Annotated in this window: 233 protein-coding genes, 23 tRNA genes, 6 rRNA genes, 2 pseudogenes and 1 other annotated feature (2 of these 265 only partly in view); of the genes and pseudogenes, 49 read left to right on the top strand and 215 right to left on the bottom strand. The window is 43.9% G+C overall.

The window, feature by feature from the left end:
* The 4 genes from QNH15_RS01915 to cspC all read left to right on the top strand — a co-directional run.
* Window positions 1-1,103, top strand: partial view of an ABC transporter substrate-binding protein gene (locus tag QNH15_RS01915; RefSeq protein ID WP_283892157.1) — the 3' portion only. The gene continues 178 nt to the left of window position 1, outside the view; the window shows 1,103 of its 1,281 coding nt (coding positions 179-1,281); the start codon falls outside the window, past its left edge; its stop codon occupies window positions 1,101-1,103.
* Between the two features lie 194 nt (window positions 1,104-1,297).
* Complete coding sequence (locus QNH15_RS01910; protein WP_283892156.1) at window positions 1,298-2,755, top strand: glycoside hydrolase family 68 protein; 1,458 nt, start codon at window positions 1,298-1,300, stop codon at window positions 2,753-2,755.
* Window positions 2,756-2,828: 73 nt separating this feature from the next.
* Window positions 2,829-4,382 (top strand): glycoside hydrolase family 32 protein, encoded by a 1,554-nt coding sequence (locus QNH15_RS01905; protein WP_283892155.1) that lies wholly within the window; start codon window positions 2,829-2,831, stop codon window positions 4,380-4,382.
* A 435-nt stretch (window positions 4,383-4,817) separates the two neighbouring features.
* Window positions 4,818-5,018, top strand: coding sequence for a cold shock protein CspC (gene cspC, locus QNH15_RS01900; protein WP_283892153.1), 201 nt, complete (start codon window positions 4,818-4,820; stop codon window positions 5,016-5,018).
* 212 nt (window positions 5,019-5,230) lie between these two features.
* Here the strand turns inward: cspC and QNH15_RS01895 are convergent, their stop codons facing one another.
* Window positions 5,231-6,232 carry a nuclease-related domain-containing protein gene (locus tag QNH15_RS01895; protein WP_283892152.1) on the bottom strand — a complete coding sequence of 334 codons (1,002 nt, stop codon included), beginning with the start codon at window positions 6,230-6,232 and terminating at the stop codon, window positions 5,231-5,233.
* A gap of 205 nt (window positions 6,233-6,437) precedes the next feature.
* Between QNH15_RS01895 and QNH15_RS01890 the strand changes: the two genes are divergently transcribed.
* The gene (locus tag QNH15_RS01890) at window positions 6,438-6,590 is read left to right on the top strand and encodes a hypothetical protein (RefSeq protein ID WP_283892151.1); all 153 of its coding nucleotides are present in this window, start codon (window positions 6,438-6,440) and stop codon (window positions 6,588-6,590) included.
* Here the strand turns inward: QNH15_RS01890 and QNH15_RS01885 are convergent.
* Window positions 6,568-7,464: an AraC family transcriptional regulator gene (locus tag QNH15_RS01885; protein ID WP_283892149.1), complete on the bottom strand. Its 897-nt coding sequence runs from the start codon at window positions 7,462-7,464 to the stop codon at window positions 6,568-6,570. The genes QNH15_RS01890 and QNH15_RS01885 overlap by 23 nt on opposite strands.
* Before the next feature lie 108 nt (window positions 7,465-7,572).
* Between QNH15_RS01885 and QNH15_RS01880 the strand changes: the two genes are divergently transcribed.
* From QNH15_RS01880 to QNH15_RS01870, 3 genes are all read left to right on the top strand, one after another.
* Window positions 7,573-8,517 (top strand): EamA family transporter, encoded by a 945-nt coding sequence (locus QNH15_RS01880; protein WP_283892147.1) that lies wholly within the window; start codon window positions 7,573-7,575, stop codon window positions 8,515-8,517.
* Between the two features lie 107 nt (window positions 8,518-8,624).
* Window positions 8,625-9,056 carry an SRPBCC domain-containing protein gene (locus QNH15_RS01875; RefSeq protein WP_283892145.1) on the top strand — a complete coding sequence of 144 codons (432 nt, stop codon included), beginning with the start codon at window positions 8,625-8,627 and terminating at the stop codon, window positions 9,054-9,056.
* 1 nt (window position 9,057) lies between these two features.
* Window positions 9,058-9,402: an ArsR/SmtB family transcription factor gene (locus QNH15_RS01870; RefSeq protein ID WP_283892143.1), complete on the top strand. Its 345-nt coding sequence runs from the start codon at window positions 9,058-9,060 to the stop codon at window positions 9,400-9,402.
* Between the two features lie 87 nt (window positions 9,403-9,489).
* Here QNH15_RS01870 and QNH15_RS01865 read toward each other — a convergent pair whose 3' ends face one another.
* Window positions 9,490-9,660 carry an anti-repressor SinI family protein gene (locus QNH15_RS01865; RefSeq protein ID WP_283892141.1) on the bottom strand — a complete coding sequence of 57 codons (171 nt, stop codon included), beginning with the start codon at window positions 9,658-9,660 and terminating at the stop codon, window positions 9,490-9,492.
* A gap of 336 nt (window positions 9,661-9,996) precedes the next feature.
* Between QNH15_RS01865 and QNH15_RS01860 the strand changes: the two genes are divergently transcribed.
* The gene (locus QNH15_RS01860) at window positions 9,997-10,299 is read left to right on the top strand and encodes a hypothetical protein (RefSeq protein WP_283892139.1); all 303 of its coding nucleotides are present in this window, start codon (window positions 9,997-9,999) and stop codon (window positions 10,297-10,299) included.
* Window positions 10,300-10,355: 56 nt separating this feature from the next.
* Here the strand turns inward: QNH15_RS01860 and QNH15_RS01855 are convergent, their stop codons facing one another.
* From QNH15_RS01855 to QNH15_RS01840, 4 genes are all read right to left on the bottom strand, one after another.
* Entirely contained in the window at window positions 10,356-10,505 is a 150-nt protein-coding gene (locus QNH15_RS01855; RefSeq protein ID WP_283892138.1) for an aspartyl-phosphate phosphatase Spo0E family protein, read from the bottom strand.
* Window positions 10,506-10,720: 215 nt separating this feature from the next.
* Window positions 10,721-11,428, bottom strand: a complete 708-nt coding sequence (locus tag QNH15_RS01850; RefSeq protein WP_061975538.1) for a hypothetical protein — start codon at window positions 11,426-11,428, stop codon at window positions 10,721-10,723.
* A gap of 358 nt (window positions 11,429-11,786) precedes the next feature.
* Entirely contained in the window at window positions 11,787-12,461 is a 675-nt protein-coding gene (locus tag QNH15_RS01845) for an NAD(P)H-dependent oxidoreductase (protein WP_283892137.1), read from the bottom strand.
* Between the two features lie 165 nt (window positions 12,462-12,626).
* On the bottom strand, window positions 12,627-13,016 hold the full coding sequence (locus tag QNH15_RS01840; RefSeq protein WP_283892135.1) for a winged helix-turn-helix transcriptional regulator: 390 nt from the start codon (window positions 13,014-13,016) through the stop codon (window positions 12,627-12,629).
* Window positions 13,017-13,225: 209 nt separating this feature from the next.
* Here QNH15_RS01840 and QNH15_RS01835 point away from each other — a divergent pair, with 209 nt between their 5' ends.
* On the top strand, window positions 13,226-14,407 hold the full coding sequence (locus QNH15_RS01835) for a DUF4317 domain-containing protein (RefSeq protein ID WP_283892133.1): 1,182 nt from the start codon (window positions 13,226-13,228) through the stop codon (window positions 14,405-14,407).
* A 50-nt stretch (window positions 14,408-14,457) separates the two neighbouring features.
* On the opposite strand, the gene QNH15_RS01830 is transcribed toward QNH15_RS01835, so the two are convergent.
* The 14 genes and pseudogenes from QNH15_RS01830 to QNH15_RS01765 all read right to left on the bottom strand — a co-directional run bounded on the left by QNH15_RS01830 (window position 14,458) and on the right by QNH15_RS01765 (window position 31,558).
* Window positions 14,458-15,447, bottom strand: a complete 990-nt coding sequence (locus QNH15_RS01830; RefSeq protein WP_283892131.1) for an aldo/keto reductase — start codon at window positions 15,445-15,447, stop codon at window positions 14,458-14,460.
* A gap of 134 nt (window positions 15,448-15,581) precedes the next feature.
* Window positions 15,582-16,616, bottom strand: coding sequence for a bifunctional inositol 2-dehydrogenase/D-chiro-inositol 1-dehydrogenase (gene iolG, locus QNH15_RS01825; RefSeq protein WP_283892129.1), 1,035 nt, complete (start codon window positions 16,614-16,616; stop codon window positions 15,582-15,584).
* Window positions 16,617-16,687: 71 nt separating this feature from the next.
* Window positions 16,688-17,599, bottom strand: a complete 912-nt coding sequence (gene iolE / locus QNH15_RS01820) for a myo-inosose-2 dehydratase (protein ID WP_283892127.1) — start codon at window positions 17,597-17,599, stop codon at window positions 16,688-16,690.
* A 58-nt stretch (window positions 17,600-17,657) separates the two neighbouring features.
* Window positions 17,658-18,524: a class II fructose-1,6-bisphosphate aldolase gene (fba, locus tag QNH15_RS01815; RefSeq protein ID WP_283892125.1), complete on the bottom strand. Its 867-nt coding sequence runs from the start codon at window positions 18,522-18,524 to the stop codon at window positions 17,658-17,660.
* Window positions 18,525-18,742: 218 nt separating this feature from the next.
* Window positions 18,743-20,653: a 3D-(3,5/4)-trihydroxycyclohexane-1,2-dione acylhydrolase (decyclizing) gene (gene iolD / locus QNH15_RS01810; protein ID WP_283892124.1), complete on the bottom strand. Its 1,911-nt coding sequence runs from the start codon at window positions 20,651-20,653 to the stop codon at window positions 18,743-18,745.
* A 12-nt stretch (window positions 20,654-20,665) separates the two neighbouring features.
* On the bottom strand, window positions 20,666-21,664 hold the full coding sequence (gene iolC, locus QNH15_RS01805) for a 5-dehydro-2-deoxygluconokinase (protein ID WP_283892122.1): 999 nt from the start codon (window positions 21,662-21,664) through the stop codon (window positions 20,666-20,668).
* 17 nt (window positions 21,665-21,681) lie between these two features.
* Window positions 21,682-22,500: a 5-deoxy-glucuronate isomerase gene (gene iolB, locus QNH15_RS01800; RefSeq protein WP_283892120.1), complete on the bottom strand. Its 819-nt coding sequence runs from the start codon at window positions 22,498-22,500 to the stop codon at window positions 21,682-21,684.
* An 84-nt stretch (window positions 22,501-22,584) separates the two neighbouring features.
* Entirely contained in the window at window positions 22,585-24,060 is a 1,476-nt protein-coding gene (locus QNH15_RS01795; RefSeq protein ID WP_283892118.1) for a CoA-acylating methylmalonate-semialdehyde dehydrogenase, read from the bottom strand.
* A gap of 230 nt (window positions 24,061-24,290) precedes the next feature.
* The gene (locus QNH15_RS01790) at window positions 24,291-25,046 is read right to left on the bottom strand and encodes a DeoR/GlpR family DNA-binding transcription regulator (protein WP_283892116.1); all 756 of its coding nucleotides are present in this window, start codon (window positions 25,044-25,046) and stop codon (window positions 24,291-24,293) included.
* A gap of 162 nt (window positions 25,047-25,208) precedes the next feature.
* A pseudogene (locus tag QNH15_RS01785) lies at window positions 25,209-26,557 on the bottom strand (FAD-binding oxidoreductase).
* A gap of 143 nt (window positions 26,558-26,700) precedes the next feature.
* Window positions 26,701-26,943: a hypothetical protein gene (locus QNH15_RS01780; RefSeq protein WP_283892114.1), complete on the bottom strand. Its 243-nt coding sequence runs from the start codon at window positions 26,941-26,943 to the stop codon at window positions 26,701-26,703.
* Between the two features lie 181 nt (window positions 26,944-27,124).
* Window positions 27,125-28,921, bottom strand: coding sequence for a carbon starvation protein CstA (gene cstA / locus QNH15_RS01775; RefSeq protein WP_283892112.1), 1,797 nt, complete (start codon window positions 28,919-28,921; stop codon window positions 27,125-27,127).
* A 134-nt stretch (window positions 28,922-29,055) separates the two neighbouring features.
* Complete coding sequence (locus tag QNH15_RS01770) at window positions 29,056-29,802, bottom strand: LytR/AlgR family response regulator transcription factor (protein ID WP_283892110.1); 747 nt, start codon at window positions 29,800-29,802, stop codon at window positions 29,056-29,058.
* On the bottom strand, window positions 29,795-31,558 hold the full coding sequence (locus tag QNH15_RS01765; protein WP_283895396.1) for a sensor histidine kinase: 1,764 nt from the start codon (window positions 31,556-31,558) through the stop codon (window positions 29,795-29,797). The genes QNH15_RS01770 and QNH15_RS01765 overlap by 8 nt, the downstream gene beginning before the upstream one ends.
* A gap of 133 nt (window positions 31,559-31,691) precedes the next feature.
* Between QNH15_RS01765 and QNH15_RS01760 the strand changes: the two genes are divergently transcribed.
* Window positions 31,692-32,267: an ECF transporter S component gene (locus tag QNH15_RS01760; protein ID WP_430667116.1), complete on the top strand. Its 576-nt coding sequence runs from the start codon at window positions 31,692-31,694 to the stop codon at window positions 32,265-32,267.
* Window positions 32,268-32,583: 316 nt separating this feature from the next.
* On the opposite strand, the gene QNH15_RS01755 is transcribed toward QNH15_RS01760, so the two are convergent.
* Window positions 32,584-33,090 (bottom strand): YhcN/YlaJ family sporulation lipoprotein, encoded by a 507-nt coding sequence (locus tag QNH15_RS01755; RefSeq protein WP_283892108.1) that lies wholly within the window; start codon window positions 33,088-33,090, stop codon window positions 32,584-32,586.
* Window positions 33,091-33,279: 189 nt separating this feature from the next.
* Here QNH15_RS01755 and QNH15_RS01750 point away from each other — a divergent pair, with 189 nt between their 5' ends.
* The 3 genes from QNH15_RS01750 to QNH15_RS01740 all read left to right on the top strand — a co-directional run bounded on the left by QNH15_RS01750 (window position 33,280) and on the right by QNH15_RS01740 (window position 33,946).
* On the top strand, window positions 33,280-33,465 hold the full coding sequence (locus QNH15_RS01750; RefSeq protein ID WP_283892106.1) for a hypothetical protein: 186 nt from the start codon (window positions 33,280-33,282) through the stop codon (window positions 33,463-33,465).
* Between the two features lie 90 nt (window positions 33,466-33,555).
* Window positions 33,556-33,705, top strand: coding sequence for a hypothetical protein (locus QNH15_RS01745; protein ID WP_283892104.1), 150 nt, complete (start codon window positions 33,556-33,558; stop codon window positions 33,703-33,705).
* Window positions 33,706-33,823: 118 nt separating this feature from the next.
* Window positions 33,824-33,946 carry a hypothetical protein gene (locus QNH15_RS01740; RefSeq protein ID WP_283892102.1) on the top strand — a complete coding sequence of 41 codons (123 nt, stop codon included), beginning with the start codon at window positions 33,824-33,826 and terminating at the stop codon, window positions 33,944-33,946.
* 72 nt (window positions 33,947-34,018) lie between these two features.
* On the opposite strand, the gene QNH15_RS01735 is transcribed toward QNH15_RS01740, so the two are convergent.
* Window positions 34,019-34,408: a DUF1259 domain-containing protein gene (locus QNH15_RS01735; protein ID WP_283892100.1), complete on the bottom strand. Its 390-nt coding sequence runs from the start codon at window positions 34,406-34,408 to the stop codon at window positions 34,019-34,021.
* Between the two features lie 419 nt (window positions 34,409-34,827).
* Between QNH15_RS01735 and QNH15_RS01730 the strand changes: the two genes are divergently transcribed.
* Window positions 34,828-35,265: a carboxymuconolactone decarboxylase family protein gene (locus QNH15_RS01730; protein WP_283892098.1), complete on the top strand. Its 438-nt coding sequence runs from the start codon at window positions 34,828-34,830 to the stop codon at window positions 35,263-35,265.
* Between the two features lie 119 nt (window positions 35,266-35,384).
* Window positions 35,385-35,873, top strand: a complete 489-nt coding sequence (locus QNH15_RS01725; RefSeq protein ID WP_283892096.1) for a pyridoxamine 5'-phosphate oxidase family protein — start codon at window positions 35,385-35,387, stop codon at window positions 35,871-35,873.
* 103 nt (window positions 35,874-35,976) lie between these two features.
* Here the strand turns inward: QNH15_RS01725 and QNH15_RS01720 are convergent, their stop codons facing one another.
* Window positions 35,977-36,570, bottom strand: coding sequence for a TetR/AcrR family transcriptional regulator (locus QNH15_RS01720; RefSeq protein WP_283892094.1), 594 nt, complete (start codon window positions 36,568-36,570; stop codon window positions 35,977-35,979).
* 218 nt (window positions 36,571-36,788) lie between these two features.
* Here QNH15_RS01720 and QNH15_RS01715 point away from each other — a divergent pair.
* Window positions 36,789-38,287 (top strand): annotated as a pseudogene (locus QNH15_RS01715) (DHA2 family efflux MFS transporter permease subunit).
* Between the two features lie 155 nt (window positions 38,288-38,442).
* Here the strand turns inward: QNH15_RS01715 and QNH15_RS01710 are convergent.
* The 13 genes from QNH15_RS01710 to betB all read right to left on the bottom strand — a co-directional run bounded on the left by QNH15_RS01710 (window position 38,443) and on the right by betB (window position 54,524).
* Window positions 38,443-39,792, bottom strand: a complete 1,350-nt coding sequence (locus QNH15_RS01710; RefSeq protein ID WP_283889030.1) for an IS1182 family transposase — start codon at window positions 39,790-39,792, stop codon at window positions 38,443-38,445.
* 163 nt (window positions 39,793-39,955) lie between these two features.
* Window positions 39,956-41,332, bottom strand: coding sequence for an MFS transporter (locus tag QNH15_RS01705; RefSeq protein ID WP_283892092.1), 1,377 nt, complete (start codon window positions 41,330-41,332; stop codon window positions 39,956-39,958).
* A gap of 65 nt (window positions 41,333-41,397) precedes the next feature.
* Window positions 41,398-42,165, bottom strand: a complete 768-nt coding sequence (locus QNH15_RS01700) for an N-acyl homoserine lactonase family protein (RefSeq protein ID WP_283892090.1) — start codon at window positions 42,163-42,165, stop codon at window positions 41,398-41,400.
* A 71-nt stretch (window positions 42,166-42,236) separates the two neighbouring features.
* Window positions 42,237-43,427, bottom strand: a complete 1,191-nt coding sequence (locus QNH15_RS01695; protein WP_283892088.1) for a thiolase family protein — start codon at window positions 43,425-43,427, stop codon at window positions 42,237-42,239.
* 24 nt (window positions 43,428-43,451) lie between these two features.
* Window positions 43,452-44,192: a 3-oxoacyl-ACP reductase FabG gene (gene fabG / locus QNH15_RS01690; protein WP_283892086.1), complete on the bottom strand. Its 741-nt coding sequence runs from the start codon at window positions 44,190-44,192 to the stop codon at window positions 43,452-43,454.
* Between the two features lie 18 nt (window positions 44,193-44,210).
* On the bottom strand, window positions 44,211-45,809 hold the full coding sequence (locus QNH15_RS01685; protein ID WP_283892084.1) for an acyl CoA:acetate/3-ketoacid CoA transferase: 1,599 nt from the start codon (window positions 45,807-45,809) through the stop codon (window positions 44,211-44,213).
* Window positions 45,784-47,424, bottom strand: a complete 1,641-nt coding sequence (locus QNH15_RS01680) for a class I adenylate-forming enzyme family protein (protein WP_283892082.1) — start codon at window positions 47,422-47,424, stop codon at window positions 45,784-45,786. The genes QNH15_RS01685 and QNH15_RS01680 overlap by 26 nt, the downstream gene beginning before the upstream one ends.
* Window positions 47,425-47,447: 23 nt before the next feature.
* The gene (locus tag QNH15_RS01675) at window positions 47,448-48,020 is read right to left on the bottom strand and encodes a hypothetical protein (RefSeq protein ID WP_283892080.1); all 573 of its coding nucleotides are present in this window, start codon (window positions 48,018-48,020) and stop codon (window positions 47,448-47,450) included.
* A gap of 18 nt (window positions 48,021-48,038) precedes the next feature.
* Entirely contained in the window at window positions 48,039-49,607 is a 1,569-nt protein-coding gene (locus QNH15_RS01670; RefSeq protein WP_283892078.1) for a sodium:solute symporter family protein, read from the bottom strand.
* Window positions 49,604-49,849 carry a hypothetical protein gene (locus QNH15_RS01665; protein WP_283892077.1) on the bottom strand — a complete coding sequence of 82 codons (246 nt, stop codon included), beginning with the start codon at window positions 49,847-49,849 and terminating at the stop codon, window positions 49,604-49,606. Before QNH15_RS01665 ends, QNH15_RS01670 begins: the two co-directional genes overlap by 4 nt.
* A gap of 149 nt (window positions 49,850-49,998) precedes the next feature.
* The gene (locus QNH15_RS01660) at window positions 49,999-51,000 is read right to left on the bottom strand and encodes a LacI family DNA-binding transcriptional regulator (protein ID WP_283892076.1); all 1,002 of its coding nucleotides are present in this window, start codon (window positions 50,998-51,000) and stop codon (window positions 49,999-50,001) included.
* Between the two features lie 292 nt (window positions 51,001-51,292).
* The gene (betA, locus tag QNH15_RS01655) at window positions 51,293-52,993 is read right to left on the bottom strand and encodes a choline dehydrogenase (protein WP_283892074.1); all 1,701 of its coding nucleotides are present in this window, start codon (window positions 52,991-52,993) and stop codon (window positions 51,293-51,295) included.
* A 58-nt stretch (window positions 52,994-53,051) separates the two neighbouring features.
* Window positions 53,052-54,524 carry a betaine-aldehyde dehydrogenase gene (gene betB, locus QNH15_RS01650; RefSeq protein WP_283895392.1) on the bottom strand — a complete coding sequence of 491 codons (1,473 nt, stop codon included), beginning with the start codon at window positions 54,522-54,524 and terminating at the stop codon, window positions 53,052-53,054.
* A 255-nt stretch (window positions 54,525-54,779) separates the two neighbouring features.
* Between betB and cudC the strand changes: the two genes are divergently transcribed.
* A complete protein-coding gene (gene cudC, locus QNH15_RS01645) occupies window positions 54,780-55,331 on the top strand; it encodes a choline uptake/conversion transcriptional regulator CudC (protein WP_283892072.1) in 552 nt (183 codons plus the stop codon).
* 275 nt (window positions 55,332-55,606) lie between these two features.
* Here cudC and QNH15_RS01640 read toward each other — a convergent pair whose 3' ends face one another.
* Window positions 55,607-58,600, bottom strand: a complete 2,994-nt coding sequence (locus QNH15_RS01640) for a DEAD/DEAH box helicase (protein WP_283892070.1) — start codon at window positions 58,598-58,600, stop codon at window positions 55,607-55,609.
* 84 nt (window positions 58,601-58,684) lie between these two features.
* Here QNH15_RS01640 and QNH15_RS01635 point away from each other — a divergent pair, with 84 nt between their 5' ends.
* Window positions 58,685-59,008 (top strand): hypothetical protein, encoded by a 324-nt coding sequence (locus QNH15_RS01635; protein ID WP_283892068.1) that lies wholly within the window; start codon window positions 58,685-58,687, stop codon window positions 59,006-59,008.
* Between the two features lie 423 nt (window positions 59,009-59,431).
* Here QNH15_RS01635 and nhaC read toward each other — a convergent pair whose 3' ends face one another.
* Genes nhaC through QNH15_RS01620 form a run of 3 tightly spaced genes read right to left on the bottom strand, consistent with a single transcriptional unit; the run spans window position 59,432 to window position 63,338 of the window.
* A complete protein-coding gene (nhaC, locus tag QNH15_RS01630; protein ID WP_283892066.1) occupies window positions 59,432-60,838 on the bottom strand; it encodes a Na+/H+ antiporter NhaC in 1,407 nt (468 codons plus the stop codon).
* Window positions 60,839-60,894: 56 nt separating this feature from the next.
* Window positions 60,895-62,328, bottom strand: a complete 1,434-nt coding sequence (aspA, locus tag QNH15_RS01625; RefSeq protein ID WP_283892064.1) for an aspartate ammonia-lyase — start codon at window positions 62,326-62,328, stop codon at window positions 60,895-60,897.
* Between the two features lie 20 nt (window positions 62,329-62,348).
* On the bottom strand, window positions 62,349-63,338 hold the full coding sequence (locus QNH15_RS01620; RefSeq protein ID WP_283892062.1) for an asparaginase: 990 nt from the start codon (window positions 63,336-63,338) through the stop codon (window positions 62,349-62,351).
* Between the two features lie 192 nt (window positions 63,339-63,530).
* Here QNH15_RS01620 and QNH15_RS01615 point away from each other — a divergent pair, with 192 nt between their 5' ends.
* Window positions 63,531-63,893, top strand: coding sequence for a helix-turn-helix domain-containing protein (locus QNH15_RS01615; RefSeq protein ID WP_283892060.1), 363 nt, complete (start codon window positions 63,531-63,533; stop codon window positions 63,891-63,893).
* A gap of 147 nt (window positions 63,894-64,040) precedes the next feature.
* Here the strand turns inward: QNH15_RS01615 and QNH15_RS01610 are convergent, their stop codons facing one another.
* The 5 genes from QNH15_RS01610 to QNH15_RS01590 form a co-directional block, all read right to left on the bottom strand.
* Window positions 64,041-64,259, bottom strand: coding sequence for a helix-turn-helix domain-containing protein (locus QNH15_RS01610; RefSeq protein WP_129478321.1), 219 nt, complete (start codon window positions 64,257-64,259; stop codon window positions 64,041-64,043).
* 10 nt (window positions 64,260-64,269) lie between these two features.
* Complete coding sequence (locus tag QNH15_RS01605; RefSeq protein ID WP_283892058.1) at window positions 64,270-64,752, bottom strand: DUF2975 domain-containing protein; 483 nt, start codon at window positions 64,750-64,752, stop codon at window positions 64,270-64,272.
* A 305-nt stretch (window positions 64,753-65,057) separates the two neighbouring features.
* Window positions 65,058-65,984: a bifunctional helix-turn-helix transcriptional regulator/GNAT family N-acetyltransferase gene (locus tag QNH15_RS01600; protein WP_430667115.1), complete on the bottom strand. Its 927-nt coding sequence runs from the start codon at window positions 65,982-65,984 to the stop codon at window positions 65,058-65,060.
* Window positions 65,985-66,128: 144 nt separating this feature from the next.
* On the bottom strand, window positions 66,129-67,244 hold the full coding sequence (locus QNH15_RS01595; protein WP_283892056.1) for an MFS transporter: 1,116 nt from the start codon (window positions 67,242-67,244) through the stop codon (window positions 66,129-66,131).
* Window positions 67,245-67,322: 78 nt separating this feature from the next.
* Window positions 67,323-67,850: a TetR/AcrR family transcriptional regulator gene (locus tag QNH15_RS01590; RefSeq protein ID WP_283892054.1), complete on the bottom strand. Its 528-nt coding sequence runs from the start codon at window positions 67,848-67,850 to the stop codon at window positions 67,323-67,325.
* Between the two features lie 706 nt (window positions 67,851-68,556).
* Between QNH15_RS01590 and QNH15_RS01585 the strand changes: the two genes are divergently transcribed.
* The 6 genes from QNH15_RS01585 (at window position 68,557) to QNH15_RS01560 (ending at window position 74,371) form a co-directional block, all read left to right on the top strand.
* Entirely contained in the window at window positions 68,557-68,880 is a 324-nt protein-coding gene (locus tag QNH15_RS01585; RefSeq protein WP_040375796.1) for an ArsR/SmtB family transcription factor, read from the top strand.
* A 21-nt stretch (window positions 68,881-68,901) separates the two neighbouring features.
* Window positions 68,902-69,855 carry a TIGR03571 family LLM class oxidoreductase gene (locus QNH15_RS01580; protein ID WP_283892053.1) on the top strand — a complete coding sequence of 318 codons (954 nt, stop codon included), beginning with the start codon at window positions 68,902-68,904 and terminating at the stop codon, window positions 69,853-69,855.
* A 32-nt stretch (window positions 69,856-69,887) separates the two neighbouring features.
* Window positions 69,888-70,895, top strand: coding sequence for an LLM class flavin-dependent oxidoreductase (locus tag QNH15_RS01575; protein ID WP_053356064.1), 1,008 nt, complete (start codon window positions 69,888-69,890; stop codon window positions 70,893-70,895).
* Window positions 70,896-71,050: 155 nt separating this feature from the next.
* Window positions 71,051-72,076, top strand: a complete 1,026-nt coding sequence (locus QNH15_RS01570; RefSeq protein ID WP_283892052.1) for an LLM class flavin-dependent oxidoreductase — start codon at window positions 71,051-71,053, stop codon at window positions 72,074-72,076.
* 125 nt (window positions 72,077-72,201) lie between these two features.
* Complete coding sequence (locus tag QNH15_RS01565) at window positions 72,202-73,323, top strand: NADH-dependent flavin oxidoreductase (RefSeq protein WP_283892051.1); 1,122 nt, start codon at window positions 72,202-72,204, stop codon at window positions 73,321-73,323.
* Between the two features lie 247 nt (window positions 73,324-73,570).
* Window positions 73,571-74,371, top strand: a complete 801-nt coding sequence (locus tag QNH15_RS01560) for an SDR family NAD(P)-dependent oxidoreductase (protein WP_283892049.1) — start codon at window positions 73,571-73,573, stop codon at window positions 74,369-74,371.
* Between the two features lie 1,276 nt (window positions 74,372-75,647).
* Here the strand turns inward: QNH15_RS01560 and QNH15_RS01555 are convergent.
* Window positions 75,648-76,271 (bottom strand): nitroreductase family protein, encoded by a 624-nt coding sequence (locus tag QNH15_RS01555; protein WP_283892047.1) that lies wholly within the window; start codon window positions 76,269-76,271, stop codon window positions 75,648-75,650.
* A 278-nt stretch (window positions 76,272-76,549) separates the two neighbouring features.
* Here QNH15_RS01555 and QNH15_RS01550 point away from each other — a divergent pair, with 278 nt between their 5' ends.
* Window positions 76,550-76,783: a tyrosine-type recombinase/integrase gene (locus QNH15_RS01550; protein WP_283892046.1), complete on the top strand. Its 234-nt coding sequence runs from the start codon at window positions 76,550-76,552 to the stop codon at window positions 76,781-76,783.
* Between the two features lie 212 nt (window positions 76,784-76,995).
* On the opposite strand, the gene QNH15_RS01545 is transcribed toward QNH15_RS01550, so the two are convergent.
* The 4 genes from QNH15_RS01545 to QNH15_RS01530 all read right to left on the bottom strand — a co-directional run bounded on the left by QNH15_RS01545 (window position 76,996) and on the right by QNH15_RS01530 (window position 81,590).
* Window positions 76,996-77,199 carry a hypothetical protein gene (locus QNH15_RS01545; RefSeq protein ID WP_283892045.1) on the bottom strand — a complete coding sequence of 68 codons (204 nt, stop codon included), beginning with the start codon at window positions 77,197-77,199 and terminating at the stop codon, window positions 76,996-76,998.
* A gap of 75 nt (window positions 77,200-77,274) precedes the next feature.
* Window positions 77,275-79,041 (bottom strand): DUF262 domain-containing protein, encoded by a 1,767-nt coding sequence (locus tag QNH15_RS01540; protein ID WP_283892044.1) that lies wholly within the window; start codon window positions 79,039-79,041, stop codon window positions 77,275-77,277.
* Window positions 79,042-79,317: 276 nt separating this feature from the next.
* Window positions 79,318-80,247: a hypothetical protein gene (locus QNH15_RS01535; RefSeq protein WP_283892042.1), complete on the bottom strand. Its 930-nt coding sequence runs from the start codon at window positions 80,245-80,247 to the stop codon at window positions 79,318-79,320.
* Window positions 80,248-80,294: 47 nt separating this feature from the next.
* Window positions 80,295-81,590, bottom strand: coding sequence for a GTPase (locus tag QNH15_RS01530; protein ID WP_283892041.1), 1,296 nt, complete (start codon window positions 81,588-81,590; stop codon window positions 80,295-80,297).
* A 665-nt stretch (window positions 81,591-82,255) separates the two neighbouring features.
* Between QNH15_RS01530 and QNH15_RS01525 the strand changes: the two genes are divergently transcribed.
* Window positions 82,256-83,377, top strand: a complete 1,122-nt coding sequence (locus QNH15_RS01525) for a DUF3800 domain-containing protein (protein ID WP_283892040.1) — start codon at window positions 82,256-82,258, stop codon at window positions 83,375-83,377.
* Window positions 83,378-84,206: 829 nt separating this feature from the next.
* Here QNH15_RS01525 and QNH15_RS01520 read toward each other — a convergent pair.
* Window positions 84,207-85,979, bottom strand: a complete 1,773-nt coding sequence (locus QNH15_RS01520) for an AIPR family protein (RefSeq protein ID WP_283892039.1) — start codon at window positions 85,977-85,979, stop codon at window positions 84,207-84,209.
* Between the two features lie 645 nt (window positions 85,980-86,624).
* On the opposite strand from QNH15_RS01520, the gene istA reads away from it, so the two are divergent.
* Entirely contained in the window at window positions 86,625-88,169 is a 1,545-nt protein-coding gene (istA, locus tag QNH15_RS01515; protein ID WP_283895387.1) for an IS21 family transposase, read from the top strand.
* Window positions 88,169-88,933 (top strand): IS21-like element IS643 family helper ATPase IstB, encoded by a 765-nt coding sequence (gene istB / locus QNH15_RS01510; protein WP_283892038.1) that lies wholly within the window; start codon window positions 88,169-88,171, stop codon window positions 88,931-88,933. Before istA ends, istB begins: the two co-directional genes overlap by 1 nt.
* 428 nt (window positions 88,934-89,361) lie before the next feature.
* Here the strand turns inward: istB and QNH15_RS01505 are convergent, their stop codons facing one another.
* From QNH15_RS01505 to QNH15_RS01495, 3 genes are read right to left on the bottom strand one after another with little or no spacing between them, the layout of a single operon-like run.
* Window positions 89,362-92,526 (bottom strand): type I restriction endonuclease subunit R, encoded by a 3,165-nt coding sequence (locus tag QNH15_RS01505; RefSeq protein WP_283892036.1) that lies wholly within the window; start codon window positions 92,524-92,526, stop codon window positions 89,362-89,364.
* 21 nt (window positions 92,527-92,547) lie between these two features.
* Window positions 92,548-93,696, bottom strand: a complete 1,149-nt coding sequence (locus tag QNH15_RS01500; RefSeq protein WP_283892034.1) for a restriction endonuclease subunit S — start codon at window positions 93,694-93,696, stop codon at window positions 92,548-92,550.
* Window positions 93,686-95,278, bottom strand: coding sequence for a type I restriction-modification system subunit M (locus QNH15_RS01495; RefSeq protein ID WP_283892032.1), 1,593 nt, complete (start codon window positions 95,276-95,278; stop codon window positions 93,686-93,688). The genes QNH15_RS01500 and QNH15_RS01495 overlap by 11 nt, the downstream gene beginning before the upstream one ends.
* Window positions 95,279-95,724: 446 nt before the next feature.
* Here QNH15_RS01495 and QNH15_RS01490 point away from each other — a divergent pair, with 446 nt between their 5' ends.
* From QNH15_RS01490 to QNH15_RS01480, 3 genes are read left to right on the top strand one after another with little or no spacing between them, the layout of a single operon-like run.
* Complete coding sequence (locus QNH15_RS01490) at window positions 95,725-95,874, top strand: hypothetical protein (protein WP_283892030.1); 150 nt, start codon at window positions 95,725-95,727, stop codon at window positions 95,872-95,874.
* Window positions 95,875-95,916: 42 nt separating this feature from the next.
* Window positions 95,917-96,093 carry a hypothetical protein gene (locus QNH15_RS01485; RefSeq protein WP_283892028.1) on the top strand — a complete coding sequence of 59 codons (177 nt, stop codon included), beginning with the start codon at window positions 95,917-95,919 and terminating at the stop codon, window positions 96,091-96,093.
* Window positions 96,090-96,734 (top strand): site-specific integrase, encoded by a 645-nt coding sequence (locus QNH15_RS01480; protein WP_283892026.1) that lies wholly within the window; start codon window positions 96,090-96,092, stop codon window positions 96,732-96,734. Before QNH15_RS01485 ends, QNH15_RS01480 begins: the two co-directional genes overlap by 4 nt.
* A gap of 180 nt (window positions 96,735-96,914) precedes the next feature.
* Here the strand turns inward: QNH15_RS01480 and groL are convergent, their stop codons facing one another.
* Window positions 96,915-98,555 (bottom strand): chaperonin GroEL, encoded by a 1,641-nt coding sequence (gene groL, locus QNH15_RS01475; protein WP_061975438.1) that lies wholly within the window; start codon window positions 98,553-98,555, stop codon window positions 96,915-96,917.
* 72 nt (window positions 98,556-98,627) lie between these two features.
* Window positions 98,628-98,912: a co-chaperone GroES gene (gene groES / locus QNH15_RS01470; protein ID WP_053356067.1), complete on the bottom strand. Its 285-nt coding sequence runs from the start codon at window positions 98,910-98,912 to the stop codon at window positions 98,628-98,630.
* Window positions 98,913-99,159: 247 nt separating this feature from the next.
* Here groES and QNH15_RS01465 point away from each other — a divergent pair, with 247 nt between their 5' ends.
* Window positions 99,160-99,873, top strand: coding sequence for a CPBP family intramembrane glutamic endopeptidase (locus QNH15_RS01465; protein ID WP_061975435.1), 714 nt, complete (start codon window positions 99,160-99,162; stop codon window positions 99,871-99,873).
* The gene (locus tag QNH15_RS01460) at window positions 99,873-100,073 is read left to right on the top strand and encodes a DUF4305 domain-containing protein (RefSeq protein WP_283892024.1); all 201 of its coding nucleotides are present in this window, start codon (window positions 99,873-99,875) and stop codon (window positions 100,071-100,073) included. Before QNH15_RS01465 ends, QNH15_RS01460 begins: the two co-directional genes overlap by 1 nt.
* Window positions 100,074-100,120: 47 nt before the next feature.
* Here the strand turns inward: QNH15_RS01460 and QNH15_RS01455 are convergent, their stop codons facing one another.
* From QNH15_RS01455 to moaC, 6 genes are all read right to left on the bottom strand, one after another.
* The gene (locus tag QNH15_RS01455) at window positions 100,121-101,590 is read right to left on the bottom strand and encodes a protein adenylyltransferase SelO (RefSeq protein ID WP_283892022.1); all 1,470 of its coding nucleotides are present in this window, start codon (window positions 101,588-101,590) and stop codon (window positions 100,121-100,123) included.
* Window positions 101,591-101,721: 131 nt separating this feature from the next.
* Window positions 101,722-102,006, bottom strand: a complete 285-nt coding sequence (locus tag QNH15_RS01450) for a hypothetical protein (protein WP_283892021.1) — start codon at window positions 102,004-102,006, stop codon at window positions 101,722-101,724.
* A 52-nt stretch (window positions 102,007-102,058) separates the two neighbouring features.
* Window positions 102,059-102,829, bottom strand: a complete 771-nt coding sequence (gene tatC / locus QNH15_RS01445; RefSeq protein ID WP_283892020.1) for a twin-arginine translocase subunit TatC — start codon at window positions 102,827-102,829, stop codon at window positions 102,059-102,061.
* A gap of 17 nt (window positions 102,830-102,846) precedes the next feature.
* Complete coding sequence (locus QNH15_RS01440; RefSeq protein ID WP_061975425.1) at window positions 102,847-103,035, bottom strand: twin-arginine translocase TatA/TatE family subunit; 189 nt, start codon at window positions 103,033-103,035, stop codon at window positions 102,847-102,849.
* Between the two features lie 30 nt (window positions 103,036-103,065).
* Complete coding sequence (locus tag QNH15_RS01435) at window positions 103,066-103,713, bottom strand: redox-sensing transcriptional repressor Rex (protein WP_061975423.1); 648 nt, start codon at window positions 103,711-103,713, stop codon at window positions 103,066-103,068.
* Window positions 103,714-103,762: 49 nt separating this feature from the next.
* Window positions 103,763-104,248, bottom strand: a complete 486-nt coding sequence (gene moaC / locus QNH15_RS01430; protein ID WP_061975421.1) for a cyclic pyranopterin monophosphate synthase MoaC — start codon at window positions 104,246-104,248, stop codon at window positions 103,763-103,765.
* Window positions 104,249-104,481: 233 nt separating this feature from the next.
* Between moaC and QNH15_RS01425 the strand changes: the two genes are divergently transcribed.
* Complete coding sequence (locus QNH15_RS01425) at window positions 104,482-106,422, top strand: ABC-F family ATP-binding cassette domain-containing protein (protein WP_283892018.1); 1,941 nt, start codon at window positions 104,482-104,484, stop codon at window positions 106,420-106,422.
* 295 nt (window positions 106,423-106,717) lie between these two features.
* Here QNH15_RS01425 and tsaD read toward each other — a convergent pair whose 3' ends face one another.
* The 24 genes from tsaD to QNH15_RS01305 form a co-directional block, all read right to left on the bottom strand.
* On the bottom strand, window positions 106,718-107,734 hold the full coding sequence (gene tsaD / locus QNH15_RS01420; protein WP_283892016.1) for a tRNA (adenosine(37)-N6)-threonylcarbamoyltransferase complex transferase subunit TsaD: 1,017 nt from the start codon (window positions 107,732-107,734) through the stop codon (window positions 106,718-106,720).
* The gene (gene rimI / locus QNH15_RS01415) at window positions 107,734-108,183 is read right to left on the bottom strand and encodes a ribosomal protein S18-alanine N-acetyltransferase (protein WP_283892014.1); all 450 of its coding nucleotides are present in this window, start codon (window positions 108,181-108,183) and stop codon (window positions 107,734-107,736) included. The genes tsaD and rimI overlap by 1 nt, the downstream gene beginning before the upstream one ends.
* Window positions 108,184-108,192: 9 nt before the next feature.
* Window positions 108,193-108,885, bottom strand: coding sequence for a tRNA (adenosine(37)-N6)-threonylcarbamoyltransferase complex dimerization subunit type 1 TsaB (tsaB, locus tag QNH15_RS01410; protein WP_283892012.1), 693 nt, complete (start codon window positions 108,883-108,885; stop codon window positions 108,193-108,195).
* Window positions 108,882-109,337: a tRNA (adenosine(37)-N6)-threonylcarbamoyltransferase complex ATPase subunit type 1 TsaE gene (tsaE, locus tag QNH15_RS01405; RefSeq protein WP_283892010.1), complete on the bottom strand. Its 456-nt coding sequence runs from the start codon at window positions 109,335-109,337 to the stop codon at window positions 108,882-108,884. Before tsaE ends, tsaB begins: the two co-directional genes overlap by 4 nt.
* Before the next feature lie 14 nt (window positions 109,338-109,351).
* Window positions 109,352-110,332: a thiamine-phosphate kinase gene (gene thiL / locus QNH15_RS01400; protein ID WP_283892008.1), complete on the bottom strand. Its 981-nt coding sequence runs from the start codon at window positions 110,330-110,332 to the stop codon at window positions 109,352-109,354.
* Window positions 110,333-110,507: 175 nt separating this feature from the next.
* Window positions 110,508-110,583, bottom strand: a tRNA-Asp gene (locus tag QNH15_RS01395).
* Window positions 110,584-110,623: 40 nt separating this feature from the next.
* Window positions 110,624-110,700: transfer RNA gene (locus QNH15_RS01390), tRNA-Met, on the bottom strand.
* Between the two features lie 167 nt (window positions 110,701-110,867).
* Window positions 110,868-112,250: an amino acid permease gene (locus QNH15_RS01385; protein ID WP_283892006.1), complete on the bottom strand. Its 1,383-nt coding sequence runs from the start codon at window positions 112,248-112,250 to the stop codon at window positions 110,868-110,870.
* Window positions 112,251-112,846: 596 nt separating this feature from the next.
* Window positions 112,847-112,962: ribosomal RNA gene (gene rrf / locus QNH15_RS01380) — 5S ribosomal RNA — on the bottom strand.
* 64 nt (window positions 112,963-113,026) lie between these two features.
* Window positions 113,027-115,965 (bottom strand): 23S ribosomal RNA (locus QNH15_RS01375).
* Between the two features lie 218 nt (window positions 115,966-116,183).
* A 16S ribosomal RNA gene (locus QNH15_RS01370) occupies window positions 116,184-117,731 on the bottom strand.
* Together the 16S, 23S and 5S rRNA genes with 12 tRNA genes alongside form the textbook arrangement of a ribosomal RNA operon.
* Before the next feature lie 175 nt (window positions 117,732-117,906).
* Window positions 117,907-117,983, bottom strand: a tRNA-Ile gene (locus tag QNH15_RS01365).
* 10 nt (window positions 117,984-117,993) lie between these two features.
* A tRNA-Gly gene (locus QNH15_RS01360) sits at window positions 117,994-118,067 on the bottom strand.
* Between the two features lie 10 nt (window positions 118,068-118,077).
* Window positions 118,078-118,154: transfer RNA gene (locus QNH15_RS01355), tRNA-Pro, on the bottom strand.
* Window positions 118,155-118,157: 3 nt separating this feature from the next.
* Window positions 118,158-118,234: transfer RNA gene (locus QNH15_RS01350), tRNA-Arg, on the bottom strand.
* Window positions 118,235-118,276: 42 nt separating this feature from the next.
* Window positions 118,277-118,362, bottom strand: a tRNA-Leu gene (locus QNH15_RS01345).
* Window positions 118,363-118,398: 36 nt separating this feature from the next.
* Window positions 118,399-118,484 (bottom strand) — tRNA-Leu (locus QNH15_RS01340).
* Between the two features lie 12 nt (window positions 118,485-118,496).
* Window positions 118,497-118,572, bottom strand: a tRNA-Lys gene (locus QNH15_RS01335).
* Between the two features lie 7 nt (window positions 118,573-118,579).
* Window positions 118,580-118,654: transfer RNA gene (locus QNH15_RS01330), tRNA-Gln, on the bottom strand.
* A 45-nt stretch (window positions 118,655-118,699) separates the two neighbouring features.
* Window positions 118,700-118,775: transfer RNA gene (locus tag QNH15_RS01325), tRNA-Asp, on the bottom strand.
* A 69-nt stretch (window positions 118,776-118,844) separates the two neighbouring features.
* Window positions 118,845-118,919: transfer RNA gene (locus QNH15_RS01320), tRNA-Glu, on the bottom strand.
* Between the two features lie 9 nt (window positions 118,920-118,928).
* A tRNA-Ser gene (locus tag QNH15_RS01315) sits at window positions 118,929-119,019 on the bottom strand.
* A gap of 3 nt (window positions 119,020-119,022) precedes the next feature.
* A tRNA-Asn gene (locus QNH15_RS01310) sits at window positions 119,023-119,097 on the bottom strand.
* A 132-nt stretch (window positions 119,098-119,229) separates the two neighbouring features.
* On the bottom strand, window positions 119,230-119,700 hold the full coding sequence (locus tag QNH15_RS01305; protein ID WP_283892004.1) for a SprT family protein: 471 nt from the start codon (window positions 119,698-119,700) through the stop codon (window positions 119,230-119,232).
* A gap of 103 nt (window positions 119,701-119,803) precedes the next feature.
* On the opposite strand from QNH15_RS01305, the gene cmpA reads away from it, so the two are divergent.
* Window positions 119,804-119,938: a cortex morphogenetic protein CmpA gene (gene cmpA, locus QNH15_RS01300; RefSeq protein ID WP_283892002.1), complete on the top strand. Its 135-nt coding sequence runs from the start codon at window positions 119,804-119,806 to the stop codon at window positions 119,936-119,938.
* Window positions 119,939-119,963: 25 nt separating this feature from the next.
* Here cmpA and QNH15_RS01295 read toward each other — a convergent pair whose 3' ends face one another.
* The 14 genes from QNH15_RS01295 to acpS form a co-directional block, all read right to left on the bottom strand.
* Window positions 119,964-122,141 (bottom strand): Tex family protein, encoded by a 2,178-nt coding sequence (locus QNH15_RS01295; RefSeq protein WP_283892000.1) that lies wholly within the window; start codon window positions 122,139-122,141, stop codon window positions 119,964-119,966.
* A gap of 195 nt (window positions 122,142-122,336) precedes the next feature.
* Entirely contained in the window at window positions 122,337-122,945 is a 609-nt protein-coding gene (locus QNH15_RS01290) for a protein phosphatase 2C domain-containing protein (RefSeq protein ID WP_283891998.1), read from the bottom strand.
* Entirely contained in the window at window positions 122,942-123,733 is a 792-nt protein-coding gene (sigB, locus tag QNH15_RS01285; RefSeq protein WP_283891997.1) for an RNA polymerase sigma factor SigB, read from the bottom strand. Before sigB ends, QNH15_RS01290 begins: the two co-directional genes overlap by 4 nt.
* The gene (gene rsbW, locus QNH15_RS01280) at window positions 123,699-124,184 is read right to left on the bottom strand and encodes an anti-sigma B factor RsbW (RefSeq protein ID WP_283891995.1); all 486 of its coding nucleotides are present in this window, start codon (window positions 124,182-124,184) and stop codon (window positions 123,699-123,701) included. Before rsbW ends, sigB begins: the two co-directional genes overlap by 35 nt.
* Window positions 124,181-124,513 (bottom strand): STAS domain-containing protein, encoded by a 333-nt coding sequence (locus QNH15_RS01275; protein WP_283891994.1) that lies wholly within the window; start codon window positions 124,511-124,513, stop codon window positions 124,181-124,183. The genes rsbW and QNH15_RS01275 overlap by 4 nt, the downstream gene beginning before the upstream one ends.
* Window positions 124,514-124,574: 61 nt before the next feature.
* The gene (locus QNH15_RS01270) at window positions 124,575-125,582 is read right to left on the bottom strand and encodes a PP2C family protein-serine/threonine phosphatase (protein WP_283891992.1); all 1,008 of its coding nucleotides are present in this window, start codon (window positions 125,580-125,582) and stop codon (window positions 124,575-124,577) included.
* Between the two features lie 10 nt (window positions 125,583-125,592).
* Window positions 125,593-125,994 (bottom strand): anti-sigma regulatory factor, encoded by a 402-nt coding sequence (locus QNH15_RS01265; RefSeq protein ID WP_129478414.1) that lies wholly within the window; start codon window positions 125,992-125,994, stop codon window positions 125,593-125,595.
* A 2-nt stretch (window positions 125,995-125,996) separates the two neighbouring features.
* The gene (locus QNH15_RS01260) at window positions 125,997-126,353 is read right to left on the bottom strand and encodes an STAS domain-containing protein (protein WP_061975879.1); all 357 of its coding nucleotides are present in this window, start codon (window positions 126,351-126,353) and stop codon (window positions 125,997-125,999) included.
* A gap of 12 nt (window positions 126,354-126,365) precedes the next feature.
* Window positions 126,366-127,181 carry an STAS domain-containing protein gene (locus QNH15_RS01255; RefSeq protein ID WP_283891987.1) on the bottom strand — a complete coding sequence of 272 codons (816 nt, stop codon included), beginning with the start codon at window positions 127,179-127,181 and terminating at the stop codon, window positions 126,366-126,368.
* A 170-nt stretch (window positions 127,182-127,351) separates the two neighbouring features.
* Window positions 127,352-127,702 (bottom strand): type II toxin-antitoxin system endoribonuclease NdoA, encoded by a 351-nt coding sequence (gene ndoA, locus QNH15_RS01250; RefSeq protein WP_007200228.1) that lies wholly within the window; start codon window positions 127,700-127,702, stop codon window positions 127,352-127,354.
* Between the two features lie 4 nt (window positions 127,703-127,706).
* Entirely contained in the window at window positions 127,707-127,988 is a 282-nt protein-coding gene (locus QNH15_RS01245; protein ID WP_061975875.1) for a CopG family ribbon-helix-helix protein, read from the bottom strand.
* Window positions 127,989-128,132: 144 nt separating this feature from the next.
* On the bottom strand, window positions 128,133-129,320 hold the full coding sequence (gene alr / locus QNH15_RS01240; protein ID WP_283891982.1) for an alanine racemase: 1,188 nt from the start codon (window positions 129,318-129,320) through the stop codon (window positions 128,133-128,135).
* A 129-nt stretch (window positions 129,321-129,449) separates the two neighbouring features.
* A complete protein-coding gene (locus QNH15_RS01235) occupies window positions 129,450-130,484 on the bottom strand; it encodes a LolA family protein (protein ID WP_283891980.1) in 1,035 nt (344 codons plus the stop codon).
* Between the two features lie 143 nt (window positions 130,485-130,627).
* Complete coding sequence (acpS, locus tag QNH15_RS01230; RefSeq protein ID WP_283891979.1) at window positions 130,628-130,984, bottom strand: holo-ACP synthase; 357 nt, start codon at window positions 130,982-130,984, stop codon at window positions 130,628-130,630.
* A gap of 86 nt (window positions 130,985-131,070) precedes the next feature.
* On the opposite strand from acpS, the gene QNH15_RS01225 reads away from it, so the two are divergent.
* The gene (locus QNH15_RS01225; protein WP_283891978.1) at window positions 131,071-131,667 is read left to right on the top strand and encodes a rhomboid family intramembrane serine protease; all 597 of its coding nucleotides are present in this window, start codon (window positions 131,071-131,073) and stop codon (window positions 131,665-131,667) included.
* Between the two features lie 42 nt (window positions 131,668-131,709).
* Here QNH15_RS01225 and QNH15_RS01220 read toward each other — a convergent pair whose 3' ends face one another.
* From QNH15_RS01220 to QNH15_RS01185, 8 genes are all read right to left on the bottom strand, one after another.
* Window positions 131,710-132,465 (bottom strand): STAS domain-containing protein, encoded by a 756-nt coding sequence (locus tag QNH15_RS01220; protein ID WP_283891976.1) that lies wholly within the window; start codon window positions 132,463-132,465, stop codon window positions 131,710-131,712.
* Window positions 132,452-133,123: a cobalamin B12-binding domain-containing protein gene (locus tag QNH15_RS01215; RefSeq protein WP_283891974.1), complete on the bottom strand. Its 672-nt coding sequence runs from the start codon at window positions 133,121-133,123 to the stop codon at window positions 132,452-132,454. The genes QNH15_RS01220 and QNH15_RS01215 overlap by 14 nt, the downstream gene beginning before the upstream one ends.
* Before the next feature lie 13 nt (window positions 133,124-133,136).
* On the bottom strand, window positions 133,137-133,493 hold the full coding sequence (locus QNH15_RS01210) for a hypothetical protein (protein WP_283891973.1): 357 nt from the start codon (window positions 133,491-133,493) through the stop codon (window positions 133,137-133,139).
* Window positions 133,490-133,795: an antibiotic biosynthesis monooxygenase family protein gene (locus tag QNH15_RS01205; protein ID WP_283891971.1), complete on the bottom strand. Its 306-nt coding sequence runs from the start codon at window positions 133,793-133,795 to the stop codon at window positions 133,490-133,492. Before QNH15_RS01205 ends, QNH15_RS01210 begins: the two co-directional genes overlap by 4 nt.
* 350 nt (window positions 133,796-134,145) lie before the next feature.
* The gene (locus QNH15_RS01200) at window positions 134,146-135,372 is read right to left on the bottom strand and encodes a D-alanyl-D-alanine carboxypeptidase family protein (protein WP_283891969.1); all 1,227 of its coding nucleotides are present in this window, start codon (window positions 135,370-135,372) and stop codon (window positions 134,146-134,148) included.
* A 183-nt stretch (window positions 135,373-135,555) separates the two neighbouring features.
* A complete protein-coding gene (locus QNH15_RS01195) occupies window positions 135,556-136,494 on the bottom strand; it encodes a magnesium transporter CorA family protein (RefSeq protein WP_283891967.1) in 939 nt (312 codons plus the stop codon).
* A 27-nt stretch (window positions 136,495-136,521) separates the two neighbouring features.
* Window positions 136,522-136,863 carry a GNAT family N-acetyltransferase gene (locus QNH15_RS01190; protein ID WP_283891965.1) on the bottom strand — a complete coding sequence of 114 codons (342 nt, stop codon included), beginning with the start codon at window positions 136,861-136,863 and terminating at the stop codon, window positions 136,522-136,524.
* A gap of 317 nt (window positions 136,864-137,180) precedes the next feature.
* Window positions 137,181-138,068: a hypothetical protein gene (locus QNH15_RS01185; protein WP_283891963.1), complete on the bottom strand. Its 888-nt coding sequence runs from the start codon at window positions 138,066-138,068 to the stop codon at window positions 137,181-137,183.
* A 224-nt stretch (window positions 138,069-138,292) separates the two neighbouring features.
* Here QNH15_RS01185 and QNH15_RS01180 point away from each other — a divergent pair, with 224 nt between their 5' ends.
* Together QNH15_RS01180 and QNH15_RS01175 are read left to right on the top strand one after the other, a co-directional pair.
* A complete protein-coding gene (locus tag QNH15_RS01180; protein ID WP_283891961.1) occupies window positions 138,293-139,552 on the top strand; it encodes a helix-turn-helix domain-containing protein in 1,260 nt (419 codons plus the stop codon).
* Between the two features lie 13 nt (window positions 139,553-139,565).
* Window positions 139,566-139,826 carry a hypothetical protein gene (locus tag QNH15_RS01175; protein ID WP_283891959.1) on the top strand — a complete coding sequence of 87 codons (261 nt, stop codon included), beginning with the start codon at window positions 139,566-139,568 and terminating at the stop codon, window positions 139,824-139,826.
* Window positions 139,827-139,856: 30 nt separating this feature from the next.
* Here QNH15_RS01175 and QNH15_RS01170 read toward each other — a convergent pair whose 3' ends face one another.
* From QNH15_RS01170 to uvsE, 8 genes are all read right to left on the bottom strand, one after another.
* A complete protein-coding gene (locus QNH15_RS01170) occupies window positions 139,857-140,192 on the bottom strand; it encodes a L,D-transpeptidase (RefSeq protein WP_283891957.1) in 336 nt (111 codons plus the stop codon).
* 63 nt (window positions 140,193-140,255) lie between these two features.
* Window positions 140,256-140,765, bottom strand: coding sequence for a DNA-3-methyladenine glycosylase I (locus QNH15_RS01165; RefSeq protein WP_283891956.1), 510 nt, complete (start codon window positions 140,763-140,765; stop codon window positions 140,256-140,258).
* 55 nt (window positions 140,766-140,820) lie between these two features.
* A complete protein-coding gene (gene lepB / locus QNH15_RS01160; protein ID WP_141687143.1) occupies window positions 140,821-141,369 on the bottom strand; it encodes a signal peptidase I in 549 nt (182 codons plus the stop codon).
* A 267-nt stretch (window positions 141,370-141,636) separates the two neighbouring features.
* Window positions 141,637-141,990: a VOC family protein gene (locus tag QNH15_RS01155; RefSeq protein WP_283891955.1), complete on the bottom strand. Its 354-nt coding sequence runs from the start codon at window positions 141,988-141,990 to the stop codon at window positions 141,637-141,639.
* A gap of 1 nt (window position 141,991) precedes the next feature.
* The gene (locus QNH15_RS01150; protein WP_283895385.1) at window positions 141,992-143,014 is read right to left on the bottom strand and encodes an S-adenosylmethionine:tRNA ribosyltransferase-isomerase; all 1,023 of its coding nucleotides are present in this window, start codon (window positions 143,012-143,014) and stop codon (window positions 141,992-141,994) included.
* Window positions 143,014-143,736: an SDR family NAD(P)-dependent oxidoreductase gene (locus QNH15_RS01145; RefSeq protein WP_283891954.1), complete on the bottom strand. Its 723-nt coding sequence runs from the start codon at window positions 143,734-143,736 to the stop codon at window positions 143,014-143,016. Before QNH15_RS01145 ends, QNH15_RS01150 begins: the two co-directional genes overlap by 1 nt.
* Before the next feature lie 172 nt (window positions 143,737-143,908).
* Window positions 143,909-145,074 (bottom strand): IS3 family transposase gene (locus tag QNH15_RS01140; RefSeq protein WP_283891546.1). Its coding sequence is split into 2 segments (ribosomal slippage): window positions 143,909-144,798 and window positions 144,798-145,074, totalling 1,167 coding nucleotides; the frame shifts between segments, so codons are not numbered across the junction.
* Between the two features lie 109 nt (window positions 145,075-145,183).
* Window positions 145,184-146,149 (bottom strand): UV DNA damage repair endonuclease UvsE, encoded by a 966-nt coding sequence (gene uvsE, locus QNH15_RS01135; protein ID WP_283891953.1) that lies wholly within the window; start codon window positions 146,147-146,149, stop codon window positions 145,184-145,186.
* A gap of 129 nt (window positions 146,150-146,278) precedes the next feature.
* Here uvsE and QNH15_RS01130 point away from each other — a divergent pair, with 129 nt between their 5' ends.
* Window positions 146,279-147,211 carry a DMT family transporter gene (locus QNH15_RS01130; protein ID WP_283891952.1) on the top strand — a complete coding sequence of 311 codons (933 nt, stop codon included), beginning with the start codon at window positions 146,279-146,281 and terminating at the stop codon, window positions 147,209-147,211.
* A 177-nt stretch (window positions 147,212-147,388) separates the two neighbouring features.
* Here QNH15_RS01130 and QNH15_RS01125 read toward each other — a convergent pair whose 3' ends face one another.
* From QNH15_RS01125 to QNH15_RS01100, 6 genes are all read right to left on the bottom strand, one after another.
* The gene (locus QNH15_RS01125; RefSeq protein WP_283891951.1) at window positions 147,389-148,738 is read right to left on the bottom strand and encodes a hypothetical protein; all 1,350 of its coding nucleotides are present in this window, start codon (window positions 148,736-148,738) and stop codon (window positions 147,389-147,391) included.
* The gene (locus QNH15_RS01120; protein WP_061975825.1) at window positions 148,725-149,270 is read right to left on the bottom strand and encodes an RNA polymerase sigma factor SigX; all 546 of its coding nucleotides are present in this window, start codon (window positions 149,268-149,270) and stop codon (window positions 148,725-148,727) included. Before QNH15_RS01120 ends, QNH15_RS01125 begins: the two co-directional genes overlap by 14 nt.
* Before the next feature lie 243 nt (window positions 149,271-149,513).
* Window positions 149,514-150,134 carry a TetR/AcrR family transcriptional regulator gene (locus tag QNH15_RS01115; protein ID WP_283891950.1) on the bottom strand — a complete coding sequence of 207 codons (621 nt, stop codon included), beginning with the start codon at window positions 150,132-150,134 and terminating at the stop codon, window positions 149,514-149,516.
* Window positions 150,135-150,228: 94 nt separating this feature from the next.
* Window positions 150,229-151,101, bottom strand: coding sequence for a GNAT family N-acetyltransferase (locus tag QNH15_RS01110; RefSeq protein ID WP_283891949.1), 873 nt, complete (start codon window positions 151,099-151,101; stop codon window positions 150,229-150,231).
* 156 nt (window positions 151,102-151,257) lie between these two features.
* On the bottom strand, window positions 151,258-151,797 hold the full coding sequence (locus QNH15_RS01105; protein ID WP_283891948.1) for a general stress protein: 540 nt from the start codon (window positions 151,795-151,797) through the stop codon (window positions 151,258-151,260).
* A 69-nt stretch (window positions 151,798-151,866) separates the two neighbouring features.
* Window positions 151,867-152,157 (bottom strand): hypothetical protein, encoded by a 291-nt coding sequence (locus tag QNH15_RS01100; RefSeq protein WP_283891947.1) that lies wholly within the window; start codon window positions 152,155-152,157, stop codon window positions 151,867-151,869.
* Between the two features lie 169 nt (window positions 152,158-152,326).
* On the opposite strand from QNH15_RS01100, the gene QNH15_RS01095 reads away from it, so the two are divergent.
* Together QNH15_RS01095 and QNH15_RS01090 are read left to right on the top strand one after the other, a co-directional pair.
* Window positions 152,327-152,674, top strand: coding sequence for an Mpo1-like protein (locus tag QNH15_RS01095; RefSeq protein WP_283891946.1), 348 nt, complete (start codon window positions 152,327-152,329; stop codon window positions 152,672-152,674).
* Between the two features lie 180 nt (window positions 152,675-152,854).
* Complete coding sequence (locus QNH15_RS01090) at window positions 152,855-153,169, top strand: YjcZ family sporulation protein (protein ID WP_283891945.1); 315 nt, start codon at window positions 152,855-152,857, stop codon at window positions 153,167-153,169.
* A 90-nt stretch (window positions 153,170-153,259) separates the two neighbouring features.
* Here QNH15_RS01090 and QNH15_RS01085 read toward each other — a convergent pair whose 3' ends face one another.
* From QNH15_RS01085 to QNH15_RS01065, 5 genes are all read right to left on the bottom strand, one after another.
* The gene (locus QNH15_RS01085) at window positions 153,260-156,412 is read right to left on the bottom strand and encodes an MMPL/RND family transporter (protein WP_283891944.1); all 3,153 of its coding nucleotides are present in this window, start codon (window positions 156,410-156,412) and stop codon (window positions 153,260-153,262) included.
* Between the two features lie 15 nt (window positions 156,413-156,427).
* The gene (locus QNH15_RS01080) at window positions 156,428-156,868 is read right to left on the bottom strand and encodes a MarR family winged helix-turn-helix transcriptional regulator (protein ID WP_283891942.1); all 441 of its coding nucleotides are present in this window, start codon (window positions 156,866-156,868) and stop codon (window positions 156,428-156,430) included.
* A 339-nt stretch (window positions 156,869-157,207) separates the two neighbouring features.
* On the bottom strand, window positions 157,208-158,668 hold the full coding sequence (gene putP / locus QNH15_RS01075) for a sodium/proline symporter PutP (protein WP_283891940.1): 1,461 nt from the start codon (window positions 158,666-158,668) through the stop codon (window positions 157,208-157,210).
* Between the two features lie 170 nt (window positions 158,669-158,838).
* Complete coding sequence (locus QNH15_RS01070; protein ID WP_061975806.1) at window positions 158,839-159,282, bottom strand: DMT family transporter; 444 nt, start codon at window positions 159,280-159,282, stop codon at window positions 158,839-158,841.
* 82 nt (window positions 159,283-159,364) lie between these two features.
* A complete protein-coding gene (locus QNH15_RS01065; protein ID WP_170834480.1) occupies window positions 159,365-159,511 on the bottom strand; it encodes a hypothetical protein in 147 nt (48 codons plus the stop codon).
* A 495-nt stretch (window positions 159,512-160,006) separates the two neighbouring features.
* Here QNH15_RS01065 and QNH15_RS01060 point away from each other — a divergent pair, with 495 nt between their 5' ends.
* Window positions 160,007-161,080, top strand: coding sequence for an FUSC family protein (locus QNH15_RS01060; RefSeq protein WP_283891938.1), 1,074 nt, complete (start codon window positions 160,007-160,009; stop codon window positions 161,078-161,080).
* A 42-nt stretch (window positions 161,081-161,122) separates the two neighbouring features.
* On the opposite strand, the gene QNH15_RS01055 is transcribed toward QNH15_RS01060, so the two are convergent.
* The 5 genes from QNH15_RS01055 to QNH15_RS01035 form a co-directional block, all read right to left on the bottom strand.
* The gene (locus QNH15_RS01055) at window positions 161,123-162,274 is read right to left on the bottom strand and encodes a mannitol-1-phosphate 5-dehydrogenase (protein ID WP_283891936.1); all 1,152 of its coding nucleotides are present in this window, start codon (window positions 162,272-162,274) and stop codon (window positions 161,123-161,125) included.
* 1 nt (window position 162,275) lies between these two features.
* Complete coding sequence (locus tag QNH15_RS01050) at window positions 162,276-162,710, bottom strand: PTS mannitol transporter subunit IIA (RefSeq protein ID WP_283891934.1); 435 nt, start codon at window positions 162,708-162,710, stop codon at window positions 162,276-162,278.
* Between the two features lies 1 nt (window position 162,711).
* Complete coding sequence (locus QNH15_RS01045) at window positions 162,712-164,829, bottom strand: BglG family transcription antiterminator (protein ID WP_283891932.1); 2,118 nt, start codon at window positions 164,827-164,829, stop codon at window positions 162,712-162,714.
* A 205-nt stretch (window positions 164,830-165,034) separates the two neighbouring features.
* On the bottom strand, window positions 165,035-166,837 hold the full coding sequence (locus tag QNH15_RS01040; protein ID WP_283891930.1) for a PTS mannitol transporter subunit IIBC: 1,803 nt from the start codon (window positions 166,835-166,837) through the stop codon (window positions 165,035-165,037).
* A gap of 182 nt (window positions 166,838-167,019) precedes the next feature.
* On the bottom strand, window positions 167,020-167,961 hold the full coding sequence (locus tag QNH15_RS01035) for a helix-turn-helix transcriptional regulator (RefSeq protein ID WP_283891929.1): 942 nt from the start codon (window positions 167,959-167,961) through the stop codon (window positions 167,020-167,022).
* A gap of 85 nt (window positions 167,962-168,046) precedes the next feature.
* Between QNH15_RS01035 and QNH15_RS01030 the strand changes: the two genes are divergently transcribed.
* Together QNH15_RS01030 and QNH15_RS01025 are read left to right on the top strand one after the other, a co-directional pair.
* Window positions 168,047-168,490 carry a VOC family protein gene (locus QNH15_RS01030; RefSeq protein WP_283891927.1) on the top strand — a complete coding sequence of 148 codons (444 nt, stop codon included), beginning with the start codon at window positions 168,047-168,049 and terminating at the stop codon, window positions 168,488-168,490.
* Between the two features lie 137 nt (window positions 168,491-168,627).
* Window positions 168,628-169,584 carry a phosphotransferase enzyme family protein gene (locus tag QNH15_RS01025; RefSeq protein ID WP_283891925.1) on the top strand — a complete coding sequence of 319 codons (957 nt, stop codon included), beginning with the start codon at window positions 168,628-168,630 and terminating at the stop codon, window positions 169,582-169,584.
* A gap of 48 nt (window positions 169,585-169,632) precedes the next feature.
* On the opposite strand, the gene glmS is transcribed toward QNH15_RS01025, so the two are convergent.
* From glmS to sigW, 6 genes are all read right to left on the bottom strand, one after another.
* The gene (gene glmS, locus QNH15_RS01020) at window positions 169,633-171,435 is read right to left on the bottom strand and encodes a glutamine--fructose-6-phosphate transaminase (isomerizing) (RefSeq protein WP_283891923.1); all 1,803 of its coding nucleotides are present in this window, start codon (window positions 171,433-171,435) and stop codon (window positions 169,633-169,635) included.
* A 468-nt stretch (window positions 171,436-171,903) separates the two neighbouring features.
* The gene (glmM, locus tag QNH15_RS01015; RefSeq protein WP_061975786.1) at window positions 171,904-173,244 is read right to left on the bottom strand and encodes a phosphoglucosamine mutase; all 1,341 of its coding nucleotides are present in this window, start codon (window positions 173,242-173,244) and stop codon (window positions 171,904-171,906) included.
* Window positions 173,245-173,247: 3 nt separating this feature from the next.
* The gene (locus QNH15_RS01010) at window positions 173,248-174,660 is read right to left on the bottom strand and encodes a CdaR family protein (RefSeq protein ID WP_283891921.1); all 1,413 of its coding nucleotides are present in this window, start codon (window positions 174,658-174,660) and stop codon (window positions 173,248-173,250) included.
* Window positions 174,644-175,477, bottom strand: coding sequence for a diadenylate cyclase CdaA (gene cdaA, locus QNH15_RS01005; RefSeq protein ID WP_061975781.1), 834 nt, complete (start codon window positions 175,475-175,477; stop codon window positions 174,644-174,646). The genes QNH15_RS01010 and cdaA overlap by 17 nt, the downstream gene beginning before the upstream one ends.
* 207 nt (window positions 175,478-175,684) lie before the next feature.
* On the bottom strand, window positions 175,685-176,302 hold the full coding sequence (locus QNH15_RS01000) for an anti-sigma factor family protein (protein ID WP_283891917.1): 618 nt from the start codon (window positions 176,300-176,302) through the stop codon (window positions 175,685-175,687).
* A gap of 5 nt (window positions 176,303-176,307) precedes the next feature.
* Entirely contained in the window at window positions 176,308-176,883 is a 576-nt protein-coding gene (gene sigW, locus QNH15_RS00995) for an RNA polymerase sigma factor SigW (RefSeq protein ID WP_283891915.1), read from the bottom strand.
* 212 nt (window positions 176,884-177,095) lie between these two features.
* Here sigW and QNH15_RS00990 point away from each other — a divergent pair, with 212 nt between their 5' ends.
* Complete coding sequence (locus tag QNH15_RS00990; RefSeq protein WP_082635932.1) at window positions 177,096-177,263, top strand: aspartyl-phosphate phosphatase Spo0E family protein; 168 nt, start codon at window positions 177,096-177,098, stop codon at window positions 177,261-177,263.
* A 28-nt stretch (window positions 177,264-177,291) separates the two neighbouring features.
* On the opposite strand, the gene rocF is transcribed toward QNH15_RS00990, so the two are convergent.
* From rocF to QNH15_RS00920, 14 genes are all read right to left on the bottom strand, one after another.
* Window positions 177,292-178,194, bottom strand: a complete 903-nt coding sequence (gene rocF, locus QNH15_RS00985) for an arginase (protein WP_283891912.1) — start codon at window positions 178,192-178,194, stop codon at window positions 177,292-177,294.
* 237 nt (window positions 178,195-178,431) lie between these two features.
* A tRNA-Ala gene (locus tag QNH15_RS00980) sits at window positions 178,432-178,507 on the bottom strand.
* Window positions 178,508-178,516: 9 nt separating this feature from the next.
* A tRNA-Gly gene (locus QNH15_RS00975) sits at window positions 178,517-178,590 on the bottom strand.
* Window positions 178,591-178,644: 54 nt separating this feature from the next.
* Window positions 178,645-178,720 (bottom strand) — tRNA-Lys (locus tag QNH15_RS00970).
* A gap of 106 nt (window positions 178,721-178,826) precedes the next feature.
* Window positions 178,827-178,911: transfer RNA gene (locus tag QNH15_RS00965), tRNA-Tyr, on the bottom strand.
* Between the two features lie 35 nt (window positions 178,912-178,946).
* Window positions 178,947-179,022: transfer RNA gene (locus QNH15_RS00960), tRNA-Thr, on the bottom strand.
* 23 nt (window positions 179,023-179,045) lie between these two features.
* Window positions 179,046-179,121 (bottom strand) — tRNA-Val (locus QNH15_RS00955).
* 90 nt (window positions 179,122-179,211) lie between these two features.
* A tRNA-Glu gene (locus QNH15_RS00950) sits at window positions 179,212-179,286 on the bottom strand.
* A gap of 3 nt (window positions 179,287-179,289) precedes the next feature.
* Window positions 179,290-179,365, bottom strand: a tRNA-Thr gene (locus tag QNH15_RS00945).
* A gap of 1 nt (window position 179,366) precedes the next feature.
* Window positions 179,367-179,441 (bottom strand) — tRNA-Asn (locus tag QNH15_RS00940).
* 47 nt (window positions 179,442-179,488) lie between these two features.
* Window positions 179,489-179,604, bottom strand: a 5S ribosomal RNA gene (gene rrf / locus QNH15_RS00935).
* A gap of 255 nt (window positions 179,605-179,859) precedes the next feature.
* A 23S ribosomal RNA gene (locus tag QNH15_RS00930) occupies window positions 179,860-182,798 on the bottom strand.
* Window positions 182,799-183,016: 218 nt separating this feature from the next.
* Window positions 183,017-184,564, bottom strand: a 16S ribosomal RNA gene (locus QNH15_RS00925).
* 282 nt (window positions 184,565-184,846) lie between these two features.
* Complete coding sequence (locus QNH15_RS00920; protein WP_283891910.1) at window positions 184,847-185,068, bottom strand: hypothetical protein; 222 nt, start codon at window positions 185,066-185,068, stop codon at window positions 184,847-184,849.
* 162 nt (window positions 185,069-185,230) lie between these two features.
* Here QNH15_RS00920 and pdaB point away from each other — a divergent pair, with 162 nt between their 5' ends.
* Window positions 185,231-185,992 (top strand): polysaccharide deacetylase family sporulation protein PdaB, encoded by a 762-nt coding sequence (gene pdaB / locus QNH15_RS00915; protein ID WP_061975763.1) that lies wholly within the window; start codon window positions 185,231-185,233, stop codon window positions 185,990-185,992.
* 29 nt (window positions 185,993-186,021) lie between these two features.
* Here the strand turns inward: pdaB and QNH15_RS00910 are convergent, their stop codons facing one another.
* On the bottom strand, window positions 186,022-186,630 hold the full coding sequence (locus QNH15_RS00910) for a KinB-signaling pathway activation protein (protein ID WP_061975771.1): 609 nt from the start codon (window positions 186,628-186,630) through the stop codon (window positions 186,022-186,024).
* 150 nt (window positions 186,631-186,780) lie between these two features.
* On the opposite strand from QNH15_RS00910, the gene gerD reads away from it, so the two are divergent.
* Complete coding sequence (gene gerD, locus QNH15_RS00905) at window positions 186,781-187,410, top strand: spore germination lipoprotein GerD (RefSeq protein ID WP_283891908.1); 630 nt, start codon at window positions 186,781-186,783, stop codon at window positions 187,408-187,410.
* Between the two features lie 45 nt (window positions 187,411-187,455).
* On the opposite strand, the gene QNH15_RS00900 is transcribed toward gerD, so the two are convergent.
* The 61 genes from QNH15_RS00900 to cysS form a co-directional block, all read right to left on the bottom strand.
* Window positions 187,456-188,496 (bottom strand): Mrp/NBP35 family ATP-binding protein, encoded by a 1,041-nt coding sequence (locus tag QNH15_RS00900; RefSeq protein WP_283891907.1) that lies wholly within the window; start codon window positions 188,494-188,496, stop codon window positions 187,456-187,458.
* 115 nt (window positions 188,497-188,611) lie between these two features.
* The gene (gene cwlD, locus QNH15_RS00895) at window positions 188,612-189,325 is read right to left on the bottom strand and encodes an N-acetylmuramoyl-L-alanine amidase CwlD (RefSeq protein WP_129478505.1); all 714 of its coding nucleotides are present in this window, start codon (window positions 189,323-189,325) and stop codon (window positions 188,612-188,614) included.
* A 63-nt stretch (window positions 189,326-189,388) separates the two neighbouring features.
* Window positions 189,389-189,832: a DUF2521 family protein gene (locus tag QNH15_RS00890; RefSeq protein WP_082635931.1), complete on the bottom strand. Its 444-nt coding sequence runs from the start codon at window positions 189,830-189,832 to the stop codon at window positions 189,389-189,391.
* Window positions 189,833-190,137: 305 nt separating this feature from the next.
* Window positions 190,138-190,848, bottom strand: coding sequence for a DUF421 domain-containing protein (locus QNH15_RS00885; protein ID WP_283891902.1), 711 nt, complete (start codon window positions 190,846-190,848; stop codon window positions 190,138-190,140).
* Window positions 190,849-190,969: 121 nt separating this feature from the next.
* On the bottom strand, window positions 190,970-191,362 hold the full coding sequence (gene rpsI, locus QNH15_RS00880; protein ID WP_061975732.1) for a 30S ribosomal protein S9: 393 nt from the start codon (window positions 191,360-191,362) through the stop codon (window positions 190,970-190,972).
* A gap of 18 nt (window positions 191,363-191,380) precedes the next feature.
* A complete protein-coding gene (gene rplM / locus QNH15_RS00875; RefSeq protein WP_007203517.1) occupies window positions 191,381-191,818 on the bottom strand; it encodes a 50S ribosomal protein L13 in 438 nt (145 codons plus the stop codon).
* Window positions 191,819-192,042: 224 nt separating this feature from the next.
* Complete coding sequence (gene truA, locus QNH15_RS00870; protein WP_061975729.1) at window positions 192,043-192,783, bottom strand: tRNA pseudouridine(38-40) synthase TruA; 741 nt, start codon at window positions 192,781-192,783, stop codon at window positions 192,043-192,045.
* Between the two features lie 15 nt (window positions 192,784-192,798).
* Complete coding sequence (locus QNH15_RS00865) at window positions 192,799-193,602, bottom strand: energy-coupling factor transporter transmembrane component T family protein (protein ID WP_061975727.1); 804 nt, start codon at window positions 193,600-193,602, stop codon at window positions 192,799-192,801.
* Window positions 193,596-194,468: an energy-coupling factor ABC transporter ATP-binding protein gene (locus tag QNH15_RS00860; protein WP_283891898.1), complete on the bottom strand. Its 873-nt coding sequence runs from the start codon at window positions 194,466-194,468 to the stop codon at window positions 193,596-193,598. Before QNH15_RS00860 ends, QNH15_RS00865 begins: the two co-directional genes overlap by 7 nt.
* Window positions 194,444-195,283, bottom strand: a complete 840-nt coding sequence (locus QNH15_RS00855) for an energy-coupling factor ABC transporter ATP-binding protein (protein ID WP_283891896.1) — start codon at window positions 195,281-195,283, stop codon at window positions 194,444-194,446. Before QNH15_RS00855 ends, QNH15_RS00860 begins: the two co-directional genes overlap by 25 nt.
* A 103-nt stretch (window positions 195,284-195,386) precedes the next feature.
* Entirely contained in the window at window positions 195,387-195,749 is a 363-nt protein-coding gene (gene rplQ, locus QNH15_RS00850) for a 50S ribosomal protein L17 (protein ID WP_061975721.1), read from the bottom strand.
* Window positions 195,750-195,838: 89 nt separating this feature from the next.
* On the bottom strand, window positions 195,839-196,783 hold the full coding sequence (locus tag QNH15_RS00845; RefSeq protein WP_061975719.1) for a DNA-directed RNA polymerase subunit alpha: 945 nt from the start codon (window positions 196,781-196,783) through the stop codon (window positions 195,839-195,841).
* Window positions 196,784-196,959: 176 nt separating this feature from the next.
* On the bottom strand, window positions 196,960-197,358 hold the full coding sequence (rpsK, locus tag QNH15_RS00840) for a 30S ribosomal protein S11 (protein ID WP_061975716.1): 399 nt from the start codon (window positions 197,356-197,358) through the stop codon (window positions 196,960-196,962).
* 19 nt (window positions 197,359-197,377) lie between these two features.
* Window positions 197,378-197,743, bottom strand: coding sequence for a 30S ribosomal protein S13 (gene rpsM / locus QNH15_RS00835; RefSeq protein ID WP_061975715.1), 366 nt, complete (start codon window positions 197,741-197,743; stop codon window positions 197,378-197,380).
* Between the two features lie 19 nt (window positions 197,744-197,762).
* Window positions 197,763-197,876 (bottom strand): 50S ribosomal protein L36, encoded by a 114-nt coding sequence (gene rpmJ / locus QNH15_RS00830; protein ID WP_007203526.1) that lies wholly within the window; start codon window positions 197,874-197,876, stop codon window positions 197,763-197,765.
* Between the two features lie 36 nt (window positions 197,877-197,912).
* Entirely contained in the window at window positions 197,913-198,131 is a 219-nt protein-coding gene (gene infA, locus QNH15_RS00825) for a translation initiation factor IF-1 (protein WP_007203527.1), read from the bottom strand.
* Entirely contained in the window at window positions 198,124-198,447 is a 324-nt protein-coding gene (locus tag QNH15_RS00820; protein WP_061975713.1) for a KOW domain-containing RNA-binding protein, read from the bottom strand. Before QNH15_RS00820 ends, infA begins: the two co-directional genes overlap by 8 nt.
* A gap of 14 nt (window positions 198,448-198,461) precedes the next feature.
* Window positions 198,462-199,208: a type I methionyl aminopeptidase gene (map, locus tag QNH15_RS00815; RefSeq protein ID WP_061975711.1), complete on the bottom strand. Its 747-nt coding sequence runs from the start codon at window positions 199,206-199,208 to the stop codon at window positions 198,462-198,464.
* The gene (locus QNH15_RS00810; RefSeq protein WP_061975709.1) at window positions 199,205-199,858 is read right to left on the bottom strand and encodes an adenylate kinase; all 654 of its coding nucleotides are present in this window, start codon (window positions 199,856-199,858) and stop codon (window positions 199,205-199,207) included. Before QNH15_RS00810 ends, map begins: the two co-directional genes overlap by 4 nt.
* A 72-nt stretch (window positions 199,859-199,930) precedes the next feature.
* Window positions 199,931-201,232, bottom strand: a complete 1,302-nt coding sequence (secY, locus tag QNH15_RS00805) for a preprotein translocase subunit SecY (RefSeq protein ID WP_283891884.1) — start codon at window positions 201,230-201,232, stop codon at window positions 199,931-199,933.
* On the bottom strand, window positions 201,232-201,672 hold the full coding sequence (gene rplO / locus QNH15_RS00800) for a 50S ribosomal protein L15 (protein ID WP_053356181.1): 441 nt from the start codon (window positions 201,670-201,672) through the stop codon (window positions 201,232-201,234). Before rplO ends, secY begins: the two co-directional genes overlap by 1 nt.
* Window positions 201,673-201,703: 31 nt before the next feature.
* Complete coding sequence (rpmD, locus tag QNH15_RS00795) at window positions 201,704-201,892, bottom strand: 50S ribosomal protein L30 (RefSeq protein ID WP_061975703.1); 189 nt, start codon at window positions 201,890-201,892, stop codon at window positions 201,704-201,706.
* A gap of 14 nt (window positions 201,893-201,906) precedes the next feature.
* On the bottom strand, window positions 201,907-202,407 hold the full coding sequence (gene rpsE / locus QNH15_RS00790; RefSeq protein ID WP_074440648.1) for a 30S ribosomal protein S5: 501 nt from the start codon (window positions 202,405-202,407) through the stop codon (window positions 201,907-201,909).
* A 14-nt stretch (window positions 202,408-202,421) separates the two neighbouring features.
* Window positions 202,422-202,784 carry a 50S ribosomal protein L18 gene (rplR, locus tag QNH15_RS00785; protein ID WP_283891882.1) on the bottom strand — a complete coding sequence of 121 codons (363 nt, stop codon included), beginning with the start codon at window positions 202,782-202,784 and terminating at the stop codon, window positions 202,422-202,424.
* A 36-nt stretch (window positions 202,785-202,820) separates the two neighbouring features.
* Complete coding sequence (rplF, locus tag QNH15_RS00780; RefSeq protein WP_061975696.1) at window positions 202,821-203,357, bottom strand: 50S ribosomal protein L6; 537 nt, start codon at window positions 203,355-203,357, stop codon at window positions 202,821-202,823.
* A 28-nt stretch (window positions 203,358-203,385) separates the two neighbouring features.
* On the bottom strand, window positions 203,386-203,784 hold the full coding sequence (gene rpsH / locus QNH15_RS00775) for a 30S ribosomal protein S8 (protein WP_061975693.1): 399 nt from the start codon (window positions 203,782-203,784) through the stop codon (window positions 203,386-203,388).
* Window positions 203,785-203,816: 32 nt separating this feature from the next.
* Window positions 203,817-204,002 (bottom strand): 30S ribosomal protein S14, encoded by a 186-nt coding sequence (gene rpsN / locus QNH15_RS00770; protein WP_007203538.1) that lies wholly within the window; start codon window positions 204,000-204,002, stop codon window positions 203,817-203,819.
* Window positions 204,003-204,027: 25 nt separating this feature from the next.
* Window positions 204,028-204,567, bottom strand: coding sequence for a 50S ribosomal protein L5 (gene rplE, locus QNH15_RS00765; protein WP_061975691.1), 540 nt, complete (start codon window positions 204,565-204,567; stop codon window positions 204,028-204,030).
* Between the two features lie 24 nt (window positions 204,568-204,591).
* Complete coding sequence (gene rplX, locus QNH15_RS00760; RefSeq protein ID WP_061975769.1) at window positions 204,592-204,900, bottom strand: 50S ribosomal protein L24; 309 nt, start codon at window positions 204,898-204,900, stop codon at window positions 204,592-204,594.
* 62 nt (window positions 204,901-204,962) lie between these two features.
* Entirely contained in the window at window positions 204,963-205,331 is a 369-nt protein-coding gene (rplN, locus tag QNH15_RS00755; RefSeq protein WP_061975689.1) for a 50S ribosomal protein L14, read from the bottom strand.
* A gap of 44 nt (window positions 205,332-205,375) precedes the next feature.
* Window positions 205,376-205,639 (bottom strand): 30S ribosomal protein S17, encoded by a 264-nt coding sequence (gene rpsQ / locus QNH15_RS00750; RefSeq protein ID WP_061975687.1) that lies wholly within the window; start codon window positions 205,637-205,639, stop codon window positions 205,376-205,378.
* A 21-nt stretch (window positions 205,640-205,660) separates the two neighbouring features.
* Entirely contained in the window at window positions 205,661-205,864 is a 204-nt protein-coding gene (gene rpmC / locus QNH15_RS00745) for a 50S ribosomal protein L29 (protein WP_061975685.1), read from the bottom strand.
* Window positions 205,854-206,288 (bottom strand): 50S ribosomal protein L16, encoded by a 435-nt coding sequence (gene rplP, locus QNH15_RS00740; RefSeq protein ID WP_283891880.1) that lies wholly within the window; start codon window positions 206,286-206,288, stop codon window positions 205,854-205,856. The genes rpmC and rplP overlap by 11 nt, the downstream gene beginning before the upstream one ends.
* Window position 206,289: 1 nt before the next feature.
* A complete protein-coding gene (gene rpsC / locus QNH15_RS00735; protein ID WP_283891879.1) occupies window positions 206,290-206,949 on the bottom strand; it encodes a 30S ribosomal protein S3 in 660 nt (219 codons plus the stop codon).
* 3 nt (window positions 206,950-206,952) lie between these two features.
* Window positions 206,953-207,294 (bottom strand): 50S ribosomal protein L22, encoded by a 342-nt coding sequence (gene rplV, locus QNH15_RS00730; protein ID WP_007203546.1) that lies wholly within the window; start codon window positions 207,292-207,294, stop codon window positions 206,953-206,955.
* A gap of 19 nt (window positions 207,295-207,313) precedes the next feature.
* Window positions 207,314-207,592, bottom strand: a complete 279-nt coding sequence (rpsS, locus tag QNH15_RS00725; RefSeq protein WP_061975678.1) for a 30S ribosomal protein S19 — start codon at window positions 207,590-207,592, stop codon at window positions 207,314-207,316.
* Window positions 207,593-207,649: 57 nt separating this feature from the next.
* Complete coding sequence (gene rplB / locus QNH15_RS00720) at window positions 207,650-208,480, bottom strand: 50S ribosomal protein L2 (protein WP_283891878.1); 831 nt, start codon at window positions 208,478-208,480, stop codon at window positions 207,650-207,652.
* A gap of 31 nt (window positions 208,481-208,511) precedes the next feature.
* On the bottom strand, window positions 208,512-208,799 hold the full coding sequence (gene rplW / locus QNH15_RS00715) for a 50S ribosomal protein L23 (protein WP_061975674.1): 288 nt from the start codon (window positions 208,797-208,799) through the stop codon (window positions 208,512-208,514).
* Window positions 208,799-209,422, bottom strand: a complete 624-nt coding sequence (rplD, locus tag QNH15_RS00710; protein WP_090239654.1) for a 50S ribosomal protein L4 — start codon at window positions 209,420-209,422, stop codon at window positions 208,799-208,801. Before rplD ends, rplW begins: the two co-directional genes overlap by 1 nt.
* A 17-nt stretch (window positions 209,423-209,439) precedes the next feature.
* The gene (rplC, locus tag QNH15_RS00705) at window positions 209,440-210,078 is read right to left on the bottom strand and encodes a 50S ribosomal protein L3 (protein ID WP_283891877.1); all 639 of its coding nucleotides are present in this window, start codon (window positions 210,076-210,078) and stop codon (window positions 209,440-209,442) included.
* A 50-nt stretch (window positions 210,079-210,128) separates the two neighbouring features.
* A complete protein-coding gene (rpsJ, locus tag QNH15_RS00700) occupies window positions 210,129-210,437 on the bottom strand; it encodes a 30S ribosomal protein S10 (RefSeq protein ID WP_007203552.1) in 309 nt (102 codons plus the stop codon).
* Between the two features lie 341 nt (window positions 210,438-210,778).
* Window positions 210,779-211,969, bottom strand: coding sequence for an elongation factor Tu (gene tuf, locus QNH15_RS00695; protein WP_090239659.1), 1,191 nt, complete (start codon window positions 211,967-211,969; stop codon window positions 210,779-210,781).
* 117 nt (window positions 211,970-212,086) lie between these two features.
* The gene (fusA, locus tag QNH15_RS00690; RefSeq protein ID WP_283891876.1) at window positions 212,087-214,165 is read right to left on the bottom strand and encodes an elongation factor G; all 2,079 of its coding nucleotides are present in this window, start codon (window positions 214,163-214,165) and stop codon (window positions 212,087-212,089) included.
* Between the two features lie 80 nt (window positions 214,166-214,245).
* Entirely contained in the window at window positions 214,246-214,716 is a 471-nt protein-coding gene (rpsG, locus tag QNH15_RS00685) for a 30S ribosomal protein S7 (protein ID WP_061975664.1), read from the bottom strand.
* 43 nt (window positions 214,717-214,759) lie between these two features.
* Window positions 214,760-215,182, bottom strand: coding sequence for a 30S ribosomal protein S12 (rpsL, locus tag QNH15_RS00680; protein WP_053356202.1), 423 nt, complete (start codon window positions 215,180-215,182; stop codon window positions 214,760-214,762).
* A gap of 116 nt (window positions 215,183-215,298) precedes the next feature.
* On the bottom strand, window positions 215,299-215,547 hold the full coding sequence (locus tag QNH15_RS00675; protein ID WP_061975660.1) for a 50S ribosomal protein L7ae-like protein: 249 nt from the start codon (window positions 215,545-215,547) through the stop codon (window positions 215,299-215,301).
* An 83-nt stretch (window positions 215,548-215,630) separates the two neighbouring features.
* A complete protein-coding gene (gene rpoC, locus QNH15_RS00670; protein WP_283891874.1) occupies window positions 215,631-219,251 on the bottom strand; it encodes a DNA-directed RNA polymerase subunit beta' in 3,621 nt (1,206 codons plus the stop codon).
* A gap of 30 nt (window positions 219,252-219,281) precedes the next feature.
* Entirely contained in the window at window positions 219,282-222,824 is a 3,543-nt protein-coding gene (gene rpoB, locus QNH15_RS00665; RefSeq protein ID WP_283891873.1) for a DNA-directed RNA polymerase subunit beta, read from the bottom strand.
* A gap of 268 nt (window positions 222,825-223,092) precedes the next feature.
* A complete protein-coding gene (locus tag QNH15_RS00660; protein WP_283891871.1) occupies window positions 223,093-223,695 on the bottom strand; it encodes a class I SAM-dependent methyltransferase in 603 nt (200 codons plus the stop codon).
* A gap of 102 nt (window positions 223,696-223,797) precedes the next feature.
* Entirely contained in the window at window positions 223,798-224,160 is a 363-nt protein-coding gene (rplL, locus tag QNH15_RS00655; protein ID WP_283891869.1) for a 50S ribosomal protein L7/L12, read from the bottom strand.
* Between the two features lie 51 nt (window positions 224,161-224,211).
* Window positions 224,212-224,712, bottom strand: a complete 501-nt coding sequence (rplJ, locus tag QNH15_RS00650; protein WP_283891867.1) for a 50S ribosomal protein L10 — start codon at window positions 224,710-224,712, stop codon at window positions 224,212-224,214.
* 40 nt (window positions 224,713-224,752) lie between these two features.
* Window positions 224,753-224,900, bottom strand: a sequence feature (ribosomal protein L10 leader region).
* 43 nt (window positions 224,901-224,943) lie between these two features.
* On the bottom strand, window positions 224,944-225,645 hold the full coding sequence (gene rplA, locus QNH15_RS00645) for a 50S ribosomal protein L1 (protein WP_283891866.1): 702 nt from the start codon (window positions 225,643-225,645) through the stop codon (window positions 224,944-224,946).
* 187 nt (window positions 225,646-225,832) lie between these two features.
* A complete protein-coding gene (gene rplK / locus QNH15_RS00640) occupies window positions 225,833-226,258 on the bottom strand; it encodes a 50S ribosomal protein L11 (RefSeq protein ID WP_053356210.1) in 426 nt (141 codons plus the stop codon).
* A 169-nt stretch (window positions 226,259-226,427) separates the two neighbouring features.
* Window positions 226,428-226,961 (bottom strand): transcription termination/antitermination protein NusG, encoded by a 534-nt coding sequence (gene nusG / locus QNH15_RS00635; RefSeq protein WP_061975646.1) that lies wholly within the window; start codon window positions 226,959-226,961, stop codon window positions 226,428-226,430.
* 84 nt (window positions 226,962-227,045) lie between these two features.
* Window positions 227,046-227,252, bottom strand: a complete 207-nt coding sequence (gene secE / locus QNH15_RS00630; RefSeq protein ID WP_061975644.1) for a preprotein translocase subunit SecE — start codon at window positions 227,250-227,252, stop codon at window positions 227,046-227,048.
* Window positions 227,253-227,311: 59 nt separating this feature from the next.
* Entirely contained in the window at window positions 227,312-227,461 is a 150-nt protein-coding gene (rpmG, locus tag QNH15_RS00625) for a 50S ribosomal protein L33 (RefSeq protein WP_074440646.1), read from the bottom strand.
* A 163-nt stretch (window positions 227,462-227,624) separates the two neighbouring features.
* Window positions 227,625-228,275, bottom strand: coding sequence for an RNA polymerase sporulation sigma factor SigH (sigH, locus tag QNH15_RS00620; RefSeq protein WP_090239693.1), 651 nt, complete (start codon window positions 228,273-228,275; stop codon window positions 227,625-227,627).
* An 83-nt stretch (window positions 228,276-228,358) separates the two neighbouring features.
* The gene (locus tag QNH15_RS00615; RefSeq protein WP_283891861.1) at window positions 228,359-228,868 is read right to left on the bottom strand and encodes an NYN domain-containing protein; all 510 of its coding nucleotides are present in this window, start codon (window positions 228,866-228,868) and stop codon (window positions 228,359-228,361) included.
* Window positions 228,868-229,614 carry a 23S rRNA (guanosine(2251)-2'-O)-methyltransferase RlmB gene (gene rlmB / locus QNH15_RS00610; RefSeq protein ID WP_061975640.1) on the bottom strand — a complete coding sequence of 249 codons (747 nt, stop codon included), beginning with the start codon at window positions 229,612-229,614 and terminating at the stop codon, window positions 228,868-228,870. The genes QNH15_RS00615 and rlmB overlap by 1 nt, the downstream gene beginning before the upstream one ends.
* Entirely contained in the window at window positions 229,611-230,036 is a 426-nt protein-coding gene (locus QNH15_RS00605) for a Mini-ribonuclease 3 (protein WP_129478535.1), read from the bottom strand. The genes rlmB and QNH15_RS00605 overlap by 4 nt, the downstream gene beginning before the upstream one ends.
* Window positions 230,037-230,686: the 3' portion of a cysteine--tRNA ligase gene (gene cysS / locus QNH15_RS00600; RefSeq protein WP_283891859.1), read on the bottom strand. The gene runs 751 nt beyond the window's last position; 650 of the gene's 1,401 nt are visible here — the last part of the coding sequence; the start codon falls outside the window, past its right edge; its stop codon occupies window positions 230,037-230,039. It lies immediately after the preceding gene.

Here is a 230,686-nt window from a genome sequence, read left to right as displayed (position 1 = left end):
CCTATGAAAAGAAAAATCCCCATGTGCACATCGTGATTCATACGGTGGGCGGTGCAGCGGATACCTTATCTGATTTGAAAGCAGAGATGGCCAGCGGCAAAGCGCCTGACATTTTTACCAACACTGGATTCGAAAATGCAAAGCTGTGGAGAAAGTACCTGGTGGATTTATCTGATCAGCCCTGGGTAAAAGATGCCTACGGTGATGCTTTGAACCCCATCAAATTGAACGGAAAAATCTACGGAATGCCGATGAATCTCGAAGGCTACGGACTGATTTACAATAAAGAGTTATTCCGCAAAGCCGGCATTACCCGTGAGCCCGGAACATTGAGTGAATTAACCGCCGCCGCCCAAAAATTGAAAAAAGCGGGCATTACCCCGTTTGCGACCGGTTATTATGAAGACTGGAAGCTGGGTGTCCACCTGTTGAATATCGCGTTTGCCATGCAAAAAGACCCGGCAACTTTTATCCAACGTTTGAATAATGGAACCGCACGCATTGACCACAATCCAACATTTAATGATGTGCTGGATTTCCTGGACCTGACCTTGAAATATGGTACGGCAAACCCTTTGACCACCGACTATACGGCGGAAGTAAACAGTTTCGCCAATGGGAAAGCGGCCATTATCCTTCAGGGAAACTGGATTCAGCCCATGATCAATGAACTGGCACCCGGTATGAAGCTCGGACTGATGCCCGTCCCGATTAATGAAGAACCTTCCAGTGAGTCAATCGTGGTGAGTGTTCCAAACTATTGGGTGGTAAACAAACAGGCCTCGCCCGAAGAGAAAAAGGAAGCCAAAAAGTTCTTGAATTGGATGGTTTCATCCTCCAAGGGGAAAGCCTTTATGACGGAAAAGTTTAAGTTTATTCCTGCCTTTAAAACGATTAAGCCTGCAAATCCCGGTCCACTGGCTGCCGAGATCATGCAGCACTATAAGGAAGGAAAAACCCTCTCTTCCAACTGGTTTCATTTCCCTGTCGGCGTACGGGATGAATTTGGCGCCGCCATGAAAATGTATGTAGGAAAAAAGCTGACCCGGGAACAGCTGCTTCGTGAATTCCAGAAATCCTGGGAACGTTCGATATCGCAATAAATGCTTTAAGCCTCCAAAAGGGGCTTTTTTTGATGCCCCTGTTTTTCTATATCAATATAAGACGAAATCCGTATCAATATGTGCCATATCCAAGCCTGACGCCCCTGTCCTATAATTCAATGTGTAATAAACAAGGTTCACCTGCCGCACGGTTATGACAGGTTTACCGCAAAAACACTATAGGAGGAAACAAAATGAGATTTCAAAAGCTGGCCGTAAAGGCTTCAGCCGTATCGTTGAGCGCCGCTATCCTTTTTGGAGCAGGCGGGCCAGAGGCTTTCGCAGAAACCGCAACAAAAGACTACAAAGAGACGTACGGAACGTCTCAGATTACCCGCTCTGACATGAAAGACATGATCTCCCAGCATGGTGATGCCAAGTTTGAAGTTCCAAATTTCGATGCATCCACCATCAAGAATATCCCCTCTGCCAAGAAGTATGACAAAGACGGCAACCTGATTAAAATGGATGTTTGGGATACTTGGCCGCTGCAGAACGCTGACGGAACGGTGGCGAATTACAAGGGCTACAACATCGTATTCGGGCTAGCCGGTGATCCAAAGAACGCCAATGATACGTTTATCTACATGTTCTATAAAAAAGCAGGCGACAATTCTATCGATGCCTGGAAAAATGCCGGCCGAGTGTTTGATGACAACGACAAGTACAAAGCGAACGATCCTTACTTAAAGTATCAATCCGAAGAATGGTCCGGCTCTGCCACCTTTACATCTGATGGCGAGATCCGCTTGTTCTATACCAATCGTGAGCCGTTCACACCCGAATCGAAGCATTACGGCAAACAAACGCTGACCACCGCACAAGTAAACGTGTCTGAAAAGGACAGCAGCACCTTGGACATTGATGGCGTGGAAGACTACAAGTCCATCTTCGAGGGCGGAGACAGCAAAATGTACCAAACGGTAGAAAAAGCATTTGGCGGCGGTGACTATAACGACAACCATACGCTAAGAGATCCGCATTATGTGGAAGACAATGGCCACAAATACCTTGTGTTTGAAGCCAATACCGGCACTGAAACCGGCTATCAGGGCGAAAATCAGCTTTACAACCAGGCCTATTACGGCAACAGCAATGCCTTCTTCCAGGATGAAAAGAACAAGCTGCTTCAAAGCCCGAAAAAGGATGCAGCCGAAAAAGCAAACGGCGCCATCGGAATCATTGAAATCAATAACGATTACACCTTGAAAAAGGTGATGAAACCACTCATCGTTTCCAACACCGTAACCGATGAAATTGAACGTGCCAACGTATTTGAAAAAGACGGCAAATGGTACCTCTTCACGAGCGCGCGAGGATCCAAGATGACGATTGACGGTATCGATAATAAAGACATTTACATGCTTGGCTATGTTGCCAACTCCCTGGACGGCCCGTTCAAGCCGTTGAACAAAACAGGAATCGTCCTTCACCAGGACCTTGATCCAAACGATATTACGTGGAACTACGCGCACTATGTTATCCCTCAAAAGAACAGTGACAATGCGGTCGTCACAAGCTATATGACCAACCGCGGATTCTTTGAAGACCACAAGTCCACGTTTGCGCCAAGCTTCAAGCTGAACATCAAAGGACCGCATACTTCGGTTGTCAAAGACAGCATCCTGAACCAGGGTCAACTGACGGATTAACCAACATTTAAAAGAAAATGCCCGTACCTCGGCATTTTCTTTTTTCATTTCATGGAAAGGTAGGTGAATGGATATGAAGGCCATAGATAATAAAAAACTGTTGTGGGTCGTTATCGCTCTCGTGGTACTCAGCCTTCTGGAATTTTATTCATTGATACATCAGCCAACCGACAAGCCGCCAAAGAAAAAGGAACATGCGCAATCCCGCAGGGCTGCGTACCATTTCACTGCACCGGACCATTGGAAAAACGATCCGCAGCGCCCAATCTACGTTAACGGAAAATATCACTATTACTATCTTTATAATAAGGACTATCCGAAAGGCAACGGAACCGAATGGCGGCATGCTGTATCTCAAGACCTCGTCCACTGGAAGGACGAAGGTGTGGCCATTCCAAAGTACACGAATGAGAATGGAGATCCGTGGTCCGGATCGGTAGTCATCGATAAGAAAAACAGTGCCGCCTTCGGCAAAAACGCCTGGATCGCTATCCTTACCCAGCCTTCAAAAGACGGCAGCAAGCAGGAACAGTTTCTCTGGTACAGCACGGACAACGGAAAAACCTTTAAATCTTACAGCGACAAACCGGTCATGACTAACCCTGGCACCAAGGATTTCCGCGATCCGAAAATCATCTGGGACACGCAGCACAACAAATGGGTCATGACGATAGCTGAAGGAAATAAAATCGGTTTTTACGAGTCAAGCAATCTAAAGGACTGGAAGTATACGAGCGGCTTTTCCACCGAGAATCTTGGTGTGCTTGAGTGTCCGGACCTTTATATGATGCGTGCTGATGACGGAACAATGAAATGGGTGCTTGGCGTCAGTGCCAACGGCTCCACTATTGGCGAACCGAACACATACGCCTACTGGACCGGCAGCTTTGACGGAAACACCTTTGCCCCCGATCAGGAAAAACCGCAATGGCTTGATCACGGCTTCGATTGGTACGGCGGCGTGACGTTTGAAGATGGTGCAGCGAGCGATCCATACGAAAAGCGCTATGCGTTTGCCTGGATGAACAACTGGGCGTATCCGCATAACACCCCAACCTTAAAAGAAGGCTTTAACGGCATGGATTCTGTCACCCGTGAGATCAAGCTTATATCCCGAGATGGCGGTGCCTACTATTTGGCCTCCCAGCCCGTGAAAGCATTGGAAGATTTAAAAGGTAAAACAAAAACCTATGAAAAGATTGAAGTGGACGGCTCTAAAGCACTGGATGTAAAAGCAGATATTTATCAACTCGAGACCGATATCACCTGGAAAGAGGCCAAGAATATTGGCCTGAGACTTCGTGAATCAGATGATAAGAAGCGTCACATCGATGTGGGAATTAATGCGGCAGATCAGTATTCTTATGTGAACCGGTCATTTACAGATCATCCCGATAAAGAAAACAAATTTTCCGAGAGCAAGGCACCCTTTGATGCAGCCAAGAAAAAGGTTCATCTGAAGGTAATCGTAGATAAAACGAGTATCGAAGTGTTTGTGGATGATGGGAAGGCGGTACATTCGAATCTGGTTTTTCCGAGATTTGAGGATGAAGGGATTTCGTTATTTTCTGATGATAGGAAAGCAACTTTCGACAACCTTAAAGTCAGTCATTTGAAAGGTAATTGATAAATCAAGCTACTTCCTTTTTTGGGAAGTAGCTTTTTTATAGCAAAAAGCAGAGCAGCTATTTACCGAGCTTAAATGGTATAATTTGGATAAAAAAAACGAAAGGACCAGTTAGAAAAAGCTGGTTTTACACAGAAAGGAACGCTTTGGTGTGAAGATACAAAAAAGCAAGAGCCCTATTATGAGTTCATAATCTGATCTCATGAACCATATTCAGGCTCAATAACAATTTTTTTAAGCATCTAAATTGTGCTAATAATGGCGTTCTAATAAGAATGCATCACATAAACGGAGTGAAGAATTCAATTATGTTTGCATTACCTTCCGATTTTTGGTATGATGATTGTAGAATTATTTTTGTTCGGTGTAGAAAATTAATACTTTGAGCAGGGATAGTAATATATTTGTGTGGCAACGCACTAGGAGGCAACATACATGGAAACAGGTACAGTTAAATGGTTTAACGCAGAAAAAGGTTTCGGATTCATCGAGCGCGAAGAAGGAGACGATGTATTCGTACATTTCTCTGCTATTCAATCTGATGGCTTCAAATCTTTAGACGAAGGCCAAAAAGTAACATTTGACGTTGAGCAAGGTGCTCGTGGAGCTCAAGCTGCTAACGTTCAAAAAGCATAAATTGCATTTAAACAGGCTCTTGATGATCAAGAGCCTGTTTTTTTATGGATAAATCCAGAACTATATAAAAAGCCCCGCTCCAAATTCCGAGCGGGGCTTTTTACAAGTAATAAATCGTGTAATCTTCACAGGATATTAACAGTATACCATATGATTTTGAAATAGCATTGAAATAATACATAATCCTGTAACATTTTGTTAGGCTTTTTTTATTACGAAATTTCATTTATCCTCAATAGCAGTTCTTTCATAGCCTTTAAATCACTTTTGCTATAGATCGGCTCTTTATTTGCCTGCTGTTCCAAATATCCCTTTAACTCTTCCTGCGAGCTGATAAATGGAGGATTTCTATCCCCTGTATTCGTTACAAAACTGGTTAATTGATTGTTTTGATCCTGCGGATAGCCGAAATACAGAATACCCTGTACCCACAGGCAAGGTAAGTTTTCATGGTTTAAAAAGTGATAGAGGCTCCCTGCCGTCTTTTTCACTTGCTGATCCGGATTTCCATCCCCGTATCGTGTAATCTTTAGGGTGTTCTCTTTTTCAGAAGCAGAGTCAGTATCACTCATCCCTTTTACGACAATGGTTCGTTCATCCGTGTCTTTTATATCTCCAAACAATTTATCCAATATAAAGGAAAACTCCTTGGCCTTTCTTTTGGAAATGCCATGCAGAACATCCCCTGCCCAGTATTTGGTCTCGATCATAAAGATGCCTGTTCTCATTAAAATTAAATGGTCAATTTGATGGGAGTTGAAGCCTTCCACTGTTACATTTGTGGCATGCGGTATAAACACATTTCCCATGATGATCATATCATCGTAATCCAGCATGCCCTTCTCCATAAATTCTTCTTTCACCATGCCGAGAAACGTATGTGTGAGGATTTCCCCTTTATCCCGTTTATACCGGAGCAAATGATTGATATAGTTGTTTTTTTGCAGCAGTTTTTCTTCGAACAATTGCCTTAGGGCTACTTGCTCTTCTGCCGCTTTGGCCAATTCCCTGTTTTTCTCCTGCAGCAGCTTTTCCTCCGTGATCTCTAGAGTAGCTGCCGTCTGAAGCTGCATTTCTTCAATTTCCGTAATTTTTTCTCTTTTTATCTTTTTCAATTGTTTTTGATGAAGAGCCTTTGCATCCTTTTGCCGTTTATAAAGAAAAATGCAAAGCACCGCTAATACAACAACTAAAATGGACAATGTAATTACCATTTTAACAAGCTCCTTATGGATGAATTAAACCGATGCTGATTCAGTTAATGGTTACTTACAATTTTATCTCTGTCAATTTCGAAGTAAATACTCATAAAGGCCTGATTTCCATAGACTTCAAATTTTCATTCCCCAGGACTTGAAGTTGACGTTACGTCATTTTATATACTGGTAGCAATACGAAGATACGTTTGGAGGTTTTTCGATGAAACAGAGTGATCTGATTATGTATGGATGTGTCATTATTGGCGCAGGTAATGGATTAATGATCGACCAAGCTTTTCCCGGAGTGCTGATCGGCCTGGGAGCCGGTTACCTTCTACAGCAGGTGATCTTTAGCAGCTTGGAGTTTTTGTAGCTTTTCTTTTATAAGTTAACGGTGTCATTTTCATAGACTTTCGAAAAGTATCAATGAAATAGCTGGTACTGTTAAATCCAACCTGATAGGCCACTTCAGTCACATTCGACTCCTGCTGCTCCAGGAGAATCAGGCTTTGTTGGATACGATACTCTGTCACGTAATTCATAGGTGATTTCTTTAATATCTTTTTGAAATAACGGCAGCATTCTGAACGGCTCAATTGGCCCGCTTTGGCGATATTGTCCAGCTTCACCTTCTCTCCATAATGTTCATGAATCCAGTTCAGCATTCTTTTCATCCTCTGACTTTTTACCACTTCCGTTTGTTCATGTTCCAGGTGAAATCCATTGAGTATTAAGTTTTGCCAGAGGGAAATCAGTTGCGTTGTAATCGTGATTTGATAAAACGAGGGTTTTTGTTGAATTAATTGGTGGATCTGTGTGATGGCCTCTAAACTATTCTTCGCCCATGTTTCATGGTGATCCAAGTAGATGCAGGGTAAATTCGTTGCTTGTACATAGGGATAGACATAAGTCGTATACAATTCTTGTGATAACACAAAATGAGGAGAAACGTTTAGACAAATATACACACTGCCAGGTTGATTTACTTCCTCCGCCTTGTGCAGGCACCCGCTATTAATAAATAATCCGTCGCCTTCTTTAACCAACCTTTTTTCTTCATTTACCTGAAAGACGGCTTCCCCTTTTACCATCAAAACAAACTGAATTTCATCATGCCAGTGAAGCGGAATATAGCCATGGATATTTTGGTTAATCGTGGTTTTGTAGCACGCAATGGGCAGAACAACTGTCCGATGAGGAGTTAATTCTTTTAAGTTTTGGTCAATCTTAAAATTTTTGATCTGCATAAATGCCACCTCAATATCCTTATATTTTTCCGTTCAATCTGCGTATTATTAAGCTCAATTTCCAGTTATTATAGCACTATTATAATAGTTGAAGGTGGAGAATCAATCATGAATGCACCCACAAGAAAAACAGGATTACTCCTCGTGATCACCGGCGCGATATTTTGGGGAATCGGCGGCACAGTGGCAAAAAAACTGTTTCAACAAGGAATTGTTGTAAACTGGCTGGTAACAACCCGATTACTTCTATCCGGTTTTTTGCTATTAATGATTCAATATGTTGGAAAGGACCGTTCACAAATTTTGAGCGTTTGGAAAAACAAAAAGACTGCCCTTTCCTTACTTGTCTTTGGGCTGCTCGGTATGTTGGCGGTTCAATATACATACATGGCTTCCATCCAATATGGAAATGCGGCGGTCGCCACTCTGCTGCAATACTTGGCACCGGTCATGATTATTATTTTTTTACTTCTTCGTAAACAAACAATTTTCACAAGAAAAGATATGGTTACCGTTTCACTGGCGTTGGTTGGGTGCTTTTTCTTATTAACCAATGGCTCGATGTCGCAACTTTCCGTGCCGCTACCAGCCATCGTCTGGGGTATTTTATCCGGAGTATCGCTGGCCTTTTATACGTTATATGCTGTCCCCTTGCTGAAGCAATATGATTCACTCGTGATCGTTGGCTGGGCCATGATTATTGGCGGCCTTACATTAAGTTTCATCCACCCGCCCTGGCAAATGGAGATAGACTCCTTCACTTTTGAAACCTTTTTAAATTTGGTTTTCGTGATTATCTTCGGAACGATGATTGCCTTTTGGTTTTACATTGAAAGTCTGCAAAGCCTTTCTCCCAAGGAATCCAGTCTGCTGGGGAGCATTGAACCGCTAGCGGCTGTTCTCACAACGGTCTTTTGGCTAAAAGAACCCTTTGGATTTTTCCAATGGATGGGCACGGCTTGTATTATCGGCATGATTTTCCTGTTGGCAGTGGGTAAACATTCCTCTACAAAGGTAGATCAGAACGAAAGTCCCTTAGAGTCAGTTAACTGATCTAAGGGGTTATTTATTCGGCTAACGAGCAACCTACAGGTTGCACTTCAAAAAAATATGTGCTACCATACAGTTGCACGAAACATTATCCTCTAGGAGGTCCCAAAATGGCAAACGACCGAATTGAACGAAATATTTTCATAAACGCCTCGATCCAAACCGTCTGGGAAATTGTTAACGAACCTGCATGGTGGGTTGGTGACGCACCAGGTCCCGACAAGGTGCAGGTAGATGGATCACGTGTGGTGGCTGATACCAAGTACGGGAAGTTTCCAGTAATCATAGAACAAGTGGATCCGCCAAATTATCTCGCCTGCCGATGGGCAAGTTCATTTCCAGGCAAAGAACCTCAGGAAGGAAATTCAACCTTAGTTGAGTTCATGTTGACTGAAAAGGATAGCGGAACCATGCTAAGTGTCATTGAAAGTGGCTTTTCCAGCCTTAACGTGGCTCAGGAAGAACAGCGTAAATTCTTTGATGGAAATGTTGAAGGATGGGTATATCAGCTGGAAGTTTTGCGAAAACGTGCGGAGCAATAAGATGCTGTCTACAGATGAGCATTTCGAAATTGTGTTGAATGCCATGGCAGATCCAACCCGCAGGGAACTGCTTAACCTCATTGCGGAAAGGGGCCAGGCCACCGCCACAATATTGTCGTCTACAGTAACCGTCTCCCGACAAGCGGTAGTCAAACACTTGAACGTTCTTAATAAAGCCGGACTTGTAGCCGGTGACCGCATGGGTAGGGAAATGCGTTATAGCGTATGCCCCAGTCAACTATCCGATACGGCAGAGTGGATGGCAAATCTAGCCGCAAATTGGGATAACAAACTCCATTGGGTTAAGCGAGTAGCAGAAGCAAAGGACAACAAAAAAAATCTATAAGTAACCGTCGCTTGATTTGATTTCACAAAAAAAGACCCTTTTTGGGTCTTCTTTACATTGCTTTTCAATTTTCTTATTTCTTCACGTTCACTTCCCCAAAGGTTTTCCTTTTAAAGCTCTTTTCCTATCCAAAAACTGACTAAATTGTTCTTTGGTTACTTCTGATCTCATAGCTTCCACTACAAGCTGCTGCCATTCAAGATCAGATAAATCCCTTTCCATCATGGCTCTTGATAAATCAATAATCTTGTTGTCCATAACTCCACCCCTAACCCGATTACAAATATACGGAATGTTACCCTTTACTTATCGACTTCTAAACTTAATGTTTTTATATGATAAATGTTGTGTTTTTAGCTATTTATGCTCTTTCTAATTGATCTAATAAAATCAAACAAGCGGCCATTTTCCTATTTAAAACTCATATACGCGAAATAGTCAATTGAAAAAAAAGATATAATTCTGTAAAATAGACAAAGTTTGGTTCTTTAGGTATATAAAACATTTATGTAAATTGTATCCTTTTTATCAGTTTTATATGAATACATAAAAGGTAGTATTTCATATACACGAACATCTTGGAGGGGACCTGCATTGATCATTGAGACAGAAAAATATTACATTCCTAATAAACGACGAGTTATATTATTACCAATCGCGTGGCGAGAGGAATTTAATATCGATGTAGAAGATCATGTGTTAATTGGATTAAATGAGAACGAAATTATTATTAGTCCTGATTCAGTCTTGGAAACAGAGTTTGCTAAGCCTGCAAAGGTGTATAAAAAAGGTGAATTAACCATTCCTAAATCGATTGATGAACAGCTGGAACCAAAACCGCATCAGTTATTGGTAGATCCTGTGAATAAATGTTTTTACTTATCCCCTGTCAACTAGGCATCTTATTATGCCTTCTCAAAAAAAATAAGCCACCCCTGAGGAGGCAGACATCATTAACGCGTTTGATACATAAAAATCAATTTATCTAATTCCTGGCTTTTTTCAACTAACTCATTGCTTGAATAAACTTCACTTTTTTTAGCAATCAAGTATAGCGATTGACGCACGGTTTTTATTTCTTTTTTCAAGTCTTCTTTAGTCAATTTCTTCTACTCTCCCATAAACGTTAAGATTTAAGGATAATATAATGGTACTGTTAAAAATTACAAATATCAACTATTATTTCCTAGATGTGAAAAAGCTTCTCGTAATGAGAAGCATAAATTTCTCTGTTCTCCTCGAAAGGAGTCTATATGTGCCGACATTTACTCACAATTTGTAGATATTTCTCGGGAAATAGGTAATATGCCTAGAACCCTTACTTTCCGAATAGAGAAAACAGCTTCCCCCATTTTCCTTTACGCTGTTGCAGCGCTTCTTCCAACCGTTGATTAAAATCGGTTTGGGAATTCCATTCTCTTTTTTGTTCGTCCCTCATTGATTGTATCTCTTGTTTTAATTGTTCAGTTTTTTGTTTTTCCTGCTGCAGCAATGATTCATAATGATTCGTTTGCTGTTCGGTTAATTTTTGGATTTTAGCGTTCGTTTTTTGTGCTGCATTTCCAATAGTGGAACTGATAATATGGTGGTCCTGCTGGAGTCGGGAAATGGTTGTTTTGAGCTGGGACATATCGTTGGTCAGTTGAACATTCATTTCACGGGTGGCTGCGAGTTCCTTGAATACAATCATTAAGGCTTCTTTTAGTTGATTGGGATCGTGGGGTAATGTTTCATATGTATCGCTTATTGCAAGTTCAGTTTGATTGGATTCTTTTAATCTTTCTTTCTGCAACTCCACAAGCTCTTTGGCTGTATCGTCCAGGGAGTTGGGCGTATCGCGCAGCGCTACAAGCGCTTCGATATCAGATTGAACAAAGATTCGGCGTTCGCCGTCCTTTAGAAACTCGTATCCGTTCCTCTCCAGGACTTGTCCATACTTTCGCACAGTGGGAGTCGCTATCCCCACTGTTTCCGCGACTTCCTTGGAGGAGAAAGCACGTTCATTCGGTTGTATATCGCGTCGCATATCGGGCCTCCTTTTCTATTTGAAATGTCGGTTATTATGTAAGTTTGCTTATCGCTTGTTATATCGCCCAGCGATACGCAAAACTGAAGCACTTTTTTAAAAAGACATCTACCTATTCAATTATATCATTTCGTTAAATAAAATGTTTTTTTGACGAGTAATTATATCGCCTGGCGATACAAAAACAACTAAGTAAAAGAAAAAGGGGCTATCCAAAAAGTCTGGAAACGGTTGATTTTCGTTCCAGGCCGCTCGCCTTCCACTACAATCAACTTTCCTGGAAGCTTTTTACGCAAAAAGGAGCTGCCTAAAGGTCAATTTTTGACTTTCAGGACAGCTCCTTTCAAAAGATATCGGATTAATAGATCCATTTAGTAACCGACTCGGCACTCTGCCTGATCTTAGCACGATTAGGTTCTTGGGCACGGTAGCCAAATGCCGCCATGACTGATACACCAAATGCACCATCTTCCAGCAAGCCTTCGTTCTCAAGAATTTTGGTCACCTTTTCTAGATTAAACCCTTCTATTGGACAAGAATCGATGCCAATTTGAGCAGCAGATGTCATCATATTTCCAAGGGCAATGTAGGTTTGTTTACTCGCCCAGTCAAATAGCGCCCGCTCACTTTCAAACAAATTTAAATCATTTTCCTGAAAACTTCTATATGCCTCGTTCATTTGTGCAAGGGTCTCTTCTGGTATTTCCTTCACATCTCTAAGCAGTTGCTGGACATACGCTGAATCATACCGTGCGTTTTTTCGTGCTAGAAGAATGACGAAGTGGCTTGCCGTTGGCAGCTGTCCTTGCGCTCCAAAACTGACCGCTCTGATTTTCTCACGGAGCTCTTGATTTTGAACCACCAGGAACTTCCACGGCTCATAACCTACTGAACTTGGAGATAGTCTGCCTGTTTCTAAAATAAATTGAAAATCTTCCTCTGAAATTTTCTTCGTTGGATCAAACGCTTTGGTGGCATGTCGAAATTGAAATGCCTCTATGATTTCTTTCTTTTTTTCCTGTACAGCGATCATATCGATCCACCCTTTCCTTTCAATAATTCCCTCTATAAGTGACAATATTAATTCATAAATACACTCCAAACAAGTACGCACATTTTTGTGATATAGAACCCTTTTTTATACCTACTTCTCCACCAAAAAATCCCCGCACGGTTGGCAGGGAGTTCATGCTTGCGTTTATTTATTTGTACTTTCTTCAGCAGTCTGGTGCTTGTTCTTTTTAGAAACACTTCTGACTTCATCCTGATAACGCTCTCCCCAATCACGTAAAGCAAAGATAATTGGATTTAAGGTTAATCCGAACTCCGTCAGTGAATACTCCACTTTTGGCGGAATCTGTTCATAAAATTCCCGATGGACGACGCCATGCTTCTCCAGTTCACGAAGCTGAAGCGTGAGCATCCGTGTTGTAATTTTGGGGACCAGTCGCCGCAGTTCGTTAAAGCGTTTCGGTCCTGAGGTTAAATAATAGAGAATAACCCCTTTCCATCGTCCTCCGATGATTTCCAATGTATTGGTTACAGGACAACCGGCATTGGTCGAGTAGTCCCTATTGTTATCTTCCATTCTTTCATCACCGCACTTATTATAGTAATAATAGTTATTCATCCTATCGTATCACAAAATAATCAGTCACCATCGGGAGAAAATCCCCTCCACACTTTCCTTCGTCTGTAGCAATTTATGTTAAAATTAATGCTGATTCGAACGCAAGGGAGACAGCCCTGTCTGCCTTCCAATTGAAAATCAGGGCAGCTTAGGAGTGTTTTTTATTTATGAACAAAAAAGATATTGCTCAGATTCGGAAACAATTTAAAAAAGATAATCATTCTCTCAAGATCTCCAACATTTTTAATGTTTATATTATGAAGGAAACAAGTGAAATTTATCATCATCAGAATCAGCCGTTTGAAATGCTGGATCCGGACCAGCAAGAGCTGTTTTTAATTAACTTCAAGAAATTACTCGGCGGCAACCTTGATGAGAAGCTCTTTGAACTAAAATTTCAGCGGAATGCCGAAAACAGCAGTCAGCTCATCTTGCATCAAGGCTTGCTCAGCAGTGAGGTGGAAGACTGGAAAGAGCGCATGCTGCAAATCGTAGGCAAAATGCTGTTAAACCGGCAATATGAGAAAGATATTGTTATTACGTTTATTCGCGGAGAATACTTCAAGCCAAGCAAACGCCGTGGGGCTGATGCGGAGGAGAGTGCAAACGATACAGTTTACTCCCATCCCTTTATTCTTTGCAGTATCAATAACACTCAGGAACCAAAAAAAGAACTGCTTTTTGACTATGTAGAAAAAGAGTTCAAGTACAACTTCGTGCTGGATCCCGTTATCAATCTCAACGCACCAATGGGTGGATTCCTATTCCCTTGCTTTACCGACAATGCAGCAGATGTGAACCATATTCTGTATTCGTCAGGGAAAGTACATGAACCAGATTATTCTTTCATAGAGGACGTATTAAACGGGGAAGAAACGATGACGGCAAAGGATGACAAAGCCGTTTTTGAAGAAATCATCAAACATGTAACCAGTGATCAATTGAATACCTCCACCCTCTCCAATGTGTACGAGGAAATTCACCGAATGATTGAAGAAAATGAAGAAGAAGAACAGCCAAAATTGGACACGAAGGATGTAGAGCGGGTTCTCACAATGAGCGGCCTGGAAGACGTTAGCTCGGAAAAAGTAGAATCAGCCTTTAAGAACATAATTGATGATCAAAACTATGAAATTAAAGCAAGCAACGTTGTTCCGAAGTATAATTCAAAATCCATTAAAATTAACACAAAAGTCGCCAACATTTCAATTAGCCCGCAGGATCTAAGGTACGTCAAACAAGTCCATCTCAGTGGCAAACGTTATCTCATGATTGAAGTAGAAGAGGATACCGTCGTCGAAGGCTTTACAATGATCCCAGAAGCCTTTGGTGAAAAAGTGGAAGAATAACGGAAAAAGCTTCTCCTTCTTCATTGGGAGAAGCTTTTTTAATAGATTAATTAGACCTTTTGATCAATCGGCAGCGGGGCACGTGGAGAAACAAGATTTTGGTCCCTTAACTCGTCCCAAAAGTCAGAAGGAATGTCTTCCTTGGATGCCGCTACATCCTCCTTTATATGCTTTGGCCGGGTGGACCCTGGAATAACAGCGGCTACTGCAGGATGAGCCATGGAAAATTGCAGGGCAGCCGCTTTTACGCTTACCCCATGCTTTTCGGCGATCTGTTTGATCCGGTTGGCTTTTGAAGCGATTTCTTCCGGAATATCTCCATAATCGAAATGACTTCCTCCAACCAATACGCCTGAGTTAAACGGCGCGCCAACGACAATTTTCATATCTTTCTCGAGAGCCCGTGGCATGAGCTTAAGCAATGCGTGATCATGGTTTAAAAGCGTATAATGAGTTGCTTGCAGGCTGATATCCGGATGAGCTTCTTCCAGCTCCATGGCCAGTTCGATCGGTTCTGTCCGGTTGACTCCCAGCCCCCACTTCTTAATGACTCCTTCTTCACGAAGCCGGGACAGTACACGAAATGCCCCTTTTCGCGCAATCTCAAACTGTGTGACCCAATCATCACCGTGATAGTCGGGTGAAACATCATGCACATACACAAAGTCCAGACGATCCGTCTTTAATCGTTCTAGACTTTGCTCGACCGATCTCTTAATGGCATCTTCACTGTAATCGGTCGTGACTTTATTTTTGCGGCCAAATTGAAACATGCCTTCTTTTTCTTCCGTTTCATCTTCAATCACCCTGCCCACCTTCGTTGACAGGAAATAGTCATCACGATTGTGTTGGGATAAAAATTCCCCCACTCGCAATTCAGATAATCCGGCTCCATACAACGGAGCGGTATCAAAATAACGGATTCCCAAGTCCCATGCCGTTTCGAGCGTTTGTCTCGCTTCGTCCTCCGGAACGTCCCTGAACATATTTCCAAGCGGCGCTGTTCCAATTCCAAGTTTTCCTTTGATCAAGCTCATCAATATTGCCTCCTGTCCATCTATCTTTTTCAGCACTATTTATTTCCATTCCTTTTCTTTCAGCACTTAAAACACAAAAAGCCGCGCAATTCAGTCGTGGCGGCTTTCATTACTTTAGTTCCTGATTAGAATGTTCTTTAATTGTTTTGCAAAATTTCCTCGCTATAAAAAGCTGGGCGTTCCTGAAGACGAATTGGTTCTTTTTCTCCTGTTTGCTGGGCTTTCACACAGGCATCAGAGGTTACCGCCGCAATATAGCCATCCCATGACGTTGGTCCCTGAGGCTCACCAGACTTGGCGATGGAATCGATAAAGTCCTGTATCTCCACATTGTAAGCATCCATAAAGCGGTATTTCCAATCATTTAATATGTTGGTGCTTAGCTGCTCACTTTTTCGCATGACAACACTTGGAAACTCCGGTAGCTTTGCAATTCCGTCTTCACCCACAACTTCACACTGGATGTCATAGCCGTATTTACAATTCACGAACACTTCGACATTCATGACGATTCCATTATTTGTTTCAATAGTAAATAATTGCGGGTCCCGCAGCTTTTCATGTGCATTTTTGGTTTTACGCGGAAATGTTACTTGAACCGTTTTATAATCATCATTTACCAACCAGTGAAGCACATCGATTTCGTGAATCAATGTATCTTGTACAGCCGTTTCTGTAACGTAATTTTCACCTGCTGCCTGATTGCGATGTGCTGCGTGAATCATTAATGGCTCACCGATTTCATTATTTTCAATGACTTGTTTCAATTGAATATATCCGCTATCATACCGTCGCATGAAGCCCACTTGAACGAGTTTTTTTCCTTGTTTCATTTCTGCTTTCACAATCCGCATACAGCCGGCAGCAGTCGTAGCCAGCGGTTTTTCGCAAAACACATATTTACCAGCCTCTACAGCTGCTACCACAGTTGCTTCATGGGCAGGACCCCAACTGGTAACAAGCACAGCATCCACATTCTCATCCGCAATCAGTGCCTGATCATCAGGATAGATGACAGCATCCAGTTGATAAGTTTCTACCGTTTGTTTAGCAGATTCTTGATTCACATCAGTTACCGCAACAATCTTTCCACCGGATAGTCTATTGGTAATTCGATTAATGTGCTCTCTGCCAATAGCCCCTGTTCCTACTACACCAAATCTTAATCTCACGTGAAATCTACCTCCCTTTTGTAGGTTTAATCCTATTGTAAGAATAGTAAAAATTTAATATGTAGACTTTTTTACGGCTCAATTAATAACATATTTAAAGGAAGCAACTCTTTATCTATATACTTACGGGCTTTTAACGCATATTCCAACGGATGTGCGATTGAGGGATCCTGCTCTGCTTCAATAACAATCCATCCCGAATAATCGGACTCAAGCAGCTTGTTATATACTTTTGTAAAATCAATGCAACCATCACCTGGCACGGTAAACATTCCTGCTAAAAAGGATTGTAAGAATGACCTTCCAACTTGATGGCATTGATCTCTAACCGTTTGCCGGACATCTTTAAAATGAACATGTTTAATACGATCCATATGTTTATTCAACAGCAACATATAATCTCCTTCAGATACGTAGATATGGCCTGTATCATAAAGCAAATGCACATAATTGGAATCCGTGTTTTCCATTAACCTATTCACTTCAGCTAGGGTTTGGACACCGGTCCCCATATGATGGTGAAACACCAGTTTCAAATCATATTGCTCTGCAATTTTACCCAGTTCATTGAGCCCCTGACATAACTGATTCCATTCTTTATCTGTAAAGCTGGGTTTCTCAGTAAAAACATTTTTCCCTGTACCCTGGATGCCGTACGTTTGCTCGGATACAATCGCAACAGTTGCATGAACTTCCTTTAGATATTCACAATGTTTATGGAAAGCCTTTGAAACTTCCTCCACCCCATCACGAACGATATAACTGCTGAACCACTGCCCAGCGATTCTTAGATTACGAAGCTGAAGTTCCTTGTTCAACACGTGAGCTTCCGGGAAAAAACCGCCCACTTCGGTTCCCTCAAAACCCGCCACTACGATATCGCTAAGCAAATGAGACAATGTGTTTTCTGCACCAATTTCAGGAATGTCATCATTCCGCCAGCCAATAGGAGCGATTCCCCATGAGATAATTTGGTTTCCCATAGCAATGCCTTCTTTCTGCTTAGAATGTGTTTTATATCGATTGAACAAAGTAAGTAATTTATACTTTCTGGTCTGACTTAAATTCCCTGATCTTGGTCTTTACCGTTTCTTTCACGGCTTCTTTCCCCGGTGTAAGGATGGCCTTGGCATCATAGAGTTCTTTATCATTATCAAGTACCTGACGAACGGCCTTTGTCCATGCTTGGAGACATTCTGTGTTCACATTGATTTTAGCGTGGCCCAAATCAATGGCTTTATGGATTTGATGCAATGGGATGCCTGAACCGCCATGCAAGACAAGCGGAACATTGGTCAGCTCTGATATCTCAAGCATTTCGTCAAATCCCAGTTTTGGCTCTCCCTGGTAAGGACCGTGAACAGAACCAAGCGCCGCTGCCAGCGCATCAACGCCTGTTTCCTGAACCAGCCTTAAGCATTCCTGCGGCTCGGCATAGTTGATGCCGCCGATCAGTCCATCTTCGTTACCGCCCACAGTACCGACTTCCGCTTCCACGGAAACGCCATACTTGCGGGCATAATCGGTAACCTGCTTCGTCATCTCGATGTTTTCCTCGATCGGAAAATGCGAACCATCGATCATCACGGATGTGTATCCGGCATCAATGGCTTCTTTACACCGTTCCACACTTTTTCCGTGGTCCAGATGCAGCGCAACCGGTACAGAAATGTTCTTTTCCTCTACAATTCTATTAATCATGGTGGCTATGGTTTTGAATCCACCCAAATAATCGACGAGTCTGTCAGACGAGGCTACGATAATAGGGGACTGTTCTTCTTCCGCCGCTTCGAGCATCGCTTCCGCCCATTGAAAGCTGTTGATGTTGAATTGTCCCACTGCGTAGTGTTCTTTTTTCGCTGTCTCCAGCATTTCTTTCATAGGAACCAATCGTGTTGTTGTAATCATGTTATTCCACCCCTTTCTTTGGATTGTTTTAGGATGAAGCTTTGTTGATTTTGGAAGAGTTTGGTTTTCGTTCCAGATTGCTCACTTTCCGCAGGGCGGGCGGTGAGCCTGTGACCGGCGTTAACGCCTACCTAGTCTCACCTGTCCCGCATTTCCTGCAGGAGTCTCGCATCTTACACTACAACCAACTTTTCAATGAAGAATCCGAAACTTAATTATTAATACTGCTTAGCAAGCTCCAATTTTTGCTTTCGAGCGTCAAATGCTTTCTGGATGCTGTCTTTGTGGGAGACTTCGGCTACGCCGACGTTCCACCAGCTTTCGTAGCCGTCGGTCATGGTTTTTGGCAATACTTTGATGTCAATCAAGGTTGATACGTTTTGTTGCTTTGCATCTTCCAACGCAGCTTTCAGGCCTTCTACTGTGTTCACGCTGTATGTCTTTGCGCCGTAACCCTCGGCTACTTTTGCATAATCAATATTTAAAATCTCATTATTATGTGTTCTAAATTCAGTATAAAAACTGTCGCTTCCGTTTTCCATTTGCAGGTTATTAATGCAGCCCCATCCGGAGTTATCAAACAGAACAATGTTCACCTTTTGGTGGTATTGAATGGCGGTAATGAATTCTGAGTGCATCAGCAGGAAGCTTCCGTCACCCACCAGGGAATAGACTTCCTGATTTGGAGAGGCCAATTTCGCTCCGAGCGCTCCGGATACTTCATATCCCATGCAGGAATAGCCGTATTCCACGTTATACGTATTTTCTACGGTCGGATTCCAAATCCGCTGTACATCCCCGGGAAGTGATCCGGCTGACGTAATGATCACACTGTCTGGTGCAACCGTATCATTAACGGTCAATAATGCTGTTGTTTGGGCAAGCTCTGTATTCAGGGCATCCGCATATTCATTGAATACATCCTGAGAGAAGTTGTTTTTCACTTCCGGCTCGAAATTTTCACGGGTGAAGGTAACTTCGCTCAGCCGTTTTCGCTCGGTCAGCCATTCCTCTTTCAGCTCGGCGATTTCCCTGCCAAACTCCGTTTCATAGCCTTCCAATAAAGGCGCCAATTGTTCAAGGGTCAATTTTGCATCGGCTACTACCTGGAACGCATCCAGTTTATACGCCTGCAGGCGGCTGACGTTGATGTTCAAAAACTTGCTCTTTTCAAAATCGAATGCCGTTTTTGAAGATGTGGCGAAATCGGTATATCTTGTACCGATCCCGATAATCAAATCGGATTCGCGCGCGGCTTTATTGGCCGCGAGTGTACCTGTAATTCCCATTCCACCGAGATTATTTCTAAAGTCGGACTCCACCGTTGCCTTACCTGCTTGCGTTTCTACGAGCGGGATATTGTGTTTTTCAGAAAGCTCGACCAGAATATTTTTGGCTTGTGAATATTTCGCTCCCCCGCCCACGAGAATGACAGGCTTTTTGCTGTTTTTGATCAGCTGTGCTGCTCCTTGAAGCTCACGGTCAACCGGTGCCTTGCGATCCACATAGTGAACGCGCTTTTCAAAGAATTTCTCGTCATAATCATACGCTTCGCCTTCCACATCCTGCGCAATACAAATCGTTGCAGGACCGGATTTCCCAGGATCGGTCATCACTTCAAAGGCACGAAGCAGGCTGGACATTAGCTGTTCCGGCCGGGTAATACGGTCCCAGTATCTTGAAACCGGCTTTAAGGCATCGTTCGTGGTCACTGCCGCACTGTATTCCTGTTCCACCTGCTGCAATACCGGATCCGGCTGACGGGTCGCAAACGTATCGGCCGGCAAAAGCAACACAGGAATATTGTTGGCAAGCGCTGTTGCGGCAGCTGTTGCCAAGTTTGCGGAACCAGGTCCAACCGAAGTTGTCACCGCATAGATTTTTTGGCGAAGCATCTGTTTGCTGTAAGCCATGGCGGCAAGAGCCATGCCCTGCTCATTTTTTCCTTGAATGACCTTCAGGTGCCCAGGGTCCTGTTCAAGTGCCTGGCCGATCCCGAGCACGTTTCCATGCCCGAATATCGCAAATACACCTTCCATGAAGGGAAATTCCTCTCCATCAATATGGATATATTGCTGGTTTAAAAATTTAATTAACGCTTGAGCGGTTGTTAATCTCACTTTCCCCATGTCATCAAACCCCTAACGTAATTGATCTGCTGTTTCTGTTCGTTCTGCAATCAACTGTTCGATTTCAGCAACGGTTGGCATCGCTTCTGAAGAACTGTGCTTGCTCACTACAATCGCTGCCGAGGCACTGCCGTATTTTAGTGCAGCTTCAATACCCTTGCCTGAGATCAGTGCATATAAGAAGGCTGAGGCATAAGAATCGCCTGCTCCAAATGTTTTCAATACTTTCGTTAAATACGCCTGCCCTCTGAAGGTTTCACCATTTTTGGTGTAAGCGTAGGATCCTTCCACACCATGCTTGATCACAACCAGTTCCGGAGAATAATTAAACAATTGTTTAATGGTGGCTTCGTTATTGCCTTCCGTCACGTTTTCCATGACATCAAATTCATCTCGTGTACCTACAACCACATCGGATTGTTGGGCAACCAGTGTATAGTAAACGGATGTTTCTTCAAGAGACTGCCATGTGTATCCACGATAATCCAGTTCAAAAATAACTTTTACATCATTTTTCCTAGCCAATTGAACCGCTTTCAAAACGGCTTCACGAGAAGGGCTTTTCGCAAGGGCGGTCCCGGAAACCAAGAGCACTTTTGCCTTTTTAATATAGTCTTCGGATACCTCTGATGGCTCCAGGTAAAGGTCCGCTACATCATCACGATACATAAGAATGCTGCATTCTTCCGGACTCTTAATCTCTGTAAAAGCCAGCCCTGTTTTATGGCCTTCCTCATCCACCACCATGTTGGAGGTGTCAACGCCAAGACTGCGCATATATTGTTCAATAAAACGGCCATGCTGATCGTCCGCAAGCTTGCCGATAAATCCGGCCTTTAGTCCAAGCTTGGAAGATCCGATCGCAATGTTTGCCGGTGATCCCCCAACGTACTTCTTGAATGTCATCGTTTCTTCCATTGGCCGGTTGTACTCCACTGCGTTCAAATCGATGCAGGCACGGCCAATCGCAATAAGATCAAATTCCCGATCCGGATTAAATTGAATATTCATCTCTGCCACAGCTCCTCTTATTTACGGTTTAAAATCCACTCATGTGCTGGTTCGTTATGGAACTTCCACGAACGGGATGGCCCTGCCATCACATTTAAGTAATACGATTCATAACCATCGGGCACCCCAACTGGATGGTAGCCGGCCGGTACAACGACAACATCACCATTCTCTGCAGCCATCGTTTCATCAATGGAGCGATCATCGGTATAAACACGCTGGAATACAAATCCTTGTCTTGGATTCATTTCATGGTAGTAGGTCTCTTCCAAAAAGGATTCATGAGGCAAATTGTCCTGATCATGTTTATGCGGAGGATAACTCGACCAGTTTCCGCTTTCCGTATAGACTTCTACAACCAAAAGGCTGTTTGCGGATGGGTCGGAATCGGGCAGAATATTATGCACCAGACGTTTATTGCTGTATTTTCCACGATTTTCTATACTGTTGTCCTCTGCCTTAATGAGCTTTGTCGGCAGGGACAGGCTGGAAGGCGAGTAGCAAAGAACAACGCGGGCCTGCGTTACAGCCGTCACTTCAAATGAACGATCATTGGATACATAGACGCTGTCGGTCGGTTTCTTTTCAAAAACAGTTTCTCTCGTACCCAGATTTTCAAAAACCTGTTCGGAATCAGAGACATTTATTTTTCCTGTTAAGGCAACAATGCAGCATTCAGTGTTGCTCAAGTTTTCCTTATAGGAACGTCCTGGAGCAAGGTCTACGACTTTCACACCAACATATTCCAATTGAGAGGTTTCACTGTTTACTTCCTGAACGACAGTAACTCCTTCTGATATCTCTTTTTGCTGTGGTTTACGAAGCAATTGACTCACTTTGTCATCTCCTCCTGTCTATGTAAAACCATTATCCTGATGCAGGGGACATCAGGATAATAGCTGTTATCTAATGGTTGGATCTCATTCAAATGATGGTGCTTTATAATTGGCAGTCACTACTTTTTTGCGTGTGTAAAACTCAACGCTGTCTTTTCCATTGGCAGGAAGTGTTCCGTAGAAGGAAGACTTCCATCCTGAGAATGGGAAGAATGCCATTGGAGCTGGCACGCCCAGGTTAATTCCAAGCATACCTGCGTCGATATTTTCACGGAAGTAACGGATTGCAGAAGCATTGGATGTGTAGAGACAGGCACCGTTGGCAAACTCGGATTGGTTGGCCGTTTCCACTGCTTCCTTCAAGTTCTTCACACGGACAATGGACAATACCGGAGCAAAAATTTCATCTTTCCAGATGGACATATCCGTTGTTACATCATCAAAAATCGTTGGCCCAACAAAATATCCTTCTTCAGGCGCATTATTGCGGCCATCGCATACGAGCTTTGCACCTTCTTCAACACCTTTTTGGATATAGCCTAATGTACGCTGTTGATTTTGTTCACGGATCACTGGTCCAAGGAATACTTCTTCATCCAGGCCGTGGCCGATTTTAACGGTTTTTGCTTTTTCAACCAATTTATCGAGGAAGGCATCCGCAATTCCTTCTTCTACCGTTACGACTGAACACGCCATGCAGCGCTCACCGGCAGAGCCAAAAGCGGAAGCAAACACGTTGGATGTCGCAAGCTCAAGATCTGCATCATTTAATACAACAGAGTGGTTCTTCGCACCGGTTAGGGCTTGAACACGCTTAAGCTTTTCGCTTCCGCGCTTGTAGACATACTCGCCGACAGGCTGGGAGCCTACGAAGGAAATGGCCTTTACTTCAGGATGATCCAGCAAACCATTTACCACATCATGCGCACCGTGGACGATGTTGAACACGCCCTTTGGGAGCCCTGCTTCTTCAAACAACTCTGCTAAACGATTAGCAAGCAATGGAGTTCTTTCGGATGGCTTCAATACAAAGGTGTTACCTACAGCAATCGCCATTGGGAACATCCAGCACGGCACCATCATGGGGAAGTTAAATGGTGTAATTCCTCCAACTACCCCGATTGGATAACGGTAATTTGTCACTTCCACATCCGCAGCAATCGTTGCAAGCGAATCACCCATCATGAGTGTCGGAGCGCCAGCTGCAAATTCCACGTTTTCAATTCCTCGTCCTACTTCACCGAGTGCTTCGGTCAGGTTCTTACCATTTTCAATCGTGATGATACGGGCCAGCTCATCTTTATTTTTTTGAAGCAGCTGTTGGAAGTTAAATAGAATGCGTGCACGCTTTTGCACCGGAACCGCTTTCCAGCTTTGAAAAGCTTGGGCTGCCACTTCAATCGCGTGATCAACCTCTTCTTTCGTAGAGATAGGAACCTGGGCAATTACTTCCTTTTTAGCAGGATCGTATACACCCTCGTATTGAGTGGCTTTGCTTTCCACCCACTCGCCGTTTATGTAGTTTTTCAACTTTTTTACCTGTGTTAATGCTTCAGCCATGCTTTTTCCTCCTCTGGAAGTAAACGACTTCACTTTTTGTTATCTATTGGTTATATTTTGGTTATATTTGTTTTCATGGTAATAGTAAAAATGCTTTCAGTCAATCGTTTTATTAACGGTTTTTTGATAATTCAGACGAATGCAAGCCGTCTACTGCCTAACTAAAATAAAAAACCCTTCCGCTCAATGAGAGAAAGGCTTATGAGGATAAGCTTCAACAGAAATGGCTTCTAATCTGCAATAAAAAACTGGATGCCATTCTGCTTCGCGTATTCCTGGTAATGATCTTCTGGCAATCTGTCTGTTACGATATAATCAACCTCATCTAAACCACAGTACGTCATTAAACCGTATTTATCGAATTTGTTGTGGTCCACCAATAAGTAGACCTCTGAGCTGCGGTTGACGACGGTTTTTTTTAGTTCACTTTCATCGGGCGATGCATTGGTTACTCCATTTACCAGCGAGATTCCGGTGGAAGCCATAAATGCTTTCTTGATGTTGTAATCCCTTAATAACTCCATGTTTCGTGGATTAACAAATGAATTCGTCTTTCGATCCACCATTCCACCGATCGAGATCACGTTTAAGTTCTCATACGGAATTGCACGAACGATAAAATCAATGCTATTCGTGAAAATAGTTAAGCTTTTTTCCTTTAAAAAATTAAACATTTCAATCGTTGTCGTTCCAGAATCCAGAAAGATAAAGTCACCATCCTCAATAAAACCGGAAGCTTTTTCAGAGATTAACACCTTTTCCTGCAGGTTCCGAACTTGCCGGTCTTGGAATGACTCCAGTTTTTTATGTATGGCAGAAACCCCGCCATACACTTTTTTTAGCTTGCCATTATCAACCAGTTCCTGAACATCACGCCTAATGGTATTTTTCGACACATCAAATACGGTGACCAATTCGTCCAAAGAAGCAAATTCATGTTCCATAACGTATTCTTTAATTTTTTTTATTCGTTTATCTTTAATCATGTCAGTCCACCTTAAATTCCCACTATACTTTATGGCTTACAAAAGATCCTATCATTTTAAATCCATATTACCAATATTTAACCATGACTTCACTATATTTTATTCTGAAAAATATTAAAAAACCACCAAATCGAATTTCGGCGGTTTTAATCTTTTTAATCGTTAACAATTGGGGAAGGGTGGTATGCTCTGTGGGAAATGGAAGAAATTTTCCGGATCATACTTTGTCTTTACTTCTCGAAGTCTTTCAAAGTTTGAACCCCAATACTCTTTTCCATAGTTCTTGATAAATTCGTCGGGAACATTGACATACGAACCTTCTGTATAAGGCTTCAACATCTTACGTACGACTTCGACGGATGCCACATTCCTGGCTTCATCTGATTTATCGGTCCAACTGGCCGTCCACTCTGTATAGAACAATGGATCGCGCCAGTAGAAGGCCGTCTTGTGTTTTGGTACTCTGCTTAGCGCACCGCCCCAGTTAAAGAAGAAGAAGTTGGCTTCTGTTCCAGTTGCATCTTCCAAAAATTTCCTCATGACTTTAATCGGCTCATCCGGCCATAGATGCAATCCCCATGCAGACGAGAATTTCACACTTTGATCGGATCGGCCGGGAATCGGTTCGTCCGGATCCAAGAAATCGATCGCGTCAGGATAGTATAGTGATTCGATTACGCTTTGAGTTGGCGTACCCACACTGATCAGCGGTTCTAATAATTTGATCGCCTCGGATTTTGACCCAAGAAAAATGCCTTCCGCATGAACCAAGCCATTTATTTTGCTGTAAATCTCAAGAATGCAGCCTAAACGCTCGTCTACAAACGGCGCCCATCGCTGCCAGGTTTTAAATACCGTTTCCAGCTGCTCCCACGGCCAAATGATGTTGAAGACGGTTGCGGTCTTAGGGGCACGGCGAACTTGAAAGGTGTATTCGGTATTATATCCAAGGTTACCGCCTCCACCGCCCCTGGAAGCCCAAAATAAATCCTCATGACGGCAATGATTCGCCCGAATAATCCGGCCTTGTGCATCCACCGTTTTAAGTCCGAGAAGATTGTCACTGATCAGGCCAATGGATCGGGACACTACGCCAAATCCGCCACCCATTGTAATTCCACCGATACCAACGGTCGGGCTGTCTCCAAAGGGAGCCATAAACCCTTCTCGCGCCAATCCCTTTACAAGCGGCCCGACGTGAATGCCTGTTTGGACGGTTGCAATGGCATTTTCTTTATCCAGGTACACTTTCTGCATGTGCTCACATCGATAACAATTCCTCCCTTGACAACGTTGAGGTTCTTATCAAGCGCATGCCGCCCGCTTCTGACACGAATCGGTACATTATTTTCTCTGGCCCATTTAATACCATTGCTTACATCACGTGAATTTTGTGCAAAAACAAAAACTAGCGGATAGGTATCAACATAAGGATTCCAGTTTTTAATGGCCTCTTCATAGCCGGGTTGACCCTTAAAGATGACTCGTCCTGTTAACCGTGCAGATCCCATGTATTCACTCCTAATAAACTTTATTGTAGTCGTTAATGTAGTGTATGAGTGATGAGACAAGACGGTTATGAATCAAATGACCATATTCCTGATGCAAGCATTATGCAAAAAAAAGAGCATTTCTGCCCTTTTTTTCTTACCAATTACCAGCCACAGCCCCATTGCTTCTTTTTCCGGCGGAATAGACAATCCCGTAAAGCAGCTCTTGCTTCTGCGGCTTCTGCCCGTGCAGCAGCCTCTGCTTCTTCTGCGCGAGCCCTTTCTAGTTCGGCGAGGGCTGCTCGGTTTTGAGCTGCTCTTAATGCTTCCTCTAATGCCGCATCATCTGCTGCCATCCCAGCTACGCACCCGTTTTGTCTTGCAGCAACCATTCTTTTTCTCATCATAGTTTTTCAACCTCCATTGTACGTATAGTTGAAAACAATAGTTTGGGACCAATCAAAGGAGGGGTGTTCCCTGATTGGTCTTACTACTAATCTATGAAAAAATCTATCAATGGTGTGGGATTATTGAGTCCAAAATTAAAAGCCGCCATACAATTTTGGCGGCTTTCAACCATTTTACATTCTATGCCGATCTGGCATCCTCCAGCTGCCGGCTTGGGGAGTTCCACATCTCCAGCCATTTTTTAATCGCAGCCGCCATAATGATAACTCCGAGGATCAACATAATCACGGAAAGTACAGCATTCAGCATATTGTAGCCCGGGTTATCCGGGTTAAGATAAACATTTTTGACCATCCAGTAACCGGCATAATTGACGGTAACAAAGAGATAGGCCAGTGGAATAAGGCACGTGAGCATGTATCGTCTCTTGTCGGCTACTTTCAAAATAACGGTTCCTCCAATAATTAAACCAATGGATGCCATCATCTGGTTGGATACCCCGAAGAGTGCCCAGATCGAGCCAATATCTCCGGAGTACAGAAGATAGCCCCACATGAAGCAGGCAAGAGCACTGGCGATAATGGAACCCGGAAGCCAGTCTGTCTTCTTCAGCGGCTTATAAAATTCACCAAAGAAATCCTGGATCAAGTAGCGGGAGACACGTGTTCCTGCATCAATTGCTGTTAAGATGAATACCGCTTCAAACATAACCACGAACTGAAAGAAATAAGCGGAAAGCTTGGCAAACCAGGGAATTCCGGTAAAGATATAGGTCATCCCGACCGCAAGCGTTACCGCTCCGCCTGTTCTGCCTTCCAGATCCAGACCGATTTCACGGCTGAGTTCTGGCAAATTCACAACATCCATTCCTAATGTTTTAAATACCTCAGGCGTGGAGTTGATCGCAAAATAGTCCGCCGGGTGAAGCGCAGTTGCTGCGATCAAGGCCATGATGGCCACCAGGCATTCCACAAGCATTCCGCCAAAGCCAACGACCTTAATATCCGACCATTTATCAAGCATCTTAGGTGTCGTACCTGAGCCGACAAACGCGTGAAAACCAGAGATCGCTCCGCAAGCAATCGTAATCGAGATAAACGGCCACACCGGACCCGCTAAAATCGGACCACCGCCATCAATGAACTTTGTAAAAGCCGGAAACTCAATCGATGGATTAATAATAAAGACACCGATAATCAAGGCAATGAATACACCAATTTTCATAAAACTGCTCAAGTAATCCCGTGGTGCAAGCAGCAGCCATACCGGCAGTGCTGCCGCAAAGAAAGCATAGATCGGCAAAATGATCGCCAAAACTTTCGTATCAAGTGTCAGCCAATCGCCCAGGGCGGTCTCTTGGATTTGAGGGCCCATAAAGACACCGACCATCAGTAAAATAAATCCGATCGTTGACGTGACTTTCAAGTTGCCGGTTTTCTTATAAACAATCCCTACTCCCATCGCGATGGGAATGGTGATGCCGACAGCAAACGTGCCCCATGGGTTGTTTTCAAGCGCATGAAGAACCACCATGGACAGTCCTGCCATTGTGATTGTGATGATAAAGAGCATCGCAAGGCCTGTACAAAAACCAGCTACAGGACCAAGTTCATCTTTGGCCACTTCCGAAAGCGATTTCCCTTTTTTGCGCATGGAAGCAAACAATACTACCACATCATGGACAGCTCCGCCCAGTACCGCACCAATCAATAGCCAAAGCAACCCTGGAAGGTAGCCGAATTGTGCCGCCAGAATGGGGCCAACGAGTGGTCCGGCAGCTGCAATCGCCGCAAAGTGATGTCCGAACGTTACCCATTTATTGGTTGGAACATAATCCTTACCATCATTTAATTCGTGTGCCGGGGTAGGCTTAGCATCATTTAATTTCATGACCTTTGCAGCCATGAACGTTCCATATAACCGATAAGCAATCATTAATATACAAATGGATCCGATAACAATTGAAACCGCATTCAATTTATTCTCCCCCTCTTCCTCGTTTCATTTATGTATCCTTCATCTTACTAAATGAAAGCGTTCACAGAGGGTTTTCATTTTAAAATGCAAAAACAAGGAGCTGAATGACATGATCCAGTCGCTGAATTGCATCCTTAAAAGCCGAAATGCTCTTTTAAATTCTTTGTAAACGTCCGGCTGACCGGTATCTTCTCCCCGTCCTTCATGATCAGGTTATAGGTGGAGTTAAACCACGGCTGGATCTCCACAATTTTATCCAGGTTCACCAGGTATCCGCGATGCACGCGTATGATGGAGTTCTGCTGCAGCTTTCTCTCATAGGTGACCAACGGCTCATTCACCTCGTACCGTTGCTGATCGGTGACAATCACCGTTTTTCCTTCAACCGCTCCGATCGATACAATGTCAGAAACAGCAATCAGCACGATCCGCTCATCAACGGTCACTGCCAGCTTGTCCGTTTGTTTTCCGGTGGTCCCCCCTTGCTCAGGAGAAGGGCTTGTCCGGTATTCTTTCCCCTTGATCACCTTGGCCACTTTTTCCACTGTCTTTTGGACCCTGGTTTCATCAAACGGCTTCATGATGTAGTCAATGGCTTGCAGATCAAAGGCTTTCAGCGCGTACTCATCATACGCAGTTGCAAACACAATTTCCGGACGCGGATCAAGGTCCATGATTTTTTCTGCCAAATCCAGACCGCTTTCATTCGCCAGCTGGATGTCCAAAAAAATCACATCAACCGGCAGCTCTTGAAGTTGTCTTAACGAGCTTTCGATGGAATCTCCTTGTCCTACAATCTCCACTTGCTTGCTCCTTTTTAAAAGATACTCCAGTTCATCTCTGGCTAACGGCTCATCATCAACGATAAATGCCTTAAACATCGTTCTCACTCCACTTGTTTTGGGTTAACGGCAGGGTCATGGTCACCTTTGTGCCTGCATCCTGTTCACTTTGAATCAAAAAAGAACCCTCCATTCCGTAGATCTCCTGGATCCGCTTCCGAATGTTCCAAAGCGCGGTCCCGGTTCCCTCTGCGGATTGGACCGACTCCTTTCCGAGCGATTGGATCAGGTCGGCAGGAATGCCCTTGCCATTGTCTTCCGTTGTTAACATCATTTTGTCTTGATCCATATAAGCGGTAACCTTTACGTTTCCCTGTTTCTTGCTTGAAAACGCATGGCGGATCGCATTCTCCACCAAAGGCTGCAGCGTAAATGGCGGGATTAATACGTGGTTCAGCTGTGGCTCGATATCAAACTCCACTTCGTATTTGCCCGGAAAACGCGCTTGCTCGAGCGACAGATAGGCCTCCACATGTTCAATTTCCTTTTCCAACGGAATCAACAAATGCCGTGCTCCCTGAAGGTTACTGCGAAAGAACACACCAAGCTGAATTAAGAGTTTCCTTGCTTTTGGTGCATCCGTCCGGACAAGGCTTGAAATGGTATTGATGGCATTGAACAGAAAATGCGGGTGAACTTGCGCCTGCAAGGCTTTCACCTCAGCATCCTTCAATAACTTCTGTTGCCACTCTGCCTCGGCCAATTCCAGCTGAGTGGAAAACAGCTTGCTTAAGCCTTCTGCCAGCTCCTGTTCCACCTGATCTAATTTATCCTGGTCCTCAAAGTACAACTTCAGTGAGCCCACGGTTTCATCCCGAACCTGTAAAGGAACCACGATCGCGGCCTGCAATGGACAATTTTCACGATAGCATTGGATTTCCTCTGTTGACCTGGCAATCAAGATCTTCCCGTTTTCTATGACCTTTTTCGTCAACAGGGTTGCCATGTTCTGACCCGGCTGGTGATGGTCCGACGCCGCTCCGGCATGAGCCAGCACCTGTTCCTTATCTGTGATCGATATGGCATCCGCCTTGGTTGCTTTCAAAATAATTTTCGCTGCTTCCCCGCAGGAATGAAAATTTAACCCCTGACGGAAAAAAGGAAGCGTTTGCTGAGCAATTTGAAGCGCATTATGAGTTTGAAGCGCACGCGTACGCTCTTCCTCCATTAAAATGCTTTGAATGATCATAATAAAAATGAGCGTTCCAAGCCCATTGATCGTAATCATCGGTATGGCGATCACCTCAACCAAATGAGACGCCGCTTCAAACGGCCTTGCGATCAGCAGAATCACGCCCATCTGGATGATCTCCATCAAAATCCCAACCGCTACAGCTCCCCACGGTGAGCGGTTCCTGCCGATGATGCCAAAACGGCGGCCAAGCCAACCTGTGATCAATCCTGCCAGAATGGTGGAAATCGCACAGGCTTCAGCCGTAAACCCGCCGAGCGTCAAACGGTGGAGACCCGCAATTAATCCAACACCCAGACCGACGATGGGCCCTCCGAGCAATCCGCCAATCGCCACCCCCATGATGCGCGTGTTGGCAATGGCCGCGTCATAATCCACATCCGCCTGCCAGGTCTGCGACACAATGGCTCCATTATTTATCTCAATCCCGGTATAGTTGCTGATGACACCAAAAGCGCCAAATATCAGGATCAGAAGCATCTTTTCTTTTCGATTATGCTCTTGATGAACGATTTGCCGGAATGATCTCAATCTGGAAAGCAAAAAAGCCACCATCACGAGAACCCCCGCCCGCTCAAGCATTAAAGGCAGCAGCTGTAACAGCGCAACCCCCTCCTTCGGTAAAAACTTCTCTATTAAAAATGCGTGATTAACTCCTTCATACGTCTCTATTTTAACAAACTTAAGGTTTCTTTCATTTCACTATTTTCTAAAACGTCACAGGTGGATATAATAGATGAGTGAGAAATACCAATTCATAACGAATATTCGTTCAACGAAAGAGGTTACTATTGTGAGTACTACAGCAGTAAGAGCGACTAGAACCAGAGCATTAGTTATCAATGCACTTTTCATCGGTTTGACCTATGTGGCAACCGTGTTTATTAACATAAAGCTCCCCATCATGGGTAACGGTGGATTAATCCACCTGGGCAACGTTCCACTGTTTATCGCCGCCTTTGTGTTTGGCAGAAAAACAGGCGCCGTCGCAGGCGCCTTCGGAATGGGCTTATATGATTTGCTTTCACCATGGACGATATGGGCACCGTTCACCTTCGTGATCGTAGGAGCGATGGGCTATGTAGCGGGACTCATCTCCGAAAAAGTACCCGGCAACAAAGTGCTGGTCAACACACTGGCAGTCGCCACAGCCCTTGTCATCAAAATTGTTGGCTATTATTTTGCCGAAGTCATCCTTTACCACAACTGGATCCAGCCGTTCGGCTCCATCCCTGGTAACTTCCTGCAGGTTGTCATTGCTGGTATTATTGTTGTGCCGCTTGTGGCCCGGATCAAGCAGAGAGTGATATAGATCAAAGCAGACAACAAATCCTATAGAGCAATACCTTAAAAAAGGGCTGCTCTATAGGATGTTTTTTTTAATGCTATTTGAAATTTATGTCTCCCAATCAGCTAAAGTTCATTCCTAATGTCAAACACCAGATTCCCACAAAAGCAGCAGATGAATTAAATGAATTGATTTTACAGTTTGTTGCTAACTTACAGAACAATAAATCGTGAAGAGTCCCACGGCAAAGTTGCAAAGGGCAATATAAAAAGTTCCAACAAAAATAAGGCAAGAGTGCTCTACTCTTGTCCTCATTTTTAGTTCAACCTTTATAAAATACTTATCTTTGGGTTGGGAATAATCTTTGAACCATCTCGCTGAATTCTTCAAAGAACCCTTTGACCGGTTTTCCGGCCTGAACATCGTCCACGTACTTTTGAACCCGGTCCACAAAGTCAGGGTTAGTGGACACAAATACGTTGTTAATATCCGGATCTGTGCTTTTTACCCTATCTGCTATCTTTTTCTCGGTATCCTTTGTCAGCTTGCCATCGGTGCCATCCTCCAGAACGGCTGCCACATAAGCGTTTTCATCTGTAACGATTACATTAGCGTGACGTACTTCTGGCAGCTTGACAACTTCATCAGCTGCCTCATCTGCAACATCCAGTCGGTTGTCTTGGTTCTCATTATCACCTGTATTTTCACCCGTGCTTATGTTCCTCATATTGTTTTTCTGATTCTCCATACCCTGCTTATTATTATCGTTGCGATTCATACAGGCAGATAAAGCAGCTGTCAAGACAATTACCATCATGAGCTGAATAAATTTGTTTTTTTTATTCAATACGGTCTCTCCTTGCTTTTTTTTACTTCATTTTTATCATGGGGATTTCCATTAGAATTATGCATGAAATGAGGATTTTATCTAATTATTAAACGGCTTTGGTAACAATCTCCTTAATTTAATCAATTTGTTTTAGACAAAATAGTATTGGTTCAGAAATGAACTAATCCCCAAAATGAGGTGTTGTAGATGAAAACAAATATGAATAGTATTTTACCCATTATCGCTTCGGTTGGAGTTGGTATTGCTGCTTATCAAATGATGAGCGGGAATGGTGGAAAAATGAAAAATATCATGCCCCTCGCTTCTAATATGATGGGAATGGGAACTGGGATGCAAGAACAAGGTCAGCAACAACAGTCAGGTAATCAATAGGACGTTTTATTATCGACTTTTAGTTATTTGACCTAACTTTCCATCTTTTGGTTATGCTTATTCAAAAAAAATCACTGGGGGAATCTAAGAATGAAACACAAAACTCTTGGCCGAAAACGAATTATTGCCTCAAAAAAGAAACAAGAGGATCAAGTTTCAACCTTGGAAGAAAAACCGAGTGACCAAATAGGTGCATCTACTGGTACCCGTTTTGTGGATGAAGAGGTTACAGTAAGGTAAAAATTATACAATAGCCCGGCTTACAGTTGGGCTATTGTATACTATAAAAAAAAGGCATACAAATACTTGAAAAAATCTTGAGAAATAAGACTAAGACGCTGCAGCTTTTGTGGTTTCCATGATCCTCTCTTCTTGGTCGGTCATATCGGCCGTCGCAGCAAACTTCCCCGTCCTGTTAACCGGCCGCATGACGGCATCAGAGGCCGGAATTATTGTTGTGCCGCTTGTGGCAGTAATTTAGCAGAGAGTAAGAAAAACCCTGTAGAGCAGTTCCTGTTAAAGGATGGCTTTACAGGGTTTTTTTATTTGATTTTTACCTTAAAACAGCAAGAGCTTCCGCGGCTTTCTGCGCAAAAGCCAGCGGCGGTTCAACCGATTGAAAGTGAATATAAAGGATGGTCGGTTTGGTAAAAAGCCAATGGTTATGCAAAGCGCTAATGATAAACCCTTTATTAACAAGCTGCTTTGTAAACTTCGGTATCTCTTCTTCCAAAACTACAACTTCTCCCAGGTTCAATGCGTTTCCCTCAAAATCCAAAGATTCAAATGAGAACCCAGCATGCAGCTCTCCCTTGCTTGGTCTTCCTTGAATCGTTACATATAGATTTCTGGGTATGGATACAGAACATACCCCGTTTTTCACCTCGACATTTTGATTGAACATTTTTCCATATTCGCTACAGAGGCTATTGAAGTTCACCATTAAGATAAAATCATCCTTTTTTAATTTTACTTTATGCCCTTAATGGTTCACACATGCTTCCTTGGAATACAGTCTTAATGCCGGTTCGTTATTCAAAAGAACAGCCAGATAACTGCATTTAGCTCCATGTTATTTGCCCCACTTGAGTAAATTTAAGATTAACTGTTCCCCGAAAATCCTTGATTCCTAAAGTTACGATCCGTAACAATATCATAGAGCCCTGTGTAATCTCTTCTATAACCCCAAGACCACAAGCAATCACGAAGCGTGAAAAACCCTTTGGAGTAAACACTTTGAAGAAAGACTGCTACATAGTTTTTTTGTTTAAGGCCACTAATGCTCAGCATTTTGTCACAAACACAGAGGCTATTTCGTCTTGTAAGTGTCAGACAAAAAAAGCTTTATGGAGGGAAAAAAGAATGGAAACTAGAATTCGAATGGAAGAAGTGGAGCCCGGGTCATTACAAGCAATGCTTGCAGTAGAGAACTATGTAGCCCGCACGAGCATTGATAAGACGCTGAAGGAACTGATCAAAATTCGGGCATCACAAGTCAACGGCTGCGCATTTTGCCTGAATATGCATACAAAGGAAGCACGCGAATTAGGAGAAACCGAACAACGAATTTATGCATTAAATGCATGGCGTGAAACCCCCTATTTTACTCCGGAAGAACGGGCGGTTCTTGCTTTGACAGAAGCTGTAACCCTCGTCGCAGAGTCACATGTTCCTGATGATGTCTACAATGAAGCTGCACGATATTTTGATGAAAAGCAAATGTCCGAAATCATTATGCAGATCGTCGTAATCAACGCTTGGAACAGACTGGCTGTTACGGCTCGGAAAATGCCTGAATAACAATAGGTTGGATAGGAATTGGTTTCATATTTGGGTTGGTTTTAGTAATCGGCCATACCAGAGTAAAAGTTGATGTAAAGGGTAATATACCTCTATTAAACTTTTACGAGGTGATGGAAATGTCTAACATGATGGACCAAAAAGAAATGGAAACAGTAAGAGAGTTAATCAAAGACATAGACACGGCTATGCTGACTACGGTAACGGAAGAAGGCCTTGTTTCTCGGCCAATGAAAACACAAGAAGTAGAGTTTGATGGTGACCTATGGTTTTTCACTAAAAAAGAGACGAATAAATATGATGAAATTTTACACAATCAAGAGGTTAATGTCGCTTATGCAGGTAAATCCTATGTATCCATCCGTGGAAGAGCGGAAATCGTTGAGGATTTAGATAAGAAGAAGGAATTGTGGGGCTTCGCCTATGACAAAATTATGCAAACCACTTATGACGATCCCAACATTGTCTTGATTAAAATTAAAACAGAAGCAGTCGAATATTGGGAAACCGGCAGTTTTACGAAGAGAATCGCGTTTATGTTTAAACGAATAACAGGGCAAGATGCTGAATCGGCAGATGTGAATGAAACGGTTGAATTGGATAAATAACAGCAAAAGCGGATTGTCTAGTTATAGGACAATCCTTTTGCTTTGTTTATAGAAAAAGGCTTCTTCAAAAGTTACTAAACTTTGAGGAAGCCTCTTTTTTTATTTACTCTTTATCCCCCTTACCCGGCAGCAGCTGATAAAATTGCTTGGCCAAATAATGTGGAGAATACGGCATGCCGTTTCTCAACCACCCGATAATGGTTCCAAACAGTGCTGAGGATACATACCACATGGCAATGTCCGTTGGAATCCCTGCTTTTGAAATGAAGGAGCTGCTTCCTTCTTTTTCAAGGTTCTCTTCCATCATTTCTGTAACCAGGTTTAATAGCCGCTCCATAAAAATCGGTGTCCGTTTCGTTGCGAGGATGACTTTATAAAATTCCTCCTGTTCAGCAATATGCTCAATAAATTGCACCATCTTTGGCCAGTACCCGCCATCCCGAGTATTATCATCAACCGGTGTACGATTCAAAGCCTGAACGATATCCTCAATCATATCGTCCGCCATCTTTTCCAGCATATCGGGAATGTCCCGATAGTGCAGATAGAAGGTCACGCGGTTGATGGTGGCCCGTTCCGCGATGCTGTTTACCGTTATTTTTTCGATGTCCCTTTCTTGAAGCAGCTGGACAAAGGCATCCCGAATCAAATGCCGGGTGCGCAGGATTCGCGGATCTGTTTTTTTCGTTTCCTTCATGACCATTCCTCTCTCCTTAATCACAACTACAATTTTTCCGATTTTGTCTTAAATTTTCAGGATAAACAACAAAAGGAAACAGAGTGTCTATTACTTTACACTTTCTTCTGAATCGTTGCTTGTAAATTCATTGGATATCACTATAATGTAATTTATGAAATGTCAACTATACAACACATTGTAAATTTAGTCCACGTTTTATTGGAGGATGGAACAGAGTGAATAAAAGTACAGATATACAGAGTGGTTCGATCAAAAAGTGGCCCGTCTTGTTCATCTTGATCCTGGGTGCCTTTTTGGCGATCTTGAACCAAACCGTCATGAGCGTTGCAACCCCGGAATTAATGAAGGATTTTGATATTACCGCCGCTACTGCCCAGTGGCTGACTACAGGATATATGCTGGTGAACGGTGTCCTGATTCCAATCACCGCTTATTTGATTCAAAGGTTCTCCACACGCCAGCTTTTTCAGGCGTCGATGATTATTTTCCTTGTGGGAACGATCATATCAGCCATTGCCTCTAATTTCCCCATCCTGTTGACTGGCCGCATGGTCCAGGCAGCCGGCGCCGGAATTATAATGCCGCTTCTTATGAATGTGGTATTAGCGATCTTCCCTCCCGATAAAAGGGGATCGGCCATGGGAATGGTTGGATTTGCCGTGATCTTCGCCCCTGCAATCGGCCCTACACTTGCCGGTTATGTTTTGGAGAACTTCGCGCTTGGGAAACCATGTTCTACGGCATGATACCGTTTGCCGTTCTTGTTATTGTTTTAGGTTTTGTTTTTCTGAAAAATGTATCCGAACGCATCTTTAGCAAAGTCGATATGACCAGTGTGATTCTTTCCACCATCGGGTTCGGTGCCCTTCTCTATAGCTTTAGCCGGGCCGGCAGTGAAGGATGGTCGAACACAGAAGTGCTTGTCACCCTGATTGGCGGAATCATTGCCCTTACACTGTTTACCTGGAGGCAGCTCGTATTAAAGGATCCGTTGCTCGATCTCGGTGCCTTTAAATACAATATGTTCTCGCTAACCACCATTATCAATATTGCGATTACCATGATTATGTATGCCGATATGATGCTTCTGCCGTTATATCTTCAAAACGCCCGCGGCTTTACAGCCCTGGAATCCGGATTGCTTCTGCTGCCTGGAGCGCTTGTGATGGGCTTCCTGATGCCGATTACCGGAAAACTGTTTGACCGTTTTGGAGCTAAATGGCTTTCGGTTATTGGAATGGTAATCACAATCATCACCACCATTGGATTTATTCACCTTTCAGACACAACAAGCTACACCTACTTGGTACTCATGTCCACCGGCCGCCGGATCGGAATGGCGCTGCTGTTAATGCCGATTCAAACCGCAGGACTCAATCAGCTGCCTGCCAAGCTCCATGCGCACGGAACCGCCATCTCGAATACGATTAAACAAGTCGCCGGAGCTATTGGTACGTCGTTGCTTGTTACTGTCATGACCAACCGTACGAAAACCCATTTCACTGAAATGGCAGCAGCAGGTGCGGCAAAAGGCGAAACCCAGCAGCATATGACTATGGAGGCTTCCATCCAAGGAATTAATGATGCTTATCTTGTGATTGTGGGTATTGGTATTCTCGGACTGTTGCTTGCGTTCTTTATCAAGCGTACAGATCAGGCACCTGGGGAGAAAAAGAAGGTTGCTTTGAAGAAGGCAGTTGTGAAGGAAGCTTAAGATAAAGTGAAAGAAACCAGATTCCTTTTAATAAAAAGGATCTGGTTTCTTACAGCTTGTGGAGAAAGCTCTGTTTTTTCTCCACAAGCTTTTTTATTTGTTTAGAATTACTGCCCTGTTGTGTGATTTCTCTGAAGAAAAAGATCCTCACACACCTAGCCAAGCTTGGCTAGGTGTGTGGCGATCTTTTTCATATTCTGACAGGCTGCTGTGAGAAGCACCTGCTCACTCGCATTCTGTAATCCCCTCAACCTGCAATAGCGAAGCCCATGCAGCTCTTTCGAATCTGCGAAGCTTCGCTCCACCTTTTCTTTTCTAAATTTATAAAGCATCTTTCCAGAAGCCGACAGTCTGTTGTCGCGTACTTTTTCTTTATGTTCTTCCCAGACATGGCGCGTTACGACTTTTTGTTTGTTTTTTGAACGCGTGCACTCATTTAATAGTGGGCATTCTGCGCATAGCTTGGGATCCGATTTATACTCCTGATATCCTTCCCTTGTGGTTGTGCAGTAGACGAGTTCCTGGCCATTGGGACAAACATATACTTCCCGTTCTTTATCGTATGTAAATTTCCATTTCGGCATCAGCCCTTTTGTTGGGTGGTATCTGCGGTGGGCGATCACCCCGAAAATCGTCCGGTCATAAAGTCCCTTACAAATCGGAGTGGTGAGATAGCCTGAATCTAAAGCCACAGCTTCTACCCCTAATTGAAATCGTTCGATTTGGCGGTCTAAACGAGAAAGGTAAGGCACAGAATCATGCACGTTCCCAGGGGTGACATAGGCATCGGTGATAATATTGAATTTCATATCGGTCGTTCTATGATCTAAATAACAGAACATTTCTTGTTTATGGTCTCGCGACATAAAACCACAATCGGGATCAGTCGTACTTTTGCGAATTTGCTTCTTTTCTTTCACCTCCTCTTTCTCTTTTAAGGGCTTTTTTCCGTGCTTTTCTCTGTCCTCCTCGACCGCCTGATTTAATTCTTCAATGTATCCTCTTGTTTCTGCTTCCACTTCTTCTCTTGTGAATTTATGTTTATTGGCATTCGCTTTAAGGTGGGTAGAATCGGAAAATAAGACTCTTCCTCCCACCATTTTATGATTCATGGCTTGAAGGACGATCTCATCAAAGATCTCTTGAAAGACGTGGGTATCTTTGAAACGAGTCCGCCGGTTCCAACTGATCGTGGAATGATCTGGAACAGGGTCATTCAGTTTTAAGCCAAGAAACCAGCGATAAGCGATATTGGTTTTGACTTCTCGTTCAAGTTGTCGTTCTGAGCGAATGCCGTAGAAATAGCCGATGAACATCATCTTGAAAAGCAGAATAGGGTCCGAAGGACGTCCTGTAGATTCTGAATAATAAGGACGAACTTTCTCACCGATAAAAGAAAAATCGATATAGCGATCAATCTTCCTCAAGAGGTGGTCTTCAGGAACCAAATCTTCGATAAAAACAAACTCTGCTTCATTCTGAGTATCCTTTTTAGGCTTATACATACAAACACCGTCCGATCCTTATTTGTTAGTTATATTATAACAAATTAACGCGGTGAATAAATAAAGTTGATGGATAAAAAAATAGACTGTCGAGAGTTTCTCGACAGCCTGAAAGAAACCAGATTCCTTTTAATAAAAAGGATCTGGTTTCTTATTTGTTTTTTTATTCAATCCCACATGATTCTTTTTTCACCAATGACCAATCCTTGCCGCGTTTCTTTCCAACGGTCTCTCTTGTAAAGAACAGAATTAACAGGAAGGCGATGACCATGCAACTGGCAAGGAAATAGAGTCCAGTAATGTAACCGGAATAAGAATTCCAGCCTCCGCCCTGGTTAATGAGGAATCCTAATACAATGGGAGAAACAGCTCCAAGGTACATCCCTGTCATGGAAATTCCCATGGCCGTGCCCGTTGAACCGCTCTTTGCTGAGTCCGTAATGAGAGAAAAGGTAACCGGGAAGATAGCATTCGTGCATATTCCAGCAAAAAGCTGCACCCCTACGAGCCAGACGAGGTTTTGCGCACTGAATTGGAATAGAACTAATGCAACCGATAACCATGCAAAAGCAATAAGCAGTGTCTTCCTCCGACCAATTTTATCGGAAATATTACCCCAAAAAATTTGTCCAATTCCTCCTGTAATGGTAAAAATAACAGACCAACCGGCAGCTGCAGCATAGTTAAAATGCCCGACAAATGCCAAATACGGCGCGAGCCAGAAGTTCAATCCAGTAAATGCAGCTTGTCCCAGAAGAACGCATAAAGTCCCGACGAGGATATTTGGATTTTTTAGCAGTTCTTTAACCGCCCCTTTTTTATGTGCACTAATCTCTTCCGTATCGATAGTCGGCGTATAATTCATCTGGATGGCGTCTTTTTCATACTTCTGATAGTTATTTTTGGACGAGAAAAACCAGTATGCTATATAAATTGGTATGATTAACAATGGAATAAGAAGAAACGGCATTCTCCATTCTCCGTCAAAGTGGACGAGGATAAACGAAATTAATAAACCGCTCAGTAGAGTTCCCCATGGATACGCTGAATGATGGGCACCCAAAGCAAATCCCCGTCGTTCCCTCGGCCACCATTCGGCCACTGTACTGACTTCAATGGATTCTCCGATTCCTCCAAACATGTTCTTTATCACTTGGAAAACAACGAAGCCTACTACAACAGAGGTAAATGCAGACACCCCTGTTAAAATAGAAAATGTGGTGTAACCCAGTGCAATCCAGACCCCACTATATTTTCTTGCCCATCCAAGTCCTCTTTTATCCGACCATGAGGCACCGAAAATAGAGAGGATTCCGGTCGACACCATAATTAATGAAACCATCTCTCCTACTACATCTGCTGAAAGCTGATAATCGTCCACGATGGCAGGCATAACACGGAACATGATTTCTCTGCTGGTCGCGTTCATGGCGAAAATTAGCCATAAAAATCCCAGCGCCATCCATGACATAGAAGGCGCAAACTTTGGTTTTGCGCTCCATTTTACTGATTCTTCCTGTCGAACCGCTGTACTTTTCATGGAGACCCCCCTTAAAATAATTCATAATATTCAGATAATTATTATTAAATGTTCGCCCTGAAAAATCAGGACGTCAGCAAGCTTGCTTCAATCAAGGGAAAACGGCTGTTTTGATACTTATTTATACTGTATTCGTGACCCGGAAGGATAAAGGAAGCTCTCTTTCTGACCTCTTCCATTCCACCATACATTTCTTTCGTACTTACAACGATACCTGCTGGAATGTTTTCTCGAATATTCTCAAGCAGATTCGAAATATCACCAGCTACACATACCGCTCCTTCCTCTGTATCAACAAGGACCGATTGATGGCCTTCCGAGTGTCCTGGCGTTAAAAAGACGGTGACACCAGGAGCAATTTCTTTTTCACCGTTCACAAACTCCCATTGACTTTCACTTACAGCGCTAGCATCAAATAGTTCTTTCAAATAAATGCCTTCCTGGCAAGGAATCGGGTGGTGTGCAGCTTTCCATTCTCTTTCCTGAACGATAAACCGAGCATTTTTAAAAAGCTTATTGTTCCCGCAATGATCGTAGTGGAGATGTGTATTAATGACAATATCGATATCCTCCGGCGCCAGTCCCACTCCAATCCTTAACGCTTCAATAATCGTTTCGTCCTCCTGTTGGCGGCAGACCGTGATATTCTCGCTCACCCATTCCAAGTCATGTATACCAGTATCGATCAAAATGTTTTGCCCTCCGCATGTCAGGACTGTAGCCCACATTGGAATCCACAAATGCTCACCGATATCTTTCTGATAGGTCAATGATGATTTCTCAACATACAGCTCGCCCATTCTCAACGCTGTGATTTTCCAGTTGTTAGCCATTTAGGTTCTCCTTTCTTTAATTGCTTCACACCAGAAGGTTTCTTTATCTTCTGGTGTGAAGCAATCTTTTATTATCGACATCTTTCAAATAATGCTGAAATTCCCTGTCCACCACCAATGCACATCGTTACAATACCAGTATCCAAGTTGGAACGCATCATTTCGTACATCAGTTTTACGGTCAGAATGGTACCTGTCGCTCCAACCGGATGACCAAGGCTGATTGCTCCGCCATTGATGTTAACCTTGTCCGAATCAAGACCGAGGTCTCTGGAAACGGCACATGACTGGGACGCAAAAGCTTCATTCAGCTCAAAAAGATCGATGTCACGGATGTTAAAATCAAGCTTTTCTGCCAGTTTCTCTGTAGAGAGCTTTGGAGCATACCCCATCAGAGCCGGGTCATTTCCTGCTACTGCGTAACCTTTTATCCGGAGGATTGGCTTCACGCCCAGCTCTTCTGCTTTTTCCCTCGACATGAGAACCACGGCTGCTGCTCCGTCATTAATACCTGAAGAATTTGCTGCTGTTACACTGCCACCTTTGCTGAAAGCCGGTTTCAGTTTACCGAGCTTTTCTGGCGTCAACCCTTCACGCGGATGTTCATCGGTATCCACCACAGAAGTGTTTCCTCTTCTGTCCTGAATTTCAATCGGTTCAATTTCGTCTTTAAATTTACCGTCTTTAATTGCCTTAATGGCTCTTTCCTGACTTTGCAGGGCAAATTGATCCTGTTCTTCGCGTGAAACGTTATATTCATTGGCGACATTTTCAGCTGTTGTTCCATTATGAAACGGTCCGCCCGGCCAAGTTAAAATGCTTAACAGCCCGTCTTCCACTTCTATGTGCCCGAGTTTATTCCCAAACCGGGTGTGTTTGTTGTAGTAAGGTAGTTGGGACATGTTTTCTGTTCCACAGGCCACGACAACATCGGCATTTCCAGTTTGAATTTCCAGCATCCCGTCCACAATCGCCTGAAGGCCAGAACCGCACTGACGGTTTACTGAATAAGCCGTTGCCGCTTCCGGGAGTCCGGAACGTAATGAAATCATTCTTCCGATAAAGCCATTCTCAGCAATTTGCCCAACATTCCCAGCAATCAGCTCATCAACCTCAGCAGGATCAAGTTTAGCCCTTTTGACTGCCGCCTTGACGGCATGTGCCGCAAGATCGACTGCATGAACATCCTTTAAACTGCCTCCCAGAGACCCAATTGGAGTTCTTGCTCCCGAAACGATGACTACTTCTTTTAAATCTCCCAATCTCTCTTCCTCCCTTTGATTTGGTTAAAGAATCATTCCTCCGCCTACGTTGATTACTTCTCCTGTTACGTAAGAAGCTTCATCCGAAGCCAAAAATGATATGACGTTTGCTACATCCGACGGTTTGCCTGCCCGACCCATTGGGATTTTTTCAATCATCTGATCCCATACCTTTTCAGGCACCCCTCTTGTCATGTCTGTATCCACGAATCCAGGGCAAATGGCATTACAGGTAATGTTTTTTCTCGCCAGCTCACGTGCTGCTGTCTTTGTTAATCCCACTACCCCTGCCTTGGATGCTGCATAATTCGCCTGTCCGAAATTTCCGAGCCAGCTTGCCGAAGAAATAGATATGATTCTTCCATACTCTTTTTCCTTCATCCATTTAGCAGCTTCCTGTGTACAATAGAAGGTTCCGGTCAAGTTAACATCAATAACCTGCTGCCATTGTTCATCCGTCATTTTCACAAGCGTTGTATCCCGGTTTATGCCTGCATTATTAACTAGGATATCGATCGTTCCATGCTTTTCTTTTACATAGCCAAATAAATCTTGCACTTCTTTTCGATCAGCAATGTTTGCTTTAAAAGCGTCTGCTTTATAACCTTCGCTTTCAAACTCTTTCACAACTTCATCACAGGACTCTTGATTGATATCCGCAATGATGGTTGTAGCTCCTTCCTTGCACAGCTTTTCGGCAATGCCCTTGCCAAGCCCCCGCGCAGCTCCTGTCACAATTGCGATTTTGCCATTTAATCTACCCATAATTATCCTCCTTAACGTTTATGCATAGCTTTCCTCGTATTTTTCCTTCTCCATCGCACTCTTTAGTCCGAACTCACCATCTGCGAATAATTGTTCATCCATTTGGGCCAACTGATCACTAATAATCGGTGTGAACTCCATCAAATCAAGTACATCCTTTTGCAGGTCCACACCAGGAGCGATTTCTATCAGCATGACCCCTTCTTTTACAAGCTTGAACACCGCCCGCTCAGTAACAAAGTACACATCTTGCCCCTTTTCTCTTGCCAGTTTGCCGTTAAAAGAGATTTGCGAGACTTTGGAAACAAGTTTTTTAATCCGCCCTTCCTGCTCAATTTGAACCTTGTTATCTTTCAGTTCAATCCTAGCTCCACCAGTGCTGAAGGTCGCACAGAAGACGACTTTTTTAGCATTTTGAGTGATGTCGATAAATCCTCCGGCTCCCGTGCACAGTGATCCCATCTTCGTGGCATTTACGTTTCCCTCAGCATCCAGTTCTCCTGCACCCATAAAAGTGACATCGCAGCCTGCTCCATTGTAGTAATCCATTTGAAGATCATGCGGTATCATAGCATATATATTTTGGCCAATCCCAAAGTCAATGCCTCCTGCTTGAACTCCTCCGTAAATGCCGGATTCCACCGTAATCATAATCTCATCTGTAATCTTTTCTTCATTAGCAATACTTCCGATCACATCGTTAGGAATGCCCGTTCCAAGGTTAATGACATCTCCCTTGCTGAGTTCGAGCATCGCCCTCCTCCCAATAAATTTCCTGACGCTGAGTTCCAATGGTTTGAAGGAAGACTGAGGTGCCCTTACATTTCCAGAATACGAAGGATCGTAATACCAGGAAGAAGTCTGACGGTGATCTTCCATCGGGTTTTCGCAAACCACGACAGCATCTACGAAAACACCCGGAATGACAACCGCTTTCGGATCAAGCGTCCCTGTTTCTGCCAGCTGCTTCACCTGTACGATCACTTTCCCGCCAAACCGTTTGGCAGCAAGAGCCGCTGGAAGGGCTTCCAATTTCATCGCTTCTTCTTCCATCGTAATATTGCCCATTTCGTCTGCTGTTGTTCCTCGGATAATGACGGCATCCAGTGGTATTTTTTTATAAAACATGTATTCTTCATTTTCATAGGTAAGGATTTCCGAAATATCCTCCATCGTACTTGTCTTATCATTCATTTTTCCTCCCTCGACTCTTGGGTCGACGAAGGTCCCGATCCCCACCTTGCTCATTTTTCCAGGAAGACCGCAGGCCATAGAACGATACAGCTGAGCCATCTGCCCTTGTGGGAGGCAATAGGCGGCCACTTTATTGTTGGAGATCATCTCCATCCATTTCGGCTGGAGCCCCCAGTGTGACCCTATGATTTTAGTAACCATGCCTTCATGGGCGAAATGCTGGATGCCATTTTTTCTGTCACTCTGACCGGCGGAATGAACCAAAGTAAGATCCCGTGGGGAACCCGTTTCCAAAAAACTTTGTTCCAATGCCTTTAAAATTGATTCCGAAGCGCCCGCGAGTGTCATACCTACAGTCGCTATTGTGTCTCCGTCCTTTATCAATCCTGGTATGTCATCAGCCTTTCTCAAAATAGCTTTCATTTCGGCTCCTCTCTGCTTCGTAAAGCTCTCTTATTCTTTTTTTATCTATTTTTCCATTCGGGGTTTTATAAATTTCTTTAACAAGATTGAACGCTTCAGGAATTTTAAAACGGGCAAGCTTTGGCTTAAGCTGTTCCTTAAATTGTGCTTCTGTATATGACCAGCCCGGTTTTAGCTTAATAAAGGCGACAGGTGATTCCCCATACACCTGGTGCTTCACTCCCACGACAGCGGCTTCCTGAACACCCTTTATTTCATGAAGGGCATTTTCCACGTCAAAGCAATATACCTTCTCTCCACCTCTATTGATCATGTCTTTCTTCCGGTCAATCACGTAAAGATAACCTTCCTCATTTACATAACCAATGTCCCCTGTCATAAGCCATCCGTTATTTGTAATTAGGTTTGTATCCTGTCTGTAGTAGGCTTCAATGACATTTGGTCCTGCGATCCAAATCTCTCCGGTTACGCCATTTCCCTGCTCCCTGCCATTTTCACCCATGATCTTTATTGAGACACCGGGAATTGGCAGCCCGGACGAGCCAATATATGGGCTTGTTGCAGCATCTCTTGGAAAAATCGTGGCCGGAGACGTTGTTTCGGATAAACCATACACGGTTCGGAATGCCATTTGCGGCATCCAGTCCTTTAATTCTTTAATTACTTCAGCCGGCATATTGCCGGAACCACATGCGAGGATTTTTAGATCAGGCAAAACAGGTGTTTCCTCTCTTTCTGCTAGCATCAACTGAAAGATAGTGGGTGACGCATGGAAGAAACTGATGTGATGCTCCTTCATTTCGTTGATAAGTTGTTTTGCATCAAAAAATTTATGTAGCCTGATAGATGCTCCTATGCTTAAAAACAAGGATAGGGTTGCCACCAACCCGGTCACGTTGTACACCGGGATTGCAAGAATTGTAAAATCGTCTTCATTCAGTTGAAATAGTTCCTCATACGCTTTTAAAGCATGTTGTATGTTGTAGTTCTTGATGAGCACCCCTTTGCTATGAGAAGTGGTGCCGGATGTGAACATAATAATGGCATTGCTTTCAATTAATCGAGAAGGCTCCTTTATTTCATCCATTGATTCATAGCGAGCAAACGCATAGCCCCCCGCGATCTCCTTCGACGGACTGATTAATATTCGGAGCTCTGATATTTCATATTTCTCCATCCACGCCGAAAAGGTTCCGTCGGCGATAACTAGATCGCAATCGCTTTTATCTAATAGTGCATCGATTTCTGATTCCCGATACTTGGTTGGAAAAGGCACAACCACTGCCCCTAATCGCTGACATGCCAGAAATGCAACAGCATATTCTACCGAATTATAAAGAAGCAATCCTACCTTTTTACCTCTATTTATCCCATGCTTGCCCCATAAATAAGAAGAGAAGCGGTCGGTAAGCTGCAGCAGCTGTAAATAGGTATATTCTCTTTCATTCGTATCAACAATGGCTAATTTGTTTGGCCATCTCTTTGCCTGCTCTGTCAACGATTCATATACGGTTTCCCTCATCCCTGGTAACACCGAATGCACCTTATTGTTAAAAACCACCGTCTGTAAGCCGTTCTTGATGGTATCTCCCCAGCACTGATCGCCACGTATCACAATGGTCTCCCTCCATCCTCCATTTACATCGCTTTTTCTATTTTTGTTCTTTTCACGTTTTCTGTTTGAACCTGGTTGATGTTTTCATGCAGAGATAACAGCGTCTCTTTATAGCCTTCTTTATTCCTTTTCATTTCTTCTTCCGTTGCTGATAACGAAGCGACTATCATTCTTCCGCTTTCTTTGGAGTAAAAAAACAGCTGTAAAACCTTTACTAGCTCGTCTTTTCCAAAAATACGGTAGATGCTGTGGTTCGCAATAAACTCGTTTTCTATTAAACAGGCATCCTTCCCATTTAGTCGGTGTTTTTCTCTCCGGAGAATCCGGTATTTGTCTTTGTTCCGGCTCTTTTTTTGCTTTTTTTGGAGCTGGAGGTCCAACTCATTTACATAGTCATCTATTTTGACTTCATTTTTCATTGTTGCCCAGCGGATCGATAACGAGGCAGCATTCGTCTTCGCTGCCGACTCCTTGTCGATCTTTACCATACCTTCGTTAAAATTAAAGGTGGTATTCGGATTGATGAATAGCTTCCATCCTTTCGGATGATATACGCCTATCCCGTAAATGGTTAAAGGAATTAATGAATTCATCATTTCACCTCTTGTTGGAATTTAGTTTCCTGCCGGCTTTCTATTTAAAGAAGAGAGCGTCGAATCTACAGCACTGTTCATTTCCGTTCCTGCGTTAATGATGGAATCCACCCGCACAATGTATTTGTTGACCGCCTCTGCTGAAGGCTTTGTGACAAAGCTGACTCCGACATAGGCAATCACATTAACAAGCAATGCCCATACCAATGGACTGAAGCCATACGGTGGTGCAATGAAAAACGTAAATAGGGTGGTGATAAAAAGACCGAAAATTGTTCCAGCGTAAGCACCTTCTTTCGTCCCTCTTTTCCAGAACAAGCCTCCAACCGTAGCCGGAAGGATTTGCGCGAAAAACGGAGATGATAACGAATAGGCATAGTCCACAATATAGGCCGGCTTTAACGTTACAACAACAAGTGTCAACACCATTAGGATTAAGAGAAGAACACGGCCAAAGTAAACGACTTTTTTAGAGTCAGCATTCTTTCCTTTCAGTTCATAGGCATAGCGTACATAGATATCACGCGACCCGATGGCGCTTGCAGACAAAAGCAGGGAATCTGCTGTAGATACACCGAACGCAAACAAACAAAGCAACGAGATGAACGAAATAAAAGGTGGTGCATATTGAGTTGATAAAACGGAAACAATGCTGTCGGTGTTGTCTACCCCTGCTCCGAGAATTGCTGGAGCAAGAATGGCTCCGATAACAACGATAAAAAAGTAAACAAACACATACGCCAACGGCAGGGACCAGGACATCGTACGGAACGTATCTTTATTTGCCGCAATGTAAGTTCTCATAAAAATGTGGGGCCAGACAACTGTGGCAACTGCCCCTGTCAGGACATTGGACAACGAACCTTTCCAGTTATAAGTCCCATTGGGACCCGGAAACGACAGCACCCCGGCAAGCTCTGGATCCGCTTTAATTTTAGCCACCGCCTGGGCAAGACCTCCATCCGGAAAATATGTCAAAGTTAAATACGTAACAAGGATAATGAGCGTCCCTATGCCAAGCATGAAATGAAAGGCATCCATCCAGGCGACAGACTTCATTCCACCTCCGATAATGTGAAAAGAAACCACTACAGTCGCGATTGCCACCGCAACAATATAAGGAAGCATTCCACCTGTCGTTAACGCTGTCGCATCCCCAATCGCAATCAATTGCATAGCTACATAAGGAATGATGAAGAGGATGAGAACGATGGAAACCAATAAACCGTATCCTTCTGAGTTATAGCGGGCTCTTAAATAGTCAACCGGTGTGACGAATCCGTATTCTCTACCTAGAATCCAGAGCCGGTAGCCGATTACGACAAACAGAAGCCCCGCAATCATCCCGCCCGTGTTGGAAAAATACCCAATCCCCTCTCTGTAGATGGCGGCAGGTACACCATAAAATGCCAAGGCCGAGAAAACGGAAATTGCTGTCGTCGCCAGCAGGACGAAAGGATTTACTCCTCGGTCTGCCGAGAAGAAGGATTCGGATGACTTGCTCGTCTCCTTAAATGACTTCATTCCGTGATACAGGATAAAAGCCGAATACACCAATACACCGATAATGATCCAGACGCTTGTGCTCATATCACTTCCTCCTCCCGCTCCTGATTAGAGGAAACATCGACGTGCGTCTGTGTGTTGAAAAACGCATTGTAATACAACGCCCAGATCAGGGCCGCACCCACCGGGGTGGCAAACAGCAGAAACATTTGAAACGGCATCCAGCCAAACAGCGTCCAGTTCGGCATGTAAGGGATCAGCAGCCAGTTAAACGAAAAATAGAGAATGTTAAATAAAATAAATCCATATTTTGCCTTCTTACTCATTTCTCCGCCTCCTTGTGTTTGTGATTCTGTTGTATTGCTCAAAAAACTTCACGAATCATCCATAGGCATGCCTCCCTTTTTTAGTAAACGCCCTAAGAAAGCGCTACCATTTCAAACGAAAGGATAAGCAGAGTATGGAGAAAGCACAATTATTTCTTTTCTGCTGTGCTTTCTCGAATAATGAGTGAAGGCTCAATGATTACCTGCTGAGGTTCAAAGGTTTCTTTAGATTCAAGGTTAGAATGCAATAGCTCAAATCCTTTGGCCCCAATATCAGAACCATGGACATCAACCGTTGACAAAGGAACTCTAAAATCCTCAGAATGCGGAATATTATCCGAGCCCATCACGGACAAATCTTCCGGTACCTTGAGCCCTTCATCCAGGCAAGCCTTGATTACTCCATACGCCATGGTATCACTGGCGGCGAAAATGGCAGATGGCCTGTCCTTTAATCTCATCAGCTTCTTTGCTACCGCATATGCCTGGTCCACATTATACTCTGCATTAAAAATTAGTTCTTCATTTACTTCGATCCCGTTATTCTCTAATGTGTTGCGGTATCCAGCCTCTCGCTCCACACTGTTCTGCCGGTTCCCCCCGATAAAGGCAATCCTTTGATGATTCAATGATAATAAATGAGAGGTTGCCAATTGCCCGACTTTGAATGAATCTACACACACCTTGTTCATTTCAAAATTGGATGGCGCCCGGTTTATAAGAACATACGGAATGTTTTCCTGTTCCACCTGGTAAAGCAGTTTAGATTCCCTGTTGTCGACCGTTGCAAGCACAAGGCCATCCACTTTCAGATCCATCAAAGATTCAAACAGCTTTAGCTCCTTCTTCTCATCATCTCCGGTTGTACTCATAATGAGATTATATCCTTCAGCAAAAGCCATCTCTTCCAACTGCTTCAGCATGTTCGGATAAAAGGGATTCGTTAACTCCGTGACAAAAACACCAATGAGCTTCGTCTTTTTCCCCTTTAACCCTTGGGCAAATCGATTCGGCCTGTAGTTAAGCTCCTTAATAGCAGCCTCAATTCTCTCTCTTAACTCTTCACTGACAAATTTGTTGTTGTTGATTACCGCTGATACTGTAGCTACAGAAACATCAGCTTTCCTGGCAACCTCTTTCATGCTTGTCATTCTCTCCACCTCCAAAGATCGGCCCTTTTAGACCTTCTAACAGTTATTTTACCAATTTAGAGGTGGTAAACATAAGTTAAAGGTTTAGCTAAACGTTTAGCTAAACGTTTAATTAGAGTTTATAGTATTCAAAATGGTTTGTCTAGGGTGTTTTTTTATTTTTTCGAAAACTTATTTTTCTCTTTGATGCTCTGTATTACAAAAGATGACCCTGTTACCTGTATTTTAATATTTGGTTTACCTACACAAAAACCACCTCCATATGGAAGTGGTTTTGCTATTCATATATTTGTTATTTAGTCACCGGAGATACTGTAGATATGGTCCCTGCATCCGCCGGATGTACGCCATGGCGGTAGAAATCGGCATGAATCGGATCCAGCGGTTTGCGTCCAAGGATGAGGTCTGCTGCCTTTTCGGCCAGCATCAATACTGGTGCGTGGATATTGCCGTTTGTTACGTAAGGCATAGCTGATGCATCGACGACTCGTACGTTTTCGAGTCCGTGAACCTTCATCGTATTTGGATCGACGACAGCCATCGGATCTGAAGCAGGTCCCATTTTGGCCGTGCATGACGGGTGGAGGGCTGTTTCCGCATCTTCTCTTACCCAATCCAAAATCTCTTCGTCTGTTTCAACAGAAGGCCCAGGTGATATTTCTCCGGTGTTGTAGGGCTTCATCGCTGGTTGAGATAAAATGTTACGCGTCACTCGTATGGCTTCCACCCACTCGCGTTTATCCTGTTCGGTAGAAAGATAGTTGTAGACCATGCTCGGATGCTCTTTCGGATCGGTTGAACGAATCTTTAATGATCCGCGGGCATCGGAATACATCGGTCCAACGTGGACTTGGAATCCGTGAGCCGTTTCCGCTTTTTGTCCATCGTAACGTACCGCGACCGGAAGGAAGTGATACATCAGGTTCGGGTATTTGACGTCTTCATTTGAACGGACAAATCCTCCGCCTTCAAAGTGGTTGGTCGCTGCCGGGCCCGTACGGTTAAGCATCCACTGCAGACCAATCCACGGCATGCGCAATTTATTTAAGTTCGGCTGTTCGGAAACCGGAAGTGGACATGCGTGCTGGACATACACTTCAAGGTGATCCTGAAGGTTTTCTCCGACACCAGGGAGATTGACAACCGGTTTGATGCCCAGTGAGCTAAGGTGTTCGGCATTACCCACACCTGAGAGTTGAAGAAGCTGTGGTGTGTTGATCGCACCGCCTGAAAGGATAACTTCTCCTGCTTTCACTTGATGCGTTTGCCCGTTTCGCTGATAGGTTAATCCTTTCGCTTTCCTGCCTTCAAAGTCAATATTCTTAACGAAGGCCCGGGTCAACACGGTCAGGTTCTCACGCTTCATGGCCGGGTGCAGATAGGCACGTGAAGCGGACAAGCGCTGTCCTTTGTACACATGCTTATCAAACGGCCCGAATCCCTCCTGGCGAAAGCCGTTTACATCAGGCGTTCTTGAATAACCCGCTTCTACTGCAGAGTTAAAGAAGGCTTGGAATAAAGGGTTTGTAGCCGGACCGCGTTCCAACTTAATCGGTCCGTCGTGACCGCGAAGATCATCAGCAGGTGATCCTAACGCATTTTCCAGGCGTTTGAAATACGGAAGGCAGTGCGCAAAATCCCACGTTTCCATTCCCTCGTCGGCTCCCCACCGTTCATAGTCCATCGGGTTTCCGCGCTGATAAATCATACCATTGATGGAACTGGAACCACCGAGCACCTTTCCCCGGGCATGCTTGATCCGTCGGCCATTCATATGCGGCTCAGGGTCAGATTGATATTTCCAGTCGTACAGGCTTTTGCCTGCTGGAAACGGCAGTGCTGCCGGCATTTGAATCAACAGGTCCCATGAATAGTCACTGCGTCCAGCTTCTAAAACAAGAACTTTTTTTGTTCCATCTGCGCTTAGACGGTCGCCGAGTACGGAACCCGCACTGCCGCCGCCAACGATTACAATGTCATATGTGTCAGTCATCGTTTCTTCCTCCTTAATGTTAGAAATGATTCCTTCTTCCTTAAACCGATTCAGTCGCTTAGAACCAGTTAATCGGTTCAGGCTTAAGATTTTGGAATATGTGCTTTGTTTCTGTATATTCTTCAATACCTAATTTACCTAGCTCGCGTCCTATACCGGACTGCTTATATCCACCCCATGGGGCATGTGGGAAATACAGATTGAAATCATTGATCCAAACGGTTCCCATCCGCATTTTCGCTGCACAGCGTTCCGCTTTTGCGATGTCCTTTGTCCAAACACCGCCAGCCAGACCGTAAATCGAGTCATTCGCAAGCTTCACGGCCTCTTCTTCTGCAGAGAATTTCTCAACCGTAATCACTGGTCCAAACGCTTCTTCTTGAACAATGGTCATGTCAGTGGTGCAGTCTGTGAAGATCGTTGGCAGGTAGAAAAATCCTTTTTGCAGTTCTGGATTTTCCGGGCGTTTACCGCCAACGGCCAATGTTGCGCCTTCGTTGATCCCTGTCTCTACATATTTTTCTACTTTCGCACGGTGTTCAGCTGAAATCAGTGGTCCCATTTGGGTATCTTCATCAAAACCGCTTCCCAGCTTGAATTTTTTTACCCGCTCCACAAGCGCTTGTACAAATTCATCGTGAATGCTTTCTTCTACAATCAGCCGTGTACCCGCGGAACAAATTTGTCCTGCGTGGAAGAAAACGCCGTTTAACGCTTGATCGACTGCTATTTCAAAATCAGCGTCCGCAAATATGATATTTGGGTTTTTCCCGCCAAGCTCAAGTGCCAACTTCTTCACATTCGAGCTTGCCGCTTGCATGATTTTCTTCCCGGTCACAATACCGCCGGTAAACGAAATAAGGTCAACATCCTCGTTACTGGACAGCTCTGCGCCAATGATAGCGCCTGAACCAAGAACAAGGTTAACGACACCGGCAGGTACTCCCGCTTCTTCCATCAGTTCAAATGCTTTTATCGTAGTAAGTGGGGTAATTTCACTTGGCTTCATAATTAATGTATTTCCGGTAGCAAGCGCCGGAGCCAGCTTCCATGAAGCTTGAAGCAAAGGATAGTTCCAAGGTGTAATTTGTCCGCACACACCTACAGGTTCGCGAACCACTCTGCTGATGGAGTTCGACACTGGAGAATCGATGAGCTCCCCGCCATCTTTATCTGCGAGTTCTGCATAATAACGAAATACGCCAGCGATATCATCCATGTCTCCACGGCTTTCTTCCATTGTTTTGCCGGTATCCAATGATTCTAAATAAGCAAGTTCTTCTTTATCTCTTTCAATCAATTCAGCAATCTTTCTTACGACAGACCCTCGCTCTGTGGCCGGAGTCGAAGCCCATTCTCCGTTATCAAAGGCTTCTCGTGCCGCAGCGATCGCTGCTTTTGCCTCGGTCTCATCACCTTCAGGAACCGTAGCAATCACTTCCTGGTTAAATGGATTAATAATATCCCGCGTATTCTCCGAGTCTGCGCCAACCCATTTACCATTAATGTAATGTTGTAGTTGTAGTTTCAAATCCAATCCTATCAACTCCGTTTTTGATTTATATTAATTTCGTTCAGAATTTATTTAACGTTCTTAACGTAACATGTCTTTTTATAGATGTCAAAGTCGTAAAAAGCCATACATGCACAAATAGTAAAAGGAAACTAAAAAGGTGATAGTGAGCGGGAAAGTAGACATTTGGAAGCCGGACGCGTTACCATTAAGTACGTAAAGAAGATTTGATAAAGATTTAACTTTGTTATTTTTTATCGAAGGAGCGATCCTATGAGTAAAGCCACCGGGGGACCGGATGTAAAAATAGAAGAAGCCAAGGATAAAGTGATTGGTGCTATTGCAGAAACGATGGATTTATATGGGGTAACCCCCGCTGCCGCAAATTTATATGCGACCATGTATTTTGAAGACCAGATGACGCTTGATGAAATGCGTACAGAACTCGGCATGAGCAAACCGAGTATGAGTACCAGCGTCCGCAGACTCCAGGAAATCGACATGGTGAAAAAAACATATACACGCGGTTCCAGGAAACACACGTATGCCGCGGAGAAAAACTTCTTCCGCTCCTTTATGGCGTTCTACTGTCAAATGTGGGAACGTGAAGTGAAAATAAATTTGGCGGCCATTAAAGAGGCACAGGAAGATTTTATAGAGGTTATTAAAGATTCCCACAGTACGCCGGAAATTGTGGCAAAAGCAAAGAAATACTACGACCAACTGGAAGAGTCCAAAACCTACTATCACTGGCTGGATGACCTGGTTGAAAATATAAGAAGCGGTAAGATCTTTGAATTCTTGCCAAAAGAGCAAAAAGATTAAGTTCACAAGTATTCAAAAAATTTGAACAACTCAAAAAACCACTCCTTATATTGGGAAGTGGTTTTTTGAGTTATTCATATCGTAATATGAGTAGAAAATGTTGCAGTGCATGGCTTGTAAAGCTTAATCATACGGGTGTGTAACATCATCGTTAATGATATTTAACGTTTTTTTATTTGATTTCATTAACTAAATATTAGAATTTTTATTGGGTATTTAGAAAATAGCCTTTTATTCTTACCTATCTTCAAACCCAGCTGACTGTCAGTAAGTAATCACCTAACTTCATTTACTCTTTTACGCTCCATATAATAATTCATAATTTCAATTATTGTTTTGTAGTTGGCGAAGTTTTCAAGTATAGGTTTATCCCCTATAATGTAAAATTCCTTTTTTGCTCTTGTTACTGCAACGTTTAACAAATTAGGCTCTTTACATGCCCATTCAGCGGCCTTCTTTTGTGAAGCATCTGTACCTGTTACAAAATAAACGATATCTGCCTCTTTACCTTGAAATGTATGTACTGTTCCAATACTCTCTTTTATCCATTTTTCATACCATTTCTTGAATTTCCCAATCTCCTCTTTAAGTGTTTTCTCTAACTTAAACGCTTCTTCATCAGTGCCTTTTACAAATACTTCAGAGTCTAACCATTCAATCATGTTATTAAATAAGTTCTTTTTAATATCTATTTTTAGTTTATTCTTCACCTCTGAAAAAGGAGAAATAACATATATATTAGGAATTTTGTATTCCCCTTTATTGAACTCTTGTATTTCTTTGTAGAGGTCTTCAGGAGTTCGTCGATTTTTTAGTTTATAATATTTTTCCATCAATATAAATGATTGTTTTTTACTCACAGACCATGATTCTTCCACTGACTCTTTCTTCACAATGGCCTGTAACACATGTTCCATATTTTCATCCTCAGCAAGTTTGCTTTTTATAGACCCTAATAACTGCTCTCTCAAAGCTTTAGTCATGCTTTCTTTTATATGCTTAATTAATTCTTCTGTCTGTTCGGCAACATATTGTTTTGATTTAGCGGTTCCCTGACATGATAGCCATTTGCCTTCACCAATTTTTTTATTAGGTAATACCATTTTTCCATCATACGCTAACTTATTTGATATAGAAAACATTGGCTCTATACAACGTCTATGTACCCATAACGGAATACCAATCCAATTATTTTTATTAACATATGTTCCATATGGGTTTGCTCTGTCAGCGACGGATTGTACTGAGCACTTTAGATTTAATAGCTCCTCTTCGATTTGATAAATGTTCCTAATATCCTCCATGACAGGGGGTTGTAAGGTTTGTACAGGTTCAATTTGCAAAGGGTCTCCAACTACTAATACCTTTTCAGAACGCCACAAAGCACCCACCGCTTGCAAAGGAGTGGCTTGGCCAGCTTCATCTATAAACAAATAAGGAATAAAATCTTTAGGCATTCCTCTATACATGGAAGAAAAGCTTGCGAAAGTTGTGCTAATAACCGGAAAAACACAATGAACTGTATTCCACATAGCTTTAATTGCCCTTATGCCAGATTCTGAATTGATGTCAACCTCATCTCTGTTTTCGTGAAGTAACGATAATGCCGCTTCAATCCTTCCTTTATTTATAGACAAAAAGTGACGTAACACAGTTAAAGCCTTTAAAAATAACACTGATCTTTTTTCATTTAATGTGTTTGTTTGAAATAACACTTTTTCTTGTCGTTCTTCATATTTTTCTTTTGTTTCTTCCCAAAAAAAATCAGTCGAATCAATAAACTTTTCATCAGGATGGAATGGATTTCCCACTGAATAATCTATTGTATTAACAAGGGTTTGACGAATTTTTTTTACTTCTTCATATACATTCTTAAAATCATCGCATGCTTGGTGCCATTCTTTTTCACGTTCTAGTTTTGAACCACCAATTTTATATAAGCTATTCATTATGCTAAACTTTTCCCCTGTTATTAATGAAGCTGCCTTTTTAATATTGTCACCTTTTCCAAGAGGAATAGAAAACGCACCCCATGACTCTGATTCAGTAATTTTTTCACTAATTTTACTTGTATATTTAAGAGGTTTTAGTTCATCTTCGAAATGGCTATCTATTTCTTTTAATTTAGGAAGATCTTTAGAAATATTTTCAACGGCAGTATTGTTACTTGATGCAACTACAGCAGCATAATGAGCGATTGACGGCTCAATGTCATATACAATCCTTCTTTCTTCTTTAGCAGTATATCGATTTTTAATACTTATTTTAGTATCTGTTGGTACTAACGCTCCTTTTGGATTGTCACGAAAGGGGAGGATGGCTATGGCTTTTTTCACAACAATTTCTGCAAATATGTCTTTTAGTAATGTTGTTTTACCTGTCCCTGGAGGTCCGTTAACTGAGCTAATAGCACAAGAGCTTGTAAAGAACTCATTTACTGCTACTTGTTGCATCAATGACAACCTATGCTCAATTGGTGATGGCCATCTCCCCAATGGGGTGTTTGATGGATGTAAGGACTTTTCAATAAATGTTCGGTTCTCATTAATATCTATCTTTTGAGGACTCATTAAATACTGACGAATTGTACTATTCATATCTTCTTTAGCTTTTAAAATATCTTCAGAAAAGAAACTATTAAATTTTGGAGCCCGCTCATAATTATCGGTCGCGACAATCAGTTCAATATATTGTGTTTCTTCTAAATCGCTAGGAGGTATAGCGAAGTGATTATCAAATTCCTTAGTAAATTGAGATAACCAACTTGATGAGAATATACCACCATTTAGACTTTCGGCTTTTTCACTTAAGTACTTTATAGCTTCTTGATATCGTTCGAAGAAGGTTTTATCATAAGGAGTTTTATTTTCAAGTGTTAGGCTTACAAAAAGATTTACATAGGGTACAAATAGAGAGTCATTAACGTATTTGTCATTTTCATCGAATTCAACATAGAAACCATAGAACGGTTTTAATGATTTGTTATGAATCTCTTCCTTAATATTATGTAAATCTCTTTGATACTGAATTAGATTATATTCTCTATAACAACTCCCATAAAAACCGAGATAACGCTTCATATCTTTAGCTTTAAATGAGATAGTATTCCACAATTCAGGCACTCTAATTTCGCTTTTAGTTAATTTTCTTAATTTATCAATCTTTTGATCTGTATATTCACTGCTTAATTCCCCATCACTAGGCACTTCACCAGGAGATAAAGTTTCACTATGCCACCAAGCTTGAAGGATCTCTTCTAAACCAGTCATTTTTACACTCCTTCTAAAAACTAACTTTATTTTTAAAAGTTAAAAAATCAATATTATAGAAAGAAAAATTTTTTCTGATCATTTATGAATAGTTTAATTTTACTATTATTTACTATAAAATCCGATATCACTTTAAAATGTTTTTTTAAACAGTTAGCCATACTCTGGTTAGATACTGGACAAATTAAATATCTTGAGAATCAAGCTTTTGCTTTTGAAGTGCCTAAAGATTTCTCTATTAGTTACCCATATTCAAAAAGAGATTTAGCAGAAAAGAAAGGAGAATTCATACAAACTTTGAAGAATATTGTGCTTTTGTTGTATTGTTCTTATAAGGCTGGGATACCGCATCAAACGCTCACCTTTCAAGCTAGTGTTTCACCAGAACAAATCTTTGGAACGGTTTAGTCCTAAAATCATGAAAACTGCGCCTCTACACTAAACATAAAAAAAGAAGCTTCTCATAAGTTGATTAAACTTGTTGGAAGCTCCCATTAAAATCCCAAATGTTAGAATTGCACTATCACCTTTGTAATAAGTCCAGTCGGATCACGCGGGTTTAAGGCCGTTATTACATCAACCGTCAGCGTTGCCTGTACTGTCAGTATTTTCTTCTAACATGTTAGCAATAACAGCTTCTATTATAGGGACAAGTCTTGGTCTATCTAACAGATTTGAATATATACATAAAAAAACTAATCGTAAATCTTCTAAAATAATCCTTTTATAAAAGAGATGAATACGGAAAAAGCCTTAGAATAAAAATCCCCGTAACACTACATGTCCATTTGCAAGCATCCTAAAGGCTCCCTTTTAAAATGGTATAGAAAATTAATTCGCCTTCTGCTGCAGTAGCTTACTCTTTTTCGTGTACCAGATAAATTTCCCTGTATATCCATAAATAATCGCAAGTGCGATGGAAACAAAACTTAACCACATGAATGGGAGATAGGAAAAGGTCGATATGCCTAGAATCCCTGCCATGAAAATTCCGTTGTCGGACCAGGGGATCATCCCGGCTGTTAACGTTCCGCCGACCTCGGAATTTCGGGCTAACACTCTTCGATCTATGTAGAATTTATCATAGTTTTCTTCCATGATCTTTGGCGTTAAGATTAAAGAGACATACATTGCACAGCCGAATACATTCGCTAAAAAAGCAACAATTAGGGTGGATAAGGTGATATTCCCCGCTGAAGTCAGCTGGCTCTGAAATTTGGAAACAATTACTTTTAATACGCCCAAATGCTCGAGCAGGCCGCCAAATCCCAATCCGAAAATAATGACGACAATTGAGCCAAGCATCCCCTCGATTCCCCCGCGGTTCAGAAGGCTATCCATGAATTTGATGCCTGTATCTATTGAAAACCCACTGTAAGCCGTACCCAGGGCCTTGGAAAAATCCATCCCCTGGAATACGGAAGCCCAAATGGTCCCCAAGAGCGCCCCTGCCGCAATGGTTGGCATGGAAGGCTGTTTCAGGGCGAGCATCAGAATAACAACGATCGCAGGAATAAGCATCCAAATGTGAATATCAAAGTTCTGAAGCAAGGCATTTTTCAAAAACTCCACTTTTTCCAAATCGGTATTCTTTCCGCCATAGATGAACCCTGAGATGGTAAAGAGAGTGGCTGTAATGATGTAAGCCGGGATATCTAAAACCAGCATTGCCCTTACGTGTGCAATCACATCCACCTTCGACATGGAGGCAGCGAGTACCGTACTGTCAGATAGAGGAGAAAGCTTATCACCAAAATAAGCACCCGAAAGAACAGCACCAGCCACAAGCGGCAGCGGGATTCCCATTCCCTCTCCAATAGCCATCATCGCGATTCCCGCCGTTCCGACCGTCCCCCATGATGTTCCTGTTGCCAAAGAGGTCAACGAGCAAATAATGAGAGTGGCCAATAAGAAAATGCTGGGGTGAATAAACTCCAATCCATAGAAAATAATGGTCGGCACGATCCCTCCCGCAATCCAGGTTCCGATCAGGGCACCAACAACAATCAAAATCAAAACCGCCTCAAGGCCATTCGAAATCCCTTTTGTAATGGCTCCTTGCAGCTGTTTATATTCATATCCCAGTCGTAATCCAAGAACAATAAAGATGAACCAAGAAATAAAGAGTGCCAGCTGGATCGGTAAATCAAATTTGACGGTAAAGGAAAAAACAATGGCTAAAAACAGTCCCAATGTGAAAATAATCTCAAACATCGTTGGTAATCGTACATGTTTCATGCTTTCGTCCTCCTTAAATTAAAGCGCTTTCAAATTCCTGTAAATCACTTGTTTTATCAAGTGATTTTATCAAGAAGCGCACCACCGGCTATCCCAGGGTTTGTCATTTCATACGGGTTTAGTATCAAATCGAGTTCTTCCTCTGTCAGAACATCATACAGGAGGCAAAGCTCTCGTACGGATTTCCCTTTTAAAATGGCTTCCCGTGCAATGCGCGCACACGCTTCGTATCCCAAGTGCGGATTTACGGCTGTAATGATTCCCACGCTTCGTTCCACATATTCTTTCATCCGGTCTTCATTTGCCTCAATTCCGGACAGGCAATAATCTGTAAAGCTTCGGAACGCATTGTTCATGATGCTGATGGATTGCAGAAGGTTAAAAACGAGTACAGGCTCCATGACGTTTAATTCAAGCTGTCCTGCTTCAGATGCCGAGCAAATTGTATGGTCGTTACCGATGACCTGAAAAGCCACTTGGTTAATGAGCTCCGCCATAACCGGGTTCACTTTTCCAGGCATAATGGAGGATCCGGGCTGACGCGACGGCAAAGTAATTTCACCAAGTCCTGCACGCGGGCCGGAGGCCATCAAGCGTAAGTCGTTCGCGATCTTGGACATATTCATCATGCAGACCTTCAATGCTGCGGATACTTCTGTGTAAGCATCCGTGTTCTGTGTGGCATCTACCAGGTGCTCGGCCCCGACAAGAGGCAGTCCGCTAATTTCTGAAAGGTGCCTTACCACATGTTTGATATACTGTGGATCGGCATTTAAGCCTGTCCCTACAGCTGTCGCTCCCATATTAACTTCGTAAAGATGCTCGCGCGTCTGCTTAATCCGCTTAATGTCGCGTTCCAATACGCGGCTGTACGCTTCAAATTCCTGGCCAAGGCGAATTGGCACGGCATCCTGCAGATGGGTTCGTCCCATTTTTATCACGTGGTCGAACTGTACCGCTTTCTTCCTGAAGACCTCCAGCATGTCATTCATCGTAACAAGCAGCTTCTCCAGCAATTTAAGGGTTGAAATATGAATGGCTGTTGGAAATACATCGTTGGTTGATTGCGACATATTCACATGAGTGTTCGGACTTAGTTTTAAATAGTCACCTTTATGATGACCAAGCAGTTCAAGTGCACGGTTGGCGATGACTTCATTTGCATTCATGTTCATCGAAGTACCGGCACCACCCTGGATCGGATCGACGATAAAATAATCGTGCCAGTGTCCCTCCAAAATTTCATCAGCCGCTTGAACAATGGGCTCACCCAGTCCTTTATAGAGACGGTGGACATCCATATTGGCCAGTGCAGCCGCTTTCTTCACCACTGCCAGCGCATGAATCATTTCTTTATGAATTCTGTAGCCAGTGATTTGAAAATTATCTACAGCGCGTAACGTTTGGATTCCATAATAAACATCTGCAGGAATTTCCTTCTCACCGAGAAAGTCTTTTTCAATTCGGTATGCGGTCTCGCTTTTTATCATTTTCCCTGCTCCTTAGTGATTTAAAGTGTAATATCATCTGCAATGGGTGTTTCCATCAATTCCTTCACCTTTTGCGGATCCTGCGTCTTGCCGAGTACCCACATCAGCTTGGGAACGATGGCCTCTGTATTCATATTCCGGGAACGGATAATGACATTTTGATTAACTTTACGCCCTACTTCATAAAGTTCAATATCCTCCCCTTCTTCTAAACACTGTGTCGTAATGACAACAGAGATCCCACACTCAATCAGTTCGTCCAATTTTTCCAATATGTTTCTTCCCTGAAAGGGAATGCCACCGCTTCCATAACTTTCGATCACAATCCCCTGACATTGATTTTTCAGGCAATCAAAGAATTCCGGCTTAATTCCCGGAAATAACTTAACCAACGAAACATCTGTGCAAAGAGAAGTATCCAGCTTAATTTTCTTATTTTCTAATGAATGAACAGGCTTGTTGTACTCAATATGATCTTTATAGATAGAAGCAATATAAGGATAGTTGATACTTTCAAACGAATCATAGCTTTTCGTTCTCAACTTGATGGCCCTTGTTCCCTGAATGACTCTTCCGTCAAAAACCACATATACGCCACCGATCTCCTCACAAGCAAAGCGCACGGCATCCGCAATATTTCGTTTCGCGTCGGTTTTCTTAAAAGAAATCGGGATTTGGGACCCGGTAACCACCACTGGTTTTTCGAGATCTTGCAGCATATAGGAGAGTGCAGCTGATGTATATGCCATGGTGTCTGTGCCATGCGTGATCACAAAACCGTCGTACTCCTCGTAATGCTCATAAACCGCCTTTGCCATTTCAACCCAATATTCCGGCTGCATATTGGTACTATCAATATTAATCAAAGCCTTACTATCAATCTGGCAGAGTAAATTGAATCCCGGCAAATGACTTAAAATATCGTCGGCTGTCATCTCAGGAACCAGCCCATTCTCCCCTTCGAGCGAGGCAATGGTCCCGCCAGTCGTAAGCAGCATCAACTTCTTCAATATAACCCCTCCTTAAATGCTTTCTTATACCATTAAAATTATAATTATCTTAAAACTATAATACGCGATTCGCGTACTACATACGCAATTATAGTGCTGTTCCAGAGGGAAATCAAGCACAATTTATTCGATTCGCGTACATTTTATCTTCGTCTATGATATAATGAAGGGAGACTAAAGGGGAGTTAAAAGATGATATTAAATCGATTAACGACATTACGGAAGAGCAAAGGATGGTCGCTGCAGTATACGGCTGATCGGCTCGGCATTGCCAAAAGTACATATGCAGGCTACGAATCGGGGCACCGCCGCCCTTCATTGGAAGCCATCGCATTAATAGCTGACTTATTTGACACCTCCACTGATTACATTCTCGGCAGAGTCGATCACCAAGATCCTCAGTTGGATGAGGATTCATCTGTCCCATGCATGGAATTAACGGATCTGTCTGCTTTAAATCTGTCTGTCGATGGCCTCTCCCTTTCTAAAGAAGAACTGCAGCAATTTATTGCGTTTATCAGAGCCAAGCGGCAATTGGAAGATAAGGCAACATAAACAACGACAAAAAACCAATTCCTTAGGTAATTGGTTCTTTCATAAAACTTAAAAATGCATATAAAAATGACCATCAAATGGCAATCTATTTGATGGTCTATTTTTCTTTATCCGAAAAAACTCTTTAAACAAATTTGTTGTCTGTTGTTAATGAGTGGCTTCGTCGCTTTTGTATTCCAAAATATCACCTGGCTGACAATCCAACGTCTTACATATCGCTTCTAATGTTGAAAAACGAACCGCTTTTGCTTTCCCATTTTTCAGAATGGAAATATTCGCCATAGTAATTCCAACCCTCTCTGCAAGCTCCGTTACGCTCATTTTTCGTTTTGCTAACATAACATCAATATTAATAATAATTGCCATTTTCCACACCTTAAACCGTTAAATCATTTTCTGATTTAATATTAATAGCTTCTTGTAAAAGACTTTGGAGAACAGCAGCAAAAACGGCGATAACCATAGAAGAGAAAATAATAACCAAACCGATTGGCATGATACTTGGAGGGTCAACTCTTTTCGCCACGAGATAGTAGAGTGGCATACCTAGCAGGTACAAAGCACTGATTGTGATGGCACAATATTTTATCTTCTTTAAAGCCTTTACCGATAATTCCGAGAAAGCTTGGCTCTTATCAATATAGCTAAGAAGTTTAAAAGCTTGATACAGAGCGAAGTAAAAAGGTATCGCTGCCGCGTACATATCGATTAAAACGAGAGATTTCATAAAAGCAATATCAGGATATAATTCTCCTGCAAAATTCCCAAACTTAGGCACCAAAAATATACACAATGCAAGAACTGGGATTCCGATAAAAATAACAGCTAACTTTAGAAAGAAGGTCGTAACTTGTTTCACAAAAATACACCTCACTGACTTTATAATAAAATGACTTTAACACCTAATTTATCGTTTTACAATAAATTAATATCGATTTAATTACATTATTACTATTTATTATATTTTTTATTTTTGGCAAAATTAAAAAGCATTTCTCATTACAAAGAAATGCTCTTATCATCAGTTGTTAAATTTACATGCACGGGCTGAGGAAGCCTTAAGGGCATGTTTATGCCGCAAGAAGAAAAAGATGAATAAACATTGTGGTTGTGATTGGTAAAACATTCCCTCCTAATTAAAGCTGTTAAAGAAGATGCCTTGCTCTAAAGTAACAGTTCCCATGTTTCTCCAACTAAATCTTGACCAAAACTATGATGCTTTTCTTCATTTACAAGGTTAAATCCCTTTTTCTGATAAATATGCCGAGCTTCTTTAAGGACACTATTCGTCCATAGTACGAGTTTCTTATAGCCAACCCGTCTGGAAAAGTTAATACATTCTTCAACTAATTGTGAACCCAGCCCCAACCCTCTAGCCTTTGAGTCTACGATTAGTAAACGAAGTTTAGCCGTATCTTCATTTCCTTCTACCACAAAAATAGAACCCACAATTTCCCCATTCATTTCGGCAATCCAGCAGCGTTCTCGTTTTGGGTTATAGTTATTTATAAAATCCGCTACAATTTGAGAGACAAGTGCCTCAAAACTCTCATCCCATCCATATTCTTTTGAATAGGAAATCCCATGTTGTTGAACAACCCATCCCATATCACCAGGTTCCTGCTTACGCAAAAAATATGGTCCAGAAAATTTAAGGCCTTCCTTCTTGCTGAGCAATCCCTCTACTGTTGACATAGCATTAATTAATTGTTGTTGTTCACTTTCAGATAATTCTCTAAGGAGTTCAGATATTTCATGGTGTGAACGTTCATTGAGCTGAGAAAATGCTTTCTTTCCTTCAGACGTCAGTTTGAGGATGCGCTGTCTGGCATCTTTAGTAGAACGCTCTTTGCATACAATACCTTTCTCCTCCAATCGGGCTAATATACGACTTAAATAACCAGCATCCAGTCCCAATTCGCGAATTAATTTTGAGGCTGTGAGGTTGTTGTTGTTAGCAATTTCAAACAGTATCCTCGACTCTGTCAGTGAATAAGAGCTATGTAATAATCCCTCACGCAAAGCCCCAATTTGTCTTGTCATAAATCGATTAAAATGACGAACAGCATTTATTCTTTCTACATTTGACAAACTATTCACCTCTAAATTTTAATTGACTTTGTCAAATAATATAATAGAATTAATTGCTAATGTCAATTAAATACAACAGTAGAGGCATTGAACCAGTACCAATTTCTTGTTGTTTGCGATTTGGCTTGAGTAGCAAAGGAAACCCTAAGAAGTCTTCTTTTTTACTGGAACAAACAGACCAATAAGGCAAGCGAGAGAATAGATCATAAAGGCAATTGAGTAGGAACTCATACTAATCAATTCACCTGCAGCAGCAGAGCCAATCGATTGTCCGACACCTAATGCTAGAAATGATAAGCTGACCCCTACATGAGGCACTAATTTAAATATGCGGGTGGCCCAAACAATTAACAGACCGGTAACAAAAATATAGGAAATACCAAACAAAAAACCAGATGAGTATACACCATATATCGATGGAATGGTAATACTAATAATAGCTATAGACATCATTAAGAGAGCCAACCTGTAGGATAACGCTAAACCCGCTCTATTCATTATCCCGCCAGATAAACCTCCGATCGCCCCAGTTAACCCCATTACTACCCAAAAAATCACACTCTCCTTATTACTCATGTTGTATTGAACTGTTAAAAAGCTTCTGGAAAACGTCCAATAGATGGACGAACCAAAACCAACTATAATCGATGAAATTAATAAAAACTTAGCTTCATTGAAGTTAGAAATACTTATTATATTTTCATCCTGTATTTCAGGTTTCTGATAGGGAATCCTCAATGAATTCCATACAAGTACGGCTAAAGAAATGATTGCAAATGAAATAAAAGCGAATCTCCAATGATCGGTGAAAAGAATGGCTATCGGTCCGGATAATACAAGACCAAAACTGGTCCCCGTATTGATCCAGGTATTTCCTCGGTCCTTGTCTTCCTTGTTCAATGATGTTGATGCGACTTGGCTGTATGCAGGTGATGCCCACCCGCTGCCCAGTCCTGCAATAAACGTGCTCATGGCAAGGAAAAGGAAATTCTGTGACAATCCTACTCCCAATAAGCCAACTACTGCACTTAGACCTGAAAATTGAATGACTTTTAGCTGGCCAAATCTTTTTATAAGGAACGATGATGTTAATAAAGCTAAGGTATACGCTATATAAGCTGTTGAACCTACGATGCCAGCATTACTTTCTGTAAGATTAATTGAACGACCAATATTAGGTAAAAACAAACCAAAGCTAAATCGCGCAAATGCATAGGTTACACCAATCATAGCAATACCTGGCAGTACGATTCTCCACATTTTTTCGCCCTCCTTTTGTATAGAACGATCATTATATTTTATTGAGAAAAAAATAAGTAAGAAAAGATTAACCTTCGCTTACTCGTGAAATAACTTTTCAATTGTATCGATCAATTCCTTAGAAACTTCCTTCGGTTCTAATACTTCAGATAAAGCAGCGGCTCCTTCAAACAACATGGCTAAACCTGTAGCCTGGTTATTATTAAAACCACTGTCTTGAAAAAAAGAAATTAAGTTCTTTTTGTGTGCAATAACCGTGTCACTAATTTCTTTATTAGTAGAAGCGTATTCTTCCTTCGCCCGCAGCATCATACACCCATTGGATCCATCCTTGAGTATCCAGTTCATATGTGCTTCGGCTAAAGATAACGCTTTGTTCCTATGCCTATCTTCTTTTAGGCTTGTTTCTAGAAAAGCAAAGTACCTTTCCTCTCGCCTCTTTAAAACTTCGAGTATTAAGTCTTCCTTTGAATCAAAATGGTTGTACATCGTCATTAAAGCAACATCTGATTCTGAGATAATTCGCTTCATGCCTATGGCGTGAAAACCATTTTCATAAAATAGCCGCTCAGCGTTTTCCAATAAACTCTCTCTTTTTTGGCTCAACAAAATCACCTTCATAGATAGAATGATCATTATACTTTAACACAAAGAATGGTTAGATACCAGCAAACAAGCATAAAAAAGAAGCTTCCCACAAGTTTGTTCAACTCATGAGAAGCTTCTTTTATCTTTCTCAAATTCCTTATCAAGGCTTTGAAGGCGTTATTACATCATGCCGCCCATAGATTGTGGAGTTTTACATCACAACATCATACAATCTAACCTTTAATTAAAGCACATAACGAAACATTGGTTCTCCACTAGAATATTCACTGAGCAATATAAAATAATCTCGATATCGGCACCCATTCGGCACCTATCCTTTCCTTTGGTATGCTTTAAAATTAGATTGCATATAATTCGCCATTGCAGTGGAATATGTCAATTAGCCTTTCTGTTCTAATATTTCCAGGCATCACAATCCAAAAAAGAATACTTTTTAAACATTGCATGTCTTCCATGTCCCAGCACATAATTTACGTTGAATCTCCTCTCCACCTGTTCTCTAAGCTAATTTGTGTAGTTCCTTTAAAGCCGTTTCCTAGCGCTGTCTAAAGCATAAAATTTGATTTTGGGTTTAAAGGAAAATAATATAGAGATATCGCAAATTATCAATATCCTTTTGTTCGATTAGTTTATACGCATACCAAGCAAAATAGATTTTAATAAGATCAGAAAGGGGCGGGCACCGTTGAATCGGGAATCAAATATGATAAATGACGAACAGGCAGTTGAAATTTTCAAAGCTCTGTCAAATCAAATAAGAGTAAATATTCTGCAAATGTTGAAAGAACCTGATAATAATTTTTCCCCGCAGGCCCATGTCATCAAAGAAAAAGGCTTTGATGGCGGGGTTTGTGTTAGTGATATTCGCAGCAAAGTAGGACTATCACAATCCACTACCTCCCAGTATTTGTCTATCCTATTGCAAAGCGGTCTGGTTGAAATGAAACGAATCGGACAATGGACTTATTATCGACGCAATGAGGAAACCGTTAAACAGTTTGAAAAGTATATAGGCTTAAAAATATAACCTTTTTAAGGAGGACCAAGAGTGAGTTTTCAAAATCATCGTGCCTATAACAGCATGTACCAGAAAGACAAAATGACACTTGGATTTGTCCTCCCGACCGCCAGGATGTCTAAAAATCCGATTATGGAGAATCAGCTGGAGCTTGCCCGTAAAATTGAGGAATATGGCTTTGCTTCATTATGGCTCCGTGATATTACGATGCAGAATCTGGATATTGATGATAACGGCCAAAAGTACGATTTATGGATTTATTTGACATACCTTGCTGCCTATACGAAGCACATTGCGTTAGTGACAGGAAGTGTAGTTCTCCCTTTGCGCCACCCCGTCAGGGTAGCCAAGGAAGCGGCATCAATCGATCAATTGTTTCCAGGCCGATTGATTATGGGAGTGGGATCAGGGGACAGGGAAAAAGATTTTACAGCTTTAGGGATATCTAAGCAAGAAAGCGGTCCGTTATTTAAAGAAAATTTCGATATTCTCGACCAGCTGTTAAAAGAGGATCAGCCGACAATCCACAGCAACAGAGGGCTGATCGATGGTACAGATATGAGGTTAATCCCAAAGCCTGTATCTTCTATTCCGACCATGGTGACTGGATTTAGCAATCAGTCTATCAATTGGATAGCCAGGAATGGGGATGGGTGGCTTCAATATCCTAGGAGCATTACTCAACAGGCGCAGCTTATCCAGGATTATCGTGCTTTAACTGAAGGAGATTTTAAACCCTTCTCTCAAAGCTTGTTCATCGATTTATCGGAAAATCCCGATGAAATGCCTGTCCCCATACCCTTAGGCTATTCCGTGGGAAGAAACCGCTTAGTTGATCTACTTCATCAATTTCAAGCGATTGGTGTCAACCATTTGGCGTTTGTTCTGTATTTTTCCAAGCGCCCTCCAGAGGAAGTAATCCAGGAACTTGGAGAATTTGTTTTACCCCACTTTCCAACCCATAAAGGTACAGGCCAGCTTTAAAAAATTAAATTGTATATAAAGGAGGAAGAATTATGACAAAGAAAATAGAACTTTCAGTACTAGATCCCTCTCCAATTGTCGAGGGAGGATCAGCCGAACTTTCCCTTCAAAACACACTTGATCTAGCAAAGAAAACAGAGCAGTGGGGATATAAACGGTTTTGGCTTGCTGAACATCATAATTGGGCAGGAATGGCGAGTTCAGCATCCCCGATCGTAATTGGACGAGTAGCCTCTGTCACGGAAAAAATGCGTATTGGATCAGGCGCAATGCTGCTTTCCCATTATTCTCCTCTTTCCGTGGCTGAGCAATTTGGTACATTAGAAACCTTCTTCCCTGGCCGGATCGACCTTGGATTGGGGCGGGCACCTGGCACCGACCAATATACAGCAAATGTATTGCGGCAGCGGGTTGCCGGTGAACCTGAATTTGATGCCCGGCTTGAGGAGCTTATCGCATATCTTTATGGTACAGGAACAGCCACTAAGAATGGTTCATTTAGCTTTCACGCCATTCCCGGCGAAAAAACAAATGTGCCAATTTGGCTGTTAGGTTCAGGGTTATATAGTGCACAATTGGCTGGAATACTTGGGTTACCATTCTCTTTCGCGGGACATTTTGCTCCAGGTAACATGATGGAGGCCATAAAACTGTACCGGGATTATTTTCGTCCGTCTCAATTTTTGGAGGAGCCTTATGTACTGTTAGCCGTTCAAGTGGTGGCTGCTGATGAGAAACAGGAGGCACAAAGGCTTGCCACTTCGATGTATCAAAAATTTCTTTTGTTAACCCGCGGACAGCCTTCGCCAATTTTGCCTCCTGTTGATAATATGGACGAGCTTTGGAACGATAATGAACGCAGGGCGGTTGAAGAACAGCTTTTCACTTCCATCATCGGGGACCCTGCAGGTGTGAAGCAGCAGCTCCATGAGTTAATAGAAAAGACTGATGCTGATGAAATTATGGCTCATACAGAGATTTTTGATCATAAGGCACGGCTGCGCTCTTATGAAATTTTGGCTCAGGCTGCAGTAAATTAAACAGTGTCTAGTCTAATAAACGATGTATTTTCTGCAGATATTAAATCAGTTAAATTAATTTGATTTAGATTGAAACAGTAAAAGAAGACAAAGAAACAACCTGTAAATTCTTTTATAGGTTTGAACCGAAATTTTTAAAGAAAGAAGATGAGCATATGCCTGAAAATGATATAAAACAAATTACGGATATTCCATTCTCGGTCCTGGATCTCTCTCCAATTGCAGATGGAAGTACGCCGGCTGATTCTTTTCGCAATACTTTGGAGCTGGCCCGGCTCGCTGAAAAGCTGGGGTATAACCGATATTGGCTCGCTGAGCATCATAATATGCCATTTATCGCCAGCTCTGCAACATCGGTAGTGATTTCCCATGTTGCAGCAGGTACATCAAAAATCCGGGTAGGTTCAGGCGGCATTATGCTGCCGAATCATGCACCTCTTGTTATTGCTGAGCAATTTGGTACTCTGGAATCATTATATCCAGGACGTATTGATCTTGGCTTAGGCCGTGCACCAGGCACTGATCAGCTTACCGCACATGCATTAAGACGTGACTTGGGAAGTTCAGGGGAAGATTTCCCTGAGCAGTTGGCTGAGCTCCGGAATTATTTTGACCCTTCCCTTGCACAAGGATATAGTCATGTTAAAGCAATTCCGGGTGAGGGATTAAACATACCTATTTGGCTGTTAGGTTCAAGCGGATACAGTGCCCAGCTGGCAGGAGAGCTTGGACTGCCGTTTGCATTTGCGAGCCATTTCTCGCCGCATAACACACTCCCGGCTATCCAGCTGTACCGCCGTTCGTTTAAGCCTTCTAAAGTACTGGACAAGCCGCATGCAATGGTAGGGCTAAACATCATTGCGGCCGACACAGATCAAGAAGCTGAGCGGCTCGCTACAACATTGCAGCAGCAGTTCTTGAATTTGATGCGCGGAAAGGAAGTCCCATTGCCGCCGCCAGTGGATAATATTAATGATATAGCGAGCGACTATGAAATAGCTGCCCTTGAGAATCAATTAGGAACTTCGATTGTCGGCAGTCCTCAAATCGTAAAAGAAAAGCTGGAAAAGTTTCTGGATGAAAGTCAAGCCGATGAAATCATGGCAATCGCCCAGGTTTACGATCATAAGGCACGCCTCCATTCCTATGAAATATTGGCAGAAATTACTCAGCTCAAATAGGTCAAAACTCGCCGATCCTTATGGCAAGCTTTTAATGGATCTCTATAAATTTTTCAGTCTATGTTATCCATTTGCTAAATAGCAAACCCTTTAACCCACTCGATGTAAACAAAAGGAGAAAAAAAATGAATCCAAAATATGAAGCTGCTTTTAAACCATTTACCTTCCGTTCTGGAGTTGAAATAAAGAACCGTATTACAATGGCACCCATGACTAATACGGCGGCACATGAGAATGGTGAAGTATCAGACGAAGAAGTTGCGTATTATCAAGAACGGGCCGGTGGTGTAGGAGCGGTAATCACCGCATGCACATACGTCACCAGGAATGGAAAAGGATTCCCGGGTGAATTTGGTGCAGATTCCGATTCCCTAATCCCTAGTTTAAGACGTGTGGCGACAGCTATACATGAAAAAGGTTCAAAGGCGATTTTACAAATTTTTCACGGTGGCAGAATGTGCCCGCCTGAAGAATTGCCCGATCGTCAACCAATTGCTCCGAGTGCGATTGCAGCGGAACGGGACGATGCCGTTGTACCTCGGGAAATGACACCAGACGAAATCGATGAAATGATTAAAGCATTTGGTGAAGCAACCAGAAGAGCAATCGAAGCTGGGTATGATGGAGTTGAAATCCATGGTGCCAATACGTATTTGATTCAGCAATTCTTTTCTCCACACTCAAATCGTAGAACTGACAAGTGGGGTGGAACGCTGGAAAAACGTATGTCCTTTCCGCTTACTGTAGTTGACGCTGTTAAAAAAGCAGTTTTAGACCATGCAACAAAACCTTTTATCATCGGCTATCGGTTATCGCCTGAAGAAAGAGAGAATCCTGGCATCACAATGGAAGACACGTTGCAATTAGTGGACAAGTTAGCGGACCAGGACCTGGATTATGTCCATATTTCTGTAGGCGGCTTTTGGAATGGATCAATCCGTGATGATAACGATCAGACATCCCGAGTTGTTATGATCCATGAACGTGTCGGCGATCGTGTTCCTGTGATGGGTGTTGGGATGCTGCGTACACCCGATGAAGTGATGAAAGCATTTGAAACAGGTGTACCTTTAATCGCTTTAGGGAGGGAATTGATAATGGAACCTCAGTGGGTACAAAAAGTACAAGCCGGTGAAGAAGACAAAATCCGTACAACATTATCTAAAAAAGATCAAAAAGAACTGGCTATTTCTGATAAAATGTGGGAGTACTATACTGGCATCCCTGGCTGGCTTCCTATAGTATAAAGAGTTCACTTCTCTCATTCCATCTCTGAATTGTAAAAAATAGAAATCGCGATGATCATTGTCATTGCTCAGCAAGTATAAAATATACCTTAAAATACGGAACATGTTAAAGGGAAACCATATCTTAGTGGTTTCCCTCTTTTATAGAGTATTAGAGCAGGAAATAAGCAAGTTCATTTGTTTATGACTAGAAGTTATTGTTAATATATAATCAGCAATAGACGCAATAGAAAGGATTTGATCTAAAGTGAACCTGGGATTAAAAGATAAAACGGCAATCGTGACAGGCGGCAGTAAAGGTATCGGAAAAGCAATTGCCGTAGCGTTTGCCAAGGAAGGCACCAATGTTGTAATTTGTGGCCGTGGTGAAGGAGCATTAAGAGAAACAGCAGCGGAAATTGAAAAGCTGGGAGGCAATGTGCTTGCCGTTCAGGCGGATTTGACGAAACAATCTGATGTGGAACATCTGGTCTCCTCTGCAATCGACCGCTTCAAATCAATCGATATACTCGTAAATAATGCAGGAATAGCCAGTGGATTTGATGATTTTGAAACATTGGATATAGAGGCCTGGCAGCATATTTTTGATGTAAATGTATTTGGGACGGTCCGCGTAACCAAAGCAGTTATCCCTTTTATGAAAAAAGCCGGATATGGACGCATTATTAATATTTCATCGGAATCTGGGCTTCAGCCTGATTCGTTTATGCCTCATTATAATGCTTCAAAGGCAGCTATTATCAATTTTTCAAAGAGCTTATCAAAGGCGTATGCCGCACAGGGAATTCTGGTGAATACTGTATCACCAGCATTTATCATGACACCCATGCTGGAAAATCTGTTAAAAGATAATGCGAAGCAGCTGAATATAACCTATGAAGAAGCTACTCAACAATTTTTAAAGGAAAACCGTCCACATGTCGAAGTAAAACGGCCTGGAACAGTTGATGAAGCAGCATCTGCTGTTGTTTATCTTGCTTCTGAACAGGCTTCCTTTATTAATGGTGTAAACCTTCGGGTTGATGGCGGTTCGGTTGCGAGTATATAAATTAAGCTAATTCTTAAGAAAAAAATTCAAACAAAAAAGGCTATCTTTTATCGATAGCCGCTTTTTTGTTTAGATTACCTGATTCCGCCCGTTTTCTTTAGATATGGATGAAGCTTTATCAGCCCGAGAGGTAAAGCCTCTTCGTATCACCCTTTTTATATTCTGTATCACCAAAACTGCATGTGATTTTTTCTTTGAATAGTCCTAGGGATAATTAGTAAACATGCTGGGAGTTTACCGTTATTTATGGTGCGGTTCACCGTACATTACTAAAGAACATTGTTTCTTTTGAGCAAAAAGTCTATATTTTTGTTTCAAAAAAATAATGACCACTTCCTTGTTATAGAGGAGTGGTCATTTTTTAAATAATCATACATATCTTGACCGTCTGTTTAGCTAAAGCACAAGAATGTCCATAGGCATTTTTATTTTCCTGATTTTATTGACTTGGTCATACAGAAGATGAAACTACAACACAGGTTTATTTACACATTCCCAAAGACAGAAAAAAAAAAGCTTTTCAAAAGTTTGCTCAACTAATGAGAAGCCTCTAATTTTAATTTCGGATCAGTTCAGGCACCTTTTCGGACATCATGCCGCCCATTCATTTTCATATAAAATAGAAAGAAATAGTGTATTAAAAAAGCCTTTAAGTCAACATTTCCAGGAAATTAAACTTAATATTTTAAATATGATATAAAACATCGGAGGACAAACAGGAGGACAATGGCTAGATGTAATAAAATATAAGCCCTTCTCAATTGAGTGGGGCTTTTTCCTCTTCAGTAGACCATTCTTCTTCAACTCCCTCAGTTTAATTCGAATTTCTTCCGAATGCCCGCTTATTCGCAGGATTTCATCCACCAAGAATATCATCCATTGGCTGTAGGAAGTGAATTGAGGACATTTAGGCTACGTGGAGGAATTATTAAATAAAGGAGTAAGTTTCCTTCTCCATATTCTACCATATAATGTACATCTCCACGCCGCCCCGGGAGGCTTTCCATCCCATGTTTCAACGGGTCAATGCCCTCTCATTCCTTCGTTATGCCTATCCAAGGGTGGAGGCCAGTTATGCTAACGCAATGGGTCAGAGTCCTTTTGTTGAAGAAACCTGGTACTCCGTACTTACTACTACAAGGCTGTTTAGCTTGTTAATAAAAGCACACTATTTGGCATTTAAGAGTCGACTGGCGTTACTTCTTTAGTGGCGTGACGGTCGATGACTTGAAATAAAAAAGGAGGACTTTATAGCCCTCCAGTGCATCCTGTATAGTTAATGGAATGTAGCGATTTTTTCTAAGTCAAAACGATGATGCGGATATCCTTCAGAATCTGCTTTACCAATGGGTAGAATGCCTGCCAATTTGACATGCCCGGAAAGATTCAGGAGCTTTCTTACTTTATCCTGATCAAAGCCCAGCATAGGGTTGCTTGAATATCCATATCCTTGTACGGCAAGCATTAAGAACCCGAAAGCAATATTTGTTTGGGTTAATCCCCATTGAGCACGATCTTCCACCGTCATACCATTGAAAAATCCTGACAGATTGACCACTTCTTCCTCCTTGCGCTCTGGAGGAAGTCCCGGATGTACAGTGTCAGCAATATTTGCAAGTACATCCTCCATATCACTTGTAACCACAACAACCGCAGGTGCTGAAGTTACTTGTTTTTGACCATAAGCTGCTTCTTCCAACTTTTCCTTTAGATCGTTATCTGTCACTACATGGAAACGCCATGGTTGAAGGTTCCATGCACTTGGGGATAAGCGGACCAACTCAAAAATCTTATTTAGGTCTTGCTGAGGAATAGGCTCCTGCTTATATTTGCGAATGCTATGGCGTGTTTCAATTGCTTGTTGTACCGATAGAGATTGTTCTGTTGTGTTCATAGCCATGATGATCATCCTTTCTATAAAAAGTCTTAATTAGGTTACCCTACCTAAAAACACAATAACCTTTTGTTAGTTAAAATTTACACTATGTGTAGCATCAGCCTTGTATTTTTATATGAAGCGATTGCTTTTCCGTCTTTAGGTTTTAAATAAAACGATAAAAAAGGAACTTTAAGGGTTACTAAAACTTTATATAATCCAAATAATAATTTTGAAAGCTCCAATTACTTACTCCCAAAACAAAGGGATCCGTCCGAAGTCTTAAGATTGATGAACACCTAGTGAATTTATTAAAAAAGCACCGGATAAAACAAAATGAGATTAAATTGAAAAACAACCACATTTACTATGATAATGGGTTTATATTAGCCAGGGATGATGGACATCCACAATTAATAAAAGTAATTGAAACTAGGCTCAAACGACTGCTGAAGAAATCAGGTATAGAAAAAAACATAACTCCCCATTCCTTCAGACATACTCATACTTCTTTATTAATAGAAGCCGGGGTGTGAATTAAAGAAATCCAGCAGCGATTAGGTCATACAGATATCAATACAACAATGAACATTTACGCCCATATCACCTCAAATATGGAAGAAAAGGCCTCCCAACAGTCTAGCAAACTGATGAAAGACCTTCTCCTTTAGTTATTTTTATGTCATAGGATGCCTTGTTTTTTATAAAACGAGGACAAATCCGAGGACAAGAAAAGCATATATTCATTTTAGACGTTGGTATAACAAGGTTTTAAAACCTTAATTACATCATGCCGCCATATTTGCCCCTTACCACAACCGATATCTAACCATTTAAATGAACTTACGTTAGGATCTGCTAACTTCATTTGTATAATAGACAAGATGGATTGATGTTGTGGAAATATTCGTGTTTTATCTAAAACAGATTTTGAATCATTGTTTGCCGTCATAAAATCCTCCTATTGAATATAAAATCATTAATATCTAAAAAAAGCAAAAAAGCATAGTCAGCAAAGGTAAAAAGGTTAAATAACCTTTTTACCCATAACATTTTCAATTATTTGGATTAGTTGAGCCCTTCTAGTTTCAAAGAATTTATCAAAATCGTCGTTTCTTATTGAATCAATATCAATTAAATGCGTTCTCAAGATGTTATTTAGCTCACTCTCAGTAATTTGCCGTTGCTGTTGTATTTTATTAAGATAAGCACTTGGTGCATTTCCGCCGATTATTCTATTTGTCCTGTAAGAAAGAGGCGTTTTATTGACTATTGAGTCATATAGCTTTTTATCTATATTATTTCTTTCACAATAGGCTCTAGGGAAAATATGATGAATATCAATTTGATCACCGTAATAAGTTTGGATATCAATAGGTACTCCAGAAATAAAATCCTTTCCCCCAGCCTTCATTAATAGCACATGTAGTCCTTTATATGCAGCACTATTTCTTGTACGAAGAGAGTAAAGTCTTTCCGCAGCAAAATTGGCATCTCTAATAGTGCTCGGCTCTATACCACCATTAATCCATTCAATTACCTCAGGTAGATCTCTAGCAAACCTTGTTTCAGAGCCTCCACCATAAAGCTCCCCTAAAACTCCACTCCAATACCATCGTGCTAGTTTGTTTCGGACATTTAGGTCGTTCGCTTGATTTCCTAATTCAACAAAAATAGCTGACAGCGGAATTAATTGCGATCCATAAGGTAAATCTCTAGATGAAAAAATATGTTGCTCCTGAAGAAACTTGGCTGCTTCAATAAGCCCATCTACTACTTTATCTCCCCATTTAACATAATCATCTAAAGTGAGCTTTAAAATATCTCTCCGTTTACAGCTTACGGCAGAAGTTGATTTTTGTTTTCTACGATTATAAGTTGTTAGCAGTGAAATTGCCTGTAATAAATCGGTACTGCTAATGTCAGCCAGGATCTTATTGAACACATTTCCTGTATTTGTTAGCCTAGCTTTTTGGGATTCCCAATTTTTCCTTAATTCAAAGTTATCTGCAGCAAATGATGCTGTTAATAATTCAAATACAGTTAGGGAAACCCCTCCTGTATTAACATTTTCAAATACTTGGCATACCGCTTCTTTAGGAGTATGCTTTCTAAGCATAATTACTGGAGTTTGATAGTTTGTAAACCTAGGGAAAATCTCAGAAAGTAATTTCCCCCATTTAAACGACCTTTCAACAATTTTATTAGCATCGCTAAAGTACTGTGTTTGCCAAGCTAATAACTCAGCCGGGTGTAGGATTAAGCTTACCGGAAGCATTCCTGCTTCACACTCTTTGGATGTGTCTGAATAATCTGCTATGATAACGTTCCCTGGCCCCTTAACAACCTTATCTTCAGGAACACTTATAATTGCCTCTTCTCTATCAATATCTGGATCAATTATTTTATCTATATCTATGTAATAGTGACGAAGGATTTCTTTTCCCCGACTATCCCTAGTTTTAACTGGTTTTCTTAAGATTAATGATTGAAAAAGTGAGGTCAATCGTTGCTGGCCATCTAGAATGAGTCTCTCAGGTTCAACCTGATTCGAGTTAGTTATTCCCTCAACTGGTCTAGGTGCAAATCTTACATCAGGATTTCCAGTTTGAAGCATCATTACTGATCCTATTGGATACGAAAGAGAAATACTAATTAAAAGATTTTTTATTCTCTCGTCATCCCATACCCATCCTCTTTGAAAGTCTGGTAATTGAGTTCTCAACTCTTTAATACTACTTAATAAATCTGATAAACTTTCAACAGTGCTATCAAATGTAGTTATTCCACTCATAAGGTCTTGATCTCCTTTTATATTTTCTATTTAACTTTGATGAAACTTTCAAAGTTTCCTGTGTTCATTCTTATTTTTACAAACGAATTCCTATTACACGTAAGTAAGAAACATTTTATATATATGAAAGCGGGAAAAAATATTTATCTCCAAAATAAATAGGGATTTACGAAATGCCGTGTTAGGAGATATTTAACTGACAAAATTAAATCCACCTTATAATTTTAAAGTGGATTTAATTTCTGATTAATGCCTTGATTTTAGCAGTCTAATAGTTTAGTAAGTAAACTCATTGATCCACTGCTGGATTTTTGCAGCAGCTTTAGCCCTATCATGGTTGTTACGAAACCTTCCTTGATCATCCGGAGAAATTCGTTGGCTCGTGCCAACCACTAGCCATTTTCTATCAGAATCTTTACTGGAAATTACATATCGGTAAAGGGCCCATGTGGTATTAACAACTGTTGGAGCTTTGAAACCTTCCTTTTTAATTTTTTTCCATCTTTCCTTACATGCATTAACTGAACGGCCAACATTAACGGAAAATTGAGTTAGCTTAGAATCATTTACTGTCATAATTTCCGTAAGCCGCTCTTCCTCTGTTCTTGTCCATAAATGTAAGGTGTAACTGTACTCTTCCTCTTGTTCAAATATAAAGTGATCCTTCAGCACACCGTATAATACATCTTTTACCGTTTTCCCATTGACTAATATTACACGTAAATTTGGCAGAAATAGTTGAGGAAGCAAGAACTCTTTACAATTGTTAATATAACTATCCTTGACGAATGGGTCTTTTAGATCGCGCCAAATTTTCGTTGTTGAACATTTTACAATATCCAAATGAACGACATTCTGTACTTCGTGGTTAATACCAAATGAAAGCTCTCCCCAAAGGTCAGATTTTATCAGATTTAGAAAACCTTCAACAGGATTAAACCACTCTTTATAATAGTTTCCTGAGCTGAAATAGTTGTCTTGTTGCTTTTTATGTGAATCAATTTTTTCATCAAAAACAATACACCTATTATTAACATCCCAACTATTGAATGGGGCCGGTCGTCTACCCTTTTTTTTGAATTCATTGAAAGAAGGATTAATACTAAATAATGCCACTGGACAATCGACTTTTCCAAAATTCGATATAGGTGGATATTCATGTTTAAAACCCATTAAAGATGAACATTTAATGCACCTATAATCCATACTGCTATCCTCCAATTAAACACATTTTGAAAAAGCATGTTCAGCTATTAATTGTTTATTGCTAGTTCTTCTTCTGCTATTGTTTCAAGGCTTTCTTGCATGTCCTCCATTTTTTCTTTCATATTCCTTGAAAGAATATCTAGAATCTCCTCTTTTGGAAGTTCATTATAATTTACTTCACTTCTTAAAAAATCGGAACAAACTTCAATAAAGCCATTTGCAATTTTTTCTGTCACTTTTCTATTAAAGGAGCCCAAGATTAAACCTACAACTGGAGATAAAGCCAGATTTCCTTTACCTACAGTTTTACCTAATATGTTTGTAATATAGAAAAGTATCCTTTTCCCCAACTCTTCCCCACCATATCTGAATGCGATTTTACCTGCAGCTTTGCTACCCTCAAATATTAAAAAAGGAAAAACAATCGAATCAAGAAGTGGTTTTGCTTCCTTTGCAAACTCAAAGAAATTCTTTGTCACTGGAATGCCCATAACAGTCATAATATCTTTGGCTATATAAAGATTTACAGCGCCTTTCCCTAAAACATCTAACCCAATTGGGAGGGCATCAGCAGCGTGCGCAAGATTCTTATAGTTTAAAGGGTTTCTGGAGTCTAACCGTTCTTGAATTAACTTTTTTGCAGAGTCAATTTTCTCTTCTATTTTAATCTTCTGGGCAGCTGTAAAAGCTCTTACTGTTGCTTCAGGGAGAATTTCCATTGTCTCACTAACTAAATTTTTTAACCCATGTGGAGGAATTTTTATACCTCCGTACAACTCCCTCTCCTTAGCTAGTATTCTACAAATTTTTAAATTTGGGCACTCTTGTTCAATGCTTTTTTGGAATACTTCATTATTATCTAGTGTTTGAGTTAAAACAATGATGACAGGCATATAATTTGCAAAGTCTTTAATCCATTCAATCTCTACATCTTCTATTCTACGGCCCTCATTTGAAATACAATACCACATAACATGCATATGGTCTTCAACATCTGAAGAATTAGCCCGTTTGTTTATTTCACCTATAATGTCCTTGCGAGACTCTTCTCTTTTAGCAGGATCTAATTCAATTCCCCTAGTATCAAAAAGATTAATTGGTGTATCTGGAAAATTATATTCTACTAACGATTGGGACACAGGTTTACCTGAACCTTCTTTTGCATAATCACGACCAAAAATTCCATTTATTAATGTACTTTTTCCAACACCTGTTTTACCAGAAAGGACAATATTGGGTTTAATAAATTTCTTATCAAAATCCTCATTAAATTTACTAAACTCTTCCTTCATATCAGTAAATAGATCTTCCCAAAAATCACGCTGTTTACTTTCTTCTTCCATACTAAATCCACCTTCTTTTCTATTTTTAAAGACCAGCAAATATTTAAAAGATTAGGAAATATAAACTATTCCCATTTTACCAAATTTTATAGAAAATATTGAAATAAATACATCGGATTCTTAGAAGAGAAGGAGAAGGATATTTTTTCTACAAACAAAATAAAATGGCCATATAACTGCTACTAAAAAGGAATTAACGAACTACTTCCAACTACGAAACAACAATAAAGAATGAAATAGCATTTATACGCAAACCCAAATTTAAGTTGCTGTAGGGGGTACCCGAAATATAGTAGGAGTCATAGTTAGTTGCTGTTTAGCACTGTTTAAAGGTTGAAATAAAACCCAGTAATACTGGGTCTTACTGGATATTCCCTTTTTATAGTTTTGAAGGATTTTGGATTATTTTGTAGAAAGAGAATGAGGTAGATATTTTTCGTTTCTTTATCATCCTTACTTCCTTTTGAACGCATAATTATATGTGCCAGGCCATTTAACTTATTAACTTATTGACATAATGGTTATCATTTAGGAAAATCTTAGACGGGCATCATTAAGATATTAGTGCTCATTTTTAGGCAGATAAAGGATTCAAAATATTTTATAACAAGATCGAGAAGTATGGAGGTAAGCTAACAAAGAGATCGGATGGGGAGGTAGGTAGCATGGATTTAGACCACTATCGAAATATTTGGAGCGCATCATCCGGAATACGATTACTTAATGAAAAGTATAGCTTCTATTATGATGAGACCGGAAACGTTCGCAAGTTTAGACTGACCGATAATGGTGTGAATGCTGAAGAAGGCATTGTTAATGACTTTATTCTCGGTGGTGTGCTGTTTAAAGGAACTACCCCCCCGTGTAATTTGGACTTATTATACGATGAACTGAAAATCAAAGCTCCAGAAATCAAGTATAGAACTTTAGCTGGTAGAGGAGCTGATTTCTGGACTGCAATAGGCAAGAAACCAATTCAGCAATTCCTTACATGGTTAGAAAGCAGTGGCCTCTATGTCCACTATGCTACCTTAAATAATATGTACTACTCCATCGTGGATATTGTAGATTCGTTATTTGTCACTCAGCCACAGTTCAACTTTGGACTTGAATGGTTACAAGCTCTGAAGGCAAGATGGCATAGATTTGTCGTAGCCCATTTAGATGAAATCTTGCCTATATTTTATAGATACGATTATCCGAGTTTAGTGAAAGCTGATATTAAGGACTTTTGCTATGAACTTAGCGATCTTATCCAGTCATATGATGATGACGACTTCTATTTAGAAAACTTCCGGCAGCTACTTAAAGAGAATGGACGTAGAGGAGAACTGTTTTTCATTGAAGATAACACACCAGGTTTATTAGTTGAGGAATATTCAAGTTTAAGAACCGGTCGGTGCGCATTATATAAAGATTCCATCCATTATTTTGATGAAGAAGCAGAGGCAGAATCGTCATTAGAGGTTATACCTTTCACTATGAATGGCGGGAAACTAGACAATTATAAATTCATTGATTCCAAAAATGAACGATTAATTCAAGTTTCTGATGTCTGGGTAGGTCTGCTCGGAAAGTTATTTTTCATTTTGGATGAATCAACACCGGATTCAATCAAGAGCAAAATGGAATCACTTACTGAAGAACAGAAAGAATGTGTTCGGATAATAAACTACTTAATCGATAGTGCTGAAAGTCTTCACAGAGCATTACTTCAGAACGTAAACAGTATTGAGATGGTTCAACATAGAGGATCTCTGTTAGCATTGATGGATGAGCTGGTATGATTACTTGAAATAAATGCAAAAGATCATTTGCCTGGGATGGATTTCTCTCAAGATCCAAAGGACAAGTGCCTGTCACGCCCCGAAAAACTGAAGATGATGATGTCTAACAACAAATAAAAGCATGACGACTTTAGATCTAATGGATAAGAAATCACAATTGAGTCGGAAAATACAGACACTTCTTTTCCCAACTCCTTTTTTGAAAGAATTCCTTGATCATTATAATCCTGAAATAGTTCAAGTACTTGATGAAGTCATTTTCATGATCTAGAATCCTTTTGGTTTGCTTCACATGTTCTCGAAAACCAAGGATATCAATAAAAGTTACAACACGATCTTTATAATGGTTCTCTATGCACATATTAATCACCTCTAGATATAAGAAAAAGACCTCTCAACTATTCTGAGAGGTCTTTTCAAATCAAATGTGGTCAAATTGTGGTCAAATAACGTCTTTCTTTTGTAAGATCGCTGTTTAAAAAGGCTTTTCCAGCCGTTTTACATCATGCCGCCCATGTAGTTGTTTCCTGTAATATTTTTAACTAATGTAGAAGATAGTGCCGTTAAATCAGCATTATGCAGGCATCAAGTGTACTATCTTTAACCCTGATTTACTTGGTTTTATTGGACTTCGTTAGCAAAATGTTAGCATGTAGTTAGGAGTCAATGTTTTGCATTTAACTTAATGTCTTTTAAATAGAAGCGATGCAAATTTTGTTTGCATCGCTTTTAAATTTCCACATGCGTAGAGTGTATGTGGCAACACATAAATGAGTTAACTAAATTAAACTGTTCTTAAAGGACTGGCCTATTGCCAACATTAGTTTAACTACCCTTTGATTAAAGTTTTTCCCGTACTTAAGTAAACTTCAAGTTCTTTAAGGATTTCGTCAGTTAACGATTTAACTTTTGCTAAGCTAATTGCATTTTCAAACTCTTTTCGATCACTTAAACTGTTCAAGGTAGTTATTAATAAAGCAATTGCTTGATCCAAAATTTCTATATTAATATCTTCTGTTTTTATATTAGCTAAATCATCTGCAGAGAAATTACTTTTACATAATGTCATACCTACAGCAATAAACATTATATGAAAAGCAAAATGTTTCATTGAAGCACCATAAGTCTTATGAAGAGGATCATGGTCTTTATCATATTCTTTAATATAAGAATCAATATTCTTATAAACCATACAAGATTTTAAATAAGCTTCAATATTAGTGTCTTTATTAAATATTCTTTTATAGCTATCATCACTCTTCAATAAAGTAGTAGGATTTGATCTAGCTGCATGTGGCCTTTTAAATAATATAGTTTCTATATATTGAGCTGTTTTGGCTATTGTAAATATCTTATTACGTTCTTTGTTTAGGTTCTTATAATAGTTTTTTCTTCTATCATAATAATAGCCTTGGCTTAAAAAGTATTGCTCTATATCCCTTTGCAAGTCGTCAGTTGCTCTTAAATCTGCAGGTCTAACTTCAGTTTGACTATTAGTTGAAGAAATAACTTTATCAATATTTCTACTATCAGTCGTTTTAATAATTTTAATCAAGACTGTTCGACTCTCTTCTTCAGGATCGTTATCTCTAATATAGTCCGCAATACAAAAAGTTGTTTGTAACCCGTTAACAACCTGTGGATCTTTTAATTTCAGCTTGTTATTAGGTAAGGGTATTATTTCCGAGACTAGTATAGAAATACCATTATTAAGCCACCAAAATTCAATATCTTTATCATTTAATAAAGTTTCCGACATTTTTCTATTAACTGAAACACTCCCTTGATAGTGTCTAATATTACTTTCTAATATACTTTCTCTAATTCGTTTATCCTTAGATACAAATTCAAAATAATTCTTTAATTTAACTGTGGCTATATATCCAATACTTTCACCTTCACCTGAAGAAGCACTTATTTGTGAGTCATATTTTAAAATTAATTCATTTTCAATTCTATCAACAAATAAAGTTCTAAGTTCATTGGAACCTAGTATTTCAATACTAATATTGGGTATAGAAATCATTTCTTCAATAACAGTTCTTAAAGATTCTTGCTTATGCTTAACTCCCGGTGATACATTATTTGTATTTCCTTTACAAGCATACTTTATAAAAAGAGAAACATTGTTACTACGTATTAATACAGATTCGATTGCTTCTCTTAATAATATTATTTTTTCAACTAAGGATACATTGTAAACTTTCACAAGTTCTCGATCGTTTAAAGAAAAATTAAATATATCCCTAAAAGTTGGAATCAATTTTTCGAAAACTGATTCTTTAAAAGAGTTTTGTTCTTTGTTTTGAATGATATATATATGTAGGAATGTATTTGAATCAAATTCGCCTTTTAATTCCTCTAGCTCTTCCACTGAATTTATGAATTTATCATTAATAAATACGCTAAGTGAATCAATACCTCCATCTCCACCATTATCTACTAAGCTATTATCAATATCATCAAAATCAAAATCAATATCCTTATTTTTCAAAATTTGTGAAATAGTAAAATAATCGAATGCCATTTTATCTTTTTTTATTCCATTTTCACTTTTAAAATTAGAGATAGCTGCATTGAGCATTCTTTCATCGTTATTCATATTGCAGTCTCCTTTTGCCATTTGGACAATTTTAAAAACCAAATTAACTCTAATAAATTACATTTAAAAAAGAAAAGACCCTTCTCTGCAGTCTTAATTGTGAACTATCGGGGACAATCTCGTCCCGACCCAGTAACTAACTCCTACAGCCCAAAATGTTTCTAGTACTGATGAAGCAGCTAACCTTACAGAATAAACGAATTTCCCCATTCGCATCTCCCCCTTACAAGTAGGAATCAATAGATAACTTAAGCACCTAAAAATTGCTAAGATTGTTAGGGTTGTAAGAATTATTTCGAGGTCATGAGAAATCCCCCCCAGGGTTACCCCCGATAGCCCACAATATCACTGTCTTACAAAACTATTATACTATCAACATTACATTTTAATCCATATTTATATTAAAAAGGTAAGATACTTTAACACAGTTCATTTACTTTCGTCTGTTATTTTCGTTATTTTTCAGCAATTAATTCGCAAAAAAATAAAGATATTATTTACAATAATCCCTTTTGTAAACGCTAGAATAAAGTTGACACTTTTTGCTCGATAGGATTTTACACTTTTGCTCAATCAACCTACTGCTTTAGTAAAATAGATCGTGACGTTATTTTACTGGAGGGTAAGGTTTTGGAGGAGAAGTTAGTGTTATATATAAAGATTCAGGAATTACATAAGAGAAAGTTTAAAGTAGCGCAAATCGCTAAAGAGCTTAAGATCTCAAGACCGACTGTCTATAAGTATTTAGAAATGACATTCGATGAAGCGAGAGCCTATACTGAACAGCCTTTGGGAAAGAAGAAAAAACTAGATCACTATAAGGACTGGATACTTGCCTGGCTAGAAGAGTATCCCCACCTAAGCAGTGCTCAGATACATGATTGGCTATTAGAGAGATACCCCGACCTAGTGGTCGGTGGAAGTACTGTAAGAACATATGTGAGAGGTATTCGAGAAGTCTATCAGATTAATAAAAAGGTGATTGTCCGTCAATACGAAGCAGTTCCTGAACAACCCATGGGTAAACAACTACAGGTAGACTGGGGAGAAACAAAACAGAAAACAGTAAACAACAAAGAAATCAAACTGTACTTTATTGCCTTTGTGCTCGCTAGCTCCCGACATAAATATATGGAATGGCAAGCGCGCCCATTTACCACAAGAGATGCGATTCGTTGTCACGAAAATGCATTTCAATTCTATGGAGGGCGAACAGAAGAGATTGTCTATGATCAGGATCATTTAATCTCAGTGAGTGAAAATGCAGGACAACTGCTTTTAACAGCTGAATTTCAAAGCTATGTAAACGAGCGTAATTTCAAAATTCACCTGTGTAGAAGAGCTGACCCAGAATCTAAAGGTATGATTGAAAATGTCGTGAAATACGTAAAAGGCAATTTCGCTGACAGCCGTGTATTTAGTGATATAGAAGATTGGAATGAACGAGCAAGACAATGGCTTGAGCGGACTGGAAACCATCAGGTTCACCAGACAACAAAAAAAAGACCAGCAGAAGTGTTTCTCCTCGAAAAGCAACACTTACAGCCAGTCTCTTCGTTACTTTCATATGAAAGTACCAATAACCAAAGTATAACAAGAAGTATAAGCAAGGACAATACGATCCGGTATAAGTCTAACCGTTATTCCGTCCCTCTCGGGACTTATCAAACGATGAGTGAGAACCTTGTTTGGATTGAAGTGAAGGAAGAAGATCACAAGACCCTTGTCATACGTAGAGAAGCAAATGGTGAAGTGATTGCCGAGCATGTGATCAGCTCGGAAAAGGGAAAACTTATTCAAAACCGCCACCATACCCGAGATCGCTTTAAAGGCATTAAGGAGCTTAAGCAACGCCTCATGTCTCACTTTGAAGATCAGGTTCAGGCAGCTGCATATTTAGATGAAATTAGTCAAAGATACCCAAGGTATCATCGAGACCAGTTTTCGATTATCTATAAGGTAATCCAACAGTATCCAGCGTTAGTTGATTCTGTTTTGACCAAGTGCATGACAGAGAAGCTTTACAATGCGAATGATTTTCGTGATATCGCTCATCATCTTGATACATTACAAGGTGAACCGGCTGAAGAAGTACAATCCTTTTACACGAGATCGCCAAAACACTCTCATATCAAAGCCTCTACCCGTTCTCTCAATGCGTACACCAGCATTTTAGGAGGTAGAGCATAATGAACAAGACGGTACATGAATTACAAGATCAATTCCGTCAACTCCGTCTAGCAGAAACGGCGGAGGAGCTGCCGCAGCTTCTTCGTGAATCTGAAAAAGCATCATGGACCTACTTGGAATTTTTAGAGTCTATTACCCGATATGAATTAGCCAAACGTGAAGCGAAAAGCCTTGAGAAAAGAATGAAATGGGCACGCTTTCCTTTCGTGAAGTCATTAGATGAGTTTGAGCTAAAAGGACAAAACGTTCTGACTGCTCGCCAACTCTCTCAACTCCGGGAATTAAGCTGGCTCGAGCAACAATACAATTTGATCCTTCTCGGTCCCCCTGGCATTGGAAAAACGTATATCGCAATTGGACTTGGACTCGAGGCTGTTTATGGAGGGTTCAATGTTTATTTCGCCACAATGGGTGAACTTGTGCAGCTTCTAAAATCAGAAGAATACCTGAACAAATCTAAAGTTCAGCTTAAAAGACTTAGAAATGCCGACCTTGTGATCATTGATGATTTAATGTATATGGCTATGGATCAGAGAGAAGCGAACCTATTTTTTCATTTGATTAATCATTTGTACGAACGAAGTTCGATTATCTTGACATCAAACAAAAGTCCAGATGAATGGGGCAATTTAATAGGAGACCAAGGGATCACCACAGCTATTTTAGATCGTTTACTACATCGTGCGGAGGTCATCCATGGAGGCGAAGAAGAGGAAAGTCATCGGATGAAAAATCGGAAGAACATTTTTTCAGCAGAAGTGTAAAAAGGAAACGAGCAAAAAATGTAAAATTCAACTTGACGTCTACACCTTTCAATAATCTCATAAAATTTCCCTAGAATGAGATAATGTAATTCAAATATAAACTTTAAAAATTCAGTAACATTTTTTCTTGAATTTTTAAAGACATAAGAACAGCAGCATAATCGGTGCTCAGCTTTGCACTAAAAAGTTATATCGGTCGTGAATACCACTCCTCTATCCAAGCAGTTTTTATACTCCTTGAGGCAGGGGTGGGTATTATTCATAATTAATAACCCGCTATACCTAAAAGTGCATATTCGGCCATTTACTTTCTTCACATGTAAGGTGAACAACAATTAATTAGCCACTCTATATGAAATATACATTCAAATACTTCACAGACACAAACTAGGAGAGGATTATTGCTTACTATCCTCTCCTAACTCAATCTATCTCAACTCATCTTTCAATGGTACAATCACTTCATCTAAATTCTGTCTCCACTGCCGTTTCATTTCAGGTCCATATTTCAATGGCTTTGCATCTGGATGTACAGCTTTATACTTATCAAACTGTTTGCTATTGATAATTCCCCCGATATTCGGAATAGGATCTGTTCCTACTACATATTGAACTGCAGATGAATACAGCTCATCCTCTTTCACAAACCAAGTATCCGCGAAATTTCTAATGATGTGATTATAGGAATCGGTGAAGAAACGTCGTTTAATTGCAAGAATATCTTCCTTTGGATCTATTTCTTTGTTATCGATGCCATTTAAAATCGCACGGTACACGTCTTTAACCATTTCTGATTTTTCCATTTTGTGTAGTGCCTTTTCAATCTCGTCACGGATACCCTGATTATTCGCTGAGTATGTTTCAAGCAGTTGATCAATATAGGCTGAATCAATATCATAGAGCTTTATTGCATTATCCCCAAAGAATTCGATATCTGATAAATCCGGTACTATATCATCAGGTCCTGGTTCAGTATCATCCACAAGCGAGCCTTTAACCGTGTTGTAGATGCCGATATATTCTTCCAAGGTTTTTACTTGCTCTTGCAGCACTTTGGATTTTTCCATATCATCATTGTAATCATCATAGGTGACTAGCGCTTCATAGGAGTTATTTAGCTCTTGAAATGATTTTACAAACTCAATTCTGGCCTCAATCGGTGAGTGTTCATTAATATCTGTTGGGTTCGGCACCAAATTCTGTATTGTTTTATGAGCCTTCTTAAAACGTTTCTTTGATTCATCATAAGTTGGATAAACAAGGGGTGTTTCCTCTTGCGCATGAGAGTAGAGCTTAGTCGCATTTTTTACATTCTGCTCCATTGTTGCTGGCTTGCGGAATGTCACGATCAATCCTTTTGTTTTGCCTGGATAAGTGCGATTTGTTCTTGAAAAAGCTTGAATCAAGTTTGCATAGCTTAAATTACGATCCACAAATAGGGCCTGAATCGTCGGTGCATCAAATCCAGTCAATAAGCGGTCCACAACAATAACGAGATCGATTTGCCTTCCAAAGACTTTGAACTCGGCTTTTTTACGGGCTAAGCGGTTGTTGATATCTCCGTTATACCGTTCAATATCTTCTATTGACCAAGCGGTTTGGTAATAAGCGTTATAGTCCTTGATGATATCTTTCATTTCATCCTGTTTTTGCTTGGAATCTCCTTCGTTTTCCTGCATCGAGAAGGTGATGGCAACCCGAGGGAAGTCAGGATCATCAATGGTACGCCCTGTCCTGATCGGGTGATTGGCGAATTCTTCCGTTAACCATTCTGAATCCTTGGTCATTTTCTTGATTGCTTTATAGTACCGTTTCGCCATATCTATGGAACTTGTCGTTAAAATGGCTGATTTTTGAGGACGGCCATTTTGAAAATCGAATTTGGTATAGGCATTGTCTGGACGGAAAATCTTATGGAGCACTTTTTGTATATGTTCATCACTTTCATAAGAGGATGATTCAATGTATGTTTCTTTTTCAATCCCATCCATTTGGTCGATCATTTTGTTGATTTCATCATCAGATAGAGAAGCGTATTTTTCATTCTGACGCAGATGAGCAAAGATATAATTAACTAAGGAAGTTCGTTCTATTGTATCTTCATGCTCTACTTGAAAACCCAATACAGCTCCATCATCCAGCGCATTCTTAATCGTATAAGTGTGTAAAACTTCTCCATATTGGTCATGGGTTGTGCGAGCTAACCGGCCTTTGGCATGTTTCTTATTCACATCAAAGATCGGCGTTCCGGTAAACCCAAACCAAGTAGAGTTCGGAAAGAAACCTTTAATCACTTCCATCCCTTCCGCACTTAACGCCCGATGGCATTCATCTACCACAAAAACAATATGCTGCCCTATTAATTTCTTAAAACGTTGAGTGCCTTTTTGCTCTTCTTGTTTTTGCGAATAACGCAAGGCCGCCTCTAATTTTTGCCGAGTTGTGATAATCACTGTATTGGAATTGGCATCAGACAGCAAAGTTTCACTTAATTCCCTTGCGCTTCCTGTTCCCACAATCAAGCTGTTGGACTTGGCTTTGCCGGAAGAAATACCGGTGTTAAACTCAGAAGCAAATTTAGTGAATTCAGAGGTCGTTTGACTGTCTAGGTCTTTTCGGTCAATAAGCATGATTGTTCGATCCACGCCTGGCTTGCGAGCTAACAATTTCGTAGAAACAAAACTTGTCAATGTCTTCCCTGATCCCGTCGCATGCCAGACATATCCTGATTTATGCTTCATGGCAGCTGAAAATAAGGCTACAATCGCATGAATTTGATACGGATGCAGTACCATTAATGCTTTATTATCCTGGTCCTCACTGACGATCATATAGTTGGCCATCAGGCGATGTGCATCTGGAATGTTTAGAACCTGTTTTACAAACTCATAGAGATTTTCCACTTTTCGATTGTCTTTTGTCCGCCAGCTAAAAACAAATTTCTTATGCATGTCTTTAGGCATGGCGTTGGCAAAATAGCGAGTCGTCTGTTCGTTGGAGATTACAAACAGCTGGAGAGTGGAGAAGATATTATTCCTGAACATTCCTTCTTCGGAATATTTCTTGATTTGATTAAAAGCCTGGAACACGCCGTCTTTGGCACTGACTTGCTTCAACTCAATCTGAACAATGGGCAGTCCATTGATTAAGAGGGTCACATCAAATCGGCGATTTCGGCCGTCGTCGTTTACCTTCTTTTTCGCAATCTGATGTACGACTTCATACGTAGAAATTCCACCGCCGACGTCCTGGTTAGAATATAGAACCAACGATATGGAGCCAAGAGACACATCTTCGCGTTCGATCGTTATCCGAACAATCCCATTCTCCCCTTTTAGCCATCTAGCAGCATCGAAGGGGGTTTGTGTCCTAGATAGCAGTTCAGTTTTGATTGCATCAAATTCTTTATTGGTAATTGGGTGTTCTCCAATCTCCGATAAGTTATTTTGCGTGATTATTTTACGTAAGTTTTGCCATAGATCTTCTTCTGATTTTAAATCAGGACGATAATTCCATTGATTATGACCTTCCCCTAGCACCTCAATTAATCGATGTTCAACAGCAAGTTCATCATTATATGCAATCTTAGTCACGTTTCCCCCTCCTTTCTATACTTAGACAAACATTTTTTGTAGGAATGCTTTTTTTGTTTCTTTCAAGGCTTCTAATTCACGGTGATGAAGATCAATTGCGTCATCCATTTTCTTGAAGAACGCACCAATTTTTTTTTGTTCTGCAAGAGCAGGCAACTGAATTTCCATACCCGTTAAAGTGCTCAAAACAATATACGGCATACTTCCAACATTTTTCCCTTCAAACACTCTTCGTTTTAAGTTCATTTCAAGGTAATATTTAATATAAAATATATCGTTGTCACAAAACTTATCTAGGACATAAGTTCTTTGGTAAGCATTAAACTTCCCATTATAATAATGAATATAACCAACATTGCCGTTCCCTGAAATCAAAAGTGCTTCCGTATCAAATGCATAATTATCAATAAAGTAAAATTCTTTTGCACAGGTATAAAACCGAAATTGCCCATTATGAACCATCGCATTCGCATCTAATTTCCCTGTAGTGATATTACTGATTTCACCAAGTCTTTGTTTTTCCCACTTTGGAAAATCACTACCACCATCCTTAAACCGAATCTCTTGTGAAAATATTTTCTGCAAGAATCCATGTTTTATTTGTTTGAAAGTGTTTAGTTCTTGCTGATAAAGAGCGATAGTGTTGTCGAGGCGGGTGAAGAAAGCTGTAATTGTCTCCTGCTCTGGCACAGAAGGTATGTGACATAAAACATTAACAAACGATTTCCAATATAGTCTTTTTCTAAAATCCGTAACTCCATAAGAAAGATTATTCATCTGGGCTATCATTTCGTCTCGGTGTAAACAATAATCCATAAATAAAGGGTGAATCTCTAAACTGGGATTAGCAGTAATATATGCAGGACTTACCATACCTTCTGACTTTACTACTCCAAATGCCCCTTGCCACGCACGCATCATATTAAGAACAAGATCACCAAAATAAACATGTTTATACAGTGACTTGTCCTCGCTTCTATTAACTGTTTTTCCTAAGTTATTACTATCTAATTCTTCGTCTGAAACACCATGATGGATGGAAACGGAAAGGATCTGTAATGATTGGTGTCCTCGTTCTTTCCTCTCTGTGTATATCTCTCCCAATCTTCGCTCTTTCCATTCCCCGGTAAACCCTGCAAATCGAACTTCTGGTGTTTTACTATTTTTCACGTTTAAACACCTCTAATGCACCCTTTATCCAATCTGCATCTTTTTCATCATATTGTAATGATGAAATCATGTTGAAAAGATCCGATTCTAGTGCTGCTCTTTCTGTACGGATGTCTTTGATAGATGAGCCTATTGCAGCAATATCCACAGCTTCTTCTTCTTCAAACGTATCGACGTATCTAGGAATATTCAAATTGAACTCATTTTCTTTGATTTCATCAAATGAAGCAAGATGACTAAATTTCTCAACACTTTCTCTATTTCTATACGTTTCAACAATCTTATCTATATTTTCTTTGGAAAGTTTATTTTGGTTCTTCCCTTTAATAAATTCTTTACTTGCATCAATAAATAGAACATCTCTAGTGGCACGATTTTTCTTTAGGATGATCACTGTTGTTGGAATCGATGCTCCAAAGAAGAGGTTTGCTGGCATACCAATCACAGCATCAATACTGCCATCTTCCAGTAATTTTTTACGAATTATCCCTTCTGCTGCTCCACGAAATAAGACCCCATGTGGCAAAACAATTGCCATAGTGCCGGTATCTTTTAGATGATAGAATCCGTGTAAAAGAAAAGCAAAATCTGCTTTTGATTTTGGCGCTAACTTTCCATAGCGATTGAAACGAGAGTCATCTAAAAAAGTATCATCCGCAGACCACTTTGCTGAATAAGGAGGATTCATTAGGACCGAATCAAAAGTGTAAGGTTCATCTGTCGGCCAATCTTTATTCAATGTATCCCCATTGTGTAGCCGCATATCTTCTTTACCAACGCCATGCAAGATAAGATTCATTTTCGCCAAATTAAAGGTCGTTGTATTGAGTTCCTGTCCGTGATATTTTACGCTATCTGGATGATTGATATAGTTTCGGATATTCAACATTAAAGATCCTGAGCCCATGGTTGGGTCATATACACTGAACAATTTTTTGTCTTCCTGGCCGATCGCTGCGATACGAGCCATCATGTCAGATACTTCATGAGGTGTGTAGAATTCTCCAGCTTTCTTGCCAGCTTCAGAGGCAAATTGGCTGATCAAGTACTCATAGGCATCTCCAATTACGTCGCCCTCATGGCCTATTACATTGATATCATTCAGTTTCTTCAATACTTCTGTAATCGTAATATTCCGCTGTTGGTCGTCTGAACCTAATTTTTTTGATTTTAAATCTACATCATCAAACAATCCATTGAATTGGCCATATTTTGTGGACAAATCGATGAAGGCTTTATTCAAATCATTCAATTGGAACGTATTCTGTTTGGCTTGATTGGCTAATGTATTAAATAAGTACTCTGGTTCAATATCGTAATCCAATATATCTACTAATGTTTCAAGGAGATCATTTTTTATATCTTCATCTGCTAATAAATCTTTATACAGCTGAGTTTGTTTTTCTTGTGTGTTGTATTCTTCCAGTGACTCGTCCGCAATTTCTACAACTTTTTCTAGTAATCTATCAGATAAATACTTATAAAAAATTAATCCCAACAAATAATTTTTATATTCCGAAGCATCCATTTTGCTTCGTAAGTTGTCCGCTGCACTGAATAATTTTGAGTGTAAGTTTGTCATGTTGTGTTCCTCTCTCTTTCTAAAAAATAGCTTCTAGAATTCTTTTGTTTATATAATAGTTTCCTGAAAAAATTATATGTAAAGGTCTCCTGCACAACTCCAATGGATAACTTATATTAAAAATATACCACTTTAGTGAATATAAGTCTTTTATCAGAACTGTCCTTTCAAAAAAATCCCCTTGACATTTCCCTTGTAATGGTTATGTTTCCTCTGCAGGTAGATGAACTACCGAAAAAATTAATGGAGGAACATACACCATGAGAACACTTTTTCATAAGCCAAACAAGAAGATTAGCAATAATACCGCTGTTGCCATCACTCGTTTAAGAAAGAGAGGGATTGTTTCATGAAGAAAAACATCCAAGCTATATCCACTTCTGGAACCATTTCTCCCTTTATCCTCAACAGTTTCCTAGAATACCAGCAGCAAAGGAAAAAGCGCTATGCAAAACCTCAAAAATAAACCTCAATTTCCTGGAGAAGAAAGAGGTATTATTCGCGTTTATATCCACCGGGGTACCGAAAAAGAGTCCGCACAGCTAAACTTTCATTTCTTTGATGAAATCAGCGCAAGCGAAGAAAAGAGTATATAAACCATCACCTCCCGTCAAAGATGAGTAACGGGAGGTGAAAATATGAGGAAACGTATACGGTTAAAATCCAATGATGAGGCAAACGATGCAACAAAAGTTTGGATGCAGCATTTAATTCAGCGGCTCATCATGGAACAAATGGACATGCCCCTTCAACTTCAAGCCAAAATTATTCACGGAACCACTAAATTAAAAAACAAGGAGATTAGAAGAAAGTGACGATAGAGAAAAAACATGTATTCTTCCGCCGCGTAAGTACTGCCGGCCAGGAGCTGACGCTGCAACAGGAAGCAGATCTTCGCTACCGGGAGGCACTTACAGAAAACCAAATATTAATCATTGACGAAACATCTGCTCAAAAAGGTTTAGATTTAGATTATCTAATCTTTCTTACCCTTTCATACACAGGGATGCGTGCTGGTGAGCTAGTGGCTCTAAAATGGAAAGACATCGACTTCGACGAACACACCATCAGTATCACAAAAACGTATTACAATCCGACGAACAACACTCTGGAATATCAATTAGTGACCAGAAAATCTAAAAGGACCATTGTAGTAGATAAAGAAGTCATTGCTGCCCTCAAGAAGCACATGCTAGTACAGAAAAAAGTTCAGGAACACTTTGGTGAAGCATATCTCGACGAAGGATTCATTTTTGCCAAAAAAGAAAAACAACCTGGCTATCCTATTTTCGTCAAGACCGTAGAAAACAGAATGGCTCGGCTGCTAAAGTTGGCTGGCTTAAATTCAGAACTCACTCCTCACTCTTTACGCCATGCACATACGTCATTGTTAGCAGAAGCAAAGGTAGGCTTGGAGGAGCTTGGAGGAGATTATGGATCGGTTAGGACACTGTGATGATGCCACAACGAAAAACGTTTATCTCCACGTAACAAAAGAAATGAAAAAAGAGGCATCTCACAAGTTTGCACAACTCATGAGAAACCTCTAATTTTAGGAGAGAAATGTTAGCAAGATGTTAGCATTCCACTCCACACTTTCATCAAACCCTCATGTATCAAGGGGTTTGGGCAATGATTACATCATGCCGCCCATTCCGCCCATGCCCATGCCGCCCATGTCAGGCATGCCTGCGCCGCCAGCGTTTTCTTCTGGCTTGTCAGCGATAACAGCTTCTGTTGTTAGGAACATAGCTGATACGGATGCTGCGTTTTGAAGTGCAGAACGAGTTACTTTAGTTGGGTCAACGATACCCGCTTCGAACATGTTTACCCATTCGCCAGTTGCCGCGTTGAAACCAATGCCGATTTCTTCGTTTTTCAAGCGCTCAACCACAACAGATCCTTCAAGACCAGCGTTGTGTGCGATTTGACGAATTGGCTCTTCAAGTGCACGAAGTACAAGTTTCACACCAGTTTTTTCGTCTCCAGCTGCTTCAAGAGAAGAAAGGGCACGAACCACGTTTACGAGTGCAGTACCACCACCGGATACGATTCCTTCTTCTACTGCTGCACGCGTAGAGTTAAGGGCATCTTCAATGCGAAGCTTACGCTCTTTAAGCTCAGTTTCAGTAGCTGCACCAACTTTGATGACCGCTACGCCGCCAGCAAGCTTAGCAAGACGCTCTTGAAGCTTTTCTTTATCGAACTCGGAAGTTGTTTCTTCCAATTGAGCACGGATTTGAGTTACGCGGCCTGCGATTTTGTCAGACTCGCCAGCACCTTCAACGATGGTTGTGTTTTCTTTTGTAACAACCACTTTAGAAGCTGTTCCAAGCTGTCCAATGTTTGCCGTCTTAAGGTCAAGACCTAGTTCTTCAGTGATGACTTCACCGCCAGTAAGGATCGCGATGTCTTCAAGCATAGCTTTACGACGGTCACCGAATCCTGGAGCTTTAACAGCTACAGCGTTGAATGTTCCGCGAAGTTTGTTTACTACTAATGTAGCAAGAGCTTCACCTTCAACATCTTCAGCTACGAGAAGCAATGGCTTGCCTTGCTGAACCACTTGCTCAAGGACAGGAAGGATTTCCTGGATGTTCGTAATTTTCTTGTCAGTGATCAGGATGTAAGGATTCTCAAGAACCGCTTCCATCTTGTCAGAGTTGGTTACCATGTATGGAGATGCATATCCACGGTCGAACTGCATACCTTCAACCACTTCAAGCTCAGTTGTGAATCCTTTGGATTCTTCGATCGTGATAACGCCGTCGTTACCTACGCGCTCCATAGCTTCAGCAATCAATTGGCCAACTTCATCGTCAGCAGCAGAGATTGCAGCAACTTGAGCGATGGACTCTTTGCCTTCGATCGGCTTGGAGATCTTTTGAAGCTCTTGAACCGCAACTGCAGTTGCTTTTTCGATTCCTTTGCGAAGAACCATTGGGTTTGCACCGGAAGTTACGTTTTTCAATCCTTCACGGATCATTGCTTGAGCAAGAACAGTCGCTGTTGTAGTTCCGTCACCGGCAACATCGTTTGTTTTGCTTGCTACTTCAGCAACAAGCTTTGCACCCATGTTTTCGAATGCATCTTCAAGCTCGATTTCTTTCGCGATCGTTACACCGTCGTTCGTAATAAGAGGTGAACCGAACTTTTTCTCAAGAACGACGTTGCGTCCTTTTGGTCCAAGCGTTACTTTAACTGCGTTTGCAAGTGCGTCCACACCGCGAAGCATTGCGCGGCGAGCGTCTTCACTGAACTTAATGTCTTTAGCCATGAGTTAAACCCTCCTATAAATAGTTGAATTTTTAAAAGCTACCTATGTAGCTGTTCTGTTGTTATGCCGGTATTAGCCGATTACAGCCAATACGTCTGTTTCGCGAAGGATAAGGTACTCTTTACCTTGATACTTCACTTCAGTTCCTGCATATTTTGAAAAGATGATAGAATCTCCTTCAGAGACTTCCAGCGCTACGCGTTCTCCTTGCTCAGTTACGCGGCCTGTTCCTACTGCAACGACTTTGCCTTCTTGCGGCTTTTCCTTTGCAGAGTCTGGTAAAACGATCCCGCTTGCAGTCTTTTCTTCACCTTCTACAAGCTCAATCACAATACGGTCACCTAGTGGCTTTAACAAGTGAAACACCCTCCTCAAAATATTAGAAAGTTTAATATTATTAGCACTCTGATTTACTGAGTGCTAACTCCATTTCCTATATTAAATAATTTTTTTCCACTTTGCAAGCATGACCTTAAAAATTCTCGAAAATTTTCTGAAAGGGGTATCATGCCATGTTTTCAAGCAATCTATGTTAGAATAAAGAGATACATGGGCATGCTGAAAACATGACCCAACTGAACTTGATTAAAGGAGAAATTCTACATTGACGAAGCGCTATTTATGGATCGTACTGACTTATATCCTGATGCAGCTTTCGGGCTACGTCGGCTACCCGATCTTAAACTCGCTGAACGTTCCGCGGGAACACTGGGCCGGCCTTTGGGGAACCATCAGCTTTCTCGTTGCCCTCGTAATTGTGCTCTTGCTGCTCATTCCTGACATGAAAGACCCGGCGCTTCGGGGCGGCCGCGTTTCAGGGGCATCAGCAGTCGGGTGGGCCATCGGAGGGATTTTCCTCGCCTACGGCGCACAGATTGTTGCCGGCATCATTGAAATCAATGTGTTTGGCATCAAGCAGGGATCAGAGAACACCGAGATGCTTGTCAAGATTGCCAAGGCCACTCCCTACTTTATGATCGTAACGTCCATTGCTGGACCGATTTTGGAAGAAATTATTTTCCGTAAGATTATTTTTGGCAGTCTGTATAGACGGTTTAACTTTGTGATTGCTGCTATCATTAGCTCCCTAATTTTCGCAGCCGTTCACTTCGACTTTACCCACCTGCTCGTTTATACAGCCATGGGCTTTGTCTTTGCTTTTTTGTATGTAAAAACAAAACGGTTGCTTGTTCCCATTGTCGCCCATGTCTCCATGAATACACTCGTGATGCTTGTGCAGGTGATATTCGCTGACAAGATCAATGACTTACAGGATAAGGCCGAGAAAATGCAGATGATTATTGGGGGACTTTTCTAATGAGAACATCACCATTTTTTATGAGCGGGTTATACACGGTTATGGGTGTCCTATTCACCTGGCTCGCCATCCACTATTCGACGGAATACGGCGTCACCGGAATCTGGACACTCATTACCATGCTCGTGGCCACATTTGATTTCGCCAACGCGATCAAATACTACCGGCTGCACCGTCACATAAAAAAATACAAGAAGTAAAAAGAAATCCGGCTGGACGTTCATTTCTCAGCCGGATTTTTTTATCTTCATGTTCCGCAAAACGTTTGGTAACTCATGGCCTCGGATGGAGGCGGCGGTGCACTGTATTCCTCCTGCTCTTTCGAATAAGCATACGGATCTTTCAGTACAGATACTAATTTCTCCATTACACTCAGATTTCCTTCTTCTGCCGCTTTAAGCGCCTCTTCCACCCTATGATTTCGTGGAATGATGGCAGGGTTGTGCTTGCACATCAGGTCTTTCGATTCTTTTTGGGATTCCGGCTGCCTTTTACGCCGCTCCTGCCAGCGCTTCTCCCATTCCTGAAAGTCCTGGTACACAAACAGAGAGAACTTTCGGTCATCAAGAGTAAGGGCGCGGAATGTGTTCGTATAATCCGCCTTCTCTTTGTGCATGATTTTCAGCAGATCGAGAATCAAAGCTTCATCCGCTTCCTCTTCATTAAACAAACCAAGCTTGCACCTCATCCCCTTCACCCAAGCGGTATTAAACGCGAGAGGATATTCCGAAAGCACGTCCTGTGCCAGCTGAATCGCCTTCTCCGGGTTGTCGTGGAACAACGGCAAAAGAGCTTCCGCAAAGCGGGTAATGTTCCAACCGGCGATCGGCGGCTGATTGCCGTACGCGTAGCGGCCCTGCACATCGATTGAACTGAAGACGGTTGCCGGATTATACGTATCCATAAACGCGCATGGGCCGTAATCAATCGTCTCCCCGCTGATCGTCATGTTATCGGTATTCATCACCCCGTGTATAAATCCGATCATCTGCCATTTGGCGATGAGTGCCGCCTGGCGCTTCTGCACTTCACGAAGCAGAGACACATACGGATTTTTATCTTTTTTGATTTCCGGATAGTGCCGTTCAATCGCATAATCGGCCAGCGCTTTCAAATCTTCCTTTTCGGCAAAATTCGCACCGTATTCGAACGTTCCTACCCGAAGATGAGATGCTGCTACGCGGGTCATAATCGCTCCGGTCAATTGGCTTTCACGGTAAATCGGCTCTCCCGTCGTAACAACCGCCAAACTGCGGGTCGTCGGGATGCCAAGCCCGTGCATCGCTTCCGAAATGATATATTCACGAAGCATCGGCCCAAGCGCGGCCCGTCCATCGCCTCCCCGGGAGTAGGGCGTCCGTCCGGAACCCTTCAGCTGGATATCATATCGCTTCCCGTCTGGCGTCATTTGTTCTCCGATCAGGAGAGCCCGTCCGTCCCCAAGCATCGTAAAATTCCCAAACTGATGCCCGGCATAAGCTTGAGCCAGCGGCACTGATCCTTCTGGAACCTCATTTCCGGCAAATACCTCAACCCCTTCCTCGCCCTCAAGCACCTTGACGTTTAAACCGAGAGACTCCGCCAGCGAGTGGTTCAAAACAACCATCTCAGGTGAATCCACCGGTTTTACCTTGATGATGGAGAAAAATGCTTTCGGCAATTCAGCGTAAGTATTTTCCAACTTCCACCCGACTGCATTTACTTTTTCTTGTGTCATCCTATCTCCTTCTCTTCTTCTGGTTTATTTTTCATTATTCGTAAATTCGCTCTGGGTGTCCATAAATAAGGGTTATTTTCTAAGTATTCCCTTTTCGGCCATGATCGACACGTTCACTTCTCTATCCTATTTTACAGCGAGGAGTTTTGGGTTGGTAAAATGCCCCCATGCGGTTGATTGAAGTGCAAGGTGCGAGACTCCTCGAAAATGAACATCACATTTTCTTCGTGCGATGGATCGCTGCCGAGGCGTTCCTTGTCCAGTGGGAAAAGCGGGACAGATGAGACCAAGGAGGCGCTCGCGCCGTTACCGCATGAGCTTGCGACGAGAAAGTAGGCGTTTACGCCGGTAAAGTAGGCGTTTACGCCGGTAAGGCTCAGCGCCCGCCCACGGAAAGCGAGCAGCCTGAAACGCAAATCAACTACCCTCAAAGGCACCAATGATCACCAAAATAAAAAAACACATCCCTTAATCGAGATGTGTTTCCTTCAGCTCCAAATCAAGTCTGGCTTCTTCTTCCGCTCTCAGCCGCTTCTTGTAGGCATTGGCTGAGATCATGATGCTGATTTCGTACAGAATGATCAGTGGAACGGTAATGGTTAAATGTGAAATCAATTCAGGCGGGCTGATGATCCCGGCAATAACAAGAATGCCGAAATACGAAAACTTCCTGATCTTCCTCAGGAACTGTGGGGTGATCAGACCGAGCCTCGTCAGGAACATGATGAGGACCGGGAACTGAAACAGCAGCCCGAATGGCAGGATAAGCCCAAATAAAAAAGAAAAGTATTCGTTGATCCCGTACTCCCCTTCGACGTTCAGGGAATCGGCAATGTTCGCCATGAAGTGAACCACCATCGGGAAAAGAATGAAATAGGCAAAAGACAGGCCGGCCGCGAACAATAGGAACGAAATAGGAATGTACGAGAGCGTGACCTTTCTTTCATTCTCAAATAGACCCGGGCTAATGAAGGCCCAGATTTGGTAGAGCCCTACCGGAAGTGTGAGCAGAAGTGCAATGATAAATGAAAAATCAAAATACACTTTCAGCGGGTCCGTTAGATTGAAGGCGTTCATTTGAATGTCTTGTGCCACAGGATCACTTTGCAAGTATACAATGACGGGTTTGGCAAAAAAGAGACCTACAACCATAAAGATAAAAAAGAAAGCCGCCGTGATGATGATGCGGTTTCTTAATTCTCCCAGATGATCATAGACCGACATGTTTTTTTCTGTCATGATGTTCATCCTAACTGCTACTTCTGTTCGTGCGTTTTAGAAGACTCTTTCTCTTTCTTATCATCATCGTCCATGAGCCCTTGTGTGGCATTCTTGAACTCTCTTAGCGTTCTTCCTGCTGCACGTCCGAGTTCCGGAAGCTTTTTCGGTCCAAACATGACTAATGCTGCCGCTGCAATCACAATTGCACTGCCTGTTCCAATCATCCCAGTTCCTCCTTCAAGTAATTTGAACTTCTATATTTCATCTGACGGATAATGCTTCATAAAATAAATCAATGACTGTAATTCCACAGCCAGGTCAATATGGTGCACCCTGATTTCAGGAGGCAAGGTCAGGCGCGCCGGCGTGAAGTTTAACAGGCCTTTAATCCCCGCGTCAGCCAGCTTGTCCGCCGTATGCTGTGCAACACCGACCGGTACGGTCAAAATGGCCACCTCCACATCACTTTCCCGGAGCTCATCGACCATATTGTCGATCGAATGAACCGGAACTCCCGCTACTTCCTTACCAACCTTGTCCGGATCCACGTCAAATGCGACCTGGATGACCGTATTGTTGTTTTTAATAAAGTTATAGTGAAGGAAAGCGGTGCCTAAATTTCCGACGCCAATCAAGGCAACCTTCGTCACTTCGTCCTGATTAAGCGTTTTCCGGAAAAAGGATAACAGGTAGTTTACATTATAGCCATATCCCTTTTTTCCAAGTGCGCCAAAATAGGAGAAATCCCTTCGGATGGTTGCTGAATCTACTTTTACTGCTTCGCTGAGCTCTGCCGAGGATACACGCTGCTTTCCGGAAATGGAAAGGTTCTTTAAAAAGCGGTAATACAGCGGCAGTCTCTTCGCGGTTGCTTGCGGTATCTTTATCTGTTCTTGAGTCATTTTGTAGCCTCCACAATTCAGAAAGCTTATCTATAGTTTATCATATTTTTTACTTGGAACGTTGAAAATCCCCGTTTTTTCCCCCGGTTTTACTCTGAAGATAAGTCGGTCCAATGACCATTCCTTTATCAACCGCCTTGCACATATCATAAACGGTCAGCGCAGCAGCACTTGCCGCCGTCAAGGCTTCCATTTCAACCCCGGTATTGCCCTTTGTTTTCACCGCTGCTTCAATATGCAGCCGGTATCCCTCGTCCTCTTTTTCCCACTGAAAGGAAATATCCACACCCGTAAGAGCGAGCGGATGGCACATCGGAATCCAGTCGGAGGTTTTTTTGGCCGCCATGATGCCGGCCACCTGTGCCACAGCGAGCACATCTCCTTTTTTGAAGGAACCTTCGGTGATCTTTGTGTAAATTTCCGGATTCACAAAAATGGAGCTGTGGGCCACAGCGGTGCGGACCGTCACATCCTTGTCCGAAATATCCACCATTTTTGCTCGTCCCTGTTCGTTAAAATGCGTAAAAGATCCCATATCCTACTCCTTCTTCCTAAAATATACACGATCTTACTATAGAATGGCAGTTGCTTCTTCTCTCAATATATAACAATATGTTGAACATTGATTAGTTGCCCGGCTTTGCTTTTGTAGGCTACACTAAGAGTAGACAGATTACAGCAAAACAGACGTAACCCCGTGCATTTTTTGTCGTTTGCACCCCGTCTGTTTCCTGATGTTTTGTTGACAGGAATTTGAGGTGACGTACAGTGATTATTTTGCAAGTGAATGACTTAACAAAATCGTTTGGGGCTGACCCTATTTTATCGAATATTAAGCTCGAAGTCCAAACACGCGACAGAATCGCGCTTGTTGGAAGAAACGGAGCGGGCAAATCCACGCTGTTGAAGATCATAACGGGCGACCTGTCCTATGACTCCGGACAGCTCATTATGCCAAAAGGCGTCAAGGTGGGCTATCTCGCACAGGACACGGGCCTTGAATCAAGCCTCTCCATCTGGGACGAGATGCTGAGTGTGTTTGAACCGCTTCGTAAAATGGAAAGACAGCTGCGCAGCATGGAAAGCCGCATGGGCGACTCTGCGCTGATTGAAGACGAAAACAGCTATAACAAGCTGTTAAAAGAATACGACGAGCTGCAAATTACGTTTAAGGAAGCAGGCGGCTATCAGTACGAAGCGGAAATCCGCACTGTACTCCACGGGTTTCAGTTCGCAGACTTTGACCCTGCAACACCTGTCGCAACCTTAAGCGGCGGACAGAAAACACGGCTGGCCCTGGCCAAGCTGCTCCTGACCAAGCCGGACCTTTTGATCCTTGATGAGCCGACCAACCATCTGGACATCGAGACGCTTTCCTGGCTGGAGCAATACCTGCAGTCCTATCCGGGCGCCATTCTGCTCGTATCCCATGACCGTTATTTCCTGGACAAAATCGTAACGACGGTCTATGAAATTACCCGGCATCGCTCCTTCAAATACAAAGGAAACTACACGCAGTTTCTGGAGCAGAAGGCCGAGCGGCTCGCGCTCGACATGAAGGCGTACGAAAAGCAGCAGGACGAAATTGCCAAGCTGCAGGACTTTGTCCAGAAAAACCTGGTCCGTGCCTCCACCACCAAACGTGCGCAGAGCCGAAGAAAACAGCTCGAGCGTATGGAAGTGATGGACAAGCCGCTCGGTGATGAGAAGTCGGCTTCCTTCATGTTTGATATTGAGCGGCAGAGCGGGAATGACGTGCTGAAGCTTGAACATGTGGCCACCGGCTATGAGGACGGGGTGCCGCTCATTACGAACATCAATTACGATGTATCCCGTCAGGATGCGGTAGCGCTTGTCGGGCCGAACGGTATCGGCAAGTCCACCCTGCTGAAGGCCGTTTTAAAACAGCTGCCACTCCTTGACGGCACCATCCGGTACGGAGCCAATGTGAAGATTGGCCATTACGAGCAGGAGCAGGCCAACCTGAACTCCAGGAAAACCCTGCTGAACGAGCTGTGGGATGAATATCCGGACAAAACGGAAAAAGAGATTCGCACCGTTCTCGGAAACTTCCTGTTCAGCGGTGACGATGTACTAAAGCTTGTCAACGAGCTGAGCGGCGGCCAAAAAGCACGGCTCGCTCTCGCTAAGCTGATGATGCAAAAAGCGAATCTGCTTCTTCTGGACGAGCCGACGAACCACCTGGACCTCGACAGTAAGGAAGTCCTCGAGCAGGCATTGATCAATTATCCGGGAACGATCGTCTTTGTTTCCCATGACCGTTACTTTATCAACAGGATCGCAACAAAGGTCGCCGAACTGTCGCGCACCCAAATCACAAACTATCTCGGTGACTACGATTATTATGTGGATAAGAAAACAGAAACGAGAGAACGGGAAGAATACCTGAAAAAAAGCCAGGAACCCTCTGCCCCTTCCGCCAAAAAAGATGAACCACCCATCGGCAGCTACCGTCAGGATAAAGCGGCGAAACGGGAAGACCGGAAGCGCCTAAGAAGGATTGAAGAAATTGAAGGCCTTCTTGAAACCCTTGAAGCACGCCAGGCCGAGCATGAAGAAGCCTTGTGCGATCCTGAGATCTTTCAGGACTATGAAAAAACCCAGGTGCACAATGAGCAGATCGAGGCACTGAGCGCCGAGATGGAACAGCTGATGGAAGAATGGGAACAACTTCAGGAAGAGAATTAAAACAATGGCCCCGTGCCATTGTTTTATTTTTTAAACAATTCACAGTATCCACATACTTATACACATAAAAACAGGAGAAAAATCCTCAATTCACACACTTATGCACATTATCCACAGGTCGATCGATAGTTATCCACAGTATTTTGTACACAGCTGGAATTCGCGGTTTTTCTGCTTTCATTTTATTTACACACAAATTCGTCTGACCTGTGGATAAGTTTGTCCACATCCACAATGAGGAGCAAAGAACAAAAAAATCCCTTCTTACCTGTTGATAAGAAGGGATTTTCTCGATTTATTGAGCTTCCAGATCCAGGCCCGGCACGCCATTGAGCGCCCAGTCGGCTCTTTTGCCTTTTTGATAAGCTACACTGCCCGCAGCACCAATCATCGCTGCGTTATCTGTGCATAAGTAAAGCGGCGGAACGACAAGCTCCTGTGGAAGATCCGAGAAACGCTCTTCCAGCGCCTTGCGCAGTCCCTGGTTCGCCGCTACACCACCAGCCAGCAACACTTGCTTGACGTCATATTCCCGTGCGGCACGTGCGGTTTTTTCCACAAGCACTTCGACGACGGAAGCCTGGAAACTTGCGGCCAGGTCTTCTGGTCGGATGGTTTCTCCGCGCTGGGCGGCATTATGAACGGTATTGATCACAGCCGATTTAAGTCCGCTGAAACTGAAGTCATACGAATCCGGCTCAAGCCAGGCCCGAGGAAGCTTCAGCACCGGTTCCCCGCTTTGTGCGAGCTTATCGATGTGCGGCCCTCCTGGATACGGAAGGTTGAGCGTACGAGCTACTTTGTCATAGGCTTCTCCCGCTGCGTCGTCCCGCGTCTCGCCAATCACCTCAAATGATCCGTGCTCTTTCATCAGAACAAGCTCGGTATGCCCTCCTGAAACTACAAGGGCCAAGAGTGGAAACTTCATTTCAGTGATCAGGCGGTTGGCATAGATATGACCCGCAATATGATGCACCGGCACCAGCGGCAGACCATGAGCAAACGCCAGCGCCTTAGCTGCGTTCACTCCGATCAAAAGCGCTCCGACAAGCCCCGGACCTTCCGTTACCGCCACAGCGGTCACATCGTCCATCGTCAGCCCTGCCTGCTGTAGTGCTTCCTCCGTCACGACCGTCATCTGTTCCACATGATGGCGTGAAGCTATTTCCGGAACCACCCCGCCGAACCGCTTATGGCTTTCAATCTGTGAAGCCACCACGTTTGCGAGAATTTCCGTCCCGTTTTTGATCAGCGCGACGGCTGTTTCGTCACAGCTCGTTTCAATTGATAATATGATTTCATCTAGTTTCATTAAAGCATCACCCACATGACTAACGCGTCTTCCCCGTTGTCGCTGTAATAATTTTTTCGAATACCGCCATCCTGGAAACCCAGCTTGCGGTATAAATTCTGTGCCACATAATTGGTCACTCTTACCTCAAGGCTCAGCCTTGCTGCACCATAACTTCCGGCCAGATGCATCGCCTGGCGCATGATCGCTTCCCCGAGCTTTCTGCCCCGGTATTCGGGACGGATCGCCACATTGGTGATATGCGCATCATCAATGATCACCCAGACACCGCAGTAACCAACCGTCCTGCGGTCTGCCTCGATCAAAAGATAGTAGGCAAATTGATTATGCACAATCTCGTTGTAAAACGCCTCCTGCGTCCAGGGCAACGTAAAGGAAGCATGTTCAATCTCTATAATGTCCTGAAGATCATGAACCGTCGCCAACCTGTATGTGAACGTCTCCTCCATGTTTCGCACCTACTTTTTCTGAGCTGCCAGCCAATTGGCTTCCGCTTCTGCAAGCTGAAGGTAACTCGGCACAAAATGATGAACCGGTTCCGGCTCACGTTCCATACCGATTCTACCCAATTCGGACGGGCGTGGATTGTGATCCGCAGCGCTTCCAAATACCGCCTGATCGCTAAGCTCCTCGGAAATCCGTTCCTTGTGCAGATCAAGGTCATTCCCTAGAAACAGAACCGGCTGATCCAGCTTTTTCAGCTCGTTTAACCAGTTCTCCCGCAACACCAGACGATCCTCTTTTACCGTTTGGAACTGTCCGTCTTTTTTGCCATACAGCCCTGTATACAGCTGGGTGCGTCTGGCATCAAACAGCGGACAGACATACCCGCCAAAATACTTGCCGTTTTGCGCGACCACTTCCAGGCTTGAGACCCCGACTAGTTCTTTTTTCAGCGTCCAGGCCATCGTTTTGGCGATGGTTACCCCGATTCTTACACCGGTATAGGAGCCCGGACCTTTCGCCGTAATTATCCGGTCCAGCTCGGCCGGCTTTACGTTGGCTTCTTTCATGACGTCATGAATCGCCGGCATCACCCGAACAGAATGATTTTTTTTTAAATTAGTAATATATTCACCGATCACTTTTTCGCCATCCAGCACCGCAATTCCCATTACGAGGTTGGAGGTGTCGATCGCCAGAGCTTTCATTTTTCTAACTCCTTACATACCTTAATAAACCGTTCACCGTCAGGAGTAAACTTTAATTCCCTTGTCTCATCTCCCGTACGCCGGATATCAATAGTTAATCGTTCTTCCGGAAGACGGTCGGCAATGAACTGTGCCCACTCGACCACCGTTACTCCTTCGCCTTCAAAATACTCCTCAAATCCGAGATCCTCGTCACTGTCTTCCAGCCGGTACACATCCATATGATAAAAAGGCACGCGCCCATTGTATTCTTTAATGATCGTGAAGGTTGGCGAATTGACGACCCGTTTAACTCCGAGACCCTTGGCCAAACCCTTGGTAAAGGTCGTTTTGCCCGCACCCAAATCTCCTTCGAGTGTCAGAACATCACCGGCCTGAAGCAGGGTTCCGAGCTTTTCCGCCAGTTCCGCCGTCTCTTCAGGAGAGGTTGTACTTATTATTAACTGTTCCATGTGATGCACCTCTATTACGAAAAATGATTGTATCCCGCCTTCAATAGTGGTTCCACGTGTGATCCCTTTTTAAGCCGCACACCGGGCTCCCCGCTGGAAACCTCGCCGATGACGGTTAACGTATATCCCGCCTTCTTACAAGCAGCTTCTGCCTGTGCAAAGTCGTCTGGCGACATCGTCCCAATCAGCTTATAGTCCTCTCCGCCGAAAAAGATCCATTGATCCTGTTGATCCTCGGGGTACATCTGGAGAACCGGACTCCTGGGAAGCTTGTCATGAAAGAGGGTAAGAACTGCACCGCTCGCTTCGGCAATCTCATTCGCCTCGCTTGCCACACCGTCACTAATGTCATTCAGCGACACCCGTTTGTCGGAGGCAGCCAAAATCCGTCCCTGCCCTACATGCGGCTCGGGAAACTGGTGCGCTTTTACGAGTTGTTTTTCTTCCGCGGTAAAGGGACCTGTTAACGACCGTTTCAGCAACAGATCCAGGCCGCCTGCCGAATCACCGACTGGCCCGGATAAAAACACCACGTCACCCGGCTTGGCATTGCTTCTCAGCAGTTTTCTGCCCGGCTCCACTTGTCCCATGACGGTAACCGACAAAACAAGCGGCCCTTTGGTCGAAACCGTGTCCCCGCCAATCAGGTCCATATCGTAGGCTTCTGCTAAGTCAGCCATCCCTTTATAAACCTGAGAAAGGTCCTCTTCCTCCCAGCTAGACGGAATCGCAATGGAAACCAGATAGTAGAGCGGAACACCGCCCATGGCCGCAATATCACTGATGTTGGCAGCCAGTGACTTATAGCCCACATGATAAGGGGTCATCGTCTCACTGGTGAAATGGATACCCTCCACCATCGTGTCCAGGCATACAATCTGATCCCAGGATGAACCTTGAACAAGGGCCGCATCATCGCCGATTCCCTGTATGACAGACGACTGGCGGTGGCCAGCCGGACTGATTGTTTTAATCCACTCAAACTCATCCCGCATCGTATGTACCTTTCCTTTGCGAATTTGATTTGAACTTTTTTAACTTATGAAAAAACCCTAGGCATCTGAGATCCTAAGGGTTATGTGTCTTTTATTAGTTTATCTTATTTCACTGAAAAAACCTATTTTTACATAAAAAAACACGAAACAAATTGTTTCGTTTACGTTTAAAAGATGGCGGACCCGACCGGGATCGAACCGGCGATCTCCTGCGTGACAGGCAGGCATGTTAACCGCTACACCACGAGTCCATTGGCTATATTTCTTGACTGTGATGCCAGAAATTAAAATTGGTTGCGGGGACAGGATTTGAACCTGCGACCTTTGGGTTATGAGCCCAACGAGCTACCAGACTGCTCCACCCCGCGATGATTTAAATGCTTACTGATGATGTTACTCACCGTAGCTTAATTTGGTAAATATTTTGTATGTCTGAGTCGACAATAATAAATATATCATGGAATTTGTTTTTATGCAACCCTTTTTTTTAGGAAGTTGCACGCCAACGTAATCGCTGGCGCACAACTGATTCTTATTATGCCACTTTCTTCTCATCTTTATTCTTTTTATGAAGCCCTTTGCCATAATAAAAGGCTACAAGTCCAAGGATCCAAAGTGGTCCGACAATGAGCGCAATACGTGTATCTTTGAAATATCCCATGATTCCAATCACCATCAGCAAGAATGCTAAAGCAATATACGAACCGTACGGCCAGAATGGCGTCTTGAACTTCAAATCCTTAAGGTCGTCCGCTGACAAAGACCTTCTGAACTTCATTTGGGAAAGGAGAATGGTTCCCCATGTCCAAATTGCACCAAATGTAGAGATACTTGTGATCCATACAAATACAGCTGAACCAGGGAACAAGTAGTTAAGCACTACCCCAATGAGCAAAGCCCCTGCGGAAAGCAAAATGGCCTTTGATGGAACACCTTTGGAGCTGATCTTTTTCAGCCCTTTAGGTGCCTGCTCCTGCTGTGCCAGGTTAAACAGCATGCGTCCCGTACTGAAAATACCGCTGTTACAGCTGGAGAGGGCGGCTGTTAACACTACAAAGTTGATAATACCTGCTGCTTGAGCGATGCCAATTTTCTCAAATGTAAGCACAAACGGGCTTCCTGTTGTCCCAATTTCATTCCATGGATAAATGGACATGATGACAAACAAAGCACCGACGTAGAATAATAAAATTCTCCAGAACACGGTGTTAATGGCCCGTGCCAATACCTTTTTCGGATTCTTGACTTCCCCGGCAGTTACACCGATCATCTCAATTCCCAGGAAGGCGAACATGACCATTTGCATGGACATCAAGATACCTTTAAAGCCGTTTGGCGCAAAACCTCCATGTGACCAGAGGTTGCTGATTCCAGTCGCAATTCCATGATTTCCAAATCCAAAGAAAATAATACCCAAACCAGAAATAATCAATGCGATAATGGCAACAATCTTAATCATGGCAAACCAGAATTCAAATTCACCATATGCTTTGGCGGTAATTAAGTTTACCGAAGCCATAATAACGAGGGCTGCAAGCGCCCAGATCCAATTCGGAACGTTCGGGAACCACTTCTCCATATAGATCCCCACAGCCGTAATCTCGGCCATACAGGTAACGACCCATAGAAACCAGTAATTCCACCCGGTGATATAGCCGGAGAGCGGTCCCAGATGATCCTTCGCATATCGGCTGAAAGAACCGGCAACCGGATTATGAATCGCCATCTCCCCAAGTGCACGCATAATAAGAAACATAACAGCTCCTGCAATGGTATAGGCTACAAGAATGGCCGGACCAGCGAGCTTAATCGCACTGGCTGAACCCAAAAATAACCCGACACCAATTGCAGCGCCCAGTGACATTAGCGTAATATGTCTTGATTCCAATCCACGATGAAGTTCCTCTTGTTGCTTCATTTCATGTTGTCCTCCCTGATGTCTGATTAAAGCGCTTTCATGCTTATTCTATCATATAGTATGTAATTCGACAAACTCATTCATTTAATGAGGATATAGCCCTATCCCTTGATAAATAAGGGTTTCTTTCGCCTCCACCTCTATGATTATACAGCTTATTAACCAAAAAGAAAATTGGATACATACAGGAGACGATGGGGCAACTTTGCCTCCCTTTTTAGTGGGTTTTTAAAAAATAAGGAGACTAATTAGGGGGTTTTTGAATAGTAAGGGACTAATTAGGAGCTTTTTTATTAAGTTTGTGGTCCGTTTACTCTCTTTGGAGAAGATACTTGGAAAGAAAAAGGACTTATTTAGGGATTTTCGGTGTGGGCGAAGCTGGGATGAGGCCTGTTTGTTCCCCTCGTGGCGGCGTTACTTGCGGTTCGACATGATTTAGTTGCGGGTTGGCCTCTCTTACTTGCGCTTCGACATGATTTAGTTGCGGTGATCGGGAATTTAGTTGCGGTTCGACACGATTTACTTGCATATCACGTCATTTTCATCTTTCGACAAAACAAAAAAGCACCGCTGATTTCTCAGCAGTGCTTTCATTTGCCCGGCAACGTCCTACTCTAACAGGGGGAAGCCCCCAACTACCATCGGCGCTGAAGAGCTTAACTTCCGTGTTCGGTATGGGAACGGGTGTGACCTCTTCGCTATTGCCACCAGACATATGTTTTTGAGGCATATTCCCTCAAAACTAGATAACTTCATCCAAACTTACTGATTTAATTAAGGATAAGCCCTCGACCGATTAGTATCTGTCAGCTCCACGTGTCACCACGCTTCCACACCAGACCTATCAACCTCATCATCTCTAAGGGGTCTTACTCACTTGACGTGATGGGAAATCTCATCTTGAGGGGGGCTTCATGCTTAGATGCTTTCAGCACTTATCCCGTCCACACGTAGCTACCCAGCTATGCCCCTGGCGGAACAACTGGTACACCAGCGGTGTGTCCATCCCGGTCCTCTCGTACTAAGGACAGCTCCTCTCAAATTTCCTGCGCCCGCGACGGATAGGGACCGAACTGTCTCACGACGTTCTGAACCCAGCTCGCGTACCGCTTTAATGGGCGAACAGCCCAACCCTTGGGACCTACTTCAGCCCCAGGATGCGATGAGCCGACATCGAGGTGCCAAACCTCCCCGTCGATGTGGACTCTTGGGGGAGATAAGCCTGTTATCCCCAGGGTAGCTTTTATCCGTTGAGCGATGGCCCTTCCATGCGGAACCACCGGATCACTAAGCCCGACTTTCGTCCCTGCTCGACTTGTAGGTCTCGCAGTCAAGCTCCCTTGTGCCTTTACACTCTGCGAATGATTTCCAACCATTCTGAGGGAACCTTTGGGCGCCTCCGTTACGATTTAGGAGGCGACCGCCCCAGTCAAACTGCCCACCTGACACTGTCTCCGAACCGGATCACGGTTCCAGGTTAGAATTTCAATACAGTCAGGGTAGTATCCCACCGACGCCTCCATCGAAGCTGGCGCTCCGACTTCTCAGGCTCCTACCTATCCTGTACAAACTGTACCAAAATCCAATATCAAGCTGCAGTAAAGCTCCATGGGGTCTTTCCGTCCTGTCGCGGGTAACCTGCATCTTCACAGGTACTATAATTTCACCGGGTCTCTCGTTGAGACAGTATCCAAATCGTTACACCTTTCGTGCGGGTCGGAACTTACCCGACAAGGAATTTCGCTACCTTAGGACCGTTATAGTTACGGCCGCCGTTTACTGGGGCTTCAATTCAGAGCTTCTCCCCTAAGGGATAACCCCTCCTCTTAACCTTCCAGCACCGGGCAGGTGTCAGCCCCTATACTTCGCCTTGCGGCTTCGCAGAGACCTGTGTTTTTGCTAAACAGTCGCTTGGATCTATTCACTGCGGCTCTCTCGGGCGATAAACCCTACCAGAGCACCCCTTCTCCCGAAGTTACGGGGTCATTTTGCCGAGTTCCTTAACGAGAGTTCTCCCGATCATCTTAGGATTCTCTCCTCGCCTACCTGTGTCGGTTTGCGGTACGGGCACCTCTTTCCTCACTAGAGGCTTTTCTTGGCAGTGTAGGATCAGGGACTTCGGTACTGTAATTTCCCTCGCCGTCACAGCTCAGCCTTCACGATTGCGGGATTTGCCTCACAATCAGCCTAACTGCTTAGACGCGCATTTCCATTCGCGCGCTCTCCCTACCTTCCTGCGTCCCCCCGTCGTTCAAACGGAAAGGAGGTGGTACAGGAATTTCAACCTGTTGGCCATCGCCTACGCCTTTCGGCCTCGGCTTAGGTCCCGACTAACCCTGAGCGGACGAGCCTTCCTCAGGAAACCTTAGGCTTTCGATGGACAAGATTCTCACTTGTCTTTCGCTACTCATACCGGCATTCTCACTTCAAAGCGCTCCACCAGTCCTTCCGGTCTGACTTCACCGCACTTCGAACGCTCCCCTACCACTGTACCTGACGGTACAATCCATAGCTTCGGTGATACGTTTAGCCCCGGTACATTTTCGGCGCAGAGTCACTCGACCAGTGAGCTATTACGCACTCTTTAAATGGTGGCTGCTTCTAAGCCAACATCCTGGTTGTCTGGGCAACTCCACATCCTTTCCCACTTAACGTATACTTTGGGACCTTAGCTGATGGTCTGGGCTGTTTCCCTCTTGACTACGGATCTTATCACTCGCAGTCTGACTCCCGCGGATAAGTCTCTGGCATTCGGAGTTTGACTGAATTCGGTAACCCTGTGGGGGCCCCTAGTCCAATCAGTGCTCTACCTCCAGGACTCTAGCCGCGAGGCTAGCCCTAAAGCTATTTCGGGGAGAACCAGCTATCTCCGTGTTCGATTGGCATTTCACCCCTACCCACACCTCATCCCCGCACTTTTCAACGTGCGTGGGTTCGGGCCTCCATTCAGTGTTACCTGAACTTCACCCTGGACATGGGTAGATCACACGGTTTCGGGTCTACGACAACGTACTATGGCGCCCTATTCAGACTCGCTTTCGCTGCGGCTCCGCCTTCTCGGCTTAACCTTGCACGTTATCGTAACTCGCCGGTTCATTCTACAAAAGGCACGCTGTCACCCGTTAATGGGCTCCAACTACTTGTAGGCACACGGTTTCAGGATCTCTTTCACTCCCCTTCCGGGGTGCTTTTCACCTTTCCCTCACGGTACTGGTTCACTATCGGTCACTAGGGAGTATTTAGCCTTGGGAGATGGTCCTCCCGGATTCCGACGGGGTTTCACGTGTCCCGCCGTACTCAGGATCCACTCAGGAGGGAACGAAGTTTCAACTACAGGGCTGTTACCTTCTTTGGCCGGCCTTTCCAGACCGCTTCATCTACCCCGTTCCTTTGTAACTCCATGTAGAGTGTCCTACAACCCCAGAGGGCAAGCCCTCTGGTTTGGGCTGTTTCCGTTTCGCTCGCCGCTACTCAGGAAATCGCATTTGCTTTCTCTTCCTCCGGGTACTTAGATGTTTCAGTTCCCCGGGTCTGCCTTCTCATATCCTATGTATTCAGATATGGATACCATCCCATTACGGATGGTGGGTTCCCCCATTCGGAAATCCCCGGATCAACGCTTACTTACAGCTCCCCGAGGCATATCGGTGTTCGTCCCGTCCTTCTTCGGCTCCTAGTGCCAAGGCATCCACCGTGCGCCCTTTCTAGCTTAACCTTTAACACGATCGTAAGATCGTTAAAAATAGTACTAAATCAGCGCACAACTAATGAATTAGTTGGCTTGTTTGGATGTTTCGTTATCTAGTTTTCAAGGAACATGGCCACAACAAATGTGTAACCTTATTATGAATTGAAAGAAACGATGTTCTTTCAAAACCAAACAAAAGCTCAGAGTAAGATTCATGAGGCACCTGAGTGCTCATGTCTCCATAGAAAGGAGGTGATCCAGCCGCACCTTCCGATACGGCTACCTTGTTACGACTTCACCCCAATCATCTGTCCCACCTTCGGCGGCTGGCTCCAAAAGGTTACCCCACCGACTTCGGGTGTTACAAACTCTCGTGGTGTGACGGGCGGTGTGTACAAGGCCCGGGAACGTATTCACCGCGGCATGCTGATCCGCGATTACTAGCAATTCCGGCTTCATGTAGGCGAGTTGCAGCCTACAATCCGAACTGAGAGTGGCTTTTTGGGATTGGCTCGGCCTCGCGGCTTCGCAACCCTTTGTACCACCCATTGTAGCACGTGTGTAGCCCAGGTCATAAGGGGCATGATGATTTGACGTCATCCCCACCTTCCTCCGGTTTGTCACCGGCAGTCACCTTAGAGTGCCCAACTGAATGCTGGCAACTAAGGTCAAGGGTTGCGCTCGTTGCGGGACTTAACCCAACATCTCACGACACGAGCTGACGACAACCATGCACCACCTGTCACTCTGTCCCCCGAAGGGGAAAGCTTGATCTCTCAAGTGGTCAGAGGATGTCAAGACCTGGTAAGGTTCTTCGCGTTGCTTCGAATTAAACCACATGCTCCACTGCTTGTGCGGGCCCCCGTCAATTCCTTTGAGTTTCAGCCTTGCGGCCGTACTCCCCAGGCGGAGTGCTTAATGTGTTAACGTCAGCACTGAGGGTGGAACCCCCCAACACCTAGCACTCATCGTTTACGGCGTGGACTACCAGGGTATCTAATCCTGTTTGCTCCCCACGCTTTCGCGCCTCAGCGTCAGTTACAGGCCAAAAAGCCGCCTTCGCCACTGGTGTTCCTCCACATCTCTACGCATTTCACCGCTACACGTGGAATTCCACTTTTCTCTCCTGCACTCAAGTCTCCCAGTTTCCAATGACCCTCCACGGTTGAGCCGTGGGCTTTCACATCAGACTTAAAAGACCGCCTGCGCGCGCTTTACGCCCAATAATTCCGGATAACGCTTGCCACCTACGTATTACCGCGGCTGCTGGCACGTAGTTAGCCGTGGCTTTCTGGTCAGGTACCGTCAAGGTACCGGCAGTTACTCCGGTACTTGTTCTTCTCTGACAACAGAGCTTTACGACCCGAAGGCCTTCATCGCTCACGCGGCGTTGCTCGGTCAGACTTTCGTCCATTGCCGAAGATTCCCTACTGCTGCCTCCCGTAGGAGTCTGGGCCGTGTCTCAGTCCCAGTGTGGCCGATCACCCTCTCAGGTCGGCTACGCATCGTCGCCTTGGTGAGCCGTTACCTCACCAACTAGCTAATGCGCCGCGGGCCCATCTGTAAGCGTCAGCCGAAACCGACTTTCAAAAAAGAAGCAGGCGCTTCTCGTTATCATCCGGTATTAGCTCCGGTTTCCCGGAGTTATCCCCGTCTTACAGGCAGGTTACCCACGTGTTACTCACCCGTCCGCCGCTAAATCAGAGGAGCAAGCTCCTCGTCATTCGCTCGACTTGCATGTATTAGGCACGCCGCCAGCGTTCATCCTGAGCCAGGATCAAACTCTCCAATAAAGTGTTTGATATAGCTCTTAAAGTTTAAAAATAAGAAATTGATGGGATTGTAAAATCCCTGACTTACTCTGGCTTTTGTTTGGTTTTCAAAGAACATTTAATCGCTACATCATTTGCGTAGCTTAATTATTATATCCATTGTCAGAGCGAATGTCAAGTGCATTGCCCTTAAAAATGGTGGGCCTAAATGGACTCGAACCATCGACCTCACGCTTATCAGGCGTGCGCTCTAACCAGCTGAGCTATAGGCCCAAAAATAAAATGGAGCGGGTGATGAGAATCGAACTCACGACCAGAGCTTGGAAGGCTCTTGTTTTACCACTAAACTACACCCGCATTGAAAAGATGGTCGGGAAGACAGGATTTGAACCTGCGACCCCCTGGTCCCAAACCAGGTGCTCTACCAAGCTGAGCCACTTCCCGTTATGGCGCGCCCTGAGAGATTCGAACTCCCGACCTTTTGATTCGTAGTCAAACACTCTATCCAGCTGAGCTAAGGGCGCGTATTATTCTTGATGGGTTTTATGTTATATATGAGAAGCTATTGGTGCGGTCGAGAGGACTCGAACCTCCACGGGGTTGCCCCCACTAGCCCCTCAAGCTAGCGCGTCTGCCATTCCGCCACGACCGCAAAGCAGTTAAAGTTATAAGTACATTTTTGAAAAAATGGTGCGGGTGAAGGGACTCGAACCCCCACGCCGTAAAGACACTAGATCCTAAGTCTAGCGCGTCTGCCAATTCCGCCACACCCGCATGATGTGTAAATGGTGAGCCATGAAGGACTCGAACCTTCGACCCTCTGATTAAAAGTCAGATGCTCTACCAACTGAGCTAATGGCTCATGAAGATGGCTGGGCTAGCAGGATTCGAACCTACGAATGACGGAGTCAAAGTCCGTTGCCTTACCACTTGGCTATAGCCCAATAATCATGATGCATTTCTTATTTAAATGTTGGTTTTAAGTAAAATGGCGGGCCCGACCGGGATCGAACCGGCGATCTCCTGCGTGACAGGCAGGCATGTTAACCGCTACACCACGAGCCCATTTTAATAAAACAGCTTGTCCGTTTTTTCTTCCGAAAAATACTTGGTTCTTTTCTTCCGAAATATACTTGGTGACCCGTACGGGATTCGAACCCGTGTTACCGCCGTGAAAGGGCGGTGTCTTAACCGCTTGACCAACGGGCCGATAAAAACTGGCAGAGAAGAAGGGATTCGAACCCTCGCGCCGCGTTAGCGACCTACTCCCTTAGCAGGGGAGCCCCTTGAGCCACTTGGGTACTTCTCTGTATGGCTCCACAGGTAGGACTCGAACCTACGACCGATCGGTTAACAGCCGATAGCTCTACCACTGAGCTACTGTGGAATGTGTTTTTGAGACATTTAAAATCATACTTGTTTTTTCTCAAAAAGTCAACTGTTTTTTTCATTTATTTTGTTTATGTAAACAGCAAGATGTCTTTCAGCGACTTTATTAATCTAACACAGATTTGAACACCTAGTCAACACTTTTCTCATCACTTTTAAAAAACAATTTCCCCCGGCATTTTCCGCACACGTATTTCCTTGTGTCAACCTTGCGCTTCCGCTTGTATTGCTGCTTACAGTCTGTGCATATATAGAGGTATTTATAAGCTTGGGTTGTTCGGGTACCCGGCAGGACTTCACAATATCTCAGACCGCCCACTTTTTTCAGCAGCTGTTTAAATTCATGATCTTTGTGCTGGTAGCCCCTTCCCTCGATATGCAGATGATAATGGCACAGTTCATGCTTAATGATACCCACTAATGCCTGCATCCCAAACTGTGTCATCTGCTTAGGGTTGATCTCTATATCATGGGACCTGAGTAAATACCTGCCGCCGGTTGTCCGTAAACGGCCGTTGAAACGGGCATTATGCCGGAAGGGTTTGTGAAAATAATCATTTGATACCTGCTCCACGAGCAATTGAAGTTCCCTTTGATCCATTTTCTTTCCTATCCTTTCTCCTTCTATAGAACAAAAAGTTGGTCACATCAACAAGCCATGAGACATAGACTAAATCACGCTTAAATACGCGGAGGTTTTGTCTATGCCCACATGGTTTAAGAAACAACTCAGAAAAGCTTATTTTCAAAAAGACCGTTATCAAATCCGTTTATTAAATCAATGCTGGTTTTTTTATAATCAAAAAAATAACAACACCGAAAGTAAAAGTCTTCCCTGACAAACAGAAACTTTTTGATTGGATATTACTGCGCCTCCGGAGGCAGCATGGTAAGAGCCACTCTTCCTTTATTGAGATCCACGCTATCCACCCAAACGGTAACAACCTGCCCAACGCTAACCACATCCATGGGGTGCTTCACAAAGCGCTTGGCCAGCTTGGAGATATGAACAAGGCCGTCCTGTTTCACGCCAATATCCACAAAAGCGCCAAAATCAACGACATTTCGCACCGTTCCTTCCAGCTCCATTCCTTGTTTAAGGTCTTCGAGCTTAAGGACATCGGTTTTCAGCAGGGGCTTTGAAAGCTCTTCCCGCACATCCCGGTTTGGACGAAGCAGTCCGTCCACGATGTCATGAAGAGTGGGCACCCCAATATTGAGTTGCGCCGCCATTGCTTCCACATCGATCAATTTCAGCTTGTCTTTCAGGCTATCTGTGCCGATTTCTGCTACCTCACTGTTCATTTCTTTTAAAAGCAACAGCGTTTCTTTATAGCTCTCCGGGTGAATGGCCGTTTGGTCGAGCGGATTTTTCCCGTCCGGAATTCTTAGAAATCCGATACATTGCTCGTACGTTTTCGCACCGAGGCGCGGAATCTTCTTCAGTTCTTCGCGTTTTTCAAACTTCCCTTTTTCTTCTCTCGCTTTTACAATATTTTGCGCAACGGTCTTGGACAAGCCGGCTACATACTGAAGCAAGGAAGAAGAAGCTGTATTCACGTTGACGCCTACCTGGTTTACTGCGGTTTCCACAACAAAGGTCAGGGATTCGTTCAATCGTTTTTGCGATACATCATGCTGATATTGTCCGACTCCAACCGATTTCGGGTCAATTTTCACCAGTTCAGCCAGCGGATCCTGCAGTCTTCGTACTATGGAAATGGCACTTCGCTCCTCCACCTGAAGGTCAGGAAACTCTTCCCTGGCGATTCCTGAAGCGGAATATACACTGGCTCCTGCTTCATTGACGATAATATAGGAAACCGGCTCCTTTAAACCTTTAATGGTATCGACGATAAATTGTTCGGTTTCCCTGGAAGCTGTTCCGTTTCCAATGGCAATGACATTGATACCGTAAGTATCAATCAGGCCTTTGACGACCGCTTCGGACTTTTGCACTTCCGATCTTGGCGGTGTTGGATAAATGGTCTGAATATGAAGCATTTTCCCCGTTTCATCCACAACACCAAGCTTGCAGCCCGTTCGGTAAGCAGGATCCACCCCTAAAACCATACGGCCTTTTAGCGGAGATTGAAGAAGCAGGTTCCTCAGGTTTTCAGAAAAGATGTGAATGGCCTGTTCCTCACCCTTATCGGTCAGTTCGTTCCGAATGTCTCGTTCGATGGAAGAAGCAATCAGCCTTCGGTAGCTGTCCTCAATCGCCTCTTGTAAATAAGGTGCAGCGGGAGATTCCGATTTCTTGATTACCGTCCGGTTCAGCCGCTGAATAATTTTTTCAGCAGGTGCTTCCACTTCCACCTTCAGAACGTCTTCTTTTTCGCCGCGGTTGATGGCAAGAATACGGTGAGGCACGATTTTGCCAACCGGTTCACTGTACTCATAATACATTTCGTAGACCTTTTTTTCGTCTTCTCCGTTTTTCTTTAAAGACGTTTGCAGCTGTCCTTCCTTAAACGTAAGGTCTCGGATCCACGATCGAATCGCCGCATCGTCTGAAATCTGCTCGGCTAGTATATCCTGCGCACCCGCGAGTGCTTCTTCAGGTGTATGTACCTCTTTTTCCTCGGACAGGAACTCTTTCGCCTTTGCCAGGACATCGCCTTGCCACGGCTGGCTCATGAGCCATTCAGCCAGCGCTTCAAGCCCCTTTTCCTTGGCTACCGTCGCCCGGGTTCTTCGCTTTTGTTTGTATGGGCGATAAAGGTCTTCGATTTCCTGCAGTTTTTTGGCGCTTGATATGGAATCCGCCAGTTCATCGGTCAGCTTTCCCTGCTCTCCAATCAGGCGCAGAACTTCTTCTTTACGTTCCTTTAAATTTTCTGTGTATTGCCAGCTATCCATAATATCTTTAATTTGAACTTCATCCAGGCCGCCTGTCAGCTCCTTACGATACCTGGCAATGAAAGGCACCGTGTTGCCGTCCTTCAATAACTCAATCACGTTTGCCACTTGTTTTTGTTTGATGCCCAATTCTTTCGCAATTTCAGTAAATCCTTGATCCAACTCTATTGTTTTTTCCAATAGAAGTACCCCTTTCGAATCCGTAAAAATTACGGGTATACCCTTTTAGTTTAACACTTTCCCGATGTTTTAACGAAAATTGATCAATGAATCCCATATAAAAAAGCACCCTTTGAAGGGCGCTTGGTCGGATGTAAAACCAAAAAAAAAGCCGAGGCAACCCGGCAGAGAGGTCCATCAAGGCCTCCAATGTGCTTATGCATGCGACACTTTTCCTACGAGGCAGGTAGCGTCATCAATTAATTTTTGAGAAAGAGTTCCGAGGTAAGCAGCCGATTCCCGAGGCGATATCATATTGGTTAGAATGGAACGGCTTTGCGTATGAATTTCCATTCCATCTGAATAAATGATAAATGCGGTCTGATCATCAAACGGAAATTGCTGTACACGGAACTTCTGCGGCTTTCCGGAAAGAAAACCAACCGTCGGAAGAGGGTAAATTAATTTACGGTCTTCCCCCGCCATCATAAAGCGGATATTTCCCACTCCCGCATAGCGGACGATGCGCTGGTTGAAGTCAATTTTAAAAATGGAAAGCACCGCTCCCCTGGTTCCTTTTAGCTCTTCATTGCATACTTGCATGATTTCCTCAACTTCTAATTGATGATTCTTTTCCACAGCGATCACTGCCGCTTGGGAGGCTTTTCTGGCTAAACCTCCGCTCCCCAGCCCGTCAGCTACCGCACAAATAAAATAATCACGGGTTTCCGTGACATAAAAACTGTCTCCACATAATTCATTACCGTTTTTGGGCTTTTGGAAAGAAGAGACGGCGATTTTGTCATAGGAAAAATCCTGGATCATTTCAAAGCCTCCGATGGTTCCACCCGAATCGCTTCACGAAGCTTCTCAAGTGCTCTCCTCTGCAGACGTGAGACATGCATTTGAGAGATATTCAGGCGCTCCCCTGTTTCTTTCTGGCTCAAATTCTCAAAATACGTGCATTTAAGGATTTCCTGCTCTCTTTCAGAAAGAACCGCAAATGCTTTCTGCAGGAGCATTCTCTTGTCGATTTGATCATAGCCGGCATCCTGTGTTCCCACGAGGTCTAACAGGGTTACTGTGCTGCCTTCCTGATCGGCTTCAATGGAACTGTCTACGGATAGGGCCTGGTAACTCTTGCCCATTTCCATCGTTTCCAGAACTTCTTCCTCCGTAACCTCCAGGTAATCAGAAATTTCCTGGATTTTCGGGGAACGCTGAAGCTCATTCGTCAGATCTTCTACAGCTTTTTTTATGCGGGGTCCAAGTTCCTTAATTCGTCTTGGCACATGGACGCTCCACGTTTTATCACGGATAAACCGTTTAATTTCACCTATGATGGTAGGGACCGCAAACGATTCAAACGAACGTCCAAAGTCGGCATCGTACCTTCGCAATGCAGCGAGCAGGCCGATCATTCCCACTTGGACCAAATCGTCATGAATGCTTTTCCCCTTGGAAAATTTTCGCGCTAGTGAGTGAACGAGATCTTCGTACTGTTGTACGAGTTTCGTTTGCAATATTTCATTTTGCGGATCGTTTTGCAGCTCGTGAATCCATTTATAAACTTCTTCTTTATTGTGTAGGTGCTGGTGAGGTCCTGTCGACATTTTCCTCCACCTCATCTCTGTGAAGATACTTCGTCATCATTACGATCACACCCGCTTCACCGCTGATTTCCACTTTGTCCATCAATGACTCAATTAGGAAGAGGCCCAGACCTCCTTCGTTCAATTGTTCTACGGATTTCCCTTCTACAGGTCCGAGTGATTGGTTTACATCATCGTAATCAAAGCTCTTGCCGTGGTCCACAACCATAATTTCGAGCCGGTTATCATACACCCCGCATCCGATGCGAATCTGTCCTTTTTCCAGCTCCGTATACGCATGATTTACAACATTGGTACAGGCCTCTGAGACAGCAATTTTGATATCTTCAATTTCGTCAAATGCAAATCCCATCCTGTTGGCAATACCAGAAATCGTCAGACGCACCACCCCGACATAATCGGTTTTGGCGGGTACCGTCATTTCGATAAAATCAGAGGCTTTATTACTCATCTGGCCTCCCCCTTTACCTCGTTGTCAATGTCCATTACCTCTGTCAGGCCGGTAATTTCAAATAAACGCTTAACCCTCTCGGTCATTCCGCGCAGCTTTAATGTCCCGTCGTTTTTTTTCGTGGACTTTAATGCTCCGACAAAAATGCCGAGCCCTGTACTATCCATATAATCAATGTTAGCCAGATCAATGACAATCTGGGTATTTTTCACCTCGGTCAGAGGAACCAACATCTCTTTTAGTTTTGGTGCGGTGTACGCGTCTACTTCTCCAGCTAGTGTTAAATAATGAACTCCATTCGTTTCTTCGTGGCTAATTTGCAAATTCATTTTTTTCCCCCCAGGATATTATCATAAACCCATAACACTAATTACCCGTTCTTAAAGAAGATTAAACCATTCTTTTTAGAATGATCAGGGTAAAGTCATCTCTCAATTCAAATTCCTGAAGTCGCTCGAGCTCATGAAATACCGAATCCACGATTTCCTGAGCCGGTTTGTGCATATTTTCACGGATGAGTGCAACAATCTCGTCTCGTTCAATGAACCCTTTGCTGGTCCTGCACTCCGTTACCCCGTCCGAAAGGAGAATAATCATATCTCCAGGATCGAGCTGCTTTTCATATTCTTTGTATTTCGTCGTTCTTGATACACCCAGCACAAGGCCTTTGGCAAACATGTCCTCAAACTCATCGGTTGCTGCTTTATAAAAAAAGCCGGGCTCGTGTCCGGCCCCGGCATAGTAGAATTTATGGACATCGGTGTCATAAAGCCCATATAGCATGGTTATAAACATGTTCGGGTGCACGTTCTGTTCAACGACTCTATTCAAATTTTCAAGAAGAAGGTTAGGCTGCATCCTTTGCTCAGGAAGACTGTCCATCGCGTATTTAATCATGGACATGCACAGCGCGGCAGGAATCCCCTTCCCGATAATATCCGCTACAGCCACGCTGATTGACTTGTCATCCTTTACAAAATTAAAATAGTCCCCGTTCATTTTCTTGGCAGGAACGCTTTTGACACCAATGTCAAGAGAATCCACCGTCGGCACATCACTGATTAAAAGTGTCTGCTGCATGCTTGCCGCCACTTCAATTTCCGATTCCAACTGTCGCTGGCGGGTCCTCAGACTCTGATGTTCGCGATACGCAAAACCGTACCCGATCATGACCTCCAAAAGAAAATCAAACGCGTCCTTCATTTCCTCGGTCATGTCAGGAAATAACTCATTTAGTACATTTATATGATGGCTGACCACATCTTCAGGCGAGATCTGCTGTTCAATCAGCTTTCGGCTGAACTGCTGTCCTTTGTATAGGGCTGTCTCGTTTTTCCCATTAAGATACGTTGTCAGCAAGTCTTTATATCGATCTATGATGAAATCTCGGTCGTTCATTTAATACCTCCTAACGAAGCCACTTCGTCGCAAGGATTTCAGTTCCGGAGTCAATCGTGGAATCAATGGTAAACTCGTCCATTAAACGCTTTACCCCCGGCAGTCCGGCTCCAAGTCCCCCGGAAGTTGTATATCCGTCTTCCATTACCTTACGAATATCCCTGATTCCAGGGCCATTGTCCACAGCAATGATGCGGAGGCCTTTTCTTCCCATTTGTTCCACGGGCTCAAGGCAGATCTTGCCGTTTCCTGCATATAAATAAATGTTACGTGCCAACTCTGAAATGGCGGTAGTGATACGAGCCTGGTCTACGTTGCCAAATCCGAGTTCTTTAGCCATATTTCTTCCCAATTGCCTTGCGCTTACGATATCCCATTCATTGCAAACTTCTACACAGGATTGGATGTCCATGCTCACCCCTCCAGTTCCAGCTGCAATTTATCAAGCCCTTGTTCCAGGTCAAGAGCCGTCGGAACCTCTCTCATTGAAATCCCCAGGTCGATCAATGTAATTGCTACTGCGGGCTGGATACCGGTCAATACCACTTGCGCTCCCATCAGTTTTGACATGCGGACAACGTCTCCCAGTACTTTTGCAATGAAGGAGTCAATCATGTCTACAGAGGTCAGGTCAATTACTACACCTTTAGCACCGGTGTCATGTATTTTGTTTAACAGGTCTTCCTGAAACTGCAGAGCAGTCTGATCATCGAGCTCTACCTGAATGGTAATAAGAAGATACTCATGCAGCTTCAAAATAGGAATTCTCATTTTCCCCACTCCCTATTTTTCATTAACAATTTGTTGGTTTGTAACTTCCAGAGCTTTTGCCATCCCTTTTTGCAGCGTGCTTTTGGTAGGGAACAGGCTGAGGTCAATCCCAAGGCTTACAATCGTTTGCGCAATTTCAGGACGTATCCCGACCAAAATGCAGGTAGATCCCAAAAGCCTGACGGCATCCGCCGCCTGAATGATGTGGTGGGCTACCATTGTATCGACAACGGGCACACCGGTTATATCAATAAGAACCACCTGTGAACGGTATTGAATAACACCTTCCAGAAGGTTCTCCATTATTAACTTCGCGCGTTCCGTATCAATGGTTCCGATCAATGGCATCACGCTAATATGCTGAAAGACCGGAATAAGCGGTGCCGATAATTCCAGCAACGCGGACTTTTGAATGGAAACGGTACGCTCCCAAAGCCGGGATGAATTTTCAACCACTGAATTTAGAATGGGATCCATCCAGCGGTCCACTTCCCTATATATTTCAAACGCCGCATTTTTTTGAATATCTTCTTCAGTGATGATTTCCAAAACTATACGGCGAAAGCATTGCAGCCCTTGTGTTAAATATTCAAGCGGCATATTCGCACGCAAAACTTTATCGAAAAAACGTTCCAATGTCCCGTCCACAGAAATATCTCCCTGGCTGATATGGCTAAAAAGGAGCGATAAAAAATCCTTGTTCAGCTGTTCACGCATGTAGGGTGTGATGGTGCTTGTTGTGGTTTTGTAATTCGCAATTTCCTCAGACCACAACTCATCTATTTCTGTGCGTTTATTCAGGATCATATCGATGATGGCCGCATTCAAATTCTATACCCCCTTACGTCGGTACACTACTTTCATTATTCCACTTATCATTCATTCTTGCAATCTTTTGCTATATAGTTCGCTGATAAACCGGATTTCCTGTTCCAACTTTCTCTGTAAGTTGTTTCCATTAAAAAAACCGCCACTTTCCCAGAAGAAAACGGCAGTTTTTAAAAGTCAATAAGACCAAGACTGATTTGTAACGCTTCATCAACGCGACGCATCATTTCATCGTCCAGATGCGTAATTTTGTCAGTTAGCCTTTGTTTATCAATTGTTCGAATTTGCTCCAGCAAGATAACAGAATCCCGTTCAAATCCGTACTTTTTCGCATTGATCTCTACATGCGTCGGCAGCTTCGCCTTTTGGATTTGTGCTGTAATGGCTGCAACAATAACTGTAGGACTAAATCGGTTACCGATATCATTTTGAATAATTAGAACAGGTCTGATTCCCCCTTGTTCTGATCCAACAACCGGGGAAAGGTCTGCAAAGTAAACGTCTCCGCGTTTTACGATCAAAGGCCTACACCCCGCTAACTAAGCGGTCTACGGTAATTTCAGCTTCCTCCTCTAAAAGAAAGGCTTCTGATGCAATGTTCAGATTAATTTTCGCCATTTCCATATAACCTTGTCTCATAGATTCACGAATGTGACGTTTCTTCTTTTCGCGAATATACATCTTGGTTGCCTGATGGATAAATTCGCTACGGTCCAAATTCTCATTCTTAATCATCCGGTCAATTTCATTGATAATCTGTTGAGGAAGACTGATAACGATCCTCTTTGTGTTCGCCAATTCGGACACACCTACACCTCCAGAGCAAAGCTTCTGCGATTTGCTACGATCATTCTTAACCACATATAATCTTATCATTTCACCAATTGGTTTGCAAAACGATTTCAAAGTAAAATATTCTTCATGTTTTTTAATAGTCCTGCTAATATTCTGCTAAAAATTTAAAATTACATTCACTTTTTCTAAAATTCGACCCTGTTTCTTATAAATCCGGGGTACTCGTGATGTAATTAAACAAGGGATTTCGTAGTTTATCGTATCATTTTGAAGTGCTACATCATCCATGGAGATCTTTTCGCTTCCCTGTTCCCCAATGAGGGTGACAAGGTCACCAACCTTCATTTCAAACGGCAGGCGCACCATGCATTGATCCATGCAGATTCTGCCCACGAACGGAACCTTGATTCCACCCGCAATCGCATGGCCCTGATTCGCGTAGCGCCTTTGCCAGCCGTCGGCATATCCGACTGGAAGGGTGCCGATCCACTCTTCCTCTGTGGCCGTATAGGTGGCACCGTAGCTAACCGTATCTCCTGGCTGCACTTTTTTCACATGAACCAGCCGTGTATTTAGCGTAAACGCCTCTTTCAGCGGAAACGGCAATACATTCTTGAGTTCGCCAGAAGGGGCCAGTCCGTACATTGAGATTCCGATTCTTGCAATATTGAAGATTTGCTTTGGAAAGCGGAGACTCGCCGCACTGTTCCCACAATGGATGTACCGTGGCACAGCTCCCAATTCCTTCAGCCAGGCCAGACTTTCGGAAAACCGTTCAAATTGCTGTTCCACCAGAGGAGATTCCAGTTCATCCGCTGTGGCAAAGTGCGTAAATACTCCTTCCAATTGGAGGGAAGGATACTTTTCTATCGTTAAGACAAGTTCCTGTGTTTCCTCTTTATCTCTTGTTCCAATCCGCCCCATGCCGGTATCCACTTTCAGGTGCAGTGCTACCGGCTGGCCACCCTGCAGGTGGGCCGAAGCTTCCCTTGCCCAGGACGCCTGAAACACAGTGAGCGCAATATTATACTTGGCAGCAAGAACTGCATCTTCCGGCCTTGTTCTGCCCAATACAAGAATGGGTGCCTTGATTCCTTGTTGTCTGAGGGACAATGCCTCATCCAATAGCGCCACGGCAAGATATGTGGCGCCGGCCTCCAGCGCGGTTTTCGCCACCGGCACAGCTCCATGTCCATAGCCATTGGCTTTAACTACCGCCATAATCTCGGTGGTGTCTGGCAGCAGGCGCCGGAACGAGCGGATATTTTCTTCGATGCAGGATAAATCAATCTCCACCCAGGTATCTCTATAAAACTCTCCAGTATCCAAACCTATCCGTCCCATCTATCTATATCATTTCATTCTAATCATTGGTCTATTCGTTATTCTACAACATCCACAGCAATTGTGTAAGAGCAAATAGAATAAAAATGGCTGATTCACCATTAAGGAATCAGCCGGCCACTTCTTTTATTATTTTGACCCTTGCGCGGAAACAGAACGGGCGATAGCCATCAGTTCTTCCTGATCCAGTGAGTTGGAGGCTAAAAAGAAATCGGTGCCTTTATACGTCCAGGAGATTGATTTGTCATTCATCGCACCCACCGTGAAGCCGAGATCCACCGGTTCTCCACCCGGCACCGTCAATCGTTCTCTCTTGGCGGCGGCTGTTTCTACCGCTACATTTTTTCGTTCAATCAATGTAAACGAATTTTTCTTTTCATCCGTGTAGCTGAGGACCACTTGTTTTTCCCCGTCGGCCATGACTTCTTTCTCATTCGTCAATTCAATATTTCCAGGACCCATATATTGCGGGTACAGCACTTCCATTTCTTTTTTCGGCTCACCGGCCTGGCTCATTGCCGGCAGCTCCAGCTGGGCGCCTGTCATGTTCGTTTCCATATCGAAGGCACCTTTATCAAACTTGGCATTGAACTTGACGTTTTTGAACTCCAGTTTAACCAGTTCCTTAGCATCCTTATCCATTATCCGGACCGAGCTCGGATCCAGGTCCTTATTTAAAATAATTTCCTGCTGATACAGGTTTTTGTTTTGATAGTTGGTTTTGGTATGGAAAACATATGAGTTTTCTTTTGCCTTAAACCCGCGGTCCGTGTCATTTAAAATATCGGCAGCTAGCGACTCAAACAAGTAGACCTGACTATTATTTTCCGGCCAATCGCTCTGAAATCTGAAACTTTTATTCAGCGCAGGCGTTAATACAAATACACCCTCTTTGTTTCTCAGGATCATCTGGCTCTGGTCCTTTTTGGCGTTTTTCAGGTTCACCCGGTAAAAGTTAGGTTTCTTGTGCCACACTTCAAGATTATACTGTAACGGTTTTTCGCCAGTATTCAGCGTCATGACGGCGTCCGCTTTATAGCCCGTCATTTCTTCCATTTTCTTATCCAGTGACGCTACAACATCTTCCTGGCTTTTTGCTCCGCAGCCTGCCAATCCGAATATGAACAGAAGCGCCATCAAGGATAATGATAGTGTCTTCTTCATTTTCTTATCCCCTTTGCCCTTTATTTTACAAAGGAGGATCACCGCTGCTGTGTCCGACGCCAACAGGATGTCCCTCCCCACCGCATTACACTATATGTGGACAAAAGGGACATTATGCAGACTAGCTTGACAAGCAAACCAACTTACAGGACGGTTTCAAGAATAACCTGGGCCACTGCAAATTCCTTGGAATGGGAGATGGAAAGATGAACAAGCCCCTCCGAACCTGCCACAATGACCGGCTTTCCATTATCATTTTTGGTAATTTCGATATCCTGCCATGAAAGGTGCCTGCCGATTCCTGTGCCGAGCGCTTTGGCATAGGCTTCTTTAGCGGCAAAGCGGCCGGCCATAAATTCCGCCTGCCGTCTGCCGTTGAGCTTTTCAAACACAGCAAGCTCCCTTTCCGTAAGGATCCGTTCGGGAAAGCGGTGCTGCTTCCGGCATACTTCCTGGATTCTTGTGATTTCAACAATATCGATCCCTGTTCCTATAATCATCAGTCATTTCCTTTCCGGCATGGTATTTCTTATTTGTATTACCGTTATGCTAAGATTAATATACTACATTCAGGTGGTGATGCTGGTTGTTCGTAAGAGAGGAGAATTTCAAAACATTCCTCAGGCTATATCCGGTAATATCGATCATAACAGCCGTTCATTTGATCGTTTTCCTGCTGGCTAACCTCGGGCCGCAGGCGGATTTTATTTATTATTACTTTACCGGGTCCAATTACTTTATTTCACAGGGAGAATACTGGCGTCTGTTCACGCCGATTATTACTCACGTCAGTCTCAGCCACGTGCTGTTCAACACGTTCTCTCTTGTTATTTTCGGTCCCGCTTTGGAACGTATACTGGGAAAAGGAAAATTTATGATTGGCTATTTAGGCGCAGGCATTATTGCCGATATCGCTACCTATTTTCTTCTTCCCCTAAACTATGCCCACATCGGGGCCTCCGGTGCCATTTTCGGACTGTTCGGCATTTACCTGTATATCCTGTATGCCCGAAAAGAATATTTGGGGCGTGCGAATAAACAGATTCTCATCGTTGTTTTGGTTTTCAGCCTGATTACCACCTTCACAACGCCTGGCATCAACATCCTTGGCCACTTGTTCGGACTCATTGCCGGAGCAGCCCTGGCTCCTGTATTAATGGCTTTTGTTCCACGACGGAGATAAAAGCAAAAAAGACACCAAGCCAGCATGCTTCGGTGTCTTTTATTATAGATATTTTTTCATCGCTTCCTGAAGGGTGGACAAGAAAGAGAATTCCACTTCTGAATTCAGCTCATGCATTTGTCGGGCATGCCCGGGTTTTACACCGACAATTACGGATGCGATGCCGCCCATATAGGAAAGCACCCTGAACAAACTCTCCATTTGTTCCAATCCTTCGAGTGTAATAGAACCCACACCGGTAAAATCAAAAAGGATGGTATCAAGATCTTCACGATACGCATTTTTCAGCGTATTTCCTCTGATTGAATTGATTTTGCGAGGAGTGATGTCGCCAAACATGGGAATCAGAGCCACCTCATCCGACAGCGAAATAAAAGGACCGGACAGTCTGTTAATCTCCTCTAACGCCTGTTGAAGCTCTTCCTTTTTTTCAAACAGTTCAAAATCCGTGCTGGACAACCTGCTCTGCAATCGATAAACCATGTTTTCAAGATTTTTGTTTTGCTCGTTTTTTTTGATGCAGATCAAGTGGCCGTTCAAGTAATGATCCCAAGAAATGTAGAGATCGAAAAGCTCCAGCGGGTAGTTTTTGGTTTTCATGCTGATCTCCATGGGTTGTGCCCCATCAGAGGTCTGAAGAAAATTTTTCAGCTTTGCCACACTTTCCTCGTCCACAATCGAGGTAATGTTTTCAGTAATTGTAAAAAGGGCTTCCGCTTGTTTTGAAAAATTAAGGATGTGGAAATCGGTATTAATTTTAAAATATGGAACCGGTAATACATAATCAGTAACGGGCATTTTGCTTCTCTCCTGTACTATACACACTCAGCCAGCTGTGAAGCTCCTCTACATCTTTTATAATCACTGTTTTGTCGGAACAGTAGGGCCTGAGATCATACTTTTCTGCCAAACGGCCACCGACCAGGACAGTGGGACCATAATTCAAATCCTCCAATGCTTTTACATAGGTTTGCAGATTAGGCAGGTTATAGGCAATAGAAACCGAAAGCCCAATCACATCCGGCATCCATTTTTTTGCCGTATCCACCGTATATTCGAGCGGCAGATCCGCACCCATGAATCGGGAATGCCAGCCTTCCTCTTCAAATAATCCAGAAACCATTTTAAGGCCAAGGGCATGCTGCTCCCCTTCAAGGCATGAAAACATCGCTTTATGGTTTACACTGTGACGGTTCATTGCAAGGCTTTTGCCGGGACTGTAATGATATTGGGCCAGGACGAAATCACAAACGGCAGTAGCCAGATGTTCTTCTGCCACCGTAATATCATTTCGTTCCCACAATTCGCCAATATAGCGCATGGCCGGTGTCAGCAGCTCGTTATACAGTTTATATCTTGGGGTGTGCTTAGCAATCTGACGCAAAAGTTCGATCGCACGCTGCTGATCTCCATTTAAAAGAAACTCCGCAAATTGCTGCGGTGAACGTTGTTGCACCGCAATCCCCCCTTTATTCCTTTTCTTTTAATACCTTTATTCCTTCTCCAAGATAGGAGCGATAAGCTGAAACCCTGTCATCATCAGGCATACCTGCTAAAATCTTGTCAATTTCATCAAAGTTATAAATTAAAAGATCGGCTGTCATCCCGAACTTTTCAAGAATTCCATTGAGCCAGCTCGCATAGTCCGAAAAAAAGACCGGGTTTTTCAATTCGTAGGCTGTCTCTAAATGCTTCATATGGTGATAATTGTCTTCGATGGCTTTTTTCTTTCCCTTTTCTCCGTATCGGTTCTGGAGATCGGGATAATCTTCGTACATCTTTGTAACTACCTTATTAACAATATCATCTACTGGAATTTGTGTCATGTGGCTACTACCTTGTATTGTTTAACTGCCGGGATAACGGCGGCCAGCTCCTGGTCGGGGTACTCCTTTTCCATGTCATGGATGTCCTTGAACTGCTGGCTTCTTACCCATTCCAAATAATGCTCCTTTGTATCAAAGGTCAATTGAACGGTAATTTCCCCCGGCTTTTTTTCATTCTGAAGCAGCAGGAAATCCAAAAAACCCACTGCGTCATCTACAAGACGGGATCGATTTCTGTATATGTTAATGACTTCTTCCGCTTTTTGTTCCGGTACATAGAATGTTGAGTGGACAATATACATGCTTTACCCCATTTCATGAGTTAGTTATCATTTGTTCTATAACGTTCAACCAGAATACTCGTTTCCCCTTCCCAATTTATAGAAAACAAGCCTGCTCCCTATAACATTCGCCCACGTATAACAAAAACAGGGAATAGCAGCTATGCTTTTCCACTAGTTGCACAAACAAGGAAAAATATGAGAAGGAAGGGGGTGCAAAAAAAGAGAGGACTCTACCTCTCTTCTTCCGTGATCCTCTTTGTTTCCAGTTAAACCAAGGATAAAATGGCCGTCATCATCAGTAAGATGAAAAGCGTGACTACCAATATCCTTACTTTCGTATTAATATCCATAAAAATCCCCAATCTGCCCTATTTGATAAAGGTATAATTCTTTTCGTATCTTCTCATCCGCTGCAAGGCTCTCCGTCTTTTGTTCCTCATCCGGATCATCACCATCAAAGCAGTAAGCATAAGAAACCCGCTGTAAAAGAAAAGGGCTGTTCTTGTCGTTAACTGAAGGGCCAGTTTGCTGCCGGTCGCTTCTCCTGAAGAATGGGCAGCCACTTGACTGGCTTCCTTTTTCGGACTCGGCTGGAACAGCTGGACAGCAGCCAGTGCGTCACCCGCACTGTTTTTTAGTGTCAGCTTTCCCGAAGCGGATACGTTTTTAAGCACATGCTCTCCAACCGGCAGGGTTACTTCAAGGTCCTCTTTTAAGGCGTGTTTCCTGCCGGCCGGATCTTCAATGAGTGTGCCTTTGGAAAGCTTCTGCCTTTGGAAATGGCTGAAACCGTAATCAAATAATGATGTCGTATCGCTGTATGCCGCCTTGGAGGTAGAAGCTTTTAAAACAACCGCAATAAAGTCCATGCCATCCCTGGATACCGAGGTTACCAGTGTATGCTTAGACTTGTCCACATAACCGTTTTTCACCCCGGTCGTTCCCGGATAATCCCATAGCAGACGGTGATGGTTCACGAGTGTGGTATCCCATCCCTTTACATGCCAGGGAAGGTTCTTGATTTTTACAATCCTTCGAAATTCACTGTTTTTCATGGCGTATTGCGTGATCTTTGCCATGTCTTCGGCCGTGGTGTAGTGATCCGGATTAAACAGGCCGTTCGGCGTCACAAAATGGGTATGCGTGGCTCCGGCCTTTTTGGCGAATTCATTCATTTTGTCGGCAAATGAAGGTACATCTCCAGCCAGGTATTCTGCAATGGCAACCGCCGCATCGTTACCGGAATTCACCATCATTCCTTCAACAAGTTTTCGTAATGGGATCTGTTCACCCTCGTTTAAATAGACGCGGGTCCCTTCAGCCAAGGTCGCATTTTTGCTCACTGTAACGGTTTCATCCATTTTTCCGGAGTCGATGGCAAGGATGGCTGTAACAATTTTGGTAATACTTGCTGGATACATTTTTTTATTATCCTTTTTATTATAAAGGACATTACCTGTTTTTTGGTCAATTAAAATGGCGCTTTTACTCTTAATGTGGGGTGCTTTTTCTTGTTCAGCAAACACCGGTGCAACCGGCGCCAGCAGTCCTGAAAGAAAGCAGAGGTAAACAATAGTGTGGAAAAACTTCTTCATTTGCCGCTAACAACTCCCGTCTTCATACTACTACCTTACTAAAGGGTTCGAACTAAACCTTACACTAATAATGGTCAGGCGAACAGTTTTCGTGTTATTTTTTCATAACATGTTAACATTCGACAAAAGACGGCAAAACTCTTCTTTTTTTGTAGCAAAATTAGCGGCAAATTTTTCAATGGTTTATTTAAAGCGGCTCTTTCGGCTGCGGCTCTTTAGCAAGTCGCCGGTCCATCCTTTCATTCTCAACCAAATATAAATGCTGGCGATTGAAAGGCCGATGAGACCCAGGGCAATCGCGTATCCTGCTTTCCAGTCGAGTTCTGGCATGTTTCGAAAGTTCATTCCCCAGATGGAGCCAAGCATCATGCCAGGTGTGAAGATGACGGTCATAACGGTCAGTGTTTTCATGATTTCATTTCCACGGTGGGAAGAAAGTACCTCCTCGAGCTTCAGCATCGTGTCAATATCGTGCTGGTAGTGGTTGATGAGATTTAGCGTACGCTCAATTCTGACGCTTGTCCTCCTGTACTCGGTCGTTTGGGTGATTTCATCAAAAAAGGCTTCCTCTGCCGCAAGCTTGATTTCTTCAACCGGTATCGTCAAATCTGTCCAAATTAACAGTTCCTGACGCAAGTCGTAAATACGATCCAAGAGAACTTGATTGTTGTTTTGCTTTAAATCGTATTGCAGTTCTTTCAGCTTGTACTCAAAATGATCGATTCCATCCAAATAATTGTTGAGCACTTCCCCCAGCAGGATAAAAAAACCTTCAACTGCGGTTTTGCATTGATGCATCTGCCGGATCATGTCTTTTTTGTTGGTACGGTCCAGCCTGACAACTTCCAATCCCACCGTCACAAAATACGACCGGGTGATATAAAAATGAAAGAAGTCGTGATCAAATTCCTCTTCTTCTTTTTCATAAGTCAGGCAGCCGTGGAGAACCGCTTCGTTTCCATGATTTTCAATGCGAAGATAATTCGTGTTTTGTTCCTCTACATTTTCCAGCCACTGCGTACAATCCGGCAGCTTATGAACCATCTCTTTGATGTGTTCTGCTTTATGATCTATGGATTCTATTTCATACCATTTCCAGTTTTCCAAGAATCGATGGTTCATCTGATCTCTTCCTTTCTAGACGTAAACCTACAGCGAAAAGTCCGTAGCTCCCTTTTGTTTTGCCCAGCTCAGGCATTTCTGAACCAATTGCTGCCGGAGCTGACTTTCACATGAAGGTGCACACAAATGCGTAATGGCCGCGGTTGGCCTTTCCGTAAATGAAACCGGGTCTTTTTTGCTCAGTCTCACCACCGCATAGCCGTGTATCGATCCCTCTTCCTCCGCCACAAAAATCTCCACGTCTTCACGCTGCAAAGAAGAACTCCATTGCTCCCGGGACCATTCATCCATGATTTTCTCCGTGTTTCCCACGAGTTCTTTCATATTTTGAAAATCGCCAGCAGTTCCTTTACGAATGGATTGGCTCATTGTTTTCCTCCAATAACAGGTTTTCTTTTTGCTCTTCGCCAGCTTTGTTGCTTTTGAAAGTGGGGATTTCCATTTTCGAGGAGTCTCGCACCTTGCACTACAAGAAACTTCAATGAAGACTCTGTTTCTAAAGCATCAAAACTTTAAGAAAAACCCTTTTCTTAATTACCTTATTTACGTTTACTTACAAATTTCCCCCATGAAGCCCTTCCTGAAACTCTGACTGATATTTTGTGTTTCTTCTATATAATTATCTGTTCGTCCACCTATGAAAAAAATCCTGCTGGCATCACCAGCAGGATTGAGCGTTCATATTATTATGATATTTTTTTACTGCACACGATTTTCCGGTTGCAGTGATCCCAGGTGAACAGGGTTTTGCTGTCCTGCTGCAAGAGGGAGAGTGAAGAACTCGTGCATTCCACCACTTGAGAGTTCGGGATGGTATGTGTGATTTGGTGTCCGGTGTTAAGATCCACGTAAACGATCTTTTCCGATTTTCCTGTGGCAAGATCAAGTTCGTACACCATGATTTCGTTCTCCACATGGTAAAGGGCTCGTGGAGAAATACTAAGCGGATACTCCCTGACCACCTTTTCCTTATTGTTCAGCACGATGATTTTCTTTGGATCCCCATTCAAAATGGGCGCTGCAGAAATATAAACTTCTTCACCGATACAGAGAATGTCAGTCGGTGCTATATTTTTTCCAAGGTTTACCCTTTTTTTCTTATCGCCCTTGATGATGTAAAGGACAGCCTGATCTTCCTCTACGATGTAACAGGAAACATACAGCGTGCCGTTGTTCTTTTCCACTTCCCACAGATACCCGTTCACTTTCCACTCCTTTAAAAGCTCGGGATCATCCTTGGAGAAGATCAGGATAGAGCCTTTGGACCCATCTCCTTCACAGGCCACCACCACGCTATCCTCAAATTCATAAAAGTTCGGACGTCCGTTGACAGGGTGACAGAGGCGCTTCTTCGTTTCATGGTTATGGGTATAGATGGTATGGCGTCTTAATTTTGTTCCTTCAACCTGGCTCACCCAGTAATTTTTATGGTTGTCTTTATAAACATCGATATATGTTTGTGGATCATTCCATTGCAGTGTCAAAGAGTTCCCGGCTGTATCTGGATCATTCGAGACATATAGCAGTTCCTTGATGTCTGATTCGTTTGCTGATAATGAAAACATTTTTGCCATTATGTTCTCCTCCATTTCTAAATGGCCGGTATAACTTTCTTACCATCCGGACAAGTCTGTTAATTTATTTTTAATTGGTAAATCTAGCAAAAAGCAATTATTATCTGTTATATTTATCTTACCAGACATTTCTGTGGGTATGTATTGGGAAAAGTAGTAGTATTGGTACTTGATTAATGGGGGGTTTGCATGACAATTTTCCCAAGTTCGGAAAGGGGGATTATATGGTCGGTCAAAGAATAAGATATTATAGAAAAACCAAAGGCCTAACCCAGGAAGAACTGGCTCAGGGAATCTGTTCAGTGTCCTATTTAAGCAAGATTGAGAAAGGGGATGCAAAGTCCAGCGAAGAGGTTATTAACCTTCTTTGTGAAAAGCTGGGTATTTCGTCCGAGGAAGTGGACAGTAACGAGATCCTGGAAATGCTCAACGAGTGGAATATGATGATGGTGAACCGCCAGTTTGATGAGGCGGAGAGACTTTACAATCAGGTCAATGAAAAAGTAAAAATAATTCATGATCCTCAGATTCTCTTACGTTACGAATTATTTTTAACAAGATACCATCTAACCAAACAACCATCCGATGTAGAATTTGCGCTCAGATATCTAAAGAAAATCGATAAACTTGTTGAACAACTAAGCAGTGAATTAAAATTTTATTATTTATTGTGTCAAGGGTTATATTTTAATATAATTGGAAATTACAAGACAGCCTCTCATTATTTTCACAAAGCTGAAAATTTAAATAAAATTGACACCAATATTCAAGAAATCGAAATAGCGGTACTATATTATTTTCTTGCGCTTAATTACAGTTACCTTATGCGAATCAGCACTGTTAATGCATACGCATATAAAGCACTTACCATATTTGACAAGGAGTACAATTTTTCCAGAAGTGCCGATTGTCAAATCCTCATTGGTATAAGCTTTAGGCGAGCAAACAATTATGTTGAAGCGGAATTTCACCTCAACCAAGCTTTAAAGTATTCCATTCCTTTTAATGATCATTTTGCCTCAGGAGTAATTTACCATAATTTAGGATATGTAGCATCCTGTAGTAAAAAACATTTAAAAGCGATAGATTTTTTCAAGAAAAGTTTACAGCATAAAGTTAAGGCAGCTCCAGAAAGACGAGCAAGCACTTCATTTCTGTTAGCTCAAGAATACTTAAGTTTAAACAATAAAAAAGAAGCTAAAAATTGGATCAATAAAGGGTTTGAAGAAATTGATCGAGAAAAGGACGAAGAGCTTTACTTTCATTTAAAAATTACATCCTACAAACTTGAAGGATTGAATACCCCAGGTTTTGAAGCCTTTATGAGCAAGGAAGCTATTCCCTTTTTTGAAAAAAAGAACATATGGGAGTATGTGTCATCTTATTCCGAACTTCTTGCAGATTGGTACTTTGAACAGTCTCAATATAAAAAAGCCAGTCAATATTATAGGATCGCTAACAATTCTAGAAAAAATATTTACTAATGGAGGAATATTAATGAAAAAGCTAGGAATAACATTATTATTAACTGGTGTTTTAGCACTGGGTGGTACGGTTTTTTTTCATGATGATAACCCAAGATCAAACTTTGCTCACGATGATAACCCAAGAGCTAGCTCTGTAAAAATCGTTGCTCACGATGACAATCCTAGGGCCAGTTCAGTAAAAATCGTCGCCCATGATGATAATCCAAGAACTAATTCTGTAAAACTCGTTGCTCATGATGATAATCCAAGAACTAATACTGCCAGAGCCTAAATAAAATTTTAATATGGCTTGAATTTTTATTTATCTCCCAATATAAACCTTCGTTCCAAGCGGAACCATTCTGGACAGTTCGAGTACATCTTTATTGAACATTCGAATGCATCCTTTTGAGACGTTTTTTCCAATTGACGATGGGTTATTGGTGCCATGGATGCCATAGTGCGGTGCGGAAAGCCCCATCCACATGACACCAAACGGACCACCGGGATTAGGCTGCTTATTAATTATTGTATACGTTCCCACAGGCGTAGGAGTAAGCATCTTCCCCACTGCAATGGGATATCGCCTAATGGTTCTTCCGTTTTGCGTAACTGCCATTCTTTTTTTACCTACAGAAATGAAGATCTGATACGCCATTTGTACCACCTCCACTGTTACAGTATGTCAGTGGAGGTGGTTCTGTTTGTATTGCCGCAAGCTTTAGGCCTTTTGGTGAAGATAACAGCTTTCCTCATGCTGTGTGGGCATCATTCCGGTCGCCATGAGAAAGCTTTCCGCCGTGGTCAAGCCGAAGTGTTTAAACGTTTGTTTAAGGATTTTCTGCTTTTCAACCGGATCCTCGGGCAGCTGTTGAAAGAAAGCATCCAATCCGCCATATTTCTTGATTAGTTCATCGCACCGCTTGGCGTTTTCAATCGTTGCTTCAATTTTTCTTCTGTGTCTGACAATGCCTTCGTTATTCATCAAGTTCTCTATGTCGTCTTCCGTCATTGCCTTGACGTGCTGAATATCAAATTGGGCAAAGGCCTTTCTGAAATTTTCACGTTTATGTAGAATTGTCCGCCAGCTCAGCCCCGCTTGGAACATTTCGAGTGTAAGGCATTCAAATAATTTGTTATCCTCTGTTACGGACACCCCCCATTCTTCATCATGATACGTTGAAAGCATCTCGCTCTCTGTACTCCATTTGCATCTTACCCGGTTCTCCATAAGCCGTTCCCCCTATATAAAACAAAACCTGGCCGGTCAGGTCAGGTTTTTCATGTTAATCTGTTTTTCGAATATCTTTGAATGGATAGATGACCACTTCGGATTTGCCCTCAATGGAATCGATATTAATCAGGCCAAGGCCGTTTCGGGAATCCATACTGTTCAGCCGGTTATCTCCCATAACAAAACATTTCCCTTTTGGAATTTTGATTGGGCCAAAGTCTTCTGTTAAATAGACACCGAGGGTTCTTGCCTGTTTTTTATTCTGGTTCAAATACGGTTCTTTCACGGGCTTTCCATTGACCAAAAGCTTATCTTTCTTTACCTGGATGGTATCGCCTTCCACTCCGATCACACGTTTTACATAGCGTTTGTCATCGCCTTTGATGATAACAATGTCACCGACTTTCGGCTCGGTTACCGAGTAGATGATTTTATTGACATAGAGTTTATCGTGATTATGCAATGTTGGAGACATGGAAGCTCCCTCAACCATATAAGGCGCGAAGAAAAAAGTTTTAATAATATAAACAAGAACGAGAGCAAATACAATGGACTTAATCCAGCTGAAGAGTTCATTTCCTTTTTTCTCTTTTTGCTCCATACGGTTCACACCTTTCTTCATTAAGATTGAAACAAATTTTAAACGGTTTATCTTCTTATTGTACCGTATAATTTATAAAATGGTCACGCAATTTATGTCAACTCCCCCTTGTATGGTAGACGGTATGAATGACTATCACTTATTGTAACAAAAAGGGGGCAGACGCAATCACTTTTGAAAGATTTTACAAATTTTTTGGGTATTACTAAGTAATGTATAGTAATTTATATTTAAAAAACCGGAAGAAATTCTCTTCCGGTCTTCCTATTATGGTTCAATGAATTCAATCCAGCCGCCTTCCGGCAGTTCATAAAAAACCGTCTTCCAGCCGTTGTTCAAAAGAAATGGCCCTTCCAAAGAGAGAATACCCTTGTTCTGTAATCGGTGTATCATGTCCTCCATGCTTTCGATTTGAAAAGCGGTATGGGCACCGTCGTCCTGATTCTCTTTCTGCTGAATCAGTTCAATCTTCCATTCATCATTTCCAACAAACAGAAGGTGCTCCCCCTCCCAATCCGATTCAAAGATGACCTTCATATTGAATGCCTTCAGGTAAAAATCTGCAGCTTCCCACAGGTTTCGGACGATAATGCCGTAGTGATGAACTCCAATCGTTTTCATTCTAGATGATCAAATTCATGTCACCAAACTCGTGCCAAAAATACTTTTGACCGATGGCTTCTTTATAGGAGACATGAAGGTGCTGCACAGAGACAAAGGCAGAAAGAAGGTCGAGATGGCTTGCTTCCGGTTCATGCAGTCCGGTGATCAGTCCGTCCGCCACTTGAAGCTTCGTGGTCCCGGTAATATATAAATTGGTCCAGCCTCTGGCTGCTTTTAGGTGGCCTTTGGTATCGACAGCTGATTCCAAAGCGCGGACTACAGTTGTTCCCACTGCAATCACTTTATGGCCATTACTTTTGGCCTGCCGGACTGCTGCCGCCGTCTTTTCAGGAATGCTATACTCCTCCAGGTTTTCCCTCGGTTCCAGATGCCATTTATCGTCCATTAAATAACTCAAGCCGGTATGCAGTTCAACATACTCAATTCTTACCCCTTTTTTCTGAAGGCGGAAAAGGAGCTCCCAACTGAATGCACGTCCGGCAGAAGGCATTTCCACCGAACCTGGAGACGTCGCAAATACCGTTTGGTAATAATCCAGATCCCACGGTGTTTCGATGTATTCATACCGTACCGGCTGTCCGATTTGGTAGATCTGATCATAAAGGGCAGTGCAGCACAGGTTAAACGCCAGTAAGGAAAAGGGACTGTCGGTAGCTGCTGTTACAACCGTTGCGGACAATACAGGAGAAAAGTGAATGGTGTCACCGTTCTTCACCTCGTCAACAAGTATGAGAGCTTCCCAGTTTTGATCACTCTTTTTGTGTGCCAGCCGTACCTCGACCACTGTGCCATCCGCCAGATTTCCCTTTAAGACCGCCGGGATGGTTCGGCTCGCATTCAGCACAAGAACGTCCCCCTCCTGTAAATAGTGATCCAGTTTGTAGAAATGGGAATGGTTGGTGGTTCCCTCTTTTTTATCAATCACCATCATTTTTACGTAATCCCGGCGGATGCCCCGCCGCTCTGGCGGCATACTGGCATTTAATTCGTCGGGAAGAACAAAAGAAAGGGCCGCGCTCATCACTGTTCACTTCCTTCCAGTGTGAATTCCTGGGCACTGAATCGTTTTCCGTTTTCTTTGGATGCTTCAGATGCCAGGTATCCGAACACATGAACAAGGTCATGAGGATCTGCCAATTCGTAATCACAGTCCGGGACGGCCAGGGCATGCATTTCAGTATCCATTTCCCCCGGATCGACCATGTTGACTCTCACTCCGGTTTCTCCTACCTCATCTGCCCAGGTTTCAGTCAAACCTTCCAGCGCAAACTTGGAAATGCCGTACGCCCCCCAGCCGGCAAACCCGGTGTGTCCCGCTTCAGATGTAACGTTGATGATACTGCCACTGTTGCGCTTCAGCATGTCTGGAAGCACCCGCCTTGTCACAAGGAATGGCCCGAGAGAATTAACCCGGACGACTTCAGCGAAGTCTTCTTCCGGATAGTCCAAAAGATAAGGCATCGGGCTCGGTCCGAGCATGGAGGCATTGTTAATCAATACATCGATGTGCCCGAAGTGCTCCTCTGTCAGTGCCACAAACCGTTCCACGTCCTTGGATTCCGAAACGTCCGCTGTCACCGCGAGAACATCAGCTCCGTACGCTTCTGCCTCTTTTTTCACTTCCTGTAGTGGACTTTCTCTTCTTGCGCAGATCGCCAGGTCGTTTCCCTCCTTTGCAAAATATAGAGCAAGCGCCTTTCCTAATCCCTGTGAAGCTCCGGTAATCATCACTACTTTTTTCATTGTTGTTACCTCCTTTTTATACTTTTTATACATTTATGTTTAATAAGTATCTTAATTATAATTGTTTGAAATTTCTAACGTCAACACTTTTTATTTCTCTTTTTCCGACAAAAGAAAAAAACCCTTATCTTAGACTGCCATATTGAAATGAGACAAGAATAAAACACCTTTATTAGGCTGCCATTCGACCAAATTCCATGGGTGAATGGTAGCCTAATTTTTCTTGTATTCTTTCTTCATTGTAGTAGTTTATATAATGGTCAATTTGCTCACGTACCTTATCTAAAGATAAAGAATTGAATTTTACATACTGAAATTGTTCCGATTTTAAATTGGAATGAAACGACTCGATGACGGCGTTATCCCAACAGTTGCCCCTTCGCGACATGCTGCTGATTACTTCTTCCTCTTTCACAAAGTTCTGAAAGGCATAGGAAGTATACACACTGCCCTGATCGGAATGGAGAATTACCCCTTTCGGGTTCCCTCTATGGTCCAAAGCCTCTTTTAGCGTATCCATGACTAAGGGGGTTTGCTGATGTGTATAGAGTTTATAGGCTACAATTTGGTTATTATATAAATCTATAACCGTCGATAAATAAAGGGTAGACGATCCATATTGAATATAGGTAATATCCGTCACCCATTTCTGATTGGGCGCGCTGGCCCGAAAATTTCGCTCTAATAGGTTGGGGGCCACCACGATCGTTTCTCCTTGGGATTTCCATCTTTTTTTCGGCTTTACCCTGCATTGAAGATGATGTTTCTGCATTATGCGCTGAACGGTATTTCGATTGAGCTTTACTTGGTGCTGACGCCATAATAAGGCTTTGATTTTGCGGTGTCCATATCGATATTTTGTTTCCTTGCACAATGAACTAATGACCGTTTCTTCTCTGCTTAATGATTTCAACGGAAGCGTCTTGACCCAGCGATAGTAATTCGCCCGCGGCACATTTAATACGGATAGAACGGCAGAGACCGTATACTTTTTCCGCAATTTCTCCACAAGCTGCAGGACTACTTCTCTTTCAACTCCTTTACCATCTCCAAGTACTTTTTTAAGATTTCGTTCTCCTGTTTTAAATGGGCATATTTCTTCTCTTTTTTCTCTTCCTCACTCAGGATGTCTGGACCAAGCCCATAGGTGTATTGCTTTCCAATCGGCTGATCAAACCGATGGATCTCATTATTTTTATACCATTTCATCCAGGTACTAATTTGCGTTTTGTTCTTAATCCCGTGCTTTTCCATAATCTCCTGGTTGGTCAATTGGCCGCTCATTTTATCTTTAATCACAGCCCACTTCACTTCACTTGAATATACGTTTTTGCCCATGCAAAAACACCTCCGAATTCTCACTTGTTTTAAGTGTAACATTTCGAAGGTGTTTTATTGTGTCTCATTTACTTAGGTTAGTCTATCTATCAAGGGTTTTTTTTGGTTTTTATTTTAAATAGAAAGAAGCTCCGTTAATCACTTCGGCCTCTTTTCTCTCTTTAATGTTCTCCATTAGCTGAAACAGTGCTTCATCCTTGCGTTTCGCTTCAATCATGCAGTCGACTTGCTGAACACTTCCCTTTATTCCGTCCAGGAAACGAAAAAATAGATCCGGATCAACAAAGTCCGCATGGTGCCGGAATTCCTTTTCACTCTTCGGGCTGGAGATATGAATTTTTAGCGGCAGGGGTGAATGGGACCATGTGTGTACTACCCTCTCCCAGTTCTCCTGCCAATTATCATTATAGTGGTGGGCCAGATGATGATGATAATCAAAGACCAGGGGAATGCCCAGCTTTTCGCAAAGATACAAGGTATCTTCAAGGGTAAATGAGGAGTCGTCATTTTCAAGCATGATCATCTCCTGAAGCCGGTGCGGCACATACATCCAGTTATGAATAAAACGCTCCAGGGCCACATCCGTTTCCTTGTAGTTGCCGCCCACATGCATCACACAGCGGTGGACCGGATCAATGTTCATGCCCTTAAGGATTTTATAGTGAAGGTTGAGCGTTTGTATTGAATTCTTTAATATTTCATCCTTCGGGGAATTGATCAGCACAAAATGATCCGGATGGAAATCAAGCCTCATCTTATGTTTTTTTGCGAACTCTCCAACTTCCCGAAGTGACTCTTTTAATGGCAGCATGTATTTCCAGTCGAGCAGCTCCTTGTGGTTAGCCAGCGGAATCAGCCGGGAGGTCATTCTGTAAAAATGAATGTCATGGGCGGCATTGTGCCGTAACAGACGAAGCGTGTTCTCCAGGTTGGATTTTGCGATCCGCTCGAGTTTTCTGAGTGCTGCCCCGCGGTCTTCAATCTGTGAAAAACGGGCATATGTCATCGTCTGGGATGGAGAGGCATTTTGCAGCTCCATGCTCATCGCTACATAGCCCAGCCGTACTTTTGTCATGCCTGTCACCTCACTTCTACTAACAGTATATCCAAAAAAAGGATTTCTTTTATCAGACGTGTTATAGACAAATTCTTGAAACAGGTATATATTCGATGGCAGAACAATAAAAGACAGAGGGATTGCAGGATGGAAAAAAAAAAATTTTACCTTATATTGATTTCATTAAGTATCGTAACGATTATCTGGGGCCTCAATGTCATTATGATTAAATACCTTTCAGGAATTTTCCCGGTTGTGCAGCTGTCTGCCTGGAGAATTTCAATGGCCGCTCTATGCTTGCTTATCTTTACCTATTCCAAATGGAAACCAGGAATCAAAAAACTGCCGTTGTCGGCCTGGGGACTCATCTTTCTGGTCGGCTTTACCTCGATCTTCCTGCATCAGCTTTTGATCTCACAGGGACTGCGGTTTACGTCAGGCTCAGCCGGTTCACTCATCCTTGGGCTAAATCCGCTGACAACCTCTCTTTTGGCGATGGTGTTACTTGGTGATCAGTTCAACCTTAAACGCTTTATCGGCATCGGACTCGGCTTTACAGGCGTCCTTATTGTCGTCGGCCACCCAGGTTCAGCCGGAACTGATCCAGTGAAAGGGAACCTGATTGTATTTCTCTCCATGCTCGCTTATGTAGCTGGCGGCCTGTTGATCAAACAAGCGGTAAAACAGGCATCCGTCTTTCAGGTAACAACCTTCAGCCACATGTTTGGCGCATTGCTTTTACTGATCATGTGGTTCCTGTTCCCTGTTGAGCCGTCGGTTTATCATGCAAACCTTTTCGCTTTTGGAGTGATGGTGTTCTCCGGCTGCATTGCCACTGCCCTTTGTACGTCCTGGTGGAACATGGCGATCTCAGAGATTGGTCCAAGCAAAACCACCTTATTTTTGAACGTCATGCCGATCAGCTCCTTGTTCTTCGCCGCGCTTTTTCTGAATGAAAAGATCCACTGGTATCATGCACTCGCCCTTCTGCTCATTGTGGCAGGTATTTACCTCGGACTGGCCCGCCAGAAAGGCACAGGACTTCCCGCAAAACCCATCAGCATCAATAAAGCCATGTAAAAAAACTGCCTGGAATCCAGGCAGTTTTCGTTTTATATTTAGTTCAGATCGATATCACCGGTATCGGTTTTAATGCTGATTTTCGGACCACCTTTTCCCGCTTCCGGGCTCTGAATAAAAAATGCCGATTATTCCCAATGGAAAACCAGGTGACCTACACCTGGTTGTTTACTACTACTATTCTTTCGTTTCCATAAAATTGACGGCACCCACCTGTTCTGTCTGCTGTTCGTCTGCCTGTTTTTCGGTACCGGCTCCATCGTCAATGGCTACCGTATCGCTTCCGTAATTTTTTACTGTCACAAGGGCGGCATCCATCATTTTGCGAGTTTCTTCATCGTCCGCTTTGCCCTTTCCTTCTACAGTAACCGTTGCCTTCGTTCCCGAACGGTCAGCATGGAGGGTTGTATCCTCCGGCACAGCCGGCACTAGCTTTTTGTCTTTATAGCCTTCTTTCATCTGATCCATGGCTTTCTCCAGGTTTTCGGCCGGTTTTGCAAAGGTGGTCGCATTGCTGTCTACCAAAAATTCATCGCCCGTTGAGGTCGTATAAGAAAAAGCGGGACCTCCCCTTACCCCGTCCACATCCAATTCTTCCTTTGAACCCAGATTGGAAAACTCATAACCTGGTTTTCCATCCGTTTCAAACTTCACCTTGGAATAGCCTTCACTATAACCAAACGTGTAGCCCAGTACTTTCGGAAGCAGTGCTTCTTCAGAAGAAGAGACAGAGCCTGCTGGAAGATTAACAACAACTGCTCCTTCTTTTTCCGACAGCTTTGCCTGGTTCAGCAGTGTTGGCTGAAGGCCGACCTTTTCCGGATGGAAAGAACCAAGCACATCCTCCACTTTATCAGCATACGTTCCTCCCCCCTTTACAAGAAAGGAGAGCGGGACCACAAGCTCCGCCTGATCATCGCGATAGGCAACGGTCACAAGGGATTTTCCTTCTTTTAGCTGCTGATTCAGTTCATCCTTCATGAGAGGAGAGTGATAGTTTTCATCACTTGATGCCTCAACCGTTACAGGAGGTGCTTCCTCATCTCCATTGGCTTTTTTATCCGCCGGCAGCTCTTTTTGCGTTGATGGGGCAGTACTACCTTGATTCTCATCCTGCGGTTTTTCAATTTTCGGTTCCGGCCGGTCCTTTTCTTTCTCCTTTATGGGAGCATTATTTTCATGTTCGCTTGGATCCACTCTTTCTGCAGGCGGCTCCGGATCCCTCGCTACTCCGTTCGGTTTTACCTGGTTTCTGCTTGGCAGCGTACGTTCCGGCGGGCTTGGTGCCGAAGCTTCTTTTTTGAAAAAAGGCAACGGCATGAGAAGAAGGACAACCGCCAGCAAACAAACCATGGCCAGCCCTGGCATCATCCACGTTTTTTTGACTGTTCTTTTATGTACAGACGATGCTGTCAGCTTTCCTTCGATTTCATGAAAGATGAATTCTTTTGAACGTTTATCTTTAACAGATGGCATTTTCTCCAGTTGTTTTTGAATTTCTTCTTCTGTCCATTTAGACGATTCCATCTTTCCATTCCTCCTCCAAACCAGGCCTCTGGTCGAGCAGCCCTTTAAGTTTCTTAAGGCCCCGATGCTGTGTAGTTTTTACCTTGCTCTCCGTCCAGCCGAGAATTGCGGCTGTTTCTGTTATTGAAAGCGACTGGATATAACGCAGAACCAGTACCTGCTGCTGCTGGATCGTACAGCTGCCTAATGCGCGGTACAGTTCTTTGACCGACTCTTTTTGTGTGACGAACTCATCCGGAAGTGGCTGAAGGTCCGCAAGCTGATTTTCCTTCTGTGACAGGTTGAAAAAAAGAAGCTTTTTCTTCCGCCGGTTTTGCTTGCGAATCCAGTCAATCGTGACATGCCTGGCAATCGAGTACAGCCACGTTTTTTCCGAGCTTTTTCCCTGAAACGTTTGGTATGCTTTTAACACCTTGATATAAACTTCCTGAACAATATCTTCCGCTGCCTCCCTGTCCCTGACCATATAAAAAATAAACTGAAACAGAGATTGATGATAGTCACCATACAACCGGTCAAACGAGTCATTCACTGCGTTGCCCCCCTGTCTAACTACTCATTAGTCGATACACCTGATCAAAAGGTTGCAAAAAAAACCCAAATTTAAGTTTACCCCATTTCCTGTAAATGGCAATGTGTAACCAGTTGATAAAATACGAGCCTATTTGACAGACAACCGTTTGTAACGAGGATAACGTGGTATCATTTCGACACGATCATTTATAACCCGGGAAATTATTCGCTTTTATGGCACAAAAAAATCGGGAGACATGGTTTACTCCCGACTGGTTGATGAAGAAATGCCGCTGATAAAAAACTCCTCAATCATTTCCCATGTTTTTTTATATTTTTCTTCTTCACCAAGCAGTGAAGAATGAAGCGCATTGCCGTCACGGATGGCCCAAAAAATTTGGGCAATGAATTCAGCATCCATGGGTTTGAATTCACCTGACTCCTGTCCCTCTTTTATAATTTCCTGGATAAAACCAGTGAATTCCTGATACCGTTCTTCCATCAACTTCTTTAAATCCTCCTGACGAGCACTGTACAGCCAAAACTCGGTGTAGAGCCTGAAGGATTTTCGCCGCTCATCCGTGAGCTGCTGTTTCTGAAACCGCTGAAACAAAAACCTCAATTTTTCAGTGGCCGTCTTTAAGGTATGGTATTCGCTTTGAACCTCCAGGAAAAAGTCCCTTGTTTCTCCCTGAAGAAGCTGCAAATAGATTTCTTCCTTGCTGTTAAAGTAGTTATAGATGGCTCCTTTGCTTAAATTGGACACTCTCACAATATCGTCGATCGTGGTCGCCTCATATCCTTTTTCACCAAAACAGCGGAGTGCTCCCTGCAAAATTAAGTTTTTCTTTTCCTCTTTATACTGCTCTGAAACCTTTGGCATGCTTTTTCCCCCAATGTACTGATCTCATGGTTGTATGCACACCTTTTTCTGTGCGAACCACCAAAACCCTTTTAATTTCTGAAAATCCGGGGTGCTAAATTGTTTTTGACATATGCACCTGTTCAATGGTCGTGTTGAACCCTTCATTCTGAAACGCCCGGCATGCAAGTTCGTTGCTTTTCGGAAAATTGAAGGTCATACGCTTGCAATCCGTAAGGGCCGGTTGAAACACAGAATGCAGCAAACACAGGATCACATCTTCTTTTTCATTAAATTCCGGTTTTCCTTCGCACTGATAAAGGACGATACTCTCAATCTTGCCCTCACTGTTTCTCACGCTCCTGTACAGCGCATACCCTACGGATTCTTCACCCGATTTGACTACCACTGCCTCGGCTCCTGCCAGACCTTGTGCTTGTGTCTGCCATGGCGAAAAATGCTCATAAAAATCGAGAGCCACTATTTCCTGCGGAAGAGCACGAACCACATCATAGCTTCCGCTGTAGGAGAAAGCATCCCTGGAAAGACTTTCGTTAGAAACAAAGAAAACCAGGTCATCCGTTTTTTTATATCCTATTTTCTCATAAAGCTTAATGGCCTTTGTATTTTCAGAGATCGCCTCAAGCATGAGACAGCCGACTCCTTCCTGCTTATATAGATCCATGCAGGCGTTCATCAGTTCTTTGCCGATTCCTTTTCCTCTGTAGTCCGGAATCACGCCCGTGCCTCCGTTCCAGGAAACCTTCTGGCCGTTGATCGTTCTAAAACCATTCAGGACAAACCCCACCGGTTGGTCCTGGTCATAGGCAACCAGGGAACGCTCCGGTGATATCTCTTCATTGGCCATCTTTTTAATCAGAGCATCCACCGTAAGATGAATATCGGTAAAATAATACCTAAACCCCTCATTGAACAGATGAACCGCTTCTTCAAGACTTAACATGCTGAACCTTTTGAATGTCAACAATCCAATCCCCTCCAATAAAATGACTAGTCGTTTTATTTTATTTTTACACCAACTCACCCTTCTAATCAACAACATTTCATCGACAAAAGGCGCAATGCAAAAAAGCTAAAGCAACCGGTTTACGCTGCTTTAGCTTTCTTCAATATTTTTCGCTTATTAATAGATTTTGCCGCTGTCTTCTCCCGGCAGATCTCTGTCGTAATAACGGGAGTTCAGCGTATTGTTAGTTCGGAATGTGTCGTAGACGTGTTCCCGGCGTTCCTTATCCGCGTCCACAAGAACAAGAATTTTTCCGCTTTCCACATAATTGTTGTATTCCTCGGCCTCATCTTCAGGAATGCCCATACCGACCAATGCGCCGACCAGACCGCCAGCTCCCGCTCCAATGGCAGCTCCGCCCAAAGTAGCTGCGATTGGACCAGCAGCTACAATCGGTCCGATTCCCGGGATCGCGAGGGCTCCAAGTCCGGCCAAAAGACCGCTCACACCTCCAAGGACACCGCCTGTCGCCGCACCTGCAGCAGCGCCCTCTCCGGCTTTGGTTCCCGTTTCATCTTCAATATGACGCCGTTCCTCTTTATCCCGGGCGATTACAGAGATGTCACCTTCCGCATAGCCTCGTTCTCTCAACGAATTAATCGCCGACACCGCTTCTTCTTCTGTTGAAAAAACGCCAACTACTTTTTTCTCATCCATTTGCAATCCCTCCAAGTTTAGACTCTTTTCATTGGTACTTGTTCCCCGAAACATTGAATTCAAAACTATTTATTCTTCGATCAACTTCTTCAGGTGCTCATAATACTCATGAAGCTCTCTGGATTTGGATGCAAGGAATTCTTTTTTATCCTGCTTGGTTTCCATAGCATCCTGGCCGATGGAAACAATATCGTCAAAGACTTCTGTCGTCTGTTCTCCTACTTCCACATCTTCTTTTAGAAGCTGACTGATCTCTGTGATTTTCTGAAGACGGTCTTCATTAAAGTCTTCCTCTTGAAGCTGTTGTCCCAAAAGAGAATACAGCACATCAACACGTTCTTTTGTTTGTGGTTTTAGCATATTGGCACCTTCCTTTTTTTCCTGTAACACTTGTCTCCGTTAATTTACCCTTATGTCAAAAAGCTAATCTTTTTTTGCATGGTCAAGAGGACACCTTCTTCCTATTAAAGGGAAAAAAGCGATGGGTATCGAAATTTATATACACAAGCTTTGAAGGAGGAACACTGCTATGCATCATGTTGATCACCAGGCAGAGAAACCGGAAATAAACACCTTTGATGAATTTTGGGTCTTTTATTTATCACAGCACTCCAAGAAATGCACAAGGGCCTGGCATTTTACAGGTACATCCCTTGTCTTTATTTTTCTCGCACTCGGTGCCACGATCAATGCCTGGTTCTTGCTGGCTGCGCCAATTACAGCGTATGGTCTTGCCTGGTACAGTCATTTTTTTATCGAAGGTAACAAACCGGCCACTTTTGGCCATCCTCTCTGGTCTTTGCGCGCCGATTTTAAAATGTTTTTCTTTACGCTCACCGGAAGATTGGAGCATGAATTGAAAAAAAGATCCTTGTAATTTCTGTTTTCCAAACCTCTTAAGCTATATTTCCGGGGAAATTCGCTAAATTTCGCCGTCTTAACCCCCGGCAAATTCCACCATTGTCCCAGTAGATGTCCAAACCCTTCCAGCCATTTTTCATATTCTATATGGCAAGTAACTTTTTATAAAATTGCTGGAAGAAAGGAGATCTACACATTGTCTGGTTACAGAAATAAGCGTCAAGGATTTGGCTACGGCTATGGCGGCGGCTATGGCGGCGGATTTGGCTACGGCCCGGGATTCGCTGGTGGATTTGGAGGCGCTGGGGTTGGCGGCGTAGGATTCGGCGGCGCAGGCGGATTTGGCTATGGATATGGATATCCCGGCTGGGGCGGCTGTGGTTTTGGCGGAGGCGGCTTTGCGATCATCGTCGTTTTGTTCATTCTGTTGATTATCATCGGCTGTTCGTGGTGCGGAGGCGGCCATGATGGCGGCGGCTTCCTCAGCGGTTGTGGAAAAGGCGGCTGCTAATCATCCCTGGAGACAAGATTTTATATCTTGTCTCTTTTTTTGTTTATCTGCAAAAAAGCAGTGTACTCACGGCACACTGCATGAATGAGACTATTCTTTTTTCGTTTCCATAAAGGGCCACCAGTTTGCCTTTCCGAAGGTTTTGACCATCACAGGCACAAACAATGGCAAAATAACAAACGCATAAAGCAGCAGCCCGCTTAAAATAATGGTTGCAATCTGGAGAAGGGAGAGAACACCTGAAGGATACATCGCGGCAAATGTTCCTCCCAGTATGACCACCGCCGAAATGATTACCGTCCCCATATTCTTCATGGATAGCAGCATGGCCTCTTTAACAGAAAGCGATTTGTATTCGTTGAACCGGTCCATCAGGAAGATGCTGTAGTTTACGCCAAGAGCCACCAGAATGACAAAGGCAAAAAACGGCACTGCCCAGTTTATGCCCGTATACCCGAGCAGGTTCACAAAAATCGATTCGGTAAACGCCATCGCTGTGTAGTACGTCAGAATCAATGAAGCGATAATGTACAGCGGCATGATAAAGGAACGCAGCATAATGATGAGAATGATCGCAATTCCCACAAGCATCAATACGACGGTTCTTGAATAGTCGGATGCAGATATATCGTTCAGATCCGAATAGATACTTGTGACCCCGCTGATCCCAAGCTTCGCATTTTCAAGGTTGGTGGCGGTACTGGCCCGCTTCACGGCTTTCTTGATTTCATCCACTTGGCCGAGCGCATCCCGGGAATAAGGATTTTCCTTAAAAATCACGTCCAGTGTGGTCAATTTCCGGTCACCCGGCATGTACTCGTCAAACACCTGCTGAAACTCTTTTTCTTTTAAAACATCCTCAGGCAAGAACCAGCCTGCCATCTCGGGATCTTTTGCGGAAGACAGGGACTGAAGATAATCATTGGCCGAGTCGATTCCTCCAGATACCTTCTTTATGCCTTTGGCGCTGGAATTTAGCCCGTCAGACAGCTCTGCCAGCTGGGAATCCATTTGCCCGAGGCCGCTTTTCAGCTGTTCCTGCCCACCGGCAATCTTCGCAAGCCCGCCCTGTACTTCAGGCAATTTTGCAATTACCTGCTGCTGGCCGTCCGCTGCTTTATTGATTCCTGATTCAAGCTCGCCAAGACCTGCAGAAATCGAACCAAGACCGTCAGCCAACTGCTTTTGACCAGATACTACCTTGCCGAGACCATCGTTTGCTTTACTCATATTGGCCTTAACCCTATTCAGATTTCTGTTCAGCTGCTCGAGCCCGCCGGCCATCTTGCCGAGTCCGCCCTGCAATTGGGTGAAGGTGCCTTTAATGGCCTGATATTGCGGGTCTTTGTTAATATCCTGGTTTGGATCTTCACTGCCATATTTGGATTCAAGATGAGCAAAACTGCCTTGCAACTGGGAAAGACCGTTTGCTGTGGTCTTCAGCTGCTGCCCCACTTGTGCATAACCGCCTTGCAGCTTTCCGAGTCCGTTCTCCATTGCCTGATAGCCTGAAAGAAGCTGTTGACTGCTGTTGGCCAGCAGATCCGCACTCGATTTAGCCTTCTCTACGCCGGCCTTCAAATCTCCTGCACCTTGGGAACTGTCATACATCCCTTTTTCAATTTGGGATAGCGCACCGGATAAGTCGCCGATTCCTGACTTCAGTTTGTTGGTGCCATTTACTAGTTCACCAATTCCATCGGTCGTTTGTTTCATTTTCGGCTGGGAATCACTAAGCTGTGAGCTTGCTTTAGAAAGGCCACCGCTGATTTTCTTCAATCCGTCATTCCCTTTGGATAGTCCGTCATCCAGTGACTCTGCCTGTTTGGTAACCTGAAGTTCTTTTAATTGCTCACCTACCGGACGGGTGGCGCTCCGCACCCGGTCAACACCGTTCACCTGCTCGACTTCCCGGCTGATCTTTTCAATCGTTGCCATGTACTCCGAGCTATCCATCGGTTCGTCGTTTTTCAGTACAATTTTGGCAGGAAGAGACTCTCCCGGGCCAAAGCTTTCTGAAATCACATTAAAAGCTTTAACGGAATTATACTTATCCCCGATTTCATCCAACGAATTGAATGATAGATCGCCGTCATAGGTTGCCAGAAAAGGAGTGACGACCGCAGCAACAATAATGAGGGTTACAAGCGGGCGTTTAAATGAAAATGAACCGGCCGCTCCCCAAATTTTGCTTTGCTTGTGCTCCATTGCCGCTTTCGATGGCCAGAACAGCTTGCTGCCGAGAACCATCATAAAAAACGGCACCAGTGTTAATAGAGCAAGCAGCAGCACAGCTACCCCGATCGCTACAGCTGAAGCAGATTGATAGAGTTTAAAAGTAGAAAAACCAATCGCTGCAAATCCGATCATCACGGCAAGTCCGCTGAAAAACACGGTTCTGCCTGCCGTTTTATATGTAGCCAGAATCGCATCCGGCAAGCTTTCATGCCTGCCCATCTCTTCCTTAAACCGGCTGAGCAGAAGGATGCAATAATCGGTCCCGATACCGAAAAGAACCGCCACCAGGAAAATTTGCGTAAACGTGGACAGCGGGAAATTCCAGCGGTCCACCAAAAGGGCTACAATTGACTGCGCCGCAATATACGAGATTCCGACGGTCACGAGCGGAATGAGCGGTGCCACTAAAGAACGGAACACAACAAACAGGACGGCGAGAATGAAGACGACGGTTATGTATTCCGTTTTCTTTAATCCTTCCTGTGAGCTTGCCACCACATCCTCGTCGATCATCCAGCTGCTCGTAAAGTAGTGAGGAACGTTAACATCCTTTAACTCGCTATAGAGGGAGTCGGAAATCTCAGCTGCTTCCTTGTTCGCGGTATTGACCGTCACTAGGGAAAGGACGGTCTTCCCATCCTTGGACGCCAGCTGATCCTTCAGCTCCTTATTATCAAAATGGGTGAGAACCTCCGTAATCCCTGCATTTTCTTTATCTTGTTTCAATTGATGCATTGCGGTTTTTATTTCTTTGAGGTCACCACTGCTCAGCTTCTCATTTTTGTGAAACACAAGCGCAACCTGTGATTCATCCGCTGATTTCTCTTTCTTGTCTACATCATCAAGAAGCTTCTGAGCGAAGCTGGAAGAATACCCGTCCGGCACGTTGATCTGCCCTTTTTCACGAACCAGCTCCGCCATATTGGGCGCCAGCAGCACCAGAGCCGCAACCAGAGCAATCCAGACAACCGCAATAACCCACTTTGCTTTTAGCACAGCTTTCATTCTGTTTCCCCTCTCCTATTCTTCATTCACCTGGGATGCCAGCTTTTCATAAAGCGTTAAGAAGGTTTCTATCTCTTCATCACTGAACGTTTTTAAATAAGGAGACACCACTTCAAACACTTTTTCTTCTCCCCACTGAAAAACGTCAGACCCTTCCTCTGTCAATTTTAGATAAACGATTCTCCGGTCCTTTTCATCTCTGAGCCGGTGAATGTATCCTTTTTCCGCCAGCCTCGTGACAATGGCGGTAATGGCACTCTTTTGCACACAAAAGGCTTCTGCCAGCTCTGTAGTAGTACAAGAACCAAACCGTTTGATATAGCTCAGTGTCATTTGCTGCTCAACGGTCAATACATCCTGAAGCTGTTCCTTGATCATCGAGCCAAACCGCTTGTTCACCGTGAAAGAAGCCACTTCATACCGACCCAAAATGCTTTTCCATTTTCCAACATCCATTCTATTCACCTCTGTTTTCTATTAGACCATAACTAGTTCAAGAGTTGAACTGTTCAAGACAAGAACAAGATGACAATTTGGTGACAGGAGTAACGCTGTTGCTCTTGGGAGTTGATTTCCGTTTCAGATGCTCGCTTTCCGCAGGGCGTGCGGTGAGCCCGTCGGCGCAAGCGCCTTCCTTGGTCTCACCTGTCCCGCTTTCCCTGCTGGAGTCTCGCACCTTACACTTCAATCAACAAATCCATGAAGATTCTTTAACATCAATGTTCTCACAGCAACAATGACCTTTAGTAAGCAGAAAAAAACCGCCCTTGTAAAAAGGACGGTCCTTATTGCTTCTTATGCAATCTGTTGTGCTTCTTTAAATTCTTTTTCGACCTCAGCTGATGGCTTTGCTGTCAGAAGGCTGACGGCGATAATGACAATTCCACAGACGATGAACCCGGGAATAATTTCATATACAGCTTCAAGCGCTTTGACTTGTTCCCAAATAATCACGGTAAGTGTACCGGAAATCATTCCGAAGAACGCTCCCCATTTCGTCATGCGTTTCCAGTACAGACTGAGAAGAACAACCGGACCAAACGCCGCTCCAAATCCAGCCCAAGCGTAACCGACAAGATTCAGAATCGTTTTGTTTGGATGAAACGCCAGGAGAAGCGCAATCAGAGAAATACCCAGAACCGCCAATCGGCCCACCAGGACCAGCTCTTTGTCCGAAGCGGTTCTTCTGAAAAAGGCTTTATAAAAATCCTCGGTTACCGCGCTGGATGTCACAAGCAGCTGAGAGGAAATCGTACTCATGACCGCAGCTAAAATGGCTGCCAGCAAAAACCCGGTGATTAATGGGTGAAACAATACATCGGACAATACGATGAACACCGTTTCCGACTTTTCAAGCTTTCCGCCGTTTGCGTGGAAATACGCGATTCCCACAAGCCCGGTAAACATAGCTCCGACAATGGAAAAGATCATCCAACCCATGCCGATTCTTCGTGCACTCTTCATTTGTTTTACGGAGTTAATGGCCATAAACCGGACAATAATATGCGGCTGCCCGAAATATCCGAGCCCCCAGGCCAAAAGAGAAATAATGCCAATGATACTTGTTCCTTTAAAAGCATTGAGCAATTCAGGATTAATGGAGCGAATCTCAGAGAACGTCTCCCCAGTTCCGCCAAGGCTGGAAATCGTCACAACCGGAACAAGGATCAACGCCACAAACATAATGGTGCCTTGCACAAAATCGGTCCAGCTGACAGCAAGAAAACCGCCAAACAACGTATACAGCACCACCACACTGGCGGTCAGCCAGATGCCAGTCGAATAATCGAGACCGAACGCTGATTTAAAAAGTTCGCCCCCTGCTACCATGCCGGATGACGCATAAAATGTAAAAAAGATTAAAATAACAATTGCCGATGTTATGCGCAAAATCCGTGAAGTATCCTTAAACCGGTTTTCAAAATAATCCGGAATGGTAATGGAATTGTTCGCGATTTCTGTGTAGGTACGCAGCCGCGGAGCAACAAACAGCCAGTTCAAATAAGCCCCCAATGTTAATCCGACCACAATCCAGCCTGCGCTTAATCCCGAAACATACATTGCCCCCGGAAGACCCATTAACAGCCAGCCACTCATATCCGATGCCCCGGCACTGAGTGCTGTAACTGCCGGCCCCAAATCTCTGCCGCCCAGCATATAATCCGATAAATTGGCCGTCCGGCGATAGGCAAAATAACCGATCAAAAGCATCCCCACCATATAAATGGCGATGGAGATCATTACTCCGTATTCCATTGTCTCTCCCCCTCTTTCTGTCCGCCTTCCTCTGATAACGCTTTCACGCACAGGCGGATTTCCCCCTGTCCTTCAGCAGCCGCCACCTACTGGCTCTGAAACACAGCTCTTTTTTAAATTATCACAGGCCTTTCGTTTAAACAATGCTTGAAATTCACCAAAAAACATGCTCAATGCTTGTCCGAAAAAACAAAATACAAACCGGCCAATAACAATACCAATCCAATCATCTTTTTATATGTAAAATGAATCGCTTCATTGCCGAACCAGCCGTTGTGGTCAATGATTACACTCATCATGAGCTGGCCGATAATAACAGCGGTAATGGCGCTCGTCACTCCAATTTTCGGTACGGCAAGAATGACGATAAACACATAGATGGCTCCCAGTATGCCTCCGATCAGGTTCCATTTCGGCACCTGCCAGACAGTGCTCAAGCTTCCGTTTCCCCAGATCAGCATAATCACCAAAAGCATGACCGTTCCTGTAAAAAAGGAAACAAATGCCCCTTCAATGGAGCCGATCCTTTTTCCGAGCGTTCCATTTACAGCGGCCTGCATGCCTTGTCCCATGCCGGCAAGCAAAACAATCACGAGCATTATGATTTTCCCCATGGATGTTCTCTCCTCACTTTTATCATGCTGCCTAATCTTTTCCCCACATAAAAAACACCACACATAACGTGGTGTTTATCGATTAATCAGGCTTGAAAATATAATCAACCAGCTCTTGAAAGACGTTGACATTGTCCGTCAACAGGAACACCGGAAGAAGCAAAATGGCAAACAGCACAAGAAGATTCGATCCGATCCCTCGAATAACAATCTTTTTTAGCATATTCATTTATTCTCACTTCCTTTTGACTTATTATAACGCTTGCTGCCAAAGTAGTCAAAATTTTTCGTTAAATACAATTTGATCTTTCAACCAGTGTATTTTTGATTCCCTGGTTTTAGAAGCGAAATCAAAGGGGGGTAATTATACTTACCCTTCTGAGGAGGAGAACGAAACATTACTGAGTTTTTAGAGGGGATTTTGAGTGAGTATGGTTTCACCAGATTTTAATTTACCGCCAGCCGTTTTGAAGGAAATACCGGGCCATTTATTATAAATACGCGCCATTTACCACATTTACACGCAAAATCCCGATTATATAAACTCGTCCGCCCAGACAAAGCCCGTGAGGACTTCATCTCCTCTTCGACACCTGAAATCTGTTAAAATACCTGCATATAAGGAAATACTGAGTATAGAAAAAGATCGCTCAAGCAGGTTTCATCCTCTTTCCTTGTGGAAAAAGACCAATAATAGAAACTTTCTATAGAAAGGAAAACGCCATTGAAAAAAGGATTGGAAGTCTTACTTCGACTTGGGATTACTCTTCAAGTGTTAAAAACAGCCATCGCAGCCGCGCTTTCCTGGACTGTATCTTCCCATCTCTCTCAAAATGACTACCCCTTTTTCGCCCCGCTGGCCGCTGTTCTGACCATGCAGGTCACCATCGCCGGCTCTCTTCAAAAAGGGTTTTACCGGGTGTGCGGCGTCATAGGTGGCGTGATTATCAGCATGCTGATCGGGTATTTTCTTCAAGTAAATGCTGGCTCCATCATGCTTGTTGTCTTGATCGGCATGGCCGTAACGACAGCCTTCAAGATGCCCGGCGGGGTGACGTCACAGGTGTGCGTCAGCTCGATCCTGGTTCTCGCTTTTGGACAGGGTTATGCGTTCAGCCGAATCATTGAAACGTTCATTGGTTCCGCGATCGCCGTTCTGACCAATGCGCTGCTTGTTCCTCCGAATGCCATTCCGGCAGCAGAAGAGCTTCTTCTTAAACTATCCAATCAGGCTTCCAGGACATTAAAGGATCTGGTCGTGCTGTGGGACAAGGATCCGGCTCACCGCCGGGAGATTCAGCAGGAAGTCAAGGAACTCACAGAACGGAACGAGAAAGGAATCGAAGCCGTCATTCTCGCGCGTGAAAATCTTCGTTTCACCCCGTTTTTCACCAAACGAAGAATCCGGCTCACCCATCTCGAAACGGGCATGAAGCATCTTAATCACATTACCCTGCAAATACGGGGCATTGCGCGCGGCATCCGTGACTTATCATCGATTATTGATACAAGCACCGACTCTGAGGAGATTGAAGAACTAAACCGGGCAATTGAGCAAACAGCGATGTGTGTTGCTCATTATGGAGAAACGGTCATTAATCCATCGGCTGAAAATTTGTTGATTCTGATCTCAAGCTTAAAAGAGGCACAAGAAACTCAATCCCGTTGCCTGGTGATTCTGAAACGGTATGAATCACTGACCATTTTGCGGGATGTGGGGGCGATCCTCACTGACTTGAACCGGATCTTGAAAGAGACAGGCGGCCAGACGGTCATCAGCACCGGCCGGGTTTTCTAACAAAAAAAGCAGGAAGGCTATTCCCAAGCCTTCCTGCTTTTTTTATTTTTTCATATTCTCATAGTGGCTGATGATCGCCTTGGACAGCTTAGACGCTGTTGGAATTTCTGTAAACTGCTCAATTGCCTGCTCCAGTCCTTTGGAAGCAATCGTCTCCTGAACGGTTACTGCCTCGGGATCTTCTTTGTAGTCATACAGCAGAGCGGCTGCAATGACTTTGGTTAAAGAAGCTGGAATGTCGCCGGTCAATTCATGATACTGCTTCGCAGGGCTGACGAGGCGGTCGTTCGGTCCAAGTTTACGGATCGGAGAGCGGCCTACACGGGTCACCTCATCCGAAATATACGGGTTCGTGAACCGGTTTACAATCTTCGCAGCATACGCTTCATGCGCTGCACGCTCAAAGCCGTATTTGCTGATGAGCATGTCTCCGGTTTCCTTCACTGCACCCTCGATCACTTCTTTGATTGCCGGGTTGTTCATGGCTCCATCAATCGTTGGCACACCCGCATGATAACCGAGATAGGCAGCTGCCGCATGCCCGGTATTTACGGTGAACAATTTACGTTCAATATACGGCTTCAGGTCATCTACATACGTAATGCCTTCCACATCCGGTTTGGTTCCCACAATTTTGGTTTGATCCACAGCCCATTCATAGAAAGGCTCAACCTTGACCATTAGTTTGTCTTCGTTGGATTGGTTTGGCACGATGCGGTCGACCGCTGCATCCGGAAATCCAAACCGGGATTCAAACTGTTGTTTTTCATCTTTATTCAATTTTTCAAACACCTTTTCCTTTAGAAGGGTGCTTCCGCCGATCATGTTTTCACAGGCGATGATGTTCAGCGGTGCGTCACTTGCCGCTGCCCGCTTTCGCAATCCTTCTGTGATGGTTCCGGCGATAAAAGGCAGAATGTTTGGCCCGACAGCTGCTGTTACAAGATCAGCTTTTGCGACCATTTCCACTGCTTTTTCAGCATCAGTACTGCTGTTTATGGCACTAACGTTTTTGATGATTTGCTCCTGCTGGCTTTGATCTGCAAGAACAACGGTATATTGCTTTCTTTCATTTAAAAGTGAGACAAGTTCGTCATTTACGTCCACGAACACTGTTTCATAGCCTGACTGGTACAATAAGTTGCCAATAAATCCTCTGCCGATGTTGCCTGCTCCGAAATGTACTGCCAGCATGTTACTCAACATCCTCAAAGAATGCCATGATTTCTTCCTTGGAAGAAGCATTCACAATACCCATGACGTTTTCTTCCGCGGAACAGACAATCGCAATTTTGGAAAGAAGTTCAAGGTGCTCATCGCCTTTTCCGGCAATACCAATCAAGAGCTTAACATCGCTCCCTGGTGCAAATTCCACACCGCCAGGCACTTGGATGATTACAATTCCTGATTCTTTTACTGATTTTTTGGCATCTTCTGTTCCATGAGGAATGGCTACATAGTTCCCCATGTACGTAGAAGTTAATTCCTCTCGCTCAAGCATTTTCTCAACATAGTCCGGTTCAACATAGCCGTTTTCCACAAGCAATTTTCCGGTCAGGCGGATGGCCTCTTCCTTGTTGTTCACTTCTGCTTTCAGTACTATGTTTTGATCGTTTAGAATCGTTGACATGTTAACCTCTCCTTATTTCCTGTAGTTTTTCGTCATAAAACTGATGAAGCTTTTTTGTAAGATAAGACAATATGTGTTGTTCTTCCTTTGTTTCAAACCGCGTGATGCTCTCCTGATCTTCAATAATAAGAGAGCTGATAGTACTCAGTACCTCCAACCCCTGACTGGTAAACGCCTCTGGAGCAAGCAGCAGTAAAATGCGGTTAATTTCAATGGCCGATTGATCCATGGCCGTAACCGTCACTTCAGATTGCAGCTCAAAAATCGTGAAGGAGGGTTTTGTGATGTGCGGGCTTCGCGCATGAAAAAGTGCCAGTGACGTATTCGGGATCCCCAATCCGCCTAACCTTTCACGCTTGATCAATGCATCAAGGACACCTTCGCTATCCTGTAAAACCTCTTGAGCCTTTAATGTTTCGCATGCCTCTCTCAACACGTCTTCCACATCTTGCCCGCTTCCCGAAAGAAAGAGTTGAAACCCGCGAAGTACATCGGTAACAGCATCCGTATAATGCTTGATGTTTTCCATTTCGGCCAGTACCTGCAGGGGATCCCGCTCCTGTTTTACAGTTTCTGACGGAACACGTTCTGTTGTTTGCTGCCTGCTCTTTGTTTCGGCAACCCATTGTCTGACCTTCTTAAGCTCTTCCTGATCGGGAATTGGGCTGACGACAATATGCGGCAGATGATAATCCGGCAGGTTAACTGTTGAGATGACAAGATCATATGAAGTGGTATCCATATGGTTCAATTCAAAGAGCGAGGCGTTTTTCAATTCGCTGATCTCCGGAATTTCCCGCTTGAGCACGGTAGCCAGCATTTTGGATGTTCCAATCCCGGTGGAACAAATGACGAGTGCCTTCAGATCATTGGACTCGCGGCCGTTCATCAGTGCCGATCCAAAGTGCATGACCAGATAGGCGATTTCCTCATCCGGAACGTCCAGATCTGGAAAGATGACGGATACCGCTTCCCTCACTAAGTCAAAGAGATCTTTATAATCGGTCTTAATCTTCGGCAGAAGCGGGTTGGTTATGCCCATTTGTTGCTTAATGCGGTAGAGGGCAGGTTTTAAGTGGGTCACCAGCCCCTGAAAAAGCGATGTGTTCTGCAACAGGTCGGTACCCGTTTTGTCAGCGATAAAGGTAATCAGGCTCTTGGCTTTTACCGCCGTTTGAAAACTGGACTCCTCCAGCAGGTATTCTTTGTCCCGCCGGAGCTTGGCCCCCTGAAGATGCATCGTAATGTAACCGATTTCCGCTTCAGGGATGTCGGTGTTGAATACCTTCTTCAGCTTGTTGATGATCTTCTCTGCTGCTTTATACTCTGGCTCAAGCTTCAGTCGTTCCAGAAACGCATCATCCATGTTGATGTTTTCACCCTGAAGAATCCGCTCAATCGCCAGAGATAAATGAACGACAAGTCCGATATAGGCGCTGTCGGCAATTGGATAGGGAAGCTCATCGTTCACTTCCTCGATGGCGTGCTCTACCGTAATGAGCCGGTTCTTTTCCACCAGGCCAAGCAGCCGTTCAGAAATCGAATCGGTCGTTTGCAGGGAACGCTTCTGGATATTTTCCTTAACAAGTGACAAAAAGTCAGTTTCGTTAAGGTTCTGCGCGATGATTTGGCTCATCGCTCTCCGTTTGGCGCTCTCATCTCCGGTGATTTCCACCCCATAGCCTCGTTTTCTCACAAGGGTCAGGTGAAACTCATTCAGCCGCCCTTCGAGTTTCGTCAGGTCATTGCTGATGGTGGCAATGGTGACGTTGAGGTCGTGGGCCAGGGAAACAAGCTTCACCGGTTCCTTCGCTTCGAGGAGTGTACAAACGATAATCGTCTGCCGTTCATCCGGCGTGTATTCGTTATACGACAGTTGAAAGAGCGCCATCCTCAGCTCTTCCATGTTTTCCTCGGACCCGACAATCTGGATGCCGACCCCTGACTTTTTAACAAGCTCTAAATTATAGCTTTTCAGCGTATTCTCCAATTCTTTTAAATCGCGGTGAATGGTGCGGGTACTGACATCAATGGCATCCGCAAGATCTTTGACTGTCATCTCTTCCTTTTTGGATAACAAGATCTCGAATATCAGCCGTTCTCTTGCCGATATATACATGTTCCTCACTCCCATAAGCAGGTGCAGGTTTGGTGAATCTTTTCTTAGATTGATGACAACTTTTAAATTGTATACCCTATATTTATAATAAATCTTTAAAAACCCTTGAAACAACAAAATGAAAAAGCATTTTCGTCATTCGGGTTGTTGCCAACATTTAAATACGAAGCGAAAAAGCCGGACACAGTGTCCGGCTTTCCTTCGCTTATTTTTTGGCTGATTCCAATTTGCTCATCAGCTCATCATATTTGGGTGAGTTCAAGAAGTTTTCCACTGAGATGTGTTTCGCACCCGGAAGCTTAGTCTTAGCACGATCGGTCAAATCTTTATGCGTGATGACCACATCGGCATCGTCAGGCAGGTTGGAAATGGATGTGTTGGACACGGCAACATCGAGTCCGGCTTTCTTCACCTTGTTTTTCAGGATAGAGGCACCCATCGCACTTGAGCCCATTCCTGCATCACATGCGAAAATAATCTTGGAAACATCGGTGTACTCATTATCTTCTGCTTGCTCTGCTGCCGGCTCTGACACAGCTTCAGCCGGAGCAGCACCCTGTCCCTCTTTCAGCTCATTCATCAGCTCGTCATATTTCGGGCTGTTCAGGAAATTTTCCACTGAAATGTGCTCTGCACCCGGAAGCTTCGCCTTCGCACGGTCGGTCAGATCCTTGTGTGTGATGACGATATCCGCATCGGACGGAAGGTTGTTGATGGACGTATTGGATACCGCGATATCCAGTCCTGCTTTTTGAACTTTATTTTTCAGAATAGAAGCACCCATTGCACTGGAGCCCATTCCTGCATCACATGCAAAAATAATTTTGTTTACATCACTGCGTGTTTTCGCAGCTACTGGCTCTTCTTTTTTCGCTTCAGGTTTGTTGATTAGAGAAGAAGCACGGCTTTCTTTACCTTTTAGTGCAGATGTTTTTTCTGCTGCTTTGGTCAATTCGTCATCATCGTCGTCTGTTTTCTTGGAGGACTTCAGGATGATGGACGAAATCAGGAAGGAAACCGCTGTGGCGACAAGCACCCCTGCGAGTACGCCAAGATAATGTCCTCTTGGTGTCATGGCAATCAGTGCGAAAATGCTTCCTGGTGATGGAGCAGCCACAAGACCTGCATCAAAAAGCAGGAATGTGAATACACCTGATGCACCACCGGCAATAACGGACAAAAGAAGCATTGGCTTCATTAAAATGTATGGGAAGTAAATCTCGTGAATTCCGCCCAGGAAGTGAATGATTGCTGCTCCCGGTGCAGATTGTTTCGCCATTCCTCTTCCAAAAAGAATGTATGCCAGAAGCACACCAAACCCAGGTCCAGGGTTGGACTCCAGCAAGAAGAGAATGGATTTTCCGGCTTTGGCCGCCTGCTCAATACCAAGCGGGCTCAAAATACCGTGGTTAATCGCATTGTTCAGGAACAACACTTTTGCCGGTTCAATAAAGATACTGGCCAGTGGCAATAGGTGAGCGTCAACGATCGCCTGCACGCCTGCTGCCAAGGTTTTGTTCAATGTTAATACGACCGGCCCGATGCCTTTATAGGCAACGAGGGTAAGAATACCGGCAATGATACCGGCAGAAAAGTTATTGACAAGCATTTCAAAACCAGATCGGACTTTACCATCGATCATCTTGTCGAATTTCTTTATCGCCCATCCGCCAAGAGGACCCATAATCATGGCACCTAAAAGCATTGGAATGTCAGCACCAACGATAACCCCCATGGTTGCCGTTGCACCGACCACACCACCGCGCAAATCGTAGACGATGCGTCCGCCGGAAAACCCAATCAGTAGCGGAAGCAAGTAGGTGATCATCGGTGTGACCAGCTTCGCCAAGTCTTCATTCGGAATCCATCCGGTTGGAATAAATAATGCGGTGATGATACCCCAGGCGATAAACGCCCCGATGTTCGGCATAATCATACCGCTCAAATGGCTGCCAAAGCGCTGAATTTTCACTTTAGCGCCTGACTTTTTCTCTTCAGGATTAGCCATATCTATCAAAACTCCCTTCATGTATCGCTTTAAAATTAATTAGTAAATAGGACTTATGTATTAATTGTAAAGCGGTTACAGTCTTTCTACAACGGAAAGAAAACGGGGTTTTGTCACGACACTTGTTGTCATTTCTTTAATTCCCCTGATCTGTGGCAACAATACATAAACATTAAAACCCTTTAGGACAAAGAACGGATGAGTTCTGTATAGTACCGTCTTAGTTCTTCTTTCAAACTTGACGGCTCAATGGCAGAAAGACTTCTGCCGAATCCAGCAAGATAGGAAACAATAAAATCAATCTCTACGGGTTCATAGGTTCCGGTAAGATAAAGCTCTTCCTCCCTTTCCGTGATTTTCATGGAAGGGAAATTCTCCTGCTTAAATTTCTCCGCACCTTCGGAGGTGATTCGGCAGCTGAAGGATATGGCTTGATCGGTCGGCTTCCATAGGCTATGAGCATTGTGAATGGTTATCTCTTTTAAATCCAATCCATGTTCAGCATTTGCATCTTTTAGAGAGATGACACGGTCACACCGAAACACCCGGTATGCGGTTTTCTCCACATCATACGCCTGGCAATACCAATACCCTTTCCTCGCATAAAGTGCAATGGGCTGGATGGAACGGCTTGTTGGTCCCTTTGCCCCAGCATATTCGATTCGAATGACCTTTTGTTCTATCGCTGCCATCAGGATCTCTTCCAAGTAATGCCCTTCGTGCGTCTGATTCCCATGAAAAAACGAGAGTCGGTTCTGAATGTTGTCAATTTGTTCCCTCTGTTTTGGAGAGACACTTTCCAAGAATTTTTCAGAGATCGATTGAAAAGTGACCCGAAACGGAGAGCGGGCAAGACTTTTGATCGCCTGCATCGCAAAATAAAGCGCAAAAACTTCATGGCTGGTGAATGTAATGGGAGGCAAATTCATCGTTCGCACCAAGCGATAGCCTCCATAACGTCCATATTCCGCATAAAGCGGAACACCCATCTCCTCCAGCGCTTCAATGTCACGGAGCGCCGTCCTCTTTGAAATATCGAATTCGTTTATCAAGTCCGTTAACGTGAACCGCTGTTTTTTGTTGATATAACGCAGCATCTGATTGATCCGTTCTGCTTTTTTCATTTTCCTCCCCTTATAGGTGCCACGATCTGTCACCTTATTTTTATACACTTAAAGTGTAAAAGACAAAATCCAAGGAGGCAACCCCATGAAACTGGAAGTGATTCCTTTTTTATCATTGGACGGCAGAGGTGCAGAAGCCATCACGTTTTACGAATCGTATTTAGGAGCCGAAGTATTATTCAAAAAAACATACAAAGAGATGACAGAGATGGACCCTAGTTTTACGTATAAAGAAGGCGAGGAGAACTACATTACTCATTCTGTATTGCAGATCGGATGTAATAAAATCATGATTGCGGAAGAGGAGATGGATCCTGCCCGACCCTGGCAGCTCGGCAACAGCTTTTCCCTATGTATCCAGTCCAAAGATTTCCCCGCCATTGAAGCACTTTATGAGAAACTCACTCAGCACGAAAAAGTTCATGTTCTGACACCTTTTGAAAAAAACTCATTTAGTCCAGGCTATGCACGTGTCAGAGATCCGTTCGGGATTGTGATCCAGCTGACTGTCACACGGCATGATTTTTAATTAAAGGATTAAATCAGCCTGAAGAAATATATTGGATGAATCTTCCCCTCCGAATCAACTTTCGTATTTTTGCAGGATATTCAACCCTTACTATTAAATTAAATATGTATTGAGAATTCGAAAAGGGGAGTGGGCGGGTGGATCAATCAGTATTGATGGCAGCATCTGATGCATTTGGACTCAATTGCAAATGGCTTACACACATAGGCGGCAACGTAAATGATGTCTATAATTACCCAGCAGAAAACAGTAATCCTTCCCGGATATTACGCCTGACGCATAAACGATGGCGTAATGAAGATGAAACCGCAGCAGAATTGCATTTCATGAACTATTTGTATGCTAATGGCGTTTCTGTACCTAAGATTTTGACTTCGCAAGCAGGAAGATGGGTTGAACCAGCAACCAATGGATATCATGCTTGCATGTTCGTTAAAGCTCCTGGCCATACCCCTGTCGGTGAAGATTGGAACTCGAATATGGTTGTCAATTGGGGGCGATTGATAGGACAAATGCATATACTCACCCAATCTTATACCCCATTAGAAAATCTAAACCGCCGTGATTGGAAGCAAGAGTCCTGGATGGATTTAAGGCAACTGCCTCAGAAAGAAAAAATAGTCTGCCACAGAGCAACTGAGCTGTTAACCTGGTTAAATACGCTTCCCATGTGTTCAAAGAATTACGGCCTTGTACACTGTGACCTCCATGCCCGCAACTTTTTTGTTACAGATGAAGGTGCTCTCACAGCCTTTGATTTTGACGATTCATGCTACCATTGGTTCGCTTATGACATTGCCGTTATCCTGTATTCGGTCATCAGTAAATTTAACCAACAGGAAAGAAAGCGAGAGTCCCTCGATGATTATATGTCTCTTTTTCTTTCCTCGTTTTTAAAAGGCTACCAAGAGATACACCATTTCGATGATTGGTGGCTAGAAGCAATGCCCCGCTTCCTAAAATATCGCAGGTTGGTGGTTTACAACTATCTTCATCAACGGTATGACTGGAAAACGGCAGACAAAGAAAAGAAGGTGAAATGGTTAAGCCTTAAAGCAGAAATTGAAGCAGATGAATCCATACTAACTATTTAAAAAGACCCAATCCCTCTTGAAGGAATTGGGTCTTGCTTGAATTATTTCCTATTCAACCGTTACACTTTTCGCAAGATTACGCGGCTTATCCACGTCACAATCACGGTGAAGGGCAGCGTAGTAGGCAATCAATTGAAGCGGTACAACAGATACGAGCGGAGTAAGGTATTCATGTACTTCTGGAAGTACGATACGGTCTCCTTCGTCCTTTGTTGCTTCTGTACTGATCACGCAAGTGTTGGCTCCGCGTGCTGCTACTTCCTTCACGTTACCACGGATGCTTAGATCCACGTGCTGCTGAGTGGAAAGAGCAATAACCGGTGTGCCGTCTTCAATCAATGCGATCGTACCATGCTTAAGTTCTCCTCCGGCAAATCCTTCAGCCTGGATGTAAGAGATCTCTTTCAGCTTCAGAGAGCCTTCCAGGCAGACAAAGTAGTCAACCGCACGGCCGATAAAGAATGCATTGCGTGTTTCGGAAAGGTATTCCTGAGCGACACGTTCCATGGTTTCTTTTTGGTCCGTTAATGATTCAATCGCATTCGCCACAATCGCAAGCTCCTGAAGCGGGTTGAAATCAAGTTCAATTCCCTGCGCACGAGCGGCATCAACTGCAAGGATCGCCAGAACAGCGATTTGCGCCGTATACGCCTTGGTTGAAGCTACGGCAATCTCAGGACCTGCATAAAGGTTAAGCGTATAGTTCGCTTCCCTTGAAAGCGTGGATCCTGGAACGTTTGTAATCGTCAGTGCCTTGTGTCCGAGCTTCTTGATCGCTACAAGCACGGCACGGCTGTCAGCTGTTTCTCCGGATTGAGAGATGAAGATGAACAGCGGCTTCTCGGAAAGAAGCGGCATGTTGTAGACAAATTCGCTGGCAATGTGCACTTCAACCGGTACTTTTGCGATGTTTTCGATCAATTGCTTACCAACAAGACCGGCATTATAGCTGGTACCGCAAGCTACGATGTAAATGCGGTCCGTTTCTTTCATGGCCTGGCGAATATCATCGTCAAGCTTCAGGTTGCCGTCTTCGTTCTGGTAATGCTTGATGATGTTACGCATAACGAACGGCTGCTCGTCAATTTCCTTGAGCATATAGTGAGGGTAAGTACCCTTTTCAATATCGCTTGCATCAAGCTCGGCAGTGTATGGCTCACGAGAAACTTCCTGGCCGTCGAGCGTTTTGATGGTATAAGAATCACGCGTTACGATGACGATTTCTTCGTCCATAAGCTCCACGTATTTGTCAGTTTGGGAAATCATGGCCATAGCATCACTTGCTACAACGTTAAAGCCTTCCCCAACACCAACCAAAAGCGGGCTTTTATTTTTTCCAACATAGATGGTGTCTGGATCTTGGTTATCAACCAATGCAATGGCGTAAGAACCTTTGATAACAGAAAGAGCATGGCGGAAAGCTTCTTCTACGCTTTCGCCTTCGTTCACGAATTTCTCGATGATCTGCACGACAACTTCTGTATCTGTATCACTTACGAATGTTACATCCTGTAAGTATTCTTTTTTCACTTTTCCGTAGTTCTCGATTACACCGTTATGAACAAGTGTGAAACGTCCTGCAGAACTTTGGTGTGGATGCGAGTTCACTTTGCTTGGCGCTCCGTGGGTTGCCCAGCGGGTATGTCCGATCCCCATTGTGGATTCAACGTTTTGGTCAACGATGTCGCGCAACACAGCAATTCTTCCTTTTTCCTTGAAAACCTGCACGCCGTCCTGATCGACAACTGCAATCCCTGCAGAGTCATAACCGCGATATTCCAGCTTTTCAAGTCCTCGAAGCAAGATTTCCTTCGCATCCTTATTACCTACATAACCTACAATTCCGCACATTTAAATTATCCTCCCTTTGGTCAGGAACAGCTCTTTATCTGATGCTGGACCCGCCGCGACAGGGGGACTGTGAGCGGGGCTCACAGCCCCACCTATGTCTTTTTTTATAATAAATTGGCCACTGCTTTTATTTTTGTACAGGAAGTCGCCTTGCCTGTTTTAGATAAAAGCTAACGAAAGTGACTGATTCCGAGAGGCATCCGCCGAATGATCGATGAACCTCTTCCTCGTCAACTATTTTCATTTCGTCCGAAAATAGTTCAGGCGCTTTGGTATTTAATTGACCACTCTATCCTCCTTCCCGTTTCCAAGTCAAGATAAACTTAATGATAGCCTGTTTTGTGATAAGCGTCAATTGGTTGCCAAGTAGCTTAATAAATTTTTAATAAAATATGCATAAGCGTATCGGTTGGTGATACGCTTATGCATATTTTTCGTGTCTACTTTGTTGAATGAGGGTGCCTTTTGTTAAACAAGCTCCGCTTTCACCACTTCAACAATCTCTTCAGCGTAGGTTTGGCACTGCTCTTTTGTCGGTGCTTCAACCATAACGCGGACGAGCGGTTCTGTTCCGGACGGACGGACAAGAACGCGGCCGTTTCCATTCATCTCGTCTTCCACCTTGTCGATGGCAGCCTTCACTGTATCATTGCCCTGCAGCTTTGTTTTATCTGCGACTTTCACATTGATCAAAAGCTGAGGGAATTTTTTCATTTCATTGGCAAGCTCGGATAATGGACGCTTGGTTTGCTTTACGATGCTTGCCAATTGAATAGCAGAGAGCATTCCGTCACCTGTTGTTGTATGGTCAAGGAAAATGATATGTCCGGACTGTTCTCCCCCGAGGTTATAGCCGTTCTTTCTCATTTCTTCCATGACATATCGGTCACCAACCGCTGTTTGGACCGATTTTACCTCTTTTTCTTCGAGTCCTTTATAGAAGCCAAGGTTGCTCATGACCGTAGAAACGATCGTGTCATTTTTAAGTCCGCCTTGTTCTTTCAGGTATGTGGCACAAATAAACATGATCTGGTCGCCGTCTACAATCTCACCGTTCTCATCAATCGCAATCAGACGATCGCCGTCCCCATCAAAGGCAAGACCCATGTCTGCTCCTTTTTCCTTCACCAGTTCAGCCAGTTTTTCGGGATGGGTCGAGCCCACTCCGTCATTAATGTTCAGGCCGTTCGGGTTGGTTCCCATGGTCGAAATATCAGCTTCCAGGTCCGCGAATAGATGCGGCGCAAGAGAAGAGGTCGCTCCGTGGGCGCAGTCAAGCGCAATATGAAGGCCGGAGAAATCTCCCTCAACCGTCTGTTTAAGATACTGAAGGTACTTCTGACCGCCTTCAAAGTAATCGCCAACAGATCCGATATCTCCGCCTGACGGACGCGGAAGTTGATCCTGCTCCTGATCGAGCAGTACCTCAATTTCAGCCTCCTGTTCATCAAGAAGCTTGAATCCGTCTGACCCGAAAAATTTGATTCCGTTGTCTTCTACCGGATTGTGAGAAGCGGAGATCATGACCCCTGCCTGAGCGCCAAGCGCCTTTGTCAAATAGGCGACGCATGGTGTAGAGACAACACCCAACCGCAATACTTCAGCTCCGGTGGATAATAGGCCCGCAACCAATGCTCCTTCAAGCATATGTCCGGAAATTCGTGTATCCCGTCCAATCAGAACTTTTGGCTTTTGAGTTTCCTTTGTTAATACATATCCCCCAAAGCGGCCCAGTTTAAATGCTAGTTCCGGGGTAAGTTCTGTATTGGCAACGCCTCTTACCCCGTCTGTTCCAAAGTATTTTCCCATGATTTAATTCTCTCCTTCAGTCTGTGATTCGGTAGGATCCGATTTTTCCTCTGATTTTGATTTTGCTACGGCTGGGTTCTCTTTTTTTCCATCGTCTTTATTGGTGGTGCTGTTCTCGTCAGGCTGTGCAGGCGTGTCGTTGTTCTGCTCGTCTGTACTATTATTTGTCTCGGAAGCAGGTTTTTCAATGGAAATGGTCGCTTCAGAAACCTCTGTCTCCATCTTCAGGTTCTTGGAATTGGAGGCATGGATGGTTACTGTGTGCTCCCCTGGTTCCAGGTTGCTCACATCGACATAGGCCGTAATGTCAGAAGCATCCAGTCCATCGATAGTCTTCTTGCTTCCTGAGATGGTCACATCCATTTTCCCGTCAGAAGGCGATACGAAGGAAGCCGGCTGCTCACTGTCTTCTCCGCGGATTTCAATGGGAACGTTTTTTAACGTCTTTGTTCCCGTATCTTTCTCCACGTCAACGTTCACCTTCACTTGCTTTGGGTTGACCGATTCTGCTCCGTCCGGAAGAGGTACATCCACATCAACCATTGAATCTTTCTTTATTTTTGATAAATCTACATCAACATCGCTGATTTCATTAATTTTATCCAGAGCGGAAGATGGCCCTGACAGTGTAACCTCTTTTGGATCAAATGTGATCCCTGCAAGGGTCAAGCCTTCCGGGAGATCTCCTTTTTTATTGATGCTCAGCGGAACGGTCTTTTCCGGCTTGGATATCGGCACCGTCACATTGACTGACTTCGGATCAATCAGCACATCCACAAGGTTCCCCTGGCTGTCATACGCTCTTAAAGGTACTCTTGTTTCCACATTGTCTTTTGCATTTGAAACATCGACCGACGCCCGTACGCTTTCAATGCTGCTGATGTAATCATCCGGCCCGGTCACGTAAACAGATTTCGGTGAGAAGTCGACCTTGCCGGTTTCATATCCTTCCGGCAGCTTTGCTTTGTTTTTAAGATCAAGACTTATCGGAATCTGCCTGGTTCGTTTTTGATGAAGCGTTACCTTCACTTGTTTTGGGGAAGGCACAGCATCGAGTTCATCCGGTACATTTTTCAATTTGACCGGAACGGTATGAGTACCTGGTCCTAACTTGGTCAGATCTATATAAACTTGTATTTTCCGGTCGACCTTCAAAGCCTTGGTCACCAGGTTGGACTCACCCGTAAGTTTGACATCCACGGATCGAGGCATGTCAGTAAGTACATATTTATTTTCATCGAAGTATGGGACAATTTCTACTCCGTTCACAGTTTGAGTGTTTTTGGACACCGATGTAAACAGAGCATTCCTGCTGGTCTGCTGCTGGTCTTCCATCGATATCACGGTGTAAAGCATGAGAGCCAGAAGAAAAGCGATGATCTTTACGAACCAATTGCTTCTAAGGAGTTTGTCCATTTTTCTTCCCCCTCCAATTCCAGCGTGATGAGGAAGCCGAGCGGCCCGAACCCATGAGTTCGGCAGTTAATAAATTTTTTAAAGATTCCTCATCCAGGTTACGGTGAATTTCCCCGTTCTTGGTAATGGAAACTCCACCCGTTTCCTCTGAAACAACCACTGTTATCGCATCGGTCACTTCGCTGACTCCAATGGCTGCCCTGTGTCTTGTACCAAGTTCCTTGGACACAAATGGACTTTCCGTAAGCGGTAAATAGCAGCCTGCTGCTATAATTTCATTCGGCCGCAAGATAACGGCTCCATCATGCAATGGAGTATTGGGTACAAAAATATTGGTTAAGAGCTCCGAAGTGAGTTTGGAATGGATGGGAATTCCCGTTTCCACATAATCCGTCAGCCCTGTTTCCCGTTCGAACGACATGATCGCTCCGATACGGCGTTTGGCCATATAGCCGGTAGCCTTCACGATGGCAGCAATGGATTTTTCCATTTCCTCTTCCTCAGCCCCACCCGCTCTTGAAAACAGTTTACCGCGCCCAAGCTGTTCCAGTGCGCGCCTCAGTTCAGGTTGAAAAATAATAATAATCGCAAGCAGTCCATATGTAATGGCCTTATCCATCAGCCAGCTCATGGTCCTCAGTTCAAAGAAGCTGCTGGCAAGCCAAACGGCTACGATTATAACAATTCCTTTTAACAGCTGTACCGCTTTTGTTCCGCGGATCAGCATGATCAATTTATAAAAAACATAGGTAACCAGTAAAATATCAACAATCTGGCTAATATAGTTACCTAAGCTAAAACTTCCAACAGGTAACATGACATCACTCCACTTCGGGAACTACCCTTTCTGTTAATGTAGTGCAACAATGGTCATAATATACAACATCCCTTATTATAGCATATCCAGACCTTTCCTTTAAAAATTCAACGCTATTTGAATCTGCTTAATTGGCGTAATAAAGGAAAAAGCCAGCCCTCAATCAGGCGGCTTGTCAACTACTCTATAATCATTCGATGTGCAATCCTATTTTTGTTCCTGTCCGGTAAAGAACGTTTTTAGTTTATACCAAACCCATTCTACTGCCTCATGGATTTCCTGGCTGTCCCCGGTGATTTGTCCGGCAGAAGCCATATATTTTTCTCCCTTTATAACCACCACATTGCCCTCGACCTTGCCTTCGACCTTAATGTCGCCATTTTCAACGACCAGGTCTCCTTTGACCGTTTCCCCTTTTGGCACGGTTACTGTATGGGCGGCAGAATTCACCTTTATATTACTGGCTGCTGAATGCACCGCAAAATCATTCTCCGTATTCCAGCCTGCCATCACGGAGCCAAACATTAAGATTAAGAAAACAGCCGCAGCGGTTAAGACTGGATAACGCCTGATCCATTGTGCCGGCATACTCCGCTTTTTCACTTCCGGCAGCTTTTTCATCACAATTTCTGTAAAATGTGCAGGCGCCACCACAGGGGATGCTTCTTTCATTTCATAAATAATTTCCTTTAATGCATGATAATGCTCTTTGCAGCTCTCACAGCTTTCCATATGACGCTCCAGCTCTGTCTGTTCATCTGCTGTAATTTCCCCATCAAGGGCTTTATCAATGAGATCCATATATTCTTCTGATTCACATGACATTATGTTCACCTCGATTTCGCAACCTTTTTGTATGCCTTTTTCAACGCTTCTCTTCCCCGATGGATCCTGGTTTTCACGGTAGGAACGGGCAGGTCCATCACAGAACTGATCTCATCGAGAGACATGTCCTCAATGTACTTCAGCAATATGGCTGTTCTGTATTTTTCAGGAAGCTTCATGATTTCCTGCTGCAGATGGTCATGTTTTTCTTTTTCTTCCACTTCTTCTTCCGGCAGCGGATCCGCATCTGCTACCTGGCTGTACAATGTGGCACCTTCCGTCCCCGGAATTTCTGCATCCATGGAGTAATCCGGCTTTCTTTTCCTCAGCCGGTCAATGCATAAATTTGTGGCGATCCGGTACAGCCACGTTGAAAACTTATAGCTTCCGCTGTATTTATCTATGTTCACAAAAGCCCGTACAAAGGCCTCCTGTGCCAGATCTTCTGCTTCATGCCTGTCGCCGACCATTCTATAGCACAGCCGGTAGATCTTATCCTTATAGATCTCCACCAGGCCTTCAAAAGCCTCCCGGTTACCCGATTTAACCTGAGTAACCAGGCTGTTTATTAATGATTCCATTTCAATTGTCCACCACCAGTTATGGTTCGTATTTTTCTACGTATCGAACACAAAAAAGTTTCAAGTTCTTAAAAAAATAAAGCAGTTTTAATTTTAGCATGAAACGGTAAGACTATCGAAAATATTTTTATACATTTTTTACAAATAAAGTTTCACAATGGATAATTGCGGGAATACTGGAAATTAAGATAATCTATAAGGAGCGTGTACCTATGGACCGCAATATCCTACTTAGAGAAATTGAAGTATCTCGAAAAAAAATGAATGAAATGTCTAAATTTATGCCATTAATCGCTGATGAAATCGTTGAAATGAGCCAACATATAGATGCCCTCTTAAATGAATTCCAAAAAGCGAACGTAAAAAACAGCTACTCTTAAAATAGAGCAGCTGTTTTTAATTTGTTTATTATAGAAGCTTTTCACCAAAAAGGGAGCCCATCAAGGCGACCGCTACTGTCGCTGTTTTATTTCGTTCATCCAAAATCGGGTTGACCTCCACAAATTCCGCGGAAGTAATGAGCTGTGATTCAGCCAGCATTTCCATCGCCAAATGGCTTTCTCTGTAGCTGATTCCGCCGAGAACCGGTGTACCCACTCCCGGGGCATCCTGGGGATCGAGCCCGTCAAGGTCAAGACTGAGGTGAACTCCATCTGTTTTTGCGGACAAGTACTCAATCGTTTCCTCCATCACCTTCGTCATACCGATCCGGTCAATCTCATGCATCGTATACACCTTGATCCCGCGTTCCTTGATCAACGTCTTTTCTCCCTCATCAAGAGAACGCGCCCCGATGATAACGATATTTTCCGGTTTAACTTTCTGTTCGTATCCCCCAATGCGAGTTAACGATTCATGGCCAATGCCCAAACTTGCAGCAAGAGGCATACCATGAATGTTTCCGCTTGGTGAGGTATCTGCTGTGTTCAAGTCTCCATGGGCATCATACCAGATGACCCCAAGGTTCTCATAATGCTTGGAGATGCCTGCAAGTGATCCGATCGCGATACTGTGGTCCCCTCCCAGAACAAGCGGAAAGCGGTTCTCCTGAATAACATCCGAAACAGCCTGAGCCAGGTTCTCACTGGCAGAAGCCACTTCTTCCAGGTTCTTCAGGTTCGTTTCAATGGTTTCCTCGATCGTTCCCGGCCGGGCAATCTCAATATCCCCAAAGTCGAGAACGTTGTATTCAATATCCTTCAGCCGTTCCACAATGCCTGCATATCGAATGGCACTTGGACCCATATCTACTCCCCGCCGTGTTTGCCCTAAATCCATTGGTACCCCGATAAGTGTAATATCCTTCTTCATATGTAGGCCTCCCCCTAAGCTGCGTTTCAATATTCTTTCAATTAATTTTAGCCTGTCCCTTACAGGTGGTTCAACTGGACAGAAAATTGCATAGATATACCCGGTAGTAAGCGCTTTCTATAGATAGAGTGGATAATTATTAGATACAGTTGGATCAAATGAAGGAATAAGAGTCTGGCATTCGGCAATAAAAAAAGCCTTTGGACAAAAGTCCAAAGACTGTACGTTTATTATGTATGGTGGAGCCTAGCGGGATCGAACCGCTGACCTCCTGCGTGCAAGGCAGGCGCTCTCCCAGCTGAGCTAAGGCCCCAAAATAAAATGGAGCGGGTGATGAGAATCGAACTCACGACCAGAGCTTGGAAGGCTCTTGTTTTACCACTAAACTACACCCGCATATTAACCTTATTATAACGTTATGCCCATGCTTTCTGTCTTTTATTCAGAAAGTGGTGAGCCATGAAGGACTCGAACCTTCGACCCTCTGATTAAAAGTCAGATGCTCTACCGACTGAGCTAATGGCTCATGTTGTTATGTCCGTCGAGACAACTCGCCGTTCAACCACGAAGCGTTGCTCGTGACTGAGCTAATGGCTCATGTTGCTTACCAAAACTGTTTTTAAAAAGATAAGTGGTGGAGGGGGACGGATTCGAACCGCCGAACCCGGAGGGAGCGGATTTACAGTCCGCCGCGTTTAGCCACTTCGCTACCCCTCCACATAAAAAAAGGATTCCGGTATTTCTTATTAAAATGGTGCCGGCTAGAGGACTTGAACCCCCAACCTACTGATTACAAGTCAGTTGCTCTACCAATTGAGCTAAACCGGCGTTGTAAACAATGGTGATAAAAATGGTGGAGGATGACGGGTTCGAACCGCCGACCCCCTGCTTGTAAGGCAGGTGCTCTCCCAGCTGAGCTAATCCTCCAAATGGAATATTATTGGTTCTTTTCGTTAGAAAAGAACTTGGTTCTTTTTTTCAAAAGAACTTGGTTGTTTTCATTTTCATGAAAAAACATGGTGACCCGTACGGGATTCGAACCCGTGTTACCGCCGTGAAAGGGCGGTGTCTTAACCGCTTGACCAACGGGCCGACTGGAGCTTCCAACCGGGCTCGAACCGGTGACCTCTTCCTTACCATGGAAGCACTCTACCTACTGAGCTATGGAAGCATGGCTCCACAGGTAGGACTCGAACCTACGACCGATCGGTTAACAGCCGATAGCTCTACCACTGAGCTACTGTGGAATAATAAACTAATTAGAAATCCACAAACAAAAAGGGTTGAAATGAAAGCCCGGCAGCGTCCTACTCTAACAGGGGGAATCCCCCAACTACCATCGGCGCAAAAGAGCTTAACTTCCGTGTTCGGTATGGGAACGGGTGTGACCTCTTCGCTATCGCCACCAGACTGTCTTTCAAAGTTTGTCCTAAATTACAAGGACAAGATATATTTTACAATGTTTTTGCTCTTTTGGCAAGAGCTTTTTTTGAGGCATATTCCCTCAAAACTAGATAACCTTCATCCAAACTTACTGATAACGTCCAGCTTCATGAACCATATCCTCGAGGTCGTTTCGTCCCTTCCCACGAACACCAAAATCGTGTTCTTGTCAGGGTCTCCAACGCTTGTCGGATATAAGCGGTTCATTCCGCTTTTGTTTTTAAGGATAAGCCCTCGACCGATTAGTATCTGTCAGCTCCACGTGTCACCACGCTTCCACACCAGACCTATCAACCTCATCATCTCTAAGGGGTCTTACTCACTTGACGTGATGGGAAATCTCATCTTGAGGGGGGCTTCATGCTTAGATGCTTTCAGCACTTATCCCGTCCACACGTAGCTACCCAGCTATGCCCCTGGCGGAACAACTGGTACACCAGCGGTGTGTCCATCCCGGTCCTCTCGTACTAAGGACAGCTCCTCTCAAATTTCCTGCGCCCGCGACGGATAGGGACCGAACTGTCTCACGACGTTCTGAACCCAGCTCGCGTACCGCTTTAATGGGCGAACAGCCCAACCCTTGGGACCTACTTCAGCCCCAGGATGCGATGAGCCGACATCGAGGTGCCAAACCTCCCCGTCGATGTGGACTCTTGGGGGAGATAAGCCTGTTATCCCCAGGGTAGCTTTTATCCGTTGAGCGATGGCCCTTCCATGCGGAACCACCGGATCACTAAGCCCGACTTTCGTCCCTGCTCGACTTGTAGGTCTCGCAGTCAAGCTCCCTTGTGCCTTTACACTCTGCGAATGATTTCCAACCATTCTGAGGGAACCTTTGGGCGCCTCCGTTACGATTTAGGAGGCGACCGCCCCAGTCAAACTGCCCACCTGACACTGTCTCCGAACCGGATCACGGTTCCAGGTTAGAATTTCAATACAGTCAGGGTAGTATCCCACCGACGCCTCCATCGAAGCTGGCGCTCCGACTTCTCAGGCTCCTACCTATCCTGTACAAACTGTACCAAAATCCAATATCAAGCTGCAGTAAAGCTCCATGGGGTCTTTCCGTCCTGTCGCGGGTAACCTGCATCTTCACAGGTACTATAATTTCACCGGGTCTCTCGTTGAGACAGTATCCAAATCGTTACACCTTTCGTGCGGGTCGGAACTTACCCGACAAGGAATTTCGCTACCTTAGGACCGTTATAGTTACGGCCGCCGTTTACTGGGGCTTCAATTCAGAGCTTCTCCCCTAAGGGATAACCCCTCCTCTTAACCTTCCAGCACCGGGCAGGTGTCAGCCCCTATACTTCGCCTTGCGGCTTCGCAGAGACCTGTGTTTTTGCTAAACAGTCGCTTGGATCTATTCACTGCGGCTCTCTCGGGCGATAAACCCTACCAGAGCACCCCTTCTCCCGAAGTTACGGGGTCATTTTGCCGAGTTCCTTAACGAGAGTTCTCCCGATCATCTTAGGATTCTCTCCTCGCCTACCTGTGTCGGTTTGCGGTACGGGCACCTCTTTCCTCACTAGAGGCTTTTCTTGGCAGTGTAGGATCAGGGACTTCGGTACTGTAATTTCCCTCGCCGTCACAGCTCAGCCTTCACGATTGCGGGATTTGCCTCACAATCAGCCTAACTGCTTAGACGCGCATTTCCATTCGCGCGCTCTCCCTACCTTCCTGCGTCCCCCCGTCGTTCAAACGGAAAGGAGGTGGTACAGGAATTTCAACCTGTTGGCCATCGCCTACGCCTTTCGGCCTCGGCTTAGGTCCCGACTAACCCTGAGCGGACGAGCCTTCCTCAGGAAACCTTAGGCTTTCGATGGACAAGATTCTCACTTGTCTTTCGCTACTCATACCGGCATTCTCACTTCAAAGCGCTCCACCAGTCCTTCCGGTCTGACTTCACCGCACTTCGAACGCTCCCCTACCACTGTACCTGACGGTACAATCCATAGCTTCGGTGATACGTTTAGCCCCGGTACATTTTCGGCGCAGAGTCACTCGACCAGTGAGCTATTACGCACTCTTTAAATGGTGGCTGCTTCTAAGCCAACATCCTGGTTGTCTGGGCAACTCCACATCCTTTCCCACTTAACGTATACTTTGGGACCTTAGCTGATGGTCTGGGCTGTTTCCCTCTTGACTACGGATCTTATCACTCGCAGTCTGACTCCCGCGGATAAGTCTCTGGCATTCGGAGTTTGACTGAATTCGGTAACCCTGTGGGGGCCCCTAGTCCAATCAGTGCTCTACCTCCAGGACTCTAGCCGCGAGGCTAGCCCTAAAGCTATTTCGGGGAGAACCAGCTATCTCCGTGTTCGATTGGCATTTCACCCCTACCCACACCTCATCCCCGCACTTTTCAACGTGCGTGGGTTCGGGCCTCCATTCAGTGTTACCTGAACTTCACCCTGGACATGGGTAGATCACACGGTTTCGGGTCTACGACAACGTACTATGGCGCCCTATTCAGACTCGCTTTCGCTGCGGCTCCGCCTTCTCGGCTTAACCTTGCACGTTATCGTAACTCGCCGGTTCATTCTACAAAAGGCACGCTGTCACCCGTTAATGGGCTCCAACTACTTGTAGGCACACGGTTTCAGGATCTCTTTCACTCCCCTTCCGGGGTGCTTTTCACCTTTCCCTCACGGTACTGGTTCACTATCGGTCACTAGGGAGTATTTAGCCTTGGGAGATGGTCCTCCCGGATTCCGACGGGGTTTCACGTGTCCCGCCGTACTCAGGATCCACTCAGGAGGGAACGAAGTTTCAACTACAGGGCTGTTACCTTCTTTGGCCGGCCTTTCCAGACCGCTTCATCTACCCCGTTCCTTTGTAACTCCATGTAGAGTGTCCTACAACCCCAGAGGGCAAGCCCTCTGGTTTGGGCTGTTTCCGTTTCGCTCGCCGCTACTCAGGAAATCGCATTTGCTTTCTCTTCCTCCGGGTACTTAGATGTTTCAGTTCCCCGGGTATGCCTTCTCATATCCTATGTATTCAGATATGGATACCATCCCATTACGGATGGTGGGTTCCCCCATTCGGAAATCCCCGGATCAACGCTTACTTACAGCTCCCCGAGGCATATCGGTGTTCGTCCCGTCCTTCTTCGGCTCCTAGTGCCAAGGCATCCACCGTGCGCCCTTTCTAGCTTAACCTTTAACACGATCGTAAGATCGTTAAAAATAGTACTAAATCAGCGCACAACTAATGAATTAGTTGGCTTGTTTGGATGTTTCGTTATCTAGTTTTCAAGGAACATGGCCACAACAAATGTGTAACCTTATTATGAATTGAAAGAAACGATGTTCTTTCAAAACCAAACAAAAGCTCAGAGTAAGATTCATGAGGCACCTGAGTGCTCATGTCTCCATAGAAAGGAGGTGATCCAGCCGCACCTTCCGATACGGCTACCTTGTTACGACTTCACCCCAATCATCTGTCCCACCTTCGGCGGCTGGCTCCAAAAGGTTACCCCACCGACTTCGGGTGTTACAAACTCTCGTGGTGTGACGGGCGGTGTGTACAAGGCCCGGGAACGTATTCACCGCGGCATGCTGATCCGCGATTACTAGCAATTCCGGCTTCATGTAGGCGAGTTGCAGCCTACAATCCGAACTGAGAGTGGCTTTTTGGGATTGGCTCGGCCTCGCGGCTTCGCAACCCTTTGTACCACCCATTGTAGCACGTGTGTAGCCCAGGTCATAAGGGGCATGATGATTTGACGTCATCCCCACCTTCCTCCGGTTTGTCACCGGCAGTCACCTTAGAGTGCCCAACTGAATGCTGGCAACTAAGGTCAAGGGTTGCGCTCGTTGCGGGACTTAACCCAACATCTCACGACACGAGCTGACGACAACCATGCACCACCTGTCACTCTGTCCCCCGAAGGGGAAAGCTTGATCTCTCAAGTGGTCAGAGGATGTCAAGACCTGGTAAGGTTCTTCGCGTTGCTTCGAATTAAACCACATGCTCCACTGCTTGTGCGGGCCCCCGTCAATTCCTTTGAGTTTCAGCCTTGCGGCCGTACTCCCCAGGCGGAGTGCTTAATGTGTTAACGTCAGCACTGAGGGTGGAACCCCCCAACACCTAGCACTCATCGTTTACGGCGTGGACTACCAGGGTATCTAATCCTGTTTGCTCCCCACGCTTTCGCGCCTCAGCGTCAGTTACAGGCCAAAAAGCCGCCTTCGCCACTGGTGTTCCTCCACATCTCTACGCATTTCACCGCTACACGTGGAATTCCACTTTTCTCTCCTGCACTCAAGTCTCCCAGTTTCCAATGACCCTCCACGGTTGAGCCGTGGGCTTTCACATCAGACTTAAAAGACCGCCTGCGCGCGCTTTACGCCCAATAATTCCGGATAACGCTTGCCACCTACGTATTACCGCGGCTGCTGGCACGTAGTTAGCCGTGGCTTTCTGGTCAGGTACCGTCAAGGTACCGGCAGTTACTCCGGTACTTGTTCTTCTCTGACAACAGAGCTTTACGACCCGAAGGCCTTCATCGCTCACGCGGCGTTGCTCGGTCAGACTTTCGTCCATTGCCGAAGATTCCCTACTGCTGCCTCCCGTAGGAGTCTGGGCCGTGTCTCAGTCCCAGTGTGGCCGATCACCCTCTCAGGTCGGCTACGCATCGTCGCCTTGGTGAGCCGTTACCTCACCAACTAGCTAATGCGCCGCGGGCCCATCTGTAAGCGTCAGCCGAAACCGACTTTCAAAAAAGAAGCAGGCGCTTCTCGTTATCATCCGGTATTAGCTCCGGTTTCCCGGAGTTATCCCCGTCTTACAGGCAGGTTACCCACGTGTTACTCACCCGTCCGCCGCTAAATCAGAGGAGCAAGCTCCTCGTCATTCGCTCGACTTGCATGTATTAGGCACGCCGCCAGCGTTCATCCTGAGCCAGGATCAAACTCTCCAATAAAGTGTTTGATATAGCTCTTAATGTTTAAAAATAAGAAATTGATGGGATTGTAAAATCCCTGACTTACTCTGGCTTTTGTTTGGTTTTCAAAGAACATTTTGTTTGCGTCGCTCGTTTTGGCGACTTTTACATCATAACATCTTAGCAACTATCATGTCAACAACTTTCTTGTTGATAGTTTGTTGCAAGTCACTGTGTCAGCAGCGACAAGAAATAATATACCACGTACCTGTTTTTAGAGTCAACACTTTTTTTAAAAAAGATATCCATTCCGATTTTTCCTTACTGGTACTCTTGTTTCCTTCGACAGAAGCGTGTGCACTCTGCCGGGGAGGCCAACAGGGTAAAAAGCCGGAAAAGCAAGTAATACCGTTCTTCAAGCACAGTCTTTACCATCGGCTCAATCTGATCATCTTTAAGATCTGACAAAAGCTCCTCGAGTTCTTTTTTAAGCAGATATACCATTTCCTTCTCTTCTCTTTTATTGAGCATTATGCCTATCATGGGACACTGCAACATCCTTTATCTGTTTTTTGTCGTATGTTTCCCGCTCCTTCAATTTCTATGTATAGAGTTATATCTTGTCCTCCGCTGTCATATACATCTCCTTAGACAGCATTGACAGAGAAAAGGATCACCGAATTCATTGGGATCAGGGGGGACGGCATGAAATTCTTTATGGTGGTTAATGGCAAAAAGGCAAAGCAGTACATGGTTGTTGTATTCGCTGCTTTTTTTGCAGCTTCACTCGCTTTTATGGGGCAAGAGCAATTATCTGTTTTTTCATCCAAAGACGGACCGCGTGCCATTTATAAAGGCGAGGCAAAAGGAAATAAAGTCGCCTTAACGTTCGACATCAGTTGGGGCGATAAACGGGCTCTGCCTATATTGGATATTTTGAAAAAGCAGGGCATCAAAAACTGTACGTTCTTCGTATCAGCCGCCTGGGCAGAGCGACATCCGGAAATTGTGGAGCGCATTGTAAAAGACGGCCATGAACTGGCGAGCCTTGGTTACCAATACAAGGACTATACAGACTGGAAAGATCCGCAGATCCGACGTGACATCTTAACTGCTCAGGAAAAGATCAAAAAAGTGTCCGGCAAGACGACATCTTTAATCCGGCCACCAAATGGAAGTTTTGATAAACGGGTGCTTGAGGTATCAGAAGGCACTCATCATTCTGTCGTACACTGGAGTATCGATACAAAAGACTGGAAAAATCCTGGAGTTAACAAAATTGTTTCGAATGCAACCAATCATGTGAAACCCGGAGATATTCTGCTGCTACATGCTTCCGACTCTGTGAAGCAAACTCATAAAGCATTGCCGGAAATTATCGGCAAGTTAAAGTCAGAAGGCTTTTCCTTTGTCAGTGTCGGTGAAATGATTGCGAATACACAGGCACACAGCCAGGAGGTTCATTAAAATAATAAGTAAAAAAACTTCCGTCCATTTTAGGCGGAAGTTTTTGATTTGGCAGCGGATTTTGGCTGAATGAGCCGGTGAAGCATAAGAATCTGATAAAGGTTGCACACACCAAGGGAAGCGAATGCCATCCACATGGCGCTTGGTGCATTCGTTTTTAAGACGGGCACCCATTCCATGGTAGTCACCACAATCATAAAAAACAATGTGGGTACAAACGCTCCCTTGTTCGTTTGCTTCTGTTTCATATACGCTACAAGCAAACCAAGAGCGAAAACCCCGATAGGAATTAAACTGTAGGAGGCAAGGCTTTGCCCCGCTTTATGAAATGCGGTATACCGCAAGTAAAACAAATCAAAAAGAACAACAATAATAAGGACAATCTGAACACCGTTCCACAGGGACTGTGATCTGAAAATCCCCAGACCAAACCGGTGAACCGTCAAGTAAGCGAAAAATCCCATCTGGCTGAACACACTAAATAAAGCGCCAAAGCCAACAAGACCGAGTATATAGATAAGAAATTCTTTCACGCCCCCGGTTTCGGGAAATTGTGAAATTAAACCTGCAACAATGGCACAGCCAATCCCAATAAGTAACGTTGTGATAAATAAAAAGACCCAGTTTCTTGACTTCACATGATTGCCTCCAATCCAAATGTAACCGTTATCGATTGTATCAATCCTAACCAAAAAAAGCCATACTGTTTTCCTATATTTGTCCTGCATAAATCTCCGTAAAACACCCACCCTAATGGTAAGAACTCATAGAAAGGAGAAGGAGCAGACGTGAGAAAAACGTGGATCCCATGCCTCTTCTGTTTTCTTCTTTTAGCCCTTAGCGGCTGTGCCCAGAATGAAGCACAAGGAAGCAGTCCTCAGAACATGGATTATGACGCCACCAAAAAAATGCTGGTGGATATTTTAAAAACAGATGATGGAAAAAAAGCCATCACCGATGTGTTGTCTGATGAAAAAATGAAGGAACAACTTTTGCTTGATCAGGCGCTCATCAAACAAACGATTGAAAAAGAACTCTTGTCGCCAAAAGGTGCAAAGTTTTGGCAGCAAGCCTTTAAAGATCCGAAATTTGCTGCAGCCTACGCAAAAAGCATGAAGACTGAACATGAAAAGCTGATGAAAGGCCTGATGAAAGATCCGGCGTATCAGCAGCTTATGATGAATATCCTGAAAAGCCCGGAAATGGGCAAAGAAGTACTGGACCTTGCCAATTCGCCTCAATACCGAAAAGAAGTAAAGAAAATCATGATGGAAACCTTCGATAGCCCACTGGTACGTGCACAATTGTCAGAGATGCTGCAAAAAGCCGCTCATGATGAGATCGACCAGTCGACCTCTAAAAAAGGATCGCAAGGACAACAGCAGCAAGGCCAGCAACAAGGCGGCGGACAACAGTAAATATAAAACAACCTCGTACGTAAACGGTACGAGGTTTCGTTTTGTTTAGTTTAAATGGTCGATGACTTTTTGTGCAATGTCTTCATAGGCTTGTCCCAAACGATGGTCTCGGGCATAAACGCTTGGCGCAAAATCCTCTTCGTTAATATCAGGCTGTCCGAGAGGCAGCTGTCCGAGCATCGGAACTCCAAGCTCGTCTGACAGGCGTTCTCCTCCGCCTTTGCCAAATACATATTCTTTCTCGCCTGTGATCTTGCTCTCAAAGAAAGCCATGTTTTCAATAACCCCAAGGATCTCATGATCCGTCTTTAGCGCCATGCTTCCTGCTCTGGCTGCAACAAAGGCAGCTGTCGCATGAGGTGTGGTCACAATGATCTCTTTGGACTTCGGCAGCATTTTATGAACATCGAGAGCTACGTCCCCTGTTCCAGGCGGCAGGTCGAGCAGAACATAATCAAGGTCTCCCCAATTCACTTCGCTGAAGAAGTTCATGAGCATTTTACCAAGCATTGGCCCGCGCCAGATGACAGGTGCGTTATCTTCCACGAAGAAAGCCATGGAAATCACCTTCACTCCAAACCGCTCCACCGGCTGAATGGTTTCTCCAACGACTTTCGGGCGCTCGGTAATCCCCATCATATCCGGTACACTGAATCCGTAAATATCGGCATCAATCAATCCGACTTTTTTGCCAAGACGGGCCAGCGCCACCGCGAGGTTTACCGATACGGTTGACTTTCCTACACCGCCTTTTCCGCTGGCGATGGAGATAAATTGGGTTTTGCTTTCCGGTGCAAGCAATGGCGGAACACCCGGTGCTGCAGCTTGCTGCTGGCTTCCCTGAACGGGCTTTCTCTCCTCAAACCGCAGGCCGACAGATTCAACTCCCGCGCCTTTTAGCGTATTGACGATCTCCTGCTGAAGCATCATTTGCTCCTGAGATCCGGTTTGGGGAAGTGCAACCTTCAGGCTGACATACCCTTCCTTTACTTTTAGTTCTTGAATCGCTCCGGACTCGACAAGGCTTTTATGTAAAAAAGGGTCTTGGATTCGAGATAAAAGTTCAATTACTTTTTCTTCTGTCATGGATAAGACACTTCCTTTGCATGTATTCGATTTCACTCCTTAACAAGTATAGCACAGATGAGCTTAATCGTAGACTACAGACGATTGAAGGTGCAAGCCGGTTTGGCGTGCACCTTCAATTTGGTACTTTTTCTTTTGTATAATAGCGTAAAATTCCCTGATAGACAGAGGCGGATATTTTATGCTGGTACGATTTTGTTTTCAGCAGTTCCCTTTCGCTCGGATTGGATAGAAACCCGACTTCAACCAGTGTACCGGGCAGCTTGCTCGTCCGGAGCAAAAATATGCCCTCAATGGATTTTGCGATCCGGTCTGTGTTCTGAAGGTTTCGCTTCAGTTCACTTTGAATAAATTTCGACGCGGCCTCGCCTTTCTTATCGGAGGGTGAATAAAACACCTGCGCTCCCCGCCAGCGCGAAGAAGGCAGTGCATTCAGATGAATGCTCACATATAAATCGCCGTTGGATTCATTAATGATTTTTTTTCGTTTTCTGAGATCGTCCCATTTTCGGGCACGGATCCTCCCGCTGTCTCTGCCGCTTAAGTCCATATCCCGCTCTCTGGTCATAATGACAAGCGCACCAGCTTCCTGCAAATAATCCCTTAGCTTTAAGGAGATATCCAACGAAATATCCTTTTCCAATACCCCGTCTCTGCCTACCGCTCCGCCATCCATTCCGCCATGCCCGGGATCAAGCACGATTACTTTTCCCGACAGCGGAAGGCTCCACGGTTTCCAGGTTCCTTTTTCCGAAAACTGATACGTAAAAATAAATAGCAAAAGGGTAAATCCCAAGGCAAAGGCGACTTGCTTTACCCGTCTTTTCATTCCTTGCCCCCTAATCAACAGACGTATATGTCTATATATATGGGACAAGAAACCAATTAGTACTTAATGGAGCTTCATTCTATATCTTTTCTCACCATTCCAATATCCTTCAAGCCACCAGTGCTCAATGTACACTTCACAGCACAAGTACAAGGATTCCATCATCTGCTCGGTGCCCCAGCACCAGAACTGCCAGTAATCAAACAAGCTTTCCGTCAATTCCTTTTCGGCCTGCCGGCTCCGTTTCTTGATGTCTTCCAGTGCTTCCCCGTGGTAGGCGAACCGGCTGTAAGCCGCACCGAGCAAATAAGCATCTATGGCCAGATCAATACAGGCATCCTCAATGTCCTGCTGATATAAGAGCGAATACTGAAAAAAAGGCTGGTACAGGGTTTGAATTTCCTTTTTAATTTTCCCTAACGAAAGATCCCTCAGTACTTTTCTTTCGTACTCCGCTTTTTTCGTACGCTGTTTCTCCCTAAATGTTGTAATTACAATCGCCATCATTTATCCTCTTCCCGCGCGAATGCGCCAATCACATATCTATATAGTGGGTACACCCTTACCTACATCTTTTGCAAAACACAAGAGCATCATCCTGCGTAAATGATGGGAATAATCTCAAAAGCTGAAGCGGCCGCTTAGAGACGAAAAGCGTTGGAACTCTTGAACAACAACACGCTTTTTGTGTTGTAGTGAGAAAGTGAAACGATCAGGGACGAAATTGAACCTTTTTCGTCCTGTCTGGCAGCTGAAGCACAAAACAAAATTAAACGACCGTTTAAACATGCAAACTTAAACGATCGTTTAACTTATTCTTTATCAATGGGGGCCTTCAGCCGGTCGGCGTAGGAATCGAAATATAGGTTGCCGTTTGTTCCCTGTACGGCATAATACACATCTTCAAGAGCCAGCCCTCTGTTTTTGAGCTCCTGCTGCAGCCAGGCTTCGGTGAGTTGATTTTCCTTCAGATTATCGCCAAGGATTTCTTGTTCCATGATGAGTTCAACGGGGAACTGCGAATCCTTCTGGAATGTCAGATTTAAATCCTGGCGGGTAATCGAACGGAATGGCGGCTTTTTTTGAATGGAGATTCCGCCGTTTGTTTCGAGAATGGCATATTGCACTTCATATATATCAAAGACTCCCTTTTCCCTGAGGAGCTGGTTTAAGTTATCAATCGTGAATTTTGCTTTTCCCATGTTCTTTTCCAAAATGTGTCCGTCTTCAATCAGTACGGTAGGTTCTCCTGATATCCAGCGGCGGGCTTTTCTGCTTTTGACCGTAAAGACCAAGACCAGTATGGAGGTAACAAAAAAGGTCAGCATCGCAAAGACAGCGTGCCAGGTTTTAATATTCAGGTTAAAGGCGAGGTTCCCTGTAATGGATCCAAGCGTGGCAGCCGCTATAAAGTGGTTCAGCGTTAAGTAGGACATCGTCTGTTTGCCGAGAAGGCGCGCAATTCCGATAAACAAAACAAACGCCAGCAACGTCCGCCAAAAGACTTCCATGATTTCAGACATCTGTTCCTCCTGTTGGAAAATGGTGTTATGCCTATTGTTTGCGAATCGAGCCGGGAACATGAGCCAAAATATAAAAAAGACCCCCAAGCAAAATGCTTGAGAGTCTTTGAAAACGTAAAGATTAACGTTTTGAGAACTGAGGTGCACGACGAGCGCCTTTAAGACCGTATTTCTTACGTTCTTTCATACGAGCGTCACGAGTCAAGAATCCAGCAGCTTTAAGGTTGCCGCGGAATTCAGGATCAGCTTGTAGAAGAGCGCGAGAGATACCATGACGGATCGCTCCTGCTTGTCCTGTATATCCTCCACCTTGAACAGTAACAAGAACGTCGTAGTTACCTTCTGTTGCTGTTTCGTTAAGTGGTTGTCTTACGATAAGTTTTAGTGTTTCCAAACCGAAATATTCGTCAATGCTGCGACCGTTGATTACGATACGGCCATCACCAGGAACTAAACGTACGCGAGCAACGGAGTGCTTACGACGCCCAGTACCGTAATATTGTACTTGTGCCACGTGAATACCTCCCTTTTATTATCCGCGTAATTCGTATTTTTCTGGCTTTTGTGCTTGATGTTGGTGCTCAGCTCCAGCATATACGTGAAGCTTTTTGATCATTTGACGGCCAAGGCTGTTCTTAGGAAGCATACCTTTGATCGCTAGTTCAAGCATTTGCTCAGAACGAGTTGTACGCATTTCTAATGCAGTTCTTGTACGAAGTCCACCTGGATGTCCAGTGTGACGGTAGTAAATCTTGTCACTTAACTTCTTACCTGTTAGATGAATTTTTTCAGCGTTGATTAGGATTACATGATCCCCAGTATCAACGTGTGGTGTAAAAGTTGGTTTGTGTTTTCCGCGAAGGATTGCTGCAACTTCACTTGCAAGACGACCTAAAGTCTTTCCTTCAGCGTCGATCAACAACCACTTACGTTCTACTTCAGAAGCTTTCGCCATGAATGTCGTACGCATGAATTTTCCCTCCTGTATCTTCATTCGCTAAATCGCTTAATTTTTTTATGGGTGCTGTTCCACTCACTGTAAATTACGGTCAGCTGAACATTTTTAGTTACTAAACATTTCACCGGATTACCTTCCGGGGCAGGGAGATAATCTTAGAAATACCAAAGAATATCTTATAACATATAAACAACGATGTCAAGTGTGTCGCGAAATTTCCGCGAGTATTTTTCGCATCATTTATAGGTGACGCGATATAAGTATAAACCGTGCGGCGGTGCCGTTTTACCTGCGGCGCTTCTGTCCTTTTCCGCGAGCATGGAACGGATTTCCTCCGGCTGAATTTTGCCCTGTCCGGCATCCAAAAGCGTACCGGCCATTATCCGGACCATGTTATATAAAAAGCCGTTGCCCCGCACTTTAAAAATAAGCTCGTCTCCCGCTGTTACCAGCTCAAACATGGTAATGGTCCTTACCTTATCTTCCACTTCCGAGCGGGCCGAGGAAAACGACGTAAAATCATGGGTGCCCATGAAGATCCCCATGGCTTCCTGGATCGCCGTATGATCCAGTGGATAAGGGAAATGGGAGGCATAGTTCCGCCGAAAAACATCCGGTTCGCCGCTTGTCATCAGCCGGTAATGATATTCCTTCTCTACCGCACTGAAACGCGCATGAAAGTCCAAAGGCACAGCTTCCACTTCCAGGATACGAATGTCGGCCGGCAACAGGGCATTCACCGCCTTTTGCCATCGTTCCGGGACAATGGCAAGCGGGCTGTCAAAGTGGAACACTTGCCCGATGGCATGTACCCCTGCATCCGTTCTTCCGGAAGCGGAAATTCTTACAGAGGTCCCTTTATGCATTTTGGACAGGCTTTTTTCAATCTCCCCCTGAACCGTGCGGGCTCCGGGCTGGACCTGATACCCGGCAAATTGAGTGCCGTCGTAGCTTACGGTCGCTTTCCAGCGCTGCATACCTCAAACTCTCCTTTACCCATGCGTCCTTAAAACAACCAGCACAGCCGCCAGGATCACCAGCAGCAAAAGCGCTCCTGTATCCCTGAACCTCCAGTGGAGAACACGGAGCCTTGTCCTTCCTTCTCCTCCACGGTAGCCGCGTGCTTCCATGGCCAGAGCCAGGTCTTCCGCCCGCTTAAATGAAGAGATAAATAAGGGTACCAGAAGCGGCACAAAGGCTTTCACCCGCTCTTTAATTGGTCCTGCGGTAAACTCCGCACCACGGGCCATCTGGGCCTTCATGATCTTCTCTGTCTCCTGAAGCAGGGTCGGAATAAAACGGAGGGAGATTGACATCATAAGAGCAAACTCGTGAACAGGGAGCTTGATCTTTTTAAACGGGGCCAGCAGGTATTCAAGTCCGTCCGTAATATCGATTGGCGTGGTCGTCAATGTCAAAAGAGATGTGACAAGGACAAGATACACCAGCCGCAGGGAAATGAAGACACCCTGCTTCACCCCGCCGTTGTAGATTTTCAGCCATCCCAGGTCATAGACCACCTCTCCCTGCTTGGTCATAAGGATGTGCAGGACGAACGTAAAGATTACAATAAAAAAGATCGGCTTCAGGCCTTTATACATATAACGGAGTGAGACTTGCGACAACAGGATCGCAGCCACTGCAAACACACCGAGGATCCCGTAGGTCAGCCAGTTGTTAGCCAAAAAGACAACAAAGATAAACACAAAGATGCCAAGAAGCTTCGCCCGCGGATCCATTTTGTGAAGTACGGAGGTGCCCGGTATATACTGGCCGATGATCACATTATCTAACATGTGGACCCTCCTTTGCCAAAGTCGGCAGAGATGGCCTTGGCTGTGTCCTCAATGGTAAATGACGACATCTCTGCCGGTTTACCGGTCTTCCCCTGCCACCTCAGCAAAAACTGAACGGTTTCAGGAACATCCAGACCGACCGCCTGAAGTTCTTCCCGTTTAGCAAAGATTTCAGCAGGGGTCCCTTCAAGATAGGTGGACCCTTTTTCCATAACAAGAATGCGATCTGCATAATACGCCGCATCCTCCATGGAATGCGTGACAAGGATGGTCGTCATGTTCCTTTGATCATGAAGGGTACGGAACAAATCCATAATTTCTTTTCTCCCACGCGGATCAAGGCCCGCTGTCGGTTCATCCAGAATCAAGACGTCAGGCTCCATGGCGAGCACTCCGGCTATAGCTACCCGGCGCATCTGTCCTCCGCTGAGATCAAAGGGTGACTTCTGAAGCACCTCGACAGGAAGTCCGACAAGCTTAATCATCTCATGCGCTGCCGCTCTGGCCGCCTCTTCGCTTTGGCCAAAGTTCATCGGTCCGAACATAACGTCTTTTTCCACCGTTTCATCAAACAGCTGATGTTCAGGATATTGAAAGACAATTCCCACCCGTTTGCGGAGTGCCTTCAGCTGTTTTTTCTTCCCTCCGGCAGCAATCGTGAGGTCCCCTACTGTAATGGTTCCTTCAGATGGCTTTAATAGCCCATTCAAATGCTGAATCAAGGTTGATTTACCTGAACCGGTGTGGCCGATGACCGCAAGGAATGTCCCCGAGGGGATGGACAGGCTGACATCATGGAGGGCAAGCCGCTCAAAGGGCGTTCCTGCTTTGTAGCGATGGGTCAATCCGCTGATTTTAATGTCCATAATGCATCCACCAATTCTTCCTGTGTCAAATGTTGTTCTTTCAGGCTGACGCCATAGTCCCTGAGCGCCAGTCCAAGTTTAAGCGAAAATGGAAGATCAAGCCCTGCATCCAGCAGCAACGCTTCGTTCTGAAACACTTCCCGTGGACTGCCGGTCGTCAGTATGGCTCCTTGTTTCATCACAATCACCCTGTCAGCGCGTACGGCTTCTTCCAGGTCATGAGTGATGGAAATAACGGTAATTCCTTCTTCCTCATTCAGCTGTTTCACTGTATCAATAACTTCCTTGCGGCCCATCGGATCAAGCATGGACGTCGCTTCGTCCAGAATAATGATGGATGGCTTTTGGGCGATAATGCCTGCAATGGCCACTCGCTGTTTTTGCCCTCCAGAAAGATGATGGGGCTCACTCTCGATAAAGTCCTGCATGTTCACTCGGGCAATACTCGTTTGTATGCGCTCGATCATTTCATCACGGGGCACTCCAAAGTTCTCAAGGCCGAATGCCACATCGTCTCTTACGCTTGTCCCGACAAACTGGTTGTCCGGATTCTGAAAAACGATGCCGACCCGCCTTCTGATCTCCCAGAGCTCTTTTTCATTTGCGGTTGTATAGTCCTCTACCTTAACTTCTCCTGAGGTAGGCAGAAGAAGTCCATTGAGCAACTTGGCCAATGTAGATTTCCCAGAACCGTTATGGCCGACGATCGCCAGCCATTCTCCTTTGTACACCGAGAGGCTCAATTCTGTCAGAGTCAGGTCTTCCTCACTCGGGTACTGGAAGGAAACGTTGTTAACTGTAATGAGTTCCTTCACGTTTTTCTCCCCCTCAGCTCAGCTCTATTGATAAATGCCATTTAAAACATAAAAAAAGGGCAAGAAACGATCGTAATGACCCTGTCCCGCCCTTTATTCATTATTAAACTAATTCAATGATGACCATTGGTGCACCGTCACCACGGCGAGGACCGATCTTAGCGATACGAGTGTAACCACCATTACGCTCTGCATAACGAGGTCCAAGGTCACTAAATAGTTTTTGAAGTGCCTTTTGGCCAGATTCTTCGTTAGCTACTTCGTTGCGAACGAAGCTTGCAGCTTGACGGCGTGCGTGAAGGTCTCCACGCTTACCAAGCGTGATCATCTTCTCAACAAATTTACGTACTTCCTTAGCACGCGCTTCTGTTGTTTCGATACGATCGTTGATAATTAAGTCTGTTGCCAAGTCACGCAGCATTGCGCGGCGAACAGCTGAAACACGACCCAACTTTTGGTATGCCATGTCTATTCCCTCCTTCTGTGCTTTTTGCAGACAGGGAGGCTGTTACAAGTAACAGTCACCTGTGAAAAAGCAAATTCTAGTCTGTCAGATTAATCGTCAGCACGTAAGGAAAGCCCAAGCTCGTCAAGTTTCTCCTGAACTTCTTCCAGAGACTTCTTACCGAGGTTGCGTACTTTCATCATGTCTTCTTCTGATTTATTAGCAAGTTCTTGAACTGTATTAATACCAGCGCGTTTAAGGCAGTTGTAAGAACGCACAGAAAGATCAAGTTCTTCAATCGTCATTTCAAGAACTTTTTCCTTTTGGTCTTCTTCTTTTTCAACCATAATTTCTGCTTTTTGCGCTTGATCGGTTAGTCCGACAAAGATATTCAAATGTTCGGTAATGATCTTCGCTCCAAGAGAAACTGCCTCTTCAGGACGGATGCTTCCATCTGTCCAAATGTCAAATGTGAGTTTATCGTAATTTGTCACTTGTCCAACGCGAGTATTTTCAACCTGGTAGTTTACACGGGAGATCGGTGTGTAGATAGAATCAACCGGAATAACTCCGATTGGAAGATCTTCTGACTTATTGCCTTCCGCTTGTACATAACCGCGGCCTCTTCTCGCATTCAGCTTCATTTGGAAATGAGCGCCTTCCGCAAGAGTGGCAATGTGAAGATCCGGATTCAGAATCTCTACATCACTATCATGTGTAATATCACCAGCTGTAACGACTCCCTCACCCTGTACATCTATTTCCAATGTCTTATCTTCATCAGAATAAATCTTCATTGCAAGCTTCTTCAGGTTAAGGATGATGGTAGTTACATCTTCCACCACACCTTCTACTGTAGAGAACTCATGCAACACGCCATTAATCTGAATGGATGTAACAGCTGCACCAGGCAGTGAGGATAATAGGATACGACGTAAGGAGTTGCCCAGTGTAGTACCATATCCACGTTCAAGTGGTTCAACAACAAACTTTCCATATGTGGCATCGTCGCTGATTTCAACCGTTTCAATTCTTGGCTTTTCGATTTCGATCATTCAACTAAACCCTCCTTCAAACGTCGAACCTCGACTTCGGGCGAATTGCCCAGCCGAAATTCCCCAATGGCATTCCCGACTAAAACAACTAATTAGTGTTCTTCACCAAAACTTATATTATACATACCCATTATAGACAGGTTATACATATAATATACCGCAGAGTGTAACTAAAGTTACACGCGGCGGCGTTTTGGAGGACGGCATCCGTTATGAGGAACAGGTGTAACATCGCGAATAGCTGTTACTTCTAGACCTACCGCTTGAAGGGCACGAATCGCAGCTTCACGGCCAGCACCAGGGCCTTTAACAGAAACCTCTAGTGTTTTCATGCCATTTTCCATTGCAGTCTTACCAGCAGTTTCAGCTGCCATTTGTGCTGCGAATGGAGTTGATTTACGAGAACCTTTGAATCCCATGTGGCCAGATGTAGCCCAAGAGATTGCGTTCCCGTGTGTATCAGTAATCGTAATGATTGTGTTGTTGAATGTAGAACGGATATGCGCGATACCGGTCTCAACATTCTTTTTCACACGACGTTTACGAGTGTTTGTTTTACGTTGTTGCTTCGCCATTAGAGTTTACCTCCTTTACTTACTTTTTCTTATTCGCTACTGTACGACGAGGTCCTTTACGAGTACGAGAGTTGTTCTTCGTATTTTGACCGCGAACTGGAAGACCGCGACGGTGGCGGATTCCACGGAAGCTGCCGATCTCGATTAGACGTTTGATGTTAAGGGATACTTCACGACGAAGGTCACCTTCAACTTTAATCTTGTCGATTGCTTCACGGATTTTATTCAATTCATCTTCTGTAAGATCACGAACGCGAGTTTCTTCAGATACACCAGCTTCAGCAAGAACTTGTTGAGCTTTCGCTTTACCGATTCCAAAGATGTAAGTTAGTGAAATGACAACTCGCTTATCGCGTGGAACGTCGACTCCTGCAATACGTGCCATAATGTAGCACCTCCTTAGATTAACCTTGTTTTTGCTTGTGTTTAGGGTTTTCGCAGATCACCATTACAGTTCCTCTACGACGAATAACTTTACACTTTTCACAAATGGGTTTGACTGATGGTCTAACCTTCATTTTTTTAAACCTCCTTATGTCACGGAGTACGATTTTTTATTTAAAGCGATACGTTATACGACCACGTGATAAGTCATATGGAGACAATTCTACGGTAACTTTATCTCCTGGTAAAATCCGAATGTAGTGCATGCGGATCTTTCCGGAAACATGTGCTAGAATTTTATGTCCATTCTCAAGCTCCACTCGGAACATGGCGTTTGGCAGTGGTTCGATAACCGTACCTTCTACCTCAATTACATCGTCTTTAGCCATCGATATGGTCTCCCTTCTTCAGAGCAATGACTTTCTCGTCGGAAAACTTCGCTACTGCGTACCGTAGTTTGCCATTTGTTACACGGCCTGTTTCAAGAATGCTTCTTGCAACTTCCGGAGAAATAAAATCAAGAAGTTCTAAGTGAATCAGGTTTTTACGTTTGGCGCGATCATATTTGCGCTTATCGCCATCCGCGACAAGTACAAAGCGATCATCCAGGATATTTACGATGACACCTAATTTCTCTGCGTCTCTTCCCTTTATGATTCGAACCATCTGTCCTATCTGAGGCATCGATTCAGAATCGCTAACCATTATATCACCTTCACCTAGATCTTTGTTAGGATTTCGTATCCTTCCTCCGTAATGGCCACAGTATGTTCAAAATGAGCACACCATTTGCCATCCGTTGTCACAACCGTCCAGTTATCGGATAATGTTTTAACATAACGAGATCCGGCATTGATCATCGGCTCGATGGCCAAGACCATTCCTTTTTTCAGGATCGGCCCTTTACCGGGCGGTCCATAATGAGGAATTTGCGGATCTTCATGCAATTCCTGGCCGACTCCATGCCCCACATATTCGCGTACAACAGAAAACCCTTCAGCCTCTGCATATACTTGAATCTCATGGGAGATATCTGTAAGTCTGGCACCTGCCTTCGCTTTCTCCAATCCTTTGAAAAGAGATTGCTCAGTTACATCAAGAAGCTTTCGAGACTCTTCCGAGATCTCTCCGACTCCGTAAGTCCAGGCAGAATCGCCGTGGTAGCCTTTGTATTTCGCCCCTATATCCAAAGAGATAATGTCGCCATGGTTCAATACACGCTTTCCCGGAATTCCATGTACAAGCTCTTCATTCACGGAAGTACAGATGCTTCCCGTAAATCCATTATAATCCTTGAATGAAGGGATTGCACCCTGGCTGCGAATAAACTTTTCAGCAATGTTATCCAGCTCTTTTGTTGTCACACCAGGTTTAATGTGTTTCTTTAACTCCTCGTGAGTTAGGGCAACGATTCTCCCTGCTTCCCGCATGAGATCGATCTCCCGCGGCGTTTTGCAGATAATCATTTTGCCAGCCCTCCGATAAGTTCGTTAATGTCTGCATAGACTTTATTGATTTCCTGGTCACCATCAATATTCTTGAGGTAGCCTTTACCTTTATAGAAATCCAATAATGGTTTGGATTGCTCCATGTTTACTTCCAAGCGAGTACGAACGGTTTCTTCGTTGTCATCTTCGCGCTGGATTAAGTCAGCCCCATCCTTATCACATTTCCCATCCACTTTTGGAGGATTGAAAATGATGTGATAAGTGGTTCCGCATACCGGACAAATCCGGCGGCCGGTCAAGCGCTGCATCAACTGATCTTTTTCTACAGAGATGTTGAGTACATAATCGATTCGGCGATCCAGCTCAGACGTGATGTCCTCAAGCGCTTCGGCCTGAGCAACAGTCCGAGGAAAACCATCAAGCAGGTATCCCTTCTCACAGTCATCTTTGGCAAGACGTTCACGGACAATTCCGATCGTTACATCATCCGGAACCAAGTTACCGGAATCCATATATGACTTTGCCTTCAGACCAAGAGGAGTGCCTTCCTTGATTGCAGCCCTGAACATATCTCCTGTTGAGATATGGGGAATGCCGTACTGCTCAACAATTTGTTCTGCCTGTGTCCCTTTTCCGGCACCAGGCAATCCCATCAATACAAGATACATCTAATCCCTCCATACTCACTAATCTTGCCAATAGACCGAGGGTTTGAGGGAAGAAGATGTCTTCCCTTTCCTCTACTTAATGAAGCCTTTGTAATGCCGTTTAATCAACTGGCTTTCAATCTGCTTCATCGTGTCTAATGCCACACCTACAACAATCAGTAAGCTCGTGCCGCCAATCTGAATCGAAGACGGAAGGTTGAGCCCTGGAATTGCTGTAAAGATTACCGGGAGAATAGCGATAAACGCAAGGAATAGAGATCCTACAAAAGTTAATCGATATAAAATTTTCGTAATATACGATTGGGTGTTTGCTCCTGGACGAATACCCGGGATGTAACCACCCTGTTTCTTCAAGTTATCAGCCATTTGCTCTGGATTGACCTGAATGAACGTGTAGAAGTACGAAAATCCAATAATTAAAAGCGCATATAAAATCATTCCGACTGGCTGGGTGTAGTCAAACGTGCTGACAATCCACTTTGTTATATCATTTTGCTCGAAAAAGCCGGCAATCGTACGAGGAGTAATAATCAGGGAAATCGCAAAGATAACCGGGATAACTCCTGCCGCGTTGACTTTAATCGGCAAATGCGTGGATTGGCCGCCAACAGGCTTTGTACCGACGACGCGTTTTGCATACTGAATCGGGATCTTACGTAAACCTTGTTGAATGTAGATAACGCCGACAACGATTAAAATAATAGCGACCAGTAACAGAAGTACAGTTACAATGTGCATAAACATCTGATCGTTTGCGCCTTTGAATTGCGCTGCATATATCTGGTTAACAGCTGTAGGAATAGCTGCGACAATCCCCGCGAAAATGAGAACGGAAATCCCATTTCCAATTCCCTTAAGGGTAATCTGCTCACCTAACCACATCAAAAAGGAAGTTCCGGCAGTCAACACCAACGCAATAAACAAATACGTCATGATTCCAGGGTTTGAAATCAGTCCAGGGAACAGGTTGTTAAACCCGATAGACATCCCGATGGCCTGGATAAATCCAAGGACAATCGTTCCGTATCTGGTGAACTGAGCCAGCTTGCGTCGGCCCACTTCCCCTTGTTTACTCCACTCTGTGAACTTAGGAACCACATCCATTTGAAGCAGCTGAACAATGATTGATGCTGTAATGTATGGCATGATACCCATTGCAAAGATGGAGAAGTTTTTTAATGCTCCACCACCGAACGTGTTCAAGAATCCAAAAATACTTGCGTTATTTTCAGTACCAAACTTAAGAACCTCGCGATTCACACCTGGAACAGGAATAAACGTTCCGATCCTGAAAACGATCAGCATCAAAAGTGTAAATAGAATCTTGTTTCTGAGATCACCCACACGCATAATGTTGGAGATTGTCCGGAACATTAAATCACCTCAGTTTTTCCGCCGGCCGCTTCAATCGCTTCTTTAGCAGAAGCGGAGAACTTATGGGCCTTAACTGTAAGCTTAACTCCTAATTTGCCATTTCCTAACACTTTAATGCCGCTGTTTTCTTTGCTTACCACACCAGTTTCGATAAGAAGTTCCGGAGTTACCTCTGTACCTTCTTCAAAACGTGCAAGCTTTTCAAGATTAACAATTGAGTACTCTTTGCGAGTTGGGTTTGTGAATCCACGTTTAGGCAAACGACGTGCTAATGGGTTTTGTCCACCCTCAAATCCAGGACGAACTCCGCCACCAGAACGTGCTTTTTGACCTTTGTGTCCACGACCACTTGTTTTACCATTTCCTGAACCGATACCACGTCCTACGCGGTTGCGTGTTGAACGGGATCCTTCAGCTGGTTTCAACTCATGAAGTTTCATGTGAGCACCTCCTCATGATTTTATTAACGTTTTACGCGTCGATTTCGTTTACAGTTACAAGGTGAGATACCTTGTTAACCATACCACGGATAGCTTGGTTGTCTTCGTGTACAACCGTTTGATGCATTTTTCTAAGACCTAAAGTCTTAACAGTTACACGCTGATTCTCAGGACGTCCGATAACACTGCGTGTGAGGGTGATTTCTAATTTCTTAGCCATCTACTGTTCCCTCCTTAACCTAAAAGCTCTTCGACTGATTTGCCGCGAAGTTTCGCAACGTCCTCAGCACGTTTAAGATTTCTTAATCCTTCGATCGTAGCACGCACCATGTTGATTGGGTTGTTAGATCCAAGTGATTTAGAAAGAATATCAGCTACTCCAGCAAGTTCTAGTACCGCACGGACAGGTCCACCTGCGATAACTCCAGTACCCTCGGAAGCAGGCTTAAGCAATACTTTTCCTGCGCCAAATTGTCCTGTAATTTGGTGAGGGATTGTTGTACGAACAACTGGTACTGTAATAAGATTTTTCTTTGCGTCTTCAATTGCTTTGCGGATCGCGTCTGGTACCTCTTGAGCTTTACCAGTACCAAATCCGACATGACCATTCTTGTCACCAACGACAACAACTGCAGCAAAGCGGAAACGACGTCCACCTTTTACAACCTTCGCTACACGGTTGACCGTTACGACACGTTCTTCAAGTTCAAGTTTATTAGGGTCGATACGCATCAGTTTCCCTCCTTCTATTAAAATTCTAACCCAGCCTCACGGGCTGCATCAGCTAATGCTTTTACACGTCCATGATATAAATAACCGCCACGGTCGAATACCACTACTTTAACGCCTTTTTCTGAACCACGCTTAGCAATAGCTTCGCCGATTGCTTTCGCTGCTTCAACGTTACCGCCGTTTTCGATACCTGCTTCTTTATCCATAGAAGAGGCAGATGCGATTGTTACTCCGTTCACATCATCGATCAGTTGAGCATAAATGTGCTTGCTAGAACGGAATACGTTCAAACGAGGACGTTCTGCTGTTCCGATTACAGAGCGGCGAACACGAGCATGTCTTTTTTTACGAGCGACATTTTTATCCGCTTTAGTGATCATCCTATGCACTCCTTTCCGCTAACTTCTTAACCGGTCTTATTTACCAGTCTTACCTTCTTTGCGTCGTACAAACTCACCTTCATAACGAATTCCTTTACCTTTGTAAGGCTCTGGAGAACGGATTGAACGGATGTTTGCTGCAACTTCACCAACACGCTGCTTGTCGATACCTTTAACTACCACTCTTGTGTTAGAAGGAACATCGATGTCGATTCCGTTTTCAGGAACGATTTCTACTGGGTGAGAGTATCCAACGTTAAGGATCAGTTTGTTTCCAGATTTAGATGCACGGTAACCTACACCAATGATTTCGAGTGCTCTTTCGTAGCCGTTAGTAACACCGATAACCATGTTGTTAAGTACGCTTCTAGTTGTTCCGTGTAAAGCACGGTGCTCTTTGTGATCGCTCGGGCGCTCAAAAGTGATTGTGCTTTCAGCCACGTTAATTTTAATATCTTTGCTGAATTGTCGAGTTAGTTCTCCCTTTGGACCTTTAACAGTTACGAAGTTATCCTTCACATCAACTGTTACGCCGCTTGGGATCTCAACAGGTTTATTACCTATGCGAGACATAATGACACCTCCATTCGCTGCTAAAATTTTACCAAACGTATGCTAATACTTCGCCGCCGACTTGTTGCTGGCGAGCTTCTTTGTCAGTTAGAATGCCTTTTGAAGTGGATACAAGCGCAATCCCCAATCCTCCAAGTACTCGTGGAAGTTCAGTTGATTTTGCGTATACACGAAGTCCAGGCTTACTGATTCTCTTAAGACCAGTAATTACACGCTCATTGTTAGAACCGTATTTAAGGAAGATGCGAATCATCCCTTGTTTATTATCTTCAATGTATTCTACATCGCGTACAAAACCTTCACGCTTGAGGATTTCTGCGATCTCTTTTTTAATTGTAGAACCAGGAACCTCTAATTTATCGTGACGAACGGTGTTAGCGTTGCGAATACGAGTAAGCATATCTGCAATTGGATCTGTCATGACCATTGATATTTACCTCCTTCCCTTTGTTCAGGGTATTACCAGCTGGCTTTTTTAACACCAGGAATTTGACCTTTATAAGCAAGTTCTCTAAAGCAAATACGGCAGAGTTTAAACTTGCGGATGACTGAATGAGGACGCCCGCATCGTTCACAGCGAGTGTATTCCTGCACTTTGAACTTTTGCTGGCGTTGTTGCTTAGCAATCATAGATTTCTTTGCCACGGGTTTACCTCCTTTGGCTTAAAGATTATTTTTGGAAAGGCATTCCTACTTGAGTCAATAGCTCACGAGCCTCTTCGTCCGTGTTGGCAGTCGTTACGATAACGATGTCCATACCGCGAACTTTATTTACTTTATCGTAATCGATCTCTGGGAAGATCAATTGTTCTTTAACACCAAGAGTGTAGTTACCACGGCCATCAAAAGCTTTCTTTGAAATACCACGGAAGTCACGTACACGTGGAAGTGCAACTGCGATTAGTTTGTCTAAGAAATCATACATGCGCTCTCCGCGAAGAGTAACTTTTGTACCGATTGGCATCCCTTCACGAAGCTTGAAGCCTGCGATAGATTTCTTAGCACGAGTAATAACTGGCTTTTGACCAGCGATTGTAGTTAGTTCTTCAACAGCTGTATCCAGCACTTTAGAGTTGGAAACTGCGTCACCAACACCCATGTTGATTACGATTTTTTCGATCTTTGGAACTTCCATTACAGAAGTGTAGTTAAACTTCTCTACTAGAGAAGGAACAATCTCACTTTTATAACGCTCTTGTAGACGGTTCATCAAGATGCCCTCCTTTCACTGCGATTATTTATCTAAAACTTCACCTGATTTAGCTACACGAACTTTTTTACCATCGACTTCTTTGTATCCTACACGGGTAGGAACGTTTGTCTTTGGATCTAGAGGCATTACGTTAGAAACATGAACCGGAGCTTCTAGGCTTACGATTCCACCTTGTGGATTAGCCTGAGACGGTTTCGAGTGTTTCTTAACGATATTAACGCCTTCTACAAGGACACGATTTTGTTTCGGATAAGCTTCAAGAATTACTCCTTGTTTGCCTTTATCCTTACCGGAAATCACTTGTACTTTATCGCCTTTTTTAACATGCATTGGCATGAGCGTGTTGCACCTCCTTACAAGCCTGCAGATTTGAGCCTTGCATTCTATTGATATTAAAGCACTTCTGGAGCAAGTGAAACGATCTTCATGAACTGCTTGTCACGAAGTTCACGAGCAACCGGTCCAAAGATACGAGTACCACGAGGACCTTTATCATCACGAACGATTACTGCTGCGTTCTCGTCAAAACGGATAGTGGATCCGTCGTTACGGTGCATTCCGCGTTTTGTGCGAACAACTACCGCTTTAACAACGTCACCTTTCTTAACAACGCCGCCTGGTGTTGCGGATTTTACAGAACAGACGATGATGTCACCAACGTTAGCGTATTTGCGTCCAGAGCCGCCAAGAACTTTAATGCATAGTAACTCACGAGCACCAGAGTTGTCAGCTACTTTTAAACGAGTCTCTTGTTGAATCATGCGAATTGACCTCCTTTCGGATACATTTTCGATCCGAACATATATTAAATAACTACTGCTTCTTCAACCACTTCTACCAAACGGAAACGCTTGTCTTTAGAAAGCGGACGAGTTTCCATGATTCTTACCAAATCATTCACTTTTGCAGTGTTGTTTTCATCATGAGCTTTGAACTTTTTAGAGTACTTAACACGCTTGTTATATAAAGGGTGTTTTTTGTAAGTCTCTACAAGCACAGTGATTGTTTTGTCCATCTTGTCAGAAACTACACGGCCAAGATAAACTTTACGTTGATTTCGTTCACTCATTGTGCGAACCTCCTCTCAATATTAAGCGTTAGTAATCCCTAGCTCTCTTTCACGTAAAACAGTTTTTGCACGGGCAATTGCTTTACGAACTTCACGAATGCGGGCAGGGTTTTCTAATTGACCTGTAGCGAGTTGAAAACGAAGATTGAAAAGCTCTTCTTTTAGAGACTTAGCGTTTTGTTCGACTTCAGCAGTGGTCATGTTACGGATATCATTAGCCTTCATTAGTGTCACCACCCACTTCTTCGCGTTTTACAAATTTACATTTGATTGGAAGCTTGTGTGCAGCAAGACGAAGTGCTTCACGAGCTACTTCTTCAGATACACCAGCGATTTCAAACATAATTTTTCCTGGTTTTACTACAGCAACCCATCCTTCAGGTGCCCCTTTACCGGAACCCATTCGAACTTCTAGAGGCTTAGCTGTGTAAGGCTTTGACGGGAAAATTTTGATCCATACTTTACCGCCACGCTTCATGTAACGAGTCATCGCGATACGAGCTGCTTCGATCTGACGGTTAGTAATCCAAGATGCTTCAATAGCTTGCAAACCATATTCGCCGAATGCTACTTCAGCTCCGCCTTTTGCACGTCCGCGCATTTTTCCGCGGTGTTCACGGCGGTATTTAACACGTTTTGGCAATAACATATTATTTGCCTCCTTCCTCTTTTTTCGTTCCTCTTGTTGGAAGGACTTCCCCACGGTAGATCCAGATTTTCACACCGATTTTACCGTAAGTTGTGTCAGCTTCTGCAGTTCCATAGTCGATGTCTGCACGAAGGGTATGAAGAGGAACAGTTCCTTCACTGTAAGATTCTGAACGAGCGATATCAGCTCCACCAAGACGTCCGGAAACTTCAGTCTTGATACCTTTTGCTCCAGCACGCATAGAACGTTGGATTGATTGCTTCATTGCACGGCGGAAAGACACACGGTTTTCCAATTGACGAGCAATATTTTCGGCAACAAGCTTAGCATCAACATCCGCTTGCTTGATTTCAAAAATGTTTACGTGTACTCGCTTGCCAGTTAGTTCGTTGAGTGCTTTACGAAGTGCTTCAACTTCAGTACCACCCTTACCGATAACCATACCAGGCTTAGCAGTTTTGATTGTGATGTTTACGCGGTTTGCTGCACGCTCGATTTCAACACCGGATACAGCCGCGTCTTTTAGTCGTTTTTCGATATATTTACGAATTTTAAGATCTTCGTGTAATAGATCAGCATAGTCTTTATCAGCGTACCATTTTGACTCCCAGTCACGAATAACGCCAATACGTAGTCCTATCGGATTTACTTTTTGACCCACGTCTTATCCCTCCTTCTTTTCAGAAACAACGATAGTGATGTGGCTAGTACGCTTGTTAATACGGCTTGCACGTCCCATTGCACGAGGACGGAAACGTTTTAACGTAATGCCTTCATCTACGAATGCAGATGATACCACAAGGTTGTTTGGTTCCATTTCATAGTTGTGTTCCGCGTTTGCGATAGCAGATTTTAACACCTTTTCAATCACTGGAGAAGCAGCTTTTGGTGTAAGGCGTAGAATCGCAAGTGCTTCGCCTACTTGCTTACCTCGAATCAAATCGATAACAATTCTAGCTTTACGAGGAGCAATACGCACTTGTTTAGCAACAGCTTTTGCTTGCATTTTGTGTACCTCCCCTCAATTAACGTCTTGTTTTCTTATCATCAGCGGCATGACCTTTATAAGTACGTGTTGGTGCAAATTCACCCAACTTGTGTCCGACCATGTCTTCTGTAACATAAACCGGTACATGCTTACGGCCATCATATACTGCTAATGTGTGTCCGATGAATTCCGGGAAAATTGTTGAACGGCGAGACCAAGTTTTAATAACTTTTTTGTCATTAGATTCGTTCAAGCCTTCAACTTTTTTCATTAAGTGGTCATCAACAAAAGGTCCTTTTTTCAAACTGCGACCCATACGTGAACCTCCCTTCGCGATTGCGCTACGGTTCGATTGAACCGTAGAACAAACACGTTATTTTTTACGACGACGTACGATGTACTTGTCTGTTGGATTGTTTTTCTTACGAGTCTTGTAACCAAGAGTCGGTTTGCCCCATGGTGACATTGGTGATTTACGTCCGATTGGAGCGCGTCCTTCACCACCACCGTGTGGGTGATCGTTAGGGTTCATTACAGAACCACGAACTGTCGGACGGATACCCATCCAGCGAGAACGACCGGCTTTACCTACGTTAACAAGTTCATGTTCAAGGTTACCTACTTGACCGATTGTTGCACGGCAAGTTAGAAGGATCATACGAACTTCGCCAGAACCTAGACGAACAAGAGCGTACTTTTCTTCTTTACCAAGAAGCTGAGCTTCAGCACCAGCAGAACGAACCAGCTGACCGCCTTTACCAGGTTTAAGCTCGATATTGTGGATTGTAGAACCTACAGGAATGTTCGCAAGTGGAAGTGCATTCCCTACTTTAATGTCAGCCTCAGGGCCGGACGTGATTTCTTGACCAACTTTAAGTCCTTTAGGAGCAAGAATGTAACGTTTTTCACCATCAACATAGTTGATTAGCGCGATGTTAGCCGTACGGTTTGGATCATATTCGATCGTAGCAACGCGTCCTGGTATTCCATCTTTGTTACGCTTAAAGTCGATGATTCTGTATTTACGCTTGTGCCCACCGCCTTGGTGACGAACAGTAAGTTTACCTTGGTTGTTACGTCCAGCCTTTTTGCTTAGTGGAGCAAGCAATGATTTTTCCGGTTGGTCAGTTGTAATCTCAGCGAAGTCCAATTGAGTCATATTACGACGACCGTTAGTGATCGGTTTAAACTTTTTGATACCCATGTGTGTTTCCCTCCTTTACCTGTTTCTCGGTTTATACTCCCTCAAAGAAGTCTAGTTCTTTGCTTTCTGGAGTTAGTGTAATAATCGCCTTCTTACGCTTTGCAGTGTAACCAGAATGACGACCTACACGCTTGAATTTCCCTTTGGAGTTTACAGTGTTTACTGATGCAACTTTAATCCCAAAGATTTCTTCAAGAGAAGACTTGATTTGAGTCTTTGTTGCGCGAGTGTCAACTTCAAAAGTGTATTTACCATCAGCCATAATTTCAGTAGAACGCTCTGTAATTACGGGGCGCTTAATAATATCTCGTGCATCCATTATGCAAGCACCTCCTCTACTTTTTCCACAGCGTCTCTTGTCATAACAAGCTTGTCGTGGTTAAGCACATCAAGCACGTTTACACCGCTTGCTGTAACGACTGTTACACCAGGGATGTTACGAGCAGATAACGCAACAAATTCGTTGAAGTCACCTGTCACAACAAGTGCTTTGCGATCTGCGGATAGATTTGTTAGTACTTGTTTCATGTCTTTTGTCTTAGGAGCGTCAAAAGAAAGAGCATCAAGTACGACTAGGTTATTATCGATAACCTTGGAAGAAAGTGCGGATTTAATTGCTAAACGGCGTACTTTCTTAGGTAATTTGTAAGAATAGCTTCTTGGTGTTGGTCCGAATACCGTTCCACCACCAACCCATTGTGGAGAGCGGATTGAACCTTGACGAGCACGTCCAGTTCCTTTTTGTCTCCATGGTTTGCGTCCACCACCAGCAACTTCAGAACGGTTTTTCACGTCATGGTTACCTTGGCGTTGAGACGCTTGCTGCATTACAACAGCATCAAATAACACATTTTGGTTTGGTTCAATACCGAAAACGGAAGCATTAAGCTCTAGGTCGCCTGCTTGAGAACCATCTTGTTTGTAAATAGCTACTTTAGGCATCGATGTATCCTCCCTTCTTATTTAGCTTCTTTTGCTTTTACAGCAGCATTGATTGTAACGTAGCTTTTCTTCGCACCAGGTACGTTACCTTTGATTAGAAGCAAGTTGCGCTCAGCGTCAACTTTTACTACTTCTAGGTTTTGAACAGTAATTGAATCTCCGCCAGTACGTCCAGGTAGGTTTTTACCTTTGAATACACGGTTAGGGTCAACTGCACCCATAGAACCAGGACGACGGTGGTAACGGGAACCATGGCTCATCGGTCCGCGGGATTGTCCGTGGCGCTTGATTACACCTTGGAATCCTTTACCTTTTGATGTGCCGGTTACATCCACGATGTCACCTTCTGCGAAAATATCAACCTTGACTTCCTGACCAACCTCATATTCCGCGCCTTCCACGTTGCGGAATTCTTTAACGAAGCGCTTAGGGTTTGTGTTAGCTTTAGCAGCATGCCCTTTTGCAGGCTTGTTCACACGGCTTTCTTTCTTGTCATCAAATCCTAATTGGATTGCTTCATATCCGTCGTTTTCAGCACTTTTCTTTTGAAGAACAACGTTTGGAGTAACTTCTACCACAGTAACTGGGATAAGATCACCGTTTTCTGCAAACACTTGAGTCATTCCAACTTTTTTACCTAAGATTCCTTTGGCCATTAGTCACACCTCCTATTAAATGTTGTTTTTATATTGTGAATTCACACGAATTAAAGTTTGATTTCAATGTCCACGCCAGATGGAAGATCCAAACGCATTAATGAATCAACAGTTTGCGGCGTTGGCTCGATGATATCGATCAAGCGCTTATGTGTACGCATTTCGAACTGCTCACGAGAATCCTTATATTTGTGCACCGCACGAAGGATTGTGTATACAGCTTTCTCAGTTGGAAGCGGAATCGGTCCGGATACTTTTGCACCAGAACGTTTTGCTGTCTCAACAATTTTCTCAGCAGACTGATCAAGAATTCTGTGATCATACGCTTTTAATCGAATACGAATCTTTTGCTTTGCCATTATTTTCCCTCCTTTATTCGCCCATTTTGATAAACAGACATTACTCCCACGGAAATTTACCTGACAGACATCCGCCATGGCAATGGGGCCGGGTGTGTCAGCAACCTTCCGGATCATCGCAAATGAATGACCAACATTACTTATTATAGTAAAAACAGCTGCCCATTGCAAGCTATTCTTATAAATATTTTTCTCGGTCGCACACTTTTACTATTATAGGGGCAAAACCGCGCAAAATCAAGGGAAAATACAAATTGGAAAAATGGTCATGTCGTGTTTCTTCTATATTATAAAAACAAAAAAAGCACCCCGGCAATCGGGGTGCTTTTTATATGAAAAGACTATTCAGTGATAGTTGCTACTACTCCAGCACCTACTGTACGTCCACCTTCACGAATAGAGAACTTAGTTCCTTCTTCGATCGCGATTGGAGCGATTAGTTCAACAGTCATTTCGATGTTGTCTCCAGGCATAACCATTTCAGTTCCTTCTGGAAGTTGGATGATACCAGTTACGTCAGTTGTACGGAAGTAGAACTGAGGACGGTAGTTAGAGAAGAATGGAGTGTGACGTCCACCTTCTTCTTTTGAAAGAACGTAAACTTCAGATTTGAACTTAGTGTGAGCTTTAACAGTTCCTGGCTTAGCAAGAACTTGTCCACGCTCAACATCCTCACGGGATACCCCACGAAGAAGTGCACCGATGTTGTCACCAGCTTCAGCATAGTCAAGAAGTTTACGGAACATTTCAACACCAGTTACAGTAGTTGATTTTGGCTCTTCAGTAAGACCAAGAATCTCAACAACGTCACCGACTTTAACTTGTCCACGCTCAACACGTCCAGTAGCAACTGTACCACGGCCAGTGATTGAGAATACGTCCTCAACAGGCATCATGAATGGCTTGTCAGTGTCACGTGGAGGAGTTGGGATGTACTCGTCAACTGCGTCCATAAGTTCGATGATTTTTTCTTCCCACTCAGCATCTCCTTCAAGAGCTTTAAGAGCAGAACCTTTGATTACAGGAACATCGTCTCCTGGGAAATCGTACTCGGAAAGAAGGTCACGAACTTCCATCTCAACTAGTTCAAGAAGTTCTTCGTCATCTACCATGTCACATTTGTTCAAGAATACAACTAGGTAAGGAACACCTACTTGACGAGAAAGAAGGATGTGCTCACGAGTTTGTGGCATTGGGCCGTCAGCAGCAGATACTACTAGGATCCCTCCGTCCATTTGTGCAGCACCAGTGATCATGTTTTTAACATAGTCAGCGTGTCCTGGGCAGTCAACGTGTGCATAGTGACGCTTGTCAGTTTCGTACTCAACGTGCGCAGTTGAGATTGTGATTCCACGTTCGCGCTCTTCTGGAGCACCGTCGATTTGGTCGTAAGCCATTGCAGCACCTTTACCGCTTCTTTTAGCAAGTACAGATGTGATAGCAGCTGTTAAAGTTGTTTTACCGTGGTCAACGTGACCAATTGTGCCGATATTGGCATGCGTTTTGGAACGATCAAATTTCTCTTTAGCCATGAGAAAGATTCCTCCTTATTATGTGTGAAAATTAGTTGATTAATTTATATATAAACAGACAGATTGTCTGCCTATTCTAGCTTACATGAAAAGCAACCCGGTTACAACTGGCAACCATTATTGTCCAGTTGATTTTTTGATGATTTCTTCTGAAATGGATTTTGGCACTTCTTCGTAGTGGTCAAAGTGCATGGAATAAGTTCCACGTCCTTGTGTACGAGAACGAAGAGATGTTGCATAACCAAACATTTCAGCAAGTGGTACCATCGCTTTAACCACTTGAGCATTACCGCGAGCTTCCATACCTTCAACGCGTCCGCGTCGGGAAGTTACGTCACCCATAATGTCTCCCATGTATTCTTCAGGAACAACCACTTCAACTTTCATGATTGGCTCAAGGATAGCAGGGTCACATTTTGATTTTGCGTTCTTAAGTGCCATTGAACCGGCAATCTTAAACGCCATTTCGTTGGAGTCAACGTCATGGTAAGAACCGTCAACGATTCTTGCTTTAAGATCAAGCAATGGGAATCCTGCAAGCATACCATTTTTCATTGATTCTTCAATACCGGCTTGTACCGCTGGGATGTATTCACGAGGAACAACACCACCGACGATTTTGTTTTCAAACACGAATCCAGATCCTTCTTCACCTGGTTCGAACTCGATCCAAACGTGACCATATTGACCACGACCACCGGACTGACGTACGAACTTACCTTCAACCTTAGCCGCTTGGCGGATGGTTTCACGGTAAGCAACCTGCGGAGCACCAACGTTTGCTTCAACTTTAAATTCACGTTTCATACGGTCAACAAGGATATCAAGGTGAAGTTCACCCATACCGCCGATGATCGTTTGTCCTGTTTCTTCATCAGTTTCAGTTCGGAACGTTGGATCCTCTTCAGCAAGTTTCGCAAGAGCCATACCCATTTTGTCCTGGTCAGCCTTGGATTTAGGCTCGATGGACAAGTGGATTACCGGCTCAGGGAATACCATGGATTCAAGGATAACCTGATCCTTCTCATCACAAAGAGTATCACCAGTTGTAGTATCTTTCAAACCTACAGCTGCCGCGATATCTCCGGCATATACCGTAGAGATCTCTTCACGGTGGTTTGCGTGCATTTGAAGGATACGTCCTACGCGCTCACGCTTACCTTTTGTAGAATTCTGTACATATGAACCTGAGTTCAATGTACCGGAATATACACGGAAGAAAGTAAGTTTACCAACGTAAGGGTCAGTCATAACTTTAAATGCCAATGCTGAGAATGGAGCTTCGTCGCTTGATTGACGAGAAACTTCTTCTTCAGAATCAGGAAGATGTCCTTTGATCGCCTCTACATCAACAGGAGCCGGCAAGTAGTCAAGAACTGCATCCAGCATAAGCTGAACACCTTTGTTTTTGAAAGCAGACCCACAAATTACAGGGTAAAATTCAACATTTACAGTACCCTGACGAATTGCGCCTTTGATTTCGTCGTTAGTCAGCTCTTCGCCTTCTAAGTATTTCATCATCAATTCTTCATCAAGCTCAGCTACAGCTTCGATAAGCTTTCCACGGTACTCTTCTGCTTGTTCTTGATATTCAGAAGGAATTTCACCTACTGTGATATCAGTTCCAAGGTCGTTACCGTAGAATACAGCTTTCATCTCGATAAGGTCGATAATGGCTTCGAATTGGTCTTCAGCGCCGATTGGAAGCTGAATTGGGTGTGCGTTTGCACCAAGACGGTCATGAAGTGTCTTTACAGAGTAAAGGAAATCAGCACCAATCTTGTCCATTTTGTTTACGAAAACTACACGGGGAACCCCGTAAGTTGTTGCTTGACGCCATACAGTTTCAGTTTGTGGTTCAACCCCAGACTGTGCATCTAGTACAGCTACAGCTCCGTCTAATACACGCAATGAGCGTTCTACTTCTACTGTAAAGTCTACGTGTCCAGGAGTATCAATGATGTTGATACGGTGACCTTTCCACTGAGCAGTTGTAGCAGCGGAAGTGATTGTGATTCCGCGCTCTTGTTCCTGCTCCATCCAGTCCATTTGGGAAGCACCTTCGTGAGTTTCACCAATTTTGTGGATTCGACCTGTATAGTAAAGTACACGTTCAGTTGTTGTCGTTTTACCGGCATCGATGTGAGCCATGATCCCGATGTTACGCGTATTTTTTAAGGAGAATTCTCGTGCCATGAATTTCTCTCCTTCCTATACATAGGAAATAATTTTTTATAGTGGGATAGAGACAGCCAATAAACTGTCTCTTGTGTTTTCTACCAGCGGTAGTGAGCAAACGCTTTGTTTGCTTCTGCCATTTTGTGCATATCTTCACGCTTCTTCACGGAAGCTCCAGCATTGTTAGCAGCATCCATGATTTCGTTGGCAAGACGTTCTTCCATTGTCTTTTCACCACGAAGACGAGCGTAGTTAGTCAACCAACGAAGTCCTAGAGTCGTACGGCGCTCGGGACGAACTTCAACCGGAACTTGATAGTTGGCTCCACCCACACGGCGGGCACGAACTTCAAGTACAGGCATGATGTTTTTAAGAGCTTGTTCGAAAACTTCCATTGGCTCTGTGTTTGAGCGTTCTTTAATAATGTCAAATGCATTATAAAGAATGGTTTGCGCTACTCCTCTTTTACCGTCAATCATAATTTTGTTGATTAGACGAGTTACAAGCTTAGACTTGTAAATTGGATCAGGTAACACATCACGACGAGATACAGGTCCTTTACGAGGCATTGTGTCCCCTCCTTTCTCCTATTTATTTTTTATTTATTTCAGCTTACTTTTTAGCAGCTTTAGGACGCTTAGTTCCGTATTTGGAACGTCCTTGCATACGGTTGTTTACACCAGCAGTATCAAGCGCACCACGAACGATGTGGTAACGTACCCCCGGTAAGTCTTTTACACGTCCGCCACGAATCAACACAACGCTGTGCTCTTGAAGGTTGTGCCCGATCCCAGGGATGTAAGCAGTCACTTCAATTCCGTTAGTTAGACGTACACGAGCGTATTTACGAAGAGCCGAGTTCGGTTTCTTCGGTGTCATTGTACCAACACGAGTACATACCCCACGTTTTTGCGGAGATGAAACATTGGTTTGAGCTTTCTTGAAGCTGTTGTAACCTTTGTTAAGTGCTGGAGAGTCAGATTTTTTACCTTTTGACTCACGGCCTTTACGAACCAATTGATTAATTGTAGGCATTTGTTTTTCCTCCCTTCTTATCCTTTTTCTAAGACCACTGAACCAGGTGGTTCATCTTTGGACAAAAGAAAGTTTTTGCGAGAGGCCACGCAGGCGGCGTCGCAAAAACATTTAATTTATCCTTTTATCGCAACAGTTGCGGCTCCAACATCAATCCCGCAAGCTTTGCCAAGCTTTTTCATGGAATCGACTCTCGTAATCGGGACAAGTCTTTCCTGTGCAATCTGCAATACTTTACCGGTTACACGAGGGTCGGCATCGTCAGCAACGACGAGCTCTCTAACTTCCCCGTTTTGCAAAGCCTTAATGGTTTGCTTAGTTCCTACGATAAAATCAGAAGCCTGTGTCACTTTTTCATAAGACATCGTTATATCCTCCAAAGTAACATTTCTTAGGAGCACTCAGATATAATATCACTCTTGTGCTCCCAATGTCAACACTTCTCTTGTTAATCTTGAGAGACTAGCTCTGTTGCTTCTGAACCTACAGTTTCTTCGTCAGTGGAGACCGGAGAATCCATTCCAACGTTGCGGTATAGGGACATACCTGTACCTGCAGGGATCAGTTTACCAATAATTACGTTCTCTTTCAATCCGAGCAATTCATCGCGCTTACCTTTGATTGCCGCATCAGTCAGGACACGAGTTGTTTCCTGGAAGGATGCTGCTGACAAGAAGGATTCAGTTTCAAGAGATGCTTTGGTAATACCAAGCAATACAGGACGTCCTGTTGCCGGAATTCCACCTTCGAGAAGAATCTTTCTGTTTGCATCGGTAAAGGTATGAATATCAACCAACGCACCAGGCAATACATCGGTATGGCCGGCATCGATGATACGGACTTTACGAAGCATCTGGCGAACCATTACTTCCACGTGCTTGTCGCCAATTTCTACCCCTTGCATACGGTATACTTTTTGAACTTCACGCAGCAAGTATTCCTGAACACCTTCTGCTCCACGGACTTTGATCAGTTCTTTCGGGTCAATGGAACCTTCAGTCAGTACCTGACCGGCAGTTACTACATCGCCTTCTGCAACTTTAATGCGGGCACCATATGGAACGGTGTAAGAACGGGTTTCGATTTCACCTTGAACAAGGATCTCACGCTTCTCTTTGGACTCGTTGATGTTAATTACGGTACCTTCAAGTTCAGAAATCAATGCCTGACCTTTCGGGTTACGTGCTTCAAACAATTCCTGGATACGCGGTAAACCTTGTGTGATATCGTCTCCTGCTACACCACCTGTATGGAAGGTACGCATGGTAAGCTGTGTTCCCGGCTCCCCGATGGATTGTGCAGCGATGATACCAACCGCTTCCCCAACTTCGACATCAGAGCCTGTTGCCAGGTTGCGGCCGTAACATTTCTTACAGACACCGTGACGGGTATCACATGTAAATACGGAACGAAGGGTTACTTCTTGCACTCCGGCATCGACTACAGCCTGAGCGGAGTCTTCCGTAATTTGTTCGTTTTTGCTGACAAGAACTTCATTCGTTTCCGGATGGTATACGGTTCTGAAGGCTGTACGGCCAACAAGACGCTCGTATAGGTTCTCGATTACTTCGTTGCCTTCTTTGATCGCTGCCACTTTAAGGCCGCGGTCAGTTCCGCAGTCATCCTCACGGACAATAACGTCCTGTGCAACGTCTACAAGGCGGCGTGTCAAGTAACCGGAGTCAGCTGTTTTCAGTGCAGTATCGGCAAGACCTTTACGTGCACCGTGTGTAGAGATAAAGTATTCGAGTACCGTCAGACCTTCACGGAAGCTGGACTTGATCGGCAACTCAATGATTTTACCAGCCGGGTTGGCCATGAGACCGCGCATACCGGCAAGCTGTGTAAAGTTAGATGCGTTACCACGGGCACCAGAGTCACTCATCATGAAGATCGGGTTTCTCTTATCAAGGGTAAGCATCAGTTTTTGCTGGATTTCATCCTTCGCCTGGCTCCAGATGTTGATGACGCGCTCATATCGCTCGTCTTCTGTAATCAGACCGCGGCGGAATTGTTTCGTTACCGTAGTAACCTTTTCTTCCGCTTTTTCAAGGATAACCTGTTTCTCCGGCAATACGACGATGTCGGAAACACCAACGGTAATACCAGCTCGTGTGGAATATTTAAATCCAAGCTCTTTCATGCGGTCAAGCATCTTGGATGTTTCAGTAATCTTGAATCGTTTAAATACTTCTGCAATGATTTTCCCGAGAATTCCTTTTTTGAACGGATCTACTTCATCATGTTTAGCGATTTCTTCTTTAATATTCGCAGCTTGAGGAAGGAAGTATTTCTCTGGTGTTTCAATTTGCAGGTTGTTTGTTGTCGGCTCATTGATGTATGGGAACGACTCCGGAAGAATCTCGTTGAAGAGAAGTTTACCGACAGTTGTCATCAACATCATGTTTTGCTGGTGTTCTTTAAATGAAGGTTTGTTTAAAGTTGAAACTGGAACAGCAATACGAGTATGAAGATGGACATAACCATTTTCGTACGCCACGATTGCTTCATTTGCATCTTTAAAGACAGATCCTTCACCAATTGCACCTGCACGCTCCATTGTAAGGTAGTAGTTACCCAATACCATATCCTGTGACGGTGTAACAACCGGTTTACCGTCTTTCGGATTTAGAATGTTTTGTGCAGCCAGCATGAGCAAACGTGCTTCAGCTTGTGCTTCAGCGGATAAAGGTACGTGAACCGCCATTTGGTCACCATCAAAGTCAGCGTTGTATGCTGTACATACGAGCGGGTGAAGACGAATCGCACGGCCTTCAACAAGCGTTGGTTCGAATGCCTGGATACCCAGTCTGTGAAGCGTAGGGGCACGGTTCAAAAGTACCGGGTGCTCTTTGATTACATCTTCAAGCACATCCCATACATCAGGCTGAACGCGCTCTACTTTGCGCTTCGCACTCTTAATATTATGAGCAAGACCTTTGGCCACGAGCTCTTTCATTACAAATGGTTTGAAAAGCTCAAGAGCCATTTCCTTAGGAAGACCACATTGGTACATCTTAAGGTGAGGACCTACTACGATTACGGAACGGCCGGAATAGTCAACACGCTTACCAAGAAGGTTTTGACGGAAACGGCCTTGTTTCCCTTTAAGCATATGAGAAAGTGATTTCAATGGACGGTTACCCGGCCCTGTTACAGGACGGCCGCGGCGTCCGTTGTCGATTAGCGCATCAACCGCTTCCTGAAGCATACGTTTTTCGTTTTGTACGATGATGTTCGGCGCACCCAAGTCCAAAAGACGCTTCAAACGGTTGTTACGGTTAATCACACGGCGGTACAAGTCGTTCAAATCGGATGTGGCAAAACGTCCTCCGTCAAGCTGCACCATCGGGCGAAGCTCAGGCGGAATGACAGGAAGAACATCCAAGATCATCCAGTGTGGCTCGTTTCCTGAATGACGGAACGCTTCCAGTACTTCAAGGCGTTTAATCGCACGGGTACGGCGCTGTCCTTGCGCTGTTTTCAATTCTTCTTTCAGCTGGTCGACTTCTTTTACAAGGTCAATATCTTCAAGAAGACGGCGGATCGCTTCCGCTCCCATTTGTGCAGTAAAGCCCTGACCGTATTTTTCACGGTATGACCGGTATTCTTTTTCAGAAAGCAGCTGTTTTTTCTCCAGCGGCGTTTCACCCGTATCTGTCACCACGTAAGATGCAAAGTAAATGACTTCTTCCAGTGCTCTTGGAGACATATCGAGTACAAGACCCATACGGCTTGGTATTCCTTTGAAATACCAAATGTGCGAAACAGGTGCAGCAAGCTCGATGTGACCCATACGGTCACGTCGAACTTTAGCACGAGTTACTTCTACGCCACAGCGATCACATACAACGCCTTTATAACGGACGCGTTTGTATTTTCCGCAATGACATTCCCAGTCCTTTTGGGGACCAAAAATTCGTTCACAGAACAAACCGTCTTTTTCAGGCTTTAATGTACGATAGTTGATCGTTTCTGGTTTTTTCACTTCTCCTCTTGACCAGGAACGGATCTTGTCTGGAGAAGCGAGGCCTATTTTCATATACTCAAAATTGTTTACGTCTATCAAGGAGCAAACCTCCCTTATGATATCCTGTTTTTATTCACTCACAGTGTAAGATTCAAGATTTAGATTAAGCTTTTCGCTTGCCTGATCTTCTTCATCATCAAGCTCGCGCATTTCAATTTCTGTGTCGTCTCCGGACATGATCTTAACGTCCATTCCGAGTGACTGAAGTTCTTTGATCAATACTTTGAATGATTCAGGAACTCCTGGTTCCGGAACGTTCTCGCCTTTGACGATCGCTTCGTATGTTTTCACACGGCCGACCACGTCATCGGACTTAACGGTAAGAATTTCTTGAAGTGTATAAGCGGCACCGTATGCTTCGAGTGCCCATACCTCCATCTCACCGAAACGCTGTCCACCAAACTGCGCCTTACCACCAAGCGGCTGCTGGGTAACAAGGGAGTATGGTCCGGTTGAACGGGCATGAAGTTTATCATCAACCATGTGAGCCAGTTTGATCATGTACATGACCCCGACAGACACACGGTTGTCGAATGGAACACCGGTTCTTCCGTCATAAAGAACGGTTTTACCGTCACGGGCCATTCCTGCTTCTTCAATGGTTTCCCAAACATCTTCCTCACGGGCTCCGTCAAATACAGGCGTTGCCATATGAAGGCCCAGCTGTCTTGCAGCCATTCCTAAGTGAAGTTCAAGCACTTGCCCGATGTTCATACGGGAAGGTACGCCCAGCGGGTTCAACATGATATCGATTGGTGTTCCATCTGGAAGGTACGGCATATCTTCTTCCGGCATAATGCGGGAGATAACACCTTTGTTACCGTGGCGGCCCGCCATTTTATCTCCTTCGTGGATCTTACGCTTTTGCACGATATACGCACGCACAAGCTGATTCACACCAGGAGGCAGCTCATCGCCGTCTTCACGGTTAAATACTTTTACGTCGAGGATAATCCCGTCGCCTCCGTGAGGCACTCGAAGGGATGTATCGCGAACTTCACGTGCCTTTTCACCAAAGATGGCGTGTAGAAGACGTTCTTCAGCTGTAAGCTCGGTAACCCCTTTAGGTGTTACTTTACCTACAAGAATATCTCCGTCTTTTACTTCAGCACCAACACGGATAATACCGCGGTCATCCAGATTGCGAAGAGCCTCTTCCCCAACGTTCGGGATGTCTCTTGTAATCTCTTCAGGCCCGAGTTTTGTATCACGTGCTTCAGACTCGTACTCCTCGATGTGAATAGATGTATACACATCGTCTTTTACCAGACGCTCACTCATGATAACGGCATCCTCGTAGTTATAGCCTTCCCATGTCATGAATCCGACAAGAACGTTACGGCCAAGCGCAAGTTCTCCTTTTTCCATGGATGGTCCGTCTGCAAGGATTTCTCCTTTTACTACGCGGTCGCCTTTAGAAACGATCGGACGCTGGTTATAGCACGTCCCCTGGTTGGAACGGATAAATTTAAGACAGTTGTAGCGGTCAAGCTGACCTTCTACTTCTTTTCCATCCACGACTTCAATTCGTCGCACCTGGACTTGTTTCGCAGTTACTTTTTCAACAATTCCCTCGTATTTACAGATAACAGCTGCACCAGAGTCTTTTGCAGACACGTGCTCCATTCCTGTTCCGACAACCGGCGCTTCCGGAACCATCAAAGGAACCGCTTGACGCTGCATGTTCGCACCCATCAAGGCGCGGTTGGAGTCATCGTTTTCAAGGAACGGGATACAAGCTGTCGCAGCAGATACAACCTGCTTCGGGGAAACGTCCATGTAATCAATTCGATCACGGCGGACAATCGTGTTTTCACCACGGAAACGGGCAATAACGTCTTCGTTCAGGAACGAACCATCATCACCAAGAAGGGAGTTCGCCTGTGCTACTACATAGTTATCTTCCTCATCAGCTGTGAGGTAGTCGATTCGCCCTGTTACTTTACCAGTTTCAGGGTCAACGCGACGGTATGGAGTTTCAATGAAACCATACTCATTTACCTTCGCATAGCTGGATAAGGAGTTGATCAAACCAATGTTTGGTCCCTCTGGCGTCTCGATCGGACACATACGCCCATAGTGGGAATAGTGCACGTCACGAACTTCAAATCCTGCGCGCTCACGCGTAAGTCCACCTGGTCCCAATGCGGATAGACGGCGCTTATGCGTAAGTTCTGCGAGCGGGTTGGTTTGGTCCATGAATTGAGAAAGCTGAGAGCTTCCAAAGAACTCTTTGATTGCAGCAATTACCGGACGGATATTGATCAATGCCTGTGGTGTAATGGCGTTTGTATCCTGAATGGACATACGCTCACGAACCACACGCTCCATACGGGATAGACCAATACGGAACTGGTTTTGGAGCAGCTCGCCTACAGAACGCAAGCGGCGGTTTCCAAGGTGATCAATATCATCGGTGTTGCCCACACTGTGAAGCAAGTTGAAGAAGTAATTAATAGAAGCGATAATATCAGAGACTGTAATGTTTTTTACAGACTTTTCAACGTACGCATTACCAATTACTTTAATGACGCGCTCACCGTCTGGATCGTCCGGAGCATAAATGTTAATAGACTGAAGCGGGATATCCTGATCTTCAGCTACTCCGCCTGCCGGAGTCACATGACGGAACCCAATGCCGTTTTCAAGGTACGGAAGCACCTTGTCCAGCGTACGTCGGTCCAGCAGAGTGCCTGCTTCCGCAAGAACTTCGCCTGTTTCTGGATCTGCAAGGGTTTCAGCCAGCTTTTGGTTGAACAAGCGGTTTTTGATATGAAGCTTTTTGTTGATTTTATAACGGCCCACGCTTGCAAGGTCATAACGTTTTGGATCAAAGAAGCGTGAGTCTAACAAACTCTTGGCATTATCGACAGTAGGCGGTTCGCCGGGGCGAAGGCGCTCATAGATTTCTAGGAGTGCTTTTTCCGTACCCTCTGTGTTGTCTTTATCAAGAGTGTTTCTTAAATACTCGTCTTCGCCAAGAAGGTCTATGATTTCTTGATCAGAACCAAACCCTAATGCACGAAGCAATACGGTAATAGGGATTTTCCTTGTGCGGTCAATGCGCACATATACGATGTCCTTGGCGTCTGTTTCAAACTCAAGCCAGGCACCCCGGTTTGGTATAACAGTGGCAGTGAAACCCTTTTTACCGTTTTTATCAATCTTTTCACTGTAGTAGACACTTGGTGAACGAACAAGCTGAGAAACAATTACACGTTCAGCACCGTTGATCACAAACGTGCCTGTATCTGTCATTAACGGGAAATCTCCCATAAATACTTCTTGCTCTTTCACTTCGCCAGTCTCTTTATTAATGAGACGCACCTTTACTCGAAGCGGCGCAGCATAAGTTACATCACGCTCTTTTGATTCTTCTACAGGATATTTTGGCTCTCCTAAGCTATAGTCGATAAACTCTAGCACGAGATTTCCTGTAAAATCTTCAATTGGCGAAATGTCCTGGAACATTTCACGCAGTCCCTCATCAAGAAACCACTGATACGAAGCGGTTTGAATCTCGATTAGATTCGGTAATTCAAGCACTTCGCTAATTCTTGCGTAACTTCTTCGTTGGCGGTGGCGTCCAAACTGAACTAGTTGACCTGTCAACTGATTCACCCCTCAAATCCAGCGTTTTTTCTTGTTCCTATATACTCTAACATTCTACTATCGAATGCCAGAAAGACAAAAAGAAAAAGGGTTTTCTTACAAAACCACAATTTCAATCGAGCAACAGATTATATAATTTTGTCCAATTTCTTCTCTTGATATACCTAGAAATAGTTGTTATATCGAGGTTTTTTCTGCATTTGAGCACAAAGGCAGAAAATGTGAATTCATTGGCATTTTACAATAATAGCATAGACCCTAGGCAGAGTCAATGTTTTTTTGCGCGAATAATATAATATCCTTTGCTTTTGGAAACAATTTCCACATCATCAAAAATTCCCTTCAGTTTCTCGATGGCAGAAGGAGCTCCCTGCTTCTTTTGAATCACAACCCACAGCTCTCCATTGCTTTGCAATTTCCCGTAGGAATCTTCAAAAAGCTGATGAACAACCTTTTTTCCTGCGCGGATGGGCGGATTGGTGAGTATAGCTGCAAATTCCGACTCCTGCACATTGTCAAAAAGATTACTCTTTCGCACCTCAATATTGGAGATTCCGTTTTTCCTTGCGTTTTCCCGGGTCAATTCGAGCGCCCGTTCGTTCACATCCACCATCAATAATTGACGGCTTTCATCTTCTTTGGCAAGCGCAAGCCCAATCGGACCATACCCGCAGCCCACATCCAAACAATCTCCACCGATTTTCGGGAAGACAAATTCCTCGATCAGCAGCCTGCTCCCAAAATCGACTTCTTTTTTGGAGAACACACCGGCATCCGATGTGAATTTCAATTCGCGGTCTCTCAGAACAAACGTCCAGGTTTTTGGGTTGCTTTTTGCATCAGGATTTTCTGAATAATAATGGCCACTCATGTTTTTCTCCCTTTCATCCAAAGGAATTCCTGGTATCAGTATTACCCAAATGATTTCAAATAAAAAGGCCCGCCTGTTGGCGAACCTTTTTTAGATTTAAAATTACTTAACTTCTACAGAAGCTCCAGCTTCTTCAAGTTTAGCTTTGATTTCTTCAGCTTCTTCTTTAGCAACGCCTTCTTTAACATTGCTTGGAGCACCGTCAACTAGTTCTTTAGCTTCTTTAAGACCAAGTCCAGTAAGCTCACGAACTACTTTGATAACTTTGATCTTAGAAGCGCCAGCGCTTGTAAGAACTACATCAAATTCAGTTTGCTCAGCAGCAGCGTCTGCACCAGCAGCTCCACCAGCAACAGCTACAGGAGCTGCAGCAGTTACACCAAACTCTTCTTCAATTGCCTTAACTAGGTCGTTAAGTTCTAAAACTGTCATGCTTTTTAGGCTTTCAATGATTTCTTTAGACATTATAATTTCCTCCTTAGTTAGTTAAATCTTATTTGATTTAAAACGAAAGGCTTATGCGCCTTGTTCTTCTTTTTGTTCAGCAACGGCTTTAGTAACCAACGCAAAGTTGCGGATTGGCGCTTGAAGCACGCTGAGTACCATAGAAAGAAGTCCTTCGCGTGATGGAAGATCCGCAAGAGCTTTAACTTCCTCAAGTGTTGCGATACGGCCTTCAATTACACCAGCTTTGATCTCAAGAGCGTCGTGTTCCTTAGCAAAGTTGTTAAGGATTTTAGCCGGAGCCACTACATCGTCATTGCTGAATGCAATCGCTGTAGGTCCAACCAAATGCTCGTTAAGCTCAGATAAGCCGGTTTCGTCAGCTGCACGTCGAGTCATTGAGTTTTTGTAAACTTTAAACTCGACTCCAGCTTCACGAAGTTGTTTACGAAGCTCAGTTACTGCCGCTACAGTCAAACCACGATAGTCAACAAGAATTGTTGATTTGCTCTCGCGTAATTGTCCAGCGATGTCAGAAACCAACTGCTTCTTAGTTTCAATAATGCTGCTCATCCTTACACCTCCTGTAGAATAGTCTAGTCATCTTCATACCGTAGCCATAAGAAAAGCCTCCATGTTAGACATGAAGGCGTAGTTTCAGAAATCAAGCAATTAAAAATTGATGTATTCTGTGCTACACACCTCGGCAGGATGATTAAGCATAAAGCCCCTGCTGTCTACGGCATGACATAGATATTTATTTTCAACATTTCAAACTATAGCAGTTTAAAAAATGTTTGTCAACTATTTTTTAAGAGAAAAGTTAGACGGGTTAACTTTAATTCCAGGTCCCATTGTAGAAGAGATCGCTACGTTGCGGATATAAGTACCCTTTGCAGCAGCTGGCTTAACTTTAATAAGCGTATCGATGATTGTTCCAAGGTTCTCGGACAATTTGTTGTCTTCGAAAGAAACTTTCCCGATTGGCACGTGAATGTTACCGGCTTTATCAACACGGTATTCCACTTTACCTGCTTTAATATCGTTAACCGCTTTTTCAACTTCAAAAGTTACAGTACCTGTTTTAGGGTTTGGCATTAAGCCTTTAGGTCCTAATACACGTCCAAGGCGACCAACTTCAGCCATCATGTCAGGTGTTGCCACGATTACGTCGAAGTCGAACCATCCTTGTTGGATTTTGTTGATGTAGTCAGTATCGCCTACGAAGTCAGCTCCGGCAGCTTCTGCTTCTTTTGCTTTTTCGCCTTTAGCGAATACTAATACACGTTGAGTTTTACCAGTACCGTGTGGAAGCACGACAGCACCACGGATTTGTTGGTCCGCTTTCTTAGGGTCTACCCCAAGACGTACTGCTACTTCAACAGACTCGTCAAACTTAGCTGTTGCAGTCTTTTTAACAAGCTCAATCGCTTCAGCAGCTTCATAAGCTTTTTGGCGGTCTACTAATTTAGCCGCTTCTTGGTATTTCTTACCTTTTTTAGCCATTGTAAAAATTTCCTCCCTTATGTGGTTTAGCGGATATACCTCCCACTTAAACGGCCACCCGAGATTTTGAGGGCCGCTGCGCCTCTCTGGCACCGGAATTAAACGCCGGAGCTTTCAGGCTTTGTTTCATTAATAAAGGTTGCGAACCGTTTTACCGTTTACTCGCAACCCGTTTGACGCATCAGGATTAGTCTTCGATAACAATTCCCATGCTGCGTGCTGTACCTTCAACCATACGCATTGCAGACTCAACGTTTGCAGCGTTTAGGTCAGGCATTTTTGATTCTGCAATTTCGCGAACTTTATCACGTTTTACAGTTGCAACCTTTTTCTTGTTTGGCTCACCAGAACCAGACTCGATACCAGCAGCTACTTTTAGAAGTACAGCAGCTGGAGGGGTTTTAGTAATGAATGTAAATGAACGGTCTTCAAAAACCGTGATTTCAACCGGGATAATTAAACCAGCTTGATCAGCAGTACGAGCGTTGAACTCTTTACAGAATCCCATGATGTTAACACCAGCTTGTCCTAATGCAGGTCCAACCGGTGGTGCCGGATTTGCTTTACCAGCAGGGATCTGAAGCTTTACCATTTTAATAACCTTTTTAGCCACGCGACACACCTCCTTAAGTCCGTGATGTGGTATATGGGTGCAATACCCTCCCACTCAAAAATACGCTTCCCCCGTGCTTAGGAGAAAGCAGTTGTTTAGAAATATCAAACATAAAAAATTCTATCACTTTTTAAGTTAGATTTCAAGCGTTTTTAAAATTACTTTAAAACTAGAGCTTTACGACCTGGTTGAAATCCAATTCAACCGGCGTTTCACGGCCAAACATGTTGACATGAACCTTAAGTTTCCGCTTGGTCGGATCGATCTCTTCGATCGTACCCACAAAGTCAGCAAACGGACCTTCCTTCACTTTCACCGCTTCCTTAAGCTCAAAGTCCACTTCGATGCGAGGCTCTTCCATACCCATGCCTTTAAGGATGTGTTCAACCTCTTCAGGCAAAAGCGGAGTTGGTTTGGAACCCGCTCCTGCAGATCCTACGAATCCTGTAACACCCGGGGTATTTCGAACTACATACCATGAATCGTCAGTCATGACCATTTCAGTCAAAACATAACCAGGGAAAACCTTTTTCATGGCTGTTTTTGTTTTGCCGTTCTTTACTTCCGTTTCTTCTTCGACAGGAACGAGCACACGGAAGATCTTGTCCGACATCCCCATTGATTCCACGCGCTTTTCCAGGTTCGTTTTCACTTTGTTTTCATACCCTGAATACGTATGAACGACATACCAGTTTTTTTCCATATTTATCGGGACAACCCGTGTCCTTTCCCTCCTAAGCGGATATACTCTAAGCAGTGTATCCAGTTATCTTTCTATATAAACAAATTAGTCAACAATGAGTTCAACAAGTTTTGAAATGCCTAGGTCAACTACCCAGAAGAAGAGCGCCATCACTATAACAGTACCGATCGTAACCGTTGTATAGCGAATCAATTCATCCCGCTTCGGCCAGCTAACTTTCTTCATTTCCTTCTTAACGTCGGATAAAAACTTTGCAGGAGACTTTCTTGTTTTTTCTGCAATGTCAGCCATCATGTTACCCCCATTAGCTAAAAGTTAATATATGTGCAAACAGCCGGCAAGCCGGCATCTTATTTCGTTTCTTTGTGGGTAGTGTGTGCATTGCAATGACTGCAAAATTTCTTAACCTCGATACGTTCAGGGTTTGCTGCCTGGTTTTTCATGGTGGTATAATTTCGGCTGCTGCATTGATCGCAGGCTAAAATAACTTTTTTTCGCATAATAACACCTTCCGTGCTGTTTAGACCCACTCATCCACGATATCTATATTACTTTTACCACATTATCACAGGGCAAAAGGCTTGTCAATAAAGGTCGGAACGGCTCTGGCGACAGCAACCGGCCTTATGAATACAAAAAGAAAAACAGGGGTAGTCCCCCTGCTTATAATGTTATTTCCCGTAATTCAAGATATCGTTCAAGTTTTCTTTTTACACGCTGAAGTGCATTGTCTATCGACTTGACATGCCTGTCCAGGTCAATGGATATTTCCTGATATGACCTTCCATCCAGGTAGAGCATCAGCACTTTCCGTTCGAGATCGCTTAATATCTCACCCATTTTCAGCTCGATATCATCGAACTCTTCCTGGTTAATGATGAGTTCTTCCGGATCGGTTACCTTTGTTCCGCATATCACATCCATCAATGTCCTGTCCGATTCTTCATCATAAATCGGCTTGTCCAGCGAAACATACGAATTCAGCGGTATGTGTTTTTGCCTTGTTGCGGTTTTGATGGCCGTTATCATTTGCCGTGTGATGCACAGTTCGGCAAAAGCCTTAAAGGATGAAAGCTTGTCCTCTTTATAATCTCTGATGGCTTTATAAAGGCCGATCATGCCTTCCTGGATAATATCTTCCCGGTCAGCACCGATTAGAAAATAGGACCTTGCTTTGGCGCGCACAAAATTTTTGTATTTGTTAATCAAAAATTCCAACGCGGCACTGTCTCCTACATGGACATGTTCTACCAGACTTTCGTCTTCGATCTGTTCATAATCCAGAACCGTCATTTCTTTGAGGTAAATGCTCACGACAATCCCCCCGGTCAGAGCCTGAATGCAAGGCAAAATATAACAATATTATACAGCATGGCAGGAAATTGCGTCAAGATTGTTTATTTTTGTCCTCTTCTCCATTTTTCGAATATTTCAGCGATTTCTTCAGACAAAGAGATACTCGAGAAGTTGCGTTCCCTGGCCGACTTTACTTTTCGGTCAATCCGCTTTTCGATATCCTCCATCTCGATTTTCAGTTCCCTGGAAGACTTTCGAAGAGCCCCCTTAGCAAAAACCACCCATTGTTCGGTATAGTCCGAAGTCGCTACGAAAATCCGGGTATTCACATTCTTAAACTCCGAAGCCAGTTTCTCAATCCGTTCATCTGCGGTTTCATTCTCTCTTGTAAAAATGACTTCAACCTTATAGTTCTTTGATTTCTTTTCAATGCCCGGCACCAAGTGAGCGTCAAAGACAACGATCACTCTGTATCCGGTAAATGCCTGATATTCTGCCATTTTTTCAATGAGAATATCCCTGGCCTTCGCAAAATCCAAGTCTTTCAGGGATCTCAGCTCCGGCCAGGCTCCAATCACATTGTATCCGTCAACGATCAGGATGTTTTCCATTATGATGATTGCGGATGGCGTTTGCGGTAAACCTCGTATAAGAGCAGACCTGCTGCCACTGATGCATTAAGAGAAGTAACCTTCCCTTCCATCGGCAGCCGTACAAGAAAGTCGCATGTATCCTTCACCAGGCGGCCCATCCCCTTGCCCTCACTTCCAATGACAAGGCCGATCGGCAGATCCAGCTTGGCTTCCCTGTAGTCTTCTTGCCCTTTCATGTCGGCTCCCACAAACCAAAGGCCGCGCTCCTTCAATTCCTTCATCGTTTGAACAATATTCGTCACACGAACAACCGGGATATATTCAATGGCTCCCGTGGAGGCTTTGGCAACAGCCGCCGTAAGCCCTACCGCCCGCCGTTTGGGAATAATGACGCCATGGGCTCCGACCGCGTCAGCCGTTCTGATGATCGAGCCCAAATTGTGGGGATCCTCGATTTCATCCAGAATAATGAAAAAAGGATCTTCTCCCTTTTCTTCCGCTTTTTGAAATAAATCGTCGATCTCTGAATATTCATAAGCCGCTACTGCCGCAATGACACCCTGGTGGTTTCCTCCATCACTCAGCAAATCCAGCTTTTTTTTCGGAACGAACTGAACAAGCACATTATTTTCTTTGGCCATGTGTATGACCTGGCTCACTGGCCCTTTTTGAGAGCCTTCTCCCACAAAAATTTTATTGATATCTCTTCCTGAACGCAGCACTTCGAGTACAGGGTTTCTTCCGATAATAAATTCTTCGCTCATTGTTTTCCTCCCTCTTCCGCCTGTTCAACGAAAGACACTACTTTTTCAAAAATCATATCCAGCCGTTCCTCTCGGCCCAACAGATGGTGATAGCCAATAATGGCTTCAAAGCCTGTCCCGTAACGGTACGTTTGGACATCTGTATTTTTTGGGACTGACCCTTGGTTTGCGTTTCTGCCCCGCATGATGACAGCAGTTTCTTCTTCATCAAAAAAGCCCTCTTCAAGCAGCCGTTTAACGACCGATGCCTGCGCTTTCGCAGATACATACTTGGTGGCAAGGGTATGGAGTTTGTTCGGTTTCACCTGCCCTGAATGAATGAGGTGATGCCGCACAAACGTTTCCAGCACGGCATCTCCCATATACGCAAGGGTCATTCCATTCAATTGTTTAACATCAGCATTAGTGATTTGTTTGCTCATTTACTGCCTCTTCCAGCGAACACCCTGCGGCGTATCTTCCAATACGATATTCAGGTCGCGCAGCTGGTCACGAATTTCATCCGCCCGGGCGAAATTGCGTTCTCTCCTGGCGTTGTTCCGCTCTTCAATGAGCGCTTCAATGTCTTCGTCCAGCAGCTCTTTCTCTTCTGTCAGCGTCAGGCCAAGCACTCCGGCCAGCTCTTCGAAAAGACCGATAAATTTGGCAAGCACTGCGGTTGAAGTGTTTTCTGACTGCAAGTACACATTCGCCTCTCTTGCCATATCGAACAGGACGGCAATGGCGTTTGCGGTATTGAAGTCATCATCCATTTCAGTGATGAAGCTTTGTTTGAATTGCTCTATTTTTTCGTTCCATTGCTCGGCATCAGAAGCAAGATCCGCGCTGACTTCCAGGCGGTGCTTCAGATTTCCATAAGCAGTACGAATCCGGTTCAAGCTGACCTCGGCACTTTGAAGCAATTCATTACTAAAGTTGATCGGGTTGCGATAATGAACGGCCATCATGAAAAAGCGGATCACCTGCGGGTCGAACTCTTTAATCATATCGTGAACAAGCACGAAGTTCCCGAGTGATTTGGACATCTTCTCGTTATTGATATTAATATACCCGTTATGCATCCAATATTTTG

The organism is Fictibacillus enclensis (assembly GCF_030123385.1).
GTDB classification, from domain to species: Bacteria; Bacillota; Bacilli; order Bacillales; family Fictibacillaceae; genus Fictibacillus_C; species Fictibacillus_C enclensis.
Note: the sequence above shows the minus strand (reverse complement) of the source record. Positions and strands in the feature narration are given on the sequence as shown.

Coding starts and splice junctions, on each gene's coding strand:
- QNH15_RS01910 (WP_283892156.1), top strand. CDS start 1,298: ATGAGATTTCAAAAGCTGGCCGTAAAGGCTTCAGCCGTATCGTTGAGC.
- QNH15_RS01905 (WP_283892155.1), top strand. CDS start 2,829: ATGAAGGCCATAGATAATAAAAAACTGTTGTGGGTCGTTATCGCTCTC.
- cspC (WP_283892153.1), top strand. CDS start 4,818: ATGGAAACAGGTACAGTTAAATGGTTTAACGCAGAAAAAGGTTTCGGA.
- QNH15_RS01895 (WP_283892152.1), bottom strand. CDS start 6,232: ATGGTAATTACATTGTCCATTTTAGTTGTTGTATTAGCGGTGCTTTGC.
- QNH15_RS01890 (WP_283892151.1), top strand. CDS start 6,438: ATGAAACAGAGTGATCTGATTATGTATGGATGTGTCATTATTGGCGCA.
- QNH15_RS01885 (WP_283892149.1), bottom strand. CDS start 7,464: ATGCAGATCAAAAATTTTAAGATTGACCAAAACTTAAAAGAATTAACT.
- QNH15_RS01880 (WP_283892147.1), top strand. CDS start 7,573: ATGAATGCACCCACAAGAAAAACAGGATTACTCCTCGTGATCACCGGC.
- QNH15_RS01875 (WP_283892145.1), top strand. CDS start 8,625: ATGGCAAACGACCGAATTGAACGAAATATTTTCATAAACGCCTCGATC.
- QNH15_RS01870 (WP_283892143.1), top strand. CDS start 9,058: ATGCTGTCTACAGATGAGCATTTCGAAATTGTGTTGAATGCCATGGCA.
- QNH15_RS01865 (WP_283892141.1), bottom strand. CDS start 9,660: ATGGACAACAAGATTATTGATTTATCAAGAGCCATGATGGAAAGGGAT.
- QNH15_RS01850 (WP_061975538.1), bottom strand. CDS start 11,428: ATGCGACGCGATATACAACCGAATGAACGTGCTTTCTCCTCCAAGGAA.
- QNH15_RS01845 (WP_283892137.1), bottom strand. CDS start 12,461: ATGATCGCTGTACAGGAAAAAAAGAAAGAAATCATAGAGGCATTTCAA.
- QNH15_RS01840 (WP_283892135.1), bottom strand. CDS start 13,016: ATGGAAGATAACAATAGGGACTACTCGACCAATGCCGGTTGTCCTGTA.
- QNH15_RS01835 (WP_283892133.1), top strand. CDS start 13,226: ATGAACAAAAAAGATATTGCTCAGATTCGGAAACAATTTAAAAAAGAT.
- iolE (WP_283892127.1), bottom strand. CDS start 17,599: ATGGGAAACCAAATTATCTCATGGGGAATCGCTCCTATTGGCTGGCGG.
- fba (WP_283892125.1), bottom strand. CDS start 18,524: ATGATTACAACAACACGATTGGTTCCTATGAAAGAAATGCTGGAGACA.
- iolD (WP_283892124.1), bottom strand. CDS start 20,653: ATGGGGAAAGTGAGATTAACAACCGCTCAAGCGTTAATTAAATTTTTA.
- iolC (WP_283892122.1), bottom strand. CDS start 21,664: ATGAATATTCAATTTAATCCGGATCGGGAATTTGATCTTATTGCGATT.
- QNH15_RS01795 (WP_283892118.1), bottom strand. CDS start 24,060: ATGGCTGAAGCATTAACACAGGTAAAAAAGTTGAAAAACTACATAAAC.
- QNH15_RS01790 (WP_283892116.1), bottom strand. CDS start 25,046: ATGATTAAAGATAAACGAATAAAAAAAATTAAAGAATACGTTATGGAA.
- QNH15_RS01780 (WP_283892114.1), bottom strand. CDS start 26,943: ATGATGAGAAAAAGAATGGTTGCTGCAAGACAAAACGGGTGCGTAGCT.
- QNH15_RS01770 (WP_283892110.1), bottom strand. CDS start 29,802: ATGTTTAAGGCATTTATCGTTGATGATGAGCCGTTAGCCAGAGATGAA.
- QNH15_RS01760 (WP_430667116.1), top strand. CDS start 31,692: ATGAGTGAGAAATACCAATTCATAACGAATATTCGTTCAACGAAAGAG.
- QNH15_RS01750 (WP_283892106.1), top strand. CDS start 33,280: ATGAAAACAAATATGAATAGTATTTTACCCATTATCGCTTCGGTTGGA.
- QNH15_RS01745 (WP_283892104.1), top strand. CDS start 33,556: ATGAAACACAAAACTCTTGGCCGAAAACGAATTATTGCCTCAAAAAAG.
- QNH15_RS01740 (WP_283892102.1), top strand. CDS start 33,824: ATGATCCTCTCTTCTTGGTCGGTCATATCGGCCGTCGCAGCAAACTTC.
- QNH15_RS01735 (WP_283892100.1), bottom strand. CDS start 34,408: ATGGTGAACTTCAATAGCCTCTGTAGCGAATATGGAAAAATGTTCAAT.
- QNH15_RS01730 (WP_283892098.1), top strand. CDS start 34,828: ATGGAAACTAGAATTCGAATGGAAGAAGTGGAGCCCGGGTCATTACAA.
- QNH15_RS01725 (WP_283892096.1), top strand. CDS start 35,385: ATGTCTAACATGATGGACCAAAAAGAAATGGAAACAGTAAGAGAGTTA.
- QNH15_RS01720 (WP_283892094.1), bottom strand. CDS start 36,570: ATGAAGGAAACGAAAAAAACAGATCCGCGAATCCTGCGCACCCGGCAT.
- QNH15_RS01710 (WP_283889030.1), bottom strand. CDS start 39,792: ATGTATAAGCCTAAAAAGGATACTCAGAATGAAGCAGAGTTTGTTTTT.
- QNH15_RS01705 (WP_283892092.1), bottom strand. CDS start 41,332: ATGAAAAGTACAGCGGTTCGACAGGAAGAATCAGTAAAATGGAGCGCA.
- QNH15_RS01700 (WP_283892090.1), bottom strand. CDS start 42,165: ATGGCTAACAACTGGAAAATCACAGCGTTGAGAATGGGCGAGCTGTAT.
- fabG (WP_283892086.1), bottom strand. CDS start 44,192: ATGGGTAGATTAAATGGCAAAATCGCAATTGTGACAGGAGCTGCGCGG.
- QNH15_RS01685 (WP_283892084.1), bottom strand. CDS start 45,809: ATGAAAGCTATTTTGAGAAAGGCTGATGACATACCAGGATTGATAAAG.
- QNH15_RS01675 (WP_283892080.1), bottom strand. CDS start 48,020: ATGATGAATTCATTAATTCCTTTAACCATTTACGGGATAGGCGTATAT.
- QNH15_RS01670 (WP_283892078.1), bottom strand. CDS start 49,607: ATGAGCACAAGCGTCTGGATCATTATCGGTGTATTGGTGTATTCGGCT.
- QNH15_RS01665 (WP_283892077.1), bottom strand. CDS start 49,849: ATGAGTAAGAAGGCAAAATATGGATTTATTTTATTTAACATTCTCTAT.
- QNH15_RS01660 (WP_283892076.1), bottom strand. CDS start 51,000: ATGACAAGCATGAAAGAGGTTGCCAGGAAAGCTGATGTTTCTGTAGCT.
- betA (WP_283892074.1), bottom strand. CDS start 52,993: ATGACTGACACATATGACATTGTAATCGTTGGCGGCGGCAGTGCGGGT.
- cudC (WP_283892072.1), top strand. CDS start 54,780: ATGAGTAAAGCCACCGGGGGACCGGATGTAAAAATAGAAGAAGCCAAG.
- QNH15_RS01640 (WP_283892070.1), bottom strand. CDS start 58,600: ATGACTGGTTTAGAAGAGATCCTTCAAGCTTGGTGGCATAGTGAAACT.
- QNH15_RS01635 (WP_283892068.1), top strand. CDS start 58,685: ATGAATAGTTTAATTTTACTATTATTTACTATAAAATCCGATATCACT.
- nhaC (WP_283892066.1), bottom strand. CDS start 60,838: ATGAAACATGTACGATTACCAACGATGTTTGAGATTATTTTCACATTG.
- aspA (WP_283892064.1), bottom strand. CDS start 62,328: ATGATAAAAAGCGAGACCGCATACCGAATTGAAAAAGACTTTCTCGGT.
- QNH15_RS01615 (WP_283892060.1), top strand. CDS start 63,531: ATGATATTAAATCGATTAACGACATTACGGAAGAGCAAAGGATGGTCG.
- QNH15_RS01610 (WP_129478321.1), bottom strand. CDS start 64,259: ATGGCAATTATTATTAATATTGATGTTATGTTAGCAAAACGAAAAATG.
- QNH15_RS01595 (WP_283892056.1), bottom strand. CDS start 67,244: ATGTGGAGAATCGTACTGCCAGGTATTGCTATGATTGGTGTAACCTAT.
- QNH15_RS01585 (WP_040375796.1), top strand. CDS start 68,557: ATGATAAATGACGAACAGGCAGTTGAAATTTTCAAAGCTCTGTCAAAT.
- QNH15_RS01575 (WP_053356064.1), top strand. CDS start 69,888: ATGACAAAGAAAATAGAACTTTCAGTACTAGATCCCTCTCCAATTGTC.
- QNH15_RS01570 (WP_283892052.1), top strand. CDS start 71,051: ATGCCTGAAAATGATATAAAACAAATTACGGATATTCCATTCTCGGTC.
- QNH15_RS01565 (WP_283892051.1), top strand. CDS start 72,202: ATGAATCCAAAATATGAAGCTGCTTTTAAACCATTTACCTTCCGTTCT.
- QNH15_RS01555 (WP_283892047.1), bottom strand. CDS start 76,271: ATGGCTATGAACACAACAGAACAATCTCTATCGGTACAACAAGCAATT.
- QNH15_RS01545 (WP_283892045.1), bottom strand. CDS start 77,199: ATGACGGCAAACAATGATTCAAAATCTGTTTTAGATAAAACACGAATA.
- QNH15_RS01540 (WP_283892044.1), bottom strand. CDS start 79,041: ATGAGTGGAATAACTACATTTGATAGCACTGTTGAAAGTTTATCAGAT.
- QNH15_RS01535 (WP_283892042.1), bottom strand. CDS start 80,247: ATGGATTATAGGTGCATTAAATGTTCATCTTTAATGGGTTTTAAACAT.
- QNH15_RS01530 (WP_283892041.1), bottom strand. CDS start 81,590: ATGGAAGAAGAAAGTAAACAGCGTGATTTTTGGGAAGATCTATTTACT.
- QNH15_RS01525 (WP_283892040.1), top strand. CDS start 82,256: ATGGATTTAGACCACTATCGAAATATTTGGAGCGCATCATCCGGAATA.
- QNH15_RS01520 (WP_283892039.1), bottom strand. CDS start 85,979: ATGAATAACGATGAAAGAATGCTCAATGCAGCTATCTCTAATTTTAAA.
- istB (WP_283892038.1), top strand. CDS start 88,169: ATGAACAAGACGGTACATGAATTACAAGATCAATTCCGTCAACTCCGT.
- QNH15_RS01495 (WP_283892032.1), bottom strand. CDS start 95,278: ATGACAAACTTACACTCAAAATTATTCAGTGCAGCGGACAACTTACGA.
- QNH15_RS01490 (WP_283892030.1), top strand. CDS start 95,725: ATGCAAAACCTCAAAAATAAACCTCAATTTCCTGGAGAAGAAAGAGGT.
- QNH15_RS01485 (WP_283892028.1), top strand. CDS start 95,917: ATGAGGAAACGTATACGGTTAAAATCCAATGATGAGGCAAACGATGCA.
- groL (WP_061975438.1), bottom strand. CDS start 98,555: ATGGCTAAAGACATTAAGTTCAGTGAAGACGCTCGCCGCGCAATGCTT.
- QNH15_RS01460 (WP_283892024.1), top strand. CDS start 99,873: ATGAGAACATCACCATTTTTTATGAGCGGGTTATACACGGTTATGGGT.
- QNH15_RS01455 (WP_283892022.1), bottom strand. CDS start 101,590: ATGACACAAGAAAAAGTAAATGCAGTCGGGTGGAAGTTGGAAAATACT.
- tatC (WP_283892020.1), bottom strand. CDS start 102,829: ATGACAGAAAAAAACATGTCGGTCTATGATCATCTGGGAGAATTAAGA.
- QNH15_RS01440 (WP_061975425.1), bottom strand. CDS start 103,035: ATGATTGGAACAGGCAGTGCAATTGTGATTGCAGCGGCAGCATTAGTC.
- QNH15_RS01435 (WP_061975423.1), bottom strand. CDS start 103,713: ATGACTCAAGAACAGATAAAGATACCGCAAGCAACCGCGAAGAGACTG.
- moaC (WP_061975421.1), bottom strand. CDS start 104,248: ATGGGATCTTTTACGCATTTTAACGAACAGGGACGAGCAAAAATGGTG.
- tsaD (WP_283892016.1), bottom strand. CDS start 107,734: ATGAAACTAGATGAAATCATATTATCAATTGAAACGAGCTGTGACGAA.
- rimI (WP_283892014.1), bottom strand. CDS start 108,183: ATGGAGGAGACGTTCACATACAGGTTGGCGACGGTTCATGATCTTCAG.
- tsaB (WP_283892012.1), bottom strand. CDS start 108,885: ATGAAAGCTCTGGCGATCGACACCTCCAACCTCGTAATGGGAATTGCG.
- tsaE (WP_283892010.1), bottom strand. CDS start 109,337: ATGGAACAGTTAATAATAAGTACAACCTCTCCTGAAGAGACGGCGGAA.
- thiL (WP_283892008.1), bottom strand. CDS start 110,332: ATGCGGGATGAGTTTGAGTGGATTAAAACAATCAGTCCGGCTGGCCAC.
- QNH15_RS01385 (WP_283892006.1), bottom strand. CDS start 112,250: ATGAAGCAACAAGAGGAACTTCATCGTGGATTGGAATCAAGACATATT.
- QNH15_RS01305 (WP_283892004.1), bottom strand. CDS start 119,700: ATGGATCAAAGGGAACTTCAATTGCTCGTGGAGCAGGTATCAAATGAT.
- cmpA (WP_283892002.1), top strand. CDS start 119,804: ATGCCCACATGGTTTAAGAAACAACTCAGAAAAGCTTATTTTCAAAAA.
- QNH15_RS01290 (WP_283891998.1), bottom strand. CDS start 122,945: ATGATCCAGGATTTTTCCTATGACAAAATCGCCGTCTCTTCTTTCCAA.
- sigB (WP_283891997.1), bottom strand. CDS start 123,733: ATGTCGACAGGACCTCACCAGCACCTACACAATAAAGAAGAAGTTTAT.
- rsbW (WP_283891995.1), bottom strand. CDS start 124,184: ATGAGTAATAAAGCCTCTGATTTTATCGAAATGACGGTACCCGCCAAA.
- QNH15_RS01275 (WP_283891994.1), bottom strand. CDS start 124,513: ATGAATTTGCAAATTAGCCACGAAGAAACGAATGGAGTTCATTATTTA.
- QNH15_RS01270 (WP_283891992.1), bottom strand. CDS start 125,582: ATGAACGACCGAGATTTCATCATAGATCGATATAAAGACTTGCTGACA.
- QNH15_RS01265 (WP_129478414.1), bottom strand. CDS start 125,994: ATGGACATCCAATCCTGTGTAGAAGTTTGCAATGAATGGGATATCGTA.
- QNH15_RS01260 (WP_061975879.1), bottom strand. CDS start 126,353: ATGAGAATTCCTATTTTGAAGCTGCATGAGTATCTTCTTATTACCATT.
- alr (WP_283891982.1), bottom strand. CDS start 129,320: ATGGGACGGATAGGTTTGGATACTGGAGAGTTTTATAGAGATACCTGG.
- QNH15_RS01235 (WP_283891980.1), bottom strand. CDS start 130,484: ATGAAGAAGACACTATCATTATCCTTGATGGCGCTTCTGTTCATATTC.
- acpS (WP_283891979.1), bottom strand. CDS start 130,984: ATGATTATAGGAACAGGGATCGATATTGTTGAAATCACAAGAATCCAG.
- QNH15_RS01220 (WP_283891976.1), bottom strand. CDS start 132,465: ATGCCCGTTACTGATTATGTATTACCGGTTCCATATTTTAAAATTAAT.
- QNH15_RS01210 (WP_283891973.1), bottom strand. CDS start 133,493: ATGACACAAATTCCAGTAGATGATATTGTTAATAAGGTAGTTACAAAG.
- QNH15_RS01205 (WP_283891971.1), bottom strand. CDS start 133,795: ATGTATATTGTCCACTCAACATTCTATGTACCGGAACAAAAAGCGGAA.
- QNH15_RS01200 (WP_283891969.1), bottom strand. CDS start 135,372: ATGAAGAAGTTTTTCCACACTATTGTTTACCTCTGCTTTCTTTCAGGA.
- QNH15_RS01195 (WP_283891967.1), bottom strand. CDS start 136,494: ATGAACCATCGATTCTTGGAAAACTGGAAATGGTATGAAATAGAATCC.
- QNH15_RS01190 (WP_283891965.1), bottom strand. CDS start 136,863: ATGAGCCAATCCATTCGTAAAGGAACTGCTGGCGATTTTCAAAATATG.
- QNH15_RS01185 (WP_283891963.1), bottom strand. CDS start 138,068: ATGGCAAAAATGTTTTCATTATCAGCAAACGAATCAGACATCAAGGAA.
- QNH15_RS01180 (WP_283891961.1), top strand. CDS start 138,293: ATGGTCGGTCAAAGAATAAGATATTATAGAAAAACCAAAGGCCTAACC.
- QNH15_RS01175 (WP_283891959.1), top strand. CDS start 139,566: ATGAAAAAGCTAGGAATAACATTATTATTAACTGGTGTTTTAGCACTG.
- QNH15_RS01170 (WP_283891957.1), bottom strand. CDS start 140,192: ATGGCGTATCAGATCTTCATTTCTGTAGGTAAAAAAAGAATGGCAGTT.
- QNH15_RS01165 (WP_283891956.1), bottom strand. CDS start 140,765: ATGGAGAACCGGGTAAGATGCAAATGGAGTACAGAGAGCGAGATGCTT.
- lepB (WP_141687143.1), bottom strand. CDS start 141,369: ATGGAGCAAAAAGAGAAAAAAGGAAATGAACTCTTCAGCTGGATTAAG.
- QNH15_RS01155 (WP_283891955.1), bottom strand. CDS start 141,990: ATGAAAACGATTGGAGTTCATCACTACGGCATTATCGTCCGAAACCTG.
- QNH15_RS01150 (WP_283895385.1), bottom strand. CDS start 143,014: ATGAGCGCGGCCCTTTCTTTTGTTCTTCCCGACGAATTAAATGCCAGT.
- QNH15_RS01145 (WP_283891954.1), bottom strand. CDS start 143,736: ATGAAAAAAGTAGTGATGATTACCGGAGCTTCACAGGGATTAGGAAAG.
- uvsE (WP_283891953.1), bottom strand. CDS start 146,149: ATGACAAAAGTACGGCTGGGCTATGTAGCGATGAGCATGGAGCTGCAA.
- QNH15_RS01130 (WP_283891952.1), top strand. CDS start 146,279: ATGGAAAAAAAAAAATTTTACCTTATATTGATTTCATTAAGTATCGTA.
- QNH15_RS01125 (WP_283891951.1), bottom strand. CDS start 148,738: ATGGAATCGTCTAAATGGACAGAAGAAGAAATTCAAAAACAACTGGAG.
- QNH15_RS01115 (WP_283891950.1), bottom strand. CDS start 150,134: ATGCCAAAGGTTTCAGAGCAGTATAAAGAGGAAAAGAAAAACTTAATT.
- QNH15_RS01105 (WP_283891948.1), bottom strand. CDS start 151,797: ATGGATGAGAAAAAAGTAGTTGGCGTTTTTTCAACAGAAGAAGAAGCG.
- QNH15_RS01100 (WP_283891947.1), bottom strand. CDS start 152,157: ATGCTAAAACCACAAACAAAAGAACGTGTTGATGTGCTGTATTCTCTT.
- QNH15_RS01095 (WP_283891946.1), top strand. CDS start 152,327: ATGCATCATGTTGATCACCAGGCAGAGAAACCGGAAATAAACACCTTT.
- QNH15_RS01085 (WP_283891944.1), bottom strand. CDS start 156,412: ATGAAAGCTGTGCTAAAAGCAAAGTGGGTTATTGCGGTTGTCTGGATT.
- QNH15_RS01080 (WP_283891942.1), bottom strand. CDS start 156,868: ATGGATGTTGGAAAATGGAAAAGCATTTTGGGTCGGTATGAAGTGGCT.
- putP (WP_283891940.1), bottom strand. CDS start 158,668: ATGGAATACGGAGTAATGATCTCCATCGCCATTTATATGGTGGGGATG.
- QNH15_RS01070 (WP_061975806.1), bottom strand. CDS start 159,282: ATGGGGAAAATCATAATGCTCGTGATTGTTTTGCTTGCCGGCATGGGA.
- QNH15_RS01065 (WP_170834480.1), bottom strand. CDS start 159,511: ATGAATATGCTAAAAAAGATTGTTATTCGAGGGATCGGATCGAATCTT.
- QNH15_RS01055 (WP_283891936.1), bottom strand. CDS start 162,274: ATGCTGGCAGTACATTTCGGAGCAGGCAACATCGGCAGAGGATTTATT.
- QNH15_RS01050 (WP_283891934.1), bottom strand. CDS start 162,710: ATGTCAACGATTCTAAACGATCAAAACATAGTACTGAAAGCAGAAGTG.
- QNH15_RS01045 (WP_283891932.1), bottom strand. CDS start 164,829: ATGTATATATCGGCAAGAGAACGGCTGATATTCGAGATCTTGTTATCC.
- QNH15_RS01040 (WP_283891930.1), bottom strand. CDS start 166,837: ATGGCTAATCCTGAAGAGAAAAAGTCAGGCGCTAAAGTGAAAATTCAG.
- QNH15_RS01035 (WP_283891929.1), bottom strand. CDS start 167,961: ATGAAAAAAGCAGAACGGATCAATCAGATGCTGCGTTATATCAACAAA.
- QNH15_RS01030 (WP_283891927.1), top strand. CDS start 168,047: ATGAAACTGGAAGTGATTCCTTTTTTATCATTGGACGGCAGAGGTGCA.
- glmS (WP_283891923.1), bottom strand. CDS start 171,435: ATGTGCGGAATTGTAGGTTATGTAGGTAATAAGGATGCGAAGGAAATC.
- glmM (WP_061975786.1), bottom strand. CDS start 173,244: ATGGGAAAATACTTTGGAACAGACGGGGTAAGAGGCGTTGCCAATACA.
- QNH15_RS01010 (WP_283891921.1), bottom strand. CDS start 174,660: ATGGACAAACTCCTTAGAAGCAATTGGTTCGTAAAGATCATCGCTTTT.
- cdaA (WP_061975781.1), bottom strand. CDS start 175,477: ATGTTACCTGTTGGAAGTTTTAGCTTAGGTAACTATATTAGCCAGATT.
- QNH15_RS01000 (WP_283891917.1), bottom strand. CDS start 176,302: ATGTCATGTGAATCAGAAGAATATATGGATCTCATTGATAAAGCCCTT.
- sigW (WP_283891915.1), bottom strand. CDS start 176,883: ATGGAATCATTAATAAACAGCCTGGTTACTCAGGTTAAATCGGGTAAC.
- QNH15_RS00990 (WP_082635932.1), top strand. CDS start 177,096: ATGGACCGCAATATCCTACTTAGAGAAATTGAAGTATCTCGAAAAAAA.
- rocF (WP_283891912.1), bottom strand. CDS start 178,194: ATGAAGAAGGATATTACACTTATCGGGGTACCAATGGATTTAGGGCAA.
- QNH15_RS00920 (WP_283891910.1), bottom strand. CDS start 185,068: ATGATAGGCATAATGCTCAATAAAAGAGAAGAGAAGGAAATGGTATAT.
- pdaB (WP_061975763.1), top strand. CDS start 185,231: ATGAAATTCTTTATGGTGGTTAATGGCAAAAAGGCAAAGCAGTACATG.
- QNH15_RS00900 (WP_283891907.1), bottom strand. CDS start 188,496: ATGACAGAAGAAAAAGTAATTGAACTTTTATCTCGAATCCAAGACCCT.
- cwlD (WP_129478505.1), bottom strand. CDS start 189,325: ATGAAAAGACGGGTAAAGCAAGTCGCCTTTGCCTTGGGATTTACCCTT.
- QNH15_RS00890 (WP_082635931.1), bottom strand. CDS start 189,832: ATGATGGCGATTGTAATTACAACATTTAGGGAGAAACAGCGTACGAAA.
- QNH15_RS00885 (WP_283891902.1), bottom strand. CDS start 190,848: ATGTCTGAAATCATGGAAGTCTTTTGGCGGACGTTGCTGGCGTTTGTT.
- rplM (WP_007203517.1), bottom strand. CDS start 191,818: ATGCGTACGACATTCATGGCGAAAGCTTCTGAAGTAGAACGTAAGTGG.
- truA (WP_061975729.1), bottom strand. CDS start 192,783: ATGCAGCGCTGGAAAGCGACCGTAAGCTACGACGGCACTCAATTTGCC.
- QNH15_RS00865 (WP_061975727.1), bottom strand. CDS start 193,602: ATGTTAGATAATGTGATCATCGGCCAGTATATACCGGGCACCTCCGTA.
- QNH15_RS00860 (WP_283891898.1), bottom strand. CDS start 194,468: ATGGACATTAAAATCAGCGGATTGACCCATCGCTACAAAGCAGGAACG.
- rplQ (WP_061975721.1), bottom strand. CDS start 195,749: ATGGCATACCAAAAGTTGGGTCGTGTTTCAGCTGTTCGCCGCGCAATG.
- QNH15_RS00845 (WP_061975719.1), bottom strand. CDS start 196,783: ATGATCGAAATCGAAAAGCCAAGAATTGAAACGGTTGAAATCAGCGAC.
- rpsK (WP_061975716.1), bottom strand. CDS start 197,358: ATGGCGAAGCAACAACGTAAAACAAACACTCGTAAACGTCGTGTGAAA.
- rpsM (WP_061975715.1), bottom strand. CDS start 197,743: ATGGCACGTATTGCAGGAGTCGACGTTCCACGCGATAAGCGAGTTGTC.
- rpmJ (WP_007203526.1), bottom strand. CDS start 197,876: ATGAAGGTTAGACCATCAGTCAAACCCATTTGTGAAAAGTGTAAAGTT.
- infA (WP_007203527.1), bottom strand. CDS start 198,131: ATGGCTAAAGACGATGTAATTGAGGTAGAAGGTACGGTTATCGAACCA.
- QNH15_RS00820 (WP_061975713.1), bottom strand. CDS start 198,447: ATGGTTAGCGATTCTGAATCGATGCCTCAGATAGGACAGATGGTTCGA.
- map (WP_061975711.1), bottom strand. CDS start 199,208: ATGATTATCTGCAAAACGCCGCGGGAGATCGATCTCATGCGGGAAGCA.
- QNH15_RS00810 (WP_061975709.1), bottom strand. CDS start 199,858: ATGTATCTTGTATTGATGGGATTGCCTGGTGCCGGAAAAGGGACACAG.
- secY (WP_283891884.1), bottom strand. CDS start 201,232: ATGTTCCGGACAATCTCCAACATTATGCGTGTGGGTGATCTCAGAAAC.
- rplO (WP_053356181.1), bottom strand. CDS start 201,672: ATGAAACTTCATGAGTTGAAACCAGCTGAAGGATCCCGTTCAACACGC.
- rpmD (WP_061975703.1), bottom strand. CDS start 201,892: ATGGCTAAGAAATTAGAAATCACCCTCACACGCAGTGTTATCGGACGT.
- rplR (WP_283891882.1), bottom strand. CDS start 202,784: ATGATCACTAAAGCGGATAAAAATGTCGCTCGTAAAAAAAGACATGCT.
- rplF (WP_061975696.1), bottom strand. CDS start 203,357: ATGTCTCGCATAGGTAATAAACCTGTTGAGATCCCAAGCGGCGTAACA.
- rpsH (WP_061975693.1), bottom strand. CDS start 203,784: ATGGTCATGACAGATCCAATTGCAGATATGCTTACTCGTATTCGCAAC.
- rplE (WP_061975691.1), bottom strand. CDS start 204,567: ATGAACCGTCTACAAGAGCGTTATAAAAGTGAGATTGTTCCTTCTCTA.
- rplX (WP_061975769.1), bottom strand. CDS start 204,900: ATGCATGTTAAAAAAGGCGATAAAGTACAAGTGATTTCCGGTAAGGAT.
- rplN (WP_061975689.1), bottom strand. CDS start 205,331: ATGATTCAACAAGAGACTCGTTTAAAAGTAGCTGACAACTCTGGTGCT.
- rpsQ (WP_061975687.1), bottom strand. CDS start 205,639: ATGAGTGAACGAAATCAACGTAAAGTTTATCTTGGCCGTGTAGTTTCT.
- rpmC (WP_061975685.1), bottom strand. CDS start 205,864: ATGAAGGCTAATGATATCCGTAACATGACCACTGCTGAAGTCGAACAA.
- rplP (WP_283891880.1), bottom strand. CDS start 206,288: ATGTTATTGCCAAAACGTGTTAAATACCGCCGTGAACACCGCGGAAAA.
- rplV (WP_007203546.1), bottom strand. CDS start 207,294: ATGCAAGCAAAAGCTGTTGCTAAACAAGTGCGTATTGCTCCTCGTAAA.
- rpsS (WP_061975678.1), bottom strand. CDS start 207,592: ATGGGTCGCAGTTTGAAAAAAGGACCTTTTGTTGATGACCACTTAATG.
- rplB (WP_283891878.1), bottom strand. CDS start 208,480: ATGGGTATCAAAAAGTTTAAACCGATCACTAACGGTCGTCGTAATATG.
- rplW (WP_061975674.1), bottom strand. CDS start 208,799: ATGGATGCACGAGATATTATTAAGCGCCCCGTAATTACAGAGCGTTCT.
- rplD (WP_090239654.1), bottom strand. CDS start 209,422: ATGCCTAAAGTAGCTATTTACAAACAAGATGGTTCTCAAGCAGGCGAC.
- rplC (WP_283891877.1), bottom strand. CDS start 210,078: ATGGCCAAAGGAATCTTAGGTAAAAAAGTTGGAATGACTCAAGTGTTT.
- rpsJ (WP_007203552.1), bottom strand. CDS start 210,437: ATGGCAAAGCAAAAGATTCGTATTCGATTAAAAGCGTATGATCACAGA.
- tuf (WP_090239659.1), bottom strand. CDS start 211,969: ATGGCTAAAGAGAAATTTGATCGTTCCAAAACGCATGCCAATATCGGC.
- fusA (WP_283891876.1), bottom strand. CDS start 214,165: ATGGCACGAGAATTCTCCTTAAAAAATACGCGTAACATCGGGATCATG.
- rpsG (WP_061975664.1), bottom strand. CDS start 214,716: ATGCCTCGTAAAGGACCTGTATCTCGTCGTGATGTGTTACCTGATCCA.
- rpsL (WP_053356202.1), bottom strand. CDS start 215,182: ATGCCTACAATTAATCAATTGGTTCGTAAAGGCCGTGAGTCAAAAGGT.
- QNH15_RS00675 (WP_061975660.1), bottom strand. CDS start 215,547: ATGTCTTATGAAAAAGTGACACAGGCTTCTGATTTTATCGTAGGAACT.
- QNH15_RS00660 (WP_283891871.1), bottom strand. CDS start 223,695: ATGAGTGGCCATTATTATTCAGAAAATCCTGATGCAAAAAGCAACCCA.
- rplL (WP_283891869.1), bottom strand. CDS start 224,160: ATGTCTAAAGAAATCATTGAAAGCCTAAAAAGCATGACAGTTTTAGAA.
- rplJ (WP_283891867.1), bottom strand. CDS start 224,712: ATGAGCAGCATTATTGAAACTAAGAAGCAGTTGGTTTCTGACATCGCT.
- rplA (WP_283891866.1), bottom strand. CDS start 225,645: ATGGCTAAAAAAGGTAAGAAATACCAAGAAGCGGCTAAATTAGTAGAC.
- nusG (WP_061975646.1), bottom strand. CDS start 226,961: ATGGAAAAAAACTGGTATGTCGTTCATACGTATTCAGGGTATGAAAAC.
- secE (WP_061975644.1), bottom strand. CDS start 227,252: ATGGCTGACATTGCAGAAAAAACAAGAAAGTCTCCTGCAAAGTTTTTA.
- rpmG (WP_074440646.1), bottom strand. CDS start 227,461: ATGCGAAAAAAAGTTATTTTAGCCTGCGATCAATGCAGCAGCCGAAAT.
- QNH15_RS00615 (WP_283891861.1), bottom strand. CDS start 228,868: ATGGAAAACATCCTGATCGTTGACGGATACAATGTGATTGGAGCCTGG.
- rlmB (WP_061975640.1), bottom strand. CDS start 229,614: ATGAGCGAAGAATTTATTATCGGAAGAAACCCTGTACTCGAAGTGCTG.
- QNH15_RS00605 (WP_129478535.1), bottom strand. CDS start 230,036: ATGAGCAAACAAATCACTAATGCTGATGTTAAACAATTGAATGGAATG.